Origin of the sequence: Brachyspira pilosicoli, assembly GCF_036997485.1 — a bacterium.
Taxonomy (GTDB): domain Bacteria; phylum Spirochaetota; class Brachyspiria; order Brachyspirales; family Brachyspiraceae; genus Brachyspira; species Brachyspira pilosicoli_C.
In genome coordinates this window covers 115,344-346,029 of the sequence record NZ_JAWLPU010000002.1, presented here as the reverse complement: position 1 = coordinate 346,029, position 230,686 = coordinate 115,344, and the positions used below count along the sequence as shown (strand labels likewise).

Here is a 230,686-nt window from a genome sequence, read left to right as displayed (position 1 = left end):
TTAAATATAATATTTTTTGTCCATATATTTTCAAAATACATATTTGTTAATATATTAGACAATTCTTTTTCCATATTATTTAATATATCAGTATAAAATAAATTAGCTTTTTCTTTTTCTTCTTTAGTAAGTGATGGGAGCAGCACAAGATTTATACCATTAATATTTTTATAATCTACTATTTTGTTTATATAGTCTATATCATCTTCAGTATCTATAAAAAAAACGTTTTCATTGTTTGTAGAATAAATATTATAGTATGAATACTTAAAAATGGCTGCATCCTCTACAACAATAACTATTTTGAGGGTTTCTATAATTTCATCATTAAAATAATCGTTAATATTTTCTAACAAATATTTTAATACATATCCTAATCCATAACCATATATTATTATTAGATTTTTGTTTTTATTTATATTTTCTAATGCTCTTTTACATTCATTTTCTATATTATATTTACTATGTATTGCTCTATTATTTTTGTATATTATTTTTAATCCATCTTTATTGGTATCAATTTTATAAATATCAGATAATTCTTCTTTTTGTAATTTATTGTGTAATTTTATAGATATATTCATATCTAAGTATGATAACAAAAAAGTAAATAAAAATCAAATATGTAATTGACAAAACTGTAATAATATAATATTATATTATGCGTTATAATTGTAAAAATTTACACTTTTTTATTTGGAGAATTAATTATGGCTACAGCTCCATTAGGTTTTAATAGTAAAAGCGGCAAACAGTATAAAGTGATGTTAGTAGATGATTCTAGTATTATAAGAATAGCCGAAAAAAAAATATTACTTTCAGAAGATTTTAATGTTGTTATGGAAGCAGACAATGCTATGGCAGCTTTAAAATATTTAAGAGAAATACCAGAAAAACCTGATATTATAATGCTTGACTTTGAAATGCCGCAAATGAATGGATTAGATTTGCTCAAAAGAATAAGAGCATTAAATTATGAAGGTAAAATAGTGGTTGTTACTTCACATACCAATAAAGAAACTTTTATGGAATTTGTAAATCTTAAAGTAGATACTTATATTGCAAAACCTATTCAGCGTCAGATAATTATTGCGCACTTAGCAAGAATACTTGGAAGATTTGATTATTTATAATAGTGTTTAATTATTGTTTAATTCTATTACAATATCAACTTCTGTTAATGAACATTTTAGTTGTGCTGCTATTTCCTTATTGCTAAAACCTTCCTTGTGAAGCTTTAGTATATTATCATGTTTTATTTTTTCATCAGTATTGTTGCTATTATTAGAATTGTTTATAATATCTTTTTGGTTATTATTTCTATTTAGGTTTATATTATTTCGTATAGTCATGTCTAATTGATTTCTTAATTTTTCTATTGCCTCTTTTTTACTATTTTCTTTTATTTTTCTTATTTCATCATACCTATTAGTTTTCGTTTCTTCTTTTTGAGGATTGTTTTCAATTATTTTGTTATCTTCATTTTTTATTGTAATATCTAAAATATTATTATTATTATTTAATGATTCTTTATTTTCTTCAATAAGAATATTTTCGTTATTTTTATTATCTTCTATCTTTATATCTAATATACTCTTTTTGTCTGCTTCAGATACCTCGTATTTCGTTTTAATGTTGGCATTTAAAGCAGCTTCTTTTTTTTCTTTTAATTCTTTAATTTGAGGGTCTTTTTCATTTAGCTGTTTGTTTAAATTATTAGCTCTATTTATAGCATCTTCTAATAATGATATTCTACTTAATGCTATATTATTGAATTCCTTTACCAATGCTTCAATTTCATCTCTTGCTTTTTTTATAACCTCTTTTTCTAATCTTTCCCTTGCCCTCGAAACTATATATACATAAAATAAAGGCATTACAACTGCTAATATTATAACATTGATTATTATACTAATTAAGATTTGCATTTTTAAGATTTATCCTATTTTTATCCAAATATATCTATTTTTAGTCCTTTACTTTGTTCAGTAGATGATACTTCTTCTATTTCTATATTATTATCATTTTGGGCATCATCATTATTTTGATTAAATACAGATTTCTTTTTATTTTTTTTCCTATATGACATATACCCTTTATTTTTTTGTTCATCTTTTTTTTCTTTAATTTTATTATCTTCTGAAACATTTTCTGATTTTACAACTGTTGAATCTTTTATATATGAATCTCTATGTATGTCTTTATCTTCAGATTGCATGGCTATTGTTTTGGCTGCCATTCTTACATGTTCCATTCTGCCTATATGCGATTGCTGCATATAAAGCACTTGTAAATCTAAAGGTGCTATAGGCATTTTTTATAAATCTCCGTATTTTATGCCATAAATTTATCCTATATTAATAAATATATATAATTTTTATTTTATTGCAAGTTAAAAATATAATCATAATAAAATCATTGACTTTTATTCTATGTATAGTATCATAGATTATCTTTAAATAGAAAATAGGAGTTTATTAAATGATATACTATAAAGATAATATTTTAATGTGTGAAGATATTGAGATTAGAAATATTACAGATGTTTATAAGACTCCTTTTTATATTTATTCAAAAAATGATATTTTAGAAAAGATTAGGTTTTTAAAAAATGTATTTTCAGAGATAGAGAATCATTCTATAGTTTATGCTATTAAGGCAGAGAATAATTTATCTATATTAAAGATGATGATAGAAGAGGGAATAGGGGGAGATGTAGTATCTATTGGTGAAACGTTAAAATATATAAAAGCAGGCGGAAAGGCTGAGAATATAGTATTTTCTGGGGTTGCTAAAACAGAAGAAGAGATAAGAAAATCAATAGAATTAAATATAAAGCGTTTTAATATAGAATCTATTCCAGAGGCAATAAGGATAAACTCTATAGCAAAAGAATTAAAAAGAAGAGTAAAATGTTCTATAAGAGTTAATCCAAATATAGATGCCCATACTCATGAAAAAATTACAACAGGAATTAACGGGAACAAATTTGGTATTAGTATAAAGACAATTAGAGAAAATGCTAATATGTTAAAATCTTTGGACAATATAGAAATAGAATCATTATCTATGCATATAGGCTCCCAAATGGTGGATGCTGAACCTTTTTATAAGGCAATACTTGTAATGAGAGATTTGATAGCAGAGGTTAATAGTTTAGGCTTTAATATAACAAACATAGATATAGGCGGAGGATTTGGAGTAAGATACAATAGGGCGCATTCTGGATTTGATTTTGATAAGTTTAAAAAAGATAGTATAAGTCTTCTTAAAGAGATGAATCTTAGCGTTACAACAGAGCCTGGAAGATATTTTGTTGCGGAGTCTGGTGCTTTGATAATGAGAGTGGAATATATAAAAGAAGAGCTTAGCAGAAAGTATGCTATTTTAGACGGCGGTATGAATGATTATGTTAGGGTTGCTATGTATGAGGCTTATAATGAAATAATGCCTTTAGTAAAAACTGATAAATATTCAAATTATGATTTTGTAGGACCTATATGCGAAAGCTCGGATGTGTTTGCTAATGACAGAGAATGCGAAACCCTCAAAGAGGGAGATTATGTTGCTTTGCTTGATGCGGGTGCTTATGGTTTTAGTATGTCTAGCAATTATAACTCTCGTCCATTAATATCGCAGGTAATGATAGATAAAGATAAACATTATATTATAAGAAAAAGACAGAGTTTTGAAGATATGATAAAAGATGAGATAATATAATTTATATTATTATCTGTTTTCAATAGACTTTGATTAAGTGTTTATGTTATTCACACCATAATAATATTGTTAGAACTTTACAAAAAATTAAGTAATGATAACAATGATTTTTTATTTAGAAAATATGTAAAGCTATATTATTGTTTTTATCAATAGAAATATTTATAAAATAGTAAGAATATTTATTTGATTTATATTATTAATTTTGTTTGTTTAAAATATTTTCTTTCTTGCAATAATCACATAAAAACTCTTTAAACTTATGCACAGTATCTCTGCTCATAGCATGCTCTATTAAACAAGCTTCTTCATCTGCTATTTTTTCATCTATATTTAAAACTTTAGTTAAGAAATAATAGAATATTGCATGTCTTTCTGCTATATCTTTTCCTATAGCTCGTCCAGAATCAGTCAACTCTATATCTCCATAATGTTCATGTTTTATATGACCTAATTTGCATAATGTTTTTATTGCTGTATTAACGCTTGCTTTTGAACGTCCTACTAAATCTGCTATATCTGTAATTCTAATTGCTTCTTTAAATTGTTTTTCTACTTCCAAGTTGTAGATAGTTTCTAAATAATTTTCTAATATTGGTGTCATTTCTTGTTGTTTCATATAAATGATTTTAATATAAAAAATATATAAGTCAATATAAAATATATAATTTTTCATTTTTTATGTAATTTTAGATTATTATACTTATTCACAAAAAAATAAACAATTAATCTAATATTCTTATTATAAATGAAAAAAATAAAAATATGCTATTTAATATTTGTAACAAAATACAACTAATTAATTGCATTATATTTCTAAATATAGTATTATTACTTAACTATTATAGAAGGGGAGAATTATGTTAAAAAGAATATTATTGTTTTTGTATATTTTTATTTTAATTACTTCATGTACAAATAACGTGAATCGTTCTTCAAAGGAATTATTTATTAATGCTGGTGAAGAGCCAAAGACAATAGACCCTACATTATCTGGAAATGACTTTGTTTATCCAAGGCATGTATTTGAAACTTTGATAATTAAAGATAAAAATGGAAATTTAGCTGGCGGAGCTTGTGAAAGTTGGGAGATTTCAGATGACGGACTTAGATATATTTTTCATTTGAGAGAGAATGCTAAATGGTCTGACGGACTTAATGTAACAGCGAATGATTTTGTTTATGCTTTGCAAAGAGCTGCTAATCCTGCCAGTGGGGCAGAGTATACTTCATTTGTAGAATATATAAAAAATGCTGTAAAGATACTTTCAAGTGAGCTTTCGGTAGAGGAACTTGGAGTGAAAGCTATAGATGATTATACTTTAGAAATAACCTTAGAAGCTCCTACGGGATATTTTTTAGATATACTTACTTATCCGATATTTGCTCCTGTTAGAAAAGATATTATAGAGAAGTATGGAGATAAGTGGTCATTAAGCCCAGAAAGCTATATTGGGAATGGTGCATTTATTATGACAGAGAGAAACCCTGATGAAAAAATAGTTGTAATAAAAAATACTAATTATTGGAATAAAGATAATATTGTTCCTGAAAAGATTACTTTTGTGATGATGAAGGATGCTACTTTAGCACTTGCTGGCATAAAAGACGGTTCATTAGATTTTTCTGTAAATATTATAGAGCAGGATTTAGAAAAGCTTAAGGAAGAGGGAATCGTTAATATAGCTCCATATTTTTCTACAGTTGCTTTTGGAATAAATGCCACTAATGAAGTCTTAAAAGATGTAAGGATAAGAAAGGCATTATCTTTGGCTATAGATAGAAATTATATAGTTGAAAATGTTGTTCCTACTGCAAAATCGCCTACAAGTGCTTGGGTTCCTGTGGGAGCTTATGATGTTACTGGAGATTTTAGAGAAAATGGGGGAGAATATATTGATTTATCTAAAGAGGCTTATTTTAATAATGTTGAGATGGCTAAAAAATTATTGGCTGAGGCGGGATATCCTAATGGGGAGAATTTCCCTGTATTAGAATATAAAACTACTTCAGATTTAGTTTATATGCAAGTAGCTGAAGCAGTGCAGCAGATGTGGAAAGAAAATTTAGGTATTGATTTACAAATTACTTCTTTAGAATGGGCAGCTTATCAGCAAATGAGAAGTGAAAAAGATTATCAGCTTATAAGAACTTTATGGATTGGTGATTATAGTGACCCTATGACTTTCTTAGAAAATTATTTAAGTTATAGAAGTCAAAATACTACAGGATACAGCAATGTTATTTTTGATAAATACATAGAAACTGCTAGGTCTACTGCCAATCAAAGTATAAGAATGGAAGCTATGCATAATGCTGAAAAATTATTGGTAGCAGAAGATAATTTGCTTATTCCAATATACAACCCATCAAATCCAACTTTAGTAAGTAAAAGATTAAAAGACTATGTTCTAACTCCATTACAAGAATATCAATTTCATTATGCTTATTTAGAATAAATTATTATATTTATAGTACTCTCTTATCATTTTTTGATGATGGAGTGCTATAAATATAAGTAATCTATTATAAAAAATAATTCTATTAATACCGATAATTATACTAATTTAATTATTTTTGAATAATTTATTATTGGGACGTTTATGAAAAAATTATTAGTTTTTATATTATTATTAATATGTTCATGTTCTACTATAGATAGAACTAAAACTGTGGAAAATAATATAACATCTAAAAAAAATGTATTAGATGGCAGAAAGTTTAAATTGGTTAGTATGTATAAAGATATGAATATCACAATAGAATTTAATGAGGATAAAATAAATGGTTTTTCAGCGGTTAATAGGTATTCATCTCTATATAACATAGATGGAGATATTTTCACTGTATATAATTTAATAACGACGTTAATGTCTGGTCCTAAAGATAAAATGAATGCCGAATATGAATATCTAAAGCTTTTAAAGGATGCTACATCGTATAAAATTGAAGATAGAAAATTAACTTTATATACCTTGCTTTCTAATAATTATTTGATTTTTGAAGAGATATGAGAATATATAATTTGAATAATTTAAAAAAAATATTTATAATATTATTTACTATCTTTTTGGTAGTATTTTCTTGTTCTTCTACTAAGAAATCTTTATCTGTATCTTCAAGCACGCTTAGCGGTAAAACTTATAAACTAATTAATATGTTTGAAAATTCTGGAATTACAATATCTTTTTATAATGCAGAGTTTTATGGATATGGCGGAGCTAACACGTATTTTGGAGAATATGAGATTAGAAGGGGAAATATTTTGCTTATAAAGAGAATAGAAGTCACAAAAATATCTGAAGAAGAAGAGGCTTTAAAAAAAGAAGAAGATTATTTAAAATATTTAAATACAGCCTCATCTATAGAGTTTGATGGAGAAGAGATAGTGATAAATACTTTAGATAAAGATATTAAACTTATTTTTAAAAGACTTTATTAAAAATAACATATTAAAAAATTATTTATAAATCTCACACTTTATTTCTTTTTGTTATATTTTGATAATTTAATTTTTATTATATTTATTGCATCCTTAAAAATTATATCCCACTCTTGAATTTTTAAAATTAAAAACTATACACCGCACGGTAAGATAAATAAAAATATTTTGATTAATTTGAAATAGAATTTTTATTATGTTTTTTAATAGATTAAACGTGCGGTAAGTAGATTTTATAATTTCATTAAAGCTTGGGAGGGCATGCTTTTTAGTTGATATTTTAATAAAAATAAAAACAAAAATTTTAGAAAAAATAAAAAATATAATAGGGTGGGGTATTAAAAAAAGGTTAAAAACTTAGTAAAATAATGTATTGACAATTTATTATATAAAAAATAAAATACAAAGAATAAATGGAGGGGTAAATAAATTATATAATGAAGCTTAAAGTTGAGAAAAAAACAATTAGTATAAGAGATGATAATAATAGAGAAATTTTGAGAGATATTTTAATTAATGATGAAAATAAAGAAAAGTCAGATTTACACAAATATTTTATAGAGAATAGGGAAGAAGCTGTTTATAAGCATTTATCTTATTTTGATGTTTATGAGAGATATTTTTCAAAGTTTAGAGGTAAAGATATTAATCTGCTTGAGATAGGTGTAGGATATGGCGGTTCATTAAAGATGTGGAAAAATTATTTTTCTGTAAATGGTGCTAAAGTCAATATTTATGGTATTGATAAAAAAGAGAAATGCAAACGTTTTGAAGATGATAATATTAAAATATATATAGGCTCTCAAAATGATAGAGAGTTTCTAAGAAAAATAAAAAAAGAAATACCAAAATTAGATATACTTATTGATGATGGAAGTCATTTAATGGAAGACCAGAGAATTACTTTTGAAGAGATGTATGGACATATTAAAGATGACGGTATTTATTTATGCGAAGATGTTTATACTTCTTATTGGCCTAATTGTAATGGAGGGTATAAAAATCCTAATTCATTTATAGAATATACAAAAAACTTGATTGATTATTTGAATGCATATTCTGCTATAGAAGGTGATAGTTTAGAGGCTAATAATTTTACGAATAGTGCTTATTCTATTTCTTATTATGAGAGTTTAATTGTAATTGAAAAGCGTATAAGAGATAATAGGTATAATAGTTATTGTCAGCAGGCTTCTATAGGAAAAATGATGTAATTATTTTGGAGTTGTAATGATATGGTAAAAAGAATAGATATAGAAGAGTTTTTGAGATTACAAATAGAAGAGAACTTGCCTATTATAGATGTGCGTTCGCCTTCAGAGTTTACTCATGGACATATACCTAATGCTAAAAATGTTTATTTGTTTAATGATGAAGAGAGAAAAGTAGTTGGGACCATATATAAAGAAATGGGTAGGGAAGCTGCTATATTAAAGGGACTTGAATGTGTTGGAAATAGAATGGCTAACATATTAAAAGAGGTTGATAAGATATCCAATAATAATAATATTATATTAATGCATTGTTTTAGGGGAGGCATGAGAAGTGAGTCTGTTGCTTGGTTATGCTCTAATTATAAATATGATGTTTATGTGCTTGAAGGCGGATATAAAAGCTATAGACGATATGTTTTAGAGTCTTTTAATAATAAGAAATATAAAATCAATTTGGTTACAGGAAGAACAGGAAGTAAAAAAACTTTGATACTCAATAAATTAAAAGAATTAGAATATAATGTTGTAGATTTAGAGGGTATTGCTAAACATAAGGGTTCTGCTTTTGGGTGGATTAATGAAGGAGAGCAGCCTAGTCAGGAACAATTTGAGAACAATTTATGCTTTGAATTATCTAAATATGATAATGGTTCTTCTTTATGGCTTGAGGATGAGAGCTTATTAATAGGAAAAAGAGCTATACCAAGAGGGCTTTTTGATAATATGAAAAGTCCTGAGAATATCATATATTTAAATGTCCCTATAGAAGATAGGGCTAAATATATAACAGATACTTATGGAAAATATAGCATTGATGATTTAAAAGAATCTATAATAAAAATAAAAAAACGCCTTGGTAATGAAAGAATGAGAGAGGCTTTATCTTTATTAGAAGAAGATAAAATATATGAATGTGTTTTGGTTTTATTATACTATTATGATAAGGCTTATAGATTAAGTATTCAAGAAGAAAATAAAATAATTAATATAGAATGTAATAATTTAACTATAGATGATATAGTATCTTCAATTTCAAAACTTAAATCTTAATTTTATTATTTTTTATACATAAAAAAAGGATTAACCATTTTTGGCTAATCCTTTTATTTTTTATTCTATTTTTTATTAGAATGATTCAAACTCATCATCATCATTTGCAGGTGCATTAAAAGTAGAACCAAATTCTTTATCAGAAGAAACACTTGAAGGTTTAGTTTCCTCATAAGGTTTTTTAGTAGGTTCTGATGATTTTTTTAATGGGCTTTTTAATTCTGGTTTTTTATATGCAGTATACTCTTTTTTAGGTTCTTCTTTTTTTGAAGTATTATTAGCTTTTGTATCTTCTTTCTTTTCTTGATTATTTGGTTTTACAGGTATTTTACAATCAGCATTTCTCAACTTAAAGAATGCCATAGCATTTAATAATTCTTTAGATTGAGAGAATAAAGTTTCAGAAGAAGCACTAGCTTGTTCTACTAAAGCAGCATTTTGCTGAGTAGCCATATCCATTTGAGCTATAGCTATATTAACCTGATCAACTCCAGCCTGTTGTTCCATAGCAGTAGAGCTTAAATCCTGCATAATCTTAGCAGTTTCTTCAATTTGTTCTTTTAAGTTTTTGAATATTTCTGTTGATTCTCTAGCAGTTTCTGTAGCAGTAGCAATTTTCTCTTCAGAGTCAGAAACTAAAGTAGTAATATCTTTAACAGAAGCCTGAGTAGTTTGAGCTAAGTTTCTAACCTCAGAAGCAACAACAGCAAATCCTCTTCCTTGTTCTCCAGCACGAGCAGCCTCAACAGCAGCATTCAAAGCAAGTATGTTTGTTTGGAATGCAATAGATTCAATTATTTTTGTAATAGCACTGATTTTTGAGCTTGATTCATAAACAGCTTCAATGTTTTTAGTAGTCTCTTCAATAATTCTTCCAGCCTCATCTATAGCATGACGAGAATTAATCATCATATTATTTCCTTCAACAGTATGCTCGGCAGAAGTTTTTATTGTAGAAGCAATCTCTTCCATAGAAGAAGCAGTTTCCTCAAGACCAGAAGCCTGATTTTCTGTTCTATTTGATAATTCTATATTTTGCTGTGCTACTTCCTGAGCAGAAGCTTTTACTATATCAGCACTGCAATATACAGTTTTTACTTTTTCATTAAGAGTATTTAATGTACTTGCTATAGCACCAGCTATTATAGCAAACTCATCTTTTCTATTAAGCACAGGTTCTGGTACATGCCAGTCTAAATCGCCTTCAGATAGTCTTGTCAAATCTTTTGATAATAATTTTAATGTAGTAGTAATACTTCTTATATATAAGAATATTATAAAACATGTAATTATTAATATAACTACAGTACCAATTATTGAATAAAGTCTCATAGAATAGGTATGAGCAAATAATTCTTTTGATGCTACACTCATTACTATAGACCAACCAGAAATAGGCTCTTTATAGAATGCAGAAAAAGAATCTTCACCATTGAATGGAGATTTGAACTCATAAGTACCAGATTCATTTTCAGAAGCATAAATAATATAATCAGCATTTTTAAGAGTTTCATTTCTAACATGTTCAGGAACAGGGTCAGCTATAACATTTCTATCTGTGTCTATAACAAAAGGGTGTCCAGTATTTCCGAACTTAACTAACTCTAATTCATCATCTATAAAACCAAGCCAATCTACTAATATACCAACACTTCCTATTATATTTCCTAATGAGTTTTTTATAGGACTGAATACTACTACTAAATATAGCCCGTCAGTAATAGAAGAAGGTATTACCGTTTTATACATAGCAGTTTGTCCAGCTCTTACTTTTCCCCAAGCCTCTGTAGTATTTAATTTTACCATAGTAGGGGAATTTACAATTTTTCCGTCAGCACTGTCTAATACTATGTTACCGTTAATATCATATAAAGCTAATCCATTTAATTGGTCATTATTATTAGCGAGTTTTTTTAATACATCTTGAGCCGCAAGAGCAGTTTCAGGAGTGTTTAAAGCTAAATATTCAGTTAATTCTGTATGACTTTTAGATATTGAATCAGCTAAAACCATAGCCTGTTTTAACCACACATTAACCATTCTTGAATATATCTTAGTAGATGATTCTAAACCAAATATAGCCCCTTGCCTTATACCTTGAGCACCTATATTTAATATTATAGCAACCAGTATAGTGGTCATTACTGTTATAATAGCTGTAACAAACAAAGGTACTTTTACCGACAAAGATTGCAACTTTTTCACTTTTAAACTCCAATTTTCTATTATTAATTGCATAATAATAACTACTATTTTTAATCAAGTCAAGTACTCTCAACTTGTTTTTTATACTTTTTTATGCTGTTTATTATTATCGTAAAATAGATAGTTAATTTTTAATATGTAGCTTATTTTCTGCTTCACTTTTTCTTATATATAGAGGATTTAGAGAAAATATGTTATCGAATTCTTTTTTATTGTAGCGTTCTTCTGATATTAATATAGAATTTGATGCTTTTATAATATTGTAGGAATTATCTAATTTGTTTAATCTGTATTCTTGTAATTTTTCTAAAAAATATGGTTCATTTTTTGAAAATCCATCTCCGCATAATGTGATAGAATCATCTTTTTTTGCTATATCTTTTATTAAATTTACCACTTCTTCATAAGTTAAATCTAAATTTTCTTTTATTTTGTTATTATCTTTATATATATTAGCGTAAATGCTTCCCTTTCTTGCATCTACCATAGATAGTTTTATGCCATTATATGATACTATATTTTGATATAATGTATCTAAACTTGATACCCCTATAATTGGTATGTTTTTTGCATAGCATATTGTTTTGATTGTAGCAAATGCTATTCTAATTGCCGTAAATGACCCAGGTCCTATTCCCATAACTATACAATTAATTTCATTTAGTGATGTTTTATTATCTTCTAAAAAACTACTTAATATAGGAAGTAATTCTTCATTATGATTTTTTATATTTTCTTTATTTATTTCAATTATATCATTATCTTTTTTTAATGCTATAGAAAAGCTTGATGATACAGTGTCGAATGCTAATATATTATTCATGACATTAAATTTAATACTAAACCTTTAAGTCTCATCATATTGTTAGCTATTGCTATATGATTCTTTTGTTCTTTCATAATTTCTCTATATAGTGTATCTAATTCTTCATTTATTTTTGATATTACTTGGAATCTTTTTAAGTTTGAGAATACAGTTCTTACTTTATATGTGTCTTTTATTAATTTTTCTACTAAAGATGTTATTAAATCCCTAAATTTATAAAAGTCTTTAATATTTGCACTTCTTTCTAATGCATTGCCGGCATCATAAATTTGTTTTTTCAATTCATCTAATTCTAATGAGTATTTCCTAATTTCTCTCTCTTCTTCAAGCATTGCAGCGAAAGAAGATGATGAGGTTGCAGCTTTCATAGATGTAGTTTCAGGATGCATTAATATATTATTTAAGTTTATATCAGTATTTCTTCTCTCTTGTACTCTCATAATAGAATCCCTCGAATTATGTTAACTAACTAATAATTATGTTAACTTAACACATATCATAAAAAATAGCAATACAATAAATCTCGTATTTTTAAAAAAATGCTTTATTTATTTTTAATTTTATTTAAAAAGAGTTAATTACTACTTGAAGTAATTTTGTAATATTGTATAATAATATTCAATATTTTATTAAAGGAGTTTTTAATGGATACCAAAAGGGAGAGATTGTCGAGTAGATTAGGTTTTTTGCTTGTATCAGCTGGATGTGCTATAGGGCTTGGCAATATATGGCGATTTCCCTACATTACTGGAAAATACGGCGGAGCTGCTTTTGTTATAATATATATAATATCATTATTAGTAGTAGGCATACCAATACTTATAATGGAGTTTAGCATAGGACGTGCTGGGCAAAGAGATATTGCTGGTTCTTATAAAGTATTAGAAAAAAAGGGGCATAAATGGCATATAATTGGTTATGTGCAAATAATAGGCTGCTTAATACTCATGATGTTCTATACTACGGTTGCAGGTTGGAGTATAATATACGCTTTTTATATGTTAATTGGAAAGGTAGATAATCTTAGTGCTGAGGGGGTAGGTGAGCTTTTTGGGGCTACTATTTCTAACCCTTATATTAGCCTTGCTGGTTTATTTGTAACTGTTTTATTAGCTACTATAATATGTTTTATTGGGCTTCAGAAGGGAGTTGAAAAATACTCTAAATTTATGATGTCTTCTTTATTTGTAATAGTAGTTATACTTATAATAAGGTCTATTACTTTACCTAATGCTATTGAGGGTGTTAAATTCTACTTGCTTCCAGACTTGGGAAAAATGTTTGATGGCGGAATAAAAAACTTTTTTGAAGTAGTTTATGCTGCTGTTGGGCAGGCATTTTTTACCTTAGGCATTGGTATAGGAAGCATGACTATTTTTGGGAGCTATATAGGAAAAGAGAGAACTATAACAAATGAAACTCTTATAATAGTGGTATTAGATACTTTAATTGCTTTTTTATCTGGGCTTGTTATATTTCCTGCAAGTTTTGCTTTTGGAGTTAACCCAGGAGAAGGCCCGGGATTAGCTTTTGTTACTCTTCCTAATATATTTAATTCAATGCCTTTATCCAAAGTTTGGGGGTTGCTCTTCTTTGTATTTTTATCTATGGCAGCACTTACTACTGTTATAACTGTTTTTGAAAACTTAATTGCTTTTACTATGTCTGAGTTTAACTTAAAAAGAAATATTTCTTCAGTAATAGTTGGTATTGTAGTGTTTGTTTTAGGTTCTACTACAGCATTAGGTTTTAATGTATTATCATTTATAGAGCCTATGGGAAGGGGTAGTAGTTTTTTAGACTTGTATGATTTTATTGTTACATACAATTTAGTTGAGCTTGGCGGGGTATATATAATAATATTTTGTGTTTCCAAATATGGTTGGGGTTGGGATAATTTTATAAAAGAAGCTGATATGGGAATGGGAGTTAAATTTCCGCAATTTACAAGGTTTTATGTAACGTATATTCTTCCTATAATTATATTTGTAATATTTATAATTAATTATATTGTTAAGTTTTCTTAGAAGAAGCATGTTTAATTGTTATTTTAAGATATGGCTAAATTAATTTTGAAAATATATTTTGATGATTACATTTCTCAATTTTTAATTATTGATAAGTGCAATCATCAATTTAAATATATTATTTTATGTAGTTATTAGTAGATGAAAAATAGTATATATCCATAATTACATATAGATAAGAAAAAATTATATAGCTATTTAGTAGAAATATTTAAATTTTAGTGTATTCTTAGTATAAGAATATATTTATTTAAATAGTTTTTGCATAATTTTATTCAAATATATTTTAATTATTATAAAAATATATATAAATAATAGGGAACTTTTTTAATATATATTCGTCTAACATATTATAGAAAAAAGAGATATATTTGATTAAAGAGGGTTAATTGATACATGAAAAAAAGGTTTGTATTATTATTTATATTATTATTTTCATCACTCGTTATTGCTCAACCTCCTGCACCTGGGCATGGGAGAGGAATGATGCGTGGAAGAGGAATGCATAGAGGAACTGATAAATTGGGACCTGATGCTTTACGTTTTCTGCAAATGGCAGGTATAGTCTTAACTGAAGAACAAACAAAAAAAGTTTATGAAATAGCTATTAAATTTGTTCAGGAAGAAGAAAGCATTAGGTTGGAAATAGAAAAAATAGATTATAATATAAGAGAAGAACTTATTAAAGATAATCCAGACAGAAATATGCTAAAGAATCTTATTAAGTCTAAAAAAGACTACGAGGCAGAAAGAGATTATTTGAAAATGGTTCGAGATTTAGATATAATAAATGTATTAACACCTCAGCAAAGATCTCAGCTTCGTAATTGCAAAATGAGGTAATTATTTTTTATGAGTGGTGTAGAGATGGCGTTTGATGAAAACAATTTTTTAGAGGCCTTTAAAAAAGGAGATGAAGAAGCTTTCAAAGAGCTTATGGAGGCTTATAAAAAACCTTTAATTAATTTAGTATATTCTCTTATTTCTAATTATGATGAGGCAGAAGAGATTGTACAAGATGTTTTTGTGAGTTTTTATATAAAGAGGGAGAGCTTTGAAGGAAGGTCTAAGATTTATACTTGGCTTTATAGGGTTTCTTTCAATAGGGCAGTTGATCATATAAGAAAAAAAGAGAGAGAAAAGAGATACAGACTTAAAGAATATAGAAATGCCCAGATGCAGGAAGCTCATGATAATGATAGTATAAATAAAATAATTATAGCCGAGAGTTTATCTAAATTGGAAGATGATTTTAGAATACCTCTTATGATGGCAGAATATGAGAATTATTCTTATACTGAGATATCTGAGAAATTGGACTTGCCTGTTAATACCGTAAGAACAAGGATATTTAGGGCAAGAAAGAAATTATTAGAAATAATAAAAAAAATGGGGGTAACTTTATGAACAACACACATGAGTATTATGAAATGCTTATTAGCAGATATAAAGATGATGATTTAAATGATGAAGAAATATTGGAAATGGAAAATCATTTGCATGAATGTGCTAAATGCAGAAAGTTTAAAGAAGAAATTTTTGCTATGTCATCTATTTTAACAGGGAAGATGCCTATAGAAGTAAATAATTCTAAAAAGAAATTTAAATTCGTGCCTTATATTGCTTCTATAGCAGCTATGCTTTTAATATTTGTTGGAATAGGCGTAGTCATTAACAATAATAATAATACAGCATCTTCTCCAATAATAGCTTCAACAACTATTTCGCAAGAACAAGAAGAGAATGTATATAGCGAAGATGTTTACAGTGATTATGCACTTTTGTCTACATACTTCGATTATTCCGAAGAAAATCAAAGCAATGAAGAAGATAGCATAACAGTATTATCTGCTTATATGGCTTATATGGAATAAAATTAATTTTTGGAAGTGTTTACAACTCCAAAAGGTATTCTTAATTTTACTATAGTACCAGCACCTTCAGAGCTATCTATTGCAATGGCGCCTTGCATAGTATCAAGAAGATCTTTGACTACAGATAAACCTATTCCTATACCGCCATATTCTCTTTCAAATCTTGAGTCGCTTTGATAGAATGGTATAAATATTTTCTTTAATTTGCTTTGCTTTATTCCTTTACCTGTATCTTTTACTGTAATTTCTATTTCATTTGGAATAATGTTTTGCATAGAATGATAATTAAATAAGTCTGGAGATAAATCTATAACTTTAGTTTCAATAGGGTCAAGCATTCTAACATTTATAGATATTGTACCGAACTTTGTAAATTTAAATGCATTAGAAACTATACCTTCCATTATCAATCTAAATCTTTCTTTATATCCTATTAAAGTTTTACAATTTTCTTCTATTGCTATTTCTGTTTTAATATCCTTTGGGTATAAAATTTTATACCCTTCTATTATTGAGTTTAATTCGTCCTCTACATTGAATTCAGAAGTATAACTATAGCTCTCATCATCTTTAATAGCAATCTGTATTAAATTATTATTATTGTCATATAATTTTTTTATACTTCTTGATATAACATTAATAGCTTCTTCTTTTTTTTCTTCATCGAGAGTTCTTTTCTTTAATAAATTAATATAACCCATTATCTCTGTAAATGGATGTCTAAGTTCATGAGTGATAGTTGCTTTGAACTCCCTTATAAGTTTATTATAATAATTAACATTCTTTTTTAGAGAGTTTATTTCATTAAATAAAGAAACTAATCTTTTTTGCAAAATATCGCTATGCTTTTTTTGCTGTTCATAGAGTATTGAGAAATAAAGTCTGTTTAAGCCTATCTCTGTACCTGCATTTTTTATTATGCCTTCTTTACACCATTTTATAGCCTCATTGAACTCTATGAAAAAAGAATCAATATTTTCTTCCATAACAGAGCCATCAGTTTTTACTTTTTTAGGTTTTAACCCTGTTATATTACATGTTGCAATATTTATCCTTTCTGTAATAATTCCAGAAGAACTATAATATTGATGACCTAAAACTTTAATGTTTTTTATATTGACACTATATCCAGTCTCTTCTTCCAATTCTCTTTGGGCGCATTTTCTTATACCCATATTACTGTCTTTCATATTAAGTTCATCTTCTTCAAGCATTCCCGCAGGAAACTCTAAAAATGACATAATATTTTCATCTATTTCATCAGTATTTTTATTATTTAATACTTTTTCTTTATAATAAACTACTGGTCTGAAATTTTTAATCATAAGCACATGCATTTGATTGTCTATGTAAGCGTATGGAACTATTATAACAGCATCAGAGCCTTTTCTGTTAATAATATCACAATTATATTCTTTTGAAAAACTTCCGTCATCATATTCATTTATAGCAACAAATCTCTCTAATGTAACAAACCCAGTATCCAATTTTATTTCAGGAGATTTATGAAAAAATTTAGTATCTTTAACTTTTTTTTTATTAGACATAACAGTTTTCTCTTTATTATTATTTTATATATTTTTATCGAATCTTTTAATGAGTGTAATAACATTTCCTTTTCTATTATGTTTTACATCATCAAAATATGATTTTATTATTATAATTCCTCTTCCGCTTTCTCTTGTAAAACCATCATCTTTAATTGATTTTAATGCTCTTTTTATATTAAAGCCTTCTCCATTATCTTTAACTTTAATTGTTATATTATTTTCTTTTTCATTAATATCTAAAGTCAATTCTATATTAGTATTCTTAGCAAGTTCACTTTTCAATAATTCTTTTAATTTTTTATTATATATATTTTTTTGTAGCCATTCTTTTTTTTGCTCATATAATATATTAAGATTTCCATGTTCTATAGCATTTATTATTACTTCATACAATGCTGATGAAAAAAGGTCTATATCTGTTATATATTTATTTATTTTTAGGCATATATTTTCTATGAGTTTGCTGATTTTGTCTAAATCATTGTCAAGTATATACTTTTCCACTTCAAAACAACCCTATAATATCATTATTCTAAAGTATACCATTATAATGATATTATATCAAATTTAATATTTATATTTTTTCTAAATCAGTATTTGTTTAATTCTTATTTTTATATTATAGTATAACATTATATAGATAATAAATATTAAAACTAAAGGTTTAAATAATATGTAAATTTGATAAACACTTTTTGATGAATACTGATAATGTAAAAAATTATAAGAAATAGAAATTCTATAAATAATGAAGGAAAAAATTAATAGATATATGCGAGTTTATAAAAGAATAAGGTTTTATATATATTATAATTTATATTAAAAAGGCTTAATCTTAAATAAAAAGATTAAGCCGTAATTTTTAGCAAATTTAAATATTAGAACCAGTATCTGAATCCTAATTGACCAGCAAATCCGAAGAATGCATCAGGAGCCCAACCGCTTCCGCCATCGCCTATATATAATCCTAATAGTCTAAATCCGCCGCTGCCAATACTAAGAGCATTTATACTAGGAGCTACTTCCACAAATACTTCCCAGTCTTTAGCAAATATAAAAGAGAAACCTATAGGTACTCTTAAAGCAGCATTAATATTCCAATATTTGCTTCCAAAGTCAGCACTTAATCCCAAACCAGGACCTAAATAGAAATGAATACCAACTGAATCCTGTAATAAAGGAATTTTCAAGCCCCACCAATCCATAGTAAATCCAATACCAAAATACTGATAATTATCAGTAAACAATATTCTTCCTGTTAATCCAAACATTAAAGGAACGCCATCAAATTGTCCAGTTAAGCCTAAAGAAGCTTGAGCAGGAAATCCTCCTACAAATGCAGCACCAATAGCAGCTCCATCAGCATAAGCTGCTTGTGCTTTAGTAGGAATAGTTGTTATTACTGCTAATGCAAGAATAACAGATAACACAATTCTTCTTAACATAATACATCTCCAATTATTAATATAATTTCAATATATATTTTTTGATTAAAAAAGTCAATACATTTATAATAATAGCTATATATATGATAATGATGGATTAAAAAACTTGAATATAAAAATATTTATGCTTATAAAAAATTGTTTTTAAGTTTTATATTGATATTATTTTGTATTAATTATACAATCATATTATGAATTATTTTGTTAAAGTTATTGTGTATGTTTTATTTTTAATTATTTTTGTTTCTTGCGGACTTCCGGATATTACCAGCATTACACAAGAGATGAATCAGCCCTTTATAACAAAGATTACTCCCATGGATAAAAAAATAGTTATAGAGTTTCAGGCACAAAATAATGAACCAGCGTTTAGCGGATACAATATATATTTTGGAGACAGTGTTAATCCGAGGATATATAGAGTTTATAGCCAGCAAAAAACAATTCCTACTATAGTAAGTACAAGAAGCACAACTTTGCAAACATTTACTTTTACGATAGAAAAAAATATTTATTATACAGGAAGTAATATTACAGAAATTTCACTTCTTCCAGAAACTGAGATAAGAAACGGCATACCTATATATGTGTGGGTGAGTTCTTATCAAATAACGCCTCAAAATGAAAGTTATTATTATTATGATAATTATGTAAAGATGGCGACACCAAGGCCAGAAGCATTAAATCAAACTGTCACAGCTAATACTACTATAGTTTTTTCAGAGGGTAATTTAGCCAATTTGACATTAAATAATAATAAGCTTTATTTTTCTAGTCCTCAAGCAGCAAATGAAACATGGTCTGTGCAGCGAGTGGCTGGTACTTCTCTTTATGATGTTGTAGTTCCTCCAACTGAAGGATATACTACAGAGAGTTTGGAGGTTATTGCTGATAGATTATATTTAATAAAGATTAATAAAAATAATGCAAATTATTATGCCAAGATATTTGTAAGGAGTGTTAACGGTGTTAATAGTATAGTAGCAGATTACTGTTATCAGATTAGTGCCGACATATTAAGTTATTAAAGATGAAGAAAATATTTTTGCTTATTCTATTTACTATATTTTTCAGTTCCTGTGCCGAAGAGCTTGTTACTATAATAGATGAATATAATATGCCTTATGAAATAAAAGCTATACCTGGAGATAGTAAGGTGAGTATATCTTTTTGGTCAGGAATATTAGCATCAGATTTTGCAGGATTTAATATATATGCCAAAACTTCAGAAAATATGAATCAGCCAGATGATGCCATAAAAGATGCTACAACCCAAGCACTTCCTACTATAAAGGGTACAAATCATACCCGTACTAACTTTACAATAGAGATTCCAAATTATAATTTTGTAAACGGCACAAAATATTTTATAACAGTAACAGCATACGGCACAAATGAACTTATAGAAGAAAAATATATTGAGACAAAGATTAACACAGCGGTACCAGTGATACCAAGACCGGAGGGCACAGGAACTATTGACGCTGCCAATAATATAAATGTTACAGGTGCTGGAACTGTTGCTACAATTAATGGTAATATGATTAATGTTTCAGGTGCATGGAAAGTACAGTATTTTGGATATCAGACTAATTTTAATAATGTAGTTGTTGTTACTAATATGAATGGTTTTGATAATGATGCTCCGTATTTAGTTAATGGTCTTTATATATTTTATGATGGTACAGCTTTGGCAAAAGTTTTGATAGGGGCAAACAATACTTATCAGTGGGCTTATCAAAATAATGCTGCTTCTTGGAACGGTGTATAGATTTCTAATTTTTTTATAATAAAAACTTGAAATTTATTTTTTATATGTTATAATGTATCACATATTTAATTTTTGGAGAGTTCGTTCAATTGGTAGAGCAGCGGTCTTGAAAACCGCCGGGCTAACACCCATGTGGGTTCGAGTCCCACACTCTCCGATTTAGTTTTAGCTTCCTTAAACAAGGGGCTTTAGCTCATCAGGATAGAGCACTGGTTTCCTAAACCGGGTGGGCAGGTTCGAGTCCTGTAAGCCCCAATTATATTACAATCATGAATTTAAAGCTTTTTTTTTCTTACTATCTTAATCTTAAAAAACTAAAAAAAATCAAATTATTTGTCTTTGATGTAGACGGCGTTATGACTGATGGAAAACTTATATTTGATGATAATGGAATAGAGACTAAATTTTTCAATACTTTAGATGGTATGGGGATAGTGATGGCATTAAAATCTGGGATTAAAATTGCTATTATTACTGGAAGTAAGGCTGCTTGCGTGAAAAAAAGATTTGATAAATTTAAAATACATGGCTTTGAAGATTTGATACAGGGAGAAGAATATAAAATTCCTGCTCTTTTGACATTAATAGAAAAATATGGTTTAAAAAGTGAGGAAGTTGCCTATATGGGTGATGATGTCATAGATTTAGCGCCAATAAAATATGTTGGATTTTCTTTTGCACCAAAAAATGCTATTGATGAAGTGAAAAAAAATGTTAATATAGTATTGAATAAGGAAGGTGGAAAAGGGGCTGTGAGGCTTGCCATAAATATGATATTAAAAGCGAGGGGGGATTATGAAAGAATTATTAAAGATTTTTCTTCTTTTTAGTATAATAATATTTTCTTTAATCTCTTGTACTGATTTTAGTAAAATAGGTCAAGGTATTGGCGACGATAATTTTGAGCGTCCTCCTGAGATGGAATTTTATGGTTTTAAAAGAGAAAGCTATATTACAAATTTTAAGCAAATGGATATGTTTGCAACTAATGCTAAATTTTATGATAGCAGAGCTTTAATAGAGTTATATGATTCGCGTAATTATACTTATGATGCTGATGGCACTATTGCTGCTAAAGTGTCAGGCGAGTTTGCTAAAATAAATAAAAATACTTTATATACAGAAATATTTACTAATGTGGTTGCAAAAGCTTCTAATAATAGCACTTTATATACTGAGTATGTACAGTATGATCATGAGAAAAGACATTTTAAAAGCCCTGTACCAATTAGAGTAGAGCAGGAAGATGGAAGTTGGCTTACTGGAAGCAGTATGGAAGGGGATGTTGCTATGGAAAATATAACTGTATATAATGAAAAAGATGAGGGTAATGCTATAGGAGTGCAAATTGCTGAAGAATAAGCTTTTTTATTCATTAATAATTTTATTTGTTTTAATATCTCCATTAATGCCTCAGTCCCAAAGAAGTGCCGATAAATTTACCTACGACAATAAAAATCAAGTCTTTCAATATACAGGTAATTCAAGATTAGAAGATAAATCAGCTTTAATAACAAGCTATAAGATGACTTTCTACAAAGAAACAGAGCTTGCTACATTTACAGGAAAGGTTAGACTTTTAAGTAAAACCAATGGCTCTACAATAGATGCAGGATATGCAAGTTATAATGCTAAAACCAGATATGCATACGTTAGAAATAATCCAATCCTTCGCTCTTCTACAAATAATATGACTATAAAAAGCACTCTCATGGAGAGAGATTTTAATACACCTTTGGCAAAAGCCATAAGTAATGTCCATCTTACACATATAGATAAAGAAAATGATAGAAGAACAGATGGATATTCTGATGAGTTAATATATGATATGGATACACAGATTTCCATATTAAAAGGAAATCCAAGACTATATCAGGGCAGTGATAGAATAGAAGGCGAGATATTAGAGTATAATGCTAAAACTTCTACGGCAAATGTGATGGGAAGAAGTAAAATATATATACTTCAAACAAATGATTATGTTCAAAGTGATGATACTAATAAAAATAGTAAAGTTAGTAATTATAATATTGTAACGGCAGACAGGCTTTTTTTAGATGAAAAAGGCGGGGTAAATCAAACTAATAGATATTTGTATGCTTATGGGAATGTTAATGCTTATTTTTTTGAAGAGAATATGATACTTAGAGGCGGATACATTATATATGATATGGATAATGAACATATATATATGTATCAAGAACCTTCAGTTAGAATACCAGATAGGGGAATAATATCTTTTGGTGAGTGGATAGAATATAAAAGAGATGAGAAGTTTAGAGATATCATATTTCATAATGATGTTGTTATGGTAGATTATGATGAAAGTATTTCGTTAGAAGGTGACTTGCTTCATCTTGATCCGGATACTAAGGTAGCTACTATTAGCGGAGCTCCGCATGCTTATTTAGAAAATAGAAGTATGAAAATAACTTCGGTTACTATGCAGATATTTAATGATGATGAAAAGTTAAGAGCTAATGGTAATGTTCATGTTGAGATGAAGGATATGAACTCTAAAAGTGCTTGGGCTACATATTTTGATAAAGCTAAATATTTAAGATTATGGGGAGAAAATCCATATCTATCACAAGAAAAAAGTATTGTTAGAGGAAGGGAAATTAGGTACTATATAGATACAGAAAGAATAGAAGCGTATGGTGTAAGCGGTTCTATGTATGAGTGATTTTTATTTATGAATAAAATATTTTTGCTTACATTATATCTAATGTTTATACTTTTCTCTTGTAATAAAACTATAAAACCGTTAAATAAAAATAAAATATATGTTGTCAATATTACTTATATTAAAGATAGTAGTATAGCAGCATTAAATCCATCTGATTTTTTCTATATTTTTAATGCCAAACTTCCATTATTAACTTACGATTTATTAGGGTATAAAATAAAGTATGTATTAAAAGAGGGAATTAATGCTGAAGATTTTTATAAAAATAATATAAAGCTTTTAAATAATAATATTGAGCTTTTTAAAAGAGATTATATAGATATAAAAAAAACAAGTAATGATATTTTAGCAAAAAATATTCTTTATTATTCTCTTTCTAATGAAACTTATAGCAGTCTAAATACTTTATTCGATTATGATAGTTCCAAAGCTTCATTAGAAGAATTAGCCTCAAATATAGCACCAACTTTTAAACAAAATATATTAACACTTTGGAATACACCATTACCAAACGGTAAAAAATTACTTAGAGAAGATATTGTAGCTATGTATACGGCACAGTATTGGAGAGTTATAGGAAGTGCGTTAAAGGATTCTAAAATAGATTCGCATCTTCTAATAATAAATATGCCAATCACTGCAAACTATAAAGGAGCTAATGCTAAAGCTATATCTGAGGGCGGAATTATTGATAGATTAGTGCTTGAAAATAAAAATATTGAAAACACAAAATCCTTAGCTGTAATTAGTACTTATCCTTTTCTTTCTAATAATAAAGTTTTTTCATCACAAAGAGGTGTTGTAAAAATTGACAGCAAAACTTTAAATGATATATTTGCTTATTATATACTTCAAACTATTGCTATGATGTTTAATAAATACGATATACATACAGAAGAAAAGCATTCTATTATGTCAGAAGTTGAAAATTTTGATTATGTTGATTGGTACAATAATATTATAAATTATGAGTTAAGAGCTCCATATAAAGGAGTTAAATATTATAAAGATAGTATAAAATATTAATTAATTTTTATAATATCTGCTATAATATTCATAACTTTTCATTACTCTTTCAACATAGAACTCTGTCTCTTCTATATCTATAAATCTTGCAGTACGATACATATTGTTTGTGCCGTATTCTTTTTTCCACCTGTTTCCTCTTCCAGAACCAGCATTATAGCTAGCAGCAACTAAGGCATAATTGCTGGCATTTTGACTTTGGAATAACCAGCTTAAATGAGATATACCAATATTAATGTTTTGTTTGGCATCTGTTAGGTTTAGAGGGTTATATCTGTATCTTGCTTTTTTATTTTCAGCAGCAGCAGTTGTAGGCATTAATTGCATAAGTCCCATTGCTCCAACATAAGACCTTGCCTTTACATCAAATAAACTCTCTTCTCTCATTATAGAATATACAAAATTGGGCTCTATTTTATAATATTTTGCCTCAGGTACAACATATTCATCAAAATATCTTGGATAAACGTACTTTCTAAACTCATCTGGAAGTAAATCTACATTGTCATAATAATTATATCCAAAATATTTTCCTATGTTAGCACAAATCTGCATAAATCTTTTTGTATTTAATGATGACTTATATATTTTTTCTGCATAATAAAATAAAGGATAAGTGACCTGCGTTTTTTGATAAATACCATTAAACTCTCTGTATGCATTATCCATGTCCCCATAATAATATAATAATATAGGTTTATTTACTTCCTCTCTTGTTTGTAAAGATAATTCATTAAATATTTCATTTTCTTTTTTGTTAGAATAAAAGTCCTGAACAAATTTGTTTTGCATAAATATTTCTTTAGCTATAGCCCTTGCTTCTTTTACTAAGTTATCTTCTTTTTTTGTTACTATATAATCTATAAACTGCATTTTATCAAGCATTTGCATAGTTTTTGTATAATTTGAATCAGCATAATATTTTTTAGCTTCATTTAAGTAGTAAGTGTTGCTTTGAGAAACATAATTTACCATTTCATCAGTTGCTAAACTTAAAGCCCCTTTTACATAAAATGGATTTTTGCTTTCAAGCAGACTTTTCATTATGTACTTATCTCTTGTTTCTGTATCACCCAATTCTTCAGCAGCCCACATATACCATGATAATACAAAGTCATGTCTGTATTTTGGATATATTTTGTCTAATTCACTAATAGCATAATATGTTTCTGTTTTATTTTTTAATTTTAATGCCTTTCTTAAATAGCTTTTTAATGAAAGTTCTGTATATCTATTATTATGAAAGTTTTTTAATGTGTTTGTTAAATATTTTTTAGCTTCTGGTAAATTATTGCTGTTTAGGCTTGCATTAATAAAACTATTATAAATTCTTGGCACATAGCTATCTTTTGGATAATTTCTTAAAAAAGTATTATACAATTCTCTTGCTTTAGTATAATTCTTTAATCTTTCATAATTATTAGCATTCCAGTAAATCGCTAACTTTCTATATTCTCTATTGTTAGTATTGGCAAGGTATTCATTAAATAATGTAGAAGCACTTTCTCTATTTCCTGCTAATTGGTTTATTCTTGCTTTATAATATATTGAATTGTTTTTGTAGGCATTAAGCTCTATAAGATTATCAAAATATTTTAAAGCAGCAGTTCTATATCCAGCATCATATAATTCTACTGCTGATTTATATTTCACATCATTATTAAACTTATATATCTCTTCTTCAAAATTATTATTCAAATATATTAAAGCTTCTCTGTTTATATATTTTTTAGTTAACTCTAATGCTATTAATTTGGATTTATTTGTATCATCAGTTTCTCGCATTGCATTTAGACCAACGAATTCTTTTATCCATTTTTGCTTATTGCTATTAAAAAAATTACTTATAGGATAATCATCTTTATAAAACTCTGCTAATGCTTTATATTGTTCAGCAAAAGGGTATAATGATGATCTTGGATATTCTTCCATAAGTTTAGAATATAAATCTATCGCTTCATCATACATATTAGTATTTAATGCACTTTTTGCTCCATAATATATAATATAATCTCTTATTAATAAATCATTGCTGCTGTTTATTAGATTTGTAAATTGTGCGTATGCTTTTTTGTATTGCTTTTCATTATATAGTTTTAATGCACTACCGTAATTTATTTTGTTTTTTGATACAATATCTGGTATTTCTGATTTCCTCTGAGCTCCTAGTCCAGAAGTCATTATTATAATAATTAATTCAAAAAGTATGACAAGGATAATAATCTTCTTTTTCATAAACACCTACTAATATATTGTATTAACTATAGTATTTTATTATTTTTTCTATCTTTTTGCAAATAGTATTTATTGCTTCTATGAATAATCAAATATTAGTATATTCTATTTAACTTTATAGCATATACCATAATAATCATTCCCAAAACAAATAAAATAAAAGGCAATATAAAACTTTTTATAGATGGAAGCATAACTTCTCTACCATTTATTTTATCATAATATATTGTTATAACTTTTTTATTTGTAAGAGAATAATCGCTTAACATATTGCTTATTATAATTTTTTTATCATTGTAAACGAAGCTATAAACTAAGTATGGATATTTCTTTTTTATAAGTCCATATTCATAATAGCTTTCATTTTCAATATTTGCTTGAACTTTTATAATGTCTCCTTTTTTGTATTTTATTATATTAGTGATATTAATATAATTCATCATTATAAAGCAAAATAAAAATAATGAAGCCATTATAAATAGTGTTATTTTATATTTTATAAGTTTATTTTTCATTTACAATATTTTTCTTTTTGAATATTATAGATATTATAGTAACTATAATTAATACTATCCAACAAATTATTGTAGTGTATGCATATTTCATTGTAGGCATAAACTCAAATATAATATTGTTATCTCCAGCTTCAACATATACCCCTCTAAATAATAAATTAGCCTTAAGCAATTCTTTTTTTTCTCCATTGATGCTTACAGTCCAATCAGGGCTATATCTCTCTTTTAATACCAATACACCAGCATCAGGTGTTTGAACATTAAATACTACTTTGTTGTTGCTGTATTCAAGCATTTCTACTTTGTTTATAGAGTTGCTCACATTCAAAACTATATTATTAGAATTGTCTGTTATAATAGCCTCTTTTGCTAAATTAAAATTAGGTATCTTCATTCTTCCAAGACCGTCATTAAAATCTTTTGCATTATATATGCTATTTACAAACTCATATTTATTTCTATATCCATTAAGTTCGTATAATACAGCAGCAGAAAAAGAATCCTGATACTCTGTTATTTTAGTAATATCATTAGCAATCATAGAGTTATCTAAATATGTAGGGCTTAATATATATCTTACTCCGAGCAAATCCATTAATCTTGGTTCATATCCTACATAATCATTAATTCTAAATGCTGAAAACATATCTGTTATTTCTTTGCTTAATCTGCTTGCTGCTGGAGGTTCTGTTAGCGGAATATTGTAATATGGCATTGTGTGCGTTGTGTATCTATATAGATAAGGAATAAGTATAGGCATTGTAGTTTCATTGCCTTTTTGTTTTAATATATGCTCTGTGATTGGAGTGCCTTCATACATTTTATCTATATTTGATTTTACTATAAATATATTTGCTGTTTGCATTAAGTCTAAAAATAGTATGGCCATAAAAGCATAAGGTAAATATTTATAGTATAATTTTTCTTTATTTGCTATTATGATATATAAAAAAGTTATTATTGTGCCTATTATTAATATGCTTATTTTACCTGTATCATAAACTGAAAGTAAAATAAATATTATTAAAGGAGCTGCCAATAAATATTTATCTTTTAATGTTATCTCTTTTAAAGAAATAGAATTAATCATTAAAAGAGTTGTTACAGATGATATTAAAACTAATCTTACAAAAGACATTGATATATTTTTTGCTATTAATGCAGATTTGTCTTGCCAGTCAGTGAGGAATGCGTTTTGTATAAAGCCATTTAATAGTATAGTGATAACAGCAAATACAACAGACAAAATTAATATAGCATACATTATTTTTTGTGCTATGCTTACTCCTCTATATTCATCTTCTAAGTATTTAAGCAGTTTATCTTCTTTTTTTGCTTCTATTGCTTTGAATATATAATCTGCAGCAAATGCTGAAAGTATTGCAAATGGTATAGGTATAATTTCTATAAATTTATTAGGGTTTCTTGCATCTCTAAATATTGGTATTTGAAACAATGCTCCGTATATGATAGGCAAATATCTTCCAAAGCTTGCTATTAAAAAGAATAAAGCAGTACCTATCCAAAAATATTTTTCACTGTATTTCTTTTTGCTTATAAACAATGCAAATATTATAAATAAAAAAGTTATATATCCAATGTTTACAGCGGTAAGAGAGAAGTTTGAAGTTTTCGGTTCTCCTTCCATATTAGCTATTCTTCCCCAATATGGATGAGTTTCACTTCCAGAATAGTATCCAAAAAGACCTGGTACAAAAAATCCTAATACTTCCTCTGGCGGATAAGACCATCTTGTAGCCCAATTCCATAAGTCTTGTTTATTTTGCACTCCAGCAGCTCCCATGTCTTGAGTGTTTTTTGTAACCATTATAACTTGTATAGACATTAGAAAAGAAAATATTGCAACTAATGCAAACTTTACACACAACAATATTATTTTTTTAATATTAGTTTTTATAAAGCCAGATAATTTTAGATTGTTTTTCTTGCTGTATAATAAATATAAAAAATAACAAGAGAGAAATAAAGCAAAATACATTGCTACGTCCAAAGCACCTCCCAAAAATGCTATACCTAAAAAAGCACCAGTAAAAAAGAAATCTCTCCACTTTTCAGTATTCATTGCTTTTGATAAGAAATATAAAACCAAAGGAAAATAGCAATAAGTTTCAAATTTACCTAAATGTCCAGGAAGTATGAGAGTAAATATTGCATTAGAAAACATTAAAGCAATTGCTCCAAACATAGAAGCATTTATTGATAATTTCTTTTCTCTTAAAAATAAAAATAAACCATAACCCATTATAGCTATATGGAGAATAATTGTAACTTGAGGGTATATTTTATATGGTAAAATAGCTATTAATAAAGATTTTGGGTGTATAGGCACAGTTGAAGGTGCTGATATTGTAAAATAAGCATTATTCCAAAAATATAGATTTCCATTTAATATTGCATCTTTAACATTTTTTATGTCCCAGAGAATGACATCTCCCATTTGAAGATAAGAAAATGTTAAATTGCTTGCAAAAAAAAGTATGGAAAGTATTATAAATATAATAGGGTATTTTATTTCGCTTTTTACTGATTTCATAATTATACTGTTTCCTTTTTTGTATATACGATTAAATAATAGTTATTAGATAAAAACATTTAATAAGCTATGATATATAAAAGATATAGTATTGTCAAGGAGTTTTATTATATTTTTGTATTGCAATATATTAGTATAAATTAAAAATTTATTATTGTATAAAAAATAAAAATTTAATTATAGCTTTTATATACCGCACGTTAAGGTAATCTATCAAATATAAATTAACTGAAAATACAATTTTAATTATATTTATGAATTTGTTAAACGTGCGGGAAATAAATTTGTAATCTAATAATTACTTTGTGGGGGGATACTTTTTTGGTTTAGTATTATAAAAGGTTAAAACAGAAATTGAAAATAAAACAAAAAAGCTAATATGGCAGGTAATAAAAAAATATTGGTAAACATAATATTTACAATTATTTTAAATAAATATATAATAAGCATAATTTTTCATTTTTTTGCATAGATATAAAATTGTATTTTAAAACAAGGATATAATTATGAGTTATTGTTTTATTAAAGAAGATAAAGAGTTTAGAAAATTAAAAGAAAATGAAATTGATTTTTTAAAAAGTCAAGGCTGCATATCTCAAAGCTGGGATAAAATATTAATAAAGAATGTTGATTTAAGTAGAATAAAAGATGTTAGTTTTCATGGGAAAGTAAAAATTAATGAGCTTAATGGAACTGTGATGTATTATAATAAATTAAAAGTACCAGCATCAATAAATAGAGCTACCTTAATAAATGTATTTATAAATGGAAATGTTTATATAAACAACATAGGACGCTTTATTGCAAATTATAAAATACAAAATGGGGTTATAATAGAGAATGCTGGAGCTATATATATGGAAGGAGAGAGCAGTTTTGGAAATGGAGTAGAAACCTCTCCTATTATGGAAGGAGATGGAAGAAGCGTAAAAATATTTTATAGATTAAACTCACATATAGCATACGTAGTTGCAATGTATAGGCATAAAAAATTAATGCGTGATAATATAAATAAAATAGTAGATGCTTATACTAAAAGCAAAACTAAGAAATTTGGAAAAATCAAAAGACATGCTCAAATAATTAATGCGAGGATAATAAAAAATTCTCTTATAGACCCTTATGCCAAAGTAGAAAACACAGATGAAATAAATAACACAACAATAATAAGTACAAAAGAATGCCCATCATATATAGGTACGTCTGTAATATTAAAAGATTCTATAGTGTTAAAAGGTGCCCATATAGTTGATGGCACTGTTATAAAAAAAGCATTTATTGGAGAGGGCGTTAAATTAGGGAGACAATTTTCTTGCGAGGATTCTTTACTATTTGCAAACTGTGAAGGAGAACATGGAGAGATGTTTTCTATATTTGCAGGTCCATATACAGTTACACATCATAAAGCTACACTTTTAATAGCTAGCCATTTTTCTTTTTTTAACGCTGGAAGCGGCACTAATCAAAGCAATCACATGTACAAACTTGGACCTTACCATCATGGATTTATGGAGAGAGGCTGTAAAACAGGAAGTAATTCATATATATTATGGCCTTCACATATTGGTGCTTTTTCTACAGTTATTGGTTCTCATTATGATAATGTTGATACTTCTGATTTCCCTTTTTCATATATTACAGAACATGGGTACCATCAAACAAGACTTATTCCCGCTTTAAATTTATTTGGTGTTGGGCTTTCAAGAGATGAAAAGAAATGGAAAGAAAGAGATAGAAGAGTAGGGGATAAAAAAGATTTAATTATATTTGATGTATTTAGTCCTTATACTGTATCTAAAATGATTAAGGCGGAAGAAATATTAAATAATATGAAAAAAGAAATTGTTAATGATAAAGTAGAATATATAAAATTTAAGAATATGATTATTAAAACCTCATCTCTAAATAAATATTCAAACAGATATTCTATTGCAATAGATTTATATTTACATAACAAACTTCTTGAATATATAAAAGATTATGATAAAATAGAGGATATTTTTAATAATATAAAACAATGTAAATTTTATGAAACTTGGGTTGATGTTGGAGGGCTTATATGTGCAAAAGAGAAATTAGATAATATTATATTAGATATAGAAAATAATAATATTAATAATGTTCAAGATTTGATAAAAGCTTTTGAAAAATTATACAATGATTACAGCATAGATGAAAAATCTTGGGTTATTAATATGATTAAAAAAAGATATAATATAAGTACTATTAATATAGATGTTATATTAAAAATGTTAAAGGAGCATTTATCCCTTCTTACTACTTCTTATGAAATATTTTATAGAGATGTTAAAAAGGAATATGATTTAGCAAAAATGGTTAGCTGCGGAATAGATGATAAAACTGTAATGGAAGAAGATTTTAAAGCTATAAGAGGAACTGCTAAAGATAATGCTTTCGTTGTTAAATATAAAAATGATGTAGAGACAAAAATAGAAGATATAAATAAATTAATAAAGAAATTAGGAAATTAATAAGTATGAGAATGTATTCACTTTCAATAAATATAACTATAGGTTTTGAAGACATAATAGAAGCTACTATAGAAAGCGGCGAACTAGATATATTAGGATACAATATAGAGTTTCCTATAAACAACAATAATATTGCTATAGTTAATATATATAATGAAAACCAAGAAAAGTTAGAAAACAATTTAAATATAATAAAAGAAAATATTGATGATATAGCAGAATATGATTATGAGGTAAAAGAGCTAAACTCAGATGAATATTTAACATCATATATGGCGTTTTTAAAACCTTTTAAAGTTGGGGAAATAACTATAATACCAAATTTAAAAGATGAGAATAATAACGAAGATGCATTATATATAGCTAAGCAATATGCTTTTGGTACAGGCACTCATGAAACAACATCTTTAGCTTTAGATATGATTAATGACTACTCTAAAAATAATAATATTTCTTCTAAAACGATAGCTGATATTGGATGCGGCAGCGGTATACTTTCTTTATTTTGTTATAAATTAGGTGCTAAAAATATTACCTCTGTAGATATAGATAATGATGCTGTTAATTGTACTTTAGATAATGCTAAATATAATAATATAAAATTAAATAATGTATTTTTAGGAAGTGCTGAGAGTTTAAGTAATTTTCAATATGATTTAGTAATAGCAAATATTGAAACAGATATATTGATAGAGATATTGCCTGATTTGAAAAAAATACTAAAAGAGAATGGACATTTAATATTATCTGGAATACTAGCAGAAAAAGAGAGCTTTATGAATGAAGCTATAAAACAAAATAATTTAAATATATTGGATAGAAAGCAGAAGAATGATTGGATATCTTTACTTTTAAAATAATTTTTTATAGAGCATTTTTTAAATCTTTTGTAGCATCTTCTGGTGTAATTGAGTTTATAAAAACACCGCTTCCAAGCTCATATCCTGCAAGCTTGCTCATTTTAGGCATTATGTCCAAAAACCAATGACTTGAATGAGAGTATTTTTTTTCTAATGCAGGCGTAAGTGTATGAAGCACATAATTAAAACTAATTTCTCCAAGCACTTTATTAATTCTGTTAAATACATCTTTAACAATACTTGCAAATTGTGATATGCAGTCTTCAGAATATACTATACTGTCTGAATGTTTTTTTGGCAATATATAAATTTGATATGGAGATTTTGAAGCGAAAGGGGATATAGCTATAAACTCATCATTTTCGCATATCACTCTTTCATTAATTTTTTTTTCTTCTTCTATCATACTGCAATAAACACATTTATTATTTTCATTATAATATTCTAAAGAACCATATATTTCTTCCATTATTTGAATAGGTATAAAAGGAGTAGTCATCATCTGAGCATGTGAGTGTATTAAACTAGCTCCTGCCTCTCTTCCAAAGTTTTTAAAAAGCAAACTATATAGCATGTCTTTTTCTTTAGATAGCTCTTGTAATCTCATTATTATAGCTTCAAATATAAAGAGTAAATCTTTTTCAGTAGCATTATAATAATTAAAATTATGATTAGGGTTTTCTATAATAACATCATGAAATCCTTTACAAATATCAGCTTCAAATAAATCATTTTTATTAGGCAGCTCATTAGGATTACTTTGTGCAATTATAGGGTATTTATTTGGTACTATTCTTACCATCCATTCTTTTTTATCATTAAAAATAATGGTAGAATGTTCCGGTGTTTTATCTTCATTCCCTTTACAAAACGGACAAGTAGCTTCAGAAGTTACTACATTATAATTTTCTTCAATATTAATATAATCACTTGGTCTGCCCATTCTTTCAGAAGCTATAATAACAGATTGTTTAGTGATAGGGTCTTTTCTTATATGAGGCATTATCCTATTAGCCTTTTTATTTTATCTTTAATTTCTGTGAGATTACCAGATTTTAATATATATCCATCTGCATTCCATACTTGAAACTCATGTCTATAATTATTATAAGCCGTACATATTATAATAGGTAATTCTCTATGATTTTCACGCACCTTTCCAAGGAAGTCTAATCCGTCCATTTTAGGCATTTTTATATCTAATGTTATTAAATCTATATGTGGATTATCTTTATTAATCATTTCCAAGGCTTCTTCGCCGCTATCTGTGGATACTACATTATATCCCTCATCTCTAAACTCTTCTTCGAAAAGTGTTCTAATGCTTTTTTCATCATCAAGCACTAATATAGTTTTCTTAGGCATATAAATGCTCCTTAATAATCTTAATTTATATTATAATTATACAATAAAAAAAGTCAAATAGATTTTTACACAATAAATATAACAATATTTCATAAAAAGTGTAAATATTATTTTTTATCAATTATTTCTTCTCACTGTCTATCGATTTCTGATAAGTTGCTATTAAAGCTTCTATCATACCACTCCTTACAGATTTTTGTTCTAATAGCTCAACTCCTTTTATAGTGATACCAGCAGGAGTACAAACATTATCTTTTAATTCTGCAGGATGTTTCTTAGATTCTAAAACCATAGAACCAGCACCTTTAAATACCTGACTTGCAATCTCTATAGCACTTTTTCTGTCTATTCCCATTAACACTCCAGCATCGCTCATAGCCTCTATTAATATATACATAAAAGCAGGTGAGCATCCTGCCATGGCATTATAAGCATGTATTTTATCTTCTGCTATTATTTTTACCATCGAAACTTTGCTTAAAAGTTCAACTATAGCCGCTTCAAGTATTTTATTCTGAGACTCCACAATAGATATAAAACCATTACAAGTTTTTACAGGAGTATTCGGCATTATTCTAATAATGTTTTCTGTATTAAATAATTGTTTTAATTCAGAAACAGATACTGAAGCTGCAACACTTACTATTGTAGTATCTTTTTTTATATTATTTTCTATCTCTTTAGCAATATCCTTAACCATATAAGGCTTAACAGCTATAAATAAAATATCTGCTTCTTCTGCTATTTTTTTATTATTATTGAATGTTTTTATTTCAATATTTTTTTCTATTTGTTCTTTTTTTTCTTTTGTCTTTACGCTTGCTATTATATTATTTTTATTAATACCAGCTTTAATAAAACCTTCTATTAGAGCTAATCCCATAGCACCCGCACCAATAAAGCCTATCATTTTATATCTCCTTTATTATTATAACTATTTGGAACTACTACCATAGTGCCAAGCATTTTAGCTAATATTTTATTTTCATCATCTAAAACACTAGCCTCAACAACTATTAAAGTTTTTCCTGCCTTCAAAACTTCACCAATACATTTTACTTTTTTACATATAACAGGGCGAAGATAATTAATTTTTAAATCAGATGTTACAACATGCTTACCATCTTCAAGAACACTTAAAGCAGCAAATCCAGAAGCAGTGTCAAGCATTGAAGCAACCATACCCCCATGCATAAATCCTAAAGCCTGAGAGAACTCTTTTTTGTTTTCTAAAGATATTACAACTCTTCCAACATTTGCCTCTTCTAATTTGCAATCTATGAAATTTAAAAAATCCTGTTTATAAAATATATCAGAGAGCCTTTTATATATATACTCTTGCATCTATTATATTTTTCCTTTATGCATTACTTTCCCATTCATAGTCATAATGATACTCTTTATAATTACCCTTAAATACAACACCTTTTACAACTAACTTCTCATCTAATATAACTAAATCAGCAATATACCCCTCTTTTATCCTTCCATATTTATCATCTATACCCATAACCTTAGCAGGATAAAGTGAAGCCATCTTTAAAGCCTCTTCAACTGTAGCACCCACCTGATTAACAACATTTCTTACAGACTGACTCATAGTAATAGAAGCCCCTCCCAAAGTACCATTATCATCTATAAGCCTATTTCCGTCTCTATGTATCTTTTTACCAGCCCAAATATATTCTTTTATCTCTGGAGCAGCAGCAGGAGCTATGGCATCAGTTACAATACAAATATGCCCTGTCTTTAATTTGTAAGCAAGCTCTACAGAAGCAAAATCACAATGCACCCCATCGCATATTAAACCAGCATACATATCCTTAGTTTCAAGCACAGCTCCCACCGCTCCCGGTTCTCTCGAACCCCAAGGACGCATAGCATTAAATAAGTGCGTAGCAAAAGTTATTCCATAAGGTATTTTTTCTTTTATTTCATTATAAGTGCCATTAGTATGTCCTACAGATACTACTTTACCAGCCTTAGCAAATGCCTCAATTGCTTTACCATCTACCATTTCTGGCGCCAATGTTACCATAACACATTTCGAAGCATTAATTTTTTTTATCATGTTCATATCTGTTTCTCTTATAAACTTATCATTATGAATACCTCGTTTTTCATGAGATATATAAGGACCTTCAAAATGTATGCCAAGTACACCTATAACAGACAAATCTTCTATTCTATTAAATAAATCTATAATCTTTAACATATATTCATCGCCGTTTGTAATTACTGTAGGCAAATAAGAAGTACATCCATATCTTTGGCAAACTTCATTCATATTTTTTAATGTTTCAACTGTTGGAGTAGCATTAATATCATAGCCTCCTATGCCATTAACTTGCAAATCTATATATCCTGGAGCTACTATTTTTCCTCCTAAATCTATTCTTGTAATTACAGCATCAACATCTATTTCTTTCTCTACACTCTTAATAATATTATTTTCTATTACTATACAATGCCCATCTATAAACTTCTCTCCGTCAAATATTCTAATGTTTGTAAGAGCATAATAAGATTTATAAAGTCCTTTAATAAGTTCTTTAGGGTGAAGACTTTTACTCTCTAAACTCTTAGCATATTTATAAGTTTTTACTTTTAAATCACTGCTTGATTCTTCATCGGCTACAATTATAAGTTTTTTATGTTCTTGTAAAACAGAAGTAGGGTAGAATTGGCTTATTGCTCCCTCAACACAATGAGACAATGCATCAGATACATCATAACCATTAGCCATAACAAGTATATATCTTGCATTAAAAGCCTCTTCAAATCCAAGAGTAAATCCTTCCCTTGGAAACATCTCTACAGGCATATTGAATTTTTTTGCCTCATAGCTTCTAATTATCTCACTTATCTTTTTATCTCTCACACTTCCTTCTAATGATGAGCTTGGAGTGTTAAGTAAAAAACTTCCATCTTCTGCTAAATTATCTATAAGTAAAGTTATATTTCCAAGTTTTTTAATTATGTTTGACATTCTCTTAGCTTCTTTTTTTCTATCTGTAACTTTACTATTAAATAGATGAACATTTTCCTTAGGTATATCTATATATTTAAGAAAATTTTCTTCCAAATATTTTTGAGATATATCAGAATCTATATATTCGCCAGAAGAGACTATATGTATATTTTTAAACGATACTATATTATCATTATAAAAAGATAATAATTTTTCATAATAAGATTTATCTACATACCTCAATGGAAAAGATAATACAAAAGGCTTTTTTCTATCAGAATAATCTAATATACATTTTACAGTATAATATGCTGCCCATTCATAAACGCTTTCATTAGTTATAATTATTCTCATTTGTATATGTCTCCTTATTAAAATAATATTTAATTTTGTTTTATTCTCATAGATACGGTTTGACTAGATAATCTCAAAGATGATTCATAGTCTGCTATTACAGTAACATCGCCATGCTTTTGCAATTTGCTTAAAGGTGAAGAGTTACTTATACCGCATTCCAAGCAATCTCTAAGAGAACAAGAATTTTCTATACCAGATGATGTTAATAAAATAGTATCAACTATATCTATAATACCCATTCCCATACTAAATACCATAGTTGGAACTTCTTTTTCAAATTTATTTTTTATGGCTTTTATGGAATGTTCACTTAATGTTTTTAATCTAAATAATGATGATAATGATGACATTCTCTCATTTCCTGCCGAGGTAGAATCTGGAGTGAGAGAATACCATATAACATCAAATCTTCCTATTTTTTCTATTGTTTTTAATTGTTTTTCCATTTGACTTTCATCTTTACTGCCGTCAAAAAGAAATTGATTCTTTTTAGGAATATCTAATTTTGAGAGTAAATTTTCTTTTAAAAAATATGCTTTGCTGTTTTTATCGTCTTGTGATAATCCAACATATTCTGATTGCTGAAATATAAATATATTTTTAAAATTAATATTATAATTTTTTACGTTTTCTATTATTGCTTTATAAATATCTTTAGTATCATTTTCGCTTGAAACAGAAATATAGAGTTTTTCTTTTGTTTTTTGTTTCTTTTCCAAAAAATGTAGAATATGATTTGCTGTAAAATATGTATAATCCTTATAGGAATCTGCTATATATATATTCATAAAAAAATAAGTCCTTAATTTAATTAAAAATCAATACGAACTTATTATAACATTTTCTCTATTTTCTGTATATACTATTTTTTCATTATTATTTGTAGATAAATATTTATAAATTATATTATAATCTTTATTTCCTGCTTTAAATGATAAATTTGTGTAGCTAAAATTATTTATTATAATATTTGTATTAATAATATTTCTGCGTTCTTTTATATCAACATTATTTTTTGGCATTGTTATAACCATTATCCAAGGGCTAAATCTTTTTGTATTATTTATAGTTGAAGCTTTGGCTGTATATAATTTTTGATTTCCTATATTAGTTTCTAATACTTCATAATTTAATTTATCTTCTGATAATAATTTTATATAGCTTGTAGAATATTTACCTTCAATGATAAAGCCATCATTATTATTACTAATAGGAAGTTTGCTGTTTATATTCCATTTATATTTGTATCCATTAATATAATTTTCATTATTTATATTGGGTAAAGCTTCTATATCTTCTTTTATTATCAATATATTTGGTTTTAAATAATAAAATGTTCTTTCAAAATTTCTGAGTGTTGTTTTATAAGTATAGACATTATTTGCTTTAGCTTTAGTAAAGAAAAGTTTGTTATTATTAGTGATGCTTATTATTTTTGAAAAACTTGATGGTTTTTCTTCTATTCTATATTCATTGGTGGTATCAGATATTGTTATTGTATTATGAAAGTCCGCATATTTAAATATTTCTTTATTATCATTATTATAAAAATACCCAAGCTCATCTATAATACTGTCTCCATAATTATAATAAACAAAGCTCATTCTGTCATTATGATTAAGCCCGTAGGATTTATATGCATTATACCCTTTAGCATATACTCCTAAATATTGACTGTTCAATGATTTTATATCTTTATTGTATATTGCAGTTTCTATATTTTTAAAATAGCTACTTTGATATTCATTATTTAAAACACTAACAGCATCATCTTTTATAGAATGATTATTCCATAAAAGCATATAGGGTAAATACTTTATATCAATAGCTTCACTTTGTCCAAACACAGAATAGTTTTTGTAAAGAGCACTATTATAAGTTTTACTTAAAAGCTCCATAATTGCACTTCTTGCACCATTATCAAAACGCATTTTACTTCTATTATCTATTAATGTATATCCAATAGGGAAGGTATATCCTGATGGGTAGCCTATAATAGATAAATATTTACCTATATTTCTAAATGATTCATATTCAAATACATTAACAACTCCAGCATTTTTTAAAGCATTAGCATATATTAAAATATTTAAAATAATTTCAAATGAGTTATCCAAAGAAGCTTTTAAACTGCCGTCATCTTCAAACATACTAAATATTATAGAGTTTATATATTTAAGAGAAAATAAATACCAATTTTTTACTTCTTCTTGATATAAGTTTTCATTTAGCATGTTTAATGATATTAAACCTAAGGTTGTTATATATTTTATGTTATTGGCATCTCTATATAATGAAGGATTATTAATTATGTATTTATATAATATGTTTCCATAATCTACAAATTTTTGTTTTATTAATACTATTTCTTCAGATGATAATTCATTATTTAATATATCAAAAGGCATTAATAATGAATTGGCTAATATATATGATGCTTCTATATTATTAAAGTTTTCTATATTGTTTTCATTTAAAAGTGCAATATCTTTTATTATTTGCTTTATATCATATTGAAATGCGGTATTCTCTTTTTCTAAATAGGCTCTTAAACTCATAAGCATTATATGTGAGGGGAGATTTGCAAAATATATTTTATTATTTTCATTGGTGTATGATATATTATCTAAATACCATTTACCTACATTATTTGAAGTATATAGCTTAAAATAATTAAAATTTCTTAAAAATGCTGATTGAGGAATTCTCTTAGAATTATATATATTATTTAATAAATTAAGAGTTGCAGCGTCTGTAAAAATAAAAGGTCTTTGAGTATTTGCTTTTGTATTTGTTATAGTATTAATATCTTTAGTTTTATCTGTTATAAAGAAGTGATATATTTTTCTTAAATTAGTATCTCCATTTTCATCTAAAGCAATGTACCATTTTCCATTGTTTAATTTATTTGTAATATCAAAAAAATTATTATTTCTAATTGTATATTCGTATGTATTATTAAAAGACAAGTCTTGTGATAAATACACTTTAAGTAAATTTAACTTTTTGTTAATCATAAAAAATGGCGGGTTGCTTTTTGCTATATGACCGCTTTCAGGTAAAACTAATGCTATTGTATTATTATATTCATTTATTTTTTCATTTAAAGAAATTGTAACTTTTTCTTTTGTATCATAGTTGCCGACACTCTCTAAGCTTATTTCTATATTTTTTATTTTTTCGTTAGATAAATGCGGAGAAAAATTGGTGGCATATAATTCTATGTTAATAGTTTGATTAACAATAGGGTTTACAATGGAATAACTTTTTTTTATATTATCTTCTTCTACACATATATCTAATAGGGTGGGTATATTATCAGTTTCTATATTATAACTTAACATAATCCCATTTTTTATTTTTTTGTTCATTTCTAATTCTATGTATTTAGGATATATTTTATTATATTCAGGAAAAGATATAGTATATGAATCTTCTTTTTTATTATAAACTGCATTTATCTCGCCAACTGTAACATTCTTTGATGAACAAGAGATTATGTTTATAATAATAGAAAAAATAAAAAATAAATATTTAAACATAAAAAACTTCTATTCCAATCTAACTCTATGCAAACCTCTAAGATAATAAGTTATGTCTTGTATGTTTTTATCTATCATTTGTTTGTATTCATCTGGTATATTTTGATCTCTTATTAGCTTGAACATATCAAGACCTTCTTGTAAATTACCGAGCAAACTTATTCTTGCAGCGTTTCTTAATATTTTTTTGTATTTTGAATAATACATATTTTCAGGCATATTATCAAATCCATAAGTGATAACGAGTTTCTTTTCATAATCATCAGTATCATCAAGAAGCTTCATTCTCATAGTAGGAGTTTCACTTGCAGGTCTTAGTTGAGTTTCTGGTTTTGATAATTTACTTGTTTCTTTTGGGGCTTCTACTTTTACTGTAATATTAGGAACTTGCTGATTTGGAGATGATGTTGTTATAGTTTGCTTACTTCCATCTTCATTGTTTGTAACTATTGTTTGACCTGAAGTCTGAGGATTGTAACCTTCATTTATTTCAACTCTGCTGTTTTCAATTTTGTCTATTATTGTAAATGGACGTTTTTGAGCATTATCATTTTGATACGTGTCTTCTAATCTGCTTTCTACTAAATCTTCTAATTGTTCTGATGCTTTATTTAATCTATCTTCACCTTCTGTTAGAGTTTCTTTTTTGTTTTCTTTTTCTTTTTGTTCTCTATAATCGTCCATAGCAGCACACATTATGCCAGCCATTTTTTTTATTCCTTCTTCTGTTGCGGGGTCTATATCAAAGGCTTTATCTCCTTGCATGTTCAAGGTGTCAGTTGTACCATTAGGGTCTAATGGGTTTTCTGGCATATTAGGATTATTATAATAATTAACTTGACTGTTTTTTATAGTTGATGCTATGTCTTTTGCTGAACTTTGTATATTGCTTCTTATTAGTCTTAATTTTTCTTCTTCTTTTTTTAGATGTTCTCTTTTTTTATCTAATAACTCTCTTTCTTTTTTTATTCTTTTTAATATTTTTAAATTTTCTCTAAATTTTTCTTTATCTTCTTTTGAAAGTTTATTAGCATTTTTTTTATTTTCTTTTAATTGCTGTATTGCATTTTTTAATTTCTCAGTAACTTCTTTTCTTAAATTTTCTGATTGTTCTAATCTCTTTTTTAAATCATTTATTTCTTTTACATTGCCTTTAGAGCCTTTACTTTCTTCTTTTAATGCTTCTATTTGTTCGCTTAATTTAATATTATTAGCTTCAATTTTGTTTTTTTGATTTTCAGATTCTTTTAATTTATTTTCTAAGTCTTTTATTAGTTTTGAAGTTTCTTTGTCTTTTTTGTCTGTATCTTTATTAGCTTGTAATGCTTCTTTTATTTTTGAGTTTAATTCTTTGTTTTGACTTTCTATTTTTTCTTTTTCTGCTTGTAGAGTTTTTAATTTGCTTTCTAAGTCTTTAATTAATTTTGAAGTTTCTTTGTCTTTCTTGTCTGTATCTTTATTAGCTTGTAATGCTTCTTTTATTTTTGAGTTTAATTCTTTGTTTTGACTTTCTATTTTCTCTTTTTCTGCTTGTAGAGTTTTTAATTTGCTTTCTAAATCTTTAATTAGTTTTGAAGTTTCTTTATCTTTTTTATCAGTATCTTTATTAGCTTGTAATGCTTCTTTTATTTTTAAATTTAATTCTTTATTTTGTGCTTCTATCTTTTTCTTTTCTTCTTCTAATTTTTTATTATTCTTCTCTAATAGCTCTAATCTTTTTTTTAACTTAATGATATCAGCATTAATTGTTTTTACATTTTCTGTTTTGTATTTTTTTATATTTTCTTCTAACTGTTTTATTTTTTCTTTATATTTATCTTCAAGCTTTTTATATTTATCTTCTAATTTCTTTTTTTGTAAATCTATTACTTTTATATATTTCTCATTTAATTCTACTATCTTTGCTTCAGATTTATCTAATTTTGTTTGCAATTTTTCTGCAATTTTTTTGTAGTTTTCTTTATTTTCTTCAGTTGTTTTTTTTACAGCCATTTTTTAAACCGCCATTAAATATATTATAATACCTATTCGTATTAACGGTAATTTTTTTAATATGTTAACAAAAATATTTTATATTATTAAAAATTAATAGTTTATAACAACTTGAAAGAACAAGTAAAAGTTTAAGAAAATAGCTAATAATTTAATATTTTTTATATTTTAATTTTAGAAAATAAAAAATAATTATATTATATAATAAATATTAAGTACAATAAAAAATTACACACTAAAATTTTACTGCACTTGATATCATTATAAACATTATTTATTAGGTCTTCCAAAAGAAATACCCAAATAAAGCTCTATACCAAAAGAAGAAAAATTATATTTACTATATACATTATAAAAACCTAATCTATAAGTATCAAGCTCCATACCAAAATTATATATTAAATTTCCTCCAATTTTAAAAGACCATCTGTCTGAAAAATAAAAATATCTTACAACATTCAATTTTATATAAGGCATAAAAGGAAGCTTATACATAAAAGCAATATTTTTTTGATTAAACTCTGTCATATATTTATAATTATCAATAAGTCCAAATGAATAATCTGCCTTATTAGCTGTACTGTATAAAGGAATTAAAATTCCGCCTCCTATGCCTAAAGAAACTTTATTGTGAAAATTTAGCCTAAGCAAATATCCTAAAATAATACTATGATAATCATATACATAATATCCATCATCAGTATAATAATCTTTACTGCCCCTTCTCTCCCTCATATAATAATTATATCCTGTTTCAATCATACTGCTTATACTGGTTAAAATATTATTATTAATTTCATCATTTCTGCCCAATGACAGCAATATGCTTAATGAAAGTCCAGCACCTACTCTAAAACCATCTAAATTTTTTTTAAAAGAATATCCTTCATTGTAACTGAAATCAAATGTACTGCCTGAAGAAACAGAAAAATCAAATTCAAAGGAAGAAGCAAATACTATATTTGAAAATATAAATAGTATTATTAGTATATTTTTCATAAATTATCCTTTTTAATTTAAGGTTTTAATATAAATCTAACCTTTTTTGTTTTAATCCCTATTTATAATTGATATTATATTGTAAAATATTAAAATATCAATAATAAAAAATAATTATTATTAATAACCAAAATTGATATATGTAATCTTATTAAAATATTGAAATAAAAAATATTTATGATAGAATATACTAAAAATAAGGAATGAGGTCTCCTTAGATTATTTAATCAATTTGTTAAATAATTAAACCGCTTATTTATTTTTTTCAAAACTATCAAAAAATATAAAAGCTGATGACTTCTGCAAATTTATGATTTTTTATAAACTTAAATTATTTTTTAATACTTAATTTAAGTGATTTATGATTTTTGCAGATAATAGCTTTTTATATTTCTACAATTTATATCATAATAAAAAATCAAATACTAATAAAAAAGGATTATGCAATTATGCTTCTCAGTTTGGCATTGATATTTTTATGCGGAATGATACTTGGAAAAATATTCTCGCTTTTAAAACTCCCATCACTTTTAGGACTAATTATAACAGGTATAATATTAGGACCTTATTGCCTTAATTTGCTTGACAATTCAATACTTTCAATATCAGCAGATTTAAGAGAATTGGCACTTATTATAATACTTACTCGTGCTGGGCTTAACCTCGATATAGAAGACTTAAAGAGAGTAGGGCGTCCTGCAATATTAATGTGCTTTGTGCCTGCAAGTTTTGAAATAATAGGAATGATTTTAATAGCTCCAAAACTTTTTGATATCAGTTTATTAGATGCTGCTTTAATGGGTTCTGTTGTAGCTGCTGTATCTCCTGCTGTGCTTGTGCCAAAGATGCTTAAACTTATAGATGAAAAATACGGCACTAACAAAAGCATACCTCAATTATTAATGGCTGGTGCTTCTGTTGATGATATATTTGTAATAGTGTTATTTACATCTTTTACTTCGCTTGTTAAGGGAGGAAATATTTCTTACCTTGATTTTGTAAAAATACCTACTTCTATAATATTTGGGCTTTTATTAGGTGTGATTATAGGTTTTATATTATCAAAATTTTTTACTAAATTCCATATAAGAGATAGTGCTAAAGTAGTGATAATATTAAGCATATCTTTTATACTTGTAAGCATAGAAACTTCAATATCTAATTTATTTGGAGGAGTTATAGGGATATCTGGACTTTTAGCAGTTATGAGTATAGGGGCATATCTTAAAAAATCAAAAGAAGAATTATCAAAAAGGCTTTCTTTAAAATACTCAAAACTTTGGGTAGCTGCTGAAATTATTCTTTTTGTGTTAGTGGGTGCTGCCGTAAATATTAATTATGCTTTTAATGCTGGAGTTTTAGGAATAATATTAATATTTGCTGTTTTAATATTTAGAATGTTAGGGGTTCTTGTATCATTAATAAAAACCAAACTCAATAAAAAAGAACGCATATTTTCTATGATAGCATATTGCCCTAAAGCAACAGTGCAGGCTGCAATAGGCTCTATTCCTTTATCATTAGGTTTTGCCTCAGGAGAGATTATACTTGTAATAGCAGTACTTGCAATACTAATAACAGCACCGCTTGGAGCTTTTGCAATAGAAGCTTCTTACAAAAAGCTATTAGAACATGAATAGTATATACTTTAAATTTTTAATTTTTTATATTTTCTAAATGCACTATCAACTTTTTCCCGCCGCAAAAAGTTGCAAAAAGTGCAAGTATAAAATTAATACTAAATCATACTAAAATACTCTTACATGTAAGATAATTTATTAAATTAATGAATAAACTTACTAATTAATTATATTTTATTTAGGTATATTATTCGCTTTCTTTTATTAATACCACTAAACCAGCAGCCTCAAGTAAAGATACTATATATACTTTATCATTATCTTTTATATCTATAGCCATATTGCAAACACCAAATATTGGCTCTGGAGCAGGACGCACAATTACCTCAATACCAGCATCTGCTAATATTTTCTCTGCCTTTATTAAATCTCTTGGTGTTTTTAAATAACAAAAACTTTTAGTCATATATTAAAAATCCTATAATTTGTTTATAAGTACATCAGCTAAATATTCTAAATCTTCTTTTGTAGTATATGGTGAAAAAGAAAATCTTATAGCACCATTATTATTGTTGTAAAAATTATGAGCTAAAATTGCACAATGAAAACCATATCTGCATTCTATATTATAATCATCATATAACCTATGAGCAATTTCAGCCATGTTAGAATCACACTCTATAGAAAATAAAAAACCCTGTGAAGATTTATCTCTAGACCAAATTACTTTATATTTATTTGAGCTTTCTATTTTTTTTATAGTGTCTATCATGTCGTTTATTGTTATATTCCAAACAGGCCTGTTTTTTAATGCTGCTAAAAGCCCTATGATACCCACAGTATTAGGAGTGCCAGCTTCATATATTTCCGGCACACTGTAAGGAGTTTCAAAACCGTCCCCATAGCCTCCGCCAAAATATGATGCTTTAAGTTTACTAGGGTCCTTTACATAAAAACCGCCAGTACCAGTAGGACCAAGTAAGCCCTTATGACCAGTAAATGCTAAATAGTCTATATTCCAATCGTCAGCAAATATATCGCCAACACCTATATACTGAGTGGCATCAACGAGTAGGGGAATATCTTTGAGAATTTCTTTTATCTCTTTTATTGGCTGTATAACTCCGCTAATATTGCTTTCCATATTAACTATAGCAAGCGATATTTTTTCTTTTTCTATTATTTTTGATAAAGCTCCGATATCAATTTTTCCGTTATCTTTTGAAGGAATTAATTGATATTCAACATTTTTGTTTTTATGTAAATGATAAATAGGTCTTAGTACTGCATTATGCTCTAATGATGAAATTAAAACTTTTGTGTCATGCAAATCTAAACCTATTAATATATCATTAACAGCCCTTGTTGCTCCAGAAGTAAACACAATATTAGAGTCATTTTTTGTGCCTATAAATTTATTAGCTAAAAGCTCTCGGCACTCTTCTATCTTTTCTGTGGTGTATTTGCCCCTTTTGGTATTTACCCTTCCATAAGTGCCTCCGATATTAAGTAAAAAATTACTCATGTCTTGAGCGACTTCTTTAGGTTTAGGAAAACTCGTTGTTGAGTTATCAAAATAATAGTATTTCTCCATAAAAAATTATGCTCTTATTACAGCAGAAGCATTGGCCATAGCCTCTATTATACCAAGCATATTAGTTTGCTCTTCTACTTTTATTCCTTCCAATTCATAAAATTTAACACAAGTTCCGCAGAAAAATATTTTTATTCCCGCATCTCTAAGCTCTTGCAATAAACTTTTATAAGGCTCATCAATTCCTAAATAAACTCCTCCATTATAGCAATATAAAGCTTCAGGTTTTGGACTAGCATCTTTTAAAGCTCCTAAAAATGCTTTTAATAATAATTCTCCAAGTTCATCGTTTCCATGTCCCATAGCTTTTTTATCTACTACAGCAATCACAGGACCTGATGACTTTTCTTTAGTAGAGTCATTTTGTGATAATTCTTTGTTTTTTGTTATTTTGAAATTCATTCCATTATTAGAATATGTTATTTTATTGTTGTTTAGAAAATCAGTTATATTATGGAATGCCACCTCATCATCAATTAGCACCTCAATCTCTTCGTTGAGACTAGCATTCATTAAAGCTGTTTTAGTTAATATTAATGGTTTTGGGCAAGGAACGCCTCTTGCATCTACTGTTTTCATAAAAATACTCCTATACTATTATTAATTTTTTTAATTATTATTTTTAGTATCTGTTGCTATACCTAATCTTGTAAAACCAGCATTTTTTACACTGTCTATTACAGATATTAAAACCTGAGTTCTAACATCTTCATCTGACCTTATCTCTACAGGCTTAGCTAATTCTCCTTCAACTTTTGCTAAATTATTAAGATATCCGTCTATATCGTTTACTGCCTCTTCATTAACGTATATGCTGCCTTCTTTGGATATAGTTATTATTATATTTTCATTTTTTTCTTTGCCTACAGCTGAAGTAGACTTAGGTAAACTAATTTCTATTTGAGGAGTTTGCATGATTGTAGCTCCTATCATAAAAAATATTAGTAAGTTAAATACTATATCCATCATAGGAGTTAAATCTATGCCTTTTTTTATTGTAAACCTATGTCTAAACTTCATTGTATTGTTCTCTTTTATTTAACTGTTATAGTTCTTGTATTGCTTGAGAAATGTTCACCTTTATATAGTAATGAAACTTTATATTCGCCTTTACCATATTCTGCTTTAAATGTTTTGCTTATAACAGTGTTGCCTGCATCTGTAACATCATATATTACTTTACCTACATAAGTTTTACCGTCATCTCCAACTATTTGAGCCTTAGGGTCAGCCATTTCAACAGCTATCTTAAAATCAGTAAATGGTGCTTTATTTAATATTCTATATTGCACAGTAATATCATCACCATATTTTACTTCAGGCTTAAAATTAACAGACTCAGCTATAATATTTGCTAAAGTTACAGTAGTATATACTCCAACACCTCTTTTTGAAGCACCAACTCCCATAGAATTAAAATCTTTTGATAATATTACTTTTTTGTAGTCTGGTGTATTCATTAAATTTTTCACAATACTTGCAGCAGCATTTTTATCAGTTAATGGTATAACATCTAACTTTGTGAAACTTTCTGTAATATTTCCAACCATTTCTGGATATAATTTTAACTGTCTGCCTTTAGAGTCAAGACCTTCTAAATCAGTGTTGCTGAAGAATTTATTTTTAGCCATATTATCACTATGATAAAGTGCTAAAGAATGCAATCTTTGATTGTTTGGAAGTGGTGGAAGAGATACTTTGCTTCTCTCTAAATTGATTAATCTAAATACTTCATCTTCAATAACATCTGCATGTAATGCAAAAGCTGATATTAATATAAAAATCATTATTAAGCTAATTTTTTTCATTGTTATTTATCTCCAATTTATTATTTTTTCTATTATAATAATAAAACTATTTTATAATAATTTGTAAAAAATATAAAGATGTATTGCAAATAAAAATTGTTTAGCTTGTAGATAAAGAAAAACAAAATTTTCGAATAAACTAAAAATTATGATTATAGTTTTTTCTTCGCACGTTAGACATATTTATAAACTTAGTTTTTATGTAATTTTTAATTAATTTATATTTTTTAGTTAGTTTAGCGTGCGCTGAGCAGATGTAGCAGATGCGAAAAATATGTTTTTGTAGTTATGTAGATAAACAATAAATTTTATTTTTTATGATATTATATTCATAAATATCTATATATTTACATAATATCGCTATATTTTTATATTGATAATTTTACACTAAAATGTTATAATAATTTGAATATATTTCTATAAGGATAAAAATCTATGGCTGTAAAAAAGAATAATGAGAATAGTGAAGAGAGAAAATATTCCACACTAACAAAAGATATTCTAAAAAGAGTTGATCATATTTCTATAGAAAATGAATTAAAAGAATCTTATTTAAATTATGCTATGAGTGTTATAGTGTCAAGGGCTTTGCCAGATGTAAGAGACGGACTTAAGCCTGTGCATAGAAGAATACTTTATGCGATGTATGATGCTAATTTAACACATGATAAACCATATAAAAAGTCGGCTGCTACGGTTGGGGAAGTGTTGGCACGCTATCACCCGCACGGAGATGCTGCTGTTTACGGCACTATGGTGAGAATGGCACAAGACTTTTCTATGCGTTATTTGCTTGTAGACGGACAGGGTAACTTTGGTTCTGTGGACGATGACCCTCCTGCTGCTATGCGTTATACTGAAGCGAGAATGACTAAATTCGCAGAAGAAATGCTAAACGATATAGAAAAAGAAACTGTTAAATTTGTACCAAACTTCGATGATTCAAGAACAGAGCCTTCTGTGCTTCCTGCAACAGTGCCTCAGCTTTTAGTTAATGGCAGTATGGGTATTGCTATTGGTATGGCTACTAATATGCCTCCTCATAACTTAAAAGAGGTTGTTAATGCTATTGTTTATTATATAGACCATCAAGATACTGAAATTAAAGACTTGATGCGTTATATACAAGGTCCTGATTTCCCTACTGCTGGAATTATATATGGTAAAGAGGGTATTAAAGAGGCTTATACTACTGGTAAGGGAAGAATTAAATTAAGAGCAAGGCTTGAAATAGAAGAGACAAAAAAAGACAGAGAGGCTATTGTTGTAAAAGAGCTTCCTTATGGTGTTGTAAAGACCACTTTGCATGAAAAGATTGCTGAGTTAGTTAAACAAGGTAAAATTGAGGGCGTTGCTGATATTAGAGATGAGTCAAGCAATAGGTCTGGAATTAGGCTTATAATAGAGCTTAAAAAAGGTGTTGCTACTCAGATAGTTTTGAATCAGCTTTGGAAGCATACTGATTTAGAAATTACTTTTGGTATTATAAACCTTGCTTTGGTTAATGGCGAGCCTAAAGTATTAAACTTAAAAGAGCTTATAAAATATTTTGTTGATCACAGAGTTGAAGTAATAACAAAAAGAACAGAATATGATTTAAATCAAGCTAAAGCAAAAGCACATATATTAGAGGGCTTATTAATAGCTCAGGCTAATATTGAAGAGGTTATAAGAATAATTAGGCAGAGCGAAAACACAGAAGCTGCAAGAAACACTTTAATGAGTAAGTTTAAGCTATCAGAAAAACAAGCTCAAGCTATACTCGATATGCCTCTTAAACGTTTAACTGCTTTAGAAAAACTCAAAATAGAACAAGAATTACAACAGTTAAGAGAGTTTATTGCTTATTGTGAAGATTTACTTGCTCACCCAGAAAAGATACTTGCTGTTATTAAAGATGAACTTAAAAACATAGCAGAAAAATACGGCGATGACAGAAGAAGTGAGATAATAGGCAAAACTAATGATACTGAAATTGATGAAGAAGATTTGATTCATGATGAAGATGTGGCAGTATCTATCACTACTCAAGGCTTTATTAAGAGAGTACCTGCTTCAAGCTATCGTACTCAAGGAAGGGGCGGAGTAGGTGTACAAGGCGGTAAATCTCAAGGCGAACATTATATAGAGCATTTATTCGTTGCTTCTACTAAAGATTATTTATTTATATTCACAGACAGAGGTAAGGCTTTCTGGATGAAGGTGCATGAAATTCCTGCTCTCACAAAAACTTCACAAGGTAAGAGCATAAAGTTTATACTCAATTTAGCACCAGATGAAAAGATTACAAGCTACTTTACAGTATCTGAGTTTAACCCTAAACAATCAATTATAATGGTTACTAAGATGGGTACTATTAAGAAAATGGAGCTTAAACATCTTGAGAATGCTAAAAAGAGAGGTATACTTGCTTTAACATTAGAGAATAATGATGAGCTTATAGGGGTATCTGCTGTTGAAAGCGGTGATGACTTTATTATGACTACTGCTTCTGGTCTTGCTTTGAGAATAAATGAGCAGAAAGTAAGAAACATGGGAAGAGCTGCTTCTGGTGTTAAGGGTATTACTTTAGATGATAATGATGTTTGTGTATCTGGAAACGGCATACATAAAGGCGAGTCATTAATAGTTATCACTGAGAATGGTATAGGTAAAAGACTTTCTTCTAAACAATTTAATGCTAAAGGAAGAGGCGGAAAAGGTCAGATTTATATTAAGCCTGATAATAAAACAGGAAATGTAGTTAGTGTAAAAACTGTAGGCGACAAAGATGAGATAATGGTTGTTACTACAGATGACATGACTATAAAGATAAAGGCTGATTCTATACCAGAGTTAGGAAGAAACGCTAAGGGTGTAAAAATAGTTAATATTTCTGACGGTGCTAAAGTAAGTGATTTGGCTGTAGTGCCTGCAGATACTGAAAAATAAATAAACAAATAAAAAATTATATTATTAAGCCTGTATTTTTAATACGGGCTTTTTTATGCTTGATGATTACTCTAAAAAGTAAAGATAAGTAAAAAATATAAAAATATAGTAAAAAAAGTAGTGGTTTATAAAAAAAAATAGTAAAAAAAACTTAATTTTTTAAAAAAATATTAAAAAAACTTTACAAAGTATATGTTGATGTGTTATAATATATACATAAACAACAATGAAGGGGAGAAAAATCCAATGAAAAAATTTTTATTAATAATATCTATTATATCAGTAGCAGTAATTTCTTGTGCTGATAAATCTTCAACAAGCGGTAAACCTGTAAGTTCTATTGCACCAAGTGCAAACAGTGCTGTAAAAGAAGGTACTCCAATAGCCCAATGGGATGGAAAAAACAATATATCAGCTTCTTTATCTGGTGCCGTAGCTGCTCAAGCAGATGAAACAACTGACCCTACATATGATTTACTTTCTAGATTATATACAACTACTTGGTATCAATCTGAAGATGATTATGATGATGGCGTAGTGGAAACTGAAACTACTTTTTTATTCTTTGATAAAGATTCAAAAATTAGAGAAGTTGAATATGAAAATGGAATACAAGATGACCCTGCTGAATATTCAGCTGTATCAGAGCAAGCAGCAGTAAAAACTACTGCAATGCAAGGTGTTGATAATAGTATTTGGAATGCAGTGGTTGTAAAAACTACAGAGTTAGGAGAACGTGACACAGACTGGTCATTATTATACTTAAAAGATAGAGATATTTTATATGTAGTAGAATTAGATGGTGCTAATAATGTGGACACTGCAAAAACAAGAGCAGAAGGAATAGTTAAATCAATAGAAGATGGTAGTGCAGGTACTGTATATAATGATGATAAGTTTATATTATCTGTTGTTAAGTAAATAAAAACATATTTAATTAAGAAAATAAGTGATTTACTTTTATAAATAGTTTTAGAGGCTTAAGCGGTATTGATTACCCTTAAGCCTTTTTTATTGCATATTTAAAACCCATATTAATAAAAAATTGTTTGTATAATTTCTTTATTTTATTGCTCTAAAAAAGTAAAAACAAGTAAAATATATAAAAATATAGTAAAAAAATATCGCAATTCATAGAAAAATAGTAAAAAAAACTTAATTTTTTTAAAAAACAAGTAAAATAAACTTTACAAATTGATTTATTTTGTTTATAATATATACATAAACAACAATAAACAACAATGAAGGAGAGAAAAAATGAAAAAATTTTTATTAATATTGTCAATAATATCAATGGCAGCTATTTCATGCGCTGATAAAGATGCTGCAGGCGGAGCTACAGAATCTACTGTAAGTGCAAATATACCAAGTATGTCTAAACAAACTTTAAAAGGTACATCAGTAAGTGCTCAGCAAGCTATTGCTCTTTCAGTATCAGCTCAAGCTAATCAAGGCGGGGCATCTTCTACTGATATTACAACAGGTAATATTACAGAAGTAACAACTGAAGAAACTGGTACATATAATTTATTAGAAAGATTATATAGCACTACTTGGGTAAGTGTTGAAAGCGGTTGGGATGATGGAAGACCAGAAACAGAAGAAACTTATATTTTCTTTGACTCTGATTCAGAAATGGTTGAAAGAGAATATGAAAATGGAGTATTAGACGGAAGAGATGATTATTCTAAATTAGTATGGCAAAAAGATATACAAGTACCAGCTGGTAGCGGAAATATATTTGGTACAGCAATGCCTCTTCCAGAAACAGGTACTGATTATAGTAGAAATGCTTGTATAGTTAAAAATATGGAAAAAGGTGATTACGATACTGATTATGAAATATATTTTATGACTGGAGAAGGAGATAATAGAGTTTTATATGTAGTTGATGGTGATAATGAAACAGATGTACTTAATGAGTTTAAAGAATTATTAGTACAAATAGCTAAAGGTAAAGTAGATAGCGATAATAGATATGTTTTAGCTAAAGCAGCAAAATAATAGTTTGCTCTTAAATAGTTTGAGAGGCTTAAGTGGTATTGATTGCCCTTAAGCCTTTTTTATTGCATACTTAAAACTATTATTTGCTTTAATAAATATTTATGTTGTTTTTGATTTAATATTTAGTATGTAAAATATAATTAGTATTACTTTCTTAACTTGTACTTTTTGCAACTTTGACGAAGTCCGCACCGTGACTGAAAGGAGTCCTTCAGGACGACCGAAGGGAGTGCCTGCGACCGTAGGAAGTACTTTTAGGTATGGTGCGAAGGCGGGAAAATAACAACAAAAAAATTGATAGAAAATAATTGTTTTAATATTATAAGTTTATTAAAAATATTTTTTAAATTTTTTGTTTGTGGTGGCTTTGCCCCCACACCCCCACTTCTTTTATTGGTATAAAAGAAGCAAAAGAACTGCATTTTTACAGAATATAGCCACAAACATATGGCATTATTTTATATATATTTATAAGCAGTAAAATTAAAAACAAGATAAATATTTATTAATATACTCTTAAGACAAGTATATATAAAACTATACTTAAATATAATCAATAATCTAATTTTATAAGATAATCTATTTTATCTACAAGCTTAGAGAAAGGACGCTCTACATTTATCATTGAGTTTTCTAAGGCATTGCCGTTTTCATCTTCTATATATATCTCATAAAATAATTCTTTATGATCTTCTTTGTTTTCAAATGTAAGTCTTATAAAAATAAAATCATTGATATTAATTCTATCCAACTTTGGCTCGTATTCAAGCTTCTTTATCTCTTTGCTTAATAATTCTTTACCCAAATTCTCTACTACAACATTGTATATAGATTCTAATTCTTTTCTTATATAATGTACGTTATTGTCAAACATAAACACCCCTAATTTTATCTTACTTTATGTCTTTTTATTTTAGCTTCTTCTATGCTTCTGTTTTCCCATTCTATAGAAATATTAGCAACAGAGGAATTTAATAATTCTCTTTTTGCAGCATTTTTTTGAGCCGTATCCAATGATGCTAACTTGTTTATATCAGCCTTTTCTTCTGATAAAACTTTTATAACAGCAACTCCATTATTTAATTTTATAACTTCACTTTTATCACCAACATTCAAAGAAAATACAGTGCTATTAAATATAGGGCTAGATGACTCTGGTATAACGTTTCCATCAGTGGCATTTACTAACCCTTGAGCATAAGAGAATGGTACTGAAGATTTATAGTATTTTATATTTCCATTGTTTAAAGCGGCAAAATTATTGTTATTGGCAACAGCATTTTTTAATACTTCTACTTGTTTAGATTTTTCTGCTTCAATTAATACTTTAAGATTATCATTTAAATAACTATCTCTTAAAACTCCTGTATTAACATCTGTGTATTTTTCTGGAAGTCTTATATCATTAATTAATACTATATAGTAAACACCATTAACATTGATAGGAGATAGTAAAATATTAGTTTGTGTATTTGTAAATACTCTATCTGCTATATTTTTATCTATTTCCATTCTTGTAACATAGCCTAAATGATAGTCATTGGTATAAATACTTTTCTCTACCACTGTTTTATCAAATAAAGTAATGTCATTTTTTAATGTTTTATATACATTTTCAGCATCTTTAGCATTAGCCATAAGTATCCAAGATATGTCAGCTTGTACAAAATTAGTTTTATTATCATTAAAATATTTGTCTATATCTACTTCAAGTATGTCAGCACTTCTTACTATCTCAGAAGCATCTATATAAAGCATTTCAATATCTCTTTTCGTAAGATTTTTTATATATTGTCTTTCTAATTCTAAAGAATTAACTTTAACACCATTAAATAACTCTAAAGCTATAGTTTGAGCCATAATAGTTTCTTTTAAATCTTTTTCTATTCTAATTTTTTCTGCTTGAGGAGTATTTTTAATAAAAGCATCATAAGCCATTTGGTTGTAATTGCCGTTACTATCTATAAATTGGCTTTGCATATATTGAAGTATTATTTTATCGCTTACTGCAATATTTTTTGCAGCTAAATCATCTAAAAGTATAGTAGTAACAGCTCTTCTAAAGGCCAAATCTTCTATATTGGCATATACATCAGCATTCATAGGTATTCCAAATTGCTGATAATAATTTTCTATTTCTCTAAAAGCTTTACCATAAGGACTTGTAGAAGTATAATAAATAGGAGTGCCATTAACAGAACCTATTGTAGGAGTTTTTTGGCTTCCTCTAGTATCTATTACTAAAAAATATATTATAAGCAAAATGGATACAGCAGATACTCCAATCCATTGCAAAGTTTTAATTACGGGACTCTTTTTTTTGATTGCTATTTTTTTGTTAGATGACATTTATTTATCCTCAAAGATTTTTTTATTAATTAACTTTAATATGTTAATTATATAAAAAAGCTTTCAAAAAATCAAGTAATTTTCTATATATATGTTGTTTGTGTTGTATAATGTTTTATAGTTTGCAGAGAATAAATTTTGAAAAATTATTGTATTTCTATTTAATTTTGAATATTTTTTACCGTAAATATTTATAGTGTATTATAATATTGTTTTTAAATTGCTTTTTAACTTGATATTTAACATAATTGGGTATAAAATAAGATTTAGAAAAATAGGGGTATAATTTTATGTCATTTGTTCATTTACATGTACATACTCAGTATTCTATACTTGATGGTGCTGCTCGTATTAAATCATTATATTCTAAAAAAGATAAAACTAAAAGACTCATACCTGGCTTAATAGATAGGGCAAAAGAATTAGATATGCCAGCTATAGCTATGACAGACCATGGTAATATGTTTGGAGCTATGGAGTTTTTTTCTGAGGCTAAAGATAAAGGAATTATACCTATCATAGGATGCGAAGTATATGTTGCTCCAAAGACGAGATTTGACAAAAAATTAGATAATTCTGAAGAGAAAAGTGCTATGCATTTGGTTCTTCTTGCTAAAGATAAAGAGGGATATAACAATTTATGTAAATTAGTAACTCATGGATATACTGAAGGTTTTTATTATAGACCAAGAGTAGACCATGAATTGATAGAAAGATATAGTAAGGGGTTAATTTGTTTATCTGCTTGTATGGGAGGGGAGATTCCTATAGCATTAAGAAAAAAAGATTATAAGCAGGCTTTGCAATTAGCAAGGTATTATAAATCAATATTTGGAGAAGATTTTTATATAGAGCTTCAGGATCATGGTTTGCCAGAAGAAAAGACTTTAAATAGTGATTTATATAAAGTTGCCAAAAACGAAAATATAGAATTAGTAGTTACGAATGATGTGCATTATGTATTAAAAGAAGATGCTAAGGCTCATGAGATACTTTTAGCAATACAAACTAAAGCTACTTTAGATATGCCAAGAAGATATAAATTTCCAAGCAATGAGTTTCATTTGAAAACTGAAGAAGAGATGAGAAAATCTTTTGCTAAACTTCCGAAGGCTTTTGAAAATACAGTAAAAATAGCAGAGCAATGTAAAGATTTAAATATAATGACTAAAACATATTATATGCCTAATTATGAACTTCCTAATGGAGAGACAGAAACTACGGCATTAAAAAAGATGTGTATAGAAGGACTTAATAAGTATTATAATAACAATATTCCAAAAGAGGCTATGGATAGACTTGAGATGGAGCTTGGGGTTATAGCTAAGATGGGTTTTGAAGGTTATTTTTTAGTAGTTCAAGACTTCATTAATTATGCAAGAAATAATGATGTTGCAGTTGGTCCTGGAAGGGGCAGCGCTGCGGGTTCAATAGTTGCATTTGCTACAGGGATTACGAAGGTTAACCCTTTAGATTATAATTTGCTTTTTGAGAGATTTTTAAATCCGGAAAGAAAAAGCATGCCCGATATAGATGTTGACTTTCAAGATGATAAAAGAGAAGTTGTAATAGATTATGTAACAAAAAAATACGGTAAGGACAATGTTTCACAAATAGCTACTTTTGGTGCTTTGGGGGGACGTTCTGTTGTAAGAGATGTTTGCCGTGTTATGGGTATAGATTTAGCTACTGCTGATAGACTTGCTAAAAGCATACCTAATGATGTAAAAAGGGTTGTAGATATATATGATCATCCTGATTGTGCTGCTTTAGTAAAAGAAATAGAAGGAAGCAGAGAATTAAAGAATATGTATGAAATATCTATGAGGCTTGATGGATTAGTAAGAAATGTTGGGCTTCATGCTGCTGGTGTAATTATATCATCTCATCCTATAATGGATTTAGCTCCTGTTTATCAGGATTCCAAGACTGGTACAAGAGCTTGTCAATATGAGATGACTTATGTTGAAAGTGCGGGTCTTATAAAAATGGACTTTTTGGGTATTAAAAACTTAAGACTCATAAAAGATGCTATAAAAGATATAAAAGAGAGATATGGTGTTGAAATAGATATAGACAAACTTCCATTAGATGATGAAGCTGTTTATGATATATTTAGGCGTGCTGATACAGGCGGAGTTTTCCAGTTTGAAAGTCCTGGTATGCGCCAGATGCTTATAAATATTCAGCCTACAGGTTTTGATGATTTAGTATCAAGCGTAGCATTATATCGTCCAGGTCCTTTGAACTCTGGAATGGATAAAGATTATGCTGACAGAAAAAATAAAAGAAAAGAGATAGTATACAAGCATCCAGATTTAGAGCCTATACTTAAAGAAAGTCAGGGAGTGTTAATATATCAAGAGCAAATTATGGCTATAAGTAGGGTTATTGGAGGTTTTACTGCCGCCGAAGCAGATGATTTAAGAAAGGCTATGGGTAAAAAAATCGTAGAGAAGATGAACTCTATGAGAGAGAAGTTTATTAACGGCGGACTTGAAAGGGGCTATGATGAAGAATTGTTAAATTATCTTTTTGATACAATGAAAGGTTTTGCTGAATATGGTTTTAATAAATCTCACTCTGTTTGTTATGCTTTAATAGCTTATCAAGAAGCTTATATTAAAGCTCATTACCCAATGGAATATTATGTAGCTTTGCTTAATACAGTCATAGATGATACTGACAAGATAGCATTATATTTAAATGAAATTAAGCAAAAAAATATAGAAGTTGTTACTGCGAGCGTTTTTGAAAGCGATGCATTATTCTCTCAAAAGAATGGCAAGATAGTATATGCTTTGCATGCTGTTAAAGGTGTGGGGCTTCAGGCTGCTTTAGCTATACAAGAAGAGAGAGAAAATAATGGTCCATTTAAAAATTTAGAAGACTTTGTAAAACGAGTTGATGTTCATTTGGTTAATAGAAAGGTTTATGAAACGCTTATAAAATGCGGAGCTTTCTCTGAATTTGGTCATACTGAAAGTGCATTACTTTCTTCGCTTGATGCAATACTTGCTCATGCTTCTAATTATCAAAAAGAAACATTATCAGGACAAACTATGCTTTTTGATTCTATGTCTGAAGATGATACAGGAAGTGCTTCTTTAGTGATAGAAAAACAAGTTGAATACCCTAATAATATTTTAATGGAAAATGAAAAAGAAGTTTTAGGCTTTTCTTTAAGATATCATCCTTTTGCAAGATATATTACAAAAATTGATTATAAATATTTTAATAATTTACTTGAATTGGAAGAACTTGAAGATAAATATGAGTTTTCTATACCAGCAATCTTGATGAACATATCAGAAGGTACTACAAAGAAAAATAGTCCTATGCTTATATTAAAAGTTATAGATTTATTTACAGAGAGTACTTTCTATATTACAACAAAAGTAGATAAATATAGAGAATTGCTTGATGAAAATATGGGCATACTTATAAAAGGTAAGAGAGATAAAAATAAGTTTTCAGGTAAAATATACAATAACATAACAGAGATAAAAGATTTAGACAGTGTACTTAATGACAAAAAGAATGTCTTAAAAGAAGTAAAAAGAGAAATAAAAAGAGATAATGCAGAGACTTTGGTGACAGAAAATAAAATACCTAAGCCGTCTAATGAAAATACTAAAGAAGCAGCTGCGGTAAAAAGAGAAAATAATATTATAAAAAATACTAATACAGGAAAAAAACAATTAGCTCTTTATGTTAATAAAAATATATTTGATGATATGGATTTGTTATGTTTGCAAAACGCTATATCATCAAACCCTGGTGATTATACTATTTTCTTAAAACTAAAATCAGAAAGCGGTACCGAAGTATTTAAGATAGGCGAAAATTACAAAGTTGATCCTAATCAGAGATTTTTAACCGAAGCTAAAAGTGCTTTAAGGTCTTTGATAGAAATAGAATATGCATGATTATTATATGTAGTTTTATTTTGAGTTTTATAATTGACTAAACAATATTTTTATTATATAATTGAATATCTTTAATAATTGTATTATTAATTTTGGGGTATGCTTTATGCTTGATTATGTTTTAAAGAGATTGTTTATATCAGTTTTAACTTTATTTGTCATAGTAACTATCACTTTTTTCTTAATGCATACTGTACCGGGAGGACCTTTCGTTGGGGAGAAACCGCTTAGTAAGGTTGCTTTAGAAAATTTAAATAAAAAATATGGTTTAGATAAGCCTCTTGTAGTTCAATATGCAAACTATCTTAAAAATGCAATTAAAGGAGATTTAGGTACTTCTCTTACTAAAATAGGTCAATCTGTATCAGGTACTATAGTAAGAGCTTTTCCTGTATCTTTTAGACTTGGAATATTTAGTATGTTTATTTCCACTACTATAGGGGTTTTATTTGGTATAATTGCTGCTCTTAGACAGGGTAAGGCTATAGATAGGGCTGTCATGGTTGCTGCTACTTTGGGTATAGCAGTACCGAGTTTTGTTGTTGCTACTGTTTCTATTATTATTTTTTCTGTTAAATTAAAATTACTTCCTGCGTATGGTTTTGATTCTTTTAGACAGTATTTAATGCCTGGTTTTGCTTTATCTTTTAGTTCACTTAGTTTTATGGCTAGGCTTATGAGAAGTTCTATGCTTGATGTTATTCACCAAGATTATATAAAAACAGCTAGGGCAAAGGGTATATCAAGAAGTATTATTATATTTAAGCATGCTTTAAGAAATGCTATTATACCAATAGTTACATATATAGGACCGCTTGCTGCAGGTATACTTACTGGTTCTTTTGTTGTAGAGAAAATATTTAATATACCTGGTCTTGGAAGGTATTTTGTTGAAAGCATTACCCAAAGGGATTATCCTACAATATTAGGAGTTACTATATTTTATGGTGCTTTTTTAATAGCAATGAATTTCTTAGTTGATTTATCTTATGGTATTATAGACCCTAGAATAAAAATTCAAGATTAATGTAAGGAATAATAAATGGAAAATAGTTTAGATAAATCATTATTTGTAAAAGCAAGCGAAGAAGAAAAAGCTGCTGCCGAGGTAAAAAGAGAGAGTGTAACTTATTGGCAGGATGCGTATAGAAGATTTAAAAGAAATAAAGTAGCTTTAGTTTCTATTATAATAATAGGTATTATAACACTTCTTGCTATATTTATACCTATAATATCAGAATATGAATATGCACAGATAAATAGAGGGGTAGAAAATAGCTTACCTACATTAGAGCACCCGTTTGGTACAGATACTTTAGGGAGAGATTTGCTTGTACGTTGTATGATAGGAGCTAGAATATCGCTTTTAATAGGTATAGTTTCTGCTACTTTGGTTGTAATTATAGGAATAGTGTATGGTTCTATATCTGGGTATTTCGGAGGTATGCTTGATAATATTATGATGCGTATAGTAGATATTATCAGTGCTGTGCCTACGCTTTTAATTGTTGTATTATTGTCTGTAGTGCTTAAAGCTCCTATGGATAAGTTGTTTCTACAAAGTGAATCTTTAAGAGGTATTGGTCTTTTAGGACCTGGACTTTTTAGTATATTTATAGTTATATCTTTGCTTTATTGGACTAATATGGCTAGAATGACTAGGGGACAAATTTTAGCATTAAAAAATCAGGAGTTTGTAACTGCTGCGAGGGCTTTGGGTACTCCGCATAGCAGAATAATTTTTAAGCATTTAATACCTAATGCTATGGGGGCTATAATAGTATCAGCTATGGTTCAGATACCTAATGCTATATTTGTTGAGGCTTTTTTAAGTTTCTTAGGTTTGGGGGTAAGTGCTCCTATGGTTTCGCTTGGCTCTTTAACTTCAAATGCTGTTAGCGGGGTTTATTCTTATCCTTATCAGCTTCTTTTTCCTGCTGCTTTAATAAGTATAATAATACTTTGTTTTAATTTGGTGGGTGATGGACTTAGAGATGCTTTAGACCCTAGAATGAAAAACAGATAAAAAGCTATAAAGGTGGTATTTAATGGAAAGTTTATTAGAAGTTAAGAATTTAAGCGTATCTTTTTTTACACCGCTTGGAGAGGTTAAGGCTGTTAATAATATTTCTTATAAATTAGATAAATCTAAAGTGTTAGGAATAGTAGGGGAGTCTGGAAGCGGAAAAAGTGTTTCTGCTTATTCTATTATGGGGCTTATTGAAGAGCCTGGTAAAATTATTAACGGAGAGATACTTTTTGAAGGCACTGATTTAATAAAGCTTTCTGAACATGAAATGAAGAAAATAAGGGGTGATTCTATATCAATGATTTTCCAAGACCCCATGACTTGTTTAAATCCAGTATATACTATAGGCAATCAGCTTATGGAGGCTTTAACTACTCATAAAAAAATAAGCACAACAGATGCTATAGAGAGAATAGTAGAGCTTTTAACTTTGGTTGGTATTAATGAACCAAGAAGAAGAATAAAACAATATCCGCATGAGCTTTCAGGCGGTATGCGTCAGCGTATAATGATAGCTATGGCTTTGGCAGGAGACCCTAAAATACTTATTGCCGATGAACCTACAACTGCACTTGATGTTACTATACAGGCGCAGATACTTGAGCTTATAAAAGATATACAGAAAAAAATACAAATGGCTGTTATACTCATTACGCACGATTTTGGAATTGTAGCTGATATGGCTGATGATATTATAGTTATGTATGGCGGCGGTATAGTAGAGAGAGGTACTGTATTTGATATATTTGAAAGACCTAAACACCCTTATACTTTAGGGCTTCTTAAATCTTTGCCTCGTATTGATATTAAGCAAGATAGACTTATACCTATAGAGGGAACTCCTATAGATTTACTTAACATGAAGGCAGGCTGTCCTTTTAGTACAAGATGCGAAGAATGTATGAAAGTTTGCATTGATAATAAGCCTCCTATTACTGAATTTGAAAAGGGACATTTTTCTGCATGCTGGCTTCATCAAATGCCCAATTAAAATACTAATTAAAAAGAGAGTAGTTTATTATGACACCTTTAATAGAAATACAAGATTTAAAACAACATTTTAGAATAAAAGGCGGCTTATTTGGTAGAAATATACAGACAGTGAAAGCCGTTGATGGTGTATCTTTTACTATAAATAAAGGGGAAACTTTTGGACTTGTGGGCGAATCTGGAAGCGGTAAAACTACACTTGGAAGAACTTTGCTTCATCTATATAAGCCTACAAGCGGTAAAATATTTTTTGACGGCGAAGAGGTTAATGAAAATAATTACAGACAGTATGCTAAAAGAATGCAAATTATTTTCCAAGACCCTTATGCTTCGCTTAACCCTCGTATGACAGTTGAAGATATAATAGGGGAAGCTCTTGATGTACATAAACTTTATTCTACAAAAGCAGAAAGAAGAGAAAAAGTAATAAATCTTCTTAAACTTGTTGGGCTTAATGCTGAACAGGCACAAAGATATCCGCATGAGTTTTCTGGCGGGCAAAGGCAGCGTATAGGTATCGCTCGTGCTTTGGCGGTTGACCCTGAGTTTATAGTTTGCGATGAACCGGTATCTGCTTTAGATGTTTCTATTCAGGCTCAGATTATAAATATGCTTTATGATATGCAGCAGGATATGAAACTTACTTATTTATTTATTGCTCATGATTTAGCTGTGGTGCGTCAGATATCTAAAAGAATAGCTGTTATGTATTTGGGTAATATTGTTGAGCTTACAGACAGCGAATCATTATACACAAAATCGCTTCACCCTTATACTCAATCTTTAATTTCAGCAATACCAATATCAGAGCCTTCTATAGCAAAAACTAAACAGAGAATAATACTCTCTGGGGAAATACCTTCTCCAATTAATCCTCCATCAGGCTGCAAATTTAGAACAAGATGTCCTAAGGCAGAAGCTATTTGTGCTGAGAAAGTTCCTGAGTTTAGAGAGGTTGAAAGCGGACATTACTGTGCTTGTCATTTAGTATGATTTATTTAAAACAATTTATGAGGTATAATAAATATATAATAATACCAGCTTTTTTATTGGTATCAGCACTTATTATTAATTTTCTTATAGATTTTTATATTATGCCTAAAAGGTTTTTAAGAACCGATCAGGCTCAGCACTTTTATGATATGAAACAATGGTATGAAAGCGGTAAATTTCCAACAACTAGTTCAAGATTTATACCAAGTGAAATAGTTAATGATGCAGATAATATTCCAAGAGTACCAGGCGGAGCTTATTATATATTTTATACTTTATTTTATAAATTATCTGCTGAAAATTATTTTATATCTAGGATTATTAATTTAATATTTAACTTGATTATAATACTAATATTTTTGTTTTGGTTTTATAAACGTTTTGGTATTATGCTCACTTCATTTATAGCCTCATTAATATTATGTAATGTATATATTATATTGGCAATTAGTGATTTTCTTAATCAGCATATAACATTAATATTTAGTTTTTTATTATTTATATTATTATTTGAATATATTGATGAAAATAAAGAAAATGATACGAGAAAGAATGTAGTACGTATTTCTGCAATAATGATTTTTCCAATACTTGCGGTAATGGCTCAAGGACATTTTTTTACTTTCTTTTCAATGATACCTACAGTAATAGTTTATCTAATAATAAAATATAAACGTACATTAAAATATATATTTTGCTGGGTTTTAGGAGTATTTATATCTTTTTTAGAATATTTACCTTATTTAATTTCTGAAATACAATCTAATTTTAGCAATTTGAAAATGGCTCTAACTCTTAGAGATTCTGTATCTTCAATACCATTTCCTCAAATATATGCATTATTATTATACCCTACTAATGAAATATCTATGTCTTATGGCAGCGGTATGAATGCAATTATTAGTTATTGGAGTAAATATCCTTTAACAATATTAGGTGTAGCTTTTTTATTTTTGAGTTTAATTTTTTCTCTTTTTTGTTTTGTAAGAATATTATATTATTTCTTTAATAAGAATTATAAAGCTAAATCGAATAATGAAAAAGTTATTCTTGACATGTTTTTAATATTTTTGTTATTTATACCTGTTACAATAATTGTGAATATTTTATCACATTCTAAATCAGGTGTTATACATTACCTATATTCTATGTTTGCCATATCATATTTGCCTATAATATTATTTTTTGTTCAATATGATAGTAAATTAAAATCAAATAAAAAACTTTTTTATACAATTTCTTTTTTACTTTTTATTAATTTAATTGTACTTTATTTTCAAAATAGTATATATATAAAATATTATGAAGAACCAAGAAATTTGCATGCTATGGGAAATGTTGTAAAAACTATTTATAATGATTCTAAAAATTCTGATGCCAATGTTATAGGGATTTATGCTCATAATAATATGTATAGAGATATTGCCATTACATTTTTCACTAATAATGTATGGAAACAAAATACAGATTCTACTAATATTTATTTTGTTTTTGATAGTATAGTGGCATTATCTCAAAATAAAGATGCTGTTTCTAAGTATATGACATATTTTAGTAATAATACTAAATTGCTGTATAGTAATTCAGCTTTATTGGTGTATAAATATAAAGGAGATAAGCCTTTTTCAGGTATATAATTTAAAGGTTGGACTATGAAATTAAATAAATATTTATTATTATTATTTGCTATATCTACAATATTTTGCTTATTTATATCTTTTTATGCCATTGATAAAAGGTTTATAGGTAAGGATCAGGAATCACATTTTTATGATATGAAACAATATTATCAAAATAAAGAGTTTCCGACAATGGGGGCTAGATTTATAAGTACAGATGCTCAAACAAGTCCAAAGGTTCCGGGTGGATTTTATTATATAATTTATACTTTATTTTACAGCATTGGCGGTGAAAACTTATTTAATGCTAAAATTATTAATCTGATTTTCAATTTGATAATATTATTCATATTTATGTTTTGGATTTTTAAAAGGTTTGGGCTTTTTATAGTTTCTATTATGAGCCCTATTATAATGCTTAATGGATATTTAATAATGTCTATGACTGATTTTTGGAATCCTAATGTTACTTTGATATTCAGCTTACCATTATTTATTTTCTTGTATGAATATTTAGATAAAAATAATAATGAAAAAATTTTAAAAATATCTGCAATTGTTATATTTCCAATACTTGCATTAATGGCTCAGGGGCATATGGTTGTTTTCTTTTCTATGATTCCAACATTGATAGTATATTTAATAATAAGATTTAAAAGAACTAAAAAATATATATTATTTTGGGCATTAGGAGTTTTTATATCTTTTCTATTATACTTACCATATCTTTTAAATGAAATTAAAACAGGTTTTTTAAATGTTCAGTATGCTATGAATATGAGAGGGGGACTTTCATCTATACCTTTTCCTCAAGTTTATGCTTTAATATTGTTTCCAACCAATGAGATATCTGCTTTGTTTGGTACTAGAACAGGTTCTATTATTTATTATTGGTTTACTAAGCCTGTATATTTTTACGGATTAATTTTTTTAGTTATTAGTATTCTTTTTTCAGTTTTTGCTTTTATACGTTCTTTTATATTCTTATTAAAAAGAAAAAATATTTGTAGTGATAAAGAAGAAATATTAAAAGAATTAATTTTTATATTATTTTTATTTATACCAGTAACAATTATTAGTTTTATAGTATTTAAATCAAAATCTGGTACTTTTCATTATTTATATTCTGTTTACTCTATTGCTTTTACACCTATATTATTATTTTTTGTACAGAATGAAAATAAATTAAAAAATAGCAGAAAATATTTTAATATAACAGCAATTATACTGATATTAAACGTATTTGCTATGTCTGGAGAATTAATTAGATATTGGAAATTATTTGAAGAACCTAGAAATTATAAAAGTTTTGCTGCTTTACTTAATATTATAGAAAATGATTCAAACGGTGAGAATATCAAAATTTATGATAATTTTTCAGGTGTTCTTAGGGGACAGAATAAAGATATTTTTAATACTTATTTTCCAAATAATAAGCTTAAATATTCAGAAGATGCTAAATTAACTTATATAATTAAAGATAATATTGCTGAGAAAAATTGGGATTCCAATAGAAATGCAAATGACATGAAATATGTTATAGAGAATAACCCTATTGTTGTAACTAATTTGAAGGGTTTTACTGTGTACAAATTTTATGATAAATAATGGAGAATACAAAAAATGGAAAAAAAACTCAAAATTGAATTATTAATATTAATCATAGTATCTATTGCTATTAGTATAATTGCCAATTTTTATTTTCAAAAGAATTCTTTTTTATCTAATGATAATGAACAGCATTTTTATGATATGAGAGTAGCAGATGATAATAAATATATTCCTCATACAGGGGCAAGATTAGTTACAAGCGGGCTTTTAGTAGATGATAGCATACCAAGAGTACCTGGGGCAGGATTCTATTCTAAATTTTTATTATTATTTAATTTAGGCGGAGAAAATTATTATACAGCAAGAATTATTGATGTAAGTTTATATTTGATAGTTTTATTTATATTTTTAATTTGGCTTTATTTTAGATTCGGCTTTATTTCTGCTGCAATTATGACATCATTTATGGCGGTTAATTGTATTTTATTTGAAGCTACAACTTCTTTTACTAATCCTAATTCAGTTGTTATGTTTTCATTTTTATTTTGTATGTTTTTTGTAGAGTATTTAAGAGATACAAAATATTCAAGAATTTTTGCAGCACTTTTATTCCCTATTTTGGCCATAATGGGACAATTTCATTTTGCGGTATATTATGGTGTAGTACCCACATTATTGATGTATTTAATTATTAAAAGAAATTATTCTAAAAAATATTTTAAATATTTGGCTTTAGGAGTTTTTATATCATTTTTATTATATTTGCCATACTTAATAGTGGAAATTCAAAATGGTTTTGATAACTCTCTAAAAATGATTAATTTATCAAAAGGTTATACAGTTCCATTCTATAAACGTTTCCCTCAGATTTATGCTCAAATTATATATCCAACATTTACATTAAATAAATTTGATGTAAAAACTGCTCTAACTTATTGGGGCGTTTTTAGTCCAATAGTGATAATTGCAATAATAATTTCTCATATTATTGTAATTGCATCTTTTGTATATTCTATTATATTTGTATGTAAGAAGGATTTATTTAAAGGTCAAAGATTTCAAAATGATACAATATTAAAAGAAGTCTTATTCTTTTATTTTTTATATATACCAGTTGCCATACTTTGCCCTATGATTTTAAAAGGTAAAGGCGGCGGATATGTTTATCATTTTTCTATGTATGCTTTATCATTCTTTACTATTTTATTATTTGTTAATTATTTATATTATCAGAAAAATAAATTATTTATGTTTTTAGTAATGTTTATGTTTATACATATATTAGCAGTTCCATGGCATTATTATAAACAAAATTATGATTTCTCTTTAATAGGAAAAAAACAAAGGCTTACTTATGATATAGTAAAAAATATGTCTAAAGATGCTAATGGAGAATCTTTTACATTATATTCAAGAAATATTTTTAATTATGCTATGAATTTATTTCTAACTAAAAAAGAAAATACATATACTAATCAAAATTATAAAATAGAGTATTTAATAACAGAAAATACAAATTCATCTTTATATGCAAAAGATGAAAATAATATAAAAGTAATACCACACCATAATTTATCATTATATTATTGGTATAGTGCAGCAAATAAACCAGAATTTAATGATAATAGCACACAATTTATATTTGATAGTAATTCTTCATTGATTTATACAAATGAATTGTTTAATTTATATAGAAAAGATGTTAAATAATATAATAAATAAATTACTATTATAAATTTATAATAGTAATTTATTTTTTTAGTTAAAGAATGAGTTATAACAGAGTCTCTATAAACTGCTTTGCTACCCTTGGGCTTCTTCCTGCACTTCTTATAGCATAACTTTCTGCTTGTTTTATAAGCTCTTCTTTATTTATTTGTATATTATTGTCTTTAGCATACGATAATACTATATCTACAAATAAATCTTTGTCTGGTCTTTGGAAGGTTATAACTATACCGAATCTGTTTGTTAAACTCATTATCTGCTGAATAGTGTCTTCCAGATGTATATCATCACCTGTTCTGTCATTAAAGTTTTCTTTTATTAAATGCCTATAATTTGAAGTTACATAAACTACTATATTTTGAGGAAAAGAGTTTACTCCGCCTTCAAGTACGGCTTTTAAATATGAGAAGCTGTCATCATTAGAAGAAAAAGTTAAATCGTCTATAAATATTATAAATTTAAGAGGACTTAAACTTAGTTTTTGTATTATATCTGTGATAAATGATAACTGGCTTTTTTTCACTTCAATAAGCCTTAAACCTTCATCTCTAAACATATTAGCAACTGCTTTTATAGTGCTGCTTTTACCTGTACCGGCATCTCCATAGAGAAGTATATTATTGGCTTTTTTACCTTCTAATAAGACCTTAGTATTTTGTATTACTTTCTCTCTTTCTCTATCATAACCATATAGTTGTTTTATATTTTGATTGTCTTGATGTTTTGCTTTGGTGATGTTCTTTTTTTCATCAAGTGTGAACATATTGCTGTTATAAAATATTCCATAACCTTTTTTATTTATTTCTTTTATATGAGTAGAGTATATATTATAGAAATCTATTTTTTTTGTTTCTAAGTTTGCTAAATTATTATAAATATCAGATAAATCAATTTTTGATAAAAAACTAAAAAAATCTAATTCTTCTTTTAATGCATTTTCTATGTTTTTATTTATGTTTTGTTTTAATAGTATTTTTTTTATATATATGTTATCATCTCTAAATATATATTCTAATAAAAAATCTCCTATATTATCATTATTATTATATAGTTCATTTAGAAAATCATAATATAAAGATGTTGTTTCTGTTTCATCATTAGCATTATATTTTAATAACTTTATTAATTTTTTTATTGTTTTTGTTTTTAATATTTCTCTAAAGATTATTAATTTTGAAAAACCAATTATTATTTTTTCTTTCATAATTTGCTCACATCTGTTTTATAGTTTCTATTAATTTTAAAGTTTCTTTTCTTGTTTCATTATCAATTCTTATGATATTTTCTACAGTAAGCGGTATATGGGAAACATTAATTTTTACCATTCTTTCTACTATATCAAATATTTCAGTAAATCTTATTTTTCGCTCCAAAAAAGAATATACGCATACTTCATTAGCAGCATTTAATATGCAAGGATATAATCCTCCTTTCTTACCGCATTCATAAGCAAGCTTAAGCATAATAAATTTATCAAAATCCATCTTATAAAAATTAATTTCGCTATGTTCATAAAGCTTTAATTTTTCAAATGGCGTGTTTTTTACCTCTGGGTATGTGAGAGCATGCTGTATAGGAAGGCGCATATCATTCTTTCCAATCTGAGCATAAATCTCTCCATCTACAAACTCCACCATAGAATGTATTAAACTTTGAGGGTGTATTATAGTTTCTATTTTGTCATAATCCAAATTAAATAAATGATGAGCCTCTATTACTTCAAATCCTTTATTCATCATAGTAGCACTGTCTATTGTAATTTTTCCACCCATATTCCAAGTTGGGTGTTTTAATGCCATTTCTACTGTAACATTTTTTAGCTCTTCTTTCGGAGTTCTGAAGAAAGGTCCTCCAGATGCGGTTATTATTACTTTTGAAATGGGTACATTATTAAAGTGATTTAATATTTGAAAAATTGCCGAATGTTCGCTGTCTATAGGCACTAATTTAGCATTATATTTTTTTAATAAATCATTAATTATATCTCCGCCTACAACTAATGTTTCTTTATTTGCTAATGCCACAGTTTTAGATTTTTTTATTGCTTCTATTGTTGGAAGAAAACCAGAATATCCTACTAAAGCATTTACCAATATATCAAAATCAATATCTTTTACAAAATCAGCGATACTTCCTTCATAGATGTTAACATTGATATTAAATTTTTTGAACTTTTCTAATGCTTCCTGAGAAGAGATATGCACATATTTAGGTTTAAATTTCATGCATTCTTCTTTTAAAACATCAATTTTTGTATTTGTAGTAATTCCTACTATTTCAAAATCATTATAAAAATGTTCTATTACCGAGCAAGTGTTCACTCCTATAGAACCAGTAGCACCAAGTATGAGAACTCTTTTTTTCATTGAAATTAATCCTTAAATATATAATAAAGAATGATATATCTTAAGATTAATTATTTCAAGTATAATGAGATAATTATGTAAGTTTATAATTATCTCATTATTGTTTTTATTAGATTATTTCTCCGTCTATGGATATAGTGTATTCTTTTATGATTATGTTTTTATTAGCCTTTTTAAGAGCTGCTTCTACTATCATTTCAACGCCTCCGCAGCAAGGTACTTCCATACGAACTATTGTAATAGATTTTATATTTTTTGTTTTAAATATATTAGCAAGTTTTTCTATATATAAATCTATGTCGCTGTCGAGTTTAGGACAAAGCATCATAAGCACTTTGTCTTTTAAAAATTTTGAATGGAAATTTGCATAAGTAAAAGGCACACAATCGGCACTAATAAGCAAATCTATATTATCAAGATACGGAGCATTTTGATTTATAAGTTTTAATTGTATAGGCCAATTTGTTAACTCTGAAGTTATATGAACATTATTATTGCTTTCACTTTTTACTTTATTTCTCATATCTCTTTGCATGCTTCCAGGACATCCGCAAGGTTTATTTTCTTCCATATTTGGTACCTCCAAATTATTATCTTTTAAATATTTTATAGCTTCATTAAAAAGTCTATCTTCTCCATGTTCTTTTAGATGATGCAAATGAGCTTTTATTACATTAACACCGCCTTTAACGATATTTTCCATTACTTTTTGTTCATTATATTCTCCTGCTTCTCTCTCTTCTATAGTCATTGCATTTTCTGGGCATTTTTTTATACAAGCTCCAAGTCCGTCGCAAAACAAATCACTTATAAGCCTAGCTTTTCCGTCTATTATCTGCAAAGCTCCCTCAGGACAATCCGGTATGCATTCTCCGCATCCTGTGCATTTATCTTCATCTATTTTTATTATTCTTCTTTTCATTTTGTTTAACTCCTTTATAAAAGTCATTTATCAATTGTTTTTATAATATAATTTTTTATAAAAAACTCAGTTGCTATAGCAACTAACTGATATTGATTTTTTAATAAAAAATACTATATTAGTTAGTATACAATTGAGAGTTTGATTTATGGAAGAATATATAGACATAATATTAAAATCAAGTTTATTTAATAATATAGAACGAGATGAGATTCTTGATATAATTAAGAGTTTTGGATATCAAAATAAATCATATAGAAAAGAAAATACAATTATAGACATAGGTGATTATGTAGAGCATATTTATTTAATATTAGACGGTATGGTGGAGGTTTCCAAAGAATATGATGATGCGAGAAAAAATATAGTTAATATATTAAATGCTGGAGATATTTTTGCTGAATCTTTTGCTTTATCTACAAAAAAGGTTTCTACTATACAGGCATTATCTTTTACTGATACTAAAATACTAAAAATAAATACTAATAATATTTTTAATAATGCAATTTTTCTTCAAAATCTAATTAGGGTTTTATCTGATAAAAACATATTTCTTTCTATAAAAAATGATATTTTAAGTCAAAAAAGTTTAAGAAGTAAAATAATGCTTTATTTAAAATATATGTCTAATATACAAAAATCTAATAATATAGTAATACCATATAATAGAGATAAATTATCAGAGTTTATATCTTCAGACAGAAGTGCTTTATCAAGAGAATTAAACAGATTATCGAAGGAAAAAATAATAAAACTCGAAGGCAACAAAATAAAAATTTTAAAACATTAAAAAATTATTTATTCATAAAATCTAAATGTTTTTTTCTTTTTCTCACTTCATCAACTATTTTTTTTATAGTTATTTTAGATAATGATTTTTCAAAGTCTTCTTTTACGCTATTAAACTCTTCTCCAAGCACATCAAACATAGCACATCCTACAGGGCAAACATGATTAGGATGGTGAAAGCTAAATAAACCTCTCTCTTCTTCTGTGAATACCGCCTCGTATATTGAGAGTAATGTTATATCTTTCTCATTTTTTATAAGTTTGCTTCCTTTTTTGGTTGTTTCAACTATTCCAGCATTTTGAAGTTTTAATAGAATTCTTCTTATTAGGGCAGGGTTGGTTTTTACACTTTTAGCAAGCAAATTTGAAGTTGTACCTTCATTTTCAAAAAAGGCTATGCATAAAACTATATGTGCAGCTACTGAGAGCTTTGTATTAATTTTCATGGATAGTATGATATACTAAAAAGTAATAATAGTCAATGTTATGATTTTATTATTATTTAATATTTTTTGTAAATAATACTTAAAACAATTATATTTAAATTGCTTTAAGTATTATTTAATATATTTGAACTATTTCAAAAGTTTTTTCATCTCTTCTGCTAAAAATTCTACTTCAGAGCCTATAATTATTTGTATAGAATTTTTTATTTTTACAACCCCTTTAGCCCCAAGTTCTTTCATTTTTGCTTCATCAATATTATTTATATCTTTTAATGTTATTCTTAAACGAGTTATGCAATTAGTTAAATTTTCTACATTTTCTTTACCGCCTATTGTCTGCATATATTCTTTAGCTAATTCAGCAAAATCAGAATTCCCTTTCTTTTTATTTTTAAAAACATCAGCATTATCATTGGTTGCTGATGATGCTTCTCTTCCAGGTGTAGCAAGATTGAATTTTCTTATTAAAAATCTAAAACTAAAATAATAAACTAATGCTACCGGTATTCCAAATAGTATGACATTTAAATAGTTAGTTTGAAAGCCTGAAAAAGATGGAAGTATTCCAAATGAAACGTAGTCTATTAATCCAGCTGAAAAAGATTTTGCTATATGTACATTTAATATATACATTGCAGAATAGCAAATTCCAGCCATTATTACATTAAATAAATATAGTATTGGAGATATAAATATAAATGCAAATTCTATAGGTTCAGTTATACCTGTTATAAAACAAGTAAGAGCAGCAGAAAATAATAACCCTCCTGCTACTTTTTTATTTTCAGGCCTTGCCTCTGAATACATAGCTAATGCTGCTGCTGGAAGCCCAAAAAGCATTAAAGGATATTCACCTTGCAAAAATTTACCTGCATTCATATAAGTATCTGTACTAAAAGTTTTTACTCCGTCTTCAAACATTTTAAACCATATAGTTTGATCTCCATGAATAATAGTTCCTGTTTCAGTTATATATTCTCCGAAGTTAAACCAAAAAGGCGAATAAAATATATGATGTAATCCTATTGGTATTAAAGCTCTTTCTCCTACACCAAATAAAAATGTTGATATTATCTGATTTCCTCCATTAACTATTGATGATAATGAAGATATACCATGCTGTATCCATACCCAAAATATAGGAAGTATTATTCCTATTAAAAATGAAAAAAACGAACTTGATATTGGTACGAATCTTTTACCTGAAAAAAATCCTAAAAATTGAGGAAGCCTTATGTTGTAAAAATATTTATAGCATAAGGATGCCACACTTCCAGCAATAATACCAATAAATACTCCTGTTTGTAAAGTAGGTATTCCCATTAATAAAGTGTATGCACCTCCGCTTTGAGCCATTTCTACTGTAACATTTGCTCTCAAACCAGATATTGTAGCTATAATAAGTATACTAACTACAGATGCTAATGCCGCTATACCTGATTCTTCTGTAAAACCTATTGCAACACCTATGGCAAATAATAATGGGAGATTATCAAATAATACTCCTCCAGCATTTTTCAAAAGATCAATTCCGAGCCTGTCACCTAAAGCAAGCAAAATACCTGCAGCGGGAAGTATAGAAATAGGCAAAATTAATGACCTGCCTACTTTTTGTAGGAATGTAAGCATAATAGACTCCTGTGTAAAAAAATGATATTAATGATATAGATAATTCTTATTATTATACTTTATTTGTATATTATTGTCAAATTATATGCTGTTTAATATGATTAATATATAATGTATTTATATTAGATAATATACTTTTATAATAATATTGTAACTATTTTGGTAACAATGTTTTGCTTAAAAACTATTGATATAATATTGAAAATACTATATAAGTTTTTCAAAATTAATAAATAAAAAAAGGAGATAAAAATGAATAAAGTTTTTTTAATTTTATCATTGGTAGTATTTGCAGTTTCTTGTTCAAATAATTCAGGTGATGGAACAACTAAAGCTAGCAATAGCACTTCAGGAGCTCAATACAAAAAAGAAGCTATGGGTATAACAGTAGAAGGTTTGGCTGCTCCAGAGAGTGTTAAGTTTAGAAATGGTAAATTATATATAGCAAATTTAGGCGACCCTAATGCTCCTAAAGACGGATTTATAATTGTTGCTAATGAAGATGGTTCTAATCCTACAAAACTTTTTGAAGGTGAGTTAGACAGCCCTAAAGGTTTTTCTTTCTTAACTGATGATATTATTATTATTCCTGATCAAGTTAATGATAGCTCTATGACAGGTAATTTAGTATTAGCTAATGTTAAAGAAAATAAAATAATTACTAAACTTCCTATAGAAGGTTCTAAATTCTTAAATGATACAGTAGTTATAGACCCTACAACAGTAGCTTTAACTGACACAGGTGCTTCTACAGTTCATTTTGTAAAAGTAAATAATAACTCAGCTTTATCTATTGCTTCATCAGTAACAGGAGTAGTTGGTGCTAATGGTATACTATTAGACAACGGAGTATTATATATAGCAGGAAGTACATTTGGGGGAGATGCTAACGGAGGAGATATTTATACTTTAAATATAGACGGTACAGGCTTAACTAAATGGACAGCTTCAAGATTGGGCGCTGGTGCTTTAGATGGTATAGCTATTGCTAATGGCAAATTATATGTTTCTGATTGGGGTGAAAACGGTGCTAATAATAATGCTTGTATATATGTATTTGATTTAAATACTAAAGAACAAGTTGAAAAAATTGAAGGTTCTTTAAGCGGAGTTGCTGATATAGATTTAGTTAATAATGTTATATATATACCAGAACTTTCTACAAGCTTAATTAAGAAAGTACAGTTATAAGTTATAGTACACATAAATATAAAGGTGCATCTTTTATAGGTGCATCTTTTTTTATGTAATTAAAAAATTTAGTTTAAATTATCTTCTTGACAATATAAGAAATAGTAATATTATAATTCTATAACATTTTATAAGAGGTTTTTATAATGAAAAAAATTAATATAGGTTTTATAGGGGCAGGTTCTATAGCTGAAAAAATGGCTAAGACTATTGCAAAAATTAAAGATGTAGAATCTTATGCGGTTAGTGCAAGAGATATAAAAAGAAGTAAGGCATTTGCTAAAAAATATGGATTTAAAAAGTTTTATGGTTCTTATGAAGAGATGGTTAAAGATGAAAGTGTAGATTTAGTTTATATAGCAACACCTCATTCTCATCATTATGAGCATATAAAATTGTGTCTTAATAATAATAAAAATGTTTTGTGTGAAAAGGCTTTTACTGTTAATACAAAACAAGCGAGAGATGTTATTTTACTTGCAAAAAAGAAAAAGCTTTTACTTGCTGAGGCTATTTGGACTAGATATATGCCAAGCAGAGATATTATTAACGAAACTATAAAAAGCGGCATTATAGGTAAAGTAACTTCTTTAACAGCAAATTTAGGCTATGTTATAAATAAAAAAGAAAGATTGATAGAGCCAGAATTAGCAGGAGGGGCTTTGCTTGATGTTGGAGTTTATACTATCAATTTTGCTCTTATGGTGTTTGGAAATAAAATAAAAAAAATAGATTCTACTTGCGTGAAAACTAAAAAAGGAGTAGATGAACAAAACTCTATTACGCTTACTTTTGATGATGGTAAGATGGCAGTATTAAACAGTACTATGTCAGCACTAACAAATAGGGAAGGTGTTATTAATGGAGATAAAGGATACATTGTTGTAAAAAATATTAATAACCCAGAAAGCATAACAGTTTATTCATTAGACAGAAAAGTTGTAAAAACTATTAAAGTTCCAAAACAAATAAGCGGTTATGAATATGAAGTTATTTCTTGTGCAGATGCTATTAGAAATAAAAAGTTAGAATGTAAAGAGATGCCTCATGAAGATATTATAAGAGTTATGAATATAATGGATACTTTAAGAAGAAGCTGGAAGATAAAATATCCTTTTGAAAAGTAATATATTTGTTTAAAATTAAATTAATAAATATTTATAGTGTTTTAATTTTAATTTAATAATTTATATTACTAATTAAAAAATTATAATACCTGCATACATTTTAAAGATATATGCAGGTTATAAAAGTCTTTACTTTATAAAATAAGATTTTACTGTTCCGTATATTGATGAAGTAAATCTCTTATTAATTTCTAAAGGATTTACGCATTCTTCATCATCATAGTTTGAATTTTCATCTAACTTGTGGAAAGTAATATCTATAAATGTTACTTTTTCACCCGCATCCATTCCAAACCACATATATTCAAAATTTATACGGCATGCAATTTCTAATATTGAATCTTTTAATTCATAACAATTATAGCTTCCGCCGTCTTCTATATTCCTGCTTCTTTCAAATGACATTTTATTTGCCATTGACATAATCTCGCCTGCTGTTATTTCTTTATCTTCAAATGAAATGATTTTATTATTTTTTATATGTTCTTCTTTCACTTCTTCAAATAATAAGTCAAGCTGATTTATAGGCTGTAATATTTCGTAGTCGTTTAATTGATTTCTCCATTTTGATAATTTCTCTTCGTCTAATTCTATTGGGTGAACTAAAGTAATATTTTTTTTGTTTTTTAGACTATCTTCAAATATATATTCTTCTTCATCAAAAGTGTTGAAAGAACCGTCTTCCATATATCTAAAACTTTCTATTAAATTATTATTTTCATTATAAACTCCCCATATAAGCTTTAAAGCAAATATATTCATTATAGGGTTGTCAACAAAAAGCTCATTAAAAGTTTTATAAGACCATTTTCTTCCATTTAATAATACTTTATTTAATCTTCTCATTTGATTAGAGCTTATCATTTTTATATTTTTCTTTATCAAAGTTAATTCTTTTTTAGCTGCATCAGCTGTTGCTTTATCGTCTTTGCTGTTTGGTGCAGGTAAAGATTTTAAAACTTTGTCATTTGAATCTGTTACTTCGATAGTGAAATCATTTTTTATTTGAAGTTTAAATACTCTGTTTGCCTCTCCTCCGTAATGAAGTTCTCTCATTCCTTTTTTATCAAAGTCCAAATCTGGAATTATTTTATCTATTAGTTCATCTTCTGAAATCTCTAATGCTTTTGCAGTCTTTTTTAATGCATCTTTAGCAGCATTTTTTACCTGATTATTTTTTACTTTTACAGACATTGTATCAACTAAAACTAATGCAAATTTCCTTGCATTTAATGCTATAGCATATACTGCATGTGCTGCTAATGCTCCTCTTGAATTTAATGCCCATTCTTCAATTTGAGTTTTTAATTTTAAGAGTTTATCTTCAGGCTGGAAAATACAATATGGAATAAGTATATTTTTTAATTTTGTATCTGCTTTATTGTTAAGCCAATTGGTATATATATTATCAAGTGCATTTCTAAATGAATCAATATCAAAGAACTCTGCTATCTTGTTGCAGTCTTTTAATATAGAAGGCTCTTTTAATGCCACATATTCCATAAACACATACTGAACTATCTTTAAAGGTGCCTTAGTTTGTTTATCTTTTAATAAAATATTAGAGAGTATATTCTCATCTATATCTTTTATTAGAGTTTCATGTCCTTCATTATAGTATTTATTTAAATATGATTCTATTTCTTCAACGCTTTTGAATTGAAAATCATCATCAAACTTCTGTAAATCCCAATATTTAATTATTTCTTTATAAACTGTTCTTGATGTTTCTTTTCCTTCATTTGCTAATCTTTCTACTTCGCTTCTTACAATGCTTTCATTATTACTGATTACTGATACACAATGTTTTTTTATTTCTTTTGATTTTGCTGTGTCGAGAACTTTGAAAATAAAATCGAATTTATTATCAATTAAACCGCTTAACTCATCACTGAAAATATAATTAATAAATGATATAGTACCTTGAATATTTGATGTTATAGAAGTGATAAATGATTTATCTTCCATAATAGATTTTGTTTCTTCCACATTATTTTTTATAAGAGTGATAATATCATCTTTTGAGTCTAATAATGATAAATAAATATTTTTTAGCGGTACTTTTTTATCATTAACTAATTTTTCTTTAATTGATAAAATATCTCTGTTATAGAATATTTTCTGAGTAGAAACATAAATAGAAATTTTACCATATATTCCATAATGCTTTAATAATTTAGTAGTAATTTCTGATGCTTCATCATTTACTTCGTCAAGCGACATTATAGCTGACAAATAATGACTATGATTGCTATAAGGATTTTCTTTTACATATTTAATGCTTTTAGAAATTATTTCATCAAAACTTTTAATAGCTACATTTGTTTCTAATAAATACACGCATATTTCTTTTAACTTTGCTACAATAGAATTAATATCAATATTATATTTATTATCACCGCTTGCAAGCATAATTGATGAAAGCATAGCATAATCAAGATATAATTGTTCAAATTTTGATTTTTCTATTATCTCATAAAGTCTATAAAATGTTTCTTTGTCTTCATCATATAATTTTTTTACTTCCAATGTATGCTTAGAAATAAAAAGAGTGTTGTCATTAAGTATTTTGCTTAATAAAATACATTCTTTAGGGAAAGAGCATATTTTTAAATATTCAGGTATAAGTTCTCTCGTATAGTAATAATATAGTTTATCCTCTGAATAGCTTTTAAATAATCTTTTATATAATTTTACTGATCCTCCTAACATTTCACGTGATATATTTACAAGAAAATAAATCATATTATTATCTTTATTTAAAATATTGATTAATCTTTTATACACTTCTTCATCTTTATCAGCTATAGTAAAAAGCAGTGCAGTAGTTTCTTCATCATTAATTTTCAGAGAGTCTATATAATTTAATAATTGTTTAATAAGGCTTTTATCATCATCTCTATTTATGAGGTATACAAAAATAGTCAATAATAAATGAGGTGCTTTTTTTAATAATATTTCATTATCATTTTTTACTTTTTCTAAATATTGATTAAAGTCTTTAGGAGTATAATATTCTAATCCTAAAAACCCCCCCAAATTATTTACTTGTATTTGTATGTACTTATTTGCTTCATTATGGATTAAACCAGACTTAGCATATTTTGTACCATATTCTCTTTCATATGTAATATTATAACTTTCCATTAATACTTTTTCTAAATCTTCACCAACGCATAATCTTAAAATTTTATTGGTAGTATCGCCTTTATATATATATTTAATTACAGTTGCAGCGTATCTTGATAAAGCTTTTTTATCTTCTTCTTTAGTATTTTCATCAAAATAAAATTTGAAAATTTCTTGGTCATCAGTGAGGTAATACCTTATTGAAGTATGGCAGCTGTTTGTTCTTCCATAAAAATAATTAAGAAATGCGTCCTTATTGTTTTCATATTGTAATATTTTTTCAAACTTATTTCTTATTTGTTCTTCATTATTATTTTCCATATTCCACCTCGTTGACAGTATTTTTGTACAGTATAATTGATTTTATTTGTTCTGTCAAATTTTTATTACTGCTATTATTGTTCTTTTTCCCGCAGCTCGCGGTGCGGACTTCATCAAAAAAACCAAAAAGTGCAAGTACTATAGCGTTGTATGTTTTGAAATATCTATAAACTATATAATAATGCCTGTATTTTAATCTAAAAAATGCAGCCTTTTTGCTTCTTTGTGGCAACAAAAGAAGTGGGGGTTCGGGGGCTAGTCCCCGATAATAATAAAAAAATAAAAACTAAATTTTGATGAACTTAAAAATTTTAAATGTATATTGTAACAATAATTTTCTATCAACTTTTTCCCGCCTTCTCTGTGCGGACTTCGTCAAAGTTTTCGCCCTTCGTGCACGTTTCACGAAAGTGCAAATAATAAAATATTATTAAACTATTTAATATGTTTTACTGCAAGTTTAATAGCTTTTATTGCTCAAAGAAATTGTTCATATCTTTAAAAATTTCTTTTATGCTTGCTCTCAATATGCTTGCATTTGGAAGTGAGTTTATAAACTGCATGCCATAATTTTTGGTATATAGTCTTTTATCCAATACAAACACTATGCCTCTGTCTTCTTTGCTTCTTATAAGTCGTCCAAAACCTTGTTTAAACTTTATAACAGCAAAAGGCAGAGCATAATCCAAAAATGCATTTCCTCCATTTTCTTCGATATATTTGTATCTTCCTTCGCTTATGGGGTCTGTAGGAACAGCAAATGGTAGTTTTGGTATAATTACAGCCTCAAGATTTTTACCTGCAACATCAACACCCTCCCAAAAAGAATCCACTCCAAATAAAACATTATTTTCTGAAGCCTTAAACATATCAAGTAAAGTATGTCTATGTATTGAAGCAGTCTGTGCAAGGGCATTAATATTTTTTTCTTTTAGCTTTTCAACTGTGGTTTCATAAACTTTCATTAAAGAAGAGAATGCCGTAAAAAGTATAAATGCACGCCCGCCTGTAATATCGCATACATTAAGAAGCACTTTTGATGTATAATCATTAAAACTATCACTTGCTGGGTCTGGGGAATCGGTTGATATATAAAGCCTTGCATTGTCTCTATAATTAAAAGGAGACTCTAAATATATTTCTATCTTTTTGTTTTTTTCTATATAGTCAAAGCCAAGTCTATTAGAAAAGAAGTTAAAACTCTTTGAAACTGTGAGAGTGGCAGAATACATAGCAACAGTGTCAAACCTCAAATATAAATAATCATTTAAGTTTTTAGCTACTGTAACAGGGGTAAGATGCCAATTAAGTATGAGATTTCCTTTTTTAGTTATTCTTGCTTCAACCCATCTTATATATTCATCTTTTTTATAATCTATTGCAGCATTGAGTGAGATTAATTGTCTTTTAAGTCTTTCAAGATAGGCATTGCTCATCTGTGCTATCTCTTCATAATCAAATCCCTTATCTATTGCTATATCAAAGAATTTTTTATAAAGTTTATCGCATGCATTAACCAATGAAGTAATAACTAAAACCATCTCTCTTAAAGGTTTAATTCCTTCTTCTTTCCATTTATTGTTAATTATTATTTCAGGGCATATTCTAAATTTAAATCCTAAGCCTTCTTTTGTTTGTATATTTTTGTGGCAGTAGTTTAAAAACTGTTTTGAAGATTCGTCTACCACATTTCTCACTCTTGAAGTTGTTTCATGTACACTATTAATTAGCTCTAATAATTCTCTATAATCCTCTATTTCTATAGAAGATTTATTTTGATTAACAATATTATTAATAGTTTCTATTACGCCGAGCCTTTTATTTTTCTTTATTCTTGATATATAAAAAAGAGCTTTTAATATACCATTCTTGCTTCCTTCATCTCCAAAATAACTAGAAGCAGAGTTTTCAAAATTATGAGCCTCATCAATTATCACTTTTGTATATTTTGGAAGCAGGCTGTATCTGCCAGAAGTTTCTGCATGCAAAGATAAATCTGCACATAGTACATGATGATTAACTATTAATAATTGTGCGGCATTGAGTTGTTTACGCATCTTATAAAAATAGCAGTCTTCTAAATATTCGCATTTTCTATGAGTACAAGTGTCAGTATCGCAGGCAACCATCTCCCATAATTCAGATTTTGGTTTGTAGCCTAAATCTGTAATGGAGCCGTCTTTTGTAATGTTGAGCCAATTGTCAATATCTTGAAAAAACTCAATCTGGTCTTCAAAGTCCAATTTATCAGTATCATTCAAAGCATCTTTTACTTTTTTAATGCATACATAATTATTACGCCCCTTTACTAAAGCATATTTTACATTTGGAGCTATAGCATCTATTATAGACGGTAAGTCTTTATTTATGATTTGTTCTTGCAGGTTTATTGTATTTGTTGAAACAACTATTCTTGTTTTATTTTCTTTAAGCCATAATAAAGCTGGTATTAAATATGCAAATGATTTACCTATTCCAGTACCTGCTTCGGATATTAAATGTTTATTTGTATTAAAGGCTTCTATTGTGGCTTCTACAAGTTCAGTCTGCTCTTGTCTGTATTCATATTTTTTTAATATTTTGCTTAAAAGCCCATTTTCTGTAAACATAAATAATGCATCAGGAGCATCTATATTTTTTACATTCTCTTTTCTAATTGGCCTTACAACTTCATAAAAATCATCAACATCATTATTTACTATATAAAATCCAACTCCAGCATTATTGCCCAACTCACTTGCTATAGCTAAATCTGCCCTTGAAGGAGTAAGCTGACCTGATGGATGATTATGTATTACAGCGTCAAACTCTAATGAAAGCGATATTATAGCAGGTACAGAATCTTTATTACCCCTTGCCATTACTTCTATATAATCTAATATGCCGAAAGAATTAAAATTGATTCCAAAATATACTTCATTGCCGTAGGAATCAACTATAGATTTCCTCATAAAATTTATTGCTTCTAAAGAAAAAACATTATTTATTTCAACATCATATTCACTCATTATTGAATGATAGTATATTATATTAAAATCTTTGTCAAATTATATTTTTTATTATTATTTTTATTATGAAATATATTGATTTAAAATAAATAATATATTATATTTATAGTATAAGCTAAAAATACTTAGTTAAAAATATCTTTGAACATATTCGAGTTTAATTCGGAGGTATTTATCATGAGTATTTTTAATGGCTTAAAACTTAATTGGCATTTTATCAATAACTGCAATATGCATTGTAAGTTCTGTTATGCTTCAAAAGATTCATGCAATATAAATTTATTCAAAATAGCTGAAAAACTTAAACCTTTTAAGTATATAAACTTAGTAGGCGGCGAGCCAACTATATACAAAAACTATATTCATTTAATATATTATCTAAAATCACAGGGTCATGTATTAAGTATAGTAAGTAACGGTTCAATGTTTTTAAAAGATAACTCTATACTAAAAGCAACTTTAGAATGCTGCAATGTTATTGGTTTAAGTATAGATTCATTAAACAAAGAGACATGTATAAAAATTGGAAGAAGTGTAGGAAACAGCAAACCTATAACGAAAGAAGAATATTTATATCTAACTGCTATAATAAAAGAAAATAAAAAAGACCTTAAAATTAACACTGTAGTTAATAAATACAATTATAAAGAGAATCTAAACTCATTCATATCAAAAGCTCTTCCAAACAAATGGAAAATATTTCAGGTACTTCCTATAGAAAATCTTAATTCATGTAAAGAACTTCTAATAAGCGATGAAGAGTTTAATTATTTTTTGAATACTCATGCAGCAAATGAAAAAATAATCTACAGTGAAAACAATGACAATATGACTTCGTCTTACATAATGCTTGACGCTAAAGGTAGGTTCTTTAACAACATTGATAATAAATATATTTACTCAAGAAGTTTATTTGATGATAATGTTGATTTGTATGAAGAGTTTTTTAAAATGAATTATAGTATTGATAAATATTATGATAGGTACAAAAGAGCTAATTGATTAAAAAAAGTAGTTTACAATTTATAAAAGGAGAAAGAAAAATGGAAAAATTATATTATGAATTTGATAAACAAAAATTAGGAGAATTAATAAAAAAATGGATAATTTTTTTTGAAAAAAATTCAGGAGATATAGAAAATGCATTCTTATCTTTCAGTGATGAATTTATTAATAATAGAATAGGTATAGGAGAATTTCTTCAGTCAGTCAATGTTATTATAAGAGAATTTCAACATGCTCCAAATTCAATAGCATTAAGTCAATTTTTAGAAAAAGGTATTATAAAAATAAAAGAGTATTTTGAAAGTAAAGGTAAAAAAGCAGATATAAATATATATGAAATACTTATACATATTTATTATACTGAATATGAATTTGATAAAGCATATTTAATAGCAAAAGAATTATTAGAAATTGATGATAACAATAAAACAGCATTATTATCTATTGCAAAATATGAAGGAGAAATAAATGATTATAAATATGAAATAATTGATGCCGCTATAATAAATAATATTGCCCTATATTATAGCGATAAATATGAAGAAACATATGAAGAGAATAAAATTACAGATGAAAAAGTACAAGAAAATATAAATAAGTCTAATACCGAAGAATATTTTAATAAAGCTGAAAAATATAATAAATATCTTATAGCTTATTCAAATTCAAATGATATATATAATATAATGGAACAATATGATATCATAAAAAATCCTTATATATATGTATGGTGCTATTATGCAAAATTAACTCAGCCTTATTTACCAATGGCACAAAATAATTTAGGGACATTATATAAAATAAAATATTTAAAAGACAAAGATATAGTAAATTACAAAAATGCTGAAAAACTATTTCAAGAAAGTATAAACAATTATGAAAACTTTTATGGAAATGTTCATCCATATATAAAAGATCCAATTATTAATTTGGTTTATCTTTATTATGAAAATGGAAAATATAAAGAAGCACATGAAGTAATACATCAATATTCTCAAGTATTACCTCAAGACTCTGATTATTTTATGCTGCTTGGAAGAGCTATATATAAAGAAGAAGAATGTAAAAGAAATGCTGACAAAGCATTAGAATATTTAAAAGAATCTATAAGACTTCTCAAATTTATAGATGAAAGTTCTTTTAAATATGCTATGGATGAAGCTTTTAGAAGTATAATGCTAATATATGAAATGCAGGAAAAAGAGCATATTCATTATGATGCTGCCAGAGAAAATTTAGAACAATTAAATATTTATCATTTAAAAAAACTAGAATTCAGTATACCTGCTGTAACAATAGCATTTGATATAAAAGCATATGAACTTTGCAGTAATATAGCGAGTTATATAATACAAAATTATAATTTAGACAAAGATTTATATACAAGAATCTTAAAATATTTATTAGAATCTTTACATAGGGCAAATAAAGATAATACAGAAACTCTCATAAATATTTTTAACAAAGAAGATTTTTATAATTATGAGTTAATTATTAACTTAATAAATGAATGTGCCAAATCTGAAGTTTTAAAAGAAGATACTGATATAAAAAACAAAAATGTATTAATAGATATTTATGAGATTATGAGCAACACAAGAAAAGAACTTGTAGTTATGCGTTTATTTGATTATGTAAGAAACGCTGATGCCTATGCCAATAAAATTTTTGATAAAGATATGAAAGAAGAAATTACAAATAAAGTTGCTAAATGGAAAGGAGAAAATATAAATATAAAATATAATAATAAAGAATATGTATTATGCTATCATTTTCATTCATCAAATGAAATAGAAAAAGATGCAAATGGAGATATTATAAAAGATAATAGAGGAAAACCTTTAAGAAGACTTCCTGATAAAAATTGGATAGCAATTAATCAGATAAGAGATTCATTAGCACATAGGGTTAATGAAAAAACAAGTGATGTTAATGAAGAAATTATTAACGCTAAAAAAGCAAGAGAGTTTATAAATGCTAATTTTGAATATATAGTAAAATGTTTATTTAGCGTAATAATAGAAAATAATTTGCTTACTGATGAGCAATTCAGAAGCGATGAGTTCTAAATATAATATTTTTATAAGAGTGTTAATTATTATTTAATTAAGTGTATTGTAAAATAGCTTTTATTGATATATTATTCTTGCAAATTAAATTTTAAGGAAAATACTTATGATTTTTGATGCTCATTCTGATGTTTTGTCTGATATTGCTGTAAAGACTTTGAAAGGCGAGAATAATATATTAAAAAAATATCATTACGATAATTTGGTTAAGGGTAAGGTTGGAGGAAGTATATTTGTTGTATGGGTTGAGAGAAAAAATTACGAGAGAGCTTTTGAGAGGGCTAATGAGATATTTGAGTGCTTTAAAAAAGAGCTTAATTATTGTAATGACATTATAGAAGTTGTAAAAAGTTATGATGAGATGATTGAGGCACAAAACAAAAATAAGTTTTATGCTTTTTTAGGTTTTGAGGGGTTAATGCCTATTGATGATAATATAGATATTTTAGATAGTTATTATAATGATTATGGAGTTAGGCATGCTAGTTTAACTTGGAATGAAGAGAATAAACTTGCTACAGGAGTAAGGGGAGATAGCGGCAGAGGATTAACGGAGCTTGGAAAAAAAGTAATAAAAAAGATGAATGATAAAGGAATGATAGTTGATGTTTCTCATTTGAATGATAAATCTTTTTTTGATGTGGCTAATATTACGAACTCTCCTATAATAGCATCGCATTCAAATAGCAGGAAGTTATGCGGCAGTATGAGGAACCTTACAGATGAGCAGTTAAAAGTGATAAGGGATTTAAATGGGGTAGTGGGGTTTAATTGTTATAAAGATTTTGTAGATGAAGATAAAGATAAACAAACAATAGATAGGGCAGTTGATCATATAAAATATATTGCAGACACTATAGGAGTTAATCATATAGGGCTTGGTTTTGACTATAATGAATATTTTGAAGATGAGGGTATTACAGGAGTTAAGGGGCTTGAAGATGCTTCAAAGTCTTATACTATATTAGAGAAACTAAAAGAAGCTGGTTTTAATAGCGATGAGATAGAGAAAATAGAATATAAAAACTTTCATAGAATAATAAAAATTGTAATAAAATAAAAAAATATTAAAGTTATTATTGCAATAGACGATATTATATTTAGGTTGATTGGACTACCCCCCAATAACTATATTTGTAATAAGCCGCTTTGTTCATCCCACAAAAGCGGTTTATTTTTTTATATATCTATAAGTTTTTGTTCTATTCAACTTTTTCCCGCCGCAAAAAGTTTTTACCCTTCGGGTACGCTTTGCGAAAGTGCAATTTATTTAATTTATATATCAAAAAACTAGTCCCCGAAAATAATAAAAATATAAAATTAACTTTTAGTATATAATTCTATTTCTATTTACCTATACAGAAATTCTCAAATATCTCGTTTATTATCTCTTCTGCTTCAATCTTTCCGCTTACATTGCCTAATATGTTATTTAATATATTTATCTCTTCTGCCACTTCATCTAATAAATGATTATTATTTGACTTTTCTATACACACATTTAATTGCTCTATTGCTCTCTCTAAATATCCTCTCTCTCTGTTGTTTACATAGCTCTCTTTATTAAAAATTATTATATCAGAATCTTTTATATGATTTTTTAATGCCTCTATTAATTTGTCTTTTCCTTGTTTTGTTTTTGTGCTTATTTCAATTGCATTGTTTATTTTTTCGTTAAACTTTTTTTCTAAATCTATTTTGTTTAATACATAAATTATATTTTTATTTTTTAATTGTTGTAAAAACTCTATTAAATTAATATCATCATCATTAGCCTTGTCATTATAATCAAAAACAGCAATTACAATATCAGCTTCATTAGCACATTTTTTAGCTCTCTCAATTCCCTCAAGTTCTATATCATTATCAGCTTCTTTGTGAAATCCCGCAGTATCCATAAAATAAAAAGGTATATTATCTATATAAATATTTTCACTTAAAAAATCCCTAGTAGTGCCGGCTATATTTGAAACTATTGCTCTTTCTTTGTCTAATATCATATTAAATATGCTGCTCTTTCCTGCATTAACTCGTCCTACTATTGATACTTTTATTCCATTAATTAGGTTTTCCACTCTCTTAGAATTATTTAAAATATTTTCTATATCTTTTTTTATAGTATAAAAGTTTTCTATTAGTTTGTCATAAGAAAAAGTTTCAGTATCATCTTCTGGAAAATCTAATTCACCATAAATAAGCATAAGAGTATTTTTTACATTCTCTCTAAGTTTATCTATCTCTCTTGTAAGCCTTCCTCTAATTTTGTAAATACTTGCTTCAGCCATTAATCTGTTGTTAGAGTCTATTAAATCATGTATAGCCTCAGCTTCACTTATGCCAATCCTTCCATTAATATAAGCCCTATATGTAAATTCGCCTCTATTTGCTTGCCTTGCTCCGTTTCTTATTATAATGTTTATTAATGATTCTATAACAACTATGCTTCCATGACACATAAACTCTACAGTGTCTTCTGAAGTAAATGTGTTTGGAGATAATGTTGTAAGCACTACAAGTTCATCTATAGGAGTATTATTTTCATCTTTAATTAAAGCATAATAACTTTTTCTATGTTCAAATTTTGTAATGTTTTTATTTTCATTGTTGGCATAATAGCAGATTTTTGAAGCTATGTTTAGAGAATCTTTTCCAGACATTCTTATTAAAGCCAATGCACTTTTTGAATAGGGAGTTGCTAATGCTACTATAGTATCATCTAAATTATAATTAGACATAAATTAATTTCCTGTTAATTTTTTACTCTTTTTTTCTTTAACTTTTTATTTAGCTTTTTCTTTTCTTTTTCTTCTTTCTTTAGTGCTGTATATAAGTTTCCGTTTGATAAAATATAGTTTTTACAGAAATTATAATCTTTTTCCATTAGCTCTATATCTGCAGAAGCTTTTGCAAATTTTATTAAGTCTCCTTCGCTAAACATTTTTATTATAGCGTCGCTTTCTGTAAATTTATTTTCTTCAAACAATTTTGATATTTCACTAGTTGTCATGTCTTCAATATTAAATCTAAACCTTTTTGTTAAATATCTTTTAAATATAAATGTTAATTCAAAATAATATTCAGCAAATTTATTTTCATTATAGTAAATGTTGTAATCTATATTTTTTAAAGCGTTTAGAGCTTCGGTATCTTCTTTTACAGTTAATCTTTCATTAAACTTCTTCTCAATATATTTTGCCAAAAATAACACAGTAAATATTATTAAAACTATAATTATTAAAAGTGCTATTATGATAATCCATACATATAAAGGCATAGGTATACTAATAGCTTTTTTCATTGGAGGAAGAATATCTCCATCAGAAAATGGATTAACTAATACATTAATGTCCTCACCATAAAGCTCTCTATATTCATTATTGTAATTATAAGATATTTTAAAAGGCGATATTACAAACTGTCCAACATCATAAAAGCCTATATTGTATTTAATTATTCTCTCTTTAAAACTGCCTTTGTTTTTATTTATATTCTCTACGCTTATTATTCTTGATTGTGAAACCCTATCATCAAAAGAAATATCCTGATACTTATAATCTATATCTTTTTTTGAAATTATATGTACTTCATAAGTAATGCTGTCGCCTATAAATATATTTACAGATGATACACTAGTTTTTGTATAAACAATAGTATCATTGTCTACCGTTTTTGAACATGAGAAGATTAATGTTGATATAATCAATAAGAATATTTTTTTCATTTAATTAAACTAATCCTATATAATCTGCTGTCATTATTAATCATTTCTATTTCAAATAAATAATACGGCTTGTCAAAATACTCTATAAACTTCTCTCCCCATTCTATCATAGTAATGCCGTCTTCTTTTATCTTATCTTTAAATCCTATATCATCAAGCTCAGCAACAGAAGAAAGTCTATAAAGATCAACATGGCGAAGTACAGTTTCTTTATTGTTTAATATAATATCATACTCATTAATTAGAGTAAAAGATGGACTGCTTACTATGTCATCACTTTGAAGCAGTCTTGAAAGAAGTCTTACAAAAGTGGTCTTTCCAAAGCCCAAATCTCCATTCATTATAATTAAATCACCGTCTTTTAGTAATTTATATATATATTGAGCTACTTCTTCTATATTCTCTATAGCAATATTATTATATTCTTTTAATATTTCTTTCATAATTTTTTTATTTGTTTGTGTTTTTTAAAGAATATATATTATAGACTATTATTTGTCAAATATAAATTAATTGATTATATATGTAAATATTATTTTTTAGTTGAAAGATTTTTTATTGATTTTATAATATTTGTGTAAGAGGTATATTTATGGACAGAGATACTATTAAAAATAAATATGATTCTATAGTAGAAAATATAAATTCACTGAAAAATAAATATAATATAAATTATAACATAGATGTTGTAGCTGTTAGTAAATATTCGCCAATAGAAACTATAAAAGAGTTTTTGTCTTTGAATATTGATTTGCCATTAGGAGAATCTAAGGCGCAGAGCTTAAGGGATAGGGCAGAGGAGCTTAATAAAGATTATGATAATGTAATTTGGCACTTTATAGGAAGAATACAATCAAACAAAGTAAAATATATAGTAAGATATGCTGATTTAATACAAAGTGTGGACAGTATTGAAATTGCTGAATATATAAACAAAGAAGCTATAAAAAACAGTAAAGTTCAAGATATATTACTGCAATTTAATATAAGCAATGAAGAGCAAAAAGGCGGATTTAATTTAGCTGATTATAATATGGTTTATGATAAAATAAAAAACTTATCGAATGTTAATATAAAAGGAGTTATGGGTATATCATTAAAAGTTGATAATGATTTTGAGATAGAAAAAGAGTTTGAATCTCTAAATGAAGTTTTTATAAAGTTGAAAGATGAAAATACTTCAATACTTTCAATGGGCATGACCAACGATTATCATTTAGCTATAAAGCATGGCTCTAACATGATTAGAATAGGAAGCGGTTTTTTAGGATATTCTTAATTTTATTGGAATCTTCTGTCTCTATTTATTGTAATTAGATAATTCCAAACATAATAAAAAATAGTATCTTCTGTATTGAAATGAGTAACTGCTTCATCTTGTTTTAATTTGTACATAGAGTTTGAAAATGCTTCGTCTTGTTCAAGCTCTTTTATTTTTAATGATAAATTATCTGTATGCGTTTTTACTTTTGACATTAATTCTACAGGCAATGTTCTTTCATAGTTTCTGCTTGTTAGAGTTTCTAATGCATATTCAATTCTATCTGGAGTTAATCTTGAAGCTATTTCTTTTTCATCTTCATTTTCTTTATTTATAGTGTTACTAGCCCAAGTGTTGAACTCATCAATCCACATCTTGTATTCATTAGAATATTTTGATGAAGTTAATATATAATCATCTCTTACTTCTTTAGGCAATATATTTAAAAAGTTTTTATATCTTTGCTCCATAGCATATATAGAACCGCCCTCATTTTTACAAGAGATAGCGAATATTGATATTAAAGTTATTATACAAAAAATTATTTTTTTCATTTAGAAATCCATTTATTTTAGTTGCTTTATTATAATATAGTTAAACAAAAAATTCAAATATTTAATAAATATACTGAAATAAATATGTTTTGTCAATGTATACTAAAAAATTTTTAGTTTGTCAAAAATTATATTTTTAAGTTTAAAATATTTGCAGGGCTTTGCCCCCTGCGAAGCGTGCCCGTGGGGTAGCACCCCAATTCTTTTGCCGATAGGCACCTACTCGGTATTGGTATAAAAGAACCAAAAGAACTGTATTTTAAACTAAAATTTATGTTTTATGCTATATTTGATATATATTCCAAGATATAGGACTAAAATATTTGTACTTTTAAAAATTAAAAAAAACTTTTAACAAATTTTTAAATTACATCAATAAAAATCTCTAGTCTCCGTTTCAAAATATTCTTCTAAGTTGTATGGAGAATATATTCCCTTATCTGTAACAACGGCACTTATTAGTTTTGGAGGAGTAACATCAAAAGAAGGGTATATTCCTTTAACGCCTTTTAATGTATTGGGTATTCCTCTGTATGATAAAACAAGTTCCGGGTCTCTCTCTTCTATCACTATATCAGAGCCTTTGTTTTTGTCTTTATCTGGTATGCCTGTAACATAATAAGGAATTTCAAATTTGTCTGCCAATATTGCAGCTTGAAGAGTTCCTATTTTGTTTGCAATATATCCATCTCTTGTGATGGTGTCAGCTGCCGAAGTAAATATATCTATAGCACCTTTTTGCATAACATAAGCTGCCATATTATCTGTAATAACTGTTACATCTATACCGCTTTCATAAAAACAAGAAGAGGTAAGTCTTGCACCTTGAAAATATGGACGAGTCTCTAAACAATATGCTTTAAAAGTTTTATTTTCTTTTTTAGCAGCCCTACACATCATTCCTACTATAGTTTCTCCAAAGCATTGAGTTAATATGGAAGCATTATTTTCTACAAGTTTTATTAAATATGTTCCAACCTCTTCCATAATAGAATATCTTCTGTTTAGAGATTCTATTGCATTATTAAAAATAGCTTCTACTGTACTTTTGCCTTCTTTTAATGCTTTTTTAGCAGCCTCTAATGCAGATTCTGTTATAATTTTATATCTGTTTGCAGTTGTAGGTCTAGAGTTTGCAAGTACATTAGAAGCTTCTGTTAAAAACTCAATTTGTTCTTTTTCTGTTTTCTTTTCAACTTCACTTGCCGCCAAAGCCATACCCATAGCACAAGCCGTATAAGGACCAGCACTTTGAGTCACCATATTATATATAGCCTCAGCAACCTCTCTGTAATTATAGCATTCCACAAAACTAATTTCTGTAGGGTATATTCTTCTATCTAATATTCTTACTTTTTTGTTTTCATACCAAGCAACATTTTCGTATCTCAACAAAAAAGGCAAATCATAATCTTTTCTTTCCATTGTTGTAGTCCATAATATTTAATATATATATTTTATCGTAAAATATAAAAATTATCTATATTGTTTTTCTTAATTATTAAAAATATTCCAAGGGTTATAATCGGGTAAATCAGCTTCAATAAATATTTCTTCGTTTTTTGTAGGGTGGGGAAATTTAATGCTTTTGGCAAACAAAGCTAAAGGCACATCATCTCTGTCATATTTTATGTATGAACCGTATTTTCTGTCGCCATATATAGCATGCCCAAGATTTGAAAGCTGTACTCTTATTTGATGAAATCTTCCTGTCTCAAGTTCTATTTTTAAAAGGCTTAAATTTTTAATATTGTCTTCTTTTAATACTTTATAATGAAGAATAGCTTTTTTAGCATTCTTAGTATTTTCAAAAACAACCATTGCAATGTTTCCAAGTTTGTTTGTTTTTTTTATGAGATAATTTTCTAAAGTATTTTCTTTTTCTAATAATATTCCTTTTACTACGCAGTAATAAGTCTTTTGAAAGTTTCTGTTTCTTATAGCTTCGCTTAATCTTGAAGCTGCCTTAGAAGTTTTAGCAAACACCATAACACCAGATACAGGTCTGTCTAATCTATGCACTAATCCTAAAAAAACATTTCCTTGTTTAGCATATTTTAATTTTATATAGTCTTTTATATTTTCAAAGAAAGATATATCGCCTGTATTATCTGCTTGAGTTGGAATGTTTGGAGGTTTTACAGCTACTATAATATGATTATCTTCGTATAGAGGGTTTATAAAGTTTGTAATTTGTTCTAAGTTGTTCATGTGGATTTTTATGTAAGGAAATGTGCCGAGTCAGGGAATCGAACCCTAGACACAAGGATTTTCAGTCCTTTGCTCTACCTACTGAGCTAACTCGGCAAGTGAAAATTAGTATAACATACGATAAAAAAAAGTCAATACATTTTTTTAAATTTTATTTTGTTTATTATATATTATCACATTTATTACAAAAAAATAAAACAGCTGTTTTTTAAGTAAATACACTTTGACAAATATAATTATTGCTTATATAATGCATATTATTTTAAAAATGGGATAGATATGACTAAGAGAAAAGATAGAATAATAACTTTTATTTTTGTACTTGTGATTATTGTTTTAATAAATGCAATAGTTAATCAATTTACGCCTTTTATAGATTTAACTAAAGATAAAATATATTCTTTAAGCAGCGGAAGCAAATCATTGGTTAAAAGTTTAAAAGAGCCTTTAAGCGTGAAGTTTTTTTTAACACCCAATTTACCGCCTCCTTTTTCTACTTATGAAAAATATATAAAAGATTTATTTGCAGAATATAAATCAGCAGCAGGAAAAAATATAAGCTTTGAAATAATAGATGCATCTACAAATACAACAATGGCTAATCAATACGGAATTACTTCTACTCAAATAAATGTATTAGAAAAAGACCAAACAAGCAGTAAAATAGCATACATGGGTTTAGCATTTATATATGGTGATTCTATAGAGTCTATACCTTTTGTAAGGTCTACTGAAGGTTTAGAATATAATATTGATACAATTATAAGAAAACTTATTGATAAAAATGATAAATTAAGCAGATTAGAAAATAATTTAAATGTTTATTATATATCTTCTCCGGAAGTTTATGAGCTTTTACCTATTGGAGCAATAGAGTTAATACCAGACAGCATAATGCAGGCTGTAACAGAGGCTAATAAAAACTTAATGAATAAAGTAGTATTTACTCATGTTGATATGTCTAGTCCAAATCAGGAAAATGAAGATATAATAAAAAAACTTAATATAAAAAAATTAGAATGGCAAGATATAAAAGATAATGACGGTGCTATTATAGTTCCAAAAGGAAACGGATATTTTTCTTTAGTTTTAGAAAATGGTGATGATGTATTAGAACTTTCTACTTCTTCAATATTATATGGGGATTTTGCAGGCATCACAGATGAGATTTCTAAAGGTATAGACAGCATGCTTGGTTTAAAAGCTAATATTGGTTATATAGAAGGGCATAATGAACCTAATACTATAGATATACCAGTTCAATATGGCGGGAATCCTAACGATGCTTATATAAGTGCGAGCAGATATGCATCAGAAATTGAAGCTAATTATAATTTTCAGCCTTTAAATTTAGATACTCAAGATATTCCTTCCACAATGGACGCTTTAGTTGTTTTAGGGAGTTTTACTCCTTTTAGTGATGCTGAATTATATAAGTTAGACCAATTTATAATGAGCGGTAAACCCGTATTATTTATGCTTAATGGGGCTCATATAGATGAAAATGACCCTAATGCACAGATGTATGGACCTCGTTTAACTCCTGTTACTAATAGATTAAATGAAATACTTCCAAGTTACGGACTTTCTTTAGCTACAAATATGATATTTGATGATAATGCTTATAGAGCACAATTACAAGAAGGTATGTCTGAACAGAAAATATATTATATACCTCTTATAATGCCTGAAAATATTAATTCAAAAGCTGATATAACAAAAAGTATTAATTTAATGCTTGCTCCCCTATCTAGTGAAATATTAATTAGCAGCAACGATGCTAAAATTACTCCATTATTTTATTCGAGTGATAAGAGTTGGGTAGAAACTAATGATTTAACTTCATCTATGAGAGGTATGCCGAAAGACAGTAATTTGCTTTCTAAAAGACTTATAGCTGCAATTTCTCAGGGCAGTATGACTAGTGCTTTTGAAGGTAAAGATATTCCTATTAACTCTACAAATATTAATATAGCAAATGTTAATAGATTAAACTCCACAACAAGCGGAAGAGTTATAGTTGTTGGTTCTGTTGATATGGCAAGAAATAGTGCTTTTGATGCTAATAAAATTTTCTTAATGAACATGATTGATTATATGGTTGGGGACACTGCTCTTATGGATATAAGAAGAAAGGGAGCTATATTTAATCCTCCTTATCAAGTGCCTGAAAGCATAAAGATGGCTGTGAGATTTATTAATATAGTAATTGTTCCTTTGATTGTTATATTATTTGGTGTGATGTTATGGCGTAGCGATAAAAACAGAAGAAAGAAAATATTTGAGAAATTTAATAATGGCGAAGAAAACTAATACAGTATTTGTTTGTGAAAATTGCGGGGAGAGCACTATCAATTGGATGGGTAAATGCCCTTCCTGCGGTTCTTGGAATAGTTTAAAACCTTTTACTGAGCCGGAAGAAAGCAAAATAAAAACAGTAAAAAATACTCTCTCTACAGACAAAGCACAATTAACTTCAATAAAAAAAATAAAAACCTCTGATAATATAAGAACATCAACTAATATAGATGAACTTAATAGAGTATTAGGAGGCGGAATTGTATCGGGCAGCGTTATACTTATAGGAGGAGAGCCAGGAATTGGTAAGTCAACACTCCTTTTACAAGTTGCTTCTAATATTGCCAAAAAAGAAAAAGTTTATTATTTTACAGGTGAGGAATCTCTTGAGCAGATAAAACTAAGAGCAGATAGGCTTTCATTAGAAGATTCTGACTTTTTAATATCATCAGAGTCAAATTGCGACAATATAATAAACACTCTTTTAGATGAACCTCCATCACTTGCTATAATAGATTCCATTCAAACAATATACAGCCCATCTACAAACAGCATAGCAGGCTCACCAGCACAAATAAAAAACTGTGCTTGGGCATTGATGCAGACTGCCAAACTAAAAAACATAACAATATTTTTAGTAGGTCATATAACAAAAGAAGGCACTATAGCAGGACCTAAAATATTAGAGCATATTGTAGACTGTGTGTTATATTTTGAGGGTGATGATAAGGGTATATATAGAATATTAAGAGCTGTAAAAAACCGTTATGGTGCGGTTGATGAAGTAGGAATATTTGAGATGGCAGGAAATGGGCTTATGGAAGTAAAAGACCCTTCAAAAGTTTTTACTCGTTCTCTTAATGAAGCTGTGTTTGCTGGAAGTGTGATAACTCCTGTAATAGAGGGTAGCAGGGTATTTTGTGTGGAGCAAGAGGCTTTGGTTGGAAGCAGTGCTTTTGGTTATCCTCGAAGGCTTACTATAGGTTACGACCAATATAGGCTTCTTATCATCATTGCTATTTTAGAAAAAAGATGTCATATAAATCTTTCTAATCAAGATGTATATATTAATATTGCAAATGGTCTTAATGTTAAGGAGACTGCGAGTGATATTTCTATTGCTATGGCTATAGTGTCAAGTATGTATGGCATAGCTATTCAGAGAACTACGGCTTATATTGGAGAGTTGGGGCTTTCGGGAGAGGTGAGACCTGTAAGGTTTATTGAAAGGCGTATAAAAGAGATGAAGAAATTTTCTCTTAAAGAAGTTTATATTTCAAAGAGAGCTGTAAAAGAATTAAGCAAGTCTATAGATGGTGTTAAGATTATAGGCATAGACCATATTTCAGAAGCTATAAAAATGCTTGGCGTTTCATAAATATGATTAACTAATATTCACTTAAAATTTTTAAGTTTATTTATTTTGTTCTTGTTCTTTTTCCCGCCGCGTACGCTCTGCGGACTTCGTCAAAGAACCAAAAGTGCAAATGTTTATATTTTACATATTAAATATATATACATATAGAATAACTCTCTTTTATAATAAAAAATGCAGTCCTTTTGCTTCTTTGGGACACGCCACAGGCACTCCCTTCGGTCGCAAAAGAAGTTGGGGTATTGCGAGCACGCACAGCGGTGTGGCAAAGCCGCCGCAAATAAAAAATTAAAAAGATTTTGATAAACTTTAAAAACTTTCAATATATAATGAGGTAATTGACATTTTTCTGTTTTTATAATAAAGTAACAAACTATGCGGAGTGGGTAAACGCGGTATTTAAAAAACTAATACTGAGGAAAGTCCGTACCTCTAAAGGGCTTCATGCAAGCTAACGGCTTGAAGGCGAAAGCCTATGGAAAGTGCAGCAGAAAATATACCGCCTATTTTTAGGTAAGGGTGAAAAGGCGTGGTAAGAGCACACCGCATTTGTGGCGACATGAATGGCAGTGTAAACCCCATGAGAGGCAAGAGCAAACAGAAACCGATTGCCCTTTTCATAAAGGTTTCAGGTAGCTCGCTTGAGTACTTCAGCAATGCAGTATCTAGATAAATGTTTACCTTAAATGACAGAATACGGCTTATAGCTCCGCTTCTTATTATTAATTACTTTTTAATAATTTCTTTATAAAAACTATTTTAAAATTATCATTTATAAAAAAATAGAATTATAAGTTTATAAAAATAAAGTTTTAATATATAATAGATTATAATTATTAATGTTTAAGGAGAAAAATTATATTATGTCTGAAATAAAAAGAATTGCAATAATCGGTGCTATGGACTGTGAAATTACTAATTTTAAAGGTTTGATAAAAGATATAGAAGAAATTGAAATAGCTAATATTATATATTATAAAGGGGTGCTATGCGGTAAAAATGTTGTACTATTAAAATCTGGTATAGGAAAAGTTAATGCTGCTATTGCTACAACTATTGCTATAGAAAAATTTAACGTAGAAAAAATAATCTTTACAGGCGTTGCTGGTTCAGGCAATCCTGATTATGATATATCTGATATTGTTATATCAAAAGATTTAATAGAGCATGATTTTGATACAAGCGATTTAGATGGAGATGAACTTACAGTTTTAGTGAAAGGATATAGTGATAATTATTATCCTGCTGATAAATCTTTAATAGAACTTGCAAAAGTTTCAGCTCAAAAAGTTATAACTGAAAATAAAGTTTATATTGATACAATAGCCACTGGAGACCAATTTGTAGGTAACAATGAAAAGGTTAAACAAATACATAATAAATTTAAAGCTGGTGCTATAGAAATGGAAGGTGCCGCTGTTGCTCATGCAGCTTTGATGTATAAAGTACCTTTTGTAGTTATACGTTCATTATCTGATAAAGCGGATAGTGATGCGGTGGTAGATTTTCCAAAATTTGTAGCTAAGGCAGCAGAAAATTCTAAAAAAATAGTGATAGAAATGCTTAATAATATTTAATAATTATTTTTTTATTACTATTGAAAATATTTGCATATATATTATAATTATATAATTAAATTAACATAATATTGGGGAGATTATGCCTGATAAAAGAACTATACTAAAAGGAAACGGCATCGGTAATTATGTATCTATAGGAGATTCATTCCTATATCTTAATTCATTAATAACCCCAATGTATAATATAGAAAAAGAAGATGTTGAAGAAGAGCATGTAAGATTAGATAAGGCTATAGAACAATCCAAAAAACAAATAGAATATTTAATAGCTAATGTTAATAATAATTTAAAAAATATTTTATCTATGCATATTTTGCTTATTCAAGACCCTGTAATAATAAAACAGGTAAAAGATGAGGTAAAAGAGAAATTATTAAATGTTGAATATGTATATGATAGTGTGATAACAGAATATTTTGATAGAATATCTGCTTTTAATAATAGAATGCTTTCAGAGAGAGCTAGTGATATAATAGATATAAAGGGCAGAGTAATAAGAAATTTATTAAACCCTAGCACAGAGAGTACATTTTCTATACCAAAAGACTGCATAGTAATATCTAAAACATTAACACCAAGCGATGTATTAAAGTTTAACAGTATAGGTGTTGGCGGATTTATAGTGGAAGGAGGAGGTTATACTTCTCACGCTGCTATACTTGCTAAATCTTTTGGAATACCTACTATTTTTAATGTAGAAAATATTACTAATAGAGCAAAGAATGATAGAAAAATCATAATAGATTGTAGGAGTAATATAGTCATATTAAATCCAAATGATAAAGATACTCACAATTACACTTTATTATCTGAAAAATTAAAAAAATATAAAGAGCAATCTATTAAAGATGCCAAAGAAAAAGCTATAACCAAAGATAATACAGAAATAACTATAAATGCCAATATAGATATACCTGAAGAAATGGAAAGCGTTATAAAATATGGCATAGATTCAATAGGACTTTATAGAACAGAGTTTTTATATATTTATTCTGATGACGGCAATAGCTGTGCTTTACCGACAGAAGAGAGACAATTTAATGTATACAAAAAAATAGCCTCATCTGCAAATGGTAAAGTAATAATAAGAACATTAGATATTGGCGGAGATAAAATGGCGCCATCTCTTGGAGTCTTTAATATAAAAGAAGATAATCCATTTTTAGGATGGCGTGCTATAAGATTTTGTTTATCAAACAAAAGAATATTTAAAAATCAAATAAGAGCATTATTAAGAGCTTCTGTGTATGGAAATATAGAAATAATGATACCTATGATAAGTACTTTAGAAGAGTTTTTAGAGGCTAAAAAATTTATTAATGAAATAAAAGAAGAATTAAAGAAAGAAAATATAGCATATAATGACAATATAAAAATAGGTGCCTTAATAGAAACTCCTTCTGCAGCAATTATCATAGATTTACTTATAGAAGAAACAGACTTTATTTCTATAGGCTCTAATGATTTAACGCAATATATATTGGCATGTGATAGAACAAATGAAAAATTAACTTATCTTTATAATCCTATAGATATATCTGTTTTAAGAATATTAAAGCATATTATAAAAACAGCAAAAGATAATAATAAACTAGTAACATTATGCGGAGAGATGGGCGGCGTTCCAATGTATACTCCTATTTTACTTGGTCTTGGAATTAGAGAATTATCCATGTCTGTAACTTCTATAGCAGAAGTGAAAAATATAATAAGGTCTGTATCTATAGAAGAATGTGAAAAATTAGTTGATACTATGCTTGAAAACAAAAACAATGATTTTTCTAAATCTATTTTAGAAAGTTTTATAAAGAAACTACAAACTCAAAAGGTATAAAATGAACACTATAAAAAATATTTTAATTATTACATTAATAATTTCTTCTTTAACATCTTGTAAAGTTAAAGATTCTATAAGTGAATTTCAAAAATTAAAAACAATAGAAAATACAGAAGATAATGGTGCTTTAAGCGAATTTTTAAAATCCCTTCCCAAAAAAGAGGAAGTAAATGCACAAACACCCTACAATGAATTAACAACTTTCTTAAAAGGAAGAGATCAAATATTATCATCAAACTATAAAGATGGTTTTGAAACTTTAGCGAGATTTTTGTTTACATACCCTTCAAGTTATTATCAAAGCGAAGCCTCATATTTACTTGGGCAGGCTTTGATTTATATGGTAGAAAATGACCCGCTCTATATGGATAGTTTCTACAATAAACTAATATCTGAGGGGATTGTAGAGGGCGAGGAAAATTCGGCAAACACTAATGTTAATACTTCAACTACAAAGAGAAGCAAAGAATTATTAAATATTTATAATCAATTAGGAATAAAAATTAAAGATAATGTATACACATTTAACGGAGCTATATTTGACAGAATAGTTGCTGATAGTGAAAGTGTATTCCCGCTTAAAGATTTTGCTTATTACTTTGGAATGCGCCATAGATTTCAAACAATATCATCTACAGAAGATAAAGAAAAATATTTAAGCAATGTAAATTATTTAAAAAGATTTTCAGACAAATATAGAACAAGTATACTTCAGGAGAATATATTAAATAATAAATCATATTTTCCAGATGTACTTCCTTTTGAATTAACTGCTAATGAAAAAACAGAATATGATAAAACAATGGGCACAATTAAAGAAAGAATAGAAGCAATTAAGCCTGTATTAAATGAAGATTATTATATAAGAGGAAATGGAATCATTATAAGAGATAGAATTCCGGCAATTAGTATAGGAAAAGAGACTGAGTTATATGTAATGCAAAACTACGACTTTGTTACAGTATTAAAGCAAACAAATGTATATAATAACAAAGAGAGAGAAAACGAGGATTGGTCTTTAGTGAGATATGACACATACTATGGCCCTATAATCGGCTGGAGCTATTCGAGATATATGACTAATGACATAGAAAAAGTAAAAGATGTATTTGAACATTATAAGTCTGCTATGAATTATTATAAGAATTATGATTATTTAAAATCTGCAAATTATTTTTCTTATATATTAAATCAAAAAACTACAAATTATTTTACAGATAAATCAGTATATTTCTTGTGGAAGGTTAATAATAAAATAGGGGAGATTGTAAGCTCTAAAGACAGTCTTTATTATGACTATGTTTTAGAATATCCAAAGTATTTTTATTATAATACCAACACGTCAGTATTACAAAGTTCAACACTTTTATATAATTATTTAGTAAAGATAATGCCTACGAATCCTTATAGATTTGTTATAAGCGGAGACAGTGAAGCTGAATATAGTGTAGATTAAAAAATAATAAAAAAAAATAAAAAAGCCTCTTAAAATATTTAAGGGGCTTTTTTTATTATTAAATTAAATAAATTAAATTATTGCAAAGAAGTTAAAACTACTAAATCAGCTATATCCTGAGCAGAACAGCCTCTTGAAAGGTCATTAGCAGGTTTAGCAATACCTTGAAGCATAGGACCAATAGCAGTACATTTACCAACTCTCTGAGCAATTTTATAACCAATATTACCAGCATTCAAATTAGGGAATATTAGTACATTAGCATTACCTTTAACTTTAGAATTAGGTGCTTTTTGTTCTCCTACTTTTGGAACTATAGCAGCATCAAATTGAAGCTCACCATCATAAACAAAATTAACATTTCTTGAATCTAATATTTTTTTAGCCTCTATTACTTTATCAACAGATTCATGGCTTGCAGAACCTTTAGTAGAGAAAGATAAGAAAGCAACTCTCGGATCTTTACCAGTCATTTTTCTAAAAGAATCAGCAGTAGACTCAGCAATATCAGCAAGCTGTTCAGAAGTAGGATCAGGTATAACAGCACAATCAGCAAAACAAGCTATACCATCATCAAATAAAGCCTTATCAGGGCTCTCTACAAAGAATGTAGAAGATAAAGTTTTAATACCTTGTTTTAAGCCTATTAAAAATAAAGCAGCTCTAAGCATCTCGCCTGTAGCATATACTGCACCTCCAACCATACCATCAGCCCCGCCATCAGCTAAAATAGCAGCACCAGTATATACAGAATTATAAACGATAAGTTCTTTAGCTTGTTCTCTAGTCATTCCTTTTTTTTCTCTAGCCTTAAATAATAATTCTATATAGTTTTCTGTTTTAGATTCTACTTTAGGGTCAAATACTCTAGCAAAACTATCTCCTAATGTAAGAGAATTTTCTCTTGCTAAAGCCTCTACTTTAGCCCTGTCGCCTATTAAAATAACATCTTTTGCTAAGCCTTCTCTTTTTAGTATGACAGCAGCCTTAACATGTCTTTCATCATACCCCTCTGCTAAAACTATGCTTTTAGGATTAGCTTTAACCTTTTCTCTTAAACTATCCATAAATGATGCCATAATAAAATACCTCTTAATAAAAATTAATTTGTAATATTCTAATGCATAAACAATTATTTTGCAAACAATTATATTTCTAATGATATAATCTTTTTGTTGAATTTGATGTTTATTATTTTTATGACAGAAAACAATAAAAAATATGAAATATAATTAATTTATTTAAACTATTTTTATTAGTTTTTAGGGAGCAATTTTATAGGGTCTAATGCTCTTCCTCTATATGATATCTTGAAATACAATTCGCTCTTATCAACCAAACCAGTATCTCCTATATTACCTATATAATCACCTTTGTTTACTATATCCCCCAATTTTACTGCTATTTTAGATAAATGAGCATAAGAGGTTGTAAAACCATTTTTATGTTTTATTATAATTACTTTGCCAAAACCTCTAATATCATTAGCATATTCTACAATACCATAGTCTGCAGATAATACTTCATCTCCAATTTTTCCTAATATATTTATTCCTCTATTTGCAAGCTTATATGTATCAACACCATATCTTGCAACTATTATTCCTCTATAAGGCCATTGGAATGAAGAATCTGGTATAGTTTCATCAGCATATTCGCTTTTTATAGTTTCTATTTTTAAGTTAGCTCCAATCTGTAAAGAGTATTTATTTGCGTCTTTTATATTGTTTATCTCTAATAGCTTTTTTAACTCCATTTTATTGTTTCTTGCTATAGAATATAAAGTATCTCCTTTTTTTACTTTATAATTAGAAATAACAATTTTGTTAATTTTTTCTCTTTCACCATATACTTTTAATACATCGCCTGCTTTTAATACATAGTTATTATCTAATCCATTCAATGAATAAAGCTCTACTAAATCCATTTTTTTAGCGAGGGCTATTTCGCTTAAAGTATCTCCGCTTTTCACTTTATAACTTTCTATTTTTATATAATCAGCCTTCTCTATAGAGTTACTGTCAAGCTTAACAGATATTTTATCATATACTTTTATATTATCTCCAATCTTTAATACATAATCCTTTCTTAAAGAGTTTAATTTTAAAAGTTCATCTAAAGACATAGAATTATTTATAGCTATAGCACCAAGAGTATCTCCTCTTTTTACTTTGTAGATTTTAGTTGTTCTTGATGTGTCTACTTTGTTTTGTATTTTAGGATATATTTTTAATGTTTCACCTACTTTAAGTTTATATGCTATAGGGTCTGATATATTATTTAGTTGTAAAAAGTCGCTAACAGACATGTCATTTTCAAAAGCAATACCATATAGTGTATCACCATTTTTTACTTTATAGTTTACATAATTATCACTATCTTTTTCTATATTTATATCTTTTTTTATTTCTTCTATTATATCTTTATTTTCTACTCTTTCTATATTAGAATTATTATTATCTTTTATATAAAGAATCTCTCCAACTCTAAGATTATATTTGTTTGCATCATTTATTTTATTAAGTTTTAAAAACTCATTAGCAGTCATTCCGTGTGAGAATGCTATACCATAAAGAGTGTCTCCATTTTTCACTTTATATTCTATATAGTTGCTATCTATTTGATCTTTTATTTCTTCTGTATTATTATTATTATTATTATTATTATTTAAAATTTCTTCTCTTGATATATTTGCAGAATTAGCAACCTTTAATATTTCACCTTTTTTTAATTGATATTTATTAAAATCTTCTATATTGTTTATAGCACAAAATTCACTCGCACTCATTCCATGAGCGAATGCTATACCAAGCACAGTATCTCCATCTTTTACCTTATAATCTGTATATTTATTTTGCTCTATTTCTTTTTTTATACTCTCTACATTATTATTTACTTTTTTTTCTTCTATATTTGAAACATTAGCAACCTTTAATATTTCACCTTTTTTTAATTGATATTTATTAAAATCTTCTATATTATTTATAATACAAAACTCACTTGCACTCATTCCATGAGCGAATGCTATACCAAGCACAGTATCTCCATCTTTTACTTTATAGTCTATATAAGATGTTTTTTTCTCTGGTTTTAATCCATAAGACTTAGCCTTAACATCATATACCAAATCATATTCTTTCTCTTTTACTTTTAGAGTTTCTCCAACTTTTAATTTATATGAATCTGGATTATCTATTTTGTTAAGTTTTAAAAACTCACTAGCTTTCATATCATGAGCAAAAGCTATACCATAGAGCGTATCTCCATTTTCTACTTTGTAATCAACATAATTTACAGCAAAAGAAATATTATAGAAAAATGCTGCAATAAAGCATATAAAAAAAATATTTTTCATAACCCTCCCAACATCTAATTCAATTATCTACTTCAAAACTATCTTCTATAGGAGGATCGCAAGCTAGTACCACAACATTAGATTCTTTAACGCTAGACATAGGAGAACCTTTTTTCATTTTAGCAACAAACTCTTCTATTTCACTTTTTGTTTTTATATATGCTTCTATTTCGACAGACCCATCATAATTATTCCAAACCTTTCCTACTATATTCATAGCATCTGCAGTTTGTTTGGCATAGTATCTAAATCCTACACCCTGAACTCTTCCTTTTAATAAAATATTAACTCTAAACATAAATATTTTATCGGATATTATAGAATTATTTTTATTTTTTATTTTTTACTGAAAATTAGATTTTTCAGCATTAATATGATAGAAAGTTATTATATCTTATATAAAATATAGAAAAAACTTATACTTATAATTTTATTAAAACCTTGATAAAATATATACTTTTGTTATAATATACTAATTTTAAGGGTTATTTTATATGTCTAAAATTATATCAATAGTAAATCAAAAAGGCGGCGTTGGTAAAACAACAACAGCTGTTAATTTAAGTTCTATAGTAGCATCTATGGGATATAAAACTTTATTAATAGATATAGACCCGCAGGCTAATGCATGTTTGGGTATAGGTGTTACAAGAGATAAAATGGAATACGGTATATATGATATTCTAATTGGTGAGGCTGATATAGAACAAGTAATAATAGAAACATATCAAGAAAATCTTTATCTCATACCGTCGGACTCTGATTTGGTAGGTGCTCAGATAGAATTAGTAGGTGAGATAGGAAGAGAATATAAATTGAAAAAAGCTATAGAAAAAATAAGAAATAATTATGATTATGTATTTATTGATTGTCCTCCTACTTTGGGTATTCTTACTTTAAATGCTCTAACTGCTGCAGATTCTGTGCTTATACCAATACAATGTGAATTTTATGCTTTGGATGGTGTGGGGGAGCTTAATAATACTATATCTTTAGTTAAAGAGAATTTGAATCCTAATTTATATATAGAAGGTGTATTATTAACGATGTATGACGGAAGAACTAATCTAAGCAATGATGTTGTTAGAGAAGTTGTTAATTATTTTAAAGATAAAACTTATAAGACTATGATACCAAGAAATGTACGTTTGAGTGAGGCGCCGTCTTATGGAAAGGCTATTACGGATTACGATAAAGAGTGTATTGGTGCTAGGAGTTATAAAGAATTTGCAAAAGAGTTTATAGAAAGGTCTAAATAATTTTTGGAGTAATAATATATGAGCAGAAAAGGCGGACTTGGCGGTCAGGGTATGAATGCCTTAATAAAATCTACCGATAAGGAAATAAAAAGAGCTGTTGAAGAAGCAGAAAAAAATGGAATATTAGAAATAGATATTTCTCTTATAGATGTTAACCCAGATCAGCCGAGAAAAGTTTTTAATGAAGAAGAAATTAAAGGTCTTGCAGAATCTATAAAAGAAAATGGACTTATAAACCCTGTTACATTAAGAGAAAAAGACGGCAAATACCAAATAATATCCGGCGAAAGAAGATTTAGAGCATTTAAATATTTAAACAAAGATAAGGTACCAGCATTAGTATTAAAAAATATTCCTGATTCTAAAATGCTCGAACTTACACTTGTAGAAAATATTCAAAGAGCAGATTTAAACGCAATAGAAATAGCAAGAAGCTACAAAAAATTGATATATGATTTAAATATCAAGCAAGAAGAATTGGCTAATAGAGTTGGTAAAAGCAGAAGCACTATTTCAAACTCTATGAGAATATTAGAGTTAAATGAAAATATACAAAATCTAATATTAGAAGATAAGCTTACAGAAGGTCATGCAAGAACTATACTTTCTTTTAGTGAAAATGATGAGGAGAGAGAAAGATTTGCTAAAGAAATAATAGAAAAAGGCTATTCTGTAAGAGAATGTGAAAGAATAGTAAAAGAATCAAAAGATGTAATAAAAGAAAATAATGATACACAAAATAAAAATATAAAACAAGAACATAAGAAAGACCCTAATATAAAAAAATTAGAAAATGATTTGGAGAAAATATTTTCTACAAAAGTTAATGTAATAGATAAAGAAGGTAAAGAAGGTAAAATTATAATAGAATATTATAGTGCTGATGATTTATCGAGGATAATGGATATACTTGATAATATTCATAATATTAATACTAACTCTATTAAACATACTACTATAGAATATTAGGAGATATTTTTTTGAAATTAAAAGTTCTAATCATATTATTATTAAATATATTTTGTTTATATTCAAGAGAACAACTAAAAATATCTATAGTAGATTTGAACTATGAATTAAAAAATAACTCTCCTTTAAGAAAAGATATTGTAAGAACTATAAACCGTTTTCCATATCTAAAACACCCATACACTATAACAGTTGATAGAATGAAAAAACGGTTATTCAAAACAAATGAATTAACACTACAACAGGGATTAACTGTAGCATCAAATTTAAAAGTTAATGTTGCAATAATAATGGATAGCGAACTTAAACTAAAAAATACAAATAACATAGCAGCCAATAATTTAGCAACAAACAATATAACAAATATTTTGCTAACAAATGAAAATATTCAATCTTATTCTAATGATATAGTAAACGCATTAGATAAATTAGATAATTATACCTCAGAAAAAAAAGATTTAAATGAAATAATAGAAGAAAAATTAGGAGAACCTTCAAATACTAATAATACAGCAACAAATGAGTATGAACTTTTTTATAATTTCACAGTAATAGATATAGCAAAAGGAGAAACTCTTAAAGAATATAAGTCTATAGCTTCAAATCAAGCAAATTCTCAAATTAGTACAATAGGCACTTACTTGGAATATTATTTTGCCAAAAGTATATTAGATTCTATTGTTAATGAAAATAGAAATATTAATTTAAACTTTGAAATAGAGAGAATTACATCAAGCAATGAAAGTATTATTATAAAAGATAGCGGTGAAATAATAGAAAATGAAACATTTAAAATAAATTTTAATTCTACAGAAGATGGCTATTTATATATATTGGCACTGCAAAATGACGGCAATATTATTTTAATGCATCCTAATGATTTTAATAACTATATGGAAAATAATAATATTCGCAAAAATAATATAGATTCTAATACAGAATATACAATTCCTCCAGAAGGCTCTATTTTTAAGATGGTAGTTTCTGCACCGTTTGGGCTAGATAGTTTTTATGCAATATTTATGAAAAATGAAGCCGTATGGTTAGAAGAGCAGTATTTTAGCGGAGATGGATTTAAATTAGGAAATAAGAGCAGATTTGCTGAAATGGTAATAAAATTAAAGTCATCTCTAAAATTAAAACTATCTAATGATTGGCAAATATCCAAAATATATATTGTTTCAAAGCCGGAAATATAGCAAATTTGCTTTTTTTCATATTTATATTATAATTTCACAATCATATTTATTTTTAGGACTAATTTAATGAAAAAAGGCTTGATGTCTAAATTTATTTTTACTTTTTCAATATTTTTATTTGCATCATTTGTATTGATATATTTGATTTATAAACCAATATATATAGATAAATTTTTAAAAGAAAAGCATTTTCAAACCTTAAACTTAAAAAATATCACTGAAGGTAAAATTAATGAGATAAAAAATACAGTAAATACAGTAATAAATAATCTCGAAGCAAATCCAAATATAGAAACAATAGGAAACTTTTTTACTAATATTGCCAAATCACAAGAAGGATATTTAAATGTATATTATGGAGAAACGGTACCTTATTCTCAAGGGGGTGTTTTTATTAACACATTAACAGAATATGACCGTTCTTATGACCAAACTTCGAGAGATTGGTATAAAAATGCTGTTTTAACTAATGATGTTTATATAAGCGAGCCTTATATAGATTTTATAGTAAATGAACTTACTGTTACATTTAGTAAGGCTGCTTATACTAATAATTCTTTGCTTGGAGTATTTTCTATAGATTTTACAGATATTAATGGAATAATTGAAGATGTAAAAAAAAATTTTGATGGTGAATGTAATATAGTATCACAAGAAGGAATATATATAACACATGATGATAAAAAATATCTATTAAATAAAGATAATAATTTATTTACAGACCCATTATTTGCCAATTTTAAAGATAATTTTTCTTCTCATCTAAATGAAACAAAAATATATAAAGATAAATGGTATAGTATACAAACTCTATCAAATGCTCCATGGATACTTATTTTTAAAGGTGATGCGAGAAACATCAATATTCAATATCATTTGATAATGCTTGTTATATTATTAATTATGATAGTTTTAATTATTATTGAAGTTTTATTAGTATCAAAAGTAATTAAGCCATTAAATCATTCTATAGAAATAATAGATTTGATGAAAGAAGGAAATTTTAATAGTAATTTTAATAAAAAAGATTTATCATTAAAAGATGAATCTGGTCATTTAACTAACTCTTTAAATGATATGCAAGAGAAAATATCTCAAATAGTTTATGGCATAAAATCACATATAGACGGCATTAAAAACTCTACTGCTCAAATATCCAATGGAATTTATAATTTGTCTGATAGAACCTCATCTCAGGCGGCTGCCATAGAAGAAATAACAAGTTCTATAGAAAGCCTTTTTTCATCAATATCAGAGACATCTAAACATAGCAATTTAGTAAAAGATATGGGGATAAAGGTAAGAGATTTTTCAAAGAGCGGAGTAGAAGCGGTTAATAAAATATCTGATAATATGTATGATATATCATCTTCAAGCAAGGAAATTTCTAATATTACAAAACTTATACAAGATATTGCATTACAAACCAATATTTTAGCATTGAATGCAGCGGTAGAAGCAGCTCGTGCAGGAGAACAAGGCAAGGGCTTTGCTGTAGTTGCTTTAGAAATTAGAAACTTAGCTAATAATGTTAATGAGGCGGCAGGAAACATAACAAATATTATAGAAAAAACATTATCTAAAATAGATGTAGGATATGAATCTGTTAAGCATTCTTTAGATATACTTTCAAAGATAGAAAATTCAGCTAATGAAGTATCAAATCTTCTTTTGGAAGTATATAATTCTGTATCTACAGAAGAGAACAGTGTAAAAGAAATTAATTTAGCTATGAATGAATTAAACACTATAACACAGGAAAACTCACAGCTTGTTCATCAAAGTTCTATTTTGGGTAAAGAAGTAGCAGATGATACTTTAAATGTACATTACAAATTAGAGTATTTTAAATTAAAGCCTTAAATCTACTCTTTACTGAGATAAACAGTTCTTGAAGGGAATGCAAAGTTAGCATTAATTTTAGCAAACTCTTCTACTAATTTATAGTTGATGTTTTCTACAACCTTTACAAATTCAGCATAATCTGCAATATTAACATAATATATCACTTCAAAGTTTAATGAAGAATCAGCAAATTCTATAAACCTCGCACTATAAAATGTAGTAGAGTTTTCACTTTCAATAATACTTTTTACTAAATCAGGTATTTTTTTAAGCGTTTCTATAGGAGTAGAATACTCAACTCCTATAGTCATATATTTTCTTCTTTTTTCTAATACTCTATAGTTTTGTATTCTTGAAGCAAGTAAATTAGTATTAGATATTAAAAGCTGTTCTCCTGTGTTTCTTCTTATGCGAGTGGATTTAATTCCTATATATTCAACAGTACCCAAATCTTGGTCAATCTGAATAAAATCTCCTTTCAAAAAAGGCTTATCAAAAACTATTACAAAATAATTAAATAAATCGGCTATTATACTTTGAGCTGCAAATGCAACAGCTACACCTCCAATACCAAGACCTGTAATAAATGTAGTAACATTAACCCCCACATTTGAAAGTATAGTTAAAATACCAATTATCCATACCAATACTTTTGTTAAAGTAATTATTCCATCAGATATAATAACATTTTTTTTCTGCGATAAATAATTATCTGTAAAATTAGTTATAACATCGCATATAAATAATACAGAAAAAACAATTATACATACAGCTAATATCTTACCCCAATATCCTCCTAATACCTTAGGCAATACTAATGTGGATTTTGCTATAGCTATAGAAGCCACCAATATAACAGGAATGCTCCTTCTTTTTATACTTTTTGCCAAAGCAGCGAAAAAAGAATTCTGAAACTTAACATTAACTTTCATTAACAGTCTTACTAAAATCAAAAGACAAATTCTCATAATAGCAAAACTTGTAATAAATAATACCAAAGAAATTAAATACTTAAATAAACTGTTTCCATAAAAAATTGTCTCTTTTAGATATTCCATGAGAACTCCAATCAATTAGTTTTATAATAACACTATACTAAAAAAATTGTATTATGTCAAAGATTAATTTTGCATTTTAATTATTTTTGCAGTGTTTTTCCATAAATTATAAAACCATACATAATGACATATAACCTAATAGAGAATAAATAAAAAATATTTTTTAATATTATGTTTATTTTCCGATAATTTTAAAAGTATATAGGAAAGATGTATTATGAAAAAAGTAATAGTATTTATTTTAATTATCAATGCTTCATTTTTATTTTCCCAAAGTAAAAATAATTTAATGCAAAGTATAGATGATAATAATATAGAAGAGATAAAAAGGATAATAAGAGAGGGTGATAATTTAGATGTATTTTATTCTAAATATAATATGACACCTTTAATGTATGCGGCAAAAAATGGTAATATTGATATTGTAAGGGAGCTTCTTAATTTTGGAGCAAAAGATGTTGATATGGCATTTTATATTTCATGTATGGAAGGGTATTGGGATATAGCTAAAGAGTTAAATAATGCTGGCGCTAGTAATTATAATATAGCAATTAGTTATGCTGCTTTTGGCGGTAAATTAGATATTGTTAAAGAGCTTATTAACATGGGGGCAAAAGATATTAATAGTGCTTTAGTAAGTGCTTGCGAGGGCGGAGATATTGACACTATAAATTATTTAATAGAGATGGGAGCTAATGTTAATGCTGAAACTCTATTAGTTGTATATAGAAATTATGAAGGGGCTATAAGAAAATCACCTTTATCAGCATCAAAAGATTTAAATATTACAAAAAGATTAATAGAAGCGGGAGCCAGTAATTTAAATGATGCTTTAATTTATAATGCAAAAAATAATAATACTAACATGGTATTTGATTTGATAGAATTGGGGGCTGATGTAAACTCTTATGAAACTAATAGCGGAAAAAGTGTTTTAATGTATTCAATAGAGAGAGAAGATGCTAATTTAGACAATATAAAAAAATTAATAGAATTAGGAGCTGATGTTCAAGCGAGAGATAGAAATGGAAACAGTGTTTTAATACGTTCTGTAATGTATCAATATGAGAAAAAGGTAGAAGAGTATAATAAAATAATTTATAAAACATTCGGCACAGATATTAATATTATAGAAGAGCTGTTAAAAGCTGGAGCAAATCCTACAGATAGAAATAATTATGATAATACTGCATACAGACTTGCAGCAAGAAAAAAAAGAAAAGATGTAATAGAATTATTTGACTCTTATATTGAAAAGAAGTAGTGAAAAATAGGAAATATTTAATGATAAAAACTATAGCTGAAAATTATAATATATTAGAGATAACAACAAGAATATTAGTAGCATATATAGTAGGGGCTTTAATAGGGTGGGAGAGAGCGCAGCATAAAAAGCCTATAGGAAGCAGAACTACAAGTATTGTATGTATGGGAGCTGCTATATTATCTTGCTACGAAGAAATATTTGCAAAAACTATATTGATTCAAAATAGTCAATTAATGGAGATAGGAAGCAAATTATTATATTCCATGCCAGATTACAGCAGAATAACAGCACAGATTGTTTCCGGCATTGGTTTTTTAGGTGCTGGTATGATTATACAAAATAGGGGTAAATTACATGGAATAACTACTGCGGCCATTGTTTGGGTTACTGCTTGTTTGGGAATAGTTATAGGCTCTGGAGAATGGGTGCTTTCTGCTATTGGTTGTTTTTGTATATTTTTAAGCACATCAATTTATAGAGCTCCTTATTTTTTGGCGCATAAAAATCATTCTATTATATATTTAATAGAATATAATAATAAAATTGATATTGAAAGTGAAATAGATAAATTTGGCATAAAAATTATGAGGTTTCAAATTATAGGTTGGAAAGAAAATAAAAATGAAGTTCCAAATATAATAGGAAAAATACATGTGTTTGTGCCTAATTTAGACTATAACAATATAGAAAAAATTTTTATCAACTCTAATATAAAACCCATAAAAAAATTAAATCGTATGAATGAAAAAATAAATTTAAATAGCCTGTAATAATAAAGTAATTATTATTTATGCTATACTTAAATTTTTATTTGATTTATTTTTTTATAAAAATTTAAAAAAATTATATTTTATCTTGAATGAGGGTGGGCTTTATTATACACTTCAAAAAGCCTATCATTTGTAACATGCGTATATCTCTGAGTTGTTGATATACTTTCATGCCCAAGTAGCTCTTGAACCCCTCTAATTTCAGCATCATTATTTAGAAGATGTGTGGCGAATGTATGTCTTAAAGTATGCGGAGAAAAATCTACACTTATATTAGCCATTCTCATAAGCCTTTTCATTGAGTTTCTAACACTTCTATCGCTTATAGGTTTTCCAAATCTGTTTATAAATAAATAATTATTATCTGCAGCATATTCTCTTTGTATAATAGCTCTTTTTTGCATATACAAATCCCAATTATCATATATTATAGGAATTAACGGTATTTCCCTCACTTTTGAGCCTTTACCAAGTATTCTTAAAGTTGTAGATCCCTTATGTATCATATTAAGTTTAATAGATATTAACTCTGATGCCCTTAAACCTATAGCATACATAAATATAGCCATCATCTTATCTCTTATAATAGTAAAATCATTTTCATCTTCTATTGCTAATATTTTATCTATATCATTAAGCGATAAAAATTTTGCTATATGTTCTTCTCTTTTGGGGCTTTTCATGTTTATTATTCTTGTTTTATCAGAATAACCATTTCTTATTAAATATTTATAGAATTTCTTTATAGAAGAGAGGTGTCTTGAAGTTGTAGCGTTTTTTAATTTTTTATTTTTTAATGAGGCAAAATAGTCTCTTATAGTGTAGTGAGTAGCTTCATTAAAGTTTATATTATTATCTTCTAAGAATTTTATATATTCTTTTAAGTCTTTAGTATAACTATTGATTGTATGAGCGGCATAATTTAAAGTTTGTAAATAATCTGCAAACTCTTCTAATAGATTCTCTAACTCATTAATCTCTATTATTTTTAATTGATTTTCCATAAATAAGCCCTTTTAATAATATAATAGTTAAATAATTATCGAAAGTTTTATTTATAAATTGATTAAGTATGTTAACTACAATGAATTTTATTTTTTTATTAATCATATTCTCTTTTTATATCGAACCTGTTTCTAAAACTTGAATATACAGCAGGTATTATTATAAGGGTAAATATTGTAGAAAATAAGAGCCCTCCGCAAACTGCAGTAGCTAATGGTTTATACATTTCTGTACCATTACCTATTTTTAGCATCATAGGAAGCATTCCTAAAATTGTAGTTAAAGAAGTCATAAGTACAGGCTTTAATCTTCTTTTGCAAGCCTTTATAGCTGATTCATTCCAAGATATATTTTCTTCTAATACAATTTTATTCATATAATCTATTAAAACTATTCCATTATTTACAACTATACCAACAAGCATTATAATACCTATTGCACTATAAACATTCAAAGTCTCTCCGCTAATATAGAGAAATATTAATGCTCCAAATAAGGCAAAAGGCACAGATAAAGATATTACAAAAGGTGTTATGTATGATTCAAATTGTCCTGCTATTATTGCATAAACAAAAACTATAGCCATTATTAATGATACTAATAATTGATGAAAAGATTCCTGCATATCCTCATAATCACCTGAAAAATTTATTAAAAATCCGCTTGGTATATATATATTATTTAATTCTTTTTTTATATCTGATATTATTTCGTTTACAGCTCTTCCATAAGAGCTTGCTGTTATTTCTATTATTCTATTATCATTTTTTCTGTTTATTTCTGTAGGGCCAGTTGATTTAGATATTTGCACTACAGATGATATTGGTATAATGTTTGTTCCTGTTGGTATCATTAATTTATATACACCGTCTATATTTTCTCTTGTACCGTCTTCAAGCCTTACTACTATATCAGAATCTATATATAAAGAGTTTTCTAATGTCATAGTGCTTGCAACAGTGCCGCTAAATGAAGTGCGAATTATGCTTCCTATAGTATCTAAGCTAATTCCTATTTTTGATATTAAATCTCTGTTTATAGTAAATAATATTTCATGATTTGAGTCATCTTCTTTTATAAGTACATTTCTTATTCCTTCTACTTTAGAAACTGCATTAATAACATTGCTTGCCACATCATAGCCCATATCCAAATTATCTCCAACTACTTCTATTATAATAGAGCTATAATCTTTAGGTTTTCCCATTGCAACATTTTCTGAATTTAATTCTATTCTTCCTGGGTAGCCATTTACTTTATTTCTTATCTCTTCTATATAATAGTTAATATCTTTATCTCTTCCTTTTTCTCTGTCTATTAATTTTACTCTCACCTCTCCATGATGTTCATTTCTTCCCGTTCTCACTCTTGTTTCATAATAATCTATATTTTCTCCAACACTATTTTCTATATCATCTTCCATTCTATCAATAAATAAATCTGTAAACTGCACCCTCGTTCCAACAGGCATTCTTAGTCTTGATATTATTGTCCCCGCATCAGACACAGGGTAGCCTTCTTTGGGTATTTTTATGAGCATTAATATTAGCAAAGAAAATAACACTGAAAATATTATAAAAAATGATTTTCTTTTATTTCTCATCACTAATGATAATAGTGTTAAATAAAACTTTTCTGTTTTGCTGTGAATATTATTTTGAAAAAATGTCTCTAATTTTGTAAACTTAAAATTATTATTTTTAATTCTTGAAGCAAGTAAAGGCACTATTGTGATAGCAACAAAAAGAGAAGTTAATAGCGATATTGATACAGTTAAGCATAAATCACTAAACATTTGCTCTACTTGTCCTTTTACGAACAAAAACGGCAAAAAAACTGACACGCTTGTTAGAGTTGATGCTGTTATTGCTATAGAAACCTCACTAGCACCATTTACAGAAGCTTTTATGTTATCTATTATATTATTAGAGTCTTTATTATGTATAAAAATGTTTTCAAGAACAACTATAGAGTTATCGAGCATCATTCCAACACCAAGAACTAACCCTGAAAGAGAGATAATATTTATTGATATATCCAAAAAATACATTAATATAAATGTTGTTATTACTGATATTGGTATTGATATTGATATTATAATAACGCTTTTTATATCCCATAAATATATCATAAGAATTATTATTGCAAATAAAGCACCTTGCCATATTGTACTTATTACATTTTTTATTGAATTGTTGATTGTATCAGAGCTATTAAATAATACTTTATAATATACACCATAAGGTAAGTCTATTGTTTCTAATCTCTTATTCACATCTCTTGATATTTGTATGATATTAGCACCAGATTCTTTTGTTATAGCTACACTTACTGCTTTCTGACCATTAATTCTCACTATCTCAGCTTCATCATCATAATATTCATACACATTTGCTATATCTCTTATTTTTACAGGAAATATATTATTTTTTAAAGCTACAACTACATTTTCTATATCATTTATATTTTTAAACTCTCCTTTGGTTCTTATTCCATATTTATAAACTCCCTCATAAGTTTCGCCTCCAACTATATTTTGATTTTCTATAGAGAGAGTTTTTACTATATCATTAATATTGATAAAATATGCATTTAGCCTATTTAGGTTTATATCTACATAAATAGTTTTTTTAAGTCCGCCTCTTATCTCTGTTTGCGCCACTCCTTCAATTTGCTCTAATGATGTGAGTATTCTGCTGTCTATTAAATCATATAATGCACTTAAATTATCAATACCAAAAAATGCTATCTCCATTATAGGACTTGCATCGCTTGAAAACTTTGAAATATTTGGATTATCAACATCATCAGGCAGCTCGCTTCTTATCATATCTATTGCTTCTCTGATGTCATCTGCAGCAGTTTGTAAATCTGTTCCCCAATTAAATTCTATTTCTACATTAGATTCTGATTCTTTTGATTTTGATTTGATGTTCTTTACGTTATTTACTGAAGATATAGCACTTTCTATTATTCTTGTAACATTCTTTTCAACTTCTTCTGGCGCAGAGTTTTCATATACTGTTTTTACGCTTATTATAGGAATCTCCATATTTGGTAAATAATCTACTTTTAATTTAGATATACTTACAAATCCTATTATAAATACAGAAACTAAAGTAACAGATACTGTAGTAGGTTTATTTATTATAAGCAGTATAAACTTTTTCATGTTTTTATATATAAAAATTACAATAATTATATTTATATATAAAAAATATTCAAGTAGAACTGTCAATAATTATTGTTCAATATATATTAATAAAACATTATGAATTACATAAAAAAGTCTATATGTTTTTATTGTAAAAAATGTAAACAAAATGTAAAAAAATAGTTGATTAAAATTGTTTGTTAATATATTATCACTTTCCAAAATAAAGTATAAAAAATATGTATTTAAAAATTGATGAGAGGTTTATTAAAAATTATGAAAATTATAGGTAATTATATATACACAATTATTAAAGGCTTTATAATAGGAGCTTCAATGCTTGTACCGGGTTTCAGCGGAGGCACTATGGCTATGATACTTGGAATATACGATAAATTAATAGCTTCTTTAAGCGGTATACTAACTTTCTCAAAAAATGAAAACTATATTTCAAAAAATAAACTAAACTTTTTATTTTTAATATTTTTTTGTGTCGGATCTGTTTTAGGTATGGTGATAATTTCAAAGCCTTTGTCAAACTTAATAGAAAAATATTATACGGTCTCTTCTTTCTTTTTTATGGGGGCTGCACTTGGGGGCTTTAATACAGTATACAATAAAACAAAATCCTATAAATTTGATTTTTTAAGTATTGTATATATTTTATTAGGTGCTGCTATAGTATATTTAATATCAATGATACCAGAAGGCTTTTTTAGCGGAAACGGCAATAGAAGCGAAACATTTATGTATTTTATACTTGTAATTGCTGGTTTAATTGTGGCAATTGCAATGATACTTCCTGGTATAAGTGTGTCATATATGTTTTTGCTTTTGGGAATATATAAAGAGACTGTTGATGCCGTTCATAATTTGTATTTTCCATATTTAATTCCATTAGCTATAGGGTGTATTTTAGGAGTTATACTTACTACAAAACTGCTTGAATATTGGATGGAGCATTATGTGAAATCTTCTTATTTGATAATATCAGGTTTTGTATTAGGCTCTATTATACAGGTTTTCCCTGGAGTGCCAAAAGGTATTGAGTGGGCTTTATGTGCTGTAATGTTTTTGGCAGCATATTTATTAATAAGGCTTTTGCAGAGATTTGACCCGGATAATAGATAATTTTTATAACTATTCTTTTTTGTTGTTTTTGTTTTTGTCGTATATATATTTTATTGCAAAAACTAAGACAATAATTATAAGAATTTTAATTATAATATTAAGTATTCCATGTACTCCAAAGAAATGGTCAAAGAATACTGGACCTCCTGGTATAGGACCAGGTCCGTCAAAACGACCCATATGGTGATATGGTACACCTCTGCAAGAGAGTAAAAATAATGATATTATAGATATATATATTGCTTTTAACATAAACAATCCTAATGAGTTTTATTATGTAATATTAGACGAATTATTTATAAGGAAAGTTCCCTATGTTTTTTACGATAATATTAAAAAATAATAATAATTTGGACTGTGTTGTTTTAATATGGTGTTGAATAGATTGAAAAATAAATATATAAAAAAAATAAAATTAATAGCCTATGAGTTTAATTATATTAGTAAGAATTATAATAATATATTTATAAAAATAATTAATTATATTTTGCTTATTGTTTACTCTTTTTATCAATTTATTTTAGAGTTTGTTATTATTTTTGTTTTTATAGCTTTAATATCCTATTTTAGTGTATCGAGTTATTCAAAGAAATACATATATGATTCTATAGAAGAGATTCCATATAATGATGTTGCTTTGGTATTAGGAACGAGTAAATATTTGTCTGACGGCAGAATAAATATGTATTTTAAGTTTAGAATGGATGCTGCTTATGAGTTATATACTAATGGGAAAATAAAATATATACTTGTAAGCGGTGATAATAGGCATAAATCTTACAATGAACCTAGACAAATGCGTTTAGATTTAATAAAGCTTGGAGTTGATAAAAGGCATATATTTTTAGATTTTGCTGGTTTTAGAACAAGAGATTCTATATTAAGAGCGAATAGGGTTTTTGATTTAAGTAATTTTACTATAGTTTCTCAGCCGTTTCATAATGAGAGAGCTATATTTATAGCAAGAGAAAAAAATATTAATGCCATAGCCTATAGTGCTAATAATGTAAGAAAGCTATATAGAATAAGACAATTTCCAAGAGAGGTTGGTGCAAGATTACTAATGTTTGCCGATATTATTTTTAATAGACCTCCAAAGTTTTATGGCGACCACATAAAAATAGAAGAGAGAGAAATTATCAAAACCAAAAGCAATAAATTAAATAAAAAATCATATCAGGAAAAAAAATGACTTCGCAATTATTAACTCAATTACTTCAAGCATTAGGACTCTTGTCTATATTATTATTAATAGGCACTTTTTTAAGGGCAAGGGTAAAACTTTTTCAAGAATTATATTTGCCTGCTTCTGTGATAGGCGGATTTATAGGGTTAATTATATCTCCAGAAATTTTAGGAAGATTTTCAAGTTATTCAATATCAGTTGAATATATTAAGTTTTATTCACTTTTACCAGGTATTTTATCTGTTCCGATATTTGCAGCCATTCCTTTGGGTATGTTCTTAAATGAAAACAAAACTATAAAATCACTTTATCCTGCCAAGGTTTTAATGCTATTTGCTATATTTCAATGTGCAAGTATGGCTCAATCTGCTATAGGCTATGCTACAAATATATTATTTACAAAAATATCTCCAAACATACCAATGTATAGAACATTTGGTTATGAACTTTCTGCTGGTTTTGCAGGTGGGCATGGTCTTGCAGCTTCTACTGGTAAATTGCTTGAAGGCTTTGGGCTTCCTATAATAATACAAGAAACTGCTCAGGGTGTTGCTTTAACTACTGCTACTATCGGGCTTATTGGAGGCATACTTTTTGGTATAGTTTTTATTAATATTGCTATAAGAAAAAATAAAACCAATATAGTAAAAAAAATATCTAATGAAGACCCTACAAAGGTTGGTTATAATAATGATATATCTAAGCAGGTTAGTTTGGGAAGAGAGACTTTTTTTAGCAGTTCAATAGAGACTATAACTTTTCATCTTGCTATTATATTTAGCGTATGTGCTGTTGCTTATATTGTATTAGGATTCATAAAAAAAATAGGTATACAGGGGCTTAATGTTTTGCCTGTTTGGACTTATGCTATGATAATAATGTTTGCATTAAACTTTGCTATAAAAAAACTAAAATTATCTTGGTGTGTAGATTCTAAGGTAAAGGCTAAAATAATGGGTACTTTAAGCGATTTTGCTATAGTATCTGCTATAACAAGTTTACCAATAGAGGCAGTTATAACTTATATGGCTCCTATAATTGTTATGTGCGTGCTTGGATTTGTATTTACATATTTAATAGTATTTTATTTTACCAAAATATTATTTAAAGATGATTATACTTTTGAGAGGGCTATAATTTCTTGGGGTACTTTAACAGGGGTGCTTATCACTGGTATGACGCTTCTTAAAATATGCGACCCCGATTATAAAAGTCCTGCTTTAAGTGAGTTTTCTTTAGGTTTTTCACTAATGTCTGTTACTGGACTTTTGGTTGTGCCTATTTTAAATACTGTTTTAGCTATTGGTTCTACTATGGATAATTTGATTACTGCAATAATAACTTCTGCTTTATATTTGCTGTTTGGTTTTGCAGTTTTTGTTGTTTCCAGGAAAAAGTCTAATTAAAAAAATAATTAATTGAAATTATTGTTAAATTATGATTGTTATTAATTAGTTTTATGTTATAATTTATTTAAAAATTTCAAAATGGTTTTGTTTATACTTTGCTGATATATGAAAAAGATACTTAATAACTTAGAAGAATTAAAAAATGTATTAAATAAAAGAGAGACAAAAAAAATAGTATTTACTAATGGCTGTTTTGATATTATTCATAGGGGACATGTAGAATATTTACAAAAAGCAAAGGAGCTTGGCGATATACTTATACTTGGCTTAAATAGTGATGACTCTGTGAGAAGATTAAAAGGAAGCAAGAGACCAATAAATAATGAAGCAGACAGAGCTATAGTGTTGTCGGCATTAGAATGTATTGATTATGTTGTTATTTTCGATGAAGATACCCCTTTAGAATTGATAAAATTTATAAAACCTGATATTTTAGTTAAAGGCGGAGATTATAAAATAGAAGAGGTTGTTGGCAGAGAATATGCTAAACAAACTGTATTGATAGATTTTGTAAATGGGTATTCTACCACAAATATTATAAAAAAAATTAATATTAATTGATTACGTTTTCTATGTAATTTTAACTAAAAATTGTTTGTTTTGTTTTTTTAAAATAAAAAATTTTATGGATATGTGTGAATGTTTACAAAGAAGAAAGAGAAGATACATTTTATAGGAATAGGCGGAATAGGAATGAGTGCTATAGCATTGGTTCTTAATTCTATAGATGAATTTACCATTACAGGAAGCGATTTAGCTAAAACTCCAAAGACTCAATCACTTGAAGATTGCGGAATAAAAGTTTATTATGGCCATAAAGAAAGCAATGTAGAAGATGATGTTACAGCGGTTGTTAGCTCATCTGCAATAAGTCCAACTAATGAAGAGATAATATCAGCCAAAAAGAAAAATATTATAGTAATACCAAGAGGTGAGATGCTTGCTGAAATTATGCGTTTAAAGCAAGGCATAGCAATATCAGGTTCTCATGGAAAAACTACTACCACTTCTCTAATAAGCCAGATAATGATAGAAGCAAAATTAAATCCAATATGTATAATAGGCGGAAATCATTTTAATCTTAAAAGTAATGCTTATTGTAATTTGAATAGTGAATACATGGTTTGTGAGGCAGATGAGAGTGACGGAAGTTTTTTAAGACTTTCACCTGTATTTAGCGTTGTTACAAATATAGATAATGACCATTTGGATTATTACGGCAATGTTGAAAAATTAAGACTTGCTTTTTTGGATTTTATTAATAAAGTTCCTTTTTATGGCTGTTCTTTTCTTTGTTTCGAAAATGATGTTGTAAAAGATTTGGCTAAAAGTGTAAGTAAAAAATATTATTCTTACGGCTTTTCTAATGAATATGATTTTTATGTTGATAAAAGCTCTATAAAATCAGAAGGATTTAAAACTTATTTTAAAGCTTATTATAAAGATAAATTATTAGGTGAGTTCGAGCTTCCTTTAATAGGGGAGCATAATGTACTTAATTCTTTAGCTTCAATAGCTGTAGCATATCATTTAGATATAGATACTGATACTATAAAAAAAGCACTCAAAGCCTTTGAAGGTGTAGGCAGAAGATTAAATAAATTATATGATAAAGAGATAACATTGTTTGATGATTATGGACATCACCCTACAGAAATAAAAGCTACATTATCTTCGCTTAGAAATGCTTATAAAGATAGACGTATTATAGCTATATTTCAGCCTCATAGATATAGCAGAACTCAGCTGCTTTTAAATGATTTTGAAAATGCTTTTTTAGATGCTGATAATTTAATAATTACCGATATATATGCTGCCGGAGAAAATCCTATTGCTGGAATTAGCGGCGAGACTATATGCAAAATAGTAAAAAATAATAATATAAAATATATAAAAAATATAGAAGATATATTGCCAGAGTTAGAAAAAATAAAAAAAGACGGAGATGTAATAATTACTTTGGGAGCTGGTAATATAGTAAAGGTTAGTAATGATTATGCAAAAAAATTATCAGGCTCTTGAAGATTTTTTACAAGAAAATGAAGTTACATACAATAAAAATCGTCCATTTAAAGAATGTACTAGTTTTAGTGTGGGGGGAATAGTAGATTTATATGTTACTGTAAAAAATATAGATGAACTTTTATCTTTGCTTGTGTTTCTAAATAAAAATAATATAAAATATTTTGTGATAAAAGATAAAAACAAATTCCTTGTATCTGATGAGGGGTATGATGGGGTTATTATATCTATGGAAGGCAGTTTTGAAGATTTTGAGTTTTTAGATGATTGTGTATTAAAAGCAAATAGTTCTGCCATTTTAGAGAGACTTTCACATGAGGCACGTATTAGAAATTTATCTGGTTTAGAATTTGTTGCTTTAGTAAATAGCCGAATAGAGTCTGCTATTTATGGGGAGCTTGAATCTTTTGGTATATCATTTATGAACATTGTAGAAACTTTAACTGTGCTTTATCAAGATTTAATGATTATAAAAGATATTTCTAAAAACGAGTATTTATCTTCCAGCAGAGAGATTAAGGATAATATGATTATTTTATCTGTTACTTTAAGATTAGAGAAGGACTCTCCTGAAAGTATAGATAATAGAATTGATTGGTTTAGATATATAAGAGGCTCTGTTGCACCAATGGAAGCTAATATTGGTCCTGTATTTGAAGATTTTGATAATATAAAAGCTTATGAGATGGTTGAGAGAGTTGGCGGACTTGATATGAAGGCTGGTACTATGAGATGGCATAAAAGATTTCCTAATTATATAGTTAATGAATGCATTTATATTGATAATTGCTCTACTGATATGTCTAAAGCTTCAGATGTTTTATCTTTGATAGATGATACGAAAAAGAAAATAGAACAACATTATGCTTTAAATCCTAAAATTAATATTAAGCTTTTAAGTTAGTAAAATAAATACTTCTTTGTTACAAATCATAATAAAAAACAGGAGATTAAAAAATTATGAAAGGTATAACTACTATAATACTACTTATTTTATCAAATACATTTATGACTATAGCATGGTATGGTCATTTAAAATTCAGTGAAATGAAAGGTTTTGCTAAATTATCTCTTCCTTTTATTATATTAATTAGTTGGGGAATTGCTTTATTTGAATATTGCTTTCAAGTGCCTGCTAATAGAATTGGTTTTAATGGAAATGGCGGACCTTTTTCTCTTATGCAATTAAAGGTTATGCAGGAAGTTATTACTTTAACAATATTTACAATATTTACAGTTGTGTTTTTTAAAACAGAAACTTTAAGAATTAATCATTTTATTGGATTTTTATGTTTGATATTGGCTGTATTCTTTATTTTTAAAAAATAAAATCTTTATAAATTATTATGTATTAATAAATTTGCATAATTATTTCTTTTTGTTATAATCAATAATTATATATATGAGAAATGAAAATTTATTAATATTTTTTAAGATTATTGCTATAGTATTTTCTTTGCTATTTCTTATATTAAATATTGCATCTATAATTTATTATGAAACAAAAATAGTATTTACTGTTTTACTCTTATTATTCTTAATTTTTTTAATTTCTTTTTCTATTGTATATTTTTTTGTAAACAATTCTACGAGCAATTATAAAGAGATAATGGAAACACAAAATAATGGGGTTACATATAGGCTTTCAAAGATTAGCAGTAATATACTAAATGATTATCAGAATGCTATAAAAATATTAAAAGAAAAAAACATGTATATATTAGGGAGATATGAGGTACTGGATAATATAAGAAAAAAGTATAAAAAAGATATGAAAAATGCCAAAAAGATACAAAGTTCTATGCTTCCTAAGAAAATGCCTAAAAATGATTATTTATCATCTTATTCATTTTATAATCCTGTAGAAATAATAGGAGGAGATTTTTTTGATTATGTTTATTTAAATAATGACAATAGCCAAATACTTTTTATTATATCGGATGTTAGCGGGCATGGTATAGATGCTGCTATAATAACTGCGGTAATAAAGACGGCATTTAGAGATTTATCTAAGAATTTTACAAGTGTTAAAGATTTGATTCATGATATAAACGATACTTTAATTAATATGATGCCAAGTGGTTATTATTCTACTATGATTGTTGCAAAAATAGATTTAAAAAATAGAGTTTTAACTTATTCAAATGCATCGCACACTCCATTACTTGCAATACATAATAATACTATTAAAGAATATAGAAATGGAGGCACCATAATAGGGTTATTTCCTAGTGCATATTTTCATGAAGAGGATATTAAGCTTAACAATGGGGATGTTTTTTTATTTTTTACAGATGGTATTATTGAGGCTTCCAAATCAAAAAACAAATATGATCTATACGGTATAAATAGATTAAAAGATATGTTTATAAACAATAGCACTTATAGTGTTGAAACTATGATAGAAACTATTAAAATAGATTTTTATGAATATTTGGACTATAGGAGTCCAGATGATGATTGTTCTATGGTTATTTTTAAAATAAATTATTGAATTATATTTTTATTTATTTTTAATAAGTAATTTTTGCAATAAAAAAGCCCCTAAATATGGGGCTAAATAATGCTCCGAGAACAGGGCTCGAACCTGCGACCCGGTGATTAACAGTCACCTGCTCTACCGACTGAGCTATCTCGGAATATTTTTTTCTCTTAACTTGTTTTAATATATTAGCATATTTAATAAAAAATGTCAATAGTTAAAACGTTTTTTTTCTATTTTTAAATTATTATACATATAAAAAATTATAAAACAAAACTATATTGTAAATATGGTTTAGCGCACGTTAAACTAAACAAAAAATATAAATTAAATGTAAAATAGAATTTTAGTTATAATAAAAATTTTATTTGGCGTGCGTAAAAAAAAATTTTTATTATAATTAAAACATTGCTTGACATATTTATTACTTATAAAAAATTAAAATAAAAATTTGTATAGTGCATAAAAATTACTACAGCAGAGTATAAAAAAGAATTACTAAGTTCATTAGTTTAAGAAATATAAGCCTTAATATGTTTTTTATTATAAATAATTTAATTTTGTTTATATAATACAACAATTCCAGCATTATCAGGTTTAGTATATGTAACCTTATTATTATCAAATACAAATTTATGTTCTTTTGTCGGATATTTAGATGAGTATTGATATAAAATTAATGTATTACCAAACATCACAGGAGTAAATGTATCATATCGACCAAGAGTACTTAAACTTATTTTATTAAAACTAACAGTTAGGGTAATACTAACATTATTTACATCTTTTCCTGTGTATGTACCAGTATATGGGCTAAATAAATCATGTCTTTTTAATTCTTCATATTGCAACTGATCATTTATCCAAGAATTACCAAAAATCAATTTATCATTATAGAAGTGTAATTCTTGTTTTATTTTAGTTCCTCCTGTTTTAGTGTATGTAATAGTTAATACTTTATCTTTCATAGATGCAGTTGAATAAATTATATTTAAATTATCATCTATATATATTTGTCCATTTTCATCTATAAGTATATAATATTTTTTTGTATCATCATAGTCGTAATAATAATAGTTGCCAGAATATTGTATTAAATCATTTATAGGTTCTCCTATTTTATAATCATATCCTTTTGCAGGTTTGCTGTATGTTTCTTTATGGAATATGGCATTTGCAAATAGATATATGTTTTGATTTGTAGCAAAATTAAATGTAAACATCTCATCATTTTTATCATACCCAACTCCATCTGCTTTCCCGTCAATATATATTTGTAATTTAGTTCCGAATAATGTTTTAGTTGCATTAATTTCTGTTCCATAACCTGTATATATTCTATCTTCTTCTAATATATATCTCAAATCAAGGCTTTCATCTTCATATCTTGCATAATATATTCCATCATGTTGTTTTATAAACTCTGATATTTGAACAGGGTCAACAATGGCTTTTTCTTTTTCTATTACACTTCCTCCGCCAGCAAGAAGTATTAGATATTCTATATCAAATGGAGTTGTAGAATCTGATGTACAGGATATTAAAAATAAATTAATAAACATAATAATTATTTTTTTTATCATAATTCACTCCAAAACTTTATATAAAAAAATGATATAACTATTATATAAAAAGTCAATATTTTACCTAATTGTTAATTTAAAAAAATAAACAAATATCCTTTTTAAGGGGAAATTATGAATTAAATATTGTTTTAATTTATTTAATTTTGGCTTATTTTAAAAAAATATTTGTTTAACTATAGGTAATAGTTAATTTTAAGGATATATTAATATGTTTATTAATAATAATTTTATTTTTGATTCAAATTACGAAAGCATTGATTTAGAGAAAGAAAAAGAAATAGTTTCGCATCTGCTTTCTAATGGTATATCTCTAAGCCGTGCTAATATTATAACAGATAAACTTTATTATAAGTTTCATAATTTGTATAACATAGTAAACTCTGATGAGAAAGAGCTTTTAAAAATTAAAGGGATAACTTCAAAAAAGATTTTTATACTAAAAAATATACCAATACTATTAGAGTATTATTTAAATAATAGTTTAAAAAGTGATATTTTAGAGTTCAAAAAAAAGGATTTAATAAATTATCTTATCATCAAATTCGGAAGACTCAAGTTTGAAACTTTTTCTATAGTATGTTTAGACATTAATAAGAGGTTTATTTCTATAGAACAAATATTTAGGGGGACTATAGATTCTGCCACTATTTACCCAAGAGATTTAGTAGAGAAGGCATTATCTTTAGGTTCCAGCTATGTTATATTATCACACAATCACCCGTCTGGAATAGCTAAGCCTTCCAATGCTGATATTGAAATAACAGAGATAATATATAAGGCATTTTTTATGGTCAACATTAGGGTTATAGATCATATTATAATAGCAGGTAATATTCATTATAGTTTTAGGGATAATGGTATATTAGATAAATATAAAGATAGTATAAAAGTAGGAGTATAATAAATGGATATAAACAATTTAAAGAAACATTTTTTTAAGAGTGTAGTATCAGATTGTAAAGATGAAAATAAAAATATTGATGATGATAATGATGAGCTATCTATTTTAACTCATATTGGAAATAGTATACGAGTTATAAGAAAATCCCAAAATAGAACTATATCATATATAGCGGAGATGGCACAAATGTCTCCAAAATATTTGCAAGGAGTGGAGGTAGGAAAAAGAAATATATCTATAACTAATTTGAATAAGATAGCTAAAGTATTGAATATACCTATATCTTTTCTTCTTTTTTCTAATTATGAAAATTCAGAAAATAACGAAAAGCTGCTATCTATTGTAATGAAATTAAAAGATTATTCTATTGAAGAATTGGAGAATATAGATAGTATTATAAATGATATAAGAAAGATTGAAGAATAGTTTTTAAATATTATGCTAACTATATTTAACATTATACCGAAATATTTTATATATTTATATAGTAAAAGATATTTTTACATATTATGTATATTTTAGTTTTTAATTATATATAAAAAATTTAGGGGAATTTTATATATGGCTACTAGTGATGCTTTTCTTCAAGAAGTTTATAAGAATGCAGTAGATGCGGAAGTTAATAAGAGGAGTCTTACTCTTTCAAATCTTTCTGATAACGCTAAAAATTATCAGAGACAAATATCTGCTTATGAAGATTTAAAAAACAGATTAAATATATTAACAACTACTTCTAAAGAATTGTATGGTTTTCGCTCTCCTTTTAAAAATTACGTTGGTACAGGAGAGGGGGTTCCAGATTATTTTACTGTATCTGCTAATAGACTTGCAAGCACAACTACTTATGATATAGAAATTAAAGAGTTAGCAAATAGTCAGAAATTCTCTTCAAAAGCATATAATATGAATGATACTCTTCCTGCTGGTGTTATTAAATTAAAAATAGCAGAAGATGAATATACTATAGATTTTGCAGGCGGAAGCTTAGTCAATTTACAAAAAACTTTAGAAAAAGCATTCGGTAAAAAAATAAAAACAACAATTACACAAAAATCAAGAAATCTTCAAGTTCTTACAATAGATTTAGTAAAAACTGGCTCTAAAAATATAGTGGAAGTTGTAAGTGATGATGCTGGTATATTAAAAGAGCTTAATATGTTTACAAGAAGACCTTATAGATATTTGGGTCATATATTTAATGAAAGTTTAATAAATAAATGGAAAGATGAATCTGATAATTTAACTACAAATTACATGATAAAGAATGATTTTATTGTGTTAAAGGGCGTAAATAAATTATCAATGCCTTTGCATAGAGAGGCTGAAGCTAATGAAAATATTACTATTTCGATTACAGCGAGGGCTTCTGATACTTTAGATGATGTTGCTGAAGAAGCTCCTATAATGCCTCCTACTGTTGATTTGTCTATACCTGATACAGGGCTTACTTTCAACAAAATAGATAGTGTAATATATAAAGATGTTGAGCTTTATGGAGAAGGTTTATCGCCAGCAGATAGCTCAAGAACTTTTGAGGATATAAAGAAATATAAAGAAGCACTCGAAGCAGAGAGAGCAGCTAAAAAAGATGTTGAAGCTGAAGCACCAGAAGCAATAGACGCTACAGGATTTAATTCTGAGATAATAGGAGTTAAATATATTAATAAAGCAGGAGATGAGGTTGAAAAATTCTTTGCTTTGCCTACTATTAGCTCTAGTTGGCAGAGATTGAATATACCTATAGGAAGTCAGTTTGAAGAGGGAGATGTTATTACTCAGGTAGTTCTTATAAATAAAAATGAAGGGTATAACATTTTTTATAAGGATTTATTAGTTGAAGATATGGGCAGAGAGGAGGATGCTCCAAACTATTTAATATCTGAGGCAACTGATGCGAGGGCTTCTGTTGATGGTATAGATGTGCTTAGTGAAAGCAATGAGTTTAAAGATGTTGTAGATGGTCTTAATATTACAGCTATAAAACCTACACCAGAGGCATTTGCTACTACTATAGAAGTAGATAAAGAGGGCGTAGTTGATGCTATAGTTAATTTTGTAAGTGCTTATAATGATGTCATAGATTTACTTAATGATACTACTCATATGCCTTTAAATAATGATGTAATGGAAAGTTTAGAGACTATGAGCAGAACCGATATGATAGATTTGGCAAATACATTAGGGGTTACTTTTGACCCTGAGCTTAGTGATACTGCTTTAAGAAAGAAATTATATTATATTGGTGTATTTAGCGGTAATACTTTAGTTAATAATATATCACAAAGAATAAAATCTATTATAGCTGCTCCTTATGAAACAGAATATGGTGAAGAGTTAGCTTTATTAGACCAGATAGGCATTAACAGAGGAAATGCTGGTGAGGATTGGTCTGTAGTTAAAAAAGGATATTTACAGATAGATGAAGAGAAGTTTATGAATAAAATAGAAACTCAAATGGACGGTATAGAAGAATTATTTGCTAATGATACTTCTGGAGATGATATACCGGACACTGGGGTTGCTTATGCTATGAATGACTTTGTAACACCTTATTCACAGACTAGGGGTATAGTTGAAAATACTATTGCTATGACAAAAACTCGTCTTGATGATAATAAAAAACGTATGGATGCAGAAAAAGATAGAATAGAAGAGTATAGACAGCAGAGATTAGCTTCCTACTATAGAATGCAGTCAGAATTGCAGCAGGCTGAACGTGAGAGAAAAAGACTTGAATCTATGCAAAACCAAAATAATAATGGCAATTAACTTTTTTTAATATTGCTTCCTATCTCACATATAAAGATTGCTAGTATTATAAAGAGTCCGCCTAAAATTGTTTTTAAATTAATAGTGTCTTGCATAAATATAATTCCGCATAAAGCACCTAAAAAAGACTCTAAACTTAGTATTATACCTGTTTTATGAGGAGACACATATTTTTGTGAAACAGTTTGAAGTAAATAAGCCATTGCAGTAGCTCCTAATGCTAAATATAAAAATGAATATATAGTTTCATTAGATAAAGCAGAAATATTTAATGGTGTTTTCGTTATAAAACCTAATATTAATGATATGCTTCCTGCAATTAATAATTGTAGAGAAGCCATTTTTATACCGTTTACTTTTGATATTATAGAGTCTATTAATACCAAATGAATAGCAAATGCTACAGCACATAATATCGCAAATAAATCACCCACTTTTATATTTTTTATTCCATCTACTGATGTGAGCAAATATAAACCTATTAATGTAATAAATGCTGCAATGAATGCTGCTATATGAGGTTTCTTTTTATATATTACCCAAGTTAAAAAAGGAACTAATATAACATAGGCTCCTGTAAAAAAAGCTATTTTTGATGCGGTTATAAATTGAGCACTAATTGTTTGAAGCCAAAATCCAAAAAATAAAGTTATACCAATTGGTAAAGTTAATAAAAAATCCCTTTTAGTTATAGTTCTTGTAATTTTAAAAAATATTAAAAATAAAAATACTCCGCCTATAAAATTTCTAAATCCAACAAGATAAAAAGGGGCAAGCTCATTTACAACAACTTTTACAGCAACAAAACTGTATCCCCATATTAAAGCAGTTAAAAAAAGTCCAATACTTCCTAATTTTTCTTTATTATTATTTTTATCTATCATAAAAGTCCTAATATCTTATTTTGATTTGTGATTAAAATATTTATTTATAGTTTACTTTGAATAAAATCTATTATGTTTTTATTCCCTTTATCTTTTGCTAAATTATATTCTTCTTGAAAATTATAATTTGGATAATTTATTTTATAGAAATTTATGATTGATTCACATATCTCAAAATTATTTTTTATTATAGCAATCTCTAAAGCATTATAATTATCAGAGTTTTTTTCTTTAATACAAACACCCTTAGAAAGTAAATAATTAACTACTTCTGTTTTTCCATTATCTGCTGCTATTATTAATGCCGTTTCCTTATTTTTACTTTTTTCTAATAATATATCAGGATATGATTTTAATGTATATTCAATAATATCCATATATCCTTTTGCACAAGCAAACATAAAAGGATTCCATCCATTTTTATCTTTTTCTTTTATATCCATCCCTTTTTGTATCAAATATTTTAATGATTTCAAATTATCATATATTACAGCCCACATTAAAAGGCTAATGTTTTCTTTTTTATTTTTTAAAGATAATCCGTTATATAACAAAAGCTCTATTATTGTTATATTTCCGCTCATAGTAGCATGAGCAAGAGCATTTCTTCCCAAATTATCTACCAATTTAACATTAGCATTATTGTCTAAAAGATTTTTTACTATTTCGATATCTCCAACACTTGCAGCATACATTAGCGGCGTTATATCATCATCATCCGGCATATTAATATCAACATTATATTTAATTAAAAGCTCAATAATATCTTTATTAGAAGTTTCTATGGCATATATTAAAGCTGATTTACCTTCATCGGATATGCCATTAGGCGATATTCCATTCATAAGCAAATATTCAACTACATTTTTATGTCCGCCAGAAGAAGCAAGAGCTATAGCTTTAGGAGCATCTTTTTTAGATGTGTCAAAAAAATACCTAACAATATCTAAATGCCCATTATGCGCTGCCGATATAAAAGCACTAGAAAATATATTCTCTTTTCTATCATCTTTTAATTTTGAATGTATATAATGTACAAGTGATAAATTACCGCTAATAGAAGCTGTTGTGAGGGCGTATCTCGGTATTTCTAATTTTTGTTTGTTTAATATATATTCTACTATGTCTATATTACCGCTTGATATTGCATAATGCAGAACATTCTCTTCATATATGTCGCATTCATCAAGTTTAGCCCCATTATCAACTAAAAATTTTACAGCCTCATAATTTGATAATTGGCAAGAATACATAATAGGTGTAATATGTACATCTGTTTTAGCGTTAATATCAGCTTTATTTTCTACTAACAATTTTATTATATCAGTATGATTAGAAGAAGAAGCATAATGCAAAGCCGTTGTATTGTTAACATCTTTTTTATTAACATCAGCATTATTTTCTATAAGTAGTTTTACTACATCATAATGACCATTAGCAGCTGCACTCATTAAAGGTGTTATAAATAATTTATCAGCCTTATTTACATCAGCACCTGCTTTTATAAACATTTCTACTATTTTTGCATAACCAAATTTAGCAGCATGCATTAAAGGAGTAAGTCCTAATACATTTTCTAAATTAATATTTATATCTTTATTTTTTAATAAAATTTCTAAAGCAAAAATATCATTATTAGCTGAAGCTTCATGTAATTCTATTTCTATTTCTCTCATCATAAATGAATATACCTTTAATTATTTCATTATATATTATATAATATATTATAAAAACATCAAATTATAATAATTTTTTATTTAGCTAATATATAAAAAATTATAGTAGCTATAGAACAATATATACCAGCACCTGCAATATCACATATAGAAGTTAATACAGGCGCACCGCTTATAGCAGGGTCTAATTTGCATTTAGTTAAAATAAAAGGCAAAGTTAAACCAATAATGCTTCCAATAAAAACTATACTAAACATAGATATGCTAACTATTATAGCTATTTCAAATCCTCCTCTTATAACTCCAAGTATGCTGGCACCCAATGCCATACTCAATCCTAATATGGAAGAAACTAACACTTCTTTTGAAAGTAAATATATCCAATCCTTTAATACAACATCTCCTATAGCAAGAGAACGTATAACTAAAGTTGCAGATTGACTTCCTGCATTGCCGCCGCTTCCTATGAGTAATGGTAAAAATGCAACTAACACTATATGCTTTTGTAATGTGTTTTGAAATATGCTTATAACACCGCCTGAAAATAAATTTACAAATACCAAAGCTAAAAGCCATAATATTCTTTTTTTGTACATTGTAAATATTGGCGTAATTTTTAAATTATCATCAAATTGATTGTCATCTGAAGTAATACCTGCCATCTTGTGGAAATCTTCTGTATATTCTTCTTCTGCAATATCTAATATATCATCTACAGTTACAATTCCAACCATAGAGTGTTTATTATCTATAACGGCTAATGAATGCAGATTATATTTTTTTATAATTTCTATGGCATTTTCTTTATCTTCATAAGCTAATATATATGGACAATTATTTACTATATCTCCTATAAGCGCCTTTTGTCTGCTAAAAAATAATTGTCTTAAAGCAATAGAGCCTATTAAAGTTCTTTTATTATCCAATACATATATAGTAGTATAAGTTTCTGCATCTTCTATATTGCTTCTAACATATTCAAAAGCCTCTTCAACTGTCCAATCAGGTTTTATGCTTATATATTCAGGTGTCATCATACGTCCAATACTGCCTTCTGGATATGATAACAACAAAGAAGCAATTTCTCTCTCTTCGCTTCCAAGCAATTTTAATATATTTTTAGACATATCTTCATCTATAGATTCTAAGAATGAAGTTCTGTCATCTGGGTTAATATTCTCAAGTAATTCTTTTTTTTTCTCATCAGTCATACTTTCTATAATATGCTGCTGATCTATAGAAACTAATTCCGGGAAAACTTTTATAGAATATTCTTTTGGAAGAGTTTTAAATATATTAATTTTATCTTCATTTTTTATAGAAGTGATTAAATCTGCAGTTTCAGCTTCTTGCCAGAGAGACAGTATTTCACTAATATCTTCCCATTGATTTTGTTCTATTAAGTCTTCTATTTCCGGCAACAATAATTCTTTTAGCATTTTTATTTTTCCAATTATTAATAATCACTAGAACCTACTAAATAAACTCCAATTTGAAAACCAAAGTCAAATGAAGATATATTATATCTTGAATAGTTTGGTATTTTTTGATTTATATTAAAATCATAATTAAAATATAGCCCAGCTGCTAATGCTGAGAAACTATTTAAATAATATCTAAAGTCTATTGTGAATTTTATATATGGTATATAGGCATTATAAAAGTTTTCTTTAATTTTATCGTAGTTGTAAGTAATTTTATTATCAGCATTTTGTATATTTGCCTGAAGCGGCAATTTTACTCCAGAACCTATTCCTAAAGATAAAAATAAAATTGATACTCTTGCCATTCCTCCAAGATTTAAAGTATCAAAATTATATGAAACAATACTTCCATTATTATCAGTATCTCTAAAGTTGTAAGAACTTCTATAATATCCAATATCAGCGAGTACATCTACACCAATGAGGCCTGAGAAATCATAAAAATATCCAGGCTGAAGTAATACTCCAAAATCAAAAGCTCCAGAAGATTTTAATGAATCAATTTTTTTACCATCAGAGGTTTTTATATCTGTAAAAGCAAAACTTCCAGTAAGAGGTACAAATAAAGCTGCTCCGCCGCCATGTCTTGCAAATGCTGTTGAAGTTAGTATGAATATTGCACAAAATAATACTAATAATTTTTTCATAAAACACTCTCTAAATAATCAACTATATATACTACTATATAATAAAACTATATAATGTCAAATTAATTATTTTTTATTATTAAACAACTTGTCAAAAATTTTTTATTATATTAGAATAGTTTTAAATAAATTAATTTTTACTTAGTTTTTATTATGAAAAAAATATATATTATTACAATACTTTTTTTAAATTTAAGTTTTTTATTATATTCGCAAGATGCAGTATCAAACGATTATAGTTTTACAAATCCTTTTCGTGTTTATGATGTTGATAAATATTATATTGGCTGGCAAGACCCGAGGGCTTTTATAGGAAGACTGCTTTTTGCAAAAAATTTTGATGTTAATAAAAACTTAATGGCTATGGATAATAATGCTAATTGGGATTTTAAATCTGTTTCTGTTTATATAGAGGGTAGGCTAGCTAGCGAGATAATGTTTTATAGGAATAAATATTTTTCTGTAGGTATGGGAGCAGGAATGGATATTTCTATACTTGGCAGAAACACAGGTCTTTTTGATGTTTATGATTTTGCAGGGCAGTTTGCAGTATTTGCAGATTTATGGCTTCAAAATATTGCTGGCATTAACATGAAGATAAGATTTATTCCTATGTATCATCAATCTACTCATTTGGTTGATGGGTTTAAGGGTGATTATACAATTAGAAGCGGAAGCAGCTATGAGTTTGCTTCAATTGCTGCATATTATTATATAAAAAACTTCACTGTATATTTAGGAACAGAACTGTCTTATAATGCTGTAGGAAATAGTCCTCAGCTTTTTAGGGTGCATACTGGTTTGGATTATAGATTACCTATTTATAAAGATATTATTAATTTTATAGCTGGCATAAATGGAGGAGCTATACTTGATAAAAAGGATAAGTTGGGACTTATAAAAGAGCCTTGGCATGGATATGTTAATATTGGGGTAGGTGTAGAGTTTTATAGATTTACCGTTGCTTTGAAATATGGATTTGGTAAACCGAGAGGAGCTTCAAGTTATTTTGGATACGAAAATAAGATAGGGCTAGAGATAAGTTTGATTTTCTAATCATAACACCCATACCGCACGCAGAGCAAAACTTAGAATATAAACTTTGTTATAAATTCAATTTAAATAAAATATAAAAATGCATCTACCGTGTATTTGGAATTTTTATATATTTTTTATATGGTATACCAAAACTTTTTATTTAATTTTTTTATAATAAAAAATGCTGACTTATTTTAAATTTTTGTTATATTATAATTATAGATCTTTGAAATAATATATTTATGCATGGTGATAACATGTGTCATGCCGTCATAAAAACATCGGATAATTATAATAGTATTATATTTTTAGCAATTGGAACTATGCCTTACCTATCAAAAATCTTTTTTATTTTTTATATAGGAGGTATTAATATGGAAATAATAGAAAATACTATAAATTTTATTACTTATTTAATTATAAGTTGTTGGCATGCATAAATATATTATTTCTATTTAAAATTGGAGGTAAATGGATTTTGAATTGATAATCATCACAATTAGTATTATGATACTATCTTAAGTTAATACGTAAATATTCCAAATTATTTTTAATTAAAAGTTAAATATATGTTTTAGTAAATAAATTAAAATGATTTTAAAATTTTATATATTAAATTTGTTTTAAAACTACTTGATAAAATTACTTGCATAATTATAAACATTCTATACGGTCTAAAAATCAACGTGCATTAAAAAGAACGCACAACAGCAGCTCAAAGTCACCACAAATAAAAAACTTAAAAATATCTTTGAAAAATATACTTGTTTAAGTATATATTATGAAAAAAATAAGTTTTTGAAAAAATAATATCTTTATTTTATTGAAAATAGATAAATATTTACTTATAATATTAGGACACTATTAATAAAATACTTAAGGAGTCATTATGTTAAAATCCAAATTTCTTTATATCTTTATTGTTTCAATACTAGTCATTTTTGTATCAATATCATGCGGTAAAAAACAAAGTGAAGATGGAGTTATAGTTTTAAAAGGATACAGCCAAATAGACCCAGTAAGTCCTCAGTATAGAGATGAAATGATGATAATAAGTAATTTTAACGCAGAACATACTAACATAAGAATAGAATGGGAATATGTAAGCGGGGAACCATATCACCAAAAATTCCAAGCTATGGCAGCAAGCGGAAACATACCTGATATATTTATAGTTTATTTAGGAAGCCGCTCTTCATATATTACAGATAGAGGTTTAGTTAAAGATTTAAGACCTTATTTAACTGATGAAATAAAAAACGAGTATATTGACCTTATATGGGAGCCTCAAGGTCCTAACGGAGAAATATATTTTATATCTCCTAATTTAGCAGTATCACATGTTATATATGCCAATAAAGCATTAATGGACGAATTAGGTTTAGAATTTCCAAAAACACAAGATGAACTTTTAGCTCAGGGTGAAAAAATCAGAGCTGCTGGATACACTCCTTTAGCTATAGGAAACCAAGCTGATTGGGTAATGAACTCATTATTTTTGTCAGCTTTAGTGGACAGATTCGGCGGAAAAGAATGGTTTGATAAAGCTATGAAAGGAGAGGCTAAATTTACAGATGCTAATTTTGTAAATGCTCTTAAAGTAATTGATACATTATCAAAAAATAAAATGTTTAATCCTGGCATGATTCAAATGACTCAAACTCAGGCATTGGAAGAATTTGTACAAGGAAAGGCGGTATATCTTATAGATGCAGGTTGGAGAATAAGTGCTATGAATAATATGATGTCTCCGGAAATGGTAGAAAATATAAGATTATATGTTTATCCTGAAATACCAGGTGAAACTGTTCATAATTCAAGTACTTCTACTTTAGGTGAAGGCTGGGGCATAAGCAACAAATTAAGCGATGAAGAGGCTAAGGCTGCTATGGAATTTATGCTTTATGTAACAGGTAAAGAGGCTGCAGAAATAAAAGCTAAAGGCGGACTCATTACTACTTATAAATTAGATTATAGTAATATAGAATTAGACCCTATTACTTCTAAATATGTAGAGTTTGTAGATAAAACTCCTATGGGATATATAATAGATGCTAAAATGGATGCTGAAGGAATGGGAGTATTAAATCCTGCTATACAATCTATGATACTTGGCGAAAAAACTCCTGAACAAGTTGCAGAGGAATATGAAAATTGGGTAGCTCAAAATGACAGTCATAGAGTAAAATAAAAATATATTACAAAAAAATAATAAATTTCATGGATTAAATTATGATTAATAGCAGAGAGAAAAGAATCGCTTATGTAGGATTTGTAGGACCTGCTTTACTAATATATTTACTCATTATAGTATTTCCTGTTGGTATGAGTTTTGTGCTGGGATTTACCAACTGGAAAGGCTATGGACCTTTAAATTTTATAGGTTTTGAGAATTATATACGTATGTTTAAAGATCCTATATTTCTAATGGGCATTAAAAATAACTTATGGATAATGTTTATATCTGTATGCGGACAAATTCCTTTAGGGCTTATTTTAGCATATATGCTCCATAGGAAGATGGTAAAAGGAAGTAAAATATTTGAAATTATGATATTTCTGCCTATAACTATATCGTCCATTATAGTAGCTTTAATGTGGTTTAGAATATTTTCTCCTATAGGAATCTTCCCTTATATAGTAAGAAAAATAACAGGAAATCCTGAATATGTTGTGAAAATATTTGAAAATAAAAACTGGGCTATTATACCTATACTTTTTGTATTATTGTGGCAGCATACAAGTTTATATATGGTTATATTTTTGGCAAATCTGCAAAGAATACCAAATGCCATTATAGAGGCTGCTGTTATAGATGGGGCGAATGAAACAGATATATTTCTAAAAGTTGTAGCTCCTCAGCTTGCAGGGGTTATATTCATTAATAGTATATTTGCTATATCTGGAAGCTTTAAAAGTTTTGATTTAATATATGCTATGACAGGCGGAGGACCTGCTCATTATACTGAAGTTATTGGTATTTATATGTATAATAATACTTTCGTTTATCAAAATTACGGATTTGGTGCTGCTATATCTATAGTGATGGTGTTATTTAGTGTTATTGTTATAGCAATTTCTAAGTTGCTTCTCAAAAGATATGAAGATTAAGAGGTGTTAAAAAATGGAAAAAAGAAAAAATAAAATAAATGATGCTCCATTAACTTGGAAAATACCTGCTTATATTATAATGATAGCTTTTACTATAATAACAATATTTCCTATAATATGGCTGTTGTATTCATCATTTAAGCCTCATGCAGAAATATTAGCTTCTCCATTATCATTACCTTCAAACCCTACTATTTCTAATTATACAAATGCTTGGGAAATAGGAAATATGGGAATAAGTATATTTAACAGCATATTCTATACATCAATTGCAACGGTATGTACTTTGGTGTTAGCAATGGCAGCAGCTTTTGGACTTACTAAATTTCCATATAAAAGCAATGGATTTTTTTACGGTGCTTTTACGGGAGGTTTACTAATAACTGTACATGCTGTTATAGTGCCTTTATTTTTAATGGAAAGCAGAATAGGAATAATAGATACAAGAATAGGGGTAATACTGCCGTATATAGCTTTCGATTTGCCTATGAGTGTATTGATAGCCTATTCTTATGTAAAGAGCATACCTGATGCTTTGATAGAAGCTTCTTTAATTGACGGAGCAAATTATTTCCAAATATTTTTTAAAATTATATTTCCATGTTCAAAACCTGTAGCAGCTACTATGGTAATACTCTCATTTTTAAGACATTGGAATGAGTTTATGTTTGTATTTATTTTAACAACGGGAAATGATAAAAGAAGTTTGCCTGTAGCTTTAAATAATTTTGCAGGAAGATTAAATGTTGAATATGGTATGCAATTTGCGGCTTTGGTTATTTCTATAATTCCTATGATAATATTTTATTTGATATTCCATCAGCAGCTTATAAAAGGCTTTGGCGAAGGAGCTTTAAAAGAATAATTTTATAATATAAAATAAGCGGTAATTATATTATATAAATTACCGCTTTATAATTTTAATAATTAAATTGTTTTATTCTAACGCTTCAAATATAGGTTCTTTTTCTTCTAATTCAACACATATACAATAATTTTTTTCTTTTCTAAGATCTTCAGGAAGTTTGATTTCAACAACTCCTTCTCCTTCGCATCCTATCAATGAATATGCCTCAAGTTTTCTTTTATCTCTCACTAAATAAGCACCTTTTACCTTATTTTTCATTTTTGAGATTTCTATAAAGTTTTTATATGTTAATACATGTATATATAATTTATAATCTTTTTGAGTAAAATCTCCCCATTGTAAATCATAAGGATAAAATGCTACTCTTTTACTTGCAAATATAGCTTCTTCATTTTCTTTAACATATTTTCCAACAGTGTCTAATATATCTATACTCTCCTTGGGAATATCTCCTAAAGCATCAGGACCAATATTTAAAAGATAATTTCCGCCTCTGCTTACAATTTTAAGAAGTATTTTTATTATATCATTAGCACTTTTCCAATTATGATCAGCCTTCTTAAAGCCCCAAGTATCATTTAATGTTGCTGGAATTTCCCAATCCCCTTCATACGAAAGTTTAGGTATATAATTATCTCCTGTTGTCATATATTCACCTATGTTGTTTCCTATTCTTCCGCTTACTATACAATTAGGCTGTATTGATTTCACTAAATCATATAAAGATTTACTTTGTTCTTCTGTACTTTCCATAGGAGTATCAAACCATACCAAAGCTATATCTCCATAATTTGTTAATATTTCTTTTAACTGAGGTTTTACTTTATGATCTAAATAATACTGATAATCTTTTTTAGAATTATCTTTTCCAGACATTAAACCATTAGGATCCTCCCAATCTTGAGCCTGAGAATAATATAAACCTAATTTTATTCCATGTTTTTCACAAGCCAATTGAAGTTCTTTTAATACATCTTTTTTATATGGTGTGGCATCAACTATATTATAATCGCTGCATTTAGAATGGTACATAGCAAAACCGTCATGATGTTTGGAAGTGAATACTATATATTTCATACCCCAATCTTTAGCTTTTTTCACTATATATTCAGCATCAAAATGTATAGGATTAAATTCTTTTGCAAGTTGCTTATATTCATCTACAGGAATATCAAAAGTATTCATAATCCATTCAGAAGCAGTATGAGTTATTTTTCCTTTATATTCACCTGCAGGTATAGCATATAATCCCCAGTGTATAAATAGTCCAAACTTTGCATCTTTAAACCATTGCTGTTTAGTGTCTTTCATTTTTTTCTCCTTAAAATATTTAGATGTAATTTTTATATTGATTCATTAAAAAATTATTTAGTATTTATTCTTTCAATTATCTGTCTAGCACATTCTTCCGGTGTATTTCCCAAAGCAAGCCCTTGTAAAGCATTACGTACTGTATCTATCATATGAGAATCGGGATCTATATTTTGGAGATCTGAACTTAAATTAGTATACTGTGCAAATATGTCTAAAACTTCTTCCATAAGAGGGTTATTAAGTTCGTTGTTGTTTTCTAATTTTACTGGCGGTATTGAAACAGAAACTTTATTTAATTCTTCAAAATATTCTACAGAAGTAATATATTTCAAAAATTTTACAGATGCTTCTATTTCTTCAGGTGTTTTATTAAGTTTTGAAATATAAAACATATCTGCTGCTCCGCCTTGAGCTTCATTTTTATATTCTTCATTTATATAAGGGAAACTCATAACTCCAACTTTATCATATATATCGGAAGACTCATACAACTCGCTTACATACCAAGATCCATCCCATATCATAGCAGATTGTTCAGATTCAAAATTAGCCTTTTCAGCATTATAATCTACACTTAAAATATCTTCTCCAAAATAATTATTTTGTATCATATCATATATTATTCTGTAACTTTCTATCATTTGAGGACTATCATAACTAAGAGTTCTATCAGCCAAATCTTTAGCAGCATTAACACCTAAAGATTTTATAACTATATTATTGTGAAAATGACCGAATCTTGATATATCCTTTTCTCCAACTTGAAAAGGCTTGATTCCTGCTTGTTTTAATTTTTTACAAACTTCTAATAATTCATCAAAAGTCTCAGGAACTTCAATATTATTATTTTTAAAAATTTCTTTATTATAATAAATTAATATTACATAAGATTTATAAGGCACTCCCCATATCCCATCTATATTTTCATATTTCAGATCTTTAAATAACGAAGAATAAAAAGAATTATACCATTGAGGATCTTCATCAAAATATTCTTGCAAATTAACTAAAGCATCAGAATCTATATAGTCTTTTACTCTAGAACCGCCATGTTCTAAAAAGATATTAGGTGTATCACCATTTGCAAAAGATACTCTTAATTTATCTAAGTAAGTTGCTTCTGTAGGAATATTATCTAATACTACTTTTATTCCTAAATTCATATTATTAAATTCTTCTACTTTATTCTTATAAAATAAATCATCAGGTCTATTTGAAGAATATCTGGCAGCAACACTAATAACTATATTTCCATTTTCATCTCTATTTGGTTCAGATGACTTACTACAGGAAATTAAAATAGAAAACAATAATATTAAAATAAAATATAACTTTTTCATAATTTTCCTCTATATTTTTTATTTTTTCATATTAATTATTATATTAAAAAAGATATTCATTTTCAAGAAAAAATAAAAAAATAATTATATTTTATTTATTTTTAATAAAATATGAAACACTATTAAATTAATTGAAATAATATAAAAAATAAATATTTAATTTAATAAAAAAAGATTTTTATAAGTTTGCAAAACAATAAGAAATTGTGTATAATTTTAAAATAAATATTTTTTAGTATTAACTAATATTTAAAAGTTAAAAGGAAAATAAAATGGGTAAAAAATATAAAATAGCTGTTGGCGGAATGAATCATGAATCCAATACTTTCAACCCTATCATAACAGGAGAAAATGAATTTGTAGTTTTAAGAGGCGAAGAATTCGAAAGCAAAGTAGGGGATACATATAATTCTGCTAAAGGATTGTACGAAAAATTAAAAAGCTACGGTTACGATGTTATTCCTACCGTATTTGCAAGGGCTGTTCCTAATGGTGTAGTTTCTAAAGACTTTTATTTAAAAATAAAAAATGAAATGATAGAAAGAATTAAAAACATAGGTGAAATTGATGCAATATCTTTGAGTTTGCATGGTTCTATGAGAGTTGAAGAGATTGGAGATGCTGAAGGAGATTTACTAAAAACTTTAAAAGAGATTTTTAAAAATGTTCCTATATTTGCTTCTCTTGATATGCATGCTACTATAACAAAAGATATGACTGAAAACTGTAATGGGTATGTAGGATATAAAACTGCACCTCATATAGATACTTATGAAACAGGTGCTCATGCTGCTTATTTAACCCATTGTTATTTAGAATCTGGAAAAGATGTTTATATGTCAGCTTATAAGATTCCTATATTAATAGCAGGAGAAAAAAGCGAAACAAGTGTAGAGCCTATGACTAGTATGATTAATTTATTAAAAAAAGAGGAAGAAAACAAAAACATATTAGCTGCTAGTTACTTATTAGGTTTTCCTTGGGCTGATTCTAAGGATGCGGGGGTTACTGCTTTAGTTGTAGCAAATGATAAAAATATAGCTGATGAATGTGCTAAAAAACTTGCAAATGAATTTTGGAACAGAAAAGATGATTTCAAATTTCATGTTGAAACATATAGCAATACTGAAGCTATAAATATTGCCATTAATGCTAAAGAAAGACCTTTATATTTATCAGATTCTGGGGATAATCCTACAGCAGGTGCAGCAGGCGATAGCGTGGACTTTATAAATGATTTATTAAAAAATGATTTAGTAAAAAAGTATGATAAAGATATATTATATTCCGGCTTCTTTGACCCTGTATCATGCGAAAAATGTTTTGAAGCAGGGGAAAATGCAAATATAGATATAGAACTTGGCGGAAAATTTGATAATATAAGCAAAGGAACTGTAAAGCTTAATGTAAAAGTCATAAAGCTTAACGAATGCTACGGAACATATAAGTCTAAAATTGCATTGGTAAAATATCAAAATATATTCATAGTAATAACTTCAAAACATATAGGATTCGGAGATAATGAGCTTTTGCATTCTATAGGTATTGATGAATATAAATGCGATATAGTTATATTGAAATTGGGTTATTTGGAAGACTGCTTCAAACCTAGCAGCAAAAGGGCAATAATGGCAGCTTCTAAAGGAGCTAGCTGTGAAATATTGGAAGATCTTCCTTTCAATAAAGTTCCAAGACCTATATACCCTTTAGACAAAAATTTTAGCATAGATATTAATGAAGCTCTAATAAAATAATTTTACAAGTTATAAAGTTATGTAAAACAAAAAGCAGAGAATAAAAAATCCTCTGCTTTTTTAATAATTTATTTTATTTAATAATTTTTTATATATTTATTTTAATGCTTTTAGAGGCTCAACATATTCCAAAGCAAATGCATCGGCCACCCCCTTAAAAGTACATTTTCCATCATAAGTGTTTAATCCTGTAAGAAGAGTGTTATTATTTTTGCAAATTTCCTCTAAACCTTGATTTGCTAACATTACGCCATAATATGTTGTTGCATTTGTTAATGCTATTGTAGAAGTTCTTGGCACAGCTCCAGGCATATTGGTAACACAATAATGTACAACATCATCAACTATAAATATAGGGTCATCATGTGTGGTAGGTTTTGATGTTTCAAAACAACCTCCTTGGTCTATTGCTACATCAACTATAACAGCACCTTTCTTCATTATTTTTAAATGTTCTTTTCTTAAAAGCTTAGGTGCTTTTGCTCCAGGTATCAATACACTTCCTATAACAACATCAGCAGTTTTAAATAAATTTTCTAAAGTAGAAGGAGCACTAAAGTATGTGTTTATTCTCATATTAAATAATTGGTCTATATAAGCTAATCTTGTAAGATTAACATCAGTAATAGATACATTAGCCCCCATTCCCATAGCTATTTGTGCTGCATTAAGTCCAACAACTCCAGCTCCAAGTATTACAACATTTGCCTTTTGTACCCCCGGAACCCCTCCCATTAAAATTCCTTCTCCTCCAAATTTCTTTTCAAGATACTTAGCAGCTTCTTGTATAGATAGTCTTCCAGCAATACCGCTCATAGGTGCTAAACAAGGCAATTGATTTAAATTATCTTTCATGGTTTCATAAGCAATAGATTTTATTTTCTTTTTTAAAAGCATATCGGTTAAAGGTTTATCTGCTGCTAAATGTAAGTATGTATAAAGTATTTGATTTTCTCTAAAATATTCATATTCACTTTCTATAGGTTCTTTTACTTTTATTATCATATCTGCTTCAAATACTCTCTTTTTATCAGCAATCTCAGCTCCAGCTTTTTTATATTCATCGTCTGTAAATCCTGAACCAATTCCTGCACCATTTTCCATAATTACCTTATGCCCATTACTAATATAGTCTGCAACATTTGATGGGGTTAGACCAACTCTATATTCTTGATTTTTTATTTCTTTAGGACAGCCTATAAGCATAAAAACTCCTTTCACAATAAAATTATTTGCATTAAAAGCATATAAATAAATATAGTTATTTTTATATTAGTTGTCAAGAAGTTTAATAAAAAATATTAAATGCTGTTTAGTTGTTTTATTTTTTTGTTTTATGTTCTTATAATATTAAAAATATTTTATATTTTGTTACTTTTGTATTATTTGTTATTGTTTTAATATTATTTGTTCGTTTTTATACTTATTTTGTACTAATAATTTAGTTTAAACTTGAAAAAATACTTATTTAAGTTATAATTGTACAAAAATATATAATTGGAGTGTATATGAATATTAATAATAATGCAGCTCAATTAAAAAAAGATATCTTAGTGAGAATAACTACGCTTTTTATAGAAGATAGGTTAATAGAAGAAATTGATAGAATGCCTATAGAGATAATACCGAGAGATAGTAAATCAATAAGATGTTGTATTCATCATGATAGAGAGATAATAAAAAATAGGATTATGGCAAGACTTGGTATAAGTGTTGAAGGTAAAGAAGATAGCGGCATACCTTTATCTGAATATGCCAAATTAGCATTAGAAAGAGAGAAGCCCACTTGGCCTATGCTTACTGTATTAGATGAAGCTTGTAATGCTTGTGTTAGGGCTAATTTCATGGTTACAGATGCTTGTCAGGCTTGTTTGGCTAGACCTTGTAAAATGAACTGCCCGAAAAATGCTATTACCATATTAGATGAGAAAAGAGCTTATATAGATAGTGATAAATGTATTAACTGCGGATTATGTTTAAAAAATTGCCCTTATCATGCAATTATATATATACCTGTTCCTTGTGAAGAATCTTGTCCTGTTGGTGCTATTAATAAAAATGAACAAGGAAAAGAGGTAATAGATTATCATAAATGTATATTCTGCGGTAACTGTATGAGAGAATGTCCTTTCAGTGCTATGATGGATAAAGGTCAGCTTTTGGATGTGCTTAAACATTTAAAAAAGGACAAAAAAGTTAATGTGATGTATGCTCCTGCTATAGCTTCACAATTTAATGCTAAACCTGGTCAATTAAAAAGTGCTTTATTAAAGATAGGTTTCCATAAGGTATGGGAAGTTGCTTTGGGGGCTGATGTTACTTCTGATAGAGAGGCTGCTGAGTTTGAAGAGAGAATGGAGAGGGGAGATAAGTTAATGACTACTTCTTGCTGTCCTGCTTATGTTAAGGCTGTTAGAAAACATGTTCCGGAATTAGTGCCTTGCGTATCTGAAACTAAAACTCCTATGCATTACACTGCTGAAATGATGCATGCTGAGGATCCTGATGCTGTTAATGTATTTATAGGGCCTTGTCTTGCTAAGAGAAGAGAGAGTATTGATGATGATTTAGTAGATTATTGTTTATCTATGGAAGAGCTTGATGCTTTATTTATAGCTACAGGAACTGATGTTGCTAAAGAGCCTGATTTAGATATAGGAGAGATTCCTACTGCTTCTGGAAGAAAATATGCTATGAGCGGGGGAGTTGCTGAGGCTGTTAAAATAAGATTAAAACACCCTGAAAAATTAAAGGCTGCTGTTATTAATGGTCTTGATAAAGAGGGTATGAAACAATTAAGAGCTTATGGTAAAGTACAATCTGGAGAAACACCTGTTAGTGATGATACTCCAAATTTAGTAGAGGTTATGGCTTGTAATGGCGGATGTGTGGGAGGACCTTGTGTTGTTAAGAACCCTAAAGCAGCTACTGTTTTATTACAGAAATATGCTTCTACTGGTAAAGAATTAAATAAAGAATAAATATAATATTATAAAAATATAAAAAAAGCGCATATTTTAAAAAATATGTGCTTTTTATATTTTAAAATACACTGTGCATAGACTCCTTTACCGCATTGCCGTTAACATTTATTTGTTCATCATTAATAGTCAAATAACCATTTAGAATACCTAAAGATATTGTAGTATCCATTTTTATAATATTTCCAAAAGAGTCTTTGCTTTCCCTACCTGTTAGATTAAAGACCAAACTAAAACCTAATTCTTTAGAATAAAAATCTATACTATCTTTATATTGATGAGATATAAAAGTATTATATACATACCATTTATTTTTATATAATATTTTTATAATTTTAGAATTTTGAGATTCCGGTTTACTATCATATATAAGTATAGGTATTGGTTTTGTACTGTATGAAGAGTATACTAATGCCATTATAATATTATGAGTATATCTTGATGGAATTCTACCCACTGTGTTAAAAATTAGAACAGAACTTCTTTCATCTATAGTATTATCGCTTCCAGGGACAGTTAAATAACCTTTAGGAATACCAAAATAAAATGCATTATATAATGCTCTGTTTCCCTTCCAATTTATCATAGAAGCATGAAAGTTTGTAAATTTAAAAGTTAATTCACTGTCTATTAAATTATTTATAGAAGTTTCTAAATTTATTTTTGTATTTTCAAAATTAGGTATTTCTAAATTAAAGGAGCCATCTGTTTTTTTAAATTGACTCCTTATAAAATTATCATAAAAATCCAAAAAATTTTTTTTATCTTCTTTTATTATAAACTCTTGAGAATCTCCATCTAATATATTAAATGCATTATATGAGAAATATCTTTTCAATCCATATTTGTATAATTTCCAAAATATTATATTATTATCATGAAATAGATACATATAAATAGATTCTCTCATATTATCATTAATAACGATAGATTTTGGAATATTAGTAAAAGTTCCAGTATAATATGTACCTCTCTTATTCATAATATTATTATTTTCAATGGCAGGAATATTATTTTTAGCAAAAGATTTATCAGGCACAACATTATAATTAAAATATATAAAAAAATATATAGATAATATCACAGCAATTATTATAAATGCTATTAAAATATATTTTTTTATATAGCTTGATGAATATTCATAATAATCATCATTTACTATCAAACGTTTTTTTATACGCATAACTCAGATTCATTTTCCTTTTCAATATCAGCTTTTACTTCTTCCTCACTTCTTTCTCCTACTGAATTATCTAATAATTTGTTTAAAGCAAATAAAGCAACTTCTAACTCATCATCCTTTGGTCTTTTAGTTGTTATTTTTTGAAGCAGTAAACCAGGCAATATTGCAAGCCTCATTAATGGAAAATTATAAAATATAAAACCTAATTTTAATAATTCATAAGATATTCCAGACACTATAGGAAGTAAAATTATATTCATAGCTAATACTGTAAGATTACCTAAAATTTTTGGCGGAATATATGATGCATAAATATAAGAATATACAAAATAACTTGTAAACATATAAAGAAGTATTGAAACAGTTAATACTAAAAACATAAAAGTAGTTCCGCATCTTGGATGTATAGTTGTATAATCTCTTATATTATTTATATCAGGATTAAGTCCATGTTCATAGGCATTAACAACCATGTGCTCAGCACCATGATATTCAAATACTCTTCTCACATCGCTAAACAAAGAAATAACAAGTAAATACCCAATAAATATGGCTAATTTAATAATACCTCTTGTAAGATTAAATAATATAAAATGCTCTTTTTCATTTATGCCTATTAAAGTTGTAATAAAATATGGCAATGCTATAAAAAGACCAACCGCAAAGAATAAAGAAACTAACATACTTAAAGTCATAGCGACGCTTTCTTTTTTACTGCTTTCTTCTTTTGTAAGATTTTTTTTATTTTTTTCTTCTTCTTCAAGTCCAGCAGTATTAGCAGAAAAAACCAAAGTCTTATAACCTAACTTCATCATATCTACAAAGTTTATAATACCTCTGAAGAAAAACATTTTACTTAATTTATTTTTATTATCTTCTATTTTGTGTTTTATAAAATCTATTTTTTTATTTGGTTTTCTAACAGCTACAACATAATGAGTTTTATTTCTAAGCATAATGCCTTCTATTACAGCTTGCCCACCGACACCTTGTTTTATTCTATTTTCATCTAATTTATTGTTCATTAATGATTATCCTAAAATAAAAGTTGTTGTATATAATATAACAAATATATTATTTTTCAAGTGTATAATTTAGTTTTAATAATGTATAAAATATCTATGCGGTAAAAAGATTTATTATTTTTCAGCGAATTTTATAATAAAAAGGAAGCTCATTTTTGAGCTTCCTTTTTATTATTTAGTATTTATCTATACTATTTATTAACCTAATATAGCAAGAAGTACACCAGCAGCAACAGCAGAACCAATTACCCCTGAAACATTAGGACCCATAGCATGCATAAGTAGGAAGTTGTGAGGGTTAGATTCTTGTCCAACTTTGTTAGCAACCCTTGCAGCCATAGGAACAGCAGATACTCCAGCAGCTCCTATAAGAGGATTAATTTTATCTTTACTAAATGCATTCATTAATTTAGCAAGTAATACACCGCCTGCAGTACCCATAGAGAATGCTACTAAACCTAATACTAATATACCAAGTGTTTCAAAACGTAAGAATTTATCTGCAGCCAATTTACTGCCAACAGATAAACCTAACATTATAGTAACAATGTTAATTAATTCATTTTGAGCAGTTTTTGATAGTCTATCAGTAACGCCAGATTCTTTAATTAAATTACCAAACATCAAAGCACCAATTAAAGGAGCAGCATCTGGTAAAAGTAAAGCAACAAGTATTATAACTACAAGAGGGAATATAATTTTCTCTCTTTTACTAACAGGGCGTAACTGTTTCATTTCAATTTTTCTTTCATTTTCAGTAGTAAGCCATTTCATGATAGGAGGCTGAATAATAGGCACTAAAGCCATATAAGAATAAGCAGCAACAGCAATAGCACCCAATAAACCAGGTGAAAGTCTTGAAGCTGTAAATATAGCAGTAGGACCATCAGCACCACCAATAATACCTATAGAAGCAGCATCTTTAAGTGAGAAATTGATAACAGGTATATAAGTTGATAACACCATAGCACCAAGTAAAGTACCAAATATACCTATCTGAGCAGCAGCACCAAGTAAAGCAGTTTTAGGGTTAGCAATAAGCGGTCCGAAATCTGTCATAGCACCAACACCAATGAAGATGAATAGCGGGAATAATCCAGATTCAATACCAAAAGTATATATTTGACCCAAAAAACCTCCGCTACTTAAAGTAACAGGAAGCCCATTAATAACTTCCACAACAGGCAAAGCAGCAATATTAGCAACAGGTATATTAGCAAGTATTCCCCCCATACCTATAGGAATAAGAAGTAATGGTTCAAAACCTTTAGCTATAGCAAGATATACTAAAAGCAAGCCTACACAAATCATGATAATATTCTGCCATAGCGGAGCGGATTTCACTTTAATATCATTGAGTTTTGTTTGATACTTTTCTTGTTTGCTCTTTTCTGCTTTTACTTGAGCTTCAGCTATTTCTTTTTCGCTTTTAGGAAAAAGTCCTCCAAAAGCAGTATTTCTAGCTAAAGAAATAAGTGATTCTTTTATATCAATAGGTTTATATTCTTCTTTCTCTTGTGCTAAAACTACAGATGCCGTCATCAAGACAAGTGTAAATATTAAAAATATTTTTTTCATTCTTTTTCACTCCTTAAAACAGCATCTATTATCCAACAATAGCTAATTCCTGACCAGCAACTACAGCGTCCCCTGGTTTAACTTTTAACTCTTTTACAACTCCATTAGCAGAAGATTTAATTTCAACTTCCATCTTCATAGCCTCTACAACTAATATAGTGCTTCCATCTTTTACTTGAGTTCCAACAGGAGCAACTATTTTTAATACAGTGCCAGGCAAGCCAGCTGTAACAGGAGTAGCAGAACCGCTTGATGAAGCAGGAGCAGCAGATTGAGCAGCAGATATACCATCTTTAATAGTATAATCATAGCTTACTCCATCAACTATAGCCTTACCATTTTCTATTTTCACACCATAGCTTGAACCGCCAACTGTAACAGTAACTTCATTGCTTGTAGCTTTAACACCTTCAGAAGAACCGCCAGCATTCTTTCTAATACCAAGCTTAGCTTCGCCTTTAAGGAATTGTATACCTTTTTCTTTACAAGCAGCAGCTATAAATACATTCTCATCAGAAAGGTCTGTAATACCAGCATCTTTTAATGCTTGTTCAGCAGCTTTTCTGCCTTTTTTAGGGTTTCTATCATCTATATCCATAGCAAGTTCAGTTGTAGGCTGTAAACCTAATTGTTCGCTAGCTATTTTTACGATTTCTGGGTCTGGAGTAGAAGGAGTCTTTCCAAAATAACCTAACACCATTTTTCCATAACCATCAGCAATCTTTTTCCAATCACCTTGCATTACATTGTTAAATGCTTGTTGGAAATAGAATTGTGATACAGGAGTTACAGAAGTACCGAAACCTCCTTTTTTAACCACTTCAGTCATAGCTTTAATAACTTCAGGGAAACGGTTCATTACATTAATATCTCTCATCATTTGAGTATTAGCTGTTAAAGCACCGCCAGGCATTGGAGCAAATGGAATCATAGGCTCAACAGTTCTACTTTCAGGCGGTAAGAAATAATCTTTCATACATTCTTTAAATACTTCTTCAGCTTCTCTGATTTTATCTATATCAATATCAAAATAAAAATCAGTGCCTCTCAAAGCATGCCACATAACTATTAAATCTGTAGAACAAGTACCGCCAGATACAGGAGCCAAAGAAACGTCTATACAATCAGCACCAGCATCTAAAGCAGCTTTATATTGTATAGCACCAATACCAGCAGTTTCATGGCTATGCATCTGTATATGTACATCTTTACCTAAAATCTTTCTTGCTTCTTTAATTGTATCATAAACTACTTGAGGAGTAGTAGTACCAGAAGCATCTTTGAAACATACTGAGTCAAAATCTACTTTATCTTTTATTTGAGTTAATACTTTTCCATAGAAAGCAGCATCATGTGCACCTTCACATCCTGGAGGAAGAGCCATCATAGTAACACATACTTGGTGTTTTAAACCTGCTTCTTTAATACATTGTCCGCTGTAAATTAGGTTGTTTACATCGTTTAATGCATCGAAGTTTCTAATAGTTGTGATACCATGTTTTTTGAAAAGCTGAGCATGAAGTTTAATCATATCTCTAGGCTGAGATTCCAAACCAACAACATTAACTCCTCTTGCTAAAGTTTGTAAATTAACATCTGGTCCAACAGTTTTTCTAAAAGTATCCATTACATCAAAAGCATTTTCATTGTTGTAAAAAAATGCACTTTGGAATGTTGCACCGCCGCCAGATTCAAAATATTTAACACCAGCTTTTACAAATGCTTCTACAGCCGGCATAAAGTCTTTGGATAATACTCTCGCACCGTAAACAGATTGAAATCCGTCCCTAAATGCTGTTACCATAAATTTTACTTCTTTTTTTGCCATATTAATTTCTCCTTATACTTGTCCATTACTTTTTATTACTATGAACATGTGCTAAAGCTATAGCAATAGCAACCATTTTGTCATTACTCATAGATTGAACTGGTAATGCAGTTTGTTCTTCCTCTTTTTGAGGCATAATTTTATCTACTTGTGCAATAATAGCACTTACTAGTTTCATTACATAAACTAATATTATCAAGAACAACACTACTACGCCCATACCTATAAGCATTATTTGTAAGGCTTCTATGATACTTCCGTTCATGAAATCCTCCTACTTTTATTTTGGAAACATTATACACTATTTTTTACATATATACAAGTATTTTTAATACAAAATAAAAACTATATATCACAATATATTTGACTTTTATAGTATACTGTATATAATATCAAAAATTTTATTTGGATTTATTTAATGAGTGTGTTATCTAAGCCTATAGCCGTCTTTGATTCTGGATTTGGCGGCGTAAGTGTTTTAAAAAAATTATTGAATATGCTTCCTAATGAAAATTATATATATCTTGGAGATAATAGTAATATACCATATGGTGATAAATCTAAAGATGAGATTAATAAATTATCTATCAAAATATTAGACTTTCTTGTAAAACAAAATTGCAAAATGGCTGTTATTGCTTGCAATACTATCACAGCTTCGTCTTATGATATATTAAAAGAAAAATATAATAATATACCTATAATAGAAATAATATCTAATGGGGTAGAGGATATAATTGATAATACCAAAAATAATAATATATCTATAATGGCAACAGAGTTTACAGTTCATTCTAATATATACCATGATAAAATACTTCATTATAATGATAAAATAAAAGTTACTCAGGTAGCTTGTCAGAAATTATGTCCTATGATAGAAAATAATTGGTATAGTTATGATGATAGACTAAAAGTTTTAGAAGAGTACGTAAAAAAAATAGATGATAATTCTGATACTTTGCTTCTTGCTTGTACGCACTATCCTTTCATAATTGATGATATAAAATCTGTTGTAAACAATAAAAAAACTAATATAAAAAATATAATAGACCCAAGTACGAAAATAGCATTATCTATAAAAAAATATATTATTGATAACAATTTAGCTAATACTTCTGGTGGGCATTTAAAATTTTTTACAACGGGTAATAAAAAAGATTTTAATGATTTTATTTCTCGATATATAAAAATTAATTATGAATTAGAAAGAATAGTATTATAGAAATTATTTATTTTTCTCTAATTTGTTTTTTACAAAGCTGCTTAAAATATTTAATTGTTCAGGATTTGCTTTAGAAGCTTCTAAGTTTTGACTTTCTATCTCTTCATAAACCTCTTTTCTAAATATCTTTACATCTCTTGGAGCATTGATGCCTAATTTTATTTGATCGCCTCTTATATCAACAAGCATAATTTCTATGTTATCGCCTATAACAATGCTTTGATTGATTTTTCTAGATAGTACAAGCATATATCAACTTTTCTCCTCTTTCTTATTATTATTTTCAGCATTGTTTTCTGCAAATATAGAATGTCTGGTATTATATTTATCTCCAATAACTGTACATTGTCTCGCTTTGTGATTTTTTATATTAAAAACTATTGGGGCTATTAAATTTGTACTCATAGCTTTAAAATTATCATTTGGTATTGTTACGATTGTAAGCAAATGTATATCTTCTTCTTTTTCAATTTCAAGCAGTTTTATATCATTATCATGAACATCTGGTTTATAATCTTTAAATACCAGAAATGGATCTATCAATATAAAACATATATTTTTATCATCTTTAGATTGAAGTATTTTAAAAGTACCATCTTCGTCCATATTAAGCAAATAAAACTCATCATAGTCCTCAAATGCTAATATGCTGCCGTTAAGGTGATATAAATTGTTATCAGAAACTTCTACTTTTCCTAATATTCTAGATTCTATTTCTGGCATTAAATAATTTCCTTTAAGTTTTTATTGTTAATTAGTTTATATTATCTCATATAATCTAATAATGTTCTTCCTAATAATCTTCCTGTTGTTTGTAATGTTGCATTATGAGCATATTGCCACATATTGAAATTAACAATCTCTTCAGCATAATCAATATTTTCATTTTTAGCTAAAGCTTCATCTATAGCAAGTTTTTGGTCTTCAAAACTATTGTAACCCATATCAAGTCTTGTTACTTTTGAAGAAGCATTAGCTTGAACAGTTGTAACATTATCTATGGCACTATCTATATATCCTAAAGCCTCGCTTCCTATAGCTCTAACATCATCATTAAGCATAGCATCTCTTAAATATATTAAACTCTCAAATAAAGATTTACCAGAGATAACAGCACTAGGTTCATAATTGTTTTCTGGAATGTTTCCTGCTCCTTGTCTTACTAAACCTATATCTTGTAATACAGTGCCGCCTTTTAAATCTTGTAAAAGTATTTTATGAGGAGTAGATGTTTTTAATTGTATAACTTTAGCACCTCCTCTTAAATCTCCTATAGTAGCACTAACATTTCCATTAGCATCATTTATTCTCTGAACTATAGCTTCAATATTGTCGCCTTGCTTTATGTTTATAACCATATCATCTATCATAATATCCTGATTTTCTGAAGCAACATAATTGCCTGCATCAACTGTTGATATTATTTCCATGTTTGTACCCCAAAAAGCATAGTTTCCAGGTGTACCTACATTTATATATTGACCGTTTTCTATTTCTCTGTTTTGAGCATTAGCATCGCCTTCATACATTACTGTTTGAATTATTGAACGTCCTGCTTTTTCATCATGTCCGTATAATGCTCTGAATGGTGCAGTTTTTACACTTGTACCAGAGAATATAAACTCTCCCTTACTTTGAGTTTTAGATATGTCGTATATTCTTTCTATCATTTCTTCTACTTCCATAGCCATTTTAGCTCTGTCTTCTGCAGAATATGTACTGTTTGCACCTTGTACAGCTAAATCTCTTGCTCTTGCTAAGGCTTGTGTAATAGAACTCATAGAATCATGTGCTACGCTTAATCTTTCTTTACCGTCTACTATATTATTTTGGTATCTATCTAATGATGATTTTCTTGTTCTGTAATAAATAGAATTGATTGTGGATGTAACATTTTCATGCGGTCTTTGTACTCTTTGACCTGTAGATAGCCTTGTTTGAGATGCTTCCATTTCACTATAATTTTTCTTGATACTGCTTATAGCTCTATTATATTGGGCTTGCTCTGTAACTCTCATATTTTTAACTCCTAATTAAAAAATATATATCATCCCATTTTGATTTATCGTCATAATGAAAAATTGTTTTATTATTTTTTTATTTTATTGAAGATTTTTTTTAACTCTATATTTTAATAGTAATTTGTCATTCCATTATAAATATTGTGTTAAATAATATTAATTATATAATTGCACTTTTTGGTTCTTTTTGCGGCGGGAAAAAGAACAACATAAAAATTGACAAACTTTAAAATTTGCAAGTATAAACTACAAATAAAACATTTTTGACAAATAGTATTTTTTTTACTATAATGAAAGCAATTAAAATATTTATATTTGAGGTGTAAATATGCTTAAACATAAATGCGATAAATGCGGAGTAGAATTGGGTTATAAAGGTTTATGCTTTAAATGTAAGGCAGAAGAGGGGAGAAATAAAACTCTATCTTTAACTGATAATGAAATAAAAGATATGATCAATAAATATGTAGAAAATCTAAATGAAAAAGATGTTGATAAAGAATTAATAGAAGGGATTTACATCTATGATTTAATTGCATATAGAAATATAGATTTAAAAGATATAGCAAAAAAAGCATTAGAGAAAAAAATTTATTATCCTAAAGTATTTTATTATAAAGCAGGTGAAGAAATAAGAGATGAACTTATAAAAAGAATAAAAGCCACTAAAGATTATTCTGAAGGAGCTAATTTATTATCATGTTTAGCTATGCAGGGCGATGATATTTCACTTGACTGCTTATATGATTTTGAAATGAATCCAAGAGAATGGAGAAAGAAACTTTATGTTGATCCTTCCAATTATGCTGAATGTGCGGGCTGGACTTTTGATAAAGATAAAAAAAGGCAAATACTAAATTTTGATAAATGCTATTATTTAGATAAAGCTCAAAACAAAGAAGAAAAAGAAAAAAGCCCTATTAAAATAGCTTCATTAAGAAATGAAAATTGTCCAGAATGCGGATGCAAAACTATGGATATGGCTATTATTGACGGCAGAGATAAAAGACTTAAATTTATAGGTGTTGATGGTATAATAAAGGCTTCATGCTGTCCTAATTGTGTAACTTATAATACAACTTATTCAAAATATGATTTAAAAGGAGGAAGCAAAATACTTCCTTTTGATAAAGAGTCTGAAAATTATTATCCTTCTGAAGAAAATTATTTAGAGGAAGAAGAATTAAATTTAATGCATAACAATAATTATATTCTTTCAAAACATGAAGTGCCTTTGTTTTATGGAGCATTTGATGATACTTTAAATACAATAGGCGGATTTGCTAATTGGATTCAGGACTGGGAATATATGAAATGTCCAAGCTGCGGAAAGAAAATGAAATACTTAATGCAAATTCAATGGCATACTATTGAATCTATAGCAGAAGGTACTTTATTTATAGAAATCTGTACAAACTGCAATATTACTGCAATGTTCCATCAGCAAACTTGATTTTATATTTATAATTATTTCTTAATAATGTTTAATAAAAGGGTTAATAAAATGAATAATAAAGTATCTGTTATTACTGATGCCTCAAAATATAATGCAGAATTTAGCAAAGAAGATATTTTACAGCATCTTAGTGCTAAAGTAGGAAATACTTAGTTTATGGCGGTATGACTAAATTAATGATATATCATAATGATGAAGGTTGAAAATTAGATATTTAAATATTTTTATATTATAAAAAAATATGAGGATAGTACATGCATATAACTGATAAGAAAGCTAAAAAAATATTATTTAATTATTTTTGGAAAAATGGCTGGATTGATGATGATAAAATGATAATAAATGATGATGATTTTTTATATGCAAAAGAAAAAGGACTTATGTTTGATTTTACAGATGAAATTATTAAACATGATGAGCTTATAATAAAAATAAATGATTTGGTAAAAGAAATTAATTTTGAAAATACAGTAAGAGCATTTTTGTGCAGTTTGTCAACTAGACAATTAAATTTAAGAAGTTTTATATCAAGTTTATATTTAGGCAAAAAAATCAATATTCATAGTTTTATAAATAATAAATCATATCCCTCATATTGTAATGAATGCAATGATAATTACTATATCATAGGCGATGACTTTAATTTACAAGATAGAAATGTATATAATTTTGAAAAATATAAATGGGGCGGAGTGAGGCTTGAACATTTATCATATATTTATTTTGATTTAGAAGAGTTTAAAAAAATTAATGATTTTGAATTCTATCCAACTCCATATGATGTAAAAATTTTTAATGATATTCTAAAACAAATAGATTCATATAACAATGAAAAAGACTCAGCAAACAAATTAGAAAAAACTTTAAAAGATATTTTTCCATCTTCAAAATATGAAAGGATTATACTTTTAGAAATATTATCTTATTTGGATATTTTGGAAGCTAAAGAAGAAAGAGAATACAGAGATACTGAACTATCCGAGAAATTAATGCATTGGAGAGGCGGAGATTCATATAATAAAATTAATGCTTCGAATATTTTTAATGAATATATATTTATATAAGATATAGTTAAACAATTACAATATAAGTTTTTGTTTTATTCAACTTTTTCCCGCCGCAAAAAGTTGCAAAAAGTGCAAATATTTAAGTCATATCATAAAATAATGTGGGGATACGGTGTCTAGCCACTGCAAATAAAAATATAAAAAATATTTTTTATTTAAATAGTTGATATTATAGTTTTGAGTGTGTCTCTATCTATATCTTTTATCTTTATTATATCTTTTGGTTTTTCATCATATTCATTAATTTGCTTTTCATATATGATTACATCATGCCATTTGGATAATTTATATCCTGTGTTATAAAGAATACCGCATTTTTTAAACTCAAAATAATCATGAAACTTTTCACTTGCCGCATTGCCTGATGTTACTCTGGAATAAAGTGTTTTAAAACCTTGATATTTAAGAATATTAATTAGTGTTAGACAAAGCTTTTTTCCTAATCCTTTTGATTTATAATTATAATCCATATATATAGAAAGTTCTACGTCCCATTTATATGCCTCTCTCTCCATAAAACTATGGCCGTATGCGTATCCTAATATTTTTTCATCTTCTTCATATACTAAATAGGGATACACTTCTATTATATTTTTTATTCTTTTTTCAAACTCTTCTATGCTTGGCAGTGAGTATTCAAATGTTATGTTTGTATCAATATAATTTGAGTATATATCTAATATTTGTTTTGTATCTTCAGAAGTTGCAAGTCTTATTGGCATTTATTTTCCTTAAAACTATATTTTATTAAATTATAAATTATGTTAACTTTTTTGCAATCAAAAAATATTTATATAAAAATTACTTGATATAAGTTTTTTAGTATTGACAATAATTTTTAAATGGATATAATAGTCTACTATCGGACTATATAAAAGTTATGTTTTATAATATGTTTTAAGGAGCTTCAATGATAAATAGAGTAGAAGAGATGGAAAAATCTTTTTTCAAATACGTACTTCCTTCTATAGTATCAACTATGCTTGGAGGGCTTTATATAGTAGTTGATGGCTTTTTTGTAGGAAATTCTATGGGAGACAATGGGCTTACTGCAATCAATTTGGTTTATCCTATAGGAACAGTGTTATTTGCTACAGCTGCTATGCTTGGAATGGGCGGTTCTGTTATAATGTCTACATATCTTGGAGCTGGAAATATAGATAAGTTTAATAAGGCGAAAATTAATACATTTATTACTTTAATAATAGCAAGCATCATATTAACTGTATTACTTCTTTTAATAAAAAACAAATTAATTTATCAGCTTGGTGCAAGGGGGATAATATTTGAGCAAGCTAATAGTTATATTACAACTATTATATTAGGAGGAACTTTTCAAATTATATCTGCAGGAAGTATGCCTATAATAAGAAATTCTGGTAAAACTATACATGCTATGAGCTTTATGGGTATAGGTCTTATAACTAACATTATATTAGACTATGTGTTTTTAATGGTTTTAAGATTAGGAACTTTTGGGGCTGCATTAGCTACAATTATAGCACAAGCAATAGTTTCTGCTATTTCTATATATTATTTATTTATTAGAAAGAAATATAGAACAAAAATAAGATTATCAGATTTTGATTTATCTATGAGTAAAAGAGCTATTCAAATAGGTCTTTCACCTTTTGGTCTTGTAATGGCTCCTTCTTTAATAGTAATATTCAATAATTTACAATGCATAAAATATGGCGGATATATTGGAACTAGTGTTTATTCTGTAATTAATTATATTTACGGCTCTATAATATATTTATTTGAGGGTATTGCAGAAGGTTGTCAGCCTATGATTAGTTTTTTTAAAGGTGCTAAAAGAGAAGAGCTTATGAGAAAAGTATTAAAAAGAGGAATATTATTTTCTTCTGTGTTAGGCTCTATATTAATAATAGTAGTTCTTTTGTTTAAAAATAAATTAGGCATTATGTTTGGTGCTTCAATAGAAACCAACAACATTGTAAGTATTGCCATGCCTATAATAGCTATATCGTTTATACTTCAGCCTATGGTAAGAATTGGTACTGCTTATTTTTATTCTTCTGGTGAAAGTAAATATGCAAGTTTTTTAACATATATAGATCCTTTATTTGTAAGTCCATTATGCATAATGATTCTTCCTATATTTTTTAAGCTTAATGGTGTGTGGCTTGCAATGCCTGTAGCTCAGATTATATTAATGAGTTTGCTTTCTATAATATATTATAACACAAACATTAAGAAAACAGATTTTTATAATAACAAAGAGGTTTATGATACGAATAATTGATTTTTAAAAAAGCAGAGCAACAGTTTGCTTTTTTGATGAAGTCCACACTGTGTAAGGTGGGAAAAAGCTGAATAAAACATACATTAATATAAAAAAACTATTTGTTTATATTAAAATATTTGCAGGGCTTTGCCCCGCACCCCACTTCTTTTATTGGTATAAAAGAAGCAAAAGAACTGCATTTTTATGAAGTATATACATAAACATATAGTGTCATTATATATATTTTTTAGATATAAAATTCGAATACTTGCACTTTCGCGAAGCGTGCCCGAAGGGCGAAAACTTTTTGCTGCGGGAAAAAGTTGAATAAAAAACTTATACAAACAATAAAATTAAAACAATTATAATTTATATATAAAAATGGAGACGAGTTTGGCCCGCCTCCAATATAAAAAACACAATCTATATACAAATTACCACTTTTTGTAAGTAACTAAAGTAGGGTCATCCACTTGTTTAGGGAAGTAGTCTTCACAAGAACCCTCTCTGTAAACGTCAGCAGTAGCACAATGCAAACCGCCGCCAAACGGATAAGCATCTCTAAATGGTACAGGTATAACATTCATTCCCAATTTATCCATTTGCTCCATTTGATAAACTTCGCTTGCCTCAACTAATACTGTTTTGTGGTCTAATACCAAACAGTTCATAGAAAGCCATACACTTGAATAACAAAGAGGCGGAGGAGTTTCATGTGCAGGTTTAGCAGCATCAACAATTTCCCAACCATTAGCTTCAAATATTTTTCTTTGTTCAACTGGAAGTTTTCTTGTAGGGTTGTTAATTATTAAACCAGGTCTTAAAGGTACAAAAGTAGCATCAATGTGTATTGGATAAGGGTCTCCAGGGAAGTTTACAGCATGTACTCTAAAGTCTGGATACTGTCTTCTTAACCATTCCATAGCTTTTCTGTTTGTAGTTAAACCATGCTGACAGAATAAATCTTTACCAACTCTCATAACATCAGCAGCATCAAAAAGTATTTCATGTTCTGTTGTAACCATATGAAGCTTAGCAGTTCTTTCAAGCAAAACTTCTTCAGTAACATCTCCGTCAAAATAATGCATATCATAACTTGCATCTCCAAGTTCTGGACGTGGAGCAGATATCCATTTAAAATCAGGGTCTTCATCAAAGTATTTTCTAAGTATAGGTGAATAAGCCAAATACTCAAAATATCTTGATCTAAAAGACATAGGAGCTGCTATTATTTCATTACCAATAGTTAAAAGTACATCTCTTGGTGGCATACAGCCAAACATACTTCCAGTCATAAAATGAGGTGTTACAACTGCTTGATTCCATTGAAGAGGAGTAGGTCTATCAACTTTTACTCCATGCTGCTCTAAGATTTTACAAAGATTATCTAATTGAGCATTTGCTTTTTCTACAGTATCCAATGGTCTTGGTCCTGTCATACCTCTCATTGGACTGTTTAATGGTACTTTAGCTTTTGAAGCTGGTTCTGATGGAGCTATACAGCAGTTGTCAGCTCTACCTACTATTACATGTTTTAATGGGTCAAAATCATTCCAAGAATTTACGATTTTCATATAGAAATCTCCTTAAATAGTTAATAAAAGTATAAAATGTATAATATAATGCATAATAGAAAAACTATTATACTATATTTGCTATTTTTTATTATTTTAAATTAAAGTTGGAAAAAGAAATTAAGGATCACCTCAAGAAGAGGATAGATGAATAAGAAAAAAGATTGATTAATTTGTTTTTCATTTTGTAATCCTAATACAGGAAGAAATATTATTTTTATTTCTTTAAGGAGAATTATAATTTATTTTTATATTTTGTCAAGGAAAAATTAATCAATTTTTAATTATTTTTTATTATTAATTTTTATATTAAAAAGTTATGAGCATAATATAAGTTTTATCATAATGCTCATAACTTTATTATTAAAAATTAAGATAATACTTCTTTCATGTTGTAGAGTTTTGGAGATTTATTACCAACGAGGAATTTAGCAGCCTTAATAGAGCCATGAGCAAATATCTTTTTTGACATAGCCTTATGAGTAATCTCAATCGCCTCATCATCTCCATAAAATATAACACTATGCTCTCCAACCACGCTTCCGCCTCTCAATGAATGCATTCCTATTTCTTTTTTTTCTCTTTTGTGCGTACCGCTTCTGCCATTAACTAAATGCATTTCATTATTCAAAGTGTTATTAATAGTGTTATATAAAGTTTTAGCTGTACCGCTTGGAGAATCTATCTTTTTATTATGATGAGTTTCTACTATCTCTATATCAAAATCATTCAATACACTTGCAACTTTTGAAACTATCTCATTCATAAGTGTTACACCTATTGAAGTATTTGAAGCAAGCACTATAGGAATCTTTTTTGATGCTTCATTTATTTTTTCTAATATTTTATCATCATAACCTGTAGTACATATTACAATAGGTATATTATTTTTTACTCCATAATTAAGCATATCTTCAATTAATGAAAAATGAGAAAAGTCTACTATTACATCACCTTTTTCATTAGTAAGATTATCAGCAAAACCAGCTAACTCTAAACTATCATCTTTTTCAACTATATCTTTTAATATAGTTCCCATTGTTCCAATACCATGTATTATTATTTTAGTTGTATTCATTTTTTAATCCCATATTTATTTATTATTTGAGCTACATACTCTCTATTTTTTTCACTTAAAGGTCCAAGAGGTGAACGGCAAGGTCCAACATCAAAGCCCATTATATTCATAGCTTCTTTTATAGGCACTGGATTAACCTCTATAAACATAGCTCTCACTAAATCTATATAATGTACTTGTGCTTTTATAGATTCTTCTACTTTACCATTAAGGAAGTTCATTACCATATCATGATTTTCTTTAGGTATAATATTGCTTGTAACAGATATAACTCCTTTACCTCCCAAAGCAAGTATAGGAGTAACCATATCATCATTTCCAGAATATAAGTCTAATTTCGGAGCAATGTTTGCAATATCGGCAGTATAGCTCATATCTCCGCTTGCTTCTTTAATTGCTACTATATTTGATATTTCAGATAATTTTTTAATAACATTAAGCGGAAGTTTTACACCTGTTCTTGAAGGTACATTATACATTATAACAGGTGCTTTTGATGCATTTGCTATTTGTGTGTAGTAGTCAATAAGTCCGCTTTCATTACCTTTGTTATAATATGGAGTTACTGCCATTATAGCATCTGCACCATATTCGCATGATTTTTGTGTAAGTTCCACTGCTGTTTTGGTGACATTAGTTCCTGTACCTGCTATAAGCATTGTTCTTTTATTTGTAACTTCTATACAGAATTTTATTACTTCTATTCTCTCTTCCCTTGTAAGTGTAGCACTTTCTGCTGTTGTTCCTGCTGCTATTATGGCATCTGTTTTATTTGCTATTTGATATTCTATAAGTTCAGCAAGTTTTTTATAATTAATCTCTCCGTCTTTTGTAAATGGTGTTATTAAAGCTACACCAGCTCCTTCGAATAATGACATAATTTTTCTCCTTTTTTTTATTTATTAGTTGTTTTTTATTTTTTTAAATAAATCTTTTTTTAAATAACTTTCATAAACATTAGCTATCTGCATTTTTACTCCTATATTAATAGCACTTTCATCTATATCAAACATACTATTATGAATAGGGTAGTTTATTTTTTTGTTTGCAACTCCCAAGCTAAAAAAAGCACCGCTTATGTTTTGAAGATAATAGCTAAAATCTTCTGTTGTCATATTAGCATTTTCTTCTACAATATTTAATTTAATATTATTAGCAGATTCTCTTACTATATCTACAGCATTGCTATGATTAATCAAAGCAGGATACGAAGGCATATTTATAAACTCTGCTTTAGCATTAAAACTATATGCAGTGTTTTTAACAATTTTTTCTATTGCAGTTAGTCTCTCTTTTCTTTTTTTATCATCGCAAAGCATTCTTATAATGCCTTCCATTTTTACAGAATCAGCAACAATATTTCTCGCACTTCCTCCATTTATCAACCCAACATGAAGCCTCATACTTCCATCTGTAAATGATGAAGTATAACTATGCATTTGAGTTAGTATATGACTAGCTATTAATATGCTGTCTATTCCATTGTATGATTTTGCCCCATGTGCAGATTTTCCATACACTTTTACATCAAACATATTTGAACTAGCATACATTGCTCCATATTTTACACCAATGCTTCCAACTTTTAATTCTGGATTAACATGAAGACCATATATTACATTAACATTTTTTAATGCATTCTTTTTAATCATTGGTAAAGCACCGCCTGTAGTCTCTTCTGCAGGCTGATATATTAGCCTTATATTGCATGGCGGCTTTATTTCAGAAAAATATTTTGCAATTCCTGTTAATATTGTAGTATGAACATCATGTCCGCAAGAATGACATTTACCTTTATTTATTGAAGAGTATTCGCATTTTTTTAAGTCTTCCATAGGTAAAGCATCCATATCAGCCCTAAATGCCACTGTAAAACTTTTATCTTCTCCTTCTATATCTGCTACTATTCCTGTTTCTGCCACTTTTACTTTATGTTTTATATTTAAACTTTTTAGTATAGAAGAAATCTTTTTAGATGTGTAAAACTCTTCAAAGCCTAATTCAGGGTGTTTGTGCAAATCTCGCCTTAAATCTATTAAATATTTCTCGATAGAATTAAGTTTATCATCTAATATTAAATATTTATTTTTTTGCATACACTTATAACCTTGTAATACTATAAATTAATAATATAATATGTTAACTTTTAAATATAGTATTAAGTTAATTTTTTTAATAATATTTTATAATTTTTTATTGTTTTTAATTAAGATTAATATTTAGAATTACTTACGTTTGAAAGACTTATAGAATTTAGAAAGTTGAAAATGAATATTTGAAGTTAAATTAATTTGACAGGTGTTATACGATAAGTACATTTTTCACTCCTTTTAATATTTCTATATGTAGTTATTATATTCAAAAAAACATAAAAGTCAAACAAAATAATTAATTTTTTTATGTTTTTTTATATATTTAATTTTCTTTCACTATAAACATTATTATTTCCGATATAAACTAACACAATGATTAAAGATGTATTTTATTTTTTGTTTATAATAGTTTCAAAGACTGTAATAGATTTAATTAGATTATTCGGCAATGTTATAATATTTGGATTTTTGCTTTATTTTATTTCTTATACAACAAGAAGATTATTTGCAAAGACTTTAGGAAGCAAGGCAGAATTATATATAACAGGCTGGATAGGAACGCCAATACATGAAATCTCTCATGCCTTATTTTGCATTATATTTAGGCATAGAATTGATGATATAAAACTTTTTAATACCAAATCTGACACAATAGGCTATGTTCTTCATAGCTATGATTCTCGCAGTTGGTATCAGCAGCTTGGGAATTTTTTTATAGGCATAGCACCAATTATAGTTGGAAGTTTTATTGTTTATTTGCTTTTTATAGTTTTACAGCCGGAGCTTAAAGAAAATATTTTTAATATACCAAAGATAAATTATAGCAATAAATACGGCGTTTTTTCTTTTGCTTATAATGAGTTTTTTAATATATTTAATTCAATTTATTATATATCAAAAAATATAATAAATAATATTATAGTTAATTCTTCATTAAAGCAATTAAGTTTTTGGATATTTCTTTATCTTTCAATATCAATAGCTTCTCATATGGAATTAAGCCCTGCAGATATATCGCATGCATGGAAAGGAGTTATTGTGTTATTTGCTTGTATTCTCATTATAAACACTTTTTTGATACTCATTAAAATATTGTTTAATATAGGTATACCAAAAAACGTTTTAATATTTATAAATAATTGTATTGATGCTTATACACTTTTATTAATATTTTCTTTTATAATATCTATGTTTAATATGCTAATTTTTTATATAATATTAACACCTATTAATTATATTAGAAATGGCTATTTACTTAATCCTTTTAGCATTAGATAATTTGTTGAAAAAAATGTAATACTCATATAATAAATATATCTAAACAGCTATATTGTGTCATATAAGTTTTTGTTTTATTCAACTTTTTCCAGCCTTCGCACCACAGGCACTTCCTTCGGTCGCTCTGCGAACTTCGTCAAAGTTGCAAAAAATGCAATTATTTTAGATTTATATGTTGGTAATATATATATTAAATATAGTGTAGTACTATAAAATTGTATTAAAATGCAGTTCTTTTGCTTCTTTTATACCAATACCGAAGGCACTTCCTACGGTCGTCCTAAAGGACTCCCTTTGGTCGTAAAAGAAGTGGTAGGGCTAGTCCCCGAAAATAATAAAAACAAAACTATAAAAATTGACAAACTTAAAAAATTTCGGTATTATAATATTAATAGTATTTTTTATAAGAGGCTGTATGTATTTAGAAAACATTAACTCTATAGATGATTTAAAAAAACTTAGTGTAGAAGAGCTTCCAATTTTAGCTTCAGAGATAAGAGAGTTTTTAATAAAAAGTGTATCAGAGACAGGCGGACATTTAGGAAGTAATTTGGGTGTAGTTGATTTAACTATAGTTTTGCATTATTTGTTTAATTCTCCAAGAGATGCTTTTATTTTTGATGTTGGGCATCAGGCTTATACGCATAAAATCCTCACAGGAAGAAAGAATAGATTTAATACTTTAAGAAAATATAAAGGTTTATCAGGCTTTCCAAAAAGAGAAGAGTCTGAACATGATATAGAAGAAACAGGGCATTCTTCAACTTCGCTTTCATTTTCTTATGGAATAGCAAGTGCCAAAAAAATATTAGGCTATAGCGGAGAGGTTATAGCTATTATAGGTGATGGTGCTATGACAGGAGGAATGGCATTAGAAGCTATGAATAATATAGCACATACTGATAAAGATATGATAATAATATTAAACAATAATGAAATGTCTATTGGTAAAAACATAGGTGCTATTTCAAAGTTTTTAAATACAACTTTAAACGATAGTATTATTCAAGATGCATCATACAAATTAAAAAATTTAGTTTCCACACTTCCATTTGGGGATATTGCAAACGAGTTTATAGATAGAGGTAAGGGTGCTATAAGAAGTTTTGTTGCACCCGGTATAGCATTTAGCGGACTTGGATTTAAATATTTTGGTCCTGTAGATGGACATAATTATGAAGAGCTTATTGAAACATTTGAAAAAGTGAAATCTATACATGGTCTTAGAATTGTTCAGGTAAATACTATAAAAGGCAAGGGATATACTATAGCAGAAGAAAACCCTACAAAGTTTCATGGTATTGCTCCTTTTGATATAGAAACAGGAGAATTAAAAAAGAAGTCATCAAAAACTTTTTCTAATCTTGCAGGCGAATGCATAGTAGATGCTGCAAAAGAAGATAAAAGGATAATTGCAATAACTGCTGCAATGGAATCTGGAACAGGGCTTAGTGAATATGCTAAACTTTTTAAAGACAGATATTTTGATGTAGGTATAGCAGAGCAGCATTCCGTTACATTTGCTGTAGGTCTTGCAGAGAGCGGACTTATACCTTATGTTTATTTGTATTCAACATTTTTGCAAAGGGCTTATGACCAAGTTATACATGATGTTGGCATAATGAATGCTAATGTTAAGTTTATGATTGATAGGGCTGGTTTAGTGCCAGAAGACGGAGATACTCATCAGGGTGTATATGATATTTCATTCTTAAGCATTATTCCAAACATAGTAATAATGGCTCCTGTAGCTGAAAAAGATTTTAAAGATATGTTTATAGCTTCTTATAAATATAATGGTCCTACAGTGATAAGATATAATAAGTCTTCTGTAAGAGAATGCGATAAAAATATAATACCTGATAACTTTGAAATTGGTAAGGCTCATATTATTAGAGAAGGTAAAAAAAATTGCATTATAAGTTATGGACAAACTTTGATTGATATTGTTGATGCTGTAAATGAAATTAATTTGGATACTACTATTATTAACTTATGCACATTAAATCCTTTAGATGAAAAAACTATAATTGATGCTGCAAAAAAATCAGACAATATTTTAATAATTGAAGAAAGTGTAAAAAGGGGGGGAGTTGGTTCTGCCATATTGAATATTCTTTCTGACAACGAAATATATAATAAAAAAACAAAAATACATGCTCTTCCAAATAAGTTTTTTGAAACTGCTAATAGAGATGAATTACTTAATATTTATAAATTGGATAAAGAAAGCTTAAAAGAAATAATAAATAAATTTTTTAATTAACTTATAAATATTTAATTACTTATAAATATATAACTTTCCAATATAAAAAACTATATATAGTAACTTGATTTTTTTTATATAGTCCTATATACTTAAAAGTTAACAAATAAATTTCTATTATATTTAATAAAGTGAGATAGATATGAATGAAAGTAAAGAAATAAAAATTGCAATAGCAGGTTATGGTAATGTTGGAAGGGCTACTTTAAAAACTATTATAACGAATAATAAAAGCATAGAAAGAAGAAGCGGATTTAAATTAATAGTAAAAACAGTATTTAGCAGAAATATAAAAGAAAAACATGATGAATATCTTGATACTATAGAAAATAAAACAGAAGATTTAAATGATATATTAAATGACAATGAAATAGATATTATAGTAGAAGTTCTTGGCGGAATGACTACAGCAAAAGAGTTAATACTAAAATCTAATAAACCTATTGTTACTGCAAATAAAGCATTATTGGCTAATAGTCTTGAAGAATTAATAAAAGACAGAAAAACAGATATTGCTTTTGAAGCTTCTGTTGCGGGAGCTATTCCTATAATAAGAGCTATGAAAGAGAGTTTAACTGCTGATAATATAGAATCAATATCAGGTATATTAAATGGTACTTGTAATTACATACTTACTAATATGACTAAACAAAAAACAGATTTTAACATGGTTCTTAAAGAGGCACAAGATAGAGGTTATGCTGAAGCTGATCCTACGTTTGATATAGATGGTATAGATACAGCGCACAAAATATGCATTTTAGCATCTATAGCTTTTTGTAATATTATTAATATGAAAGATATTTACATTAGAGGTATAAGAAATATTTTATTAGATGATATTATATTTGCTATGGGATTAGGATATACTGTAAAACTTATTGCTGATGCCAGTATAGATAAAAACAATAATTTATATGTTTATGTTATGCCTACTTTTATAAAAGACAGAAACTTTTTAGCTAGAACAAGCTATAGTTTTAATGCTATTAAAATTATTAGTGATATTGCTGGAGACAATGTATTTTATGGGGTAGGGGCAGGAGGAACTAATACAAGCAGTGCTATAGTTTCAGATATTATATTTGTTGCTAAAAATATGGCTATTAGTGATGAACTTTTTTCTCCTATTTTAGGTTTTACTCATTATAATAATGATTTAATAATAAAAGATTTTAAAGATAAAGAAGAAGATTTTTATGTAAGATTTAAATCTTTAAAAAATGAAATTGATTCTTTTATTAATGCTTTTAATAATAATTCTATAAATGTAGATAAAACTCTAAGTAAAGATAATAATATGATGTTTGTATTAAGAAAAACTACTATTAATAATATACTTAACACTATAAAAACTATTGAAGATATAGAAAATATATTTATAGCAAAGATAAAGCATTAACTATTTATGAGATAAAATTTTTAGGCTATTTAAAAATTCTTTATTGTATTTTATTTCTATATCTATATTTTTTTTAGTTATTGGGTGTATGAAATGTATTTCCTTAGCTATTAGGGCAAAGCTTTTTATATTATAAAGTTTGGCATTTTTAGAATATATTTTATCGCCTATTATAGGATTCCCCAAATAAGACAAATGTACTCTTATTTGATGAGTTCTTCCTGTAATTGGTTTAAGTTCTAAAAGAGAATGTAGTTTAAACTTTTTTAATATTTTATAATATGTTATAGCTGTCTCTCCGCCTTTCTTTACTGCTATTCTTTTATTTGGATTATTTGTGTCTTTTGCTATTTGTATATCTATAGTGCCTTTCATATTTTTTGGTATGCCTTCAACTATAGCATGATATACTTTATTAATTTCTCTATTTTTGAATGCATCTTCAAAATATGTTTTTATATTATTATCTTTGGCAAGTATAAGTATTCCAGATGTGTATTTATCTAATCTATGCACCAAAAAAAGTTCTTTTATATTTGGATAATCTTTTTTTATTATGTTTATTATAGAATCATTTACTTCTATGCCAGATTCTTTATTAATTATTAAAAAATATTCATCTTCATAAACAATATTAATCATTTTTTTATTATAAAATATATGATACATATTACAAGATATTTTTTATAAACTAAAAATTTTATCTTCTTTTCATAATATTATTGTTAAATAAAATATAATAAATTCTAATTTATTATTTACTTTAAAATTATTTATGGTATAACATTATAATTGAATATTATCTGGGGGTATTTATGGGAAAGTCCATTCTAAGACTAAAAATATTTTATATTATTATTATGTCATTTATTTTTATGAGCAGTTTATCTTTATTTGGTGCTGTTAGTATCGACAGAACTACTCCTATTGGAGAGAATACAAGCAGAGCTAACTATGAAGCTATAACAGTAACTTTCAATCAGCAAATGGTTGCATTGCAAGCTGTAAAAGAAGTAACTAATCAATATTTTAATTTTAATATAGATGTCAAAGGTAAATACAGGTGGCTTTCTGTTAATACTTTAGCATTTTATCCTAGTGAAGCTTTACCAGACAATACAAAAATAGAAGTTACGCTTAAAAAAGGAATTAAAAGCGAACTTACAGGTGATATATTAGAAAATGATTATACTTGGACTTTTAATACTTTAAGACCAATAATGCAAAAAAGTTCTCCTTATGACAGACAATCAGACCTTCCTACAGATGTTAATATAGTTATTTATTATAATATGCCAATATATTTGCAAAGTGCAAAAGAGAAAATAGAATTAATATCAAGCAATAATTATAGAGAGATAGATTTTGATGTAAGATATGCAAAAATAGAAGATTTAAGAGAATGGGAAACTAATGAATATGAATTAAATCAGGTATTGGTTATAAAACCTAAAAAAGCTTTAAATAAAGATGATGAAATAAGTGTGTATATAGAAGAAGGACTTGCTGCCATTAATGGAGATTTAGGCACAGCAGATAATGATACTTTTAATTTCTCTACGCATGATGATTTTTATTTTAATGGAGAAGAAGAGCAAACAGTAACAGCATCATATTCTCCAAAAGCTCCAGAAATAAAATTCAGTACAAGAGTAGAGTGGGCTAACTTAATAAAAAATATGGAAATAAGCCCGCAAATTCAGCTTCCTACACAAGAAGAAATAGAACAAAACTCATGGTCTTCTAAAAGCTTCTCGCTTTATGCCCTTAGATTTAACCCTAATATCACTTATAATATAAAAATTAAAGGAAGCTTAAAAGATATTTACGGACAAACTTTAGGAGAAGAAAAAAATATTACATTAAATGTTACAGATTATAACCCAAGCGTTTCAATACCTTCTGGAATGGGAGTTGTAGAAGCTTATGAAGGCGTAAAACTTCCAGTGCAGGTAATGAACCCTAATACAATTTATATACAAAGCAGATACGTTGATAAAGAAAATATTATACCTTTCTTGTTTGTAAATAAACAAGTATATAGATATGATGAAACTCTAGAGTTTAGAAATTATACTAATAAATATAAAAACTTATTTGGCTACAATAATAATACAGAATATACTCCAAATGTTGAAAGAAACAGATACATTACAACTGCACTATATTTAACAAATTATATGAATAATAAAGAGTACGGTCTTTTATCAATAGAGTTTAAAAGTAAAACAGGCTACCAAAGCGAGTACGATTATTCAACAGCTTCACAAATACAAATAACATCTATGGGCGTAACAGGAAAATTCTCAGGTGATTCAAATACAATATTTGTAACAGACTTAAAAACAGGAATGCCTGTTGCAGGTGCAGAAGTAGAGATAAGAGATGACTTTAATAGAGTATTAGAAAAAGCAACAACCGATGAAAATGGAATAGCTACTACTAAAGGTTTTAGAAGTTTTGGGATAAAAAGAGCAAGCAGATGGGATACACCAAGACAATGGGCAATAGTTACAAAGGGGGATGATGTATCTTTTATCAATAGCGATTGGGGTACAGGTGTTTCACCTTGGAGAATGGATATAAGTTATGATTATTCACCTGCTGACAAAGAGTATAATGGTTCTATGTTTACAGAGAGAGGACTTTATAAGGCAGGCGAAGAAGTACATATAAAAGGTGTTGTAAGAGAAAACATTGTTGGAAATTGGAATATACCTACTAATTTGAAAAATGGCTCATTTACTGTTAATAACTCAAGAGGCGAAGAGATTTATAAGGGAGATGTTAGCTTAAATGAATTTGGTTCTTATTTAATAGACTTTACTCTTCCTGCAGATGCTCCTACTGGCTATTATAGCGTGAGGGTGGCATTTAATTCTAATGAAAAAAACAATGATGAAGAGCTTTATAGTTTATCACAGAGCTTTAGAGTTGAAGAGTTTAAGCCTTTAGAATATGAAAGCAGACTTTGGGTTGAAGATAAAAATTATTATTTAGGCGACACTATGCCTATTAAGATGTCTGGCTGGTATTTGTTCGGCGAGCCTATGATATCTAATAGAGTTGATTATAATATATCTATGAATGAAACTTTCTTCACTCCTCCTAACAATGCAGGATTTAGATTTACAAAATTAAGCTGGTTTGAAGATGAGTATTATAATAACTATTATTCTACAATAGCTACTGGTACTGGTTCATTAGATGAAAACGGAGAATATGCTTATAGTCCGACAGTGGATGCAAGCCGTTCAATACATTCTGCTTATGTTACAATAGAGGCAACAGTATCTGGTGAGGATTCTCAAAAAGTAAGCACAACTAAGAGTGTATTGGTTCATGGAAGTGATTATTATATTGGTATAAAAAGACAAGGTTATTTCTTGGAAACTGATAAGCCTACAGAGTTAGAGTTTATTGCAGTTGATACTGAAGGAAATAGGCTTGAAGGCAAAAAAATAGAAGTTCAAGTTATAAGAAGACATTGGGAGTCTGTAAGAAAGGCTATAACAGGCGGAAGATTTGAGTGGGAGTCTACACAGATTGATGATGTTATTGAAACTACTACAGTTACAACAAAAAAAGACCCTGTTGCCTACAGCTTTACTCCTACAAACTCTGGTCTTTATATAGTGTTAGCAAGAGCAAAAGATTCTAAAAAGAGAGAAGTTGCTGCTGATGAATATATGTATGTTATAGGTAAAGATTATGCTCCTTGGGCTATGTTTGATGATGATTTACTTGAGCTTATCACAGAAAAAGAAGAGTATAAACCTTATGAAACAGCAAGAATAATGGTAAAATCTCCTTATGAATCTGCTACTGCTTTGGTAACAGTTGAGAGAGAATATGTAATAGATTCTTTTGTTACAAATATTGAAGGCTCTACTGCTTTAATAGAAGTGCCTATAAAACCTGAATATTTACCTAATGTTTATGTGGGTGTTTCACTTGTCAAAGGAAGAGTTGAAAATGAGTCTTATACTAATTATGCTACAGACGAAGGAAAGCCATCGTTTAAGATTGGTTATGCTGGGCTTTCAGTATCTCCTCGTGAAAAAGAGCTTAATGTAACAATAACAAAATCTGCTGACAGTTTAGAGCCTCGTGATGAGATGACAGTAGATTTATATGTTGAAACTAAAGAAAGTGAGCCTATGGAAACAGAGATTATGCTAAGCGTAGTTGATGTTGGAGTATTGAATTTAATAGGCTATAAAACTCCAAACTGGTTTAATACTTTCTATGGACAGAGACCTTTGAGTGTGGCAAGTGCTGACACAAGAATACACTTAATAGGTCAGCGTAATTATGGCGAGAAAGGAGACACACCTGGCGGAGATGGTATGAGAGCAGACAATATGCTTATGGCTAAAGCTGAGGCTATGGGTATGGATGTGTTTAGTATAAGAAAGAACTTCTTAACAACTGCTTTTTATCAAGGAAGAGTAAAAACTGATGCTAATGGTAAGGCTACTGTTACATTTAATTTACCTGATAATATTACATCATTTAGAATAATGGCTTCTGCTATCAATAAAGACGGTTATTTTGGTGCTTCTGATGATGTTGTTGTAGTTAAGAAAAATATTATGCTTATGCCTACACTTCCAGAGTTTGCTTATGTTGAAGATAAGTTTAAGGCTGGAAGCATAGTTTATAATTATTCTGATAAAGATTTAGAGATAGAAGTTCAAGCTGTATCTTCTAATGCTTTAATACAAAATGCTACTCAGAAAATAACTGTGCCTAAAGGCGGCAATGCTGATGTAAGATTTGATATTATAACTACAAACAGCGGAGAAGCTAAAGTTACAATACTTGCTAAAGGCGGAGAATATACTGATGCTGTAGAGAAAACATTTAAAGTTAATATCCCTATGACTACAGAATCTGTGGCAATGTTCTCAAGCACTACAAACAACAACACTGATTTAATGATTAGAGTGCCAAATACTACAGAGGCTTATAAGGGTGCTGGAAGTTTAGAAGTTTATATGTCTCCTAGTGCATTTAGCGAGCTTACAGGAGGAATAAATTATCTTATAAATTATCCTTACCTTTGTTTGGAACAGCAGTTATCAAGAGTTTATCCTATAATAACAAGTAAGAGACTATTAGTAGACATGAAGCTTACTGATATAGCTGAAGAAGAATTAGACAATACAGTAAATAATTTCTTAAAAGCTATGCCTACTTATCAAAGCCCTAATGGAGGATTCTCTTATTATCCTAGCAAAACTTGGATATCTCCTTGGCTTACTGCTTATGCTGCTGAGACTATGATTAAAGCTAAAAAAGAGGGCTACACTATAGACGAAAACTCTCTAAAATTGGCATTAGAATATATTAACAATTATGCTAAGAGCGGTGAGGCTGAAAAACCTAGCTTCTGGTTTGATGAGTATATTAATCTTTCATCTATATCTTATATTGCAGCAGTGCTTGCAGAAGGCGGATATAATTCTAACGATGTAAAAGCTATAATAGACAGAATATACCCTCAAGTTAATAATATACCTTTCTATGGACAGGTTCAATTAATGAGAGCTATGTATTATAACAAATATGATAACAAGTCATTTACTGATGTTAGACAATATATACTTAACACCATTAAAGAAGACCCTAATACTGCTCATTATGAATTAGAAGAGAGATATAAAAATCTTTACTGGATACACTCTTCATCAGTGAGAGATACTTCAGTTGCTTTATATGCTTTGATAGAAACAGGATACGACAATGCTATCAATGAAAAAGTGGTTCGCTGGCTTGTTCAATCAAGAAAAAACGGCAGATATTTAAACACTCAAGACAATGTGTCAGTATTTTCTGCTATGAATATGTATTACAAAAAATACGAAAATGTTAAACCTAATTTCAAAGCAGAGTTTATATATCAGGGAAAAACTTTACTTGCTGAAACATTTAATTCAAGAACTCAGCCTAGCTTAACACAAAATTATGCTTTAAGTGAGTTTATGAATGAGAGATTAAGCAATTTAAATACAAGAGCTTCTATAGCAAATATTAGAAGAAATGGTGCTGGAAGACTTTATTATGGTGTAAGACTTACTTATGCACCTCGTGAGTTAGCTGTTAATAGAGATATGGGAATAAATATTGTGAGAGAGTATCAAACTAAAGACGGCAGAGTATTAGACCTTACTAAAGAGAAATTCAAACAAGGCGAAGAGTATGTGGTTGTGGTAAAAGTTACAGTTCCTTATGAAAGACATTTTGTTGTAGTTGACACTCCTATTGCTTCTGGTATGAGAATATTAAACTCTTCATTTGCTACAGAAAGCAGCGAAGTTAAAAACATCACAGGAAATTATAATAATACTTGGTGGTGGGGCGGATTTAATCACACTGAAAACTACAATGACAAAATATTATTATTTGCTGATGTTTTAGACAAGGGTGAGCATGTATACAAATATGTAGTTCGTGCTGTTACACCTGGTGAATATTTACTTCCTGCTACTAAGGCCGAAGAGATGTATAACCCTGAGGTGTTTGGTTATGACGGACAGCATAAAGTTATAATTGAGTCTAAATAATAAATAGTTTAAGTATATTAAAATATTAATGGCGGTATCTTTTTATGAGGTATCGCCTTTTTTATTATCCTTTTTTCGTCTACACTGTGCTAATTTCATCAAAGAATCAAAAGTACAAATAAAAATACTATTAAATAAAATATAAAAAAATTACGAATGATTTATTACTTATAAATTTATTTACATTTGCCCGCCCTATATATTTAAAATTTATATCTGTTATTTTTATTTTATACTTCTTTAAAATATTCTCTGCAATTCTAAAGCCCACCCCAATTTTATTTAGATTTATAATCTCTTCACCGCACGCAGAGTAAAGTTACAAATATACATTAATTGAAAATTATAAATTTTATTATAATTCAAAATTTTACTCACCGTGCGTGAAGTAGTTTTTTTAATTTAAAAGATTTTGATATAATTTTTAGAATTAATAATTACATACTACGGCATGAATTAATATTTTACACTAATTCATACCGTAATAAATTAATAGCATTAACTATAATATTTTTCTCTATCTAATTTATTCTCTTTTTCATTTATAATTACATTTGTCGCAGCATCTCCTACAACATTTAAAGTAATTGCTGCCATACCTGGCGGATAATTCATAGCAAGCACTAAGGCATATCCAATCATACAAAAATCAGAAGTAAATCCAAGTCCAGATAATATAACAAATATCATAGTTGTTCCTGCTACTGGTATAGCAGGTGTTCCCATAGCTGTACATATTGATAGAAAAGCAGCTATAACAAGATGTTCGGGTTTTAAATTAATTCCAGCTGCTGTGGCAATAAAAGTTATTGACATCATATGCATTACTGTGGTACCGTTCATATTTATAGTCATACCAGTTGGCAAAATAAAACTGCTAATTTCTTCACTGCATCCTAATTCTTCTATGCAGGTTTTGGTATTCAATGGAAGTGTGGCAGCTGATGAATTTGTTGCTGCTGCAAATAAACCTACTTTTGTAATTTTTTTAATAAAAACAAATGGATTTAAACCTGTAGATATAAAAATGCCAATGGGATAAATTGTAAATACTAATACTATACTAATAATTATAGTTGATATCATCCAAGCAATTGTAGGTGTTAAATATTCTATGCCGTATATAGCAAAACTTCTTGTAATCATACAAAAGATGGCTATAGGGCTTATTTTATTAATAATAAAATTCATATATAAGTTTACTATATTACTTATACCAGTTAATAATTCTTTAATATAGTTAGATTCTCTTCCGATTTTATTGAGACAAATCCCCATTATTACAGCAATTAATACAACAGAAAGTATACTATTATTTGAGGATATAGAATCTATTATATTATATGGTATTATATTTATAATTGTTACAAGCGGATTATATGCCTCCATTGTTATTATAGACTTTTCATACATTTCAGGCAATTGTACTGAAAAAACACCTAAATTTTTAAGGAAATATGCAAAACAGCTAGCCAATAAAGCTCCAACAATATAAAAAATAATGAATATTATAATAGTTTTTCCAACAATTTTTCCAAATCTATTTGTATCTGTCATGCTGCATAATGCAATTGTTAAAGATGATAAAACTAATGGAACAATCATTAACTGTATTGATCTCATAAATAATTGACCAACAATATAAAAGAGTCCTATGGAATAAAATCCTTTCTCTTCAGAAATATCGTTAAACAATATTTTGCTTATAATTATCCAAATTTTTTCTTTATTTACTGATAATAAATATTCTCTTAAGTATAGAAATAATATACCGCATATTATTCCCAATACTACAGCTATTAACATTTTTTTTACAATAGACATTTGATGTTTTTTTGTTTTCATTTTATTCCTCGCTTATATATGATTATACGGATAATCAAACAGGAATATTTTTGTTACATCAATAAATCAAATTTATATTTGCCTCTCTACAAAAGTCTATCCACTCATCAGTAGGTTTTTTATCTGTTATTATATAATTCACCTTATTTAAATCTAAAAATTGTACCAGCGCTTTCCTATTAAATTTAGTGTTATCAGCAAGAAGTATTACTTCTGATGCCTGCTTGATCATTTCCATTTTTATTTCAGCATCTCCTTCATTAGAATCCATAACACCTTTATTGATATCCAATCCTTTACAGCTTATTAATGCAATATCCATATAATATCTTTTTATATTTTCTTTGGCTAAATTTCCCTGTAACGAAAGAGTTTTCTCATTAAATGTTCCTCCTATTGAAATAATATTTATTTTAGAGCCTAATAATTCTCTAAAAATTTCAGTAGAAGAACTTAGAATAGTTAAACCATTTATGTTTTTTATGGCTTTTATAGCTTCCATCACAGTAGTACTAGAATCAGCAGCTATAGTTTTTTTATTTCCAATCATATTATAAAATAAACTTGCTATTTTTCTTTTTTCTTCTATATTAATAGAAGCCCTAGTATAAAAACTCATTTGTTCCTTTTGGGTTTGATTATTAAATATTGCTCCTCCAAAAGTACGAGTTAAAAAACCTTCTATCTCTAACTTTTCTAAGTCCCTTCTAATTGTTTCCTCTGTTACATTAAAAGTTTTACTCAATTCAGAAACAGTAACCTTTTTATCAATTTCTATTTTATTCTTAATTTTATCTAATCTTTTTTTCATTATTTAAACCTCAATTTTTTATTTATTTTACCATTTATTAGATTTATATCAAAGTTTTTTTATTATAATAAATAGCAAAATAAATTATTAACTGAGATTTATTTATCAATACTTTCAGCCAATTCACGCATATATTTTATATCCTCATCAGACAATTTTAACTGTATAGACTTAACGTTTTGTTCTATTTCAGCAACAGTATTTGCTCCGCTTAATAGATTAATAAATTTTCCTTGAGATAGTATCCAAGCTATTGCCAAGTTAGCGATAGAACAATTATATTTCTTACAAAGTTCCTGCCATTTATCCATCATATCCATAGCTTTTTGCATATTTTCTTTTTGGAACCATTTTTTATTACATTGAGCACCAACAGGAATATAGTCTCTAGGTAAAGTTCCCGTTAATAATCCTTGTTCCAATGGAGAATATGCTTGAATAGTAATATTATTTTCTTTACATATAGGAATCAAATCTTTTTCTATAGCACGGTCTAATATACTATATTTTGCTTGAACTATATCTAAACTTCCATATTTTAAATATTCTTCAATATGTTCTACAGTAACATTTGCTGCTCCTATAGCTCTTATTTTACCGCTTGCTTTTAGTTCATTTAAAACTTTCATTGTATCAGAAATAGGGGTAAAATAAGGTTCTACGGCTTGCCAGTGAGTCATATAAATATCTATATAATCTGTTTGCATACGTTTAAGACTATTTTCTATCTCTTCAAGTATAGATTCTCTTGATAAGTTTTTATAAAGCTGAATATCTCCAACTTTGTTAAAAAGGCTTCCTTTTCTCTCCCATACAATACCGCATTTTGTTATAATAACAACATCTTTACGGTTCATTTTTTGTAATGCTTTACCTAATATTTTTTCACTGTTTCCAAAATTATATCCAGGAGCAGTGTCTATTAAATTGATACCAAGCTCAGGACATTTTCTAATAGTATCTATACATACTTGTTCATCTTTATCCCCGCCCCAAGCAGGTCCTCCTCCTATAGCCCAAGTACCTAAACCTATTCTTGAAATTTCAATATTTGTATTTCCAAGTTTCATTTTTTCCATTATTTATTTACCTCATATTTTTTTAAAATTTCTGTTACTTGCTCACTATTGTGTACCCCTGTTGTAGCACCTACATATTGTACAGATATTGCGGCTGTGGCATTAGCATAAATACCGCATTCCTCCAAATTTTTACCTTTCAAAATAGCAGATATAAATCCTGAAACAAAATTATCTCCAGCTCCAGTAGTATCTATTGCCTTTATTCCCTTTACAGCAGGTATTACAATAGTTCTTTCATTATTTTTGATAAAACAGCCTTCTTTTCCAGTTTTGATTATAACATTTTTTATACCGCATTCTAATAACACATCAGCTATATCATCATATTTGCTTTTTCCAGTTAATAGCTTAGCTTCATCATAATTAGGGAAGAAATAATCAATAAACTGTAAAGACTCTTTTATATCATTTAAAGTCTCACCCAACCTAGGTCTAATCATATCCGCGCAAATAGTCATATTATTTTCTTTGGCTATTTTAAATATACTAACTAATGCTTTACCATCTAATAATGGATTATTAAAGATGCTTGCCAGTGATAGGATTTTAGCCTGTTTCATTTTATCAAAATTGATATGTTCAATATTTGTTTTCCACAAGCTTCCGTTTCTATTAGTAACAAAAGTTCTCTCGCCATTATCTGTAACCAATCCTATATTAATAGAAGTATCTATCTCTTTTACTATTTTTATTCCTTCAATATCAATATTATCATTTTTACAAGACTCGATAATAAAATTTCCAGCAGCATCCATTCCAATACAGCTAATCACTCCTGTTTTATATCCAAGTCTGCTGATAATGGTAGCCTCATTCAAAGCATCTCCTCCAATAGTCATTTTTATTTTTTCTATTGGATATGATTCTATATCAAATATATTTCTTGAAACAGGCTGAAGAATAATATCTACAATAGCTGCTCCAAGACAAATAACATCTAATTTCTTATCCAAAATCAAACCGCCTTTTTATCTGTTCCAAATAATATAATTTTTTCCATAGCCCTTTCTTTAACTGCTTGTCTTACAGCTCTTTCTAATTCTAAAAAACTTTTATCTTGATTTTTTACTATAGCCTGCATAGCTGCTTGACATAATTCAGTATGTATATTAATTTTTGATATACCCAAAGAAATAGCCTTTTTAATATCTTCATCGCCTATACCAGAAGCACCATGTAATACTAAAGGTACAGATACAACTTTACTAACTTTTTCTAATACATCAAAATTAATTTGCGGTTCAGATGTATATACTCCATGCTGATTTCCTATAGCAACAGCTAAAGAATCACACTGCGTTCTCTCTACAAACTCAGCAGCTTGATTAGGGTCTGTATATTTATATGCAGCCAATGCTTCTTCATATACAGTTTCATTTCCAACATGACCAAGTTCTGCTTCTATTGGTATTCCTAATGGATGAAAATAATCTACAACTTCTTTAGTCAAACGTATATTTTCTTCAAATTCAAATGCAGAAGCATCTCTCATTAATGAGTTCATGCCATGCTCATAGGCATTTTTTACTATTTCCATACTACGCCCATGGTCCCAATGTGTTATTACAGGTATAGAAGCTTTTTCTGCCATAGAAACCATCATTTTAGAAAAATCTTCAAAAGAAGTGTTTCCAACAAACCCTGTACCAAATGATATTATAATTGGCGCCTTTAGCTCTTCAGCGGCATCAATTACTCCCATCAACATTTCTGCATTCCACACATTAAAATGCGGTATAGCATAATGTCCCTTTTGCGCTTTTTCTTCCCAATATTTTATATTAGCCAACATAAATACATACTCCAAAAAATTTAATTAATCTATTTTTATTACACTTTTTATTATTTCATTTTTACAATTTACAGAATCCTCAAATGCTTTCTGTACATCTTTATAATCAAATTGATGCGTTACCATAGAAGTTACATCAAATTTACCGCTTGAAATAGCAGAAATGGTTACTGGATATCTGTTTGCGTAACGGAATACAGTTTGTATAGTTACTTCACGGTTGATTTTTAAGAAATTAATAGGAGTTTCTCCTGGAATAGTTCCAACTATCATTATTTTTCCGCCACGCATTACTATATCTTGAGTTTGTTTTGCTGTAATAGGGGAGCCTGCTGTTTCAAACACTACATCAGCACCAAGCTCACCAAATATTTCTTTTATTTTTGAAACAGTATCGCCTTTTCCATTAATTGTTTGTGAAGCACCTAATTTTTTAGCCATATCAAGACGTTTATCTATAACATCTACAACAACAATATCATTGCAGCCCATTATTTTACAGCCTTGTAATGTCATAAGACCTATACAACCAGCACCCAATATTGCAACTTTATGTCCAGGTTTTACATTTGCAGTCATAGCTGCATGTATACCTACAGAAGCAGGCTCAACTAAAGCTCCTTCCATTATAGACATGTTATCAGGCAAATGATATACAAAACTCTCAGGATGGCATAGATAATTAGTTAATGCTCCTCTGTAATTAGGCTGTGTTGCCATAAAGTCTACATTCGGACAAATATTATATTTTCCTTCTAAGCAAAATCTGCATTTTCCGCAAGGAACTCCAGGTTCAATGCATACTCTATCGCCTTTCTTAAAGTTTTTTACTTTTTGCCCAACCTCTACAACTGTACCAGCACATTCATGTCCTAAACCTATCTCTTGATTTGGATCTTTAGGCGGTATAAAAGGACCTGATTCAAATCCATGTATATCAGAACCGCATATACCAACATATTCTACTTTAATTAAAACTTCATCATCTTTAGGAGTAGGATATTCAGCATCTCTAATTTCCATAGTTCCTGGAACTTTTAAAATAGCTTTTGTGTTTTTCATATAAAACCTCTTTTTATTATGATTTTATTTTTTAGAAACATTACCAATCTCTTCGATAGAAGCACCTCTGGTTTCTATACCGATTGTAATGATAGCGATAGCAACTATAATAGATACAACACCTAATAGTATAAATACTCCCATAGGCCCTTTTGTGTCTAAAAGACTTGCTACAGCATATGGAGCAATAATTCCGCTTATACGTCCAACTGCATTTGATATTCCTGAACCTCTAAGTTTTGCCTCTGTAGGCCATATCTCAGGTACATATACAGCAGAAGCATAACATACATACATATATACAAATGTTATTAAAAAGAAACCTATTATTGTTATATAAGTCATATTTGTCTGCATTGAATATATATAGCCAAGTATTGCTATTACAATAAGCAAACCAGGACCCATAACTTTACGAGGTATCTTATCTATAATAAGCATAGCTATAAATATTCCAAATGGAGCTCCAAACATACTCATTGTGTTTAATACTATTGAATCTTTTAGATTTATTCCTTGTGCTAAAAATATTGTTGGAAGCCAATTTATTAAAGTATATTGCACTACATTCATGGCTATTAATACAAAAGATCCAAGTATTACTCTTTTTAATAAAGCACCTTTAAATAATTCTGCAAAAGAAATGTTTGCTGTTTTTTTTATTTCTTCTGATGAATTTGTTGCTATAGGTTCTAATTTTTTTCCTATATTTTGTTCTACTTGTGTTTCTATGTCTGACATTATTTTTTCCGCTTCATTATATAAACCTTTTGATTCAAGCCAGCGAGGAGATTCAGGAAATTTTTTCCAAATTATTAATGTTGCTATCAATGACAATACAGATGGTATTATAAATTGTATTCTCCAATTCATATTAGCAGTAAAAATTGGAGATATAAATACAGCAATTGTGGAACATATAGGATAAGACCAATTACCAATAAATGAAACTCTGCTTGACCACATACCTCTGTTTCTTCCAGGCATATATTCTGTAAATCCAGCAAACATAGTTGTAAGTAATGCTCCCAAACCAAAACCCATTATAAATCTAAAAACTATTAAATAAGTCATATTTGGAGAACAAGCACCTAACAACATTGATACTATATGTATTAGTTCAAATAATAATATACTTTTTTTACGTCCTATTTTATCCCCAATAATACCTCCTAATAAAGCACCCAAAAACATACCTGCTGTAGTTAATGATGAGAATATTGCACTTATATCATTATTTGTCCAGCCTATTTCTGCTAATTGCGCTAATACTAATCCGCCTATTGCATTACTCCAACATACTAATAAGCCAAATGCTATCATTGCAAATATTTGATAATGCCATTTATTATTTGGCAGCCTATCTAATCTAGGACCGCAATTTACAATATTTGTATTACTCATTATAATGCCCCCTCTATTTAAAATTAAGCTATATTATTCTTTAAAATCATAATGAATAATAACTTTTATTGCTTCTTTATTTGCCATAGCTTCAAAACCTTTTTCCCATTCAGAAAGACCTATTCTATGAGTTATCATTGGCTGAACTTTTATAGCTCCAGATGCTAATAGACGTATAGCATTTCTCCAAGATGTAGAATCGTATGCCATATGTCCTATTATGCTTTTATTCCAAGAAGTTATGTCATTAATAGAGAATTCTATTGGTTTAAATCCCATACCAACTCTTACAACTTCACCATTAGGTCTTAACATTTCAATAGATTGTTTTAATGCTATATTTGCACCAGAACATTCAACTACTAATCCTAAATTATCTTTTCCGCAAATTTCTTGACAGCGTTTTACTACATCTTCTTTTGAAGCATTAACTACATGTGTAGCACCTAATTGCTGTGCAACCCCAAACCTTACTTTAGTATCCTCTTCTAAACCAACCATAACAATATTAACAGCTCCCATTATTCTTGCTATTTGTACTGCAAATAATCCTAATGGACCTGTACCAAAAACAACTATATCCTGTCCAGGTAAGAAGTGAGATTGCTGAGCTATAGCTTTATAGGAATTACATATAGGATCTAATACAGCAGCCTCCTCATATTTTACATTTTCAGGTATTTCCCATATAGCATGCTTATGAATTCTTAAAATTTCTCCAGGCACTATACAATATTTAGTAAAACCTCCTCCCCATCTATTATTATCAAGCCCTAAATTCACTTTTTGTTCGCAGCATAAAAAATCACCTTGTTCACAAGCAGGACATACTCCGCATACATGTCCGCTGTTATCAGAAACTACTCTTTGACCAACTTTCCAATCTTTAACATTACTTCCAACTTTTACTATTTCACCAGCAAATTCATGTCCTCTTATAGAGTTAAACTCATCAGAGCCATTTTCAACACGAAAATGTTTCATATCAGCACCGCATATAGCAGCGGCTTTTATTTCTAACAGTATGTCCTCAGGACCTACTTCTGGAACAGGTACATCAATCATTCTGTACCCACCAAATTCTTTACCAAATCTAGCTAAAGCTTTCATAGTTATGTTTTCCTCCATAAATTAAAAAATAGAAAAACTAATTTTCATATATTTTTATTTTAGTACATTTTTTCTTTAAAATCAAATAAAAATCTGTTTTTTAAATAAAATTATATGTTTTTTAAACTTTTTTATATTAAAATATTTATATTCTATCTTTTTTACAAATATTATACTGTTGAAAACAAACAAAAAAATTAAATACTCGTATTATAAATGTTTCTATATGCGATAATTTACTACGTGTAAATCATTCTCTATCAATAATAAATATATAATTAAAAATAGCGATTATTAAAAATAAAATCATAATTATAAACACTATTATACTGCATTATATCTTCATATTTATCTTATTCCTAACAATAAAAACAAAAAATTTTTATTCATATTTACTTTAAATTTTTATTATGTTAGGCTTCAGTAAAATTTGATTTTTGGAGTGCAGTATATGTATCATTCAAGATTTAAAGGAAGCCATTATGAAGCAGGTTTTAAATATGGAAGCATACTTTTTCAACATAATATAAACCCTATAAATAAAATAAAAATATCAAAAGAACGTAAAAACTTTTCAGAGAAATGTATTCCAATATATAAAGAGTTTTTTCCAGAGATAATAGAAGAGATAAAGGGGATGGCTGATGGATTAAAATGTAATAATTATAGTAAAATAGCAGACTTATTATTTACAATATACGCTTTTACCTTTGAAAATAAATGCTCTTCGTTTGCCTTCAAAACTGATAATGATATTATATTAGCTAAGAACAGTGATTTTTTAAAAAGTATAAAAAAATACTGTGATAGTGTATATTATAATTTAAATAATTCATATTCATTTATAGGCAATACTACAGCTTTTATTGAAATAGAGGACGGTATTAATGAAAATGGACTTGCTTGTGCTTTAACTTTTGTATATCCTGTAAGTATAAATTATGGCTTTAATGCTGGCATGCTTATACGTTATATTTTAGAGAAGTGTAGAGATATTGATGATGCTTTAAATTTTTTAAAAAAAGTTCCTATATCATCTGCACAAAATATAATATTGGCAGATAAAAACTCTAATATAGCTTTAGTTGAATGTAACTGCAATAAAAGATATATAATAAAAAATGATTATGTATTTACAACTAATCATTTTTTAAGTAAAACAATGATGGAGTATAATACTAAATTAAAAGATGATGTCCATTCTCATAAAAGATATAGCACCTTAAAAAATGCCTTTATAAACTATGAATATAATTTAGATTTTTCTAAAAAACTATTATCTGGAAAATATGGATTTTTATGTCAGTATGATAATGAAATAGATACTGTATGGTCAAGCATATATTCCATAAAAAATAAAAAAATATACATAGCAGAAGGTAATCCTTCAAGAAAAAAATATAAAGAAGATAAAAGATTGAAGTTTAACTATTAGAAATAATACTTTTGTTCCTTCCTGTTTCTTTTGCTTCATACAATGCTTTATCTGCTTTTTCTATTAAACTATTAATAGCATCATCATCTGTTTTAATTGCTCCTCCAAAGGAAGCAGTTGCTTTTAGAGAATAATCATCGGTTGAAAAATCTGTTTCATATATTTTCTTTCTTATAGTTTCCATTACATTAAAAAGCTCTTTTTTAGTTTTTGTGTCAATAACTATAATAAACTCTTCGCCTCCGTATCTTGCAAGAAGTGAATCGTATTTAATATTTTTTAGGCTTTCTCTCATTACCTTTGAAGCTATTTTTAATACATGGTCCCCTACATTATGACCATAACTATCATTATAATGCTTAAACTTATCTAAATCTATTATAATTATAGAATATGTTTCATCTTTTTTGTTTTCTAAATATTTTAATAAATATCCTCTGTTATATAAATTAGTAAGTTTATCTCTATTTGCCAAAAATGATAATTTCTCACTATAAAGTATTATAGATAAATGATTTACTAATATTTCTAAATATTCCTTTTCAATGCTGCTTTCTATTATTAAATATCCAAACTCATAATTTCTTGCTTTTAATTTATATTTATTATTTTCTTTTATGTTTTTTGAAGTTGTATACCATAGATTTGAATTATTATCTTTATAAAAATATAGTGCAAAGTTTTTTATTATTTTTTTGCTGCTTTTTTCAAATGTTTTTATTATACCATCTACAGAAAATGGCTCTGGTATGTTATTTAGAGTTTTTATTATTTTGTTTATCTCTTTAATCATTTTATATATAAGCTATTAATTATTTCTTTAGCTAAAAATATCAAATTATTGCTTGTAGCGAGTGTTGAAATAATAGTAAGTACTATTGACTCTTCTTCTTTAACTACTATTGCCATAGCATTAAATAAATTATTATTATTAGTTTTACAATTAAAAATTATAGAGCCAAATATATCATTATGCTCTTTTCTTTCTACAACAGAAATAGGGGATATTATAGAGTAGAGGTTTTTATTTTCTGCTTTAAAATTATTTAATATTTGAGATATCTCTTTTTCATCATATTTAGAATTATCATAGCTTAATAGTATAGAAATAGTTTTTTCATCGTTTTCAATTTTTAATACATTATTTTCTATGCAAGCATTAAAATTTTCTGGCACAACCAAATTAAACTTGTCTGGCTTAGCATTAATCACGGTAAACTTTGAAAAATTAAATATTGAGTTTTCTTTTTGTTTTTTTATATTATCAATTTTCTCTTGAATATTAGAATCTTTGCTAATATTAAAAGCTTTTTCTAATATTTCTATAGCATTATCATACTCATATATAGCAACATAAACTATAGACATATTAATCATAGATAATACATCTTCTTTGTCTAAAGATATAGCAGTTTTAAATTTCTCAATAGCTTCTTTATATTTCATCTCTATTGAAAGTAAAACCCCATATTGTCCATATACACTGGCATTAACATCTCCTAAAGATATTATCTCTTCTATTGTTTCTTTTGCTTCTTCATATTTGTATGTGCTAATTAATGCCTCTATTTTGCTTTCTAATATATCTTTGTCTTTTGGAAGATGTTCTAATGCTTTATCTAAAATATGTATAACACTTTTATAATCTTCTTCCTCATAAAATATATCAGATAATACTAAATAACCTTCTTTATAGTTAGGTTCTTTATTTATTAATTGTAATGCAATTTTTTTGGCATAATCTAAATTGTTTTTTTCTATGAATGTATTTATTGTAGTTAAAATATTTTCATTTGTTTGTTTAATTATTTCTTTTATTTCATTTTCTATATTGTCCATTGAAACACTCCATTTTTATTTCCATTCCACTATAGAAAAATTCTCTTCTTTATTGTTTAGAGCATATTCTCTTAATTTTTTATCAGGATTAACGCATATTTTTTTACTTGCAAAAGCAAAGAAGGGTAGGTCGCTAATAGAATCGCTGTATACAATATTTTGAGATACATCTTTTTTAAAAATACCTTCAGTAAAAAGTCTATGTCTTTTAGCTTCATTGTAGCAATTTTTTCCATACATAAAACCAGTATATTTATCTCTAAAAATCCATAACTCTGTACCCATAACTCTATCAAAGCCTAAGTTTTTTCCTATAAACTTTGCATATATTTCAAAACTTGCTGTAACCATTATAAGGTGATAGCCTTCTTCTTTTAATTTGTTTATCTCTTTGATAGCATCATTATAATATAAATTAGGCACAACTGTGTTTGCAAACTCCTCTCCAATTTTGTCTCCAAACTCTATAGGAATATTCGTAAAAATATGAGCTATTTCGTATTTAATTCTTGAGTTGTCTATAATCCTGAAAATAAATAAAATAAAATATGGAATTAATCTAATATAATAAATAAAACTTTTTGGATTTTTTTTTAAATAGAAAAACATAAAAGGAACAATAGAATCTTTTTTTATAATAGTTTTATCTAAATCAAAAAAAGCAATCTTCATAAGTTAATGAATGTCTCCCCAACTTAATCCCTTATGTATATCAACTGTAATAGGAACATTAGTTTTAACAGAATGCTCCATTATCTCTTTCATTATAGTCATAGCCTTATCAGACTCTTTTTCAGAAACTTCAACAACCAATTCATCATGCACCTGCATAACAATTTTAGCAGTTTTAAAATGATTTTTAAACTCTTTATGTATAGCAATCATAGCAACTTTTATCATATCCGCAGCACTTCCTTGAATGAGAGTGTTTAATGCCATTCTTTCAGCTTCATTTCTTACAACCGCATTTGATGAGTTTATAGTTTTAGATAAATCTCTAATCCTTCCAAGCATAGTACGTACATAACCTTTGGCTTTTACATCTTCTATAACTTTTTCGCAAAATGGTTTTACTTGAGAATATGTTGAAAAATATCCTTTAATAAAATCATCAGCTTCTTTTCTTGATATGTTTAATTCTTTTGAAAGCCCAAATGCTGTTTTACCGTAGATGATAGAGAAGTTAATTATTTTTGCAGTATTTCTCATTGAAGGAGTTACATGTTCTTTGCTTACAGAATATATTTTCATTGCAGTTTTTCTATGTATATCATCATTGTTTTTGAAGGCTTCAACTAACACAGGGTCATTACTGAAATGTGCTAATAGTCTTAATTCTATCTGAGAGTAGTCGGCTGCTATTAATACATTTCCTTTTTCTGCTATAAAGGTGTTTCTAATATCTTTACCTTCATCACCTCTTGCAGGTATATTTTGCAAATTAGGGTCTGATGAAGACAAACGTCCTGTTGCAGTTACAGTTTGATTAAAAGAAGCATGTATTCTATTAGTTTTCTTATGTACCAATGTAGGAAATACATCAAGATATGTGTTTTTTAATTTTGAGTATTTTCTGTATGTAAGCATATACTCAGCAATTTTTTCTCTTTGTGCAAGTTCTCTAAGTACTTCTTCATCTGTTGAATAAGCACCTGTTTTTGTCTTTTTAGTAGAGTTAATTTTTAACTTTTCAAATAAAATATATTCAAGCTGTTTTGGAGATTGTAAGTTAAACTCTTCTCCTGCTTGTTGGTATATTTTCTCTTTTGTCTTTTCTAAAAGCGAAGCATATTCTTCTGATAGAGATTTCATTTTTTCTGTGCTTATATAAACCCCATCAAACTCCATATCCGCAAGCACACTGATAAGAGGCATCTCCACATTAAAAAATAAATCCTCAAGATTATATGTATTTAAAAGCGGAGCAAAATATTCATAAAATCTAAATGTAATATCAGCATCCTCACAAGCATATTCAACAACTTCTTTTAATTCAACATCAAGTAAAGTCTTTTTAGCATTATCTGTAATATCGCTGTATTTTATGGTGTTGTATGATAAATAACTTAAAGCAAGGTCGTCCATGTTGTATCTGCCTCTGCTTGGGTTAATCAAGTAGGCAGCTACCATAGTGTCAAAATACATGTTTCCCATTTTCTTATCAATGGCACGCATCATCTTGTATTCATATTTTAAATTATGACCTATTATTTTTATGTCTTCTTTTGCTAAAGTGTCAAATACTAATTTTTTGCAAGCTTCTTTATCTATATTTGTTCTTCCGCTTAAGTCCAAATAAAAAGCTTCTTTTGATTTTATAGCAAATGATATTCCTATTATTTCATCTGTTAAAGTGTCTAATCCTGTAGTTTCAAAGTCTATACATACGAGTTTTTTAGCATTTATATCGTTTAAAAGATTTTGTAATTCTGTTTCATTTTCTATTAAATAGTATTTAGCATTGTTGTCTTTAGCGTTAGATACTATTGTAGTCTTTTCTGTGTTATCTTCTGCATCAGTTTCTTGTTTGGCCTGTTGAGATAGTTGAGATATTTGCACCTTTTCTTCTTTTTTCTTACTGTTTCCGTATATATAATAATTAATCTTATCTCTTATTTGTTTTAATTCTAAATCATCTAATATTCTATTAACTTCATTTATATTAATTTTATTTTTTGCAATTTCTTTATAATCTATATTTAATTCTTCTATCTCTCTTTTAATTGTAGCAAGCTCATAACTCATATAGGCATTATCTTTATCTGCAATAAGTTTTTCTTGTATCTTTCCTTTTATAGAATCAATATTTTTATAGATGTTATCTAATGTATCATATTCTTCAAGAAGTTTTAAAGCTGTTTTCTCTCCAATTCCTTTAACACCCGGTATATTATCAGAAGCATCTCCCATTAATGAAAGTAAATCTATAATTTGATTAGGGTATACTCCTCTTTTTTCTTTAACCATATTTATATCATATTCTATTAATTCATTATCCTTATTACTTGCTATTACTTTTGTATTGTCATCAACAAGCTGAAGAATATCTTTATCTGGAGAATATATTATTGTTTTAATATTTTCTTTTTTATTGTTTTGAGCAATGCATCCTACAATATCATCAGCCTCATAATTATCAAGAACTATCCTTGTAATTCCAAGTGCATCTATAAGATTGTATAGTATAGGTATTTGACTTCTTAAATCATCGGGCATGCTTTCTCTATTTTCTTTATAGGCTTTGTATATTTCACTTCTAAAAGTTTGTCTTGAACTGTCTAATGCTATTGCGGTGTAATCAGCAGGGTAGGTATTAATTAAAGAAAAGTATGTTCTTAAAAAGCCATTAATTGAAGATACATTTTGACCTTTAGAGTTTATTAGAGGTCGTTTCAAAAAAATAAAATGATATCTGTAAAGTATACCAAAAGCATCAATAATAAGAAATGTTTTTTTCATTTTTTTATTATATAGCAAAAAGAAAAATTATGCAAAAATATTATTTTTTTATTATTTATTATTTGTTAGCATTGCATTAGCAAAGTCTTGATATGCTATATTTTGCAAATTATAAATATTAATAAATCCATTTGTAGACATTATGCTGGATGCAATGGCAGACCTATTTCCGCTTCTGCAATATACTAAATATTCTTTGTTTTTATCTAACATATCTATTTTTGATTTGAAGTCTTGGCTTAATACATCAATGTTAATGGAGTTTGGAATGTTCCCCGCTAAATATTCTTCTCTTGTTCTAACATCTAAAATAATAAGATTTGTTGAGCTATTTACTAATTTAATTGCTTTTTCTATATTAAGATTTTTATATCCTTTATTTGAACATGCTAAAAATAAAAAAGAAATAGATAAAATTATTATAATTTTTTTCATATACTATTTTCCCAAAATATGTTATATTATAGATGATAGTATAATAATTATAAAAAAAGTCAATTATTTTATTAATCTTGATTTAATACATATTTTTTATTATATTATTAATAAAAATTATTTGACGAAATATATATTATATTATTTATTGGATTATTAAGTATAGAGATGAAGAGAATAATATTATTTTTTATTATCATTATTTGTATCATATCATGTTATGATATAGCTTATGTTGGTATTTCTGATAGGTATATGGGAACATTCAGAAGCAGGGAACCAATTTTTGGAACTGGATATGATAAATATTTATACGTAAATGTAAAAAGCGGAGGAGCTATTATATATTTTGGAGGTGAGGGAGACACAGATATGTCTGGGGTTCCAGGATACGAGCGTATTGAATATATTAATTTTATAGGCGATGGTAATGTTTATAATTTATATAATAGTGATTATAGTTGTAAATTAGTTTTTCGTTCTGACAGCCAAGTAGAAGTTACAATGAAAGGTCAAGGTATTTTTAATCTTGAGAATGTAATTTGTGATAGAACAAATAACTAATAAAATTCTAACTATATGATTCCGATAATATAGAAAATGCATGGAGAGTAATTATTATTATGAAAAAAATATTTTTAATGATATTATCAATAATGTTTGTTATTTTATCTTGTAAGGCAGCCACTACTCCTATAGATCAAAAACGTACTGGAAAGTTTGTTAGTACTAAAGCTGTTTCTAGTGATTCTTATATTACAGTTGAACTTACAAATGATGGTGGATTTAAATTATATTATTCAAATGATAAAGGGGTAATTGTAACAGATGGTAAAGAAAACATTGTTACAGGTAATGAAATGAGAGGTGAAGATCCGAATTATAATTTTCAAACAGGAGTAATGGGTGGTTATTTGCAATTTCTTTCAAATACTGCTTTACAAATTACAGTTACTTTCAATGATGGATCTGCTAGTTTAAAAAATATTTTATGTTATAGCACCACAGCATAATAATATGTTAATTTCTTGAAAACTTCATTTTTTTTTACTATACTTATTTATATAAATTAAGTGTAAAAATATTTGGAGTTTTTTTATGAGATCATACAATACAGTAGCTTTAATTTTAGGAGGAGGAAGAGGAACAAGACTCTATCCTCTTGTTAAAGACCGTTCTAAGCCGGCAGTATCATTAGGCGGACATTACAGAATGATTGACATACCAGTTTCTAACTGTATAAACAGCGGTCTTAGAAATATATATGTTATTACTCAGTTCAATAGTGCTTCTCTAAATAATCACATTTACAATGCTTATAGATTTGATAACTTCTCCGGCGGTCATGTTAGTATATTGGCAGCAGAACAAACTGATACTAATATAGATTGGTATCAAGGCACTGCTGATGCTGTAAGAAAAAATCTTGCCCATTTTGATAATGATTATGTTAATAATGTTTTAATACTTTCTGGAGACCAGGTTTATCGTATGGATTATAATGTAATGGTAAGACATATGCTTGAAACTGGAGCAGATATAGTAGTTGGAACCGTACCTGTAGTGCGTGAAGATGCTAAAGGATTTGGTGTAATGCTTGTTAATAAGAGAGGGCAGATTACTAATTTCCAAGAAAAACCTAAAGAAGATGATGTTTTAGATTCTTTAAAATTGAGTGATGAACAAAAAAAGATGTTTGAAATAGAAGACCCTAAAAAAGAATATTTGGCTTCTATGGGTATATATGTTTTCAGAAGAAATGTGTTAAAAGAACTTCTTAGTGATGTTACAATGATAGATTTTGGTAAAGATATTATTCCTGAAGCTATAAAAAAATATAAAGTATTTAGTTATGCTTTCCAAGGTTATTGGGAAGATGTCGGTACGATTAAGGCTTATTTTGATGCCAATATATCTTTTGGAAGTAAAAACCCTCCTTTCGATTTTTATGATGAAGATGCTCCAATATATACACATGTTCGTTATTTGTCTCCTTCAAAAGTTGAAAAAGCTACTATTACTTCAAGTATTATTGCAGATGGATGCCGAATAGAAAATGCTACTATTAAAGAATCAGTAATAGGACTTCGCTCTGTTATACAAAGCGGTTCTACTTTAGAAAAAGTTATTATGATGGGTAGCGACTTCTACGAAACTAGTGATGACATAGAGAGACTAAATGTTAAGCATTTACCTAAAGTTGGCATAGGAAAAAAATGTACGCTTAAAAATGTTATTATAGATAAAAATGTTAGAATAGGAAATGAGGTTGTTATTACTAATAAAAAGAAAATTCAACATCAAGACAGTGAGTTTTATTGTATTAGAGATGGTATAGTAATCATACCTAAAAACACTATTGTTAAGAGTGGCACAGTAATATAATTCTTTAAATAGGCATTGGGAAATTACTCAATGCCTATTTTATTATTAGTAGTAGTTGCTTCTTTTTAACTAATTCTATTAAAAATAACTTTTAAAATAATTTTGATTCTATTGATTTTTTTAATTTATAAAGTTATTATATATTATGTTTATAAATTTATATTATATGATTAAGCTAAAATGAAATTAAAATTTGTCCCAATAATTTTTTTATTATATATTAGTATTATATATGCAGATATAAATACGCTTTTCAATATAGGCATGGATGATGTTGTCATAAACACAAATAATAAACATCAGCTTTATTTTGAACAGAGTTTTGCAGGTGGTTATAATTTCATAAAATTTAATGCAGAAACTAAATTATATTACAGAACTTCTATTTATAATTATGATAGAACAAATAAAATATACCAAAATACAAAACTTGATTTGGGTATAGAAAATAACTTTTCATTATCATCAGATATGATTGGGTTATTTGCAGATATTAGACCATTATCTTTTTTTGGTATAAGAGTTAATGCTTATTTTAATTATATATATAATATTATGAATTTCGGTTATGCTGGATTCGACAATAATAATATAGATTATTCTTATGCATCTTTATTTGGAATGTCAAAAACAGATGCTATAGGTATAATTGCTGGTATAACACCATATTTTTTATATAAGCTTCCATATGTTGTTTTTATTAACAGTACTAGCTTTAATTATGTTTTTGCTGGAGATAAAAATTATTATTATGATTCAAGAACTGCTATACTTCACAAAAAAAGTGAATTTGAAATCATGAATGATTTTTTTATACTTGCTAATATATCTCCATTTTATATAGGTGCTTCTTATGCTTTAACTTATCTTGCCAATTCAAATATACTAACGCATAAATTAGCTATAGTTGGTTTTATTAGCTTTAAATTTTTGCAAAACAGGCTATCACTTGATATATTAGCATCTTCTGGTTTGCATGTAAAATTACCATATTACAATAGCAGTACTTTTGTAGAAGCAAAGGCTTCTTTAGTTTATAAAATTTTATAGAGTGTGGTTTTTTATGTTAAAAAGGAAATTATTACCTGATAAATATTTGCTTATCATATATATAGCATTACTTGCTGCTGGGTTAGTTGCAATATATGGAGCACAAACTATTCATGAACCCAATGAACCTTATTTTTATAATCATCTTAAATTGTTGCTAATAATGTTAGCAGTTAATTTTATAATATTAGTAGTTCCAGATTTTTTTAATCTAATAGATAGATTTATGCCGGCAATATTAATAGGTACTTTATTATTGCTTATAGCAGTTTTAATATTTGGTATATCTGTAGAGGGAAGTTATGCTAAAAGATGGTTATCTATTTTTGGGATTTTTACAATTCAGCCTTCAGAAATAGCTAAGATAACATTAGTTCTATATTTATCTAGTGTATTAACTAATAAAGGAGATAAACTTAAACATGTTCATAATGGTTTACTTCCTCCATTAATTGTATTAGTGATTATATGTTTGCTTATAATGCTTGAACCTGATTCTGGTACAGCATTATTATTTGCTTTAGTCGGTTTTTCTATGTTTTTTTATGGCGGTATACCATTAAGATATTTAATTTCTGCAGGTATTTTGCTCGGCTTTATCTTTATATTATTTATATTAAATACGCCATACATGAAAGCGAGAGTAATTTCTTATTTAACACCTCATACTCAATCACAGGAAGAAATGTATCAAATTAATAGGGCTAAATTAGCATTTAATTATGGCGGAATTTCTGGAATACCTGACGAAGAGATTAGAGAAGCTAGTACCCATCTACCTGCTGCATTAACTGATTTTATTTTTGCATCTATTGCTCAGAGACATGGATTTATAGGAAATATTATTTTATTGTTACTCTTTTTTTCTTTTACTATTAGAGGATTTATAATTTCGTCTAGTATAAAAGATATATTTCTAAAAAATATATCTTTTGGTATAAATATATTTATTAGCGGACAAGCATATTTAAATATGATGGTAGCAACTTTAATGCTTCCTACAACCGGCATGCCTTTGCCATTTATAAGCTATGGCAGAAATGCTCTAGTTATTAATATGATTATGTTTGCTATTTTATTAAAAATAACTCAAAGGAGAGAAGAATGAATATAATTTTATGTGGTGGTGGCACAGCTGGTCATATAACGCCTGCCATTTCTATATACGACTATTTTAAAAAAACAGGGCATAATCCGAGGCTTGTGGTAGCGGAAAGAGATTATAACTTAATACCTCCGCATTATGACTATAATTATTTAGAGATAAACTCTCCGGGAAATATATTAAAAAATATAGCTTTCTTACTTAAGTTTATACCTTCAATGATAAAGTCAAATAACATCATTAATAAACATAAACCTCAGTGTATTATAGGAATGGGAGGATTTGTTTCTATGCCAATGCTATATATGGCTAAATTAAAGCATATACCTATATTTTTATGTGAGCAAAACTCTATACCTGGTAAAGTTAATAAGATATTTTATAAAGATGCAATAGCTTCTTATCTTACATTTTCTAAAACTTTGCAATATATGCCAAAAGGCAAGGTAATGGGAAACCCTGTGAGAGATGATTTTTTTATTGTAAATAGAAAATCTTCTAGAATCATTATGAAGCTAAAAGATAACGATAAATTGCTTGTTGTAATGGGAGGCTCTCAGGGAGCATTAAAATTAAATAATATATTTTTAGATTGCATAAAAAATGTGAAAGAAAATGTAAATAATTTGCATATAGTATGGCTTGCTGGTCCTAAATGGGGTTCTGAAATCATAGCAAAAGTTAATGATAAAAAAATTACAAATGTAACAGTTCATAGTTATTATAGAGATATGGCTACTTTACTGCATGCTGCTGATTTTGTAGTATCCAGGGCTGGAAGTAGTTCTATTAGTGAGATATTGGCAGTTAATGTACCTTCACTTTTGGTTCCTTTCCCTTATGCTACTGATAATCATCAATATTATAATGCTTTGGAATTGGTTAACAAAGATATGGCTTATTTAATGAATGAAGCTGATCTTGATTCTAAGCAGTTGGGAGATATTATTATAAAAAACCTAAATAATCAAGATAGACTTAATGTTATGAGAGAAAATATTAGGAAGAATTATACTTCCAGAGCAGTTACTGCTATTGTTAATGATATTATTAGTATCATGGAAAATACTAAAAGAAAGTAAATAAAAAAATTATTAAAAGGAGATTTATATATATGATTATAGTAACTGGTGGTGCTGGTTTTATTGGTTCTAATATAGTTAGAGGATTAAATAATTTAGGCATAAGTGATATATTAATAGTGGATAATTTAAAAAATGCTTCAAAACATAAAAATTTAAATAGACTTAATTTTGGAGATTATATAGATAAAGAAGAATTTGATGTTTATTCTTTTATTGAAAATAATAACGTGGAAGCTATATTTCATGAAGGTGCTTGCTCTGATACAATGGAAACTGATGGAAAATATATGATGAAAAATAATTATGAGTATAGCAGAAATATTTTGCATGCTTGTTTAGAAAATAGAGTAAGATTCTTTTATGCTTCAAGTGCTTCTGTTTACGGAAATGGAGAAAATGGATTTATTGAAGATGAAAAAAATGAGTATCCGCTTAATGTTTATGCTTTTTCTAAGTATCAATTTGATAGATATGTAAATATTTTATTTAGAAATAAAAAGATTAATAGTCAAGTTGTGGGATTAAGATATTTTAATGTATATGGCCCGCAAGAAAATCATAAGGGAAGAATGGCTTCAGTTGCTTTTCATTTATTTAATCAGATTAAGGCTGGTGAGAAAATGAAAATATTTGAAGGAAGTGAAAATTTCTTAAGAGATTTTATACATATTGATGATGTTGTAAGTGTTAATAATTTCTTTTTTGAAAATGAAAATATTTCTGGTATATTTAATTGTGGGACAGGAAAAGCTGAAAGTTTTGTAGAAATTGCTAAGGCTCTAAAAGAGATGTATACTTCTTCTGAAATTGAATATACGCCTTTCCCAGATGCTCTTAAAGGCAAATATCAAAAATACACTCAGGCAGATTTAAATAATTTAAGAAAAGCAGGATACACTAAAGAGTTTATGAATGTTAATACTGGTGTTAAAAAATATGCTAAAGTGCTTGAAGAGAGTAATGGATATTTAATGTGATTTTTATATTTTTTATTTGAAAAGTTTAAAGCATTTAGCAAAAAATTATATAAAATAATTATTAGAAAAACTATATTAATAAAAAAGGAGTTTATATATTATGGCTACACCGCATATATCAGCAAACAAAGGCGACATTGCAGAAACTATTCTTCTTCCTGGAGACCCTCTTAGAGCTAAGTTTATAGCAGAGAATTTTTTAGAAAATGTAAAGCAGTATAATAGTGTAAGAAATATGTTTGGTTTTACTGGAACATATAAGGGTAAAAGAGTTTCTGTTCAGGGTACTGGTATGGGAATGCCTTCTTGCAGTATTTATTCTTATGAGCTTATACATTTTTATGATTGTAAGAATTTAATACGAATTGGTACAGCAGGTGCTTTAGTTGATAAGCTTCATATTGGAGATTTGGTTATAGGAATGGGGGCTTGTACTGATTCTAATTATGCTTCACAGTATGAACTTCCGGGCACTTATGCTCCTATCGCTAGTTATGATTTGCTTAGAAAGGCTGTTAATAAGGCTGATGAGATGAAAATAAATTATCATGTAGGTAATATTGTTTCATCTGATGTATTTTATGGAGCTAACAATGCTACACCTAAATGGGCAAAAATGGGAGTATTAGCTGTAGAGATGGAAGCTGCTGCTTTATATATGAATGCTGCTTATGCAGGAGTGAATGCTCTTTGTATGGTAACTATATCAGATTCTTTAGTTACAGGTGAAGCTACAACAGCAGAACAGAGAGAGAAAACTTTTACTAATATGATGGAAGTGGCTTTATCGCTTGCTTGATATATACGAAGATTATTGTTTTTTCTTGTTCTTTTTCCCGCGTACGAGCTGTACCACCTTGCCGCACGGTAATGTTATGCTTTAATTATAATTTCTTAGTCGTGCGGGGGGAGTGCCTTTTAATGTACAATTAAATTATAAAATTTATAATAAAAATGCAGTTCTTTTATACCAATACCATACCTAAAGGTACTTCCTACGGTCGCAGGCATTTCCTTCGGTCGTACCGAGTAGGTGCCTATCGGCAAAAGAACTGGGGTGCTACCCTACGGGCACGCTTCGTAGGGGGCAAATCCCTGCAAATATTTAAAATTAAAAAAATATTTTTAAGGAATATTATTTTTTATGTATATAGAAGAGTTAAGAAATAAGCAAAGAGAGTTTTTTAAAAGTGGTGCTACATTAGAATATTATTTTAGAATAGAGCAGCTAAAAAAACTAAAGGCTATGATTATAAAAAATGAGGCTAATTTTATTAATGCACTCAATAAAGATATGAATAAGCTTGAGTTTGAGGCTATTGGCACTGAATTATTTATTATAATTGATGAGATAAATCTTTTTATAAAAAAATTAAAAACTTGGATGAAAAATAAAAAAGTAAAAAGAAATTTTCTCACAATAGATTCTAAAACAATTATAATGAATAAGCCTTATGGAGTATCACTTATAATATCTCCTTGGAATTATCCTTTGCAATTAACTTTTCTTCCTCTAATAGGCTCTATTGCAGGAGGAAATACTTCTATAATACTTCCTTCTCAATTAACAACTAATGTTTATGATGCAATATATTCTTCTGTAAAAGAAACTTTTAATGAAGAGTATATTACTGTTGTAGATAAATCTTTTCCTGCAGAAGAGACTACAAAAATAGAATACGATAAAATATTTTTTACAGGCTCTCCGAGGGTTGGAAAAATTATAATGAATAATGCTTCTAATTTTTTAACTTCTCTTACATTAGAGCTTGGAGGAAAATCTCCTGTTATAGTTGATGATAATATAAAAAATATTAATAAAGCTCTAAAGAGAATAATATGGGGAAAGTTTATTAATTCTGGGCAAACTTGTGTGTCGCCTGATTATCTATTAGTAAACAAAAATATTAAAGATAAGTTTTTAGAAGCATTTAATACAGAAATAAAATTATTTGAAGATGAGAGAAAATTAAACAGAATTATTAATAAAAGTCATTATGAAAGATTAAAAAGTTATTTAAATGACGGAAAAATATTATACGGCGGTGAATATGATGATGAAGCATTATCTCTTGCAATTACATTATTAGAGCCTAATAGTTTAGAAAATAATGTGATGAGAGATGAGATATTTGGAAGCATTTTTCCTATAATTTATTATAACACTAAAGAAGAGGCAATGGGTATTATAGATAAAGTATGTTCTCACCCTTTGGCTATGTATGTTTTTTCTGATGATAACAATTTTATAGACTATTTTTTGAACAATATTTCTTTTGGCGGTGCATCTGTCAATGACACTATAAGCCATATATTAAATAACAACGCTCCTTTTGGAGGAGTATCAACAAGCGGAATAGGAGAGTATCATGGTTATTATAGTTTTGAATGCTTTACAAAGAAGACTACAGTATTAAAAAAGAATTATAATTTTGAGCTTAATACTAAATATCCGCCTTACAGCAAAAATATAAAAGCGTTAAAGTTTTTGTTTGAGTTATTTAAGAAATAAAAATTATTTTGTATATATAATATGATTTCAGTTCTTTCAATTTGCACTTTTTGCAACTTTTTGCTGCGGGAAAAAGTTGAATAAAAATAAGAACATAAATTTAAACAATATAAATATTTATTGATTTATGTTTGAAATAAATTTTATAAATAAAAAACGCCCTTTAATAAAAGAGCGTTTATATTTCAATTAAAAAATGAATTAATTTTCAATCCATATATCTGGTTCGAGTTTTGTATTTACTTTATTGTAATCAACTATTTCTATGCCTTTATAGTAGAATTTCAAAATTTCTTTATAGTCTTTTTTTACTTGAGCCATACCAAATGCTCCCCACTGACACATACCAACACCATGTCCGCTTCCTTTACCTGTAATTATTATTCCATTATCAACTTTTTCTATATTAAACTGCAAAGAAGGCACTATTGCTGGAGATAATTTATTTCTGAAATCTCTTGAAGGTATATCTTTTTCATCTATTTTTATATTAACAGCCTTTCCAGATTTGGGGTCTTTATTTACGCTTATGGAAGAGCCTTCATTAGCCTCTAAAGCAAAATCATTATTTAATTCTTTATAACTTAAAGCATTAGTCCAAGGTCTTATCTGTGCATTACAATAAGGACATTCCACTCCCTCTAAATATGGCACATTAGCACCAAACACATTTTTAGCACTGTCAGTGTATCCTCCGCATAAAGCACTAAAATATGTAGCTATTACTTTATTGTTATATACAGCTATTTCAGATTTTGTTCTGTCTACTGCCTGTTCTGTATTCCAATTAATTTTTTCTCTGCCGTTGTATACTTGATATTTTGTTGTGTTATCAACATCGAAAGGTTTTTGATTATTATTTTTTAATATATGAAATATAGCATAAGTACGAGCTGCAACTGCCTGAGCTTTTAATGCTTCCATAGGCCAAGAAGGAGACATTTCATGAGGCAATACACCTTTAACATAATCTTCAATATCTAATTCATTAATTACTATCATAGTGTTGTTATAAGGTATAAACTTTAATGAACCATAATATTCTTTGCCGTTTAATCTAAAACCATCTTTAGTTTCAAAAACTATTCCCTCTTTATAAACTCCAACATCATTAACCTTTAAGCCTAATCTGTTTTCTACAACCATTACTGTTTCATTTGTTAAGCCTGATATTATTTCGCTTTCATATTTATAATTATATGCTTTGTAAGGACCTTTTATATTGATTGTATATGGAGCTTTTACATCTGTTAAATACACTTTAATATTATTAATTTGAGCAAATGCAAAAATAGAGTTAATTATAAATAAGACTAATATTAGAAATAAAAATCTATTTAATTTCATAAATATGTTTCTCCTCCAAATGTGTATATAATTTTTTGATTATCGTAAATTAATATCGGAAGTTAATAAAAGTACTTGATATATTTATTGTATTACAAGATATTCGCTTTCATTATGTATTCTATCTAATGCAGTAACATAATATATATATTTAATGTTTTTATCTGCTTTTTCATCTCTATAAACCACTTTACAATTAGTATTAAAATCTTCTCTTCTTATTTTATCTAAAATTTCAAGTTTACCATCACTTACTTTTTTTCTGTATATTACATAATAAACTGAAACGCTATTTAAAACATGAGAGTATTTATCAAGTTTATATTCATTAGGGTCTGTGAAGCTAATTACATTTACCCCGAAAGATTTTTTAAGACTTGGATTTTCTAATTTTAGCGGAGGAGTATTAATATATTTCATTGTGTTCATTGTTGGAACTACTGCTTTGAATATATAATTATTTTTCTTAATATTATCAATGGCCTTATATCCATAATCTCCAGTGCCTACATCATTTAAATACATATTATGCATAGTAAAAAATGAAGAGCCTTTTATATAACCTTTGCCAACATATCTTATATAATCAACTTGCTTAGACATCACCCATACATCTTTCCAAGGTTCATATTTATCTTCTCTTCCCATTTTGTATAAAGCATGTCCTATATATATGTCAGCGATGTTTCCTTTGTTTGTAGATTTGCTTGCTTCACCTATCCACCAATCAACCATTTTATCGAAAGGTACTGTTTGATGCGAAGAACTCCAATAAATTTGCGGAATAATAGCATCAATATACATCTTGTTTAATCCGTCTTTTTCTGTGGCATTACTAAGTGTTGTAGTTTGCTCTCCATTTAGCATCCAAAGTAAAACATCAGCATGCAAAGCATCGAAGTTTGGATTATAAGATTTACTGTCGCTTCCATTAATATCGCCTTTATATTCGCTTAAAGGCTGTTTATTCCTCCAAACTCCAGCAGGGGATATAGTCCATTTTACATAAGGTTTTCTTGATTTTATTTCTTTATATATGCTGCTAACTAAATTATTAATATTGTTTCTTCTCCAAGCATATAACCCATCAACTCCATAATCATCATAAGAAGTATTATTAGGGTCATAACCTAAATTGCTTGCATATTTTGAAGAGCTTACACTATCAGGCCAATCTCTATATGTTTTGCCGTTTAATGAGTTTTGATAAAAATAATCATCAAAATGTATTCCGTCTATATCATAGTTTTCAACTACTTCTATAATAGAATCCATTACATATTTTGAACTTATAGGTTCACCTGGGTCTAAATATAGTCTATTATCATACCAATGAACAGGCTTAAGTCCGTTTGATACATATGTGTGAATAAAGTTCTTTTTAGAGAATTGTTCTTCATAGCTTTTATTTGTATCGTATTTTAATGATATTCTGTATGGGTTAAACCAAGCATGAACTTCTATGTTTCTTTTATGAGCTTCATTTATTATAAACTCAAGCATATCTGTTTTGAATGGATAATCATCTCTCTCATCTTCTGGATTAACACCAAAAAAATACCTTGTAGTAGGGTTAATTTTTGATTTGAATATTACACCAGCATCAGGCTTAACTTGTACAAACACAGCGTTAAAATTATTATTATAGAGTGTATCTAAATATTTTATTATTAAAGCCTTTTGTTTAGCTTCATTTCCGCCCATTACAGGCCAGTCAATGTTGGCAACTGTAGAAAACCAAGCAGCCCTAAACTCTCTATACATAGGGTTTTGGCTTCTATCTTCATCGATACTAGTTAAAAGCATTTTATTAATGATTTTCTCTTCTTTATATTCTATACTTTGACATGATAATATAATTGATAATAACATTATTAGAAATAATAGCTGTTTTTTCATAAATCCTACAAAATAAAAATTTATTTATTAGTCTCGGTATTTATATATGAACTATTAAGGCAATTATAATTTATACTTGAAAAATATTTATTATAATGTAAATTTGTATTATAAGATTATTTTTTTGTATATTATTATTTTTAAGTTTTTTATGACGATAATGAGTAATAATATATGTAACTACTGAGGAAATAAGATAATGAAAAAAATAATTTCTGTAATTTTAACGATATCTATTTTATCACCTTTAATGGCACAAAATAACTATACTTTCCCAGAATATATGGAAAGACTTCAAAGACAAGTTCCTAAAAAAGCCATACAGTGGTTTGAAGAAAATGGATATTCTGATGCTTATGGTGTAGATAAACGTATATTTATTTTCTATAGAGGTATAAGCAGATATCATAAATATGCCAGATACAAAGGTACTATAGATGATGCCAATAGAGCTGCAAGCGATTTTAGACAGGCTTTAGAAATACCAAATGATAATGTGTTTTATTTTAACAATAGAGCTATGTTATATTTGGGAGGACTTCTTGCTACTATACCTGGAGACAAAGAATTACCTGCTAGAATATTTAATTATTATATAGCAAATACTAGTCCATTTGACCCTGATTATCCTACTTCAGTATATTGGGCATTATATTTAAATTATCTTGATAAAGAAACATACAATACATACTATAATAGATTAGTTTCACTTCAAGAAACTCAAGTTTATCCTGTAGCTATAATATATGATTATGCTACAGCTACTTATAAAAGTATTCCAGAAATGTTAGCTAAAATACCTGCCCCTAAAGATGTGAAACCAAATACTTATCAATGGACACAAAATGGTATGAATATTTATACTTTAGTTAGTGATTCTGTACCTATTATACCAGAAGATAAAGTATTGCCTACTTATGGTGTACAGGTTTCTCCTTCTTTTGAGGAATATCCTCCTGCAAGCAGAGTGCCAGACCCTGGCGATAATAGAAGAAGACTTATAGAAGAAAGAGAAGTTTTAGAAAAAATATTTACTGAAAAATTCTATATAGAAACCAATCAAACTGTAACTAATGATATTATTACAGATGATATATTTACAAATACTGTAGTTACTAATGAGATGATAAACACTAACGATATTATCACAAATGAACTTATTACTAATGATATGATTACCAATAATACTATAGAAACTTTCTCTAATGTAGATACATATACTTTAAATGTACTTGTAGATAAAGTTAATACTTATGATAGTGTTAGAATAAATATAGCTGGAAAAGAATATAATATTTACAATAATGATAATTTTACCATTGATTTGCCTGAAGGCGAATATGATGTACAGATTTATATAGCTGATAAGATGTATAACAATAAAGTAAAAATTACTAAAGGGTATTATAATCTGCTTTATGTAGAAGTAAAAGAGGGTAAATTAGTTAATAATATGAATAATCAATAGCTGTATATTAGGCATTTTTAAAATATTAATAATTAACTGGAGATGTGATGCTTAATATAAAAAAACCTAGAGGTACAAACGACTTTTTTTATGATTCATCTGAGAGATTGGAGTTTATAGAAAATAAAATAAAAGAGATAGTAAGATTATACGGTTACAAAAGAATAAGAACTCCTTTATTTGAATATACTGATCTTTTTACTAGAGGTATTGGAGAGGGCACTGATATAGTTGGAAAGGAGATGTTTACCTTTGAAGATAGGGGAGGACGTTCTCTCACTTTAAGACCTGAGGGTACTGCTTCGGTGGCGCGTGCTTATGTTGAGAATTCTTTGCAAAATGAGCTTGCTATTAATAAGCTTTTTTATTTGGGTACTATGTATAGGGCTGAGAGACCTCAAAAGGGTAGATATAGAGAGTTTAATCAATTTGGAATAGAATGTATTGGCGGAACTTCTCCTATAATAGATGCTGAAGTTATAGCTTTAAATATTAATATATTAAAAGAGTTTGGCATAGATAATGTTAATTTGCTAATTAATACTGTTGGATGCAGTAATTGTAAGCCTAATTATAATAAAGCTCTTAGAGAAGCTATTGGAGAGAGAAAAACTGAGCTTTGTGAAACTTGCCAAAATAGATACGAAAATAATATTTTAAGAATATTAGATTGTAAAAATGAAAAGTGCAAAGCAATATTGAAAGATATACCAAAGTTTTATGATTATGTATGCGATGAATGTAAAGAGCATTTTGATTCTTTATGTAATGAGCTTACTAAAATTAATCAAAACTTTACTATAGACAATATGCTTGTACGCGGGCTTGATTATTACACTAAAACCGCTTTTGAAGTGCAGACAAATGCATTAGGTTCACAGAGTGCTATACTTGGAGGCGGAAGATACGATAACTTGATAGGGCTTTTTAATTCTAATAAAGATGTTCCTGCTGTTGGAAGTGCTATGGGGCTTGAGAGACTTCTTATAGTGCTTGAAAACAATAATAATATTATTAATGACAGATTAGATGTTTTTGTTATAGCTTTTAAAGAGACTCAAAATGAAGTATTGAATATTATGCAGCTTCTTAGAGCTAAAAATATTTCTTGTGATTTTGATTATAATATTAAATCTATTAAAAATCAGTTTAAATCTGCTAATAAAAGAAATGCTAAATATGCCTTAATAGTAGGTGAGGAAGAATTAAAAAACAATAAGTTTAAGCTAAAGAATATGGATACTAGCGAAGAGAGAGATGTTGCTTTATCTGATATAGCTAAATTTATTAATTAATTCATACGACTGCTTTCAAAGAAGTTTCTTATATTTTCATTTTTAGACTTTTTTGCTAATTCTATAGAAACATTGTCAACGGCGGCACCATTTTTTACAAGAAGTTTGCATATATCAAAGTTTCCAACTTCTATTGCCATATTTAATGGACTGTAATTTTTATTTTTATCTTTCAAACTTATATTAGCACCATTATCTATTAGAGCTTTTACTAGTTCTGTATTATTGTTTTTTATTGCCATATGCAATGGGCTATAATATTTATCTATATGGTTTAAATCAGAGCCTTTGTTTATAAGTTTTAGAGAATTATTATAATCATTATTTTTTACTGCTATATTTAATACTGTTTCATTGTTATTGTTAGTGATATTAACATTAGCATTTTTTTCTAAAAGCATGTCTATTACTTTGCTGTATTCTTGAGATTTGCTTGCATTAATTAATGCTAAATGCAAAGGTGTGTTTCCATTTGTTTCTTGTAAATTAATATTAGCATTACTATCTAAAAGTATTTTTACGCTTTCTGTTTTTTTATTTGCATTAATGTCTAAAATATAATGCAAGCTTGTTTGAAAATATGAATTAGTATTATCCACATTTGCTCCAAGATAAATAAGTGTTTTCATAGATTTTATAGAACCAACACCAGAAGCATAATGAAGCATTGTATTTGTATCTTTAGTGTCTACATCTATGCCAAGCTCTCTTACTAAATAATTTATATTTTCTACATTATCACCAAAAATAGCTGCTTTCATTATTGATATAACATCTTCGCTATTCATAAGTAAGTAGATGTTTTTATCCAAATATGCTTTTAATATTTTTGAGTTAGAATATCTTGAAGCTACAAATTCACTTCTTGGTTTTTCTATCATTTTAAAGTTAATATTAGCTCCATAATCTATTAATAGTTTTAATGTTTCAAAATTGTTGTATATTGCAGCAATATCCATAGCAGAGAAATATGAAGCATCTATAGTTTCATTGCTTTTTATAATTTTTGTATTTTTATCTAGTAATTTATTTAAATCTAAATATGGAGAGTTTTTTAATGTTTTTATAGAATCGGTTTGATTATTTTCTGTTGCTATATGTATTAAATAAAATCCTCTTTCATCTTTTATGTTTGGATTAACATTTTGACTTAGCATATTTTGTATAGTTTTTATGTCGCCTATTTTTACAGCATTAATCATTTTATTTTCATTTTCTGTAAGTGCGTATGATATGTTTATTATTAGGATATAGAGTATTACTAACTTTTTTATCATTATTGTTTTCCATTATCTAAATTATTGTTAATTATTATAAACTATAATTTTATTATGTAAACTAAAACTTTTGCATTCTCTTTTAGTAAAATACACTATATTAGAAAATTACATAACTTGAAAAAATATTAATACTTTATATAATATCTCTAATAATTTTTTAGTGGAGAACAAATAGATGCAAAATTATTTATTATATATAATAATAGCCATTGTTGTTATTTTGGCTTTAATAATATTATTAGTATTAAAAAATAAATCTAAAAAACCTCAAGTATCTTTAACAACTTCAAAATCAAAATTTTCTCTATCATCATTATTTAATAAGTCATCAATTAATGATGAGTTTTTTGCAAGTTTAGAGAATATGCTTATAACAGCAGATGCAGGAGTTGAAACTACAAAAGATATTATTTCAAAATTAAGAGAAATTGTAGAAAAAGAAAATATAAAAGATTCATCAGAAGTAAAAAAGCATTTAAGAGAGATTTTAATATCAAAGTTTATAAATAAAAAAATAGAATTAAAAGAAAAGAATATATTATTTATAGTAGGAGTTAATGGAGTAGGCAAAACTACTTCAATTGCAAAACTAGCAAATATATTAAAACAAAATCATAAAATAATATTAGCAGCATCAGACACATTTAGGGCAGCCGCTATAGAACAGCTTGAAGAATGGGCTAATAGATTATCTGTAACTATAGTTAAAGGTCAGCAGGCAGGCGACCCCGCTAGCGTATTATTTTCTGCTTTAGATAAGGCTAAAGCAACAAATGCTGATATAGTAATAGTTGATACGGCTGGTAGATTTCATAATCAAGATAATTTAGTTAAACAATTAGAAAAGATGAAAAAAATAGCTACAGAGAGATTTAGCGAGTTTAATTTTGTGCCTATACTTGTGTTGGATGCTAATGTTGGGCATAATGGTATAGAGCAGGCTAAAGTATTTACTAATGCTTTAAATATACAAGGAGCTATTGTTTCAAAATTGGATAGTTCTGCTAAGGGCGGAGTTGCTATAAGTGTGGCTCATTATTTATCGCTTCCTATATACTATGGAGGATTTGGTGAGAAGGTAGAAGATTTTAGAGAGTTTAATGCTGAAGAGTTTATTGATTCTATTTTGCAATAATTGTTTTTGGAGATTCGTATGTCTTTAGTAGTAAAACCTTCTTATGATATTTATGGTTCTGTATATATACAAATAAGTAAAAGTGATGCTCATAGGGCTTTAATAGCTGCTGCTCTTTCTAAAGATATAAGCATATTAAAACCTTGGATGAAAAATGTGGGTGATGATATAGAAGTAACAAAAAATGCTGTTTCTAATTTTGCAGATTTAGTTCCAGAGTTAGATTATTTGAGGGTAATTCCTAAAAAAGATAATTCTATTAATGATATAGTAGTGGATGTTAAAGAGTCTGGTACTAGTTTAAGGCTTCTTATTCCTATAATGTCAGCTCTTAATATCAATACAACTTTTGTTGGTTCAAAAAAATTATTTTCTAGACCTATATCAGTATATGAACAAATATGGCAAGCACAAGGTTTATTTTTTGATAAAAAAGAAGACTCTCTTACAATAAAAGGTCAATTAAAAAGCGGAGATTTTACAATAAAAGGCAATATTAGCAGTCAATTTATAAGCGGTTTATTGTTTGCTGCTCCTTTGCTTGAGGGTAATTCTAAAATTATAATTGAAGGCGAATTAGAATCATCTCCTTATGTATTTATGACATTAAAGACATTGAAAGAGGCTAAGATAGAAATATCAAAAAATATGGAAAACTCACTCATAGAAATATATGGCTCTCAAGAATATTCAGCTCTTAACTATGAAATAGAGTCCGATTGGTCTCATGCTGCTTTTTTTGCTGCTGCTGGTGCTTTGGGCGGAGAGGTTACTCTTTACGGATTAAATAAATATTCTATACAGGGTGATAAAGAGATACTAAATATATTAAAGTTTATGGGAGCTTCTATTAATTGTAATGAAGATGGTTCTATTACAGTTAAAAAAACAGGAAAACTTCATGCTATGGATATAGATGTATCAGATATACCAGATTTAGCTCCAATAATTACGGCATTAGCTTCTACTGCTAAAGGAACTACAAAACTATATAATGCAAGCCGTTTAAGATACAAAGAAAGCGATAGGATTAATGATTTAAAAGATAGTTTTACTAAAATAGGGGCAAAAATAGAAGTTACAGATGATGAAATCTATATAGAGGGTGTTGAAAAATTAGAAGGAGGAAGCACCACCTCTCATAATGATCATCGTATAGCTATGGCTTTAAGTATTGCTTCTACTGTATCTAATAATGATATTGTTATAGATGATGCTGAGTCTATTAATAAATCTTCTTTTAACTTTTTGGAACAGTTTAAAAGTATAGGTGCTAAAATAGATTAATATATAATTATTTATTAAAATATTTTGATTTATTTCTAAATCTTAAACGAATCACTCTAAACAATGCTTCTGCTATTATGTTTTTAGACATTTTTGATTGACCGCTTCTTCTTTCATAAAATATTATAGGCTCTTCTGATACTTTTTTACCAGTGCTTTCAAAAGAATAATTCATCTCTATTTGGAAAGAATATCCAGCAGATAAAATATTGTCGAAGTTCATAGTTTTTAATACAGATACTCTAAAGCATTTAAATCCGCCAGTAATATCCATTATCTTTGAACCTAATATAAATGAAGCATATCTGTTTCCATAATATGATAAAAATAATCTTCTTAAAGGCCAATTAACTACACTAATACCATTACAATATCTTGAACCTATCACTAAATCCAAATTCTCTTTTTCCATTCTATCAACAAATTTAACAACAAAATTAGGGTCATGAGAAAAATCAGCATCCATCTCTATAACATAATCCGGATTATACTGGAAAGAATGTTTAAACCCAGCTATATAAGCAGGTCCAAGTCCTTCTTTTTTTTCTCTTTTTAATAAATGAACTCTGTTGTTATCTAAATATTTCTCAACAATATTTGCTGTACCATCTGGGCTATTATCATCAACTACTAATATTTCTATATATTCTGGAAGTGCCAATACAGTATTAATCATTTTCTCTATATTATCTTTTTCATTGTAAGTAGGTATTATTATTATTGCTTTCATTTATATTCCTATTTTTTAAATTTTAAAATATTATATATTATTTTTTTATGTTTTCAATATTATTTTTTTATTTTGAATAATTATCAAGTTCATTACAAAACTTAACAAACTCTTCATAAACAGTAATAGACTGCAAATATCTTAAATCTATCATTAAACCAGAATCTATATGCTTAAAAAACTCTACATCCCATAACTCTGTTTCTACAAATCCCTTTTTATAATCATATTTATAATACTCAAACTTATAATAAAATGTTCTAAAATATTTTACCTTAGCAAAACATAATTTATATATTCTAAATATTATTCCAATAGTATCATTAGTGTTAAAAAACTTATCTGTAAAAATTAATGCTTTATGTGAGTTTTCTTTCTCTTGATACCATTTATCATTTTCTTTTATTAGTCCATATTTTTTTATTATATTTTCTTTATCAGCGGAATATAGAGAGTTGTAGTTATAATCATATCTTACCATCTTATTATTAAAATCTATACCTTCGCATATTATATAAAATGTTTTATTATCTGTATGTATATTTATTTTTATATTAGAATCTTTATAATTTTCATCTACCCTGAAAACATCATACTCTGAAGGGCAGGCATTAAAATGTGTAGCACACTCTATAAATAAAACATTTTTAAATATTATTTCTACATCATGATAACAAAATAAATCATTGCTTCCTACTATATGTAAGTCTGATTTATAATCATTAATCATAAAATCTAACCACATATTATCTTTGATTGATTCATTAATCTTTTTTATAATTTTTTGTGCTTCTATTATATTAATACCGTTTGTGTAATTATAAAATTCTTCTTCTAAATATTTAAAATTATTAAAAGCCATTTTATCTTTATGTTTAATTATTTTTATATTTATATTATTTTCTATATCAAAAAATAGTTCATATTGAAATATATCATTATTATCTATTATTATTTTATCATTTTCTTCTGTTATATTAGCTATATTGTCATTTTGCTCTTTAATATATTTTGCAAATTTATATAATATATTTTTATTATTTTCTTTAATATTGTTGGATATATTAATTATTTTGTTATTATTATCAAAGAATAGTATTTTATGCATATTTAATAGTTTAGTATTTAATTTAGTGTTATATAAAAACACACTATAATAAATTATACATAATTTCTCATTGTTTTTCAACTTTTATATAATTAAAATATTAATCGAATGTTTTAATTATTTATATTTATGTTATGATATTTAAGTTATGAAACTTAATGATAAACAAAAAGAAATAATAGATTTATTTTTGAATAAAGGCATTTGTTTTGTTAGTGCATCCGCTGGAACTGGTAAAACAACAACTATTACAGAAGCATATTTGCAATTATTAGAAAATAAAAAGCAAAAAGTTTCTAATATAGTTGTTATTACTTTTACAAAAGCAGCTGCTAATGAAATGTTAATTAGAATAAGAAGAAAAATTAGAGAAAAGATTAATGAAAATAAAGATGCAGAATATTGGAAAAATATTTATAAAGAAATATTAACCAATGCCAAAATATCTACTATACATTCATTTGCTAATTCAATTGTTAAAGAATATTCTATTTATCTTAATATACCTCCAAAAATAACAATACTTGAAGAGAATAATGATTTTTATGAAGTAATTTATAATGAAATCTTACAATTATTAAATGATAGTAAATATTCAGAAGATATTAGAAATACTTACAGAATATTCACAGATGAATCGAAAGCAAAATTCATAAAAGATATATTTAATTTTTTAATAAAAATAAAACCAAGGTTAGAAAATATAAAAACATTTGAAGAAGAAGCTAATAAGATTTTAGAGATAGAACTTTATGATAATGCTTATAATAAGATGTTTAAAACTATAAATTATTTAATAGATAATAAACCTGAAAAGAATGAAGGTGTTATTATAAAAAACATAATAGATTCTATTAATGATTCAATAGATATTATAAAAAAATTAAAAGATATTAAAAACATAGAAAACGATGATTTGTATGATAATATATTAAAATCATTAAGTATAGTAAAAAATAATAGAAAACTTGGAAAAACTAATCATATAGATTTTAAAACTGCTTTTGATGAATTAAAAGATAGTTTAATACCAAATTTTGAAAAGTATATAAAAATACAAAGAAATAAAGATATATATAAGAAACTTATTAATTTTATAAAAGAAGCCTATAACAAATTAGAAAACACTAAAAGACAAATGGGAGTATATTCTCATGAAGATATGATATCAAAGGCAATAGAAGCGTTAGAAAATGAATCAATAAATAAAGAGATAAGAAATAATATTAATACTGTGATATTAGATGAAGCTCAAGATACAAGTAAACTTCAATTTTCTTTTATAAATTTAATAGTATTTGGAAATAGAGAAATTACAAAAGAAACTGCTATAAAAGATAAAAAGATACTTATAGTTGGAGATAGAAAACAATCCATATATAGATTTAGAAATGCTGATTTAAATGTATTTACAAATGCTCAAGATATTTTTAGAGATTATGTAAGATATTTGCAAGATAATTATAGAAGTAAAAAAATGCTTATAAACTTCTTTAATGATATTTTTGCAAACATAATATTTAAAGATGATAGTATAAAATACACAAAAGATGATAATTTAATTTCAAAACAAAATGATGATACAAGAAATAAATTAGTATCTTTATTGGCATTTAATGATAATAATATTTCAGATGATGTCAAATTAAACACAGATTCTAAAACCATATTAGAAGCTTATGCCATAGCTAAATTTATAAAAACAAATCTAAAAAATGATTATAAAAATACTGCAATACTCCTTCAAACATTTAGCAGATTAAATATTTACTTATCAGTATTTGCAGAAGAAAAAATACCTTATTATGTTGATGGAGGAAATGGATTTTATGAGAGAGTTGAAATATCTAATTTAATAATATGTCTTAAATATTTAGTTTTAAAAGATTATTCATTATTACAAAATTTACTAATGTCCGAATTATTTGATATAAAAATTATAGATTTATATGATTTTTCAATAGATTTAAAACTAAATGACAATTATAATTTATATGATTATTTTTCATTAAATGATTGCAAAGAAAAAACTTTGGAAATAGCAAAGAATAAAAAATATTATGATGAATTAAAAAAAGCAAAAGAGCTATTAAATAATATAGAATTAAAAATTAGCACAATGTCTTCTTATGATGCAATAGAAACAATATGCGTAGATACAAATTATTATAATTATTTAATGCTAAAAGAAGATGCTGAAATATCCTATGCTAACATAGAAAAATTAAAGAAATTAGCTTATGACTTTGAAAATAGGGCAGGTGTTAATATTTATGATTTTGTTATCAGTTTGGATATGAATGCTAAGGATATTTCTTATGCTACAATACCAAAATTATCAGTTGATGCTATACGAATAATGACTATACATAAATCAAAGGGATTAGAGTTCAATAATGTATTTTTAGCTGGTGCTGGATACTATAGGAATGTTCCTAATGAAATATTTGACTTTGTTGAAAAATTTCCGTACATAGAGGTCCCTATACATGGAGAATTGGAAGAAAAATTGAAATTCTTTTCCAAAGATGATGATTATAATTCTTTGGCAGATAAATCTGAGAAAAAAAGATTATTGTATGTTGCTTTAACAAGGGCAAAAGAAAGATTGATAATATCTGGTGAGGATAGATATAAAAAATTTGATAAGCCTAAATCTTATAGAAATTATGTAGAGTCTTATCATCATTTTGATATAGAAAATCAGATAGATACAACAGATGATTTAATTCATATTGATGATAATACCAATGAGTTTATGGATTATTATTCTTATGGTATATCAAAAAATACTAATTATGATTTAAATGAATTATATATTAAGAATTTAGAGAAAATAAATAAAAAAATAGATTCTATAAATATAAATAACGCTATAGAAGAAAAAATAGAAAAAATAAAGTATGTTAATCCTTCAGAGGTGTTTGAAACAGAATTTGATAAAAATGTTATTAGCAGATTATTAAATAAAAATATTTCTATATCTTTAGATGATGATAAAAACTTTGATTTGGAAAATTTTGAAACAATAAAAGCAATAGATATGGGTACTTTGATGCATGACTTGCTTGAGCATTTTGATTTCGATGAATATAAAATAAGTAAAGATAATTATATAGAAAAAATAAAAGATTATGCTATAAAACAAAATAAACATTATGATGAAAAAGACTTAAAAAATAAGCTTGATAAATATTTTATAAACTTCTTAAACAATAAGCATATAATAAATATTATAAACGAAAAAGAGCTAATTGTTTCAAGGGAGCATAAGTTTCAAAATAGAAAATTAGTTGAAAATATACCGCAAATTACTAATGCTAAAATAGATATAATTACAAAAAACACAAACGATGAATATTTTGTTTTAGATTATAAAACTACAAAATATTCTAAAGAAAAAGAAGAGAAATATATAGCACAGCTTGAAATGTATAGAGATATTTTAAAAAAAACATTTAATATTAATAGAGAAGTATATATAGATTTAATATTTTTAGGATAATTTTTTATTAAGGAATAGATGATGTTTAAATTTAATATTAAAGATAAAAATAATTATTTTGAATCTCAAGATAAAGCATATATTAATCCTCCTAAAAGAATACCATTTTTTTTAAGGTTTCCAATATGGATAGCAAGCAAAAAGGTAAAAAAAGATTTACTCCTTGCAAAGGTTTTAGCTTGGAATCCAAAAACGGCTATTAGTTCTGGCATAATGGAATCTCTAATAACACATGATGATAAGGAAGTACCTAAAAGATTATTAAAGCTCATAAGAATACAAATTTCTATAGATGTATCTTGTCCTTTTTGTATTGATATGAATAGTTTTGAGTATGACAAAGAAAATGTAACAGATGAAGAAATAAAAGCTTTACAAAATAAAGATGTAGATAATTGCCCATCTTTATCAAAAAAAGAGAAAATAGCATTAAAATATATATCCGCCATAACAAAAACTCCTATAACAATATCAGAAGAATTAATAAACAAAGTAAAAGAAGAATATTCTGAAAGGGCTATATTAATATTAGCTTCAACAGCGGCACAAGTTAATTATTGGGCTAGGCTTATAAGGGGATTAGGAATTCCTGTTGCGGGATTTAGCAATATTTGTAAATTAGAATAAATAAATTCTAAACAATTAAATAATATGTAAAGTATTGATATAATATTTATAATATGTTATAATTAATAGACTAAAAGTTATAGAATGTGTATAAATATAGTAAATGATAGGGAGTTTTACCAATGGAAATTATCTTAAAGAAAGATTTTATATCACTTGGCTATGAAGGAGATATATGTAAAGTAAAAAACGGTTATGCAAGAAATTTTCTTATTCCAAGAGGTATAGCTGTTGTAAAAAATGCTGCTAACTTAAAAACTTTAGCTCAAATGCAAAAAAGCTTAGAGAAAAAAAGAGCTAAAAGAAAAATGGAAGCAGAAATACTTAAGGGAAAAATTGTTGATATAAGCGTAATAATACCTGCTAAAGTTGCTGATAATGGTAAACTATATGGTTCTGTTAGTCAGCAGACAATAGTTGATGCTTTAAAAGAAAAAGAAATAGATATCAATAAACGCGATGTTCATATGGAAAAACATATTAAAGAACTTGGCGAATATGATGTTGAAATAAAATTATATCATAGCGTTAATGCTAATATCAAAATTAAAGTTGTTAATATTGACAACATTGATAGCGTTAATAATGTTGAAGCTAATACAGAAAATACTGAAACTGCTAATACAACAGAAGAAAATAATTAATGAATAATACTCCATGCTCCATAGAGGCTGAAGAGTCTCTACTTGGAGCAATGCTTCAAAACTCTCAGGCTATATCTGCAGCAATTTCCAAAATAGTATCAAAAGATTTTTATAGTGAAAGAAACAGATTACTCTATGAATGCATACTTGAAATGCATAATAGGGGGATTGCAGTTAATGCTGAAACTATTTTAAGATATCTCAAAGAAAACGGACTTTTTGACAAAATAATTCAAAATGATGAAGTATATTTGATGAAAATAATAGACGGAAGTCCTTTTCATCAAAATGCCAAATATTATGCAGAAATTATAGCAGAAAAATCTTTATTGAGAGATTTGATAACTGCAACTCAAGACATACAAAACTCAGCTTATGAAGCTAAAGACTCTGAAACAAAAGAAATAGCCGATTTTGCAGAAAAAAGAATATTTGAAGTTACTCAAAGAAGACTTGATAATGATTTTATACATATAAGAGATTTACTTTATGAAGCATTAACCACTATAGAAAACAGAAAAAAACATAAAGGTACTGTTACAGGAGTGCCTTCTGGTTTTATTGGTCTTGATAAGGTTACTCATGGTTTCCAGCCATCAGATTTAATCATACTTGCAGCACGTCCTTCTGTTGGTAAAACCAGCTTTGCTCTAAATATAGTTGAACATGTTATAACTAATATTGAATCTATGAATTATGGAATTGGTTTTTTCTCTTTAGAAATGAGCAGTATGCAGCTTGTAGAGAGACTTATTGCAAGCAAGGCAAGAATTAGTTTGTCTCGTGTAAGGTCTGGAGATTTAGAGAAACCAGAATGGACTAAATTAGGTCAGACTTTCAATAGTTTATCACAGGCTAATTTGTTAATAGATGATTCTAGCCAATTAACCATTATGGAGATAAGAGGTAAGGCTAGGCAGATGAAATATAAATTTGCTGAAATTGCTAAAACCACGGGAAAACCAATAGATTTAAAATTAATAGTTGTTGATTATTTACAGCTCATTCATTCTAATGCCAATACAAGAAGAAACGGCACAAGAGAACAAGAAATAGCAGATATATCAAGAGGGCTTAAAGCATTAGCAAAAGAATTGAATGTACCAGTTATAGCATTAGCACAGTTATCGAGAGCAGTTGAACAAAGACAAGATAAACCAAGGCTTTCTGATTTACGTGAATCTGGTTCTATAGAGCAAGATGCTGATATTGTTATGTTTCTTCATAGGCAAAAAGCAAATAAAGAAGATAAAGATGAAGAAGTGATAGATGAAAAAAATAATCAAGTTGAAGTTATACTTGCAAAACATAGAAATGGTGCTATACTTGAAGGATTGCCGCTTAATTTTATTGCTGACCAGACAAGATTTGAAAATATTAATGTTAATAATTAAAATAAGGACTTTTACCTATGGAATTATTTGATGTTAAGATAGAAGTTAGAAAGGGCATAAAGAACAAAATAATCATTTTACTTGATACATTAGGTGAATTTGCTTCTTTATTAATGCAAATATTTAAATATACTTTTAGACCGAGTTTTTCTTTTAAACTTTTAACTGATCAAATAGTAAGAATGGGAGTAGAATCTTTTATTGTTGCTGCTGTAACGGTGCTTTGTACGGGAATGGTAATGTCGCTTCAGATAGCGGTGGTTTTGGATAGTGTATTGAAAGGCATATCGCAGTTCGTTGGTTCTATGGTTGGTAAGGCTATGGTTAAGGAATTATCTCCTATGCTTCTTGCTTTAATATTTGCGGGTAGGGTAGGCAGTTCTGTTACTGCTGAGATTGGTACTATGCAGGTAAGCGAGCAATTGGACGCTTTAAAAACATTGTATACCAACCCAATAGAATATGTTGCTGTGCCAAGATTTTGGGCGGCTGTTATATCTTTACCTATGCTTACTGTTTCTGCCGATATAATAGGGGTGCTTGGCGGGGCTTTAGTAACTGTATTTGTGCTTCATAATGACCCTGCTATTTATTTTGACAGAGCTATTGCCGTTATTTCACTTGGAGACTTTATTGGAAGTTTAATAAAATCTACTATTTTTGGTGCTGAAGTTATTTTGATTTCCTGTTTCTATGGATTTAGAACTAATGGCGGAGCTGAAGGTGTTGGTAAGGCTACTACTATTAGCGTGGTTTATAGTTTTATGCTAATACTTATAACAGACTATCTATTAGTTTCAATACTTGGTATGTTTGGCATGTAATAAAATATTATATATTATTTATTGCTTCTATTATCATATTAAAACGCATACCTAATGAAGCTTTTATTAAAATTGCTGTCTCTTCATTAGTGTTTTTTATAATATCAATTATAGTGTTTATACTATCTTCTACTTTTTTAAAATGCATTTTAGTGCATGTAACCTCATTATCTATTTTTTCTGAATTATCTCCAACTGTAATAACTTCATCTATGTTTTTTAATGAGTTTATAAATGTTCCTATATCTTTATGAAAAGAAAAGTTTTCAGTTTCTGTTTCAAGCATATCACCAATAATTGCTATTTTTCTTTTTTCTTCTCTTTTAGATAAATATATAAGCATATTTTTTAATGCTGTAGGGTTTGAATTGTAGCAGTCATTTATGATAGAGCAGTTATTTATTTTTATTATCTGCATTCTGTTTTTTTGATTTTGATAATTAGTTAAAGCTTTTGCACATTCTTCTAAATCTACGTTATAGAGTTCTGCTGTTTTTAAAGCCATTAATATATTTTGTAAATTAAAATCCCCAATTAAATTATGATTAAATGTTACATTCTTATAAACAAAACTATTATCATCTATCTTTTTTATTTCTTTTATATCTGCCTCTATGATGTTTTTTATTTTTTTGTTTTTTGCTTCGCTTAATAATATATCTACTTTGTTTGTGTTTTTATTTATAATAGCATTTTCTTTTGCATTGTTAAATAATTCACTTTTAGCAAGAGCTATATTTTCTAAAGAGCCCAAAAAAGCAATATGCACAGGCTCAACATTATTAATTATAACAGTATCAGCTTCTATTGCCTCAGATATTCTTAAGAGTTCATTTTTATGATTCATTCCAGCTTCTATTACTGCCATCTCATAACTGTCATCTAAATTAAATATTGTTTTTGGCACTCCTATTTCATTATTAAAATTGCCTTCTGTTTTTAATGTTTTATATTTTGTGCTTAAAAATAACGCTGTTAATTCTTTTGTAGTAGTTTTTCCGCAGCTTCCTGTGATTGATACTACTTTTATATTGAACCTTCTTCTATATTCTCTCGCTAACTTTATAAAAAATAATACACTATCATCAGTATAAACCACATTAGCATCTTTTGGCATATTAATATTTTCTGAAAGTATAAAAAATCTGCATCCTTTATTGTATGTATCTAAAGCAAAATCATTGCCGTTAAACTTATCGCCTTTTATAGCTAAGAACAATTTATTTTCATTAAAGTCTTCTCTGCTGTCTGTGGATATTTCTAAGTTTTTATTTTCATCAGTGGCGTTGAATAGATATTTTGAATTAGTTTCTTTAGCTATTTTTATTATATCTTTTACAGAAGTTTGTCCCATATTAGTTAAGTCCTTGTGTTTATTTGTTATTTAAATACCTAAATAATTATATTTTGTCAAAAGTAAAGTTCATATTATCTATTGCTTTACCCGCCAATTTTTAATGAAAATATAGAATTTATCTTATATATAAAGCATAATTATTATGATTTTACTATTCCAATTTACTTGCACTTTTTGGTTCTTTTTGCGGCGGGAAAAAGAACAATAAAAAATTACAAAATATAAAATTTTTAATATATAATAACTCTAAATGATAAAAATTACTACTCATATATTTAATAATTGACTTTAATTATTATTAATGTATTATTTATATATAATTTAAAAAAAGGATTAAAAAATATGACTTTTGATTATAAAGGCATTACAAATAAAAACAAAGAATTAATATTTATAGCAGGCCCTTGCGTTATAGAAAGTGAAGAGATGACTATGAATATCGCTAAAAAATTAAAAGAGATAAAAGATAGACTCAATATACAATTAATATTTAAAGCAAGTTATGACAAAGCTAATAGAACTTCTTTATCTTCTTATAGAGGATTAGGAATGAAAGAGGGGCTTGAGATATTACAAAACATAGGAAAAGAGCTTGGACTTTTAACTATCACAGATATACATGTGCCTACAGAGGCTGAAGTTGCTGCTAAGTATGTTGATTTTCTTCAGATACCTGCATTTTTATGCAGACAGACTGATATGCTTAGGGCTGCTTGCGAAACTAAAAAGGCTATTAATGTAAAAAAAGGTCAGTTTATAAGCGGATATGATTGTAAGTATATAGCAGATAAATGTATCGATGCAATAGAAGAAAAAAGGTTTTTACTATGTGAAAGGGGTACTATGTTTGGATACGGCAATTTAGTTGTTGATATGAAGAATATGGAAATAATGAAAGATTATGCTCCTGTTGTTTATGATGCTACACATTCTTTGCAGATGCCTTCTGCTGCTAATGGTGTTTCGGGAGGGGCTAGAGAGTTTATCCCTGCTTTATTAAAATCTGCTGTTGCTTTATCTATTGACGGAGTATTTATGGAAGTGCATCCTAATCCTAAAGAAAGTCTTTCAGATTCTAATACTATATTTGAACTTGATAAGGTTGAAGATTTGTGGAGAGATGTATTAAAAATAAATGAATTAGTAAAAAATATGTGATTATTATTTTTTTGATAGTTTTAATATTATTCTATCTATAAAAAGTTCAATATATCCTAATATTGTAAAAGCTATAGTAATAAAGAATGCATTTTTTAATACAGTTTTTACTCCGTATTTGTTTATATCTATAAAGAAGTACGGATAATAACTTCCGTTGGATAATTCGCCTCCAAGTTTTGCTCTTATAAATATAAACAAAAAGTAAATGAGAGGTATGATAAGCCATAGTATAGGGTCAATATTTTTATATATTCCTTTTTTGTCAAATAAAATATAATCAACTATAGTCATAATTGGCACTATATAATGAAGTATTGTGCTTCTTATAATATCTGTTATGCTCTCGTAGCCTCCGCTGAGTAAAAAGTGATATATTAAAAATGTAACTGTGATAGACATTGTTATGGTGCCTTTTAATCTTGGCATAAATGTTTTTTGCTTTTTTATTAAATACACTATATCTATAATAAAATAAATTATCACTAAAATATTGCTTTGATAGGTAAAATAATACAATGTTTCTGTATCTATTTTTTTGTCTATTGTTATGAGTCCACTAATTACAGCAAATAAGCCTAATATAATTATTATCAATTTATAAATTATTTTTTTCATTGCTTATAAAAATCCATTATCTCTTTTGCGGTATTTTCTATATCTGTTGGTTTTATTCTTTTTATGTTTTCTAATTTTTCATCTTTTCTAAACCAAGTTAGCTGTCTTTTGGCAAAGTTGCGTGTGTTTTTCTTTATTAATTCTTTAAGCTCATCTAAACTCATAGCATTATTAACTATATAATCATAACATTCTTTATAGCCTATAGCTTGTATTGAAGTGTTTGTTTTATCAACATTGTAATTATTAATAATATATTTTACCTCATCAAGAAGCCCTTTATCAAACATATTATCAACTCTTTTATTAATATTATTATAAAGCTCTTCTCTTTCAATATCTATAATATAGCTAATATATTCAATATCTAATTTTCTTTTTCTCTGCTTTTTTAATTCAGAAAACTTTTTTCCAGTATTATAATAAACTTCCAAAGCACGAACAACTCTTCTTGAATTAAATCTGTCTATAGTTAAAGCAGCTTCTTTATCTATATTAAGTAAATCCAAATACAGACTTTCTAATCCATCTTTTTCTATTTTCTCATAAAGCTCTTTTCTTATTTTGAAAGCTTTTTCTTTATCCTCATTTTCTTCTTCAAAAAGCCCATATTTTATAGAATCAATATAAAAACCAGTGCCTCCAACTCCAAATATAGGTGTATTATCTATGTTGTCAACAGTATTTTTTAATATATCAAGATAATCATTGACATTAAAATTAACTGAAGGCTCAATTAGATCTATCATTTTATAATTATATTTTTTTATTTCTTCTTTGGATGGTTTAGCAGAGCCTATATCCATATATCTATAAACCTGTATAGAGTCTATAGATAATATGGCGGCGTTATTGAAATAGTTATCTATGAGTTTATGTGCAAAATCACTTTTTCCAGAAGCAGTAGCTCCAGATATAAAAACTATTTTTTTCACAATTTAATATTATTCAGATTTTTTAGAAGCTCTTTTTTTTCTTTTTGGCTTTTCTTCTTCTTCCTCATAACTATCTGTTATCTCTTCATCATCGTCATCAATATCTTCTATAATAGTTTCTTCTGTTTCTTCAACTTCATCATCAGTAACATATTCAGCATCATTATATGTAGCCTCAGTATGTTTGAAAGGTGCTTCTTCATCTACTGTCATTTGAGTATCTTTTTCGTATTCATATTTAATAGTACCATCAAGTATATTTTTTATTACTGTAGGTATATATTTACCATTTCTATATTTAGTTTCAGCTTTTAATAATTTTTCGCCAGATTTAGCAAGTTCTATCATAGCCTTACTAAGTTCATAACGATTACCTTTATATTCAATAAGTTTTTTTAGTGGTATTATTCCCATATATAAATACTCCATTTATTATAATTTTGAATTTATAGCTTCTTCTAATTGTTTATAAGCTACATCAATTTCATCATTTTTTATAATAATATCAAATTTATTTTTATATTCTAATTCTCTTTTAGCATTCTGTATTCTAATTTTCATACTTTCTTCAGATTCAGTTCCTCTTGCCTCTAATCTTGCTTTCAAATCATCTATAGAAGGAGGCTCTATAAATATATAATTGGCGTGTATACCCTTTTCTTTTAAGAATAAAGCTCCTTGTATGTCTATATCTAATATTAATATAACTTTTTCATCATTAGCTTTTTCTAATTCTTTAAAAGAAGTGCCATAATAATTATCATGAACATTAGCCCATTCAATAAAATCGCCATTATCTATCATTTTTTGGAAAGTATCTTTATCTATAAAGTAGTAATCTTTTCCGTCAACTTCACCTTCTCTAATATTTCTAGTTGTATGAGACACACTGAACATTGCATTTGAGTGTTTTGACATATATTTTTTTATTAAAGTTGTTTTACCAGCTGCCGATGGAGCTGTTATTACTACTATATTACTCATATAAAAAAGATACCCAATAGATAGTTTTATTGATTATACAACAAAGCAAAAAATATTTCAAGTTTTTTTCCAAACTTTACATAAGATATTCATTATTTTCTTACATTTTTCATCATCTCTATTGTTTCTAAGTCTATTTTTTCGCCTCTTTTTTCTAAGTCTTTTATTAATATATTTATTTCTTCATCACTCATATTTTGTCCGAATTTTGCCTTTGCTGTGATGTTTTCTATTTTTATTACTCCTACTAACATTGGCTTATGAGCATATTCAAACATTTTGTGTTCTATTGACAAACTAGTGTTATCTTTTTCATATTTTTTTACTAATTCATATAATATATTTTTTCTTCTTTCAACTTCGTTTATATCTATTAGAGTTACTTCTCCTTCAATATATATTGAAAAATAAAATTGTGTTGGTGTCATAGTATTATTTTTGAATGTTGACGGCATATATGAGTATGTTTTTGAAGCTGTAAAAGATATTTTAGGATTAGTCTTTAATATTTCGTATTTTCTTCCGCTTGGAGCTCCGTGAAAATATATTTCATTGTCTTTATAGCAAAAACTTATAGGGACAGCGTAAGGTATTTTATCTGGCAATGCCATAACACCATATTCTATAGTATTTAGCATATTTTCTATTTCTTTTTTATTATTAAAATTAAACTCTTTTCTTCTCATTTTTACTGCCTCATTATAATTTAATTAGATTGTATCATACAACATATATTTTGACAAATTATTTATTTTCTTATATTATATTACTCGATATTTATTTAATTTTATTTTAAAAGTTGGAGTGTTCTTATGAAGATAGCTATAAGCCAATTTGAAATAATACCTTCTATGCCGGTGATAAACGCCAGTAAAATGATTAAATATATTGAAGAAGCAAGGGAAAATAATTCAGATATCATTGTTTTTCCAGAGCTTTCTGTTTCTGGGTATATGGTTGGAGATATGTGGGAGAGTGAGTCATTTGTAAGAGAATGCGAAAGACTTGGAGAAGAGATAATAAAAGCTTCTAAAGATATATATGTTATTTTTGGTAATATTGCTTTAGATAAAGCTAAAAAAAACTTTGACGGAAGAGTGAGAAAATATAATGCATTGTTTGTAGCAAAAGATGGAAAACTTATAGACAATAATACAACAGAATATAATTTCTTTATAAAAACTCTTCTTCCAAATTATAAAGAGTTTGATGACAGCAGACATTTTT

The 230,686-nt window shown here is 27.6% G+C and carries 190 protein-coding genes, 4 tRNA genes and 1 other RNA gene (2 of these 195 only partly in view); 98 read left to right on the top strand and 97 right to left on the bottom strand.

The window, feature by feature from the left end:
* Window positions 1-584 carry the 5' portion of a motility associated factor glycosyltransferase family protein gene (locus R4I97_RS06855; protein ID WP_335784335.1) on the bottom strand. 1,144 nt of this gene lie to the left of the window's left edge, so 584 of the gene's 1,728 nt are visible here — the first part of the coding sequence; the start codon lies at window positions 582-584; its stop codon lies off the left edge, out of view.
* A gap of 126 nt (window positions 585-710) precedes the next feature.
* Here R4I97_RS06855 and R4I97_RS06850 point away from each other — a divergent pair, with 126 nt between their 5' ends.
* Window positions 711-1,133 (top strand): response regulator, encoded by a 423-nt coding sequence (locus R4I97_RS06850; RefSeq protein ID WP_335784334.1) that lies wholly within the window; start codon window positions 711-713, stop codon window positions 1,131-1,133.
* A gap of 6 nt (window positions 1,134-1,139) precedes the next feature.
* On the opposite strand, the gene R4I97_RS06845 is transcribed toward R4I97_RS06850, so the two are convergent.
* Together R4I97_RS06845 and R4I97_RS06840 are read right to left on the bottom strand one after the other, a co-directional pair.
* A complete protein-coding gene (locus R4I97_RS06845) occupies window positions 1,140-1,928 on the bottom strand; it encodes a hypothetical protein (RefSeq protein WP_335784333.1) in 789 nt (262 codons plus the stop codon).
* A gap of 20 nt (window positions 1,929-1,948) precedes the next feature.
* Entirely contained in the window at window positions 1,949-2,314 is a 366-nt protein-coding gene (locus tag R4I97_RS06840) for a hypothetical protein (protein WP_335784332.1), read from the bottom strand.
* A 167-nt stretch (window positions 2,315-2,481) separates the two neighbouring features.
* Here R4I97_RS06840 and lysA point away from each other — a divergent pair, with 167 nt between their 5' ends.
* On the top strand, window positions 2,482-3,720 hold the full coding sequence (gene lysA / locus R4I97_RS06835) for a diaminopimelate decarboxylase (RefSeq protein WP_335784331.1): 1,239 nt from the start codon (window positions 2,482-2,484) through the stop codon (window positions 3,718-3,720).
* 199 nt (window positions 3,721-3,919) lie between these two features.
* On the opposite strand, the gene R4I97_RS06830 is transcribed toward lysA, so the two are convergent.
* On the bottom strand, window positions 3,920-4,339 hold the full coding sequence (locus tag R4I97_RS06830) for a metal-dependent transcriptional regulator (protein WP_335784330.1): 420 nt from the start codon (window positions 4,337-4,339) through the stop codon (window positions 3,920-3,922).
* A gap of 241 nt (window positions 4,340-4,580) precedes the next feature.
* On the opposite strand from R4I97_RS06830, the gene R4I97_RS06825 reads away from it, so the two are divergent.
* The 5 genes from R4I97_RS06825 (at window position 4,581) to mnmH (ending at window position 9,426) form a co-directional block, all read left to right on the top strand.
* Window positions 4,581-6,179, top strand: coding sequence for a peptide ABC transporter substrate-binding protein (locus tag R4I97_RS06825; RefSeq protein WP_335784329.1), 1,599 nt, complete (start codon window positions 4,581-4,583; stop codon window positions 6,177-6,179).
* 144 nt (window positions 6,180-6,323) lie between these two features.
* Window positions 6,324-6,734 carry an META domain-containing protein gene (locus R4I97_RS06820; protein WP_335784328.1) on the top strand — a complete coding sequence of 137 codons (411 nt, stop codon included), beginning with the start codon at window positions 6,324-6,326 and terminating at the stop codon, window positions 6,732-6,734.
* Window positions 6,731-7,162 carry an META domain-containing protein gene (locus R4I97_RS06815; RefSeq protein ID WP_335784327.1) on the top strand — a complete coding sequence of 144 codons (432 nt, stop codon included), beginning with the start codon at window positions 6,731-6,733 and terminating at the stop codon, window positions 7,160-7,162. The genes R4I97_RS06820 and R4I97_RS06815 overlap by 4 nt, the downstream gene beginning before the upstream one ends.
* A gap of 437 nt (window positions 7,163-7,599) precedes the next feature.
* Window positions 7,600-8,376 carry a class I SAM-dependent methyltransferase gene (locus R4I97_RS06810; protein WP_335784326.1) on the top strand — a complete coding sequence of 259 codons (777 nt, stop codon included), beginning with the start codon at window positions 7,600-7,602 and terminating at the stop codon, window positions 8,374-8,376.
* A gap of 21 nt (window positions 8,377-8,397) precedes the next feature.
* The gene (gene mnmH, locus R4I97_RS06805; RefSeq protein WP_335784325.1) at window positions 8,398-9,426 is read left to right on the top strand and encodes a tRNA 2-selenouridine(34) synthase MnmH; all 1,029 of its coding nucleotides are present in this window, start codon (window positions 8,398-8,400) and stop codon (window positions 9,424-9,426) included.
* Window positions 9,427-9,501: 75 nt separating this feature from the next.
* Here the strand turns inward: mnmH and R4I97_RS06800 are convergent, their stop codons facing one another.
* From R4I97_RS06800 to R4I97_RS06790, 3 genes are all read right to left on the bottom strand, one after another.
* Window positions 9,502-11,664: a methyl-accepting chemotaxis protein gene (locus R4I97_RS06800; RefSeq protein WP_335784324.1), complete on the bottom strand. Its 2,163-nt coding sequence runs from the start codon at window positions 11,662-11,664 to the stop codon at window positions 9,502-9,504.
* Between the two features lie 91 nt (window positions 11,665-11,755).
* Complete coding sequence (gene tsaB, locus R4I97_RS06795; protein ID WP_335784323.1) at window positions 11,756-12,454, bottom strand: tRNA (adenosine(37)-N6)-threonylcarbamoyltransferase complex dimerization subunit type 1 TsaB; 699 nt, start codon at window positions 12,452-12,454, stop codon at window positions 11,756-11,758.
* Window positions 12,451-12,897, bottom strand: a complete 447-nt coding sequence (locus R4I97_RS06790) for a YaaR family protein (RefSeq protein WP_335784322.1) — start codon at window positions 12,895-12,897, stop codon at window positions 12,451-12,453. Before R4I97_RS06790 ends, tsaB begins: the two co-directional genes overlap by 4 nt.
* A 204-nt stretch (window positions 12,898-13,101) precedes the next feature.
* Between R4I97_RS06790 and R4I97_RS06785 the strand changes: the two genes are divergently transcribed.
* The 4 genes from R4I97_RS06785 to R4I97_RS06770 all read left to right on the top strand — a co-directional run bounded on the left by R4I97_RS06785 (window position 13,102) and on the right by R4I97_RS06770 (window position 16,358).
* The gene (locus R4I97_RS06785) at window positions 13,102-14,484 is read left to right on the top strand and encodes a sodium-dependent transporter (RefSeq protein ID WP_335784321.1); all 1,383 of its coding nucleotides are present in this window, start codon (window positions 13,102-13,104) and stop codon (window positions 14,482-14,484) included.
* 396 nt (window positions 14,485-14,880) lie between these two features.
* Window positions 14,881-15,327, top strand: coding sequence for a hypothetical protein (locus R4I97_RS06780; protein ID WP_335784320.1), 447 nt, complete (start codon window positions 14,881-14,883; stop codon window positions 15,325-15,327).
* A 9-nt stretch (window positions 15,328-15,336) separates the two neighbouring features.
* Window positions 15,337-15,891: an RNA polymerase sigma factor gene (locus R4I97_RS06775; protein ID WP_014935839.1), complete on the top strand. Its 555-nt coding sequence runs from the start codon at window positions 15,337-15,339 to the stop codon at window positions 15,889-15,891.
* Window positions 15,888-16,358 carry a zf-HC2 domain-containing protein gene (locus tag R4I97_RS06770; RefSeq protein WP_335784319.1) on the top strand — a complete coding sequence of 157 codons (471 nt, stop codon included), beginning with the start codon at window positions 15,888-15,890 and terminating at the stop codon, window positions 16,356-16,358. Before R4I97_RS06775 ends, R4I97_RS06770 begins: the two co-directional genes overlap by 4 nt.
* A gap of 2 nt (window positions 16,359-16,360) precedes the next feature.
* On the opposite strand, the gene R4I97_RS06765 is transcribed toward R4I97_RS06770, so the two are convergent.
* The 3 genes from R4I97_RS06765 to R4I97_RS06755 form a co-directional block, all read right to left on the bottom strand.
* Window positions 16,361-17,905, bottom strand: coding sequence for an ATP-binding protein (locus tag R4I97_RS06765; protein WP_335784318.1), 1,545 nt, complete (start codon window positions 17,903-17,905; stop codon window positions 16,361-16,363).
* Between the two features lie 24 nt (window positions 17,906-17,929).
* On the bottom strand, window positions 17,930-18,412 hold the full coding sequence (locus R4I97_RS06760; protein ID WP_335784317.1) for an ATP-binding protein: 483 nt from the start codon (window positions 18,410-18,412) through the stop codon (window positions 17,930-17,932).
* Window positions 18,413-18,786: 374 nt separating this feature from the next.
* Window positions 18,787-19,353 carry a hypothetical protein gene (locus tag R4I97_RS06755; protein ID WP_335784316.1) on the bottom strand — a complete coding sequence of 189 codons (567 nt, stop codon included), beginning with the start codon at window positions 19,351-19,353 and terminating at the stop codon, window positions 18,787-18,789.
* Between the two features lie 191 nt (window positions 19,354-19,544).
* Here R4I97_RS06755 and R4I97_RS06750 point away from each other — a divergent pair, with 191 nt between their 5' ends.
* The 8 genes from R4I97_RS06750 to R4I97_RS06715 all read left to right on the top strand — a co-directional run bounded on the left by R4I97_RS06750 (window position 19,545) and on the right by R4I97_RS06715 (window position 24,839).
* Entirely contained in the window at window positions 19,545-20,381 is an 837-nt protein-coding gene (locus R4I97_RS06750) for a hypothetical protein (protein WP_335784315.1), read from the top strand.
* Window positions 20,382-20,383: 2 nt separating this feature from the next.
* On the top strand, window positions 20,384-21,124 hold the full coding sequence (locus R4I97_RS06745; protein ID WP_335784314.1) for a hypothetical protein: 741 nt from the start codon (window positions 20,384-20,386) through the stop codon (window positions 21,122-21,124).
* A gap of 74 nt (window positions 21,125-21,198) precedes the next feature.
* A tRNA-Ser gene (locus R4I97_RS06740) sits at window positions 21,199-21,281 on the top strand.
* A gap of 25 nt (window positions 21,282-21,306) precedes the next feature.
* Window positions 21,307-21,379: transfer RNA gene (locus R4I97_RS06735), tRNA-Arg, on the top strand.
* Between the two features lie 14 nt (window positions 21,380-21,393).
* Entirely contained in the window at window positions 21,394-21,954 is a 561-nt protein-coding gene (locus R4I97_RS06730; protein WP_335784313.1) for a KdsC family phosphatase, read from the top strand.
* The gene (gene lptC, locus R4I97_RS06725; RefSeq protein ID WP_335784312.1) at window positions 21,920-22,486 is read left to right on the top strand and encodes an LPS export ABC transporter periplasmic protein LptC; all 567 of its coding nucleotides are present in this window, start codon (window positions 21,920-21,922) and stop codon (window positions 22,484-22,486) included. Before R4I97_RS06730 ends, lptC begins: the two co-directional genes overlap by 35 nt.
* 46 nt (window positions 22,487-22,532) lie before the next feature.
* A complete protein-coding gene (locus R4I97_RS06720) occupies window positions 22,533-23,810 on the top strand; it encodes an LptA/OstA family protein (protein ID WP_335784540.1) in 1,278 nt (425 codons plus the stop codon).
* Between the two features lie 9 nt (window positions 23,811-23,819).
* Window positions 23,820-24,839: a hypothetical protein gene (locus R4I97_RS06715; RefSeq protein ID WP_335784311.1), complete on the top strand. Its 1,020-nt coding sequence runs from the start codon at window positions 23,820-23,822 to the stop codon at window positions 24,837-24,839.
* Here R4I97_RS06715 and R4I97_RS06710 read toward each other — a convergent pair whose 3' ends face one another.
* From R4I97_RS06710 to R4I97_RS06700, 3 genes are all read right to left on the bottom strand, one after another.
* On the bottom strand, window positions 24,840-27,074 hold the full coding sequence (locus R4I97_RS06710) for a transglycosylase SLT domain-containing protein (protein WP_335784310.1): 2,235 nt from the start codon (window positions 27,072-27,074) through the stop codon (window positions 24,840-24,842).
* Between the two features lie 95 nt (window positions 27,075-27,169).
* Entirely contained in the window at window positions 27,170-27,517 is a 348-nt protein-coding gene (locus tag R4I97_RS06705) for a hypothetical protein (RefSeq protein WP_335784309.1), read from the bottom strand.
* 61 nt (window positions 27,518-27,578) lie between these two features.
* Complete coding sequence (locus tag R4I97_RS06700; protein WP_335784308.1) at window positions 27,579-30,143, bottom strand: YfhO family protein; 2,565 nt, start codon at window positions 30,141-30,143, stop codon at window positions 27,579-27,581.
* A gap of 506 nt (window positions 30,144-30,649) precedes the next feature.
* On the opposite strand from R4I97_RS06700, the gene R4I97_RS06695 reads away from it, so the two are divergent.
* Both R4I97_RS06695 and R4I97_RS06690 read left to right on the top strand, forming a co-directional pair.
* Window positions 30,650-32,635, top strand: coding sequence for a DUF4954 family protein (locus tag R4I97_RS06695; RefSeq protein ID WP_335784307.1), 1,986 nt, complete (start codon window positions 30,650-30,652; stop codon window positions 32,633-32,635).
* Window positions 32,636-32,640: 5 nt separating this feature from the next.
* The gene (locus R4I97_RS06690) at window positions 32,641-33,495 is read left to right on the top strand and encodes a 50S ribosomal protein L11 methyltransferase (protein ID WP_335784306.1); all 855 of its coding nucleotides are present in this window, start codon (window positions 32,641-32,643) and stop codon (window positions 33,493-33,495) included.
* Window positions 33,496-33,499: 4 nt separating this feature from the next.
* Here the strand turns inward: R4I97_RS06690 and R4I97_RS06685 are convergent, their stop codons facing one another.
* The 9 genes from R4I97_RS06685 to R4I97_RS06645 all read right to left on the bottom strand — a co-directional run bounded on the left by R4I97_RS06685 (window position 33,500) and on the right by R4I97_RS06645 (window position 44,721).
* Window positions 33,500-34,498, bottom strand: coding sequence for a DUF4931 domain-containing protein (locus R4I97_RS06685; protein ID WP_335784305.1), 999 nt, complete (start codon window positions 34,496-34,498; stop codon window positions 33,500-33,502).
* Window positions 34,498-34,860, bottom strand: a complete 363-nt coding sequence (locus tag R4I97_RS06680) for a response regulator (RefSeq protein WP_147730381.1) — start codon at window positions 34,858-34,860, stop codon at window positions 34,498-34,500. The genes R4I97_RS06685 and R4I97_RS06680 overlap by 1 nt, the downstream gene beginning before the upstream one ends.
* A 121-nt stretch (window positions 34,861-34,981) precedes the next feature.
* Window positions 34,982-35,770 carry a pyrroline-5-carboxylate reductase gene (gene proC / locus R4I97_RS06675; protein WP_335784304.1) on the bottom strand — a complete coding sequence of 263 codons (789 nt, stop codon included), beginning with the start codon at window positions 35,768-35,770 and terminating at the stop codon, window positions 34,982-34,984.
* Window positions 35,767-36,204, bottom strand: coding sequence for a PaaI family thioesterase (locus R4I97_RS06670; RefSeq protein ID WP_335784303.1), 438 nt, complete (start codon window positions 36,202-36,204; stop codon window positions 35,767-35,769). Before R4I97_RS06670 ends, proC begins: the two co-directional genes overlap by 4 nt.
* A 16-nt stretch (window positions 36,205-36,220) precedes the next feature.
* Entirely contained in the window at window positions 36,221-38,185 is a 1,965-nt protein-coding gene (gene nagA / locus R4I97_RS06665) for an N-acetylglucosamine-6-phosphate deacetylase (protein ID WP_335784302.1), read from the bottom strand.
* A gap of 29 nt (window positions 38,186-38,214) precedes the next feature.
* Window positions 38,215-38,976, bottom strand: a complete 762-nt coding sequence (locus tag R4I97_RS06660; RefSeq protein WP_335784301.1) for a glucosamine-6-phosphate isomerase — start codon at window positions 38,974-38,976, stop codon at window positions 38,215-38,217.
* Window positions 38,977-39,006: 30 nt separating this feature from the next.
* Entirely contained in the window at window positions 39,007-41,730 is a 2,724-nt protein-coding gene (locus tag R4I97_RS06655; protein WP_335784300.1) for a heparinase II/III domain-containing protein, read from the bottom strand.
* A 9-nt stretch (window positions 41,731-41,739) separates the two neighbouring features.
* Entirely contained in the window at window positions 41,740-43,722 is a 1,983-nt protein-coding gene (locus R4I97_RS06650; protein WP_335784299.1) for a hypothetical protein, read from the bottom strand.
* A gap of 270 nt (window positions 43,723-43,992) precedes the next feature.
* Window positions 43,993-44,721, bottom strand: coding sequence for a hypothetical protein (locus R4I97_RS06645; RefSeq protein WP_335784298.1), 729 nt, complete (start codon window positions 44,719-44,721; stop codon window positions 43,993-43,995).
* Between the two features lie 449 nt (window positions 44,722-45,170).
* Here R4I97_RS06645 and R4I97_RS06640 point away from each other — a divergent pair, with 449 nt between their 5' ends.
* Entirely contained in the window at window positions 45,171-46,361 is a 1,191-nt protein-coding gene (locus R4I97_RS06640; RefSeq protein WP_335784297.1) for a cation:proton antiporter, read from the top strand.
* A 187-nt stretch (window positions 46,362-46,548) separates the two neighbouring features.
* Here the strand turns inward: R4I97_RS06640 and R4I97_RS06635 are convergent, their stop codons facing one another.
* Genes R4I97_RS06635 through R4I97_RS06615 form a run of 5 tightly spaced genes read right to left on the bottom strand, consistent with a single transcriptional unit; the run spans window position 46,549 to window position 49,703 of the window.
* Window positions 46,549-46,767 carry a putative Se/S carrier-like protein gene (locus tag R4I97_RS06635; protein ID WP_157146080.1) on the bottom strand — a complete coding sequence of 73 codons (219 nt, stop codon included), beginning with the start codon at window positions 46,765-46,767 and terminating at the stop codon, window positions 46,549-46,551.
* 12 nt (window positions 46,768-46,779) lie between these two features.
* Window positions 46,780-47,895: an aminotransferase class V-fold PLP-dependent enzyme gene (locus R4I97_RS06630; RefSeq protein ID WP_335784296.1), complete on the bottom strand. Its 1,116-nt coding sequence runs from the start codon at window positions 47,893-47,895 to the stop codon at window positions 46,780-46,782.
* Window positions 47,896-47,901: 6 nt separating this feature from the next.
* Complete coding sequence (yedF, locus tag R4I97_RS06625) at window positions 47,902-48,474, bottom strand: sulfurtransferase-like selenium metabolism protein YedF (RefSeq protein WP_335784295.1); 573 nt, start codon at window positions 48,472-48,474, stop codon at window positions 47,902-47,904.
* A gap of 30 nt (window positions 48,475-48,504) precedes the next feature.
* Window positions 48,505-48,915, bottom strand: a complete 411-nt coding sequence (locus R4I97_RS06620; protein WP_335784294.1) for a biopolymer transporter ExbD — start codon at window positions 48,913-48,915, stop codon at window positions 48,505-48,507.
* 14 nt (window positions 48,916-48,929) lie between these two features.
* Entirely contained in the window at window positions 48,930-49,703 is a 774-nt protein-coding gene (locus tag R4I97_RS06615) for a CAP domain-containing protein (protein WP_335784293.1), read from the bottom strand.
* Between the two features lie 435 nt (window positions 49,704-50,138).
* Here R4I97_RS06615 and gyrA point away from each other — a divergent pair, with 435 nt between their 5' ends.
* The 3 genes from gyrA (at window position 50,139) to R4I97_RS06600 (ending at window position 54,638) form a co-directional block, all read left to right on the top strand.
* The gene (gyrA, locus tag R4I97_RS06610) at window positions 50,139-52,634 is read left to right on the top strand and encodes a DNA gyrase subunit A (protein ID WP_335784292.1); all 2,496 of its coding nucleotides are present in this window, start codon (window positions 50,139-50,141) and stop codon (window positions 52,632-52,634) included.
* 246 nt (window positions 52,635-52,880) lie between these two features.
* Entirely contained in the window at window positions 52,881-53,555 is a 675-nt protein-coding gene (locus R4I97_RS06605) for a hypothetical protein (RefSeq protein ID WP_335784291.1), read from the top strand.
* A 336-nt stretch (window positions 53,556-53,891) separates the two neighbouring features.
* Entirely contained in the window at window positions 53,892-54,638 is a 747-nt protein-coding gene (locus R4I97_RS06600; protein WP_335784290.1) for a hypothetical protein, read from the top strand.
* A 553-nt stretch (window positions 54,639-55,191) separates the two neighbouring features.
* Here R4I97_RS06600 and R4I97_RS06595 read toward each other — a convergent pair.
* Both R4I97_RS06595 and R4I97_RS06590 read right to left on the bottom strand, forming a co-directional pair.
* The gene (locus R4I97_RS06595; RefSeq protein ID WP_014933366.1) at window positions 55,192-55,512 is read right to left on the bottom strand and encodes a hypothetical protein; all 321 of its coding nucleotides are present in this window, start codon (window positions 55,510-55,512) and stop codon (window positions 55,192-55,194) included.
* A 14-nt stretch (window positions 55,513-55,526) separates the two neighbouring features.
* Window positions 55,527-56,987 carry a SurA N-terminal domain-containing protein gene (locus tag R4I97_RS06590; protein ID WP_335784289.1) on the bottom strand — a complete coding sequence of 487 codons (1,461 nt, stop codon included), beginning with the start codon at window positions 56,985-56,987 and terminating at the stop codon, window positions 55,527-55,529.
* 290 nt (window positions 56,988-57,277) lie between these two features.
* On the opposite strand from R4I97_RS06590, the gene dnaE reads away from it, so the two are divergent.
* The 8 genes from dnaE to R4I97_RS06550 all read left to right on the top strand — a co-directional run bounded on the left by dnaE (window position 57,278) and on the right by R4I97_RS06550 (window position 69,808).
* Entirely contained in the window at window positions 57,278-60,916 is a 3,639-nt protein-coding gene (dnaE, locus tag R4I97_RS06585; protein ID WP_335784288.1) for a DNA polymerase III subunit alpha, read from the top strand.
* A gap of 106 nt (window positions 60,917-61,022) precedes the next feature.
* Window positions 61,023-61,943 carry an ABC transporter permease gene (locus tag R4I97_RS06580; protein WP_335784287.1) on the top strand — a complete coding sequence of 307 codons (921 nt, stop codon included), beginning with the start codon at window positions 61,023-61,025 and terminating at the stop codon, window positions 61,941-61,943.
* A 15-nt stretch (window positions 61,944-61,958) separates the two neighbouring features.
* Window positions 61,959-62,942, top strand: coding sequence for an ABC transporter permease (locus R4I97_RS06575; protein ID WP_335784286.1), 984 nt, complete (start codon window positions 61,959-61,961; stop codon window positions 62,940-62,942).
* A 22-nt stretch (window positions 62,943-62,964) separates the two neighbouring features.
* Window positions 62,965-63,936, top strand: a complete 972-nt coding sequence (locus tag R4I97_RS06570; RefSeq protein WP_335784285.1) for an ABC transporter ATP-binding protein — start codon at window positions 62,965-62,967, stop codon at window positions 63,934-63,936.
* A gap of 29 nt (window positions 63,937-63,965) precedes the next feature.
* Entirely contained in the window at window positions 63,966-64,928 is a 963-nt protein-coding gene (locus tag R4I97_RS06565) for an oligopeptide/dipeptide ABC transporter ATP-binding protein (RefSeq protein WP_335784284.1), read from the top strand.
* A 101-nt stretch (window positions 64,929-65,029) separates the two neighbouring features.
* Window positions 65,030-66,565 (top strand): hypothetical protein, encoded by a 1,536-nt coding sequence (locus R4I97_RS06560; protein ID WP_335784283.1) that lies wholly within the window; start codon window positions 65,030-65,032, stop codon window positions 66,563-66,565.
* A 15-nt stretch (window positions 66,566-66,580) separates the two neighbouring features.
* On the top strand, window positions 66,581-68,155 hold the full coding sequence (locus R4I97_RS06555) for a hypothetical protein (protein ID WP_335784282.1): 1,575 nt from the start codon (window positions 66,581-66,583) through the stop codon (window positions 68,153-68,155).
* A gap of 15 nt (window positions 68,156-68,170) precedes the next feature.
* On the top strand, window positions 68,171-69,808 hold the full coding sequence (locus R4I97_RS06550; RefSeq protein WP_335784281.1) for a hypothetical protein: 1,638 nt from the start codon (window positions 68,171-68,173) through the stop codon (window positions 69,806-69,808).
* 64 nt (window positions 69,809-69,872) lie between these two features.
* Here R4I97_RS06550 and R4I97_RS06545 read toward each other — a convergent pair whose 3' ends face one another.
* From R4I97_RS06545 to R4I97_RS06535, 3 genes are all read right to left on the bottom strand, one after another.
* The gene (locus tag R4I97_RS06545) at window positions 69,873-71,030 is read right to left on the bottom strand and encodes an ATP-binding protein (protein ID WP_335784280.1); all 1,158 of its coding nucleotides are present in this window, start codon (window positions 71,028-71,030) and stop codon (window positions 69,873-69,875) included.
* Between the two features lie 7 nt (window positions 71,031-71,037).
* Window positions 71,038-72,192, bottom strand: coding sequence for a 1-deoxy-D-xylulose-5-phosphate reductoisomerase (gene dxr, locus R4I97_RS06540; protein WP_335784279.1), 1,155 nt, complete (start codon window positions 72,190-72,192; stop codon window positions 71,038-71,040).
* A gap of 109 nt (window positions 72,193-72,301) precedes the next feature.
* A complete protein-coding gene (locus tag R4I97_RS06535) occupies window positions 72,302-73,114 on the bottom strand; it encodes an ATP-binding protein (protein WP_335784278.1) in 813 nt (270 codons plus the stop codon).
* 148 nt (window positions 73,115-73,262) lie between these two features.
* Here R4I97_RS06535 and R4I97_RS06530 point away from each other — a divergent pair, with 148 nt between their 5' ends.
* Window positions 73,263-73,904, top strand: a complete 642-nt coding sequence (locus R4I97_RS06530) for a Crp/Fnr family transcriptional regulator (RefSeq protein WP_335784277.1) — start codon at window positions 73,263-73,265, stop codon at window positions 73,902-73,904.
* 4 nt (window positions 73,905-73,908) lie between these two features.
* Here R4I97_RS06530 and R4I97_RS06525 read toward each other — a convergent pair whose 3' ends face one another.
* A complete protein-coding gene (locus R4I97_RS06525) occupies window positions 73,909-74,349 on the bottom strand; it encodes an RrF2 family transcriptional regulator (protein ID WP_335784276.1) in 441 nt (146 codons plus the stop codon).
* Between the two features lie 129 nt (window positions 74,350-74,478).
* Window positions 74,479-75,978, bottom strand: a complete 1,500-nt coding sequence (locus R4I97_RS06520) for a PTS transporter subunit EIIC (protein ID WP_335784275.1) — start codon at window positions 75,976-75,978, stop codon at window positions 74,479-74,481.
* 252 nt (window positions 75,979-76,230) lie between these two features.
* Here R4I97_RS06520 and R4I97_RS06515 point away from each other — a divergent pair, with 252 nt between their 5' ends.
* Together R4I97_RS06515 and R4I97_RS06510 are read left to right on the top strand one after the other, a co-directional pair.
* On the top strand, window positions 76,231-77,169 hold the full coding sequence (locus tag R4I97_RS06515; protein ID WP_335784274.1) for an ATP-binding protein: 939 nt from the start codon (window positions 76,231-76,233) through the stop codon (window positions 77,167-77,169).
* A 146-nt stretch (window positions 77,170-77,315) separates the two neighbouring features.
* A complete protein-coding gene (locus R4I97_RS06510) occupies window positions 77,316-78,296 on the top strand; it encodes a Gfo/Idh/MocA family oxidoreductase (protein WP_335784273.1) in 981 nt (326 codons plus the stop codon).
* A 129-nt stretch (window positions 78,297-78,425) separates the two neighbouring features.
* Here the strand turns inward: R4I97_RS06510 and R4I97_RS06505 are convergent, their stop codons facing one another.
* Window positions 78,426-81,746, bottom strand: a complete 3,321-nt coding sequence (locus tag R4I97_RS06505) for a DUF4132 domain-containing protein (protein WP_335784272.1) — start codon at window positions 81,744-81,746, stop codon at window positions 78,426-78,428.
* Window positions 81,747-82,216: 470 nt separating this feature from the next.
* Complete coding sequence (locus tag R4I97_RS06500; RefSeq protein WP_335784271.1) at window positions 82,217-84,754, bottom strand: helicase C-terminal domain-containing protein; 2,538 nt, start codon at window positions 84,752-84,754, stop codon at window positions 82,217-82,219.
* Between the two features lie 177 nt (window positions 84,755-84,931).
* Here R4I97_RS06500 and R4I97_RS06495 point away from each other — a divergent pair, with 177 nt between their 5' ends.
* The 3 genes from R4I97_RS06495 to R4I97_RS06485 all read left to right on the top strand — a co-directional run bounded on the left by R4I97_RS06495 (window position 84,932) and on the right by R4I97_RS06485 (window position 88,888).
* Window positions 84,932-85,756, top strand: coding sequence for a viperin family antiviral radical SAM protein (locus R4I97_RS06495; RefSeq protein WP_335784270.1), 825 nt, complete (start codon window positions 84,932-84,934; stop codon window positions 85,754-85,756).
* A 41-nt stretch (window positions 85,757-85,797) separates the two neighbouring features.
* Complete coding sequence (locus R4I97_RS06490; RefSeq protein WP_335784269.1) at window positions 85,798-87,828, top strand: hypothetical protein; 2,031 nt, start codon at window positions 85,798-85,800, stop codon at window positions 87,826-87,828.
* A gap of 106 nt (window positions 87,829-87,934) precedes the next feature.
* Window positions 87,935-88,888 carry a dipeptidase gene (locus R4I97_RS06485; RefSeq protein ID WP_335784268.1) on the top strand — a complete coding sequence of 318 codons (954 nt, stop codon included), beginning with the start codon at window positions 87,935-87,937 and terminating at the stop codon, window positions 88,886-88,888.
* Window positions 88,889-89,174: 286 nt separating this feature from the next.
* Here the strand turns inward: R4I97_RS06485 and mnmE are convergent, their stop codons facing one another.
* The 3 genes from mnmE to tsaE are packed head-to-tail and all read right to left on the bottom strand — an operon-like array spanning window position 89,175 to window position 91,992.
* Window positions 89,175-90,563 carry a tRNA uridine-5-carboxymethylaminomethyl(34) synthesis GTPase MnmE gene (gene mnmE / locus R4I97_RS06480; RefSeq protein WP_335784267.1) on the bottom strand — a complete coding sequence of 463 codons (1,389 nt, stop codon included), beginning with the start codon at window positions 90,561-90,563 and terminating at the stop codon, window positions 89,175-89,177.
* A 14-nt stretch (window positions 90,564-90,577) separates the two neighbouring features.
* Window positions 90,578-91,549 carry a hypothetical protein gene (locus R4I97_RS06475; RefSeq protein ID WP_335784266.1) on the bottom strand — a complete coding sequence of 324 codons (972 nt, stop codon included), beginning with the start codon at window positions 91,547-91,549 and terminating at the stop codon, window positions 90,578-90,580.
* Entirely contained in the window at window positions 91,546-91,992 is a 447-nt protein-coding gene (gene tsaE, locus R4I97_RS06470) for a tRNA (adenosine(37)-N6)-threonylcarbamoyltransferase complex ATPase subunit type 1 TsaE (protein ID WP_335784265.1), read from the bottom strand. Before tsaE ends, R4I97_RS06475 begins: the two co-directional genes overlap by 4 nt.
* Before the next feature lie 149 nt (window positions 91,993-92,141).
* On the opposite strand from tsaE, the gene R4I97_RS06465 reads away from it, so the two are divergent.
* Entirely contained in the window at window positions 92,142-92,828 is a 687-nt protein-coding gene (locus tag R4I97_RS06465; RefSeq protein WP_335784264.1) for a YggS family pyridoxal phosphate-dependent enzyme, read from the top strand.
* Between the two features lie 2 nt (window positions 92,829-92,830).
* On the opposite strand, the gene R4I97_RS06460 is transcribed toward R4I97_RS06465, so the two are convergent.
* The 4 genes from R4I97_RS06460 to R4I97_RS06445 all read right to left on the bottom strand — a co-directional run bounded on the left by R4I97_RS06460 (window position 92,831) and on the right by R4I97_RS06445 (window position 95,671).
* On the bottom strand, window positions 92,831-93,364 hold the full coding sequence (locus R4I97_RS06460) for a hypothetical protein (protein WP_335784263.1): 534 nt from the start codon (window positions 93,362-93,364) through the stop codon (window positions 92,831-92,833).
* A 372-nt stretch (window positions 93,365-93,736) separates the two neighbouring features.
* A complete protein-coding gene (locus R4I97_RS06455) occupies window positions 93,737-94,789 on the bottom strand; it encodes an S-methyl-5-thioribose-1-phosphate isomerase (protein ID WP_335784262.1) in 1,053 nt (350 codons plus the stop codon).
* 69 nt (window positions 94,790-94,858) lie between these two features.
* Complete coding sequence (locus R4I97_RS06450) at window positions 94,859-95,575, bottom strand: RluA family pseudouridine synthase (RefSeq protein WP_335784261.1); 717 nt, start codon at window positions 95,573-95,575, stop codon at window positions 94,859-94,861.
* A 23-nt stretch (window positions 95,576-95,598) separates the two neighbouring features.
* Window positions 95,599-95,671, bottom strand: a tRNA-Phe gene (locus R4I97_RS06445).
* 183 nt (window positions 95,672-95,854) lie between these two features.
* On the opposite strand from R4I97_RS06445, the gene R4I97_RS06440 reads away from it, so the two are divergent.
* From R4I97_RS06440 to R4I97_RS06415, 6 genes are all read left to right on the top strand, one after another.
* The gene (locus R4I97_RS06440; RefSeq protein ID WP_335784260.1) at window positions 95,855-97,888 is read left to right on the top strand and encodes a GldG family protein; all 2,034 of its coding nucleotides are present in this window, start codon (window positions 95,855-95,857) and stop codon (window positions 97,886-97,888) included.
* Complete coding sequence (radA, locus tag R4I97_RS06435) at window positions 97,872-99,251, top strand: DNA repair protein RadA (RefSeq protein ID WP_335784259.1); 1,380 nt, start codon at window positions 97,872-97,874, stop codon at window positions 99,249-99,251. Before R4I97_RS06440 ends, radA begins: the two co-directional genes overlap by 17 nt.
* Window positions 99,252-99,622: 371 nt before the next feature.
* Window positions 99,623-99,968: RNase P RNA component class A (gene rnpB, locus R4I97_RS06430), an RNA gene on the top strand.
* A 143-nt stretch (window positions 99,969-100,111) separates the two neighbouring features.
* Window positions 100,112-100,825: a 5'-methylthioadenosine/adenosylhomocysteine nucleosidase gene (locus R4I97_RS06425; RefSeq protein WP_335784258.1), complete on the top strand. Its 714-nt coding sequence runs from the start codon at window positions 100,112-100,114 to the stop codon at window positions 100,823-100,825.
* A gap of 82 nt (window positions 100,826-100,907) precedes the next feature.
* Entirely contained in the window at window positions 100,908-102,662 is a 1,755-nt protein-coding gene (ptsP, locus tag R4I97_RS06420) for a phosphoenolpyruvate--protein phosphotransferase (protein WP_335784257.1), read from the top strand.
* 1 nt (window position 102,663) lies between these two features.
* On the top strand, window positions 102,664-104,121 hold the full coding sequence (locus R4I97_RS06415; RefSeq protein ID WP_335784256.1) for a hypothetical protein: 1,458 nt from the start codon (window positions 102,664-102,666) through the stop codon (window positions 104,119-104,121).
* Window positions 104,122-104,198: 77 nt separating this feature from the next.
* On the opposite strand, the gene pta is transcribed toward R4I97_RS06415, so the two are convergent.
* The 3 genes from pta to R4I97_RS06400 all read right to left on the bottom strand — a co-directional run bounded on the left by pta (window position 104,199) and on the right by R4I97_RS06400 (window position 107,774).
* Window positions 104,199-105,200, bottom strand: coding sequence for a phosphate acetyltransferase (gene pta, locus R4I97_RS06410; RefSeq protein ID WP_335784255.1), 1,002 nt, complete (start codon window positions 105,198-105,200; stop codon window positions 104,199-104,201).
* A gap of 176 nt (window positions 105,201-105,376) precedes the next feature.
* Window positions 105,377-107,476: a LysM peptidoglycan-binding domain-containing protein gene (locus R4I97_RS06405; protein WP_335784254.1), complete on the bottom strand. Its 2,100-nt coding sequence runs from the start codon at window positions 107,474-107,476 to the stop codon at window positions 105,377-105,379.
* 19 nt (window positions 107,477-107,495) lie between these two features.
* Complete coding sequence (locus tag R4I97_RS06400; protein WP_335784253.1) at window positions 107,496-107,774, bottom strand: acylphosphatase; 279 nt, start codon at window positions 107,772-107,774, stop codon at window positions 107,496-107,498.
* Window positions 107,775-107,970: 196 nt separating this feature from the next.
* On the opposite strand from R4I97_RS06400, the gene R4I97_RS06395 reads away from it, so the two are divergent.
* From R4I97_RS06395 to R4I97_RS06380, 4 genes are all read left to right on the top strand, one after another.
* Window positions 107,971-108,735, top strand: coding sequence for a ParA family protein (locus R4I97_RS06395; protein WP_295297397.1), 765 nt, complete (start codon window positions 107,971-107,973; stop codon window positions 108,733-108,735).
* An 18-nt stretch (window positions 108,736-108,753) separates the two neighbouring features.
* The gene (locus R4I97_RS06390) at window positions 108,754-109,704 is read left to right on the top strand and encodes a ParB/RepB/Spo0J family partition protein (protein ID WP_335784252.1); all 951 of its coding nucleotides are present in this window, start codon (window positions 108,754-108,756) and stop codon (window positions 109,702-109,704) included.
* An 11-nt stretch (window positions 109,705-109,715) separates the two neighbouring features.
* The gene (locus R4I97_RS06385) at window positions 109,716-110,903 is read left to right on the top strand and encodes a DUF4384 domain-containing protein (RefSeq protein ID WP_335784251.1); all 1,188 of its coding nucleotides are present in this window, start codon (window positions 109,716-109,718) and stop codon (window positions 110,901-110,903) included.
* Window positions 110,904-110,969: 66 nt separating this feature from the next.
* Window positions 110,970-112,766: a methyl-accepting chemotaxis protein gene (locus tag R4I97_RS06380; protein ID WP_335784250.1), complete on the top strand. Its 1,797-nt coding sequence runs from the start codon at window positions 110,970-110,972 to the stop codon at window positions 112,764-112,766.
* 2 nt (window positions 112,767-112,768) lie between these two features.
* On the opposite strand, the gene R4I97_RS06375 is transcribed toward R4I97_RS06380, so the two are convergent.
* Window positions 112,769-113,806 (bottom strand): mechanosensitive ion channel family protein, encoded by a 1,038-nt coding sequence (locus tag R4I97_RS06375; protein ID WP_335784249.1) that lies wholly within the window; start codon window positions 113,804-113,806, stop codon window positions 112,769-112,771.
* A 217-nt stretch (window positions 113,807-114,023) separates the two neighbouring features.
* Between R4I97_RS06375 and R4I97_RS06370 the strand changes: the two genes are divergently transcribed.
* Both R4I97_RS06370 and R4I97_RS06365 read left to right on the top strand, forming a co-directional pair.
* A complete protein-coding gene (locus tag R4I97_RS06370; protein ID WP_335784248.1) occupies window positions 114,024-115,070 on the top strand; it encodes an ankyrin repeat domain-containing protein in 1,047 nt (348 codons plus the stop codon).
* 20 nt (window positions 115,071-115,090) lie between these two features.
* On the top strand, window positions 115,091-115,843 hold the full coding sequence (locus R4I97_RS06365; protein ID WP_335784247.1) for an MgtC/SapB family protein: 753 nt from the start codon (window positions 115,091-115,093) through the stop codon (window positions 115,841-115,843).
* Between the two features lie 80 nt (window positions 115,844-115,923).
* On the opposite strand, the gene R4I97_RS06360 is transcribed toward R4I97_RS06365, so the two are convergent.
* Window positions 115,924-116,847, bottom strand: coding sequence for a tyrosine-type recombinase/integrase (locus tag R4I97_RS06360; protein ID WP_335784246.1), 924 nt, complete (start codon window positions 116,845-116,847; stop codon window positions 115,924-115,926).
* A gap of 98 nt (window positions 116,848-116,945) precedes the next feature.
* The gene (locus R4I97_RS06355; protein WP_335784245.1) at window positions 116,946-120,020 is read right to left on the bottom strand and encodes an efflux RND transporter permease subunit; all 3,075 of its coding nucleotides are present in this window, start codon (window positions 120,018-120,020) and stop codon (window positions 116,946-116,948) included.
* 258 nt (window positions 120,021-120,278) lie between these two features.
* On the opposite strand from R4I97_RS06355, the gene R4I97_RS06350 reads away from it, so the two are divergent.
* Window positions 120,279-121,133 carry a DUF368 domain-containing protein gene (locus R4I97_RS06350; protein WP_335784244.1) on the top strand — a complete coding sequence of 285 codons (855 nt, stop codon included), beginning with the start codon at window positions 120,279-120,281 and terminating at the stop codon, window positions 121,131-121,133.
* A 9-nt stretch (window positions 121,134-121,142) separates the two neighbouring features.
* Here the strand turns inward: R4I97_RS06350 and R4I97_RS06345 are convergent, their stop codons facing one another.
* Window positions 121,143-121,385, bottom strand: a complete 243-nt coding sequence (locus R4I97_RS06345; RefSeq protein ID WP_335784243.1) for a hypothetical protein — start codon at window positions 121,383-121,385, stop codon at window positions 121,143-121,145.
* Window positions 121,386-121,503: 118 nt separating this feature from the next.
* Between R4I97_RS06345 and R4I97_RS06340 the strand changes: the two genes are divergently transcribed.
* From R4I97_RS06340 to R4I97_RS06310, 7 genes are all read left to right on the top strand, one after another.
* Complete coding sequence (locus tag R4I97_RS06340; protein WP_335784242.1) at window positions 121,504-122,325, top strand: SanA/YdcF family protein; 822 nt, start codon at window positions 121,504-121,506, stop codon at window positions 122,323-122,325.
* Window positions 122,322-123,725, top strand: coding sequence for a sodium/glutamate symporter (locus R4I97_RS06335; RefSeq protein WP_335784241.1), 1,404 nt, complete (start codon window positions 122,322-122,324; stop codon window positions 123,723-123,725). Before R4I97_RS06340 ends, R4I97_RS06335 begins: the two co-directional genes overlap by 4 nt.
* 108 nt (window positions 123,726-123,833) lie before the next feature.
* A complete protein-coding gene (gene rfaE2 / locus R4I97_RS06330) occupies window positions 123,834-124,289 on the top strand; it encodes a D-glycero-beta-D-manno-heptose 1-phosphate adenylyltransferase (RefSeq protein WP_335784240.1) in 456 nt (151 codons plus the stop codon).
* Window positions 124,290-124,367: 78 nt separating this feature from the next.
* Window positions 124,368-125,750, top strand: coding sequence for a UDP-N-acetylmuramate--L-alanine ligase (murC, locus tag R4I97_RS06325; protein ID WP_335784239.1), 1,383 nt, complete (start codon window positions 124,368-124,370; stop codon window positions 125,748-125,750).
* Window positions 125,725-126,654, top strand: a complete 930-nt coding sequence (locus R4I97_RS06320) for a UDP-N-acetylmuramate dehydrogenase (RefSeq protein WP_335784238.1) — start codon at window positions 125,725-125,727, stop codon at window positions 126,652-126,654. Before murC ends, R4I97_RS06320 begins: the two co-directional genes overlap by 26 nt.
* A gap of 56 nt (window positions 126,655-126,710) precedes the next feature.
* On the top strand, window positions 126,711-127,079 hold the full coding sequence (locus R4I97_RS06315; protein WP_335784237.1) for a DMT family protein: 369 nt from the start codon (window positions 126,711-126,713) through the stop codon (window positions 127,077-127,079).
* Between the two features lie 73 nt (window positions 127,080-127,152).
* Window positions 127,153-128,244 (top strand): PP2C family protein-serine/threonine phosphatase, encoded by a 1,092-nt coding sequence (locus tag R4I97_RS06310; protein ID WP_335784236.1) that lies wholly within the window; start codon window positions 127,153-127,155, stop codon window positions 128,242-128,244.
* A gap of 72 nt (window positions 128,245-128,316) precedes the next feature.
* On the opposite strand, the gene R4I97_RS06305 is transcribed toward R4I97_RS06310, so the two are convergent.
* Both R4I97_RS06305 and R4I97_RS06300 read right to left on the bottom strand, forming a co-directional pair.
* Window positions 128,317-128,389: transfer RNA gene (locus R4I97_RS06305), tRNA-Asn, on the bottom strand.
* Between the two features lie 397 nt (window positions 128,390-128,786).
* Window positions 128,787-129,815: a hypothetical protein gene (locus R4I97_RS06300; RefSeq protein WP_335784235.1), complete on the bottom strand. Its 1,029-nt coding sequence runs from the start codon at window positions 129,813-129,815 to the stop codon at window positions 128,787-128,789.
* A 211-nt stretch (window positions 129,816-130,026) separates the two neighbouring features.
* On the opposite strand from R4I97_RS06300, the gene R4I97_RS06295 reads away from it, so the two are divergent.
* The 3 genes from R4I97_RS06295 (at window position 130,027) to fliD (ending at window position 133,488) form a co-directional block, all read left to right on the top strand.
* Window positions 130,027-130,719 carry a JAB domain-containing protein gene (locus R4I97_RS06295; RefSeq protein WP_335784234.1) on the top strand — a complete coding sequence of 231 codons (693 nt, stop codon included), beginning with the start codon at window positions 130,027-130,029 and terminating at the stop codon, window positions 130,717-130,719.
* Between the two features lie 3 nt (window positions 130,720-130,722).
* The gene (locus R4I97_RS06290; protein WP_335784233.1) at window positions 130,723-131,145 is read left to right on the top strand and encodes a helix-turn-helix transcriptional regulator; all 423 of its coding nucleotides are present in this window, start codon (window positions 130,723-130,725) and stop codon (window positions 131,143-131,145) included.
* A gap of 135 nt (window positions 131,146-131,280) precedes the next feature.
* Window positions 131,281-133,488 (top strand): flagellar filament capping protein FliD, encoded by a 2,208-nt coding sequence (gene fliD / locus R4I97_RS06285; protein WP_335784232.1) that lies wholly within the window; start codon window positions 131,281-131,283, stop codon window positions 133,486-133,488.
* Here fliD and R4I97_RS06280 read toward each other — a convergent pair.
* The 4 genes from R4I97_RS06280 to R4I97_RS06265 form a co-directional block, all read right to left on the bottom strand.
* The gene (locus R4I97_RS06280) at window positions 133,485-134,372 is read right to left on the bottom strand and encodes a DMT family transporter (protein ID WP_335784231.1); all 888 of its coding nucleotides are present in this window, start codon (window positions 134,370-134,372) and stop codon (window positions 133,485-133,487) included. The genes fliD and R4I97_RS06280 overlap by 4 nt on opposite strands.
* 44 nt (window positions 134,373-134,416) lie before the next feature.
* Window positions 134,417-136,051 carry an ankyrin repeat domain-containing protein gene (locus R4I97_RS06275; RefSeq protein ID WP_335784230.1) on the bottom strand — a complete coding sequence of 545 codons (1,635 nt, stop codon included), beginning with the start codon at window positions 136,049-136,051 and terminating at the stop codon, window positions 134,417-134,419.
* A 74-nt stretch (window positions 136,052-136,125) separates the two neighbouring features.
* Complete coding sequence (gene mgtE, locus R4I97_RS06270; protein ID WP_335784229.1) at window positions 136,126-137,487, bottom strand: magnesium transporter; 1,362 nt, start codon at window positions 137,485-137,487, stop codon at window positions 136,126-136,128.
* Between the two features lie 17 nt (window positions 137,488-137,504).
* Window positions 137,505-138,179, bottom strand: a complete 675-nt coding sequence (locus R4I97_RS06265) for a hypothetical protein (RefSeq protein ID WP_335784228.1) — start codon at window positions 138,177-138,179, stop codon at window positions 137,505-137,507.
* A gap of 153 nt (window positions 138,180-138,332) precedes the next feature.
* Here R4I97_RS06265 and R4I97_RS06260 point away from each other — a divergent pair, with 153 nt between their 5' ends.
* The 4 genes from R4I97_RS06260 to R4I97_RS06245 all read left to right on the top strand — a co-directional run bounded on the left by R4I97_RS06260 (window position 138,333) and on the right by R4I97_RS06245 (window position 143,193).
* Complete coding sequence (locus R4I97_RS06260) at window positions 138,333-139,235, top strand: hypothetical protein (RefSeq protein ID WP_335784227.1); 903 nt, start codon at window positions 138,333-138,335, stop codon at window positions 139,233-139,235.
* A gap of 871 nt (window positions 139,236-140,106) precedes the next feature.
* Window positions 140,107-141,408 carry an ABC transporter substrate-binding protein gene (locus tag R4I97_RS06255; RefSeq protein ID WP_335784226.1) on the top strand — a complete coding sequence of 434 codons (1,302 nt, stop codon included), beginning with the start codon at window positions 140,107-140,109 and terminating at the stop codon, window positions 141,406-141,408.
* Window positions 141,409-141,449: 41 nt separating this feature from the next.
* A complete protein-coding gene (locus R4I97_RS06250) occupies window positions 141,450-142,328 on the top strand; it encodes a sugar ABC transporter permease (protein WP_335784225.1) in 879 nt (292 codons plus the stop codon).
* 13 nt (window positions 142,329-142,341) lie between these two features.
* Window positions 142,342-143,193: a carbohydrate ABC transporter permease gene (locus tag R4I97_RS06245; RefSeq protein ID WP_335784224.1), complete on the top strand. Its 852-nt coding sequence runs from the start codon at window positions 142,342-142,344 to the stop codon at window positions 143,191-143,193.
* A 72-nt stretch (window positions 143,194-143,265) separates the two neighbouring features.
* On the opposite strand, the gene R4I97_RS06240 is transcribed toward R4I97_RS06245, so the two are convergent.
* Together R4I97_RS06240 and R4I97_RS06235 are read right to left on the bottom strand one after the other, a co-directional pair.
* Window positions 143,266-144,537: an alpha-L-fucosidase gene (locus R4I97_RS06240; protein WP_335784539.1), complete on the bottom strand. Its 1,272-nt coding sequence runs from the start codon at window positions 144,535-144,537 to the stop codon at window positions 143,266-143,268.
* 23 nt (window positions 144,538-144,560) lie between these two features.
* Window positions 144,561-145,850: an ABC transporter substrate-binding protein gene (locus R4I97_RS06235; RefSeq protein WP_335784223.1), complete on the bottom strand. Its 1,290-nt coding sequence runs from the start codon at window positions 145,848-145,850 to the stop codon at window positions 144,561-144,563.
* A gap of 272 nt (window positions 145,851-146,122) precedes the next feature.
* On the opposite strand from R4I97_RS06235, the gene R4I97_RS06230 reads away from it, so the two are divergent.
* A complete protein-coding gene (locus R4I97_RS06230; protein WP_335784222.1) occupies window positions 146,123-147,604 on the top strand; it encodes a M81 family metallopeptidase in 1,482 nt (493 codons plus the stop codon).
* A 96-nt stretch (window positions 147,605-147,700) separates the two neighbouring features.
* Here the strand turns inward: R4I97_RS06230 and ald are convergent, their stop codons facing one another.
* Window positions 147,701-148,810 (bottom strand): alanine dehydrogenase, encoded by a 1,110-nt coding sequence (gene ald / locus R4I97_RS06225; protein WP_335784221.1) that lies wholly within the window; start codon window positions 148,808-148,810, stop codon window positions 147,701-147,703.
* A 302-nt stretch (window positions 148,811-149,112) separates the two neighbouring features.
* On the opposite strand from ald, the gene R4I97_RS06220 reads away from it, so the two are divergent.
* Entirely contained in the window at window positions 149,113-150,585 is a 1,473-nt protein-coding gene (locus tag R4I97_RS06220) for a 4Fe-4S dicluster domain-containing protein (protein WP_335784220.1), read from the top strand.
* A 61-nt stretch (window positions 150,586-150,646) separates the two neighbouring features.
* Here R4I97_RS06220 and R4I97_RS06215 read toward each other — a convergent pair whose 3' ends face one another.
* The 5 genes from R4I97_RS06215 to R4I97_RS06195 form a co-directional block, all read right to left on the bottom strand.
* Entirely contained in the window at window positions 150,647-151,768 is a 1,122-nt protein-coding gene (locus tag R4I97_RS06215; RefSeq protein WP_335784219.1) for a hypothetical protein, read from the bottom strand.
* A complete protein-coding gene (locus R4I97_RS06210) occupies window positions 151,759-152,793 on the bottom strand; it encodes a DUF1385 domain-containing protein (RefSeq protein WP_335784218.1) in 1,035 nt (344 codons plus the stop codon). The genes R4I97_RS06215 and R4I97_RS06210 overlap by 10 nt, the downstream gene beginning before the upstream one ends.
* Window positions 152,794-152,991: 198 nt before the next feature.
* On the bottom strand, window positions 152,992-154,371 hold the full coding sequence (locus tag R4I97_RS06205; RefSeq protein ID WP_335784217.1) for a sodium ion-translocating decarboxylase subunit beta: 1,380 nt from the start codon (window positions 154,369-154,371) through the stop codon (window positions 152,992-152,994).
* 28 nt (window positions 154,372-154,399) lie between these two features.
* Complete coding sequence (locus R4I97_RS06200; protein ID WP_335784216.1) at window positions 154,400-156,199, bottom strand: biotin/lipoyl-containing protein; 1,800 nt, start codon at window positions 156,197-156,199, stop codon at window positions 154,400-154,402.
* A gap of 25 nt (window positions 156,200-156,224) precedes the next feature.
* Window positions 156,225-156,464: an OadG family protein gene (locus tag R4I97_RS06195; protein ID WP_335784215.1), complete on the bottom strand. Its 240-nt coding sequence runs from the start codon at window positions 156,462-156,464 to the stop codon at window positions 156,225-156,227.
* A gap of 153 nt (window positions 156,465-156,617) precedes the next feature.
* Here R4I97_RS06195 and murI point away from each other — a divergent pair, with 153 nt between their 5' ends.
* Entirely contained in the window at window positions 156,618-157,424 is an 807-nt protein-coding gene (gene murI, locus R4I97_RS06190; protein WP_335784214.1) for a glutamate racemase, read from the top strand.
* Between the two features lie 3 nt (window positions 157,425-157,427).
* On the opposite strand, the gene csrA is transcribed toward murI, so the two are convergent.
* Genes csrA through R4I97_RS06175 form a run of 3 tightly spaced genes read right to left on the bottom strand, consistent with a single transcriptional unit; the run spans window position 157,428 to window position 159,442 of the window.
* A complete protein-coding gene (gene csrA / locus R4I97_RS06185) occupies window positions 157,428-157,673 on the bottom strand; it encodes a carbon storage regulator CsrA (protein ID WP_157150503.1) in 246 nt (81 codons plus the stop codon).
* A 3-nt stretch (window positions 157,674-157,676) separates the two neighbouring features.
* Complete coding sequence (gene fliW, locus R4I97_RS06180; RefSeq protein WP_335784213.1) at window positions 157,677-158,147, bottom strand: flagellar assembly protein FliW; 471 nt, start codon at window positions 158,145-158,147, stop codon at window positions 157,677-157,679.
* A 41-nt stretch (window positions 158,148-158,188) separates the two neighbouring features.
* The gene (locus R4I97_RS06175; protein WP_335764740.1) at window positions 158,189-159,442 is read right to left on the bottom strand and encodes a flagellar hook-associated protein 3; all 1,254 of its coding nucleotides are present in this window, start codon (window positions 159,440-159,442) and stop codon (window positions 158,189-158,191) included.
* Between the two features lie 331 nt (window positions 159,443-159,773).
* Here R4I97_RS06175 and R4I97_RS06170 point away from each other — a divergent pair, with 331 nt between their 5' ends.
* Together R4I97_RS06170 and R4I97_RS06165 are read left to right on the top strand one after the other, a co-directional pair.
* A complete protein-coding gene (locus R4I97_RS06170) occupies window positions 159,774-160,898 on the top strand; it encodes a hypothetical protein (protein ID WP_335784212.1) in 1,125 nt (374 codons plus the stop codon).
* Between the two features lie 257 nt (window positions 160,899-161,155).
* On the top strand, window positions 161,156-161,965 hold the full coding sequence (locus R4I97_RS06165) for a hypothetical protein (RefSeq protein ID WP_335784211.1): 810 nt from the start codon (window positions 161,156-161,158) through the stop codon (window positions 161,963-161,965).
* Between the two features lie 158 nt (window positions 161,966-162,123).
* On the opposite strand, the gene R4I97_RS06160 is transcribed toward R4I97_RS06165, so the two are convergent.
* Entirely contained in the window at window positions 162,124-162,690 is a 567-nt protein-coding gene (locus tag R4I97_RS06160) for an N-acetyltransferase family protein (RefSeq protein WP_335784210.1), read from the bottom strand.
* Window positions 162,691-162,878: 188 nt separating this feature from the next.
* Between R4I97_RS06160 and R4I97_RS06155 the strand changes: the two genes are divergently transcribed.
* Window positions 162,879-164,234: an MATE family efflux transporter gene (locus R4I97_RS06155; RefSeq protein WP_335784209.1), complete on the top strand. Its 1,356-nt coding sequence runs from the start codon at window positions 162,879-162,881 to the stop codon at window positions 164,232-164,234.
* Window positions 164,235-164,650: 416 nt separating this feature from the next.
* Here the strand turns inward: R4I97_RS06155 and R4I97_RS06150 are convergent, their stop codons facing one another.
* From R4I97_RS06150 to R4I97_RS06135, 4 genes are all read right to left on the bottom strand, one after another.
* A complete protein-coding gene (locus tag R4I97_RS06150; protein WP_219708857.1) occupies window positions 164,651-165,790 on the bottom strand; it encodes a serine/threonine protein kinase in 1,140 nt (379 codons plus the stop codon).
* Window positions 165,791-166,160: 370 nt separating this feature from the next.
* A complete protein-coding gene (dapB, locus tag R4I97_RS06145; RefSeq protein WP_335784208.1) occupies window positions 166,161-166,868 on the bottom strand; it encodes a 4-hydroxy-tetrahydrodipicolinate reductase in 708 nt (235 codons plus the stop codon).
* Window positions 166,865-167,746, bottom strand: coding sequence for a 4-hydroxy-tetrahydrodipicolinate synthase (gene dapA / locus R4I97_RS06140; RefSeq protein ID WP_335784207.1), 882 nt, complete (start codon window positions 167,744-167,746; stop codon window positions 166,865-166,867). Before dapA ends, dapB begins: the two co-directional genes overlap by 4 nt.
* Window positions 167,747-167,770: 24 nt before the next feature.
* Window positions 167,771-168,964 (bottom strand): M20 family metallopeptidase, encoded by a 1,194-nt coding sequence (locus R4I97_RS06135; RefSeq protein ID WP_335784206.1) that lies wholly within the window; start codon window positions 168,962-168,964, stop codon window positions 167,771-167,773.
* 369 nt (window positions 168,965-169,333) lie between these two features.
* Here R4I97_RS06135 and R4I97_RS06130 point away from each other — a divergent pair, with 369 nt between their 5' ends.
* From R4I97_RS06130 to R4I97_RS06120, 3 genes are all read left to right on the top strand, one after another.
* Window positions 169,334-170,239 (top strand): hypothetical protein, encoded by a 906-nt coding sequence (locus tag R4I97_RS06130; protein WP_335784205.1) that lies wholly within the window; start codon window positions 169,334-169,336, stop codon window positions 170,237-170,239.
* Window positions 170,240-170,654: 415 nt separating this feature from the next.
* Window positions 170,655-172,505 (top strand): 1-deoxy-D-xylulose-5-phosphate synthase, encoded by a 1,851-nt coding sequence (gene dxs, locus R4I97_RS06125; RefSeq protein WP_335784204.1) that lies wholly within the window; start codon window positions 170,655-170,657, stop codon window positions 172,503-172,505.
* A gap of 142 nt (window positions 172,506-172,647) precedes the next feature.
* Window positions 172,648-173,907, top strand: coding sequence for a homoserine dehydrogenase (locus tag R4I97_RS06120; protein ID WP_335784203.1), 1,260 nt, complete (start codon window positions 172,648-172,650; stop codon window positions 173,905-173,907).
* On the opposite strand, the gene R4I97_RS06115 is transcribed toward R4I97_RS06120, so the two are convergent.
* Complete coding sequence (locus R4I97_RS06115) at window positions 173,908-174,576, bottom strand: RluA family pseudouridine synthase (protein ID WP_335784202.1); 669 nt, start codon at window positions 174,574-174,576, stop codon at window positions 173,908-173,910.
* A 146-nt stretch (window positions 174,577-174,722) separates the two neighbouring features.
* Here R4I97_RS06115 and R4I97_RS06110 point away from each other — a divergent pair, with 146 nt between their 5' ends.
* Complete coding sequence (locus R4I97_RS06110) at window positions 174,723-180,476, top strand: MG2 domain-containing protein (protein ID WP_335784201.1); 5,754 nt, start codon at window positions 174,723-174,725, stop codon at window positions 180,474-180,476.
* A gap of 498 nt (window positions 180,477-180,974) precedes the next feature.
* Here R4I97_RS06110 and R4I97_RS06105 read toward each other — a convergent pair whose 3' ends face one another.
* From R4I97_RS06105 to R4I97_RS06070, 8 genes are all read right to left on the bottom strand, one after another.
* On the bottom strand, window positions 180,975-182,321 hold the full coding sequence (locus R4I97_RS06105; RefSeq protein ID WP_335784200.1) for a dicarboxylate/amino acid:cation symporter: 1,347 nt from the start codon (window positions 182,319-182,321) through the stop codon (window positions 180,975-180,977).
* 58 nt (window positions 182,322-182,379) lie between these two features.
* Complete coding sequence (locus R4I97_RS06100; protein WP_335784199.1) at window positions 182,380-183,132, bottom strand: DeoR/GlpR family DNA-binding transcription regulator; 753 nt, start codon at window positions 183,130-183,132, stop codon at window positions 182,380-182,382.
* A 98-nt stretch (window positions 183,133-183,230) separates the two neighbouring features.
* Entirely contained in the window at window positions 183,231-184,211 is a 981-nt protein-coding gene (ydjG, locus tag R4I97_RS06095; protein ID WP_335784198.1) for an aldo/keto reductase, read from the bottom strand.
* Complete coding sequence (locus tag R4I97_RS06090) at window positions 184,211-185,167, bottom strand: carbohydrate kinase family protein (protein WP_335784197.1); 957 nt, start codon at window positions 185,165-185,167, stop codon at window positions 184,211-184,213. Before R4I97_RS06090 ends, ydjG begins: the two co-directional genes overlap by 1 nt.
* A gap of 2 nt (window positions 185,168-185,169) precedes the next feature.
* Window positions 185,170-186,006 carry a ketose-bisphosphate aldolase gene (locus R4I97_RS06085; protein ID WP_335784196.1) on the bottom strand — a complete coding sequence of 279 codons (837 nt, stop codon included), beginning with the start codon at window positions 186,004-186,006 and terminating at the stop codon, window positions 185,170-185,172.
* 24 nt (window positions 186,007-186,030) lie between these two features.
* Window positions 186,031-187,068 carry an NAD(P)-dependent alcohol dehydrogenase gene (locus R4I97_RS06080; protein ID WP_335784195.1) on the bottom strand — a complete coding sequence of 346 codons (1,038 nt, stop codon included), beginning with the start codon at window positions 187,066-187,068 and terminating at the stop codon, window positions 186,031-186,033.
* Between the two features lie 24 nt (window positions 187,069-187,092).
* Window positions 187,093-188,472 (bottom strand): MFS transporter, encoded by a 1,380-nt coding sequence (locus R4I97_RS06075; RefSeq protein ID WP_335784194.1) that lies wholly within the window; start codon window positions 188,470-188,472, stop codon window positions 187,093-187,095.
* A 33-nt stretch (window positions 188,473-188,505) separates the two neighbouring features.
* A complete protein-coding gene (locus R4I97_RS06070; protein WP_335784193.1) occupies window positions 188,506-189,582 on the bottom strand; it encodes a zinc-binding dehydrogenase in 1,077 nt (358 codons plus the stop codon).
* A 451-nt stretch (window positions 189,583-190,033) separates the two neighbouring features.
* On the opposite strand from R4I97_RS06070, the gene R4I97_RS06065 reads away from it, so the two are divergent.
* Window positions 190,034-191,017 (top strand): C45 family autoproteolytic acyltransferase/hydolase, encoded by a 984-nt coding sequence (locus R4I97_RS06065; protein ID WP_335784192.1) that lies wholly within the window; start codon window positions 190,034-190,036, stop codon window positions 191,015-191,017.
* Here the strand turns inward: R4I97_RS06065 and R4I97_RS06060 are convergent.
* The 5 genes from R4I97_RS06060 to R4I97_RS06040 are packed head-to-tail and all read right to left on the bottom strand — an operon-like array spanning window position 191,007 to window position 196,750.
* Window positions 191,007-191,810: a GGDEF domain-containing protein gene (locus tag R4I97_RS06060; RefSeq protein WP_335784191.1), complete on the bottom strand. Its 804-nt coding sequence runs from the start codon at window positions 191,808-191,810 to the stop codon at window positions 191,007-191,009. The two genes, R4I97_RS06065 and R4I97_RS06060, sit on opposite strands and share 11 nt — an antisense overlap.
* Complete coding sequence (locus R4I97_RS06055; RefSeq protein WP_335784190.1) at window positions 191,807-192,856, bottom strand: tetratricopeptide repeat protein; 1,050 nt, start codon at window positions 192,854-192,856, stop codon at window positions 191,807-191,809. Before R4I97_RS06055 ends, R4I97_RS06060 begins: the two co-directional genes overlap by 4 nt.
* A 15-nt stretch (window positions 192,857-192,871) precedes the next feature.
* Window positions 192,872-193,528, bottom strand: coding sequence for an HAD-IB family hydrolase (locus tag R4I97_RS06050; RefSeq protein ID WP_335784189.1), 657 nt, complete (start codon window positions 193,526-193,528; stop codon window positions 192,872-192,874).
* A gap of 3 nt (window positions 193,529-193,531) precedes the next feature.
* Complete coding sequence (gene polA / locus R4I97_RS06045) at window positions 193,532-196,315, bottom strand: DNA polymerase I (RefSeq protein ID WP_335784188.1); 2,784 nt, start codon at window positions 196,313-196,315, stop codon at window positions 193,532-193,534.
* 51 nt (window positions 196,316-196,366) lie between these two features.
* Window positions 196,367-196,750, bottom strand: a complete 384-nt coding sequence (locus tag R4I97_RS06040; protein ID WP_335784187.1) for a rhodanese-like domain-containing protein — start codon at window positions 196,748-196,750, stop codon at window positions 196,367-196,369.
* 168 nt (window positions 196,751-196,918) lie between these two features.
* On the opposite strand from R4I97_RS06040, the gene R4I97_RS06035 reads away from it, so the two are divergent.
* The 9 genes from R4I97_RS06035 (at window position 196,919) to R4I97_RS05995 (ending at window position 205,864) form a co-directional block, all read left to right on the top strand.
* On the top strand, window positions 196,919-197,314 hold the full coding sequence (locus R4I97_RS06035; protein ID WP_335784186.1) for a hypothetical protein: 396 nt from the start codon (window positions 196,919-196,921) through the stop codon (window positions 197,312-197,314).
* A 77-nt stretch (window positions 197,315-197,391) separates the two neighbouring features.
* The gene (locus R4I97_RS06030) at window positions 197,392-197,763 is read left to right on the top strand and encodes a hypothetical protein (protein ID WP_335784185.1); all 372 of its coding nucleotides are present in this window, start codon (window positions 197,392-197,394) and stop codon (window positions 197,761-197,763) included.
* An 85-nt stretch (window positions 197,764-197,848) separates the two neighbouring features.
* Entirely contained in the window at window positions 197,849-199,135 is a 1,287-nt protein-coding gene (locus R4I97_RS06025) for a glucose-1-phosphate adenylyltransferase (RefSeq protein ID WP_335784184.1), read from the top strand.
* Window positions 199,136-199,399: 264 nt separating this feature from the next.
* On the top strand, window positions 199,400-200,185 hold the full coding sequence (locus tag R4I97_RS06020; protein WP_335784183.1) for a toxin A: 786 nt from the start codon (window positions 199,400-199,402) through the stop codon (window positions 200,183-200,185).
* Between the two features lie 13 nt (window positions 200,186-200,198).
* Window positions 200,199-201,293: an FtsW/RodA/SpoVE family cell cycle protein gene (locus R4I97_RS06015; RefSeq protein ID WP_335784182.1), complete on the top strand. Its 1,095-nt coding sequence runs from the start codon at window positions 200,199-200,201 to the stop codon at window positions 201,291-201,293.
* Window positions 201,290-202,372 carry a UDP-N-acetylglucosamine--N-acetylmuramyl-(pentapeptide) pyrophosphoryl-undecaprenol N-acetylglucosamine transferase gene (locus R4I97_RS06010; protein ID WP_335784181.1) on the top strand — a complete coding sequence of 361 codons (1,083 nt, stop codon included), beginning with the start codon at window positions 201,290-201,292 and terminating at the stop codon, window positions 202,370-202,372. The genes R4I97_RS06015 and R4I97_RS06010 overlap by 4 nt, the downstream gene beginning before the upstream one ends.
* A gap of 32 nt (window positions 202,373-202,404) precedes the next feature.
* Window positions 202,405-203,352 (top strand): ADP-glyceromanno-heptose 6-epimerase, encoded by a 948-nt coding sequence (rfaD, locus tag R4I97_RS06005; RefSeq protein WP_335784180.1) that lies wholly within the window; start codon window positions 202,405-202,407, stop codon window positions 203,350-203,352.
* A 100-nt stretch (window positions 203,353-203,452) separates the two neighbouring features.
* Complete coding sequence (gene deoD, locus R4I97_RS06000; protein ID WP_295295330.1) at window positions 203,453-204,151, top strand: purine-nucleoside phosphorylase; 699 nt, start codon at window positions 203,453-203,455, stop codon at window positions 204,149-204,151.
* 345 nt (window positions 204,152-204,496) lie between these two features.
* Window positions 204,497-205,864, top strand: coding sequence for an aldehyde dehydrogenase family protein (locus tag R4I97_RS05995; protein ID WP_335784179.1), 1,368 nt, complete (start codon window positions 204,497-204,499; stop codon window positions 205,862-205,864).
* Between the two features lie 201 nt (window positions 205,865-206,065).
* On the opposite strand, the gene R4I97_RS05990 is transcribed toward R4I97_RS05995, so the two are convergent.
* Both R4I97_RS05990 and R4I97_RS05985 read right to left on the bottom strand, forming a co-directional pair.
* Window positions 206,066-207,166, bottom strand: coding sequence for a SpoIID/LytB domain-containing protein (locus tag R4I97_RS05990; protein ID WP_335784538.1), 1,101 nt, complete (start codon window positions 207,164-207,166; stop codon window positions 206,066-206,068).
* Between the two features lie 129 nt (window positions 207,167-207,295).
* Window positions 207,296-209,110, bottom strand: a complete 1,815-nt coding sequence (locus tag R4I97_RS05985; RefSeq protein ID WP_335784178.1) for a glycoside hydrolase family 10 protein — start codon at window positions 209,108-209,110, stop codon at window positions 207,296-207,298.
* A gap of 199 nt (window positions 209,111-209,309) precedes the next feature.
* Here R4I97_RS05985 and R4I97_RS05980 point away from each other — a divergent pair, with 199 nt between their 5' ends.
* Window positions 209,310-210,578, top strand: a complete 1,269-nt coding sequence (locus R4I97_RS05980; RefSeq protein WP_335784177.1) for a protein kinase — start codon at window positions 209,310-209,312, stop codon at window positions 210,576-210,578.
* 47 nt (window positions 210,579-210,625) lie between these two features.
* Complete coding sequence (gene hisS, locus R4I97_RS05975) at window positions 210,626-211,873, top strand: histidine--tRNA ligase (protein ID WP_335784176.1); 1,248 nt, start codon at window positions 210,626-210,628, stop codon at window positions 211,871-211,873.
* Here hisS and R4I97_RS05970 read toward each other — a convergent pair.
* Window positions 211,870-213,150 carry an ankyrin repeat domain-containing protein gene (locus R4I97_RS05970; RefSeq protein WP_335784175.1) on the bottom strand — a complete coding sequence of 427 codons (1,281 nt, stop codon included), beginning with the start codon at window positions 213,148-213,150 and terminating at the stop codon, window positions 211,870-211,872. The two genes, hisS and R4I97_RS05970, sit on opposite strands and share 4 nt — an antisense overlap.
* A 178-nt stretch (window positions 213,151-213,328) precedes the next feature.
* Between R4I97_RS05970 and ftsY the strand changes: the two genes are divergently transcribed.
* Window positions 213,329-214,288, top strand: a complete 960-nt coding sequence (gene ftsY / locus R4I97_RS05965) for a signal recognition particle-docking protein FtsY (protein WP_335784174.1) — start codon at window positions 213,329-213,331, stop codon at window positions 214,286-214,288.
* Between the two features lie 18 nt (window positions 214,289-214,306).
* Window positions 214,307-215,575: a 3-phosphoshikimate 1-carboxyvinyltransferase gene (aroA, locus tag R4I97_RS05960; protein ID WP_335784173.1), complete on the top strand. Its 1,269-nt coding sequence runs from the start codon at window positions 214,307-214,309 to the stop codon at window positions 215,573-215,575.
* 7 nt (window positions 215,576-215,582) lie between these two features.
* Here the strand turns inward: aroA and R4I97_RS05955 are convergent, their stop codons facing one another.
* Both R4I97_RS05955 and R4I97_RS05950 read right to left on the bottom strand, forming a co-directional pair.
* Window positions 215,583-216,305: a polyprenol monophosphomannose synthase gene (locus R4I97_RS05955; RefSeq protein ID WP_335784172.1), complete on the bottom strand. Its 723-nt coding sequence runs from the start codon at window positions 216,303-216,305 to the stop codon at window positions 215,583-215,585.
* A 67-nt stretch (window positions 216,306-216,372) separates the two neighbouring features.
* Window positions 216,373-217,413 (bottom strand): hypothetical protein, encoded by a 1,041-nt coding sequence (locus R4I97_RS05950; protein WP_335784171.1) that lies wholly within the window; start codon window positions 217,411-217,413, stop codon window positions 216,373-216,375.
* Between the two features lie 148 nt (window positions 217,414-217,561).
* Here R4I97_RS05950 and R4I97_RS05945 point away from each other — a divergent pair, with 148 nt between their 5' ends.
* From R4I97_RS05945 to R4I97_RS05925, 5 genes are all read left to right on the top strand, one after another.
* Window positions 217,562-220,918: a UvrD-helicase domain-containing protein gene (locus tag R4I97_RS05945; RefSeq protein WP_335784170.1), complete on the top strand. Its 3,357-nt coding sequence runs from the start codon at window positions 217,562-217,564 to the stop codon at window positions 220,916-220,918.
* A gap of 21 nt (window positions 220,919-220,939) precedes the next feature.
* Window positions 220,940-221,545: a carboxymuconolactone decarboxylase family protein gene (locus R4I97_RS05940; protein ID WP_335784169.1), complete on the top strand. Its 606-nt coding sequence runs from the start codon at window positions 220,940-220,942 to the stop codon at window positions 221,543-221,545.
* Between the two features lie 122 nt (window positions 221,546-221,667).
* Window positions 221,668-222,189, top strand: coding sequence for a 50S ribosomal protein L9 (rplI, locus tag R4I97_RS05935; RefSeq protein ID WP_335784168.1), 522 nt, complete (start codon window positions 221,668-221,670; stop codon window positions 222,187-222,189).
* Window positions 222,189-223,583 carry a replicative DNA helicase gene (dnaB, locus tag R4I97_RS05930; RefSeq protein ID WP_335784167.1) on the top strand — a complete coding sequence of 465 codons (1,395 nt, stop codon included), beginning with the start codon at window positions 222,189-222,191 and terminating at the stop codon, window positions 223,581-223,583. The genes rplI and dnaB overlap by 1 nt, the downstream gene beginning before the upstream one ends.
* Before the next feature lie 17 nt (window positions 223,584-223,600).
* Complete coding sequence (locus R4I97_RS05925; RefSeq protein WP_335784166.1) at window positions 223,601-224,407, top strand: ABC transporter permease; 807 nt, start codon at window positions 223,601-223,603, stop codon at window positions 224,405-224,407.
* Window positions 224,408-224,414: 7 nt separating this feature from the next.
* On the opposite strand, the gene R4I97_RS05920 is transcribed toward R4I97_RS05925, so the two are convergent.
* Complete coding sequence (locus R4I97_RS05920) at window positions 224,415-225,761, bottom strand: UDP-N-acetylmuramoyl-tripeptide--D-alanyl-D-alanine ligase (RefSeq protein ID WP_335784165.1); 1,347 nt, start codon at window positions 225,759-225,761, stop codon at window positions 224,415-224,417.
* A 345-nt stretch (window positions 225,762-226,106) separates the two neighbouring features.
* Here R4I97_RS05920 and kdsA point away from each other — a divergent pair, with 345 nt between their 5' ends.
* On the top strand, window positions 226,107-226,922 hold the full coding sequence (gene kdsA, locus R4I97_RS05915; protein ID WP_335784164.1) for a 3-deoxy-8-phosphooctulonate synthase: 816 nt from the start codon (window positions 226,107-226,109) through the stop codon (window positions 226,920-226,922).
* A gap of 3 nt (window positions 226,923-226,925) precedes the next feature.
* Here kdsA and R4I97_RS05910 read toward each other — a convergent pair whose 3' ends face one another.
* From R4I97_RS05910 to R4I97_RS05890, 5 genes are all read right to left on the bottom strand, one after another.
* A complete protein-coding gene (locus tag R4I97_RS05910; RefSeq protein ID WP_335784163.1) occupies window positions 226,926-227,540 on the bottom strand; it encodes a Pr6Pr family membrane protein in 615 nt (204 codons plus the stop codon).
* A complete protein-coding gene (gene miaA, locus R4I97_RS05905; RefSeq protein WP_335784162.1) occupies window positions 227,537-228,475 on the bottom strand; it encodes a tRNA (adenosine(37)-N6)-dimethylallyltransferase MiaA in 939 nt (312 codons plus the stop codon). Before miaA ends, R4I97_RS05910 begins: the two co-directional genes overlap by 4 nt.
* Before the next feature lie 9 nt (window positions 228,476-228,484).
* Window positions 228,485-228,889 carry a hypothetical protein gene (locus tag R4I97_RS05900; RefSeq protein WP_335784161.1) on the bottom strand — a complete coding sequence of 135 codons (405 nt, stop codon included), beginning with the start codon at window positions 228,887-228,889 and terminating at the stop codon, window positions 228,485-228,487.
* Between the two features lie 18 nt (window positions 228,890-228,907).
* Window positions 228,908-229,459: a guanylate kinase gene (gene gmk, locus R4I97_RS05895; RefSeq protein ID WP_335784160.1), complete on the bottom strand. Its 552-nt coding sequence runs from the start codon at window positions 229,457-229,459 to the stop codon at window positions 228,908-228,910.
* A 92-nt stretch (window positions 229,460-229,551) separates the two neighbouring features.
* A complete protein-coding gene (locus tag R4I97_RS05890) occupies window positions 229,552-230,145 on the bottom strand; it encodes a pyridoxamine 5'-phosphate oxidase family protein (protein WP_335784159.1) in 594 nt (197 codons plus the stop codon).
* Between the two features lie 126 nt (window positions 230,146-230,271).
* Here R4I97_RS05890 and nadE point away from each other — a divergent pair, with 126 nt between their 5' ends.
* Window positions 230,272-230,686: the 5' portion of an NAD(+) synthase gene (nadE, locus tag R4I97_RS05885; RefSeq protein WP_335784158.1), read on the top strand. The gene runs 1,466 nt beyond the window's last position; the window shows 415 of its 1,881 coding nt (coding positions 1-415); it begins with the start codon at window positions 230,272-230,274; the stop codon falls past the right edge of the window.

What these genes read in the sequence shown, in the direction of transcription:
- mnmH (WP_335784325.1), top strand. Translation starts at nt 8,398, where the DNA reads ATGGTAAAAAGAATAGATATAGAAGAGTTTTTGAGATTACAAATAGAA.
- R4I97_RS06715 (WP_335784311.1), top strand. Translation starts at nt 23,820, where the DNA reads ATGAATAAAATATTTTTGCTTACATTATATCTAATGTTTATACTTTTC.
- polA (WP_335784188.1), bottom strand. Translation starts at nt 196,315, where the DNA reads ATGAAAAAAACATTTCTTATTATTGATGCTTTTGGTATACTTTACAGA.
- mgtE (WP_335784229.1), bottom strand. Translation starts at nt 137,487, where the DNA reads ATGCTAAAAGAATTATTGTTGCCGGAAATAGAAGACTTAATAGAACAA.
- hisS (WP_335784176.1), top strand. Translation starts at nt 210,626, where the DNA reads ATGCTTAATATAAAAAAACCTAGAGGTACAAACGACTTTTTTTATGAT.
- R4I97_RS06035 (WP_335784186.1), top strand. Translation starts at nt 196,919, where the DNA reads ATGAAGAGAATAATATTATTTTTTATTATCATTATTTGTATCATATCA.
- R4I97_RS05985 (WP_335784178.1), bottom strand. Translation starts at nt 209,110, where the DNA reads ATGAAAAAACAGCTATTATTTCTAATAATGTTATTATCAATTATATTA.
- dapB (WP_335784208.1), bottom strand. Translation starts at nt 166,868, where the DNA reads ATGAATACAACTAAAATAATAATACATGGTATTGGAACAATGGGAACT.
- R4I97_RS06320 (WP_335784238.1), top strand. Translation starts at nt 125,725, where the DNA reads ATGCAAAAAAATTATCAGGCTCTTGAAGATTTTTTACAAGAAAATGAA.
- rfaE2 (WP_335784240.1), top strand. Translation starts at nt 123,834, where the DNA reads ATGAAAAAGATACTTAATAACTTAGAAGAATTAAAAAATGTATTAAAT.
- mnmE (WP_335784267.1), bottom strand. Translation starts at nt 90,563, where the DNA reads ATGTCTAATTATAATTTAGATGATACTATAGTAGCATTAGCAACTCCC.
- R4I97_RS06440 (WP_335784260.1), top strand. Translation starts at nt 95,855, where the DNA reads ATGACTAAGAGAAAAGATAGAATAATAACTTTTATTTTTGTACTTGTG.
- R4I97_RS06040 (WP_335784187.1), bottom strand. Translation starts at nt 196,750, where the DNA reads ATGAAAAAAATTATAATAATTTTATCTATTTCTTTTTTATTTTTAGCA.
- R4I97_RS06110 (WP_335784201.1), top strand. Translation starts at nt 174,723, where the DNA reads ATGGGAAAGTCCATTCTAAGACTAAAAATATTTTATATTATTATTATG.
- R4I97_RS06800 (WP_335784324.1), bottom strand. Translation starts at nt 11,664, where the DNA reads ATGCAATTAATAATAGAAAATTGGAGTTTAAAAGTGAAAAAGTTGCAA.
- lysA (WP_335784331.1), top strand. Translation starts at nt 2,482, where the DNA reads ATGATATACTATAAAGATAATATTTTAATGTGTGAAGATATTGAGATT.
- R4I97_RS06020 (WP_335784183.1), top strand. Translation starts at nt 199,400, where the DNA reads ATGGATGATGTTGTCATAAACACAAATAATAAACATCAGCTTTATTTT.
- R4I97_RS06065 (WP_335784192.1), top strand. Translation starts at nt 190,034, where the DNA reads ATGTATCATTCAAGATTTAAAGGAAGCCATTATGAAGCAGGTTTTAAA.
- csrA (WP_157150503.1), bottom strand. Translation starts at nt 157,673, where the DNA reads ATGCTTGTACTATCTAGAAAAATCAATCAAAGCATTGTTATAGGCGAT.
- R4I97_RS06355 (WP_335784245.1), bottom strand. Translation starts at nt 120,020, where the DNA reads ATGAAAAAGTTTATACTGCTTATAATAAATAAACCTACTACAGTATCT.
- ftsY (WP_335784174.1), top strand. Translation starts at nt 213,329, where the DNA reads ATGCAAAATTATTTATTATATATAATAATAGCCATTGTTGTTATTTTG.
- R4I97_RS06055 (WP_335784190.1), bottom strand. Translation starts at nt 192,856, where the DNA reads ATGGACAATATAGAAAATGAAATAAAAGAAATAATTAAACAAACAAAT.
- R4I97_RS06100 (WP_335784199.1), bottom strand. Translation starts at nt 183,132, where the DNA reads ATGAAAAAAAGATTAGATAAAATTAAGAATAAAATAGAAATTGATAAA.
- R4I97_RS06530 (WP_335784277.1), top strand. Translation starts at nt 73,263, where the DNA reads ATGGAAGAATATATAGACATAATATTAAAATCAAGTTTATTTAATAAT.
- R4I97_RS06595 (WP_014933366.1), bottom strand. Translation starts at nt 55,512, where the DNA reads ATGTTTGACAATAACGTACATTATATAAGAAAAGAATTAGAATCTATA.
- R4I97_RS06375 (WP_335784249.1), bottom strand. Translation starts at nt 113,806, where the DNA reads ATGGAATATCTAAAAGAGACAATTTTTTATGGAAACAGTTTATTTAAG.
- R4I97_RS06115 (WP_335784202.1), bottom strand. Translation starts at nt 174,576, where the DNA reads ATGTATCATATATTTTATAATAAAAAAATGATTAATATTGTTTATGAA.
- R4I97_RS06250 (WP_335784225.1), top strand. Translation starts at nt 141,450, where the DNA reads ATGATTAATAGCAGAGAGAAAAGAATCGCTTATGTAGGATTTGTAGGA.
- R4I97_RS06475 (WP_335784266.1), bottom strand. Translation starts at nt 91,549, where the DNA reads ATGAAAAAAATATTCTTATTGATTATATCAACATTAATCTTCTCATGT.
- R4I97_RS05925 (WP_335784166.1), top strand. Translation starts at nt 223,601, where the DNA reads ATGGAATTATTTGATGTTAAGATAGAAGTTAGAAAGGGCATAAAGAAC.
- R4I97_RS06010 (WP_335784181.1), top strand. Translation starts at nt 201,290, where the DNA reads ATGAATATAATTTTATGTGGTGGTGGCACAGCTGGTCATATAACGCCT.
- lptC (WP_335784312.1), top strand. Translation starts at nt 21,920, where the DNA reads ATGAAAGAATTATTAAAGATTTTTCTTCTTTTTAGTATAATAATATTT.
- R4I97_RS06360 (WP_335784246.1), bottom strand. Translation starts at nt 116,847, where the DNA reads ATGGAAAATCAATTAAAAATAATAGAGATTAATGAGTTAGAGAATCTA.
- R4I97_RS06765 (WP_335784318.1), bottom strand. Translation starts at nt 17,905, where the DNA reads ATGTCTAATAAAAAAAAAGTTAAAGATACTAAATTTTTTCATAAATCT.
- R4I97_RS05955 (WP_335784172.1), bottom strand. Translation starts at nt 216,305, where the DNA reads ATGAAAGCAATAATAATAATACCTACTTACAATGAAAAAGATAATATA.
- R4I97_RS06060 (WP_335784191.1), bottom strand. Translation starts at nt 191,810, where the DNA reads ATGATTAAAGAGATAAACAAAATAATAAAAACTCTAAATAACATACCA.
- R4I97_RS06785 (WP_335784321.1), top strand. Translation starts at nt 13,102, where the DNA reads ATGGATACCAAAAGGGAGAGATTGTCGAGTAGATTAGGTTTTTTGCTT.
- R4I97_RS06050 (WP_335784189.1), bottom strand. Translation starts at nt 193,528, where the DNA reads ATGAAGATTGCTTTTTTTGATTTAGATAAAACTATTATAAAAAAAGAT.
- R4I97_RS06175 (WP_335764740.1), bottom strand. Translation starts at nt 159,442, where the DNA reads ATGAGAGTTACAGAGCAAGCCCAATATAATAGAGCTATAAGCAGTATC.
- R4I97_RS06290 (WP_335784233.1), top strand. Translation starts at nt 130,723, where the DNA reads ATGGATATAAACAATTTAAAGAAACATTTTTTTAAGAGTGTAGTATCA.
- R4I97_RS06575 (WP_335784286.1), top strand. Translation starts at nt 61,959, where the DNA reads ATGGAAAATAGTTTAGATAAATCATTATTTGTAAAAGCAAGCGAAGAA.
- R4I97_RS06500 (WP_335784271.1), bottom strand. Translation starts at nt 84,754, where the DNA reads ATGAGTGAATATGATGTTGAAATAAATAATGTTTTTTCTTTAGAAGCA.
- R4I97_RS06745 (WP_335784314.1), top strand. Translation starts at nt 20,384, where the DNA reads ATGAAGAAAATATTTTTGCTTATTCTATTTACTATATTTTTCAGTTCC.
- ydjG (WP_335784198.1), bottom strand. Translation starts at nt 184,211, where the DNA reads ATGGAAAAAATGAAACTTGGAAATACAAATATTGAAATTTCAAGAATA.
- R4I97_RS05920 (WP_335784165.1), bottom strand. Translation starts at nt 225,761, where the DNA reads ATGGGACAAACTTCTGTAAAAGATATAATAAAAATAGCTAAAGAAACT.
- R4I97_RS06640 (WP_335784297.1), top strand. Translation starts at nt 45,171, where the DNA reads ATGCTTCTCAGTTTGGCATTGATATTTTTATGCGGAATGATACTTGGA.
- aroA (WP_335784173.1), top strand. Translation starts at nt 214,307, where the DNA reads ATGTCTTTAGTAGTAAAACCTTCTTATGATATTTATGGTTCTGTATAT.
- R4I97_RS06080 (WP_335784195.1), bottom strand. Translation starts at nt 187,068, where the DNA reads ATGAAAAACACAAAAGCTATTTTAAAAGTTCCAGGAACTATGGAAATT.
- R4I97_RS06085 (WP_335784196.1), bottom strand. Translation starts at nt 186,006, where the DNA reads ATGTTGGCTAATATAAAATATTGGGAAGAAAAAGCGCAAAAGGGACAT.
- dxr (WP_335784279.1), bottom strand. Translation starts at nt 72,192, where the DNA reads ATGAAAAAAAGAGTTCTCATACTTGGTGCTACTGGTTCTATAGGAGTG.
- gmk (WP_335784160.1), bottom strand. Translation starts at nt 229,459, where the DNA reads ATGAGTAATATAGTAGTAATAACAGCTCCATCGGCAGCTGGTAAAACA.
- R4I97_RS06730 (WP_335784313.1), top strand. Translation starts at nt 21,394, where the DNA reads ATGAATTTAAAGCTTTTTTTTTCTTACTATCTTAATCTTAAAAAACTA.
- R4I97_RS06350 (WP_335784244.1), top strand. Translation starts at nt 120,279, where the DNA reads ATGAAAATTATAGGTAATTATATATACACAATTATTAAAGGCTTTATA.
- R4I97_RS06525 (WP_335784276.1), bottom strand. Translation starts at nt 74,349, where the DNA reads ATGAAAATTAATACAAAGCTCTCAGTAGCTGCACATATAGTTTTATGC.
- R4I97_RS06680 (WP_147730381.1), bottom strand. Translation starts at nt 34,860, where the DNA reads ATGCCTAAGAAAACTATATTAGTGCTTGATGATGAAAAAAGCATTAGA.
- R4I97_RS06260 (WP_335784227.1), top strand. Translation starts at nt 138,333, where the DNA reads ATGAAAAAAATATATATTATTACAATACTTTTTTTAAATTTAAGTTTT.
- R4I97_RS06025 (WP_335784184.1), top strand. Translation starts at nt 197,849, where the DNA reads ATGAGATCATACAATACAGTAGCTTTAATTTTAGGAGGAGGAAGAGGA.
- R4I97_RS06255 (WP_335784226.1), top strand. Translation starts at nt 140,107, where the DNA reads ATGTTAAAATCCAAATTTCTTTATATCTTTATTGTTTCAATACTAGTC.
- R4I97_RS06700 (WP_335784308.1), bottom strand. Translation starts at nt 30,143, where the DNA reads ATGAAATCAGTAAAAAGCGAAATAAAATACCCTATTATATTTATAATA.
- R4I97_RS06390 (WP_335784252.1), top strand. Translation starts at nt 108,754, where the DNA reads ATGAGCAGAAAAGGCGGACTTGGCGGTCAGGGTATGAATGCCTTAATA.
- R4I97_RS06620 (WP_335784294.1), bottom strand. Translation starts at nt 48,915, where the DNA reads ATGAAGTTTAGACATAGGTTTACAATAAAAAAAGGCATAGATTTAACT.
- R4I97_RS06200 (WP_335784216.1), bottom strand. Translation starts at nt 156,199, where the DNA reads ATGGCAAAAAAAGAAGTAAAATTTATGGTAACAGCATTTAGGGACGGA.
- R4I97_RS06315 (WP_335784237.1), top strand. Translation starts at nt 126,711, where the DNA reads ATGAAAGGTATAACTACTATAATACTACTTATTTTATCAAATACATTT.
- R4I97_RS06830 (WP_335784330.1), bottom strand. Translation starts at nt 4,339, where the DNA reads ATGAAACAACAAGAAATGACACCAATATTAGAAAATTATTTAGAAACT.
- R4I97_RS06535 (WP_335784278.1), bottom strand. Translation starts at nt 73,114, where the DNA reads ATGAAAAGAAGAATAATAAAAATAGATGAAGATAAATGCACAGGATGC.
- R4I97_RS06300 (WP_335784235.1), bottom strand. Translation starts at nt 129,815, where the DNA reads ATGATAAAAAAAATAATTATTATGTTTATTAATTTATTTTTAATATCC.
- R4I97_RS06195 (WP_335784215.1), bottom strand. Translation starts at nt 156,464, where the DNA reads ATGAACGGAAGTATCATAGAAGCCTTACAAATAATGCTTATAGGTATG.
- R4I97_RS06400 (WP_335784253.1), bottom strand. Translation starts at nt 107,774, where the DNA reads ATGTTTAGAGTTAATATTTTATTAAAAGGAAGAGTTCAGGGTGTAGGA.
- dnaB (WP_335784167.1), top strand. Translation starts at nt 222,189, where the DNA reads ATGAATAATACTCCATGCTCCATAGAGGCTGAAGAGTCTCTACTTGGA.
- R4I97_RS06160 (WP_335784210.1), bottom strand. Translation starts at nt 162,690, where the DNA reads ATGCCAATAAGACTTGCAACTTCTGAAGATACAAAACAAATATTAGAT.
- R4I97_RS06690 (WP_335784306.1), top strand. Translation starts at nt 32,641, where the DNA reads ATGAGAATGTATTCACTTTCAATAAATATAACTATAGGTTTTGAAGAC.
- R4I97_RS06770 (WP_335784319.1), top strand. Translation starts at nt 15,888, where the DNA reads ATGAACAACACACATGAGTATTATGAAATGCTTATTAGCAGATATAAA.
- R4I97_RS06415 (WP_335784256.1), top strand. Translation starts at nt 102,664, where the DNA reads ATGAACACTATAAAAAATATTTTAATTATTACATTAATAATTTCTTCT.
- R4I97_RS05900 (WP_335784161.1), bottom strand. Translation starts at nt 228,889, where the DNA reads ATGGGAATAATACCACTAAAAAAACTTATTGAATATAAAGGTAATCGT.
- R4I97_RS06775 (WP_014935839.1), top strand. Translation starts at nt 15,337, where the DNA reads ATGAGTGGTGTAGAGATGGCGTTTGATGAAAACAATTTTTTAGAGGCC.
- R4I97_RS06395 (WP_295297397.1), top strand. Translation starts at nt 107,971, where the DNA reads ATGTCTAAAATTATATCAATAGTAAATCAAAAAGGCGGCGTTGGTAAA.
- R4I97_RS06155 (WP_335784209.1), top strand. Translation starts at nt 162,879, where the DNA reads ATGATAAATAGAGTAGAAGAGATGGAAAAATCTTTTTTCAAATACGTA.
- R4I97_RS05940 (WP_335784169.1), top strand. Translation starts at nt 220,940, where the DNA reads ATGTTTAAATTTAATATTAAAGATAAAAATAATTATTTTGAATCTCAA.
- R4I97_RS06070 (WP_335784193.1), bottom strand. Translation starts at nt 189,582, where the DNA reads ATGAAAGCTTTAGCTAGATTTGGTAAAGAATTTGGTGGGTACAGAATG.
- R4I97_RS06615 (WP_335784293.1), bottom strand. Translation starts at nt 49,703, where the DNA reads ATGAAAAAAATTAGCTTAATAATGATTTTTATATTAATATCAGCTTTT.
- R4I97_RS06405 (WP_335784254.1), bottom strand. Translation starts at nt 107,476, where the DNA reads ATGAAAAATATTTTTTTTATATGCTTTATTGCAGCATTTTTCTATAAT.
- R4I97_RS06340 (WP_335784242.1), top strand. Translation starts at nt 121,504, where the DNA reads ATGGTGTTGAATAGATTGAAAAATAAATATATAAAAAAAATAAAATTA.
- R4I97_RS06165 (WP_335784211.1), top strand. Translation starts at nt 161,156, where the DNA reads ATGCATATAACTGATAAGAAAGCTAAAAAAATATTATTTAATTATTTT.
- R4I97_RS06120 (WP_335784203.1), top strand. Translation starts at nt 172,648, where the DNA reads ATGAATGAAAGTAAAGAAATAAAAATTGCAATAGCAGGTTATGGTAAT.
- dxs (WP_335784204.1), top strand. Translation starts at nt 170,655, where the DNA reads ATGTATTTAGAAAACATTAACTCTATAGATGATTTAAAAAAACTTAGT.
- R4I97_RS06565 (WP_335784284.1), top strand. Translation starts at nt 63,966, where the DNA reads ATGACACCTTTAATAGAAATACAAGATTTAAAACAACATTTTAGAATA.
- R4I97_RS06275 (WP_335784230.1), bottom strand. Translation starts at nt 136,051, where the DNA reads ATGATGAGAGAAATAGAAATAGAATTACATGAAGCTTCAGCTAATAAT.
- kdsA (WP_335784164.1), top strand. Translation starts at nt 226,107, where the DNA reads ATGACTTTTGATTATAAAGGCATTACAAATAAAAACAAAGAATTAATA.
- R4I97_RS06075 (WP_335784194.1), bottom strand. Translation starts at nt 188,472, where the DNA reads ATGAGTAATACAAATATTGTAAATTGCGGTCCTAGATTAGATAGGCTG.
- R4I97_RS06030 (WP_335784185.1), top strand. Translation starts at nt 197,392, where the DNA reads ATGATATTATCAATAATGTTTGTTATTTTATCTTGTAAGGCAGCCACT.
- proC (WP_335784304.1), bottom strand. Translation starts at nt 35,770, where the DNA reads ATGATAGGCTTTATTGGTGCGGGTGCTATGGGATTAGCTCTAATAGAA.
- R4I97_RS06750 (WP_335784315.1), top strand. Translation starts at nt 19,545, where the DNA reads ATGAATTATTTTGTTAAAGTTATTGTGTATGTTTTATTTTTAATTATT.
- R4I97_RS06490 (WP_335784269.1), top strand. Translation starts at nt 85,798, where the DNA reads ATGGAAAAATTATATTATGAATTTGATAAACAAAAATTAGGAGAATTA.
- R4I97_RS06685 (WP_335784305.1), bottom strand. Translation starts at nt 34,498, where the DNA reads ATGCCTCATATAAGAAAAGACCCTATCACTAAACAATCTGTTATTATA.
- R4I97_RS06780 (WP_335784320.1), top strand. Translation starts at nt 14,881, where the DNA reads ATGAAAAAAAGGTTTGTATTATTATTTATATTATTATTTTCATCACTC.
- R4I97_RS06545 (WP_335784280.1), bottom strand. Translation starts at nt 71,030, where the DNA reads ATGAAAGAAAAAATAATAATTGGTTTTTCAAAATTAATAATCTTTAGA.
- R4I97_RS06235 (WP_335784223.1), bottom strand. Translation starts at nt 145,850, where the DNA reads ATGAAAAAGTTATATTTTATTTTAATATTATTGTTTTCTATTTTAATT.
- fliD (WP_335784232.1), top strand. Translation starts at nt 131,281, where the DNA reads ATGGCTACTAGTGATGCTTTTCTTCAAGAAGTTTATAAGAATGCAGTA.
- R4I97_RS06590 (WP_335784289.1), bottom strand. Translation starts at nt 56,987, where the DNA reads ATGTCATCTAACAAAAAAATAGCAATCAAAAAAAAGAGTCCCGTAATT.
- R4I97_RS05950 (WP_335784171.1), bottom strand. Translation starts at nt 217,413, where the DNA reads ATGCATAAAATACTATTCTTTGATAATAATAACAAAATAATTAATATA.
- R4I97_RS05910 (WP_335784163.1), bottom strand. Translation starts at nt 227,540, where the DNA reads ATGAAAAAAATAATTTATAAATTGATAATAATTATATTAGGCTTATTT.
- R4I97_RS06380 (WP_335784250.1), top strand. Translation starts at nt 110,970, where the DNA reads ATGAAAAAAGGCTTGATGTCTAAATTTATTTTTACTTTTTCAATATTT.
- R4I97_RS06310 (WP_335784236.1), top strand. Translation starts at nt 127,153, where the DNA reads ATGAGAAATGAAAATTTATTAATATTTTTTAAGATTATTGCTATAGTA.
- ptsP (WP_335784257.1), top strand. Translation starts at nt 100,908, where the DNA reads ATGCCTGATAAAAGAACTATACTAAAAGGAAACGGCATCGGTAATTAT.
- R4I97_RS06635 (WP_157146080.1), bottom strand. Translation starts at nt 46,767, where the DNA reads ATGACTAAAAGTTTTTGTTATTTAAAAACACCAAGAGATTTAATAAAG.
- R4I97_RS06630 (WP_335784296.1), bottom strand. Translation starts at nt 47,895, where the DNA reads ATGGAGAAATACTATTATTTTGATAACTCAACAACGAGTTTTCCTAAA.
- R4I97_RS06295 (WP_335784234.1), top strand. Translation starts at nt 130,027, where the DNA reads ATGTTTATTAATAATAATTTTATTTTTGATTCAAATTACGAAAGCATT.
- R4I97_RS06135 (WP_335784206.1), bottom strand. Translation starts at nt 168,964, where the DNA reads ATGCAAAAAAATAAATATTTAATATTAGATGATAAACTTAATTCTATC.
- R4I97_RS06560 (WP_335784283.1), top strand. Translation starts at nt 65,030, where the DNA reads ATGCCTAAAAGGTTTTTAAGAACCGATCAGGCTCAGCACTTTTATGAT.
- deoD (WP_295295330.1), top strand. Translation starts at nt 203,453, where the DNA reads ATGGCTACACCGCATATATCAGCAAACAAAGGCGACATTGCAGAAACT.
- R4I97_RS06820 (WP_335784328.1), top strand. Translation starts at nt 6,324, where the DNA reads ATGAAAAAATTATTAGTTTTTATATTATTATTAATATGTTCATGTTCT.
- R4I97_RS06280 (WP_335784231.1), bottom strand. Translation starts at nt 134,372, where the DNA reads ATGATAGATAAAAATAATAATAAAGAAAAATTAGGAAGTATTGGACTT.
- R4I97_RS06455 (WP_335784262.1), bottom strand. Translation starts at nt 94,789, where the DNA reads ATGGAAAGAAAAGATTATGATTTGCCTTTTTTGTTGAGATACGAAAAT.
- R4I97_RS06485 (WP_335784268.1), top strand. Translation starts at nt 87,935, where the DNA reads ATGATTTTTGATGCTCATTCTGATGTTTTGTCTGATATTGCTGTAAAG.
- R4I97_RS06210 (WP_335784218.1), bottom strand. Translation starts at nt 152,793, where the DNA reads ATGAACAATAAATTAGATGAAAATAGAATAAAACAAGGTGTCGGTGGG.
- R4I97_RS06365 (WP_335784247.1), top strand. Translation starts at nt 115,091, where the DNA reads ATGATAAAAACTATAGCTGAAAATTATAATATATTAGAGATAACAACA.
- R4I97_RS06170 (WP_335784212.1), top strand. Translation starts at nt 159,774, where the DNA reads ATGCTTAAACATAAATGCGATAAATGCGGAGTAGAATTGGGTTATAAA.
- R4I97_RS06130 (WP_335784205.1), top strand. Translation starts at nt 169,334, where the DNA reads ATGATTAAAGATGTATTTTATTTTTTGTTTATAATAGTTTCAAAGACT.
- R4I97_RS06720 (WP_335784540.1), top strand. Translation starts at nt 22,533, where the DNA reads ATGCCTCAGTCCCAAAGAAGTGCCGATAAATTTACCTACGACAATAAA.
- R4I97_RS06460 (WP_335784263.1), bottom strand. Translation starts at nt 93,364, where the DNA reads ATGAAAAAAATAATTTTTTGTATAATAACTTTAATATCAATATTCGCT.
- R4I97_RS06495 (WP_335784270.1), top strand. Translation starts at nt 84,932, where the DNA reads ATGAGTATTTTTAATGGCTTAAAACTTAATTGGCATTTTATCAATAAC.
- R4I97_RS06845 (WP_335784333.1), bottom strand. Translation starts at nt 1,928, where the DNA reads ATGCAAATCTTAATTAGTATAATAATCAATGTTATAATATTAGCAGTT.
- R4I97_RS05945 (WP_335784170.1), top strand. Translation starts at nt 217,562, where the DNA reads ATGAAACTTAATGATAAACAAAAAGAAATAATAGATTTATTTTTGAAT.
- R4I97_RS06465 (WP_335784264.1), top strand. Translation starts at nt 92,142, where the DNA reads ATGGACAGAGATACTATTAAAAATAAATATGATTCTATAGTAGAAAAT.
- R4I97_RS06015 (WP_335784182.1), top strand. Translation starts at nt 200,199, where the DNA reads ATGTTAAAAAGGAAATTATTACCTGATAAATATTTGCTTATCATATAT.
- R4I97_RS06220 (WP_335784220.1), top strand. Translation starts at nt 149,113, where the DNA reads ATGAATATTAATAATAATGCAGCTCAATTAAAAAAAGATATCTTAGTG.
- murC (WP_335784239.1), top strand. Translation starts at nt 124,368, where the DNA reads ATGTTTACAAAGAAGAAAGAGAAGATACATTTTATAGGAATAGGCGGA.
- R4I97_RS06555 (WP_335784282.1), top strand. Translation starts at nt 66,581, where the DNA reads ATGAAATTAAATAAATATTTATTATTATTATTTGCTATATCTACAATA.
- R4I97_RS06515 (WP_335784274.1), top strand. Translation starts at nt 76,231, where the DNA reads ATGAATAAAGTTTTTTTAATTTTATCATTGGTAGTATTTGCAGTTTCT.
- R4I97_RS06450 (WP_335784261.1), bottom strand. Translation starts at nt 95,575, where the DNA reads ATGAACAACTTAGAACAAATTACAAACTTTATAAACCCTCTATACGAA.
- R4I97_RS06550 (WP_335784281.1), top strand. Translation starts at nt 68,171, where the DNA reads ATGGAAAAAAAACTCAAAATTGAATTATTAATATTAATCATAGTATCT.
- R4I97_RS06425 (WP_335784258.1), top strand. Translation starts at nt 100,112, where the DNA reads ATGTCTGAAATAAAAAGAATTGCAATAATCGGTGCTATGGACTGTGAA.
- R4I97_RS06215 (WP_335784219.1), bottom strand. Translation starts at nt 151,768, where the DNA reads ATGCGTATAAAAAAACGTTTGATAGTAAATGATGATTATTATGAATAT.
- R4I97_RS06205 (WP_335784217.1), bottom strand. Translation starts at nt 154,371, where the DNA reads ATGAAAAAAATATTTTTAATATTTACACTTGTCTTGATGACGGCATCT.
- R4I97_RS05890 (WP_335784159.1), bottom strand. Translation starts at nt 230,145, where the DNA reads ATGAGAAGAAAAGAGTTTAATTTTAATAATAAAAAAGAAATAGAAAAT.
- gyrA (WP_335784292.1), top strand. Translation starts at nt 50,139, where the DNA reads ATGGCTGTAAAAAAGAATAATGAGAATAGTGAAGAGAGAAAATATTCC.
- tsaE (WP_335784265.1), bottom strand. Translation starts at nt 91,992, where the DNA reads ATGAAAGAAATATTAAAAGAATATAATAATATTGCTATAGAGAATATA.
- nagA (WP_335784302.1), bottom strand. Translation starts at nt 38,185, where the DNA reads ATGAGAATAATTATAACTAATGAAAGCGTTTATGAATGGGCAGCATAT.
- murI (WP_335784214.1), top strand. Translation starts at nt 156,618, where the DNA reads ATGAGTGTGTTATCTAAGCCTATAGCCGTCTTTGATTCTGGATTTGGC.
- ald (WP_335784221.1), bottom strand. Translation starts at nt 148,810, where the DNA reads ATGCTTATAGGCTGTCCTAAAGAAATAAAAAATCAAGAATATAGAGTT.
- R4I97_RS06510 (WP_335784273.1), top strand. Translation starts at nt 77,316, where the DNA reads ATGAAAAAAATTAATATAGGTTTTATAGGGGCAGGTTCTATAGCTGAA.
- R4I97_RS06840 (WP_335784332.1), bottom strand. Translation starts at nt 2,314, where the DNA reads ATGCCTATAGCACCTTTAGATTTACAAGTGCTTTATATGCAGCAATCG.
- R4I97_RS06755 (WP_335784316.1), bottom strand. Translation starts at nt 19,353, where the DNA reads ATGTTAAGAAGAATTGTGTTATCTGTTATTCTTGCATTAGCAGTAATA.
- R4I97_RS06810 (WP_335784326.1), top strand. Translation starts at nt 7,600, where the DNA reads ATGAAGCTTAAAGTTGAGAAAAAAACAATTAGTATAAGAGATGATAAT.
- yedF (WP_335784295.1), bottom strand. Translation starts at nt 48,474, where the DNA reads ATGAAAACAGTAGATGCAAGAGGCGTTCCTTGCCCAAAACCATTAATA.
- R4I97_RS06660 (WP_335784301.1), bottom strand. Translation starts at nt 38,976, where the DNA reads ATGAATATATATATAGCAGATTCCTATAAGGATTATACATATTTTACA.
- R4I97_RS06645 (WP_335784298.1), bottom strand. Translation starts at nt 44,721, where the DNA reads ATGAAAAATATACTAATAATACTATTTATATTTTCAAATATAGTATTT.
- R4I97_RS06335 (WP_335784241.1), top strand. Translation starts at nt 122,322, where the DNA reads ATGACTTCGCAATTATTAACTCAATTACTTCAAGCATTAGGACTCTTG.
- R4I97_RS06815 (WP_335784327.1), top strand. Translation starts at nt 6,731, where the DNA reads ATGAGAATATATAATTTGAATAATTTAAAAAAAATATTTATAATATTA.
- R4I97_RS06650 (WP_335784299.1), bottom strand. Translation starts at nt 43,722, where the DNA reads ATGGCTGTAAAAAAAACAACTGAAGAAAATAAAGAAAACTACAAAAAA.
- R4I97_RS06570 (WP_335784285.1), top strand. Translation starts at nt 62,965, where the DNA reads ATGGAAAGTTTATTAGAAGTTAAGAATTTAAGCGTATCTTTTTTTACA.
- R4I97_RS06580 (WP_335784287.1), top strand. Translation starts at nt 61,023, where the DNA reads ATGCTTGATTATGTTTTAAAGAGATTGTTTATATCAGTTTTAACTTTA.
- R4I97_RS06245 (WP_335784224.1), top strand. Translation starts at nt 142,342, where the DNA reads ATGGAAAAAAGAAAAAATAAAATAAATGATGCTCCATTAACTTGGAAA.
- R4I97_RS06230 (WP_335784222.1), top strand. Translation starts at nt 146,123, where the DNA reads ATGGGTAAAAAATATAAAATAGCTGTTGGCGGAATGAATCATGAATCC.
- R4I97_RS05995 (WP_335784179.1), top strand. Translation starts at nt 204,497, where the DNA reads ATGTATATAGAAGAGTTAAGAAATAAGCAAAGAGAGTTTTTTAAAAGT.
- R4I97_RS06265 (WP_335784228.1), bottom strand. Translation starts at nt 138,179, where the DNA reads ATGAAAAAATTATTAGTATTATTTTGTGCAATATTCATACTAACTTCA.
- R4I97_RS06345 (WP_335784243.1), bottom strand. Translation starts at nt 121,385, where the DNA reads ATGTTAAAAGCAATATATATATCTATAATATCATTATTTTTACTCTCT.
- R4I97_RS06105 (WP_335784200.1), bottom strand. Translation starts at nt 182,321, where the DNA reads ATGAAAACAAAAAAACATCAAATGTCTATTGTAAAAAAAATGTTAATA.
- rplI (WP_335784168.1), top strand. Translation starts at nt 221,668, where the DNA reads ATGGAAATTATCTTAAAGAAAGATTTTATATCACTTGGCTATGAAGGA.
- R4I97_RS06825 (WP_335784329.1), top strand. Translation starts at nt 4,581, where the DNA reads ATGTTAAAAAGAATATTATTGTTTTTGTATATTTTTATTTTAATTACT.
- tsaB (WP_335784323.1), bottom strand. Translation starts at nt 12,454, where the DNA reads ATGAATAATATATTAGCATTCGACACTGTATCATCAAGCTTTTCTATA.
- radA (WP_335784259.1), top strand. Translation starts at nt 97,872, where the DNA reads ATGGCGAAGAAAACTAATACAGTATTTGTTTGTGAAAATTGCGGGGAG.
- R4I97_RS06695 (WP_335784307.1), top strand. Translation starts at nt 30,650, where the DNA reads ATGAGTTATTGTTTTATTAAAGAAGATAAAGAGTTTAGAAAATTAAAA.
- dapA (WP_335784207.1), bottom strand. Translation starts at nt 167,746, where the DNA reads ATGTCATTATTCGAAGGAGCTGGTGTAGCTTTAATAACACCATTTACA.
- R4I97_RS06705 (WP_335784309.1), bottom strand. Translation starts at nt 27,517, where the DNA reads ATGATGAATTATATTAATATCACTAATATAATAAAATACAAAAAAGGA.
- R4I97_RS06790 (WP_335784322.1), bottom strand. Translation starts at nt 12,897, where the DNA reads ATGAGAGTACAAGAGAGAAGAAATACTGATATAAACTTAAATAATATA.
- R4I97_RS06520 (WP_335784275.1), bottom strand. Translation starts at nt 75,978, where the DNA reads ATGCTTACATTCCTACAAAAAGTAGGCAGGTCATTAATTTTGCCTATT.
- R4I97_RS06710 (WP_335784310.1), bottom strand. Translation starts at nt 27,074, where the DNA reads ATGAAAAAGAAGATTATTATCCTTGTCATACTTTTTGAATTAATTATT.
- rfaD (WP_335784180.1), top strand. Translation starts at nt 202,405, where the DNA reads ATGATTATAGTAACTGGTGGTGCTGGTTTTATTGGTTCTAATATAGTT.
- R4I97_RS06850 (WP_335784334.1), top strand. Translation starts at nt 711, where the DNA reads ATGGCTACAGCTCCATTAGGTTTTAATAGTAAAAGCGGCAAACAGTAT.
- R4I97_RS06370 (WP_335784248.1), top strand. Translation starts at nt 114,024, where the DNA reads ATGAAAAAAGTAATAGTATTTATTTTAATTATCAATGCTTCATTTTTA.
- R4I97_RS06150 (WP_219708857.1), bottom strand. Translation starts at nt 165,790, where the DNA reads ATGAAAATCGTAAATTCTTGGAATGATTTTGACCCATTAAAACATGTA.
- dnaE (WP_335784288.1), top strand. Translation starts at nt 57,278, where the DNA reads ATGTCATTTGTTCATTTACATGTACATACTCAGTATTCTATACTTGAT.
- fliW (WP_335784213.1), bottom strand. Translation starts at nt 158,147, where the DNA reads ATGCCAGAAATAGAATCTAGAATATTAGGAAAAGTAGAAGTTTCTGAT.
- R4I97_RS06600 (WP_335784290.1), top strand. Translation starts at nt 53,892, where the DNA reads ATGAAAAAATTTTTATTAATATTGTCAATAATATCAATGGCAGCTATT.
- R4I97_RS06655 (WP_335784300.1), bottom strand. Translation starts at nt 41,730, where the DNA reads ATGTTTAAATATTTATTTTTTATTTTTTCTATTATTATAAACATAATC.
- R4I97_RS05980 (WP_335784177.1), top strand. Translation starts at nt 209,310, where the DNA reads ATGAAAAAAATAATTTCTGTAATTTTAACGATATCTATTTTATCACCT.
- pta (WP_335784255.1), bottom strand. Translation starts at nt 105,200, where the DNA reads ATGGCATCATTTATGGATAGTTTAAGAGAAAAGGTTAAAGCTAATCCT.
- R4I97_RS06670 (WP_335784303.1), bottom strand. Translation starts at nt 36,204, where the DNA reads ATGCAAGAGTATATATATAAAAGGCTCTCTGATATATTTTATAAACAG.
- R4I97_RS06505 (WP_335784272.1), bottom strand. Translation starts at nt 81,746, where the DNA reads ATGGAAAATAATAATGAAGAACAAATAAGAAATAAGTTTGAAAAAATA.
- R4I97_RS05970 (WP_335784175.1), bottom strand. Translation starts at nt 213,150, where the DNA reads ATGATAAAAAAGTTAGTAATACTCTATATCCTAATAATAAACATATCA.
- R4I97_RS06605 (WP_335784291.1), top strand. Translation starts at nt 52,881, where the DNA reads ATGAAAAAATTTTTATTAATAATATCTATTATATCAGTAGCAGTAATT.